This window comes from Sphingorhabdus sp. EL138, from assembly GCF_900258045.1.
Classification (GTDB): Bacteria; Pseudomonadota; Alphaproteobacteria; order Sphingomonadales; family Sphingomonadaceae; genus Parasphingorhabdus.
The window spans coordinates 747035-974104 of sequence record NZ_OGVD01000004.1; the positions used below are offsets into that span (position 1 = coordinate 747035).

Genomic DNA, 227070 nt, shown 5'->3' on the forward strand with positions numbered 1-227070 from the left:
GGTGAGCGGTTGGATCACAAACCCAGCAAGCTGTCAGGGGGTGAACAGCAACGCGTCGCGGTGGCAAGAGCTTTGGCCAATGCCCCAAAACTGGTTTTGGCCGATGAGCCTACCGGCAATCTTGATGAAACAACGGCGGACATCGTGCTGGCCGAACTTATGGCTTTGGTTCGCGAAGAGGGTAGTGCTGCGTTGATCGCAACGCATAACGAGCGCCTGGCAGCAAAAATGGACCGTGTCGTTCGGCTTCATGACGGGATATTAAGCTAGCTTTTTCAGAGCGTAGCAAGATAGGCTTTGACATTTGACAAGCGACTACCAATCTGACGCCTAGTATCGGGGAACAAAATTGCAAAGAACGGGGTGCATCGATGCAAATTACAGAATTTGAAGTCAAACAAGCTGACGGTTCGATGTCGGACCTTTCCCAATATAGGGGTAAAGTGCTGCTGATCGTAAATACCGCTTCAAAATGCGGGTTTACGCCGCAATATGAAGGCTTGGAAGTGTTGCACAAAGAATATGCAGATAAAGGATTGGAAATATTAGCCTTTCCATGCAATCAATTTGGCAATCAGGAACCTGGTGATGCAGAAGAAATCAAGAATTTCTGTACGCTGAACTATGATGTGAGCTTTCCTTTGATGGGAAAGATTGATGTCAACGGCAAGGATGCCGATCCCTTGTGGAATTATCTGAAGTCTGAGAAATCTGGTCTGCTGGGTTCACGAATTAAATGGAATTTCACCAAATTCCTCGTTGATCGCGACGGGAATGTCGTGGCTCGCCACGGACCAGCGGTGAAGCCGGAGCAGCTTAAAAGCGAGATTGAAGCGCTCCTTTAGGAAAAATCCAAACTAGTTGTGGAAAACCAGTCGATAGGTCGCGTTGATTCGATCTGGTCGTGGTCAAAACTCTTCTGCCACGCTAGAGCTTAGTACATGTCCAAGACTCCGTTCGTTCATCTGCGTGCTTTTTCGGCCTATACCATTCTGGACGGCGCGATGGAGCCAAAGGCGATGGGTGCAGTGGCCAAGGACCGTGGATTTCCGGCAATTGCGCTCACGGACCGCATAGGTCTTTTCGCTTCGATGGCTTTTGATGACGGCTGTCGAGCCAATGGCATTCAACCAATAACCGGCTGTTTTTTGAGGGTAGCGCGGCCCGGTAGCGGTGCGGGCGATAAACCGGCATTGGACTGGATCGCGCTATATGCGCAGAATGAAGATGGTTATCAAAACCTCTGCAGACTGGTGTCGGCTTCTCATCTGGAGCGCCCGGCAGAGCTCGATGCCCATATTCCGCTTGAGATGCTGGAACAGCATAATGCCGGCCTTTTGGCACTAACCGGTGGCGGGGAAGGGGCCGTCGCCCGGCTGATTGCGGAAGAGCAGCAGTCGGAGGCAGAGGCCTATTTGTCGCGGCTTCAGCAATATTTCCCTGACCGGCTGTATATCGAACTATCCCGCCGCGATGATCCAGTTGAAATGGCAGCTGAGTCCTGTTTGATTACACTGGCAATGGACAGGAATATCCCGCTCGTCGCAACCAATCCAAGCTGTTTTGCCGAACCCGGTTTTCACGAAGCCCATGATGCAATGAAATGCATTGCGGGGTCCGCTTATGTCGAGAATGATGACCGCGATAAACCGTCTCCGCATCTTTGGATAAAGAGCGATATGGTGATGGAGGATTTATTCTCCGACCTTCCGGAAGCGCTTGAAAACACGCTTGTGATAGCAAAGCGCTGCGCCTATTCACCGCCACGCCGAGATCCCATTTTGCCCAGTCTGGCGGGCGATCTCGCTGGTGAGGCTGAACAGTTGCGCCGTGACGCGACAGCGGGGCTTGAGGAACGCCTTGCCCATGCTGGTGAAATGGAAGAATCAGATCGGCAGGAATATTTTGACCGGCTTGATTTTGAAATCAACGTCATCGTCAATATGGGTTTTCCGGGCTATTTTCTGATCGTTGCAGACTTCATCAAATGGGCAAAGGATCAGGATATTCCAGTAGGCCCGGGGCGTGGCTCTGGTGCTGGCTCGGTGGTCGCATGGGCGCTGACGATCACCGACCTTGATCCGATCAAACTGGGCCTGCTGTTCGAACGTTTCCTGAACCCGGAACGTGTGTCGATGCCTGACTTCGACATCGATTTCTGCGAAACCCGCCGCGGTGAAGTGATCCGATATGTGCAGGAGAAATATGGCACGGGACAGGTCGCCCAGATTATCACCTTTGGTAAACTGAAAGCGCGAGCGGTTCTGCGCGACGTTGGCCGCGTTCTGCAAATGCCTTATGGGCAGGTCGACCGGTTGACCAAACTGGTGCCCAATCATCCAACGGATCCATGGGATCTGAAAAGGGCGCTGAACGGTATTTCTGAGCTGGCGCAAGAATATAAGCAGGCCGATGTGAAGCGCCTGTTCGATCTGGCGATGAAACTGGAAGGTTTGCCGCGCCACAGTTCGACCCACGCCGCCGGTGTCGTCATTGGTGACAGGCCGCTGGACCAGTTGGTCCCGCTCTATCGCGATCCACGATCGGATTTGCCCGTCACCCAGTTTGATATGAAATTTGTCGAGCAGGCGGGTCTGGTAAAGTTCGACTTTTTGGGTTTGAAAACGCTCTCTGTCCTGAAGAAGGCGGTGGAGCTGCTCGCCGAGCGCGATATAGAAGTTGATCTGTCGACATTGGCTTGGGACGACCCCAAGGTGTTCGAGCTGCTGCAAAGAGGCGATACCGTCGGTGTGTTCCAGCTTGAATCGGAAGGTATGCGGCGGACGCTGGCGGCGGTTAAACCTACGAATTTCGGGGATATTATCGCTCTCGTTTCGCTCTACCGACCGGGCCCGATGGACAATATCCCGCTCTTCGGAGATCGCAAGAACGGACGCGCGGAGCTGGCCTATCCGCACCCGCTGCTCGAAGATATCCTGAAAGAGACTTACGGGATCATCGTCTATCAGGAACAGGTGATGCAGGCCGCGCAGGTCATTGCTGGCTATTCGCTTGGTGAAGCCGATATGCTGCGGCGTGCAATGGGCAAGAAGATCCAGTCTGAAATGGATGCGCAGCGCAGTATCTTTGTCGAAGGCGCAGCCAAAAACGATGTTGAAAGTGATCAGGCCAATGAACTGTTTGACCTGATCGACAAATTTGCCGGCTATGGCTTTAACAAAAGCCACGCGGCTGCTTATGCGTTGCTGGCCTATCAGACGGCCTGGCTCAAAGCGCATTATCCGCATGAGTTTTACGCAGCCTCCATGTGTTTCGATATGCATCAGAGTGACAAGCTCAGCATTTTTGTTGATGACATGAAGCGGCTTGGCGTGACGATATTGCCACCATCGATCAACAAAAGCCGACCGTCTTTTGCGGTTGAAGAGCAGGAGGGATCGCTGCTCGCCGTGCGTTATGCTTTGGCAGGGCTCAAAAATGTCGGCGAGAAGGCGATGCAGTCGTTGGTCGCCGAACGTGCCGAGAGCGGGCAGTTCCAGTCGATGGACGATTTTGCAAATCGTGTTGATCCGTCCGGCATGAACAAAAGACAGATTGAAAGCCTTGCCGCCGCGGGCGCCTTTGATGAAATGGAACCCAATCGCGCTGCCGTTTATGAAGGGGCGGACATGTTGCTGTCGGTTGCCAACAGTGCGGCAGAGGCACGGACGAGCGGGCAGGGCGGTCTTTTCGGCGAAGGCGGAGCGGGTGACATGCAGGCCATCCGGCTGCCAGCGAACAGCAACTGGAATCTCAGCGAAATCATGATGCGGGAGCGCGATGCTTACGGCTTCTACTTTGCCTCCCACCCGGTTACACAGTTTCAGGCGGTAACCTCCTCTCACGGGGCCATGACCTACGCAGCCTTGTGTGAAGAGGGGCCGATTGCCGAGGGGCAACGCAAGCCTGCGGTGATGGCAGCGCTGATCGAGGGCGTGCGCTGGCGGGAGAGCAAGCGCGGCAAACGGTTCGTGCTTGTGGATCTGTCGGACAGCAGCGGGCAGTTTTCCGGCAGCTGTTTTGAGGAAGAGCAATGCGAATTGCTGGCTGATATGGCCAAGGAAGGTAGCTGTGCGCTGCTCAATGTCGAACTTGATCAGCGGTCTGATGACGAAAGTCCGCGGGTGGCGATCCGGCGGGCGCAGGCCATGGACGGTCTGGAAAAGACCACCCGGACCCGGATGGAGCTGGAGGTTGCTGATCTCGACGCGCTGCAGGAGCTGAAGAATTTTCTCGCACCATTGGCAGGCGGCAAGAGCGAGTTGATCGCGACGGTTCCCAGCTTTGATGGAGAAGTCGCGCAAATCTGCCTTGGCCGGTCTTTTCAGCTGGATGCGCAAGCGGCTGAAACACTGAGCCATATTACTGGACTGGAGAATATCCGCTTGGGCCCTGCCACCGGTTCGCGGCCAGTTCGTCATCGCAATTCCAATTCAAGGCCCAATTTAAGACTTGTAAGCTGAGCCGTTTCTGTCAAAAAAACAGCCAATAACTAACGGGAGAGACCAATGGCTGGAGCTATGCAGGGCAGTGCGCTCAAAATCACCAATCTGATTGACCATGCAGCGCGTGAACATTCCACACGAGAAATTGTCAGCTATTGGGCCGACGGTTCGCTCACCCGCACCAATTGGGGTGAAATTGGTGAAGAATCGCGGAAATTTTCTCAGGCGCTGCAACGGCTTGGTATGAAAAAGGGCGACCGGATCGCGACTATCGCGATGAATCATGCCCATCATTTGATCAGCTGGTACGGCTCTGCGGGTATTGGCGGCATTCTCCACACCGTGAACCCGCGGCTTTTTGAAGAACAACTGGTCTATATCATCAATCATGCCGAAGACCGGGTCCTCCTTTTCGACAAGATGTTCACTCCGATCATCGAAATGCTGAAACCGCAGCTGAAGACGGTTGAACATTATATCCAGTTTGACGGAGAAAAGGGCGACTATCCAACTTTCCGTGAGCTGGTTGATGCCGAAGACGGAAATTTTGACTGGGTTGATGTCGATGAGAATGACCCCTGCGGCCTTTGTTATACCAGCGGCACCACCGGCAATCCCAAGGGTGTGCTCTATGAACATCGCTCCAATGTCCTGCATGCCCTGACCGAGGTGCAGCCTGATATTATGGACCTCGCGACGCGCTCCGTGATGCTGCCCGTCGTGCCGATGTTTCACGCCAATGCCTGGGGACTGCCTTTTGCCTGTGCGGCGGTTGGCGCGAAGATGGTTTTTTCGGCCAGCAACGAGGCGCCGGTTCTGTGGAAACTGATCCGCGAAGAGGGCGTTACCCATAGCGCTGGCGTACCGACCGTCTGGCTGTCGATGTTTGCCGATATGGACGCCAATGGCGGCGATTATGGCAAGCTGCAGGTGATCACGATCGGCGGTTCGGCCTGTCCACGGTCGATGATCGAGCGGCTGATGAAAAACGGCATGCGGGTGGCCCATGCCTGGGGGATGACGGAAACCTCGCCCATCGGCACCGCAGGCTCGCTTCCCGCCAACTGGGACGACCTCGGCTTTGACGAACAGGTGGATGTGATCTGCAAACAGGGGCGGCCGCCCTTTGGTGTGGAACTCCGGGTGGTGGATGACGAGGGCAATGTCCTGCCGCGCGATGGCGAGTCGAGCGGGACCTTGGAAATCCGAGGCCCCTGGATCATCCAGCGCTACTACCGCGCCGATGAAGAAGCGGTTGAGGATGATCTGTGGTTCGACACCGGTGACGTCGCCGTGCTCCATCCTGACGGGACAATGCAGATTACTGATCGTGCCAAGGACGTGATAAAGTCGGGCGGCGAGTGGATCAGTTCGATCGAACTGGAAAACGCGGCCGTAGGCTGTCCCGGCGTCGCGGAAGCCGCTGCGGTCGGCGTCTATCACCCGAAATGGGATGAGCGGCCTCTGCTGCTCGTCGTCAAAAAACCTGACGCCGATGTGACTGGTGATGAGATAATCACCTATCTGACCGACAAGGTCGCAAAATGGTGGCTGCCCGATGAAGTGAAATTCATCGACGAATTGCCGCACACAGCGACCGGTAAAATCCTGAAACGGGCGCTGCGTGACGAGTATAAGGATTACAAGCTGAAAAGTCTGGCGGAGGCTTGAGTTCAGGAGCGCTTTGTTGTGACAAAGACTTCTCTTCATCAAACCCGTCAATCGGGGACTTTTGCAGCCAGCAGTTCTGCCGAGAAGACCGGCCAATCGGTAAAACCCCAATCTTCAGGTTCCTCAATCGCCAATATTTTTCGGGTGTTTTTGCTGCCGGTGTCGATGTCCTGGGGAGTGATGGCGTGGTCTTTATCCAGCGCCTGAAACGTGCGCACGACAGGCGCGGCATAGTTTGAGGGCGATTCGCCAATCACTATGGCCAATTCGTCATGGCTTAGACGGACAAGGGTTCCAATCGGTACAACGCCAAGACTGTCTGCAAAATCACGAAGGATGAGCTGATCGAAATGTCCTGACCAGGACTGCATTTTTGCAAGAGCCTGTGATGCCGACAAAGGCGTGTTGTAGGGACGCTGTGACGTGATCGCATCGTAAACGTCGCAGATAGATGACATGCGAGTGATAATGCTCAGATCATCGGCGGGCAGTTTCCCGGGATATCCCGTCCCATCCATCTTTTCGTGATGCCTGAGGCAGACCTCCAACGCGATATCGCATACGCCTTCCGATGCGGACAATATTTCATGTCCTCTTTGCGGATGATTGCGAACGGTTTCCCATTCGTTGTCATCCAGCTTGCCGGGCTTGGATAAAATATTGTCGGGAATGGCCATCTTGCCGACATCGTGAAGCATGCCGGCCATGCCAATATCCTTAATCTGGGCTTCCGGCAGGCGCATTTTGCGAGCTAGGTTAATCATCAGCGCGGATACTGCTACCGAATGGAGATATGTGTACTCGTCCTTGGTTTTCAGCCTCGCTATATTGAGGATGATTGTCGGATCAACGCTTACCGAATTGGATATCTGTTCCACCAACGGGGCCAGTTTTTTGGACTTGACCGCATTTCCAAGACGGGCATCTTCAAAAAGGTTCATGACCGCTGTTCTTGAGCGCTTGATAGCGCCTGATGCCTTGCGTACCTCCGCTGCGCGTTCACGTGGTGAAAGGCGTGTGAAACGCTGTTCCTCCGTTGGCGGTACATATGATCTTAGAGCGGTCCCGGCTGATCGTTTCGAAACTGTCGCGGGCTTTTGAGAGCGTTCAGGCTCCGTTGCTTTTACGGAAGCTGCCTCCTGCTCCAAAGGCTTTTGTGGGCTTTTGCCTTTGGTATCATCGATTGTTACCCAAGTGATACCGTTGGAGACAAGTCTTTCAATCTGTTCGGTTTCTCTCAGCACAAATCGTGGACGCCAGAACGGGTTCTCAAGCCACGACGCATCCATCGAATGGACAAACATGCCCAACTCAAGCTCACTTGTTCTTATTTTGTGAAGCATGAACAGATACTCGGAGCCAGATTAGTTACGGCTTGAATTGACGGTGGAAAGTGAAAATATTTAAGTCCAGCTGCTTCCGATTCATTGAGGTTTTCAGGGCAAGTCAGATACTTCCCACCAAGATCAATCATATCGGTTCTTCAGCCGTTTCAGCCAAAGCAGAAGTTTTCAAAAACCCATTACTCAGAAATACATTTCCGAAAATCCGCCTCGCCGGACCTGGCTGTTCGTCGGTCATTCGCAACTGTCATTGTCGCGGTGGAAAATTTTGCTGATTTTTCAAGATTATCACCATCTTCCAGCGCATGCTGGTAGGCGAGGATATAATTCTCGAAAGGCAATTTTAACAGACAGGCTATGGCCGCCACCCCGAAGCTATGTTCGATTTCCGCTGTCATCTGTTGCCCGACAAAATAGGAATGCTCGCCGAAGGAGCCGTCAAAGGCCAGACCGTATATCTCCGGAAACCGGTTTTCAATTTCTGCCGGTTTGTGGTCGATCGCTTCGATCATATAGTCGAATAGTTGGAAATTATATTCCAGATGACGGAAGTTTCTTCGGGCCAGTGAGCGGGAAAATTCAGAGTATCTGCCATCTCCCTTGATGTCCCGCATGTCGCCGATATGCGATGCGGATCCCTCTATGGCCAAACGCTCGAACATGAAGTCATAGGCGCCTGCTTGTGTTTTAATCTCGCTCAACTCCGGTGAAGCGGTATAGGCGAAGCTGTTCTGCATGGAATGATAGGTTTCATGGGCGATCAGCCTTATGATCGCATCATATTCGCCTTCGATATCCGCGGCCAAGCAAGGGATATCGATAAAGAAGATGCCCTCCTTTTGAAATCCGCCGCAGGAAAAGCTGGCTCCGGCGAGAACGACTTTGCCCTCAAATATAAAGTCCTCGGGAACATAGGGTTTCAGGAGTTCAGTGACACGTGCGCTTAGTTGCTGGCGATTTCGTGACAGAAAATCGATGGCATCACGCATTTTGTCGCGGCGTTCGACAAGCGCAGAGAACCGGAACGGGTCCGGTGATGGAGTTTCGCAGTGTGAAATGCGCCGCAACCCGGTCATATAATTTTCAAACGAGAAGCGCTCAGCAAATTGCCTATGGTGGACCAATTGTACCTGTAACTGCTCTGATGCGGCCCATTCCGCTTCATCAATTTCCGCATTCGAACAGGCAATTTCGAGCAGGCGTTCAGCCTGTGAAATATCGATTTTGAGCTTGATGGTTTGGGCAGCCGTAGGGGAAACAAGCGTGAATAGGCAGATAACTGACAAGACCAAGCGCATAATCACATCCTAACTGTATTGGTAATATAATACAGTTAGGATGATCGGGCGCAAGCTGAAAATTCACAAACTATTCCAGCGCCTGAATTTGGGCAAGAAACCGCAGCAGATGGTCAACATCATCCGCATCATGATAAAGTCCAAAGCCGATACGCAAGACATCTCCGCGCACGTCGGTCACGATGTTCCGTTCGGCAAGTGCCGCGTACAGGGCCGCTGCACTTTCTCCCTTGAACGCCAGAAATCGGGCATGAGGCCTGCCATCAAGGGGGTTGAGCAGGTGCATGTTGGGTAGTGGATCCTGTTTCAGAAACTGCTTTTGCAATGCCACGACATGGTTTGATATTTTGCCTGTCGACAGTCCGGCATCAGACAACATCGCCCGTACGGCGTTGAACCGGTAGAGGCCCGACGGATCAAAAGTGCTGCCCAGAAACCGGCGGCCATCAGCGGCATAGCCGACCTTGCCGGGCGGCAGTGCGAGATCATCAAAGGCGGCATACCAGCCAGTCACTGGTGGCCGCGGTGCGTATCCGGGCGGGGAGTGGAGGAAGCAGGCGCCTTCTCCTGACATTGCATATTTATAGCCGCCGGACAGGTAGAATATCCGGTCTGCAACGGAGAAAAGGTCAGTGTCGAGCGCCATAAACCCGTGATAGCCGTCAATGACCACCCACGGCCCTTCCGAGCGGGCCAGCGCGGCCAATTGATCGATGCCGTTCAGCACCGTGCCGGAGTTAAACAGCACCTGGCTGGCGAAGATCAGGTCATGGCCGCCGGATTGTGCTTTTTCCGCCAGTGCATTTGCCGGGACCGCCTCGACAACGACATCTCCGCTTTCTGACCAGCGATCCATTTGCCGCCGAAAGCTGTGAAATTCACCATCGGTTGTCAGGACACGGACCGGACGGGCTGGAATGGCTGATATGATGCGGACCAGAAAATCATGCGTATTGGGCGCAAAGGCAATGGTCCCCGGATCAGGCAGGTTGAGCTCTGCGGCGACATGGCCCTGTGCTTCCGCCCAGACCGGGCCCATTATCTTGTTCCATTTGTGATCGGCCAATCTCATGGCGTCATCGCAGGCCGCTATATGACCTTCATAAGCCGCATCCGGCCAAAGATGATGGCTATGTGCAGCAAAATGCAGCCGGTGGGGATTGGCGGTCAGGGCCTTGGAAAAGAGTGTTTTCCAACTCACAAGGCGGTCCGCACTGACCAGAGTTCGGGAAAGGCACGCTTGGACAAGGTGGATTGCAGATAGGAAACCCCGGCGGTGCCGCCGGTTCCCATTTTGCCGCCGATAACGCGCTCGACCGTCAACACATGCTTGTGTCGCCAGGTGGCCATGGCATCATCCAGATCAACAAGTTTTTCGGCTAGCTGGTAAAGCTCCCAATAGCGCTGCGTATCACGATAGACGGAGAGGAAAGCGGCTTCCACCTCTGGTGAGGGAACGTGCGATGTGCTGAAATCGCGTTCGAGAATGGTGGATGGAATATCAAAACCGGCGCGGGCGAGGGCGGCAATGGCATGGTCCCAAAGGCTGGGTGCTTCCAATGCCTTTTGCATCGCGGCCTGCGCCTCTGGCCGGTCATCCTGATATTTCAGAAAGCCCCTGTCTTTCAGCCCCAGCAGATATTCAACCGTCCGGAATTGGTCGGACTGAAATCCGGAACTTTCCCCCAACACATGGCGAAACCGGCTATAATCACTTGGCGTCATGGTGGAGAGCACATCCCAGCTCAGCGTCATTACTGCCTGTATCCGGCTGACCCGCGCCAGCGCCTTATAGGCAGGCACCAATGCATCATTTGAAATTTGCGTGATTGCCAGATGCATCTCGCGGATAATCTGTTTCAGCCATAATTCCTTGGTCTGGTGGATAATGATGAAGAGCATCTCGTCATCATTATCCGACTTCGGGTGCTGGGCCGACAGCAAGGTGTCGAGAGCAAGATAGCTTGCGTAAGTAACATTTTGTTTTTTGATCATGGGGAAATGTAACCCTGGCGCAGGGCAAAGGAAAGGATTTGGTTTTCCTATCTGCCGCAGGATCAAAACAATTCCATCTGACTGCCTTTGACAATCGGCCGCCGGAACAAATCTGTCCTCAGAGCGAATTTCGTTTTCCCCAGACTATTTTTTCGAGCGGCGATAGAGGCGCGGTGGTGCAGCAATTCTGCCCAAGGGCCTTGTCCTTTCATACGGCTGTGGAAATTGGGATCGTTTTTCTTGCCGCTGCGCAGGGACTCGATGATACCCATGACCTTTTGTTTGCGGTCAGGGAAATGCGCTTCGAGCCATTGTTCGAACAAGGGCGCGACCTCATGCGGCAGGCGCACCGGAATGATGGAAATGCTCTGTGCGCCATGTTCTGCGGCAGCGGCCACTATCGCTTCAATTTCATGATCGGTGATGGCGGGAATGACCGGCGCGATGTTGACATGCACGGGAATGCCGAGGTCCCGCAGCCTGCGAACCGCCTCCAGCCGTTTGGCCGGGGAGGGCGCGCGCGGCTCTAATATGCGCGCCAGGGATCCATCCAATGTCGTGACGGAAATAGCGACGGCCGTAAGCTTCAGGCGAGCCAATTCAGCCAGTATCTCAATATCATCAATCACGCGGTTGGACTTGGTGGTGATGCCGACCGGGTGCCGTGTTTCCAGCATGACCTGCAATATCTGGCGCGTAATCTGATAGCGTTTTTCAATCGGTTGATAGGGATCGGTGTTGGTGCCGATGGCAATGGGAGCTGGGCGATAAGTGGGTTTGGCAAGGGTCTCGCGCAGCAAGGTCGCAGCATTAGGCTTGGCAAATAATTTGGTTTCAAAATCCAGCCCCGGTGACAGGTCATGATAGGCATGGGTGGGGCGGGCGTAACAATAGACGCAGCCATGTTCGCACCCGCGATAGGCATTGATCGACCGGTCAAAAGGGATATCCGGTGAAGTGTTAAAGCTCAATATCGATCGGGGTGCCTCAGCCGTCACCTCGGTGCGCAGCTTGGCAGGCGCGTCGCCCAGTGCCTTACGCTCGTCCAACCAGTCGCCATCGGCTTCGCGGCTTGGCAAATTGAATCGGCTGCTGTCGCTGTTGGTCACCGCGCCGCGCCCTTTCAACGCAGGCAAAGACGGCCTTTTTTCCTGTTCCATGTATCTTTTATAGCACGAGAACAAAAATAGAACAAATAACTATTGCTCCAGCAATCGCGGGATCAGTTCGACGAAGTTACAGGGCCGGTGGCGGCTGTCGAGCTGCGTATCCAATATGCCGTCCCAACCGTCCTTTACCGCACCATTGGAGCCGGGCAGTGCGAAAATATACGTGCCTCTCGACACCACGGCGCAGGCGCGGGACTGAACCGTGGATGTCCCGATCTTGTCATAGCTGAGCCAGCGGAACAATTCGCCAAAGCCGGGAATATCCTTATCCTTCACCGCATCGAGTGCTTCAGGTGTGATGTCGCGCCCAGTTAACCCGGTGCCACCGGTGGTAATGATTACATCGACCACCTCTTCGTCGATCCATTGGTGCAGCTGCGCGACAATTTTCGATTTCTCGTCACGGATCAGATTGCGATAAATCAGGGTGTGGCCTTTGCTCGCAATACGCTCTGCAAGGATGTCACCTGATGTGTCCTCCTTGATAGAGCGGGTGTCAGACACCGTCAAAAGGGCAATATTAATCGCTTTGAACGTGCGGCTTTCGTCGATGGGCATAGGATTCTCCGATGAATTTTCGGCCGCTTTATAACCCATATTATCCGACTTTTATAAGCCTTAAAGAATAGGGGCTTTTCGCGGCTGCCCGAACCGTCTAATCGCTTGTAATAATGTCGAACGTTCCGGACTTAACCGCTGTCATATTGGGCCTGATTCTCGCCGCATGGCTGGCTGCGTCCGCATGGGCGGTGTGGACCGGTCTGGCGATGAAGAAAAAGGCGGAATCAACCTTGCGGCAATCGGGTCGTTTGGGCCGGCTGCTGGAAACATCGCCGGCCTTGCCATTATTGGTCAGGTCTGACGGAAAACTGGAGGCATCGCAGCGACTGATGCACTGGTTGGGCTTTGATTATCTGCCATCACATATTTCGGAATTATACAGCCAGGATGCCGGGATGAGCCGGGAAGATATGGAAGCGCTCACGCAGGACGTTAACCTTGCCCAGAAATCGGGAAGCAGCTTCACGCGCGCTATCAGGGTTATCGGGTCGGACAAATCCCTGCTGATCCGGGGCGGTCTGGCGGATCAGCAAATTGCACCCAATGGCAGCGCCCTGTTATGGATATTCGATGCCACAGAGAGTCAAAGCCAGATTGATGAACTGCGTGCAGAGAATGAAGAAGCCCATGCCGCTTTTGATGCCTTGTCGGCTTTGATCGAGGCCGCGCCGATGCCGATGTGGCATCGTTCGCCCGATATGAAGCTCACACTGGTGAACAGCGCTTATGTCAGGGCTGTGGACGCCAGTGATGGCGCGCAGGTGGTCGAAGAAGGCATTGAGCTGATTGAGACAATAAACGGTGTGAGCCCAACCGATGCGGCGACTCAGGCGAGGGAGAAGGGCGAGCCGCATGAACGGGTTGTTGCAACCACTATTGGCGGGCAGCGCCGGACGACGCAGGTGGTCGACGTGCCGCTCGGCAAGTCGGGCATTGCCGGCTATGCGATCGATATTCAGGAGCTGATAGATTCGCGCAAGGAACAGCGCCGGTTTAATGAATCACAGCGCGATATGCTCGACAAGATATCGGCCGCCGTGGTGCAGTTTGATGCGGACAAGTCCCTGCAATTTTGTAACCTGCCGTTCCAGCGCATATTCTCTATGCGGCAACAATGGATTGCCGAGCGTCCGGAATTCCCAAGGGTGCTGGACCGGATGCGCGAGATGAACCGGATTCCGGAAGTTCGCGATTTTCCCGAATGGCGGGAGGAGCGGACCCAATGGTTCCAGTCCACCGGTTCGATCGAGGAGAATTGGTTACTGGCGGACGGCACCCATTTGCGTGTGATCGCCAATCCGACACCTGATGGCGGTCTGTTGATGATCATAGAAGACCGGACCGAGCAGGTACAGCTGGCCAGTGCCAGAGACACTTTGCTGCGTGTGCGCACCGCGACTTTCGACAATCTGTTTGAGTCCGTCGCAGTCTTCTCTGCTGATGGAAAACTGAATATCTGGAACCATCAATTCGCGAGTACCTGGGATCTGGATGAAGAAGATCTCGGCAAGCATCCGCGTGTCGATTCCCTGATGCAGAAAATGGCCATGCAACTGAAGCAGCCCGCCCGGATATCGGAGGTGCGCGCGATGGTGCGTACGGCCACGTCCGAGCGCGAACAGCAGAGCGGGCAGATATCCTTTGTCGACGGGCGCCGTTTTGAATTTGCTGCTATCCCGCTGCCGGACGGCAATGCGCTGTTTACGATGCTCGACATATCCGACAGTCGCCGCATTGAGTTGGCCCTGCGCGAACGTAATGAAGCGCTGGTCGAAGCGGATTCAATCAAGGCGTCTTTCCTGTCCAACATGAGTTATGAGTTCCGCACGCCGCTGACGTCGATTGGCGGGTTTGCAGAATTGCTGGATAACGAGGTTGCCGGGCCGTTGACGGAGCAGGGGCATGAATATGCGCGCGCCATTCTGCAATCGGTCAAACGTCTGGGTATGCAGATTGATAACGTGCTGGACCTTAGCCAAAGCGAAGCAGGTGCCCTTCCTATTGCCAAGGAGAAGGTGAACCTGAACAAGCTGGTCGAGGATGTCGCGGCGCAGTTCGCCGATGATGCTCAGGCCAAGACCATCGAAATGGAATTGCAGCTGGATGACACTCTGGGGTCAGCCTTGGCCGACAGGAAAAGACTGTCACAGGCAATTGGGCAAATTATCGACAACAGCATTCGCTATACCGGTGAAGGTGGGCGTCTGTTGATCAATGGCAGCGGCAACGTGAAACAGGCGGTCATCCATATTTCCGATGATGGTCCAGGCATGAGCGCAGGCCAGCAATCGAAGGCATTCGACAGTTTCGCCCGGTCGCGCAACAAGACTGGGGAGAATGTCGGGGGGCTGGGGCTTCCGCTGGCCCGGCAGCTGATGCTGGCGCACGGCGGTGAACTGACATTGACCTCTGAACCGGGTCAGGGAACGCTGGTCACCATTCACCTGCCGCGGCAATAAGCAGTGGGGCAATAGACAGGGCATGCCGTTGATACTGGATAATGAAGCCGCGACGTTGGCATTGGGAAAAAAGCTTGCGGAGGCCTTGCGGCCCGGTGACAAGATCGCTTTGACCGGCACGCTGGGGGCAGGGAAGACCACGCTGGCACGCGGCATATTGCGGGGGCTTGGCTTCGGCGATGATGTGCCGAGCCCGACCTTTGCCATTGTGCAGCAATATGATCTGCCGGAGGTCAGGATTCCGGTGGCGCATGTGGACTTCTATCGTATCGAGGAGCCTGATGAAGTTCAGGAACTTGGCCTGGATGATATCCTGATGGATGGTGCCATGATCGCGGAATGGCCGGACCGTATGCCGGCTTCTTTCTGGAGCGATGCGCTGCAGCTTACCCTTGAAATCGAAAATGATGACACTCGCCAGTTGACTTGGACGGCTGGTCCCGCTTGGAAAGACAGATGGCCAATAACATGACACCGCCTGCAACGGCGCAGGATTTTCTGAACAATCATGGCTGGGGCGGCGCAGAGATTTTGCCCGTGGCGGGCGATGCGTCTTTTCGCCGGTATTTTCGAGTTGTTGCCGGTGACCGCAAGGCGATTTTGATGGACGCACCACCCCCGCATGAAGACCCGCGCCCGTTCATCCATATCGCACGCCACCTGAAAGCACAGGATTTCGCCGCGCCGGAAATTTTCGGCGAAGATCTCGACCACGGACTGGTTCTGCTGGAGGATTTTGGCGACCACCGGATGCGGGAGCATCTTGATCACCATCCTGAGGACGAAGAAGTAATCTATCGGCAAACAGTGGACCTGATAAAGGCGCTGCACGAGAAGCCGGCGGCCGACATAGCGCCTTACGACTGGGATCAATATCTGAGGGAAGTAAACTTGCTTCCGGATTGGTATTGCCCGGCGCAGGCACTGGATGTGGACGCGGCGGGTTTTGTCGATGCCTGGCATGGAGTTTTGCAGCCGGTAATCGCATCCCAAAAATCGCCTGTAACAGTCCTTCGCGACTATCATGCCGAAAACATCATGTTGCTGGATGACAATCGTCTGGGCCTGCTCGATTTTCAGGATGCACTGGCCGGGCACGCTGCTTATGATCTGGTGTCGATGTTGCAGGACGCGCGCCGCGATGTTTCGGACGATTTGGAGAAGGCGATGATCGACTATTATCTGGACGGGCAATCATCAGATAAAGCCGAACAATTTCGTAGCCACTATGCGATTTTGGGAGCGCAGCGGAACACCAAGATCATCGGCATATTTACCCGGCTTTTTGTTCGTGATGGCAAGCCGCGTTATCTCGATTTTCTGCCTCGCATGTGGCGGTTGCTTGAAAAAGATCTGGCGCATCCGGATCTTGCACCGGTCGCGGACTGGTTTGACCGAAATATTCCGGCGGATATCCGCAACAAACCGATTGCGGCATCGCAGGCATGAGCAAGGTTGAAACGGCAATGGTCATGGCGGCTGGCCTTGGCAAACGCATGCGCCCGCTGACCGCAACACGGCCCAAGCCGCTCGTCAAAGTGGCGGGCAAGGCGATGATCGACCATTGCCTCGACAAATTGTGGGAAGCGGGAGTGATGAAGGTTGTCGTCAACGCCCACTATCTGCCCGACGCGCTGGAAGCGCATCTCAAATCCGTCAATTATCCCTTTGACATCCGGATTTCCGACGAACGCGCGCAGTTGATGGAAACCGGTGGAGGACTGGTGCAGGCCGAGCCTCTGATTGATGAGGACCGGTTCTTTGCGATCAACAGCGACAATCTTTGGACCGATGGCCCTACTAACAGCCTGCAGCGGCTGGAAGAGCGGTGGAATGACGCGGAAATGGACGCGCTGCTGCTCCTGGTGCCGCAAACGTCTGCGCACAATTATAAGGGCGCCGGGGATTTCAAGCTTGATGACCATGGCCGGGTGTCCCGCCGTCTGCCGGATCGTCAGGCGCCTTTTATTTACACTGGCATCCAGCTTCTATCAAAACGTCTGCTCCGCGATGCACCCGAGGGGCCGTTTTCGACCAATGTTTTGTGGGATCGTGCGATCGAAGAAGGGCGACTATTTGGACTGGTACATGAAGGCAGCTGGTTTGAAGTCGGATCGCCTGACGCAATCGCGCCAACGGAACAGGCGATGAGCCGTGCATAGTCCCGCATGAGCAAGCGGCTTCAGCCCGCCATTTACAATATCGCCGCGCATGGCGGCTTTGCCGATGCCCTTGCACAGGGTTTGATTGACCGGTTTGCCAAAGACCCATTAGGTTTGGCACGGGGTCTCATAATCCTACCCAATAATCGGGCGCGCCGTGCCGTCCATGATGCTTTCGTTAGGCTCAGCGAAGACGGGCTGTTGTTACCGCAAATGGCGGTGATTGGTGATCTCGAGCTGGACGAATCCATCGGAGTTGCACTGGATCGGGGCGAGCTGGCTCTCGACATAGCACCAGCAGTGGATCCGCTGGATCGCCTGCTGGTGCTGGCCCAGCTGATTGAAAGGGAAAGTGCGGCGAAGGGCAGGGCTTTATTGTCCAAGGAAGCACTGCGGCTGGCGCGCGAATTTGCCCGGACGCTGGATCAACTGACGGTCGAGGAAATCGCACTCAAGGATCTTTTTGATATTGATGTGGAACCAGAACTGTCCGGTCATTGGCAGGATGCGCTCGCGTTTTTTCGCGTGATTACCGAGAAATGGCAGGCAAAGCTGACGGATATGGGCGCCGTGGATGAAGCTGCGCGGCGCAATGCCCTGTTCGATCAAACTGTGAAGGCATGGAAAACGGCCCCACCCAATCATTTTGTGGTCGCTGCTGGTATCACCACCTCCGCTCCGGCCATTGCGCGTTTCCTGAGGGCCATTGCTTTCCTGCCTGAAGGAATGGTGGTGCTGCCGGACCTCGATATGGTCATGGCCGATGAAGAATGGGGCATGCTTGGCCCGTTTCAACCCGATGCCGAGACTGGCAAGGTGGAACGTGCGCAGGAAACCCATCCGCAATATCACATGAAACTGCTGCTCGAACGCATGTCGATTGCGCGCGGCGAGATCATGCGCTGGCCAAGGACAGGGACCAGCGGAGCGGCGGCAAAGCGCAGCCGGGCACTCAGCAATGCCTTTGCTATCCCGAAGCTGACATCGCGCTGGCAGTCGCTGGATAGTGATGAACGCAGTCTGGCCGGTGTGCAGACAGCGGAAGCGCGCAACAGTGCCGAAGAGGCGCAGATTATTGCGCTGTTGGCGCGTGAGGCGTTGGAGACACCGGAACGCCGCGTTGCGATAATTACACCGGATCGCGCATTGGCAGGCCGGATTTCGGCGCATCTCGAGCGCTGGATGATTGCGGCAGACGATACAGCGGGACAGCCGTTGTCCAAAAAACCGGAAGGCATATTCTTCCTGGCCTTGCTGTCCGCCGCAACAGACGGATTTCCTCCGGCTGAGTTTCTCGCATTGCTGAAACATCCGTTGGTGCGGGCAGGGGAAGGACGTTTGGACTGGCTTGCCCAGGTTCGTAAACTGGACCTGTTAATGCGCGGTCCCCGGCCAGCGCCGGGATTGGCTGGAATTGACAGCCTGTTCCAAAGTGAAGATCGCCGCACCAAAAGCCTGCGAGACAATTTGCGTCCGTGGTGGACAGATGTGCGGGCAATATTTGCACCAGCGGCCACAGCCTTGAGTGGAGCCATGAACTGGACCGAGATGCTGGCAGAAGTCCGTCAATTGGCGGACTTGCTGACCAACGGCCAGGTCTGGGCCGGACCGGCAGGCCGCCAACTGGCTGACTTTCTTTCCGATATGGAAGATCGCGCAGCCTTGGGACCGATGAAGATCCAGGCACCCGAGATTGCCGGATATTTTGAGACCTTTTTGGCCGATATGCCCGTGCGTCCCCCTTATGGCGGACATCCTCGCATCGCGCTCTACGGCCTGCTCGAAGCGCGGTTGCAACAGGCGGATCTGGTTATCTGCTGTGGTCTCAACGAAGGCAGTTGGCCTCAGGCGATAACGCCCGATCCATGGTTGGCACCGATGGTGCGGAAATCCCTGGGACTGCCTGCGCAAGAACGGCAAATTGGTCTGTCCGCGCATGACCTGGTTGGCGCGATGGGCGCGCGCAATGTTATTCTCACGCGGGCCCAGCGTGACGGGTCTGGCCCGGCCATTGCCTCGCGCTTCCTGCTCCGCCTGAAAGCGATGTGCGGCCCCAATCTGAAAGAGCATCCCGTCGCTCGGCAATGGGCGACGCGCATCGATCAGCCGGAGGAGTACATCCGGATCGAACAGCCAGCACCCGAGCCAACTGCGGATCAGCGGTTGGTGAAGTTATCGGTCACAGATGTAGACCGGTTGATTGCTGACCCCTTCGCTTTTTACGCAGCCAAAATCATGCGCCTGGGCACGCTCGATATGATCGATGCGGAGCCAAGTCCGGCATGGCGCGGATCGATTATCCATGACATTCTCGACAAATGGGCGAAAGAGGATGGCTATGATCCTGACGCTCTGAAACGACGCGCTGAAGGCTTCTTGAATGAGCGCTCTTCGCATCCCCTGATGCGCACTTTATGGGCGCCGCGTTTGATGGAAGGTCTGTTATGGATTGCCGATACTGTGGCGCAGCAGCGCGCAGGCGGGCGCGGGCCGCTGAAGTCTGAACAGAAGGGTGTTGCACGCATAGCTGGTGTCGATCTTTTTGGAATAGCCGACCGTATCGATCGCATGGCCGACAGCAGACTTGCCATTGTCGACTATAAAACCGGCGGCCCACCGTCCAACAGAGCCGTGAAAGAAGGGTTCGCATTACAACTCGGCCTGCTGGGGGCTATCGCCGAAAAAGGCGACTTTGGCGGTCTTTCCGGCAAAACAGGCGGCTTTGAATATTGGTCACTGGCAAAGCAGGGCGGCAAAAACAGCTTTGGTTATATTGCGACGCCGACCAACCCGCGCAGTCCCGACAAGATAGAAGCTGATCAGATGGTCGATCATGCTGTGACGGAATATACCAAGGCGGTGAACAGCTATATCCATGGCGATGAGCCTATGGTGGCAAAGCTCCATCCGGAATATGCGCCTTACGCGGACTATGATCAGTTGATGCGGTTTGAAGAGTGGTACGGCCGCGCCGACGTGTTGGAGCAGGGAGGCGAGCATGAGTGACACGCCAACGCTTTTTCCGCTGGCCGACAAACAGAATGAGGCGGTGCAGCCGGATGACAATATCTGGCTGAGTGCATCTGCTGGTACTGGCAAAACACAGGTGCTGACCGCACGGGTTTTCCGGCTTTTGCTCCGCGAAAATGTGAATCCGGAACATATATTATGCCTGACCTTCACCAAGGCAGGGGCGGCTGAAATGGCGGACCGGATCCACCGGCAACTGGCCAGTTGGGTGCGGCTTGATGATACGAAACTGGCCGCCGATCTTTCCGCCATCGGCGCGCCGGTTGACCCCGCGACACGGGAATATGCACGTACCTTGTTCGCCCGTGTGCTGGACGCGCGCGGTGGCGGTCTCAGGATCATGACCATCCACAGCTTCTGCCAGACGTTGCTCGCGAGCTTTCCGGAAGAGGCCGAGATTCCGGCACTGTTCAAACCGATTGAAGAACGCGACCAGAAGATATTGGCGCGCCAGGCGCTGGGCGATTTGCTGCTGGACGAAGAGGCGGCGGGCAATACCGCAATCATTCAGGCGATACAGGCGCTCAGCGTGCGGATGGGTGAAGAGGAAGCCGAAAAATATCTGATGACCTGCGCGTCCAAGGCCGATGCTATGGAAAGCCTGCCGAGCGGCGTGCTTCCTTTCGTTCGCGGATTGCTGGGGCTGCCGGTTGATGGCGATGCGCAAAGCTGGCTTGAGCAGCGGTGCAGCGATGAGGCCTTTGATATCACGGCGTTGCAGAACATGGCGGATGCACTGGCCAGTTGGGGCACCAAGACGGCGACCGGGTATATCGAAAAAATTCGTACATGGATCGCCGCCAGTCCTGTCGATCGGGCAGAAACATTGCCCGAGCTCCATAAAATCTGGGCAAAGGCCGATGGCGAGTGGCGCTCGGTGCCAAAGGGGTTGGATAAGGCCGCACCGCATTATCATGAACTTAGCGTCGATATGTACGATCATTGCCGCCAGTTGATCGAGACGAAGGTGCTGTTTGATTATGCCGATCTGTTTGTAGGGGCGCTGAATGCTGGTCGCGGTTTTTATTATCGCTATCGGGATGCAAAGAAACTGCAGGGCGTGGTTGATTTTGATGATATGATCCGGATGACCGCCAAGTTGCTCAACCAGGGCAATATGGCCGAGTGGATTCGCTACAAGCTCGACCAACGCACCGACCACATACTGGTCGACGAAGCACAGGACACCAATCTCGCCCAGTGGGATATTGTCCGGGCGCTGGCAGGAGAGTTTTTCGCCGGTCTGGGCGCGAATGCTGATAAAATTCGGACATTGTTTACCGTCGGCGACTTCAAGCAGGCGATTTTTGGCTTTCAGGGAACCAGCCCGCATAATTATGTCAAAGCGCGTGACGATTTCTTTGCACGGGCAGGGGCGTCGGAACGGCCCTTCAGTGACTTGTCACTGGACCGCAGTTTTCGATCCACGCCGCCAGTGCTGGAGGTAGTCGACAAGGTACTGGAACATGTCGGGGAAAAGGAACTTGGTCTGGATAAGGCCATACCATCCCATCAGAGCCACTATGCGGGCGAGCCGGGAAGCGTAACGACATGGAGGCCCGTTGCCCATGGCGCGGTTAGCAATACGGATGATGACGAAACGTGGCTAAGTGATGAAAAACGGGTTTTTGCCCAAAGGCTTGCGATTCAGCTTAAGGAATGGCTCTCGCCGGAAACAGCGCTTTGGCTGAACCGCGAGAATCGACCGCTTGAACCCAAAGATATCATGATCCTGGTCAGCAAGCGCGATGACCTCAGCGCCCTAATCGTGGCGCGGCTCTTTGCTGAAAATGTTCCCGTCGCGGGTATCGACCGGATCCGCCTCAACCAACCGCTGGTGGTGCAGGATCTGCTGGCCGCGATCCGTTTTGTCTTGCAACCGGAAGATGACCTAAATCTGGCATCACTGCTGGTGTCTCCGCTTCTGGGCTGGTCGCAGGACGATCTGCTGGAACGCGGTTACCGGGGAGAGGAACATAAGGACAAAAGCCTGTGGGAATATCTGCGGACTCAAGACCGACTGAAACAGCATGTCGAGCCTTTACGCGTGCTGTTGAATATGGCGGATTTCAATACGCCTTATCAGTTTCTGGAAACCATCGTTTCCGGCCCGATGCAGGGACGCAAGAAACTGACAGCACGCCTTAGTCACGCGGCGCTCGACCCACTCGAGGAGTTGCTCAATACCGCGCTGGCCTTTGAGCAGGGCCATATTCCGACCTTGCAGGGCTTTCTCGACTGGTTTGATCGCGGGGATGTTGAAATCAAGCGGGATCAGCTGGAAGGCGGGAATGAAGTCCGCCTGATGACCGTCCATGGGGCCAAGGGTCTGCAAGCACCTCTCGTCATTCTTGCCAACGCGACATTTGACCCGGCGAACAAGAAAAGCGGCGGCTTTGATATCCCGGACCCGACGCGACCGGATGATGACCTCGAATATCCTGTCGTACAGGTTCGCAAAGCCGAACGTATCGGATTGCTGGACGCCTATGCCACTGTGGCAGATGCCCGGGAACGGGAAGAGCATTGGCGTTTGCTCTATGTCGCCATGACCCGCGCGGAGGAACATCTCGTCGTCACCGGGATATTGGGACCAAAAGCCAAAGGTGTCGTGCCGGAGTCCAGTTGGTATCACGCTGTGGAGCATGGCTTGACTGCGTTGGGAACGGAGCAAACGGATTCCGTGCGCTGGATTGCCGAGCGAACATATACGGGGCCTGATGCACCGGACAAAGCCGGACGAAGGACCAAGGCCGCCGAGCCGTTACCAGATGAAGAGCAGGCCGCCTTGCCAGAATGGTTATTTGCACCAGCCCCAAAAGAGGCCCGGCCGCCGCGGCCTTTGACGCCGTCGGATATGGGCCCGGACGATGCTGCGAACCCGCCACCGGCAAAGGCGATGCGCGATGCGGCCGAACGCGGCAAACTGCTCCATAGCCTGTTCGAGCGACTGCCCGATATTGCGCCTGAAAACCGAGCGGATGTCGCCGGCCGCTGGCTCGCCAAGCAAAAACAGGTCAGTGATCCGGCAGAGCGTCGGGCGCTTATTGAGACGGTGTTGTCAGTCTTGGGCAATCCCGCATGGTCAGAGCTGTTCTCTCCCGGCAGCTTTGCCGAGGCCCCGATCGCGGCCGTGGTTGACGAGCATGTGATTTCGGGCACCGTTGACCGTCTTTTGATCACTGATGATTTGATCACCGTCATTGATTTCAAAACGGGGCGCGCAGTGCCCAAAGAACCTGCCAATGCGCCTTTGTCTTATCTGCGCCAAATGGCTACATATCTCACTGCACTTGAAAAGATTTTCCCCGGACGCCCCACTAAAGCCGCCCTGCTGTACACGCATGGTCCCACCCTGCTGGAGCTTTCCGACGATCTGATCGCACGGCATAAGCCCAGCAACAAGCCAAGCTTTGAGCGCCCATGAAAATCCTTTTCGGGCAGAGACTTGAGCAATGGGCTGTGCGGGCCTAGATTATATTCAAACAAGCAAAGGAGATTCCCTATGGCTACCAAAGCAATTACTGACGAGAGTTTTGAACAAGATGTCCTGAAAGCCGACGGCCCCGTGCTTGTTGACTTCTGGGCAGAATGGTGCGGCCCCTGTAAGATGATCGGCCCAGCGCTGGAAGAAATCAGCGACGAATTGGGCGAGCAAGTGACCATCGCCAAGCTCAACATCGATGACAGCCCGGATGCACCCGGAAAATACGGCGTGCGCGGCATTCCGACAATGATACTGTTCAACAATGGTGAACCGGTTGAAACCAAAGTCGGTGCGGCGCCAAAGAGTCAGCTGAAATCATGGCTGGAAGAAAGCCTACCCGCTTAATACTGGTCAGCTCAATCGGTAAAAACATCCCCCAGAAGCTCGGCGGCCTCATCCCATAGTTTGGGCGATGAGGCCCCGAGCAAACCGGTTTTGCGATCTGCAGGCCGATAGGCGTCGCCGTTCCAGCGTGCCGCTTTCCCGCCCGCTTCATTCAGGAACAATATCCCCGCCGCATGATCCCAGGGCAGGCTGCGTTCAAAGGTTGAAATGTGGTTCGTACCCAGCGCCAGTCGGGGATATTGTTCCGCCGCACAGCGCGGAATATCGACAATCTCATAATGTCCGTCAGCCGCGAGAAGAAGCTTGTCACGTTGCTGTGACGTCATGAAGCCAGTGGCAAGAGCGGCTATGGGTTTTCCGTCTGGATCGACTGATACGCTAAGCTTTTCACCATTGATAAAGGCACCTTGCCCCTTCGCAGCATAGCAAAGCCGGTCTTGCAGAGGATCATAGAGCCAGCCAGCGACAGTCTCATTTTCCTGCGACAGCGCGACAATCATTCCAAAAGGCGGTTTACCTGCTGCAAAATTTCCGGTTCCATCAATCGGGTCGATAATCCAGGTCTGCTTGTCAGCCAGATGATCCATGACCGATGGGTCGGCGGCGCTGGCTTCCTCACCCACAATAGCTGCATCGGGCAGGAGAGTACCCAATTTTTCGCTGAGCATCTCTTCGCTCAGCCTGTCAGCCACGGTTACCAGATCGCCGGGTGCCTTTTCCTCAATATCGGCGGTTTTGAGGTTCTGATAATGTGGGAGTACGACCTCTTTCGCTACATCCTTTAGGATATCCTGCACCGGCAGATGAAGGCTGGAATGGCTCATGCGGGCGACAATATCTGCCCCAACCGCGGGAAATGAACATGGAGTGCGCCAACTTGTTCATCCTCTCGTTTGATGATTATCTCTCTATCATTGAGACCCACCAACTCTCCGACAACGGCTGCAGGATCAGGCGTCTCGGTTCTCACGGAAACCTTATCACCAGCGGAAAAGCCGGATGCTGGATACACTGAACCGCTGCTGACCGGTTCTGATGCCTTGGCATAGTCGATCGCTTGCTGTCCCGTCCATTCCTCGAAATTACCATAGCCAATGCCGTCAATGCGATCATACCAGGCCGCGACATTGCTGCCGAAGTCGGATGGTTTTTTTCCTGCAAAGCTCGCAAAGCGGATGTTCATATAGAGCATCAAATCTGCGTGCCCGGCTTTGTCGCCGCTGATATAGTTTCTCCCATCTGCGAGGGTTTCGGCCACCAATGCCGCTCCTGCCTCAAACTGCCCTGTCAGATGCGGCACCATCGGCAGGAATTTCCGGCGATCCATGCCGAACCGTTTAGCGCGATCTTCCCAAAATTCATCGCTGACAATCTCAGGGTTGGTGCCCAGAGCGACCCCGACTGCAGGCATGAACCACTGGCCGCCCGACCATAAAGCAATTATCCGACCGGCGAAGCCAAGTGGCTCGGGATAGAGGCTTGGTTCAGGCTTAACTGCCTCAAGCGCGTCAACGATGACGGCCGTGTCGCAATAAATCTCCGACCCGAATTGCAGCACAGGTATGCGCTCATATCCGCCCGTCAGAGCGCTGAGATCCGGTTTTGGGCAAATGTCAGGTTGTTGGACAGACTTCCAGTCGATGCCCTTCAGACCGAGCGCGAGCCGCATCGCCTGCCCGAAAGGCGAGTTTTCGTAGTGATGCAATATGATTTCGGTCATTCTAGCTCCTGTAGTCGGCATTTATTGAGATATATCCGTGGGTCAGGTCACAGGTCCATACTGTGGCCTTCCCGTCACCGATCCCGATATCGACGCTGATGTCAATTACGTCGCCTTTCAGGTGCTCGGCGACCGGAGCCTCGTCATAATCGGGTACAACCAGACCGTCGCGGGCAACCGTGATACTGCCAAACCCAATGGATAGCCTGTCACGATCTGCTGGTTCGCCGGCTTTACCAACCGCCATAACCACCCGGCCCCAATTGGCGTCTTCTCCGGCAATAGCGGTTTTGACGAGCGGGGAATTGGCGACCGACAAAGCGATACGTTTTGCGCTTTCGTCGCTTTGCGCACCCGTAACGGCAATTTCGATAAACTTGCTGGCGCCTTCGCCATCGCGGACCACGAGATGGGCCAGTTGCATACATAGATCGCTCAGGGCTGCCTGAAACGCATCAGCACCGGCGTCGTCAAACGATGTCAGGGCAGGGGTGTCACTTTGACCTGTGGCAAAGGCCAAAACAGTGTCGCTGGTCGATGTATCGCTGTCGACCGTGACGCAGTTGAAGCTTTTCGCCGTTGCTGCGTTTAGCATTTCCTGCAGAAAACCGGCGTCCACTGCGGCATCAGTGAAAATATAGCCGAGCATTGTCGCCATATCCGGCGCGATCATGCCGGAGCCTTTGACAATACCATTCAAATATACCGTTTTCCCACCGACAATTGCGCTTGTGGTTGCCATTTTGGGAAAGGTGTCGGTGGTCATGATCGTCGACGCAGCATCTTCCCAGCCGCAAGGTGCGGATGTGAAAGCCGCCTTCAGGCCGGCCTCTGCGCGATCTTTTGGTAATGGTTCACCAATGACGCCGGTAGAAGACACATATATCTCTTCCTCCGTGCAGTCCAAGTAATCACTGGTGAGCGACAATATCCGTTGCACTGCCTCCATGCCGCGCGCGCCTGTAAAGGCATTGGCGTTACCAGCATTAACGACCAGTGCTCTTGCCTTGCCACCGGGCAAGGCTTTCCGACACCATTCCACCTCTGTTGACGGACATTTGCTCTGGGTCAGTACGCCTGCGACAGATGTACCCTCGGCCAGTTCGACATAGGTCAGGTCACAGCGATCCCATTCCTTGTATCGCGCTTGAGCGATGCGACAGGTGACGCCCGAAATTTCTGGAAGTTCTGGAGTATGTGCTGGGGCAAGGGGTGATTTGGTTTCTGACACTTAACTTGCCTTTATCTATTGGTTTGCTAAAGCGAAGTTCTTCTCACAGGGCTTATTGATGAACGTCTATATTGCAAGTTTTATGTTGCTGCTTTTCAATGCAGTTGGCGTTAATGCGCCGGCTGCTGCTATGGCAACAGAAACAGCCGGCAATGAGGTTGCTTCTGAGACGGAATTGGCGGCACCAGCTGATCATGATAACGCCACGCAAGGCTTCATCTACAGCGATACGGCCCTTGCGCTGCGCTCACGAGGCGGAGGCGATACTAAAGCTGACTGGCCAGTATTGCCGGTCCAGTCGACCAATGGCGACAAGCTGGAGCATGAAGAAGGCGCGCCTTAGTCGCCTGCTCGGACGATCACCTACGTTGATTTGTCCCCAATCGTCCCTAAATGCAGTCAAGAATGAGCGTTAAACCCGCTCAATATCTAAAGAAATATCGGAAATCATCATGATCGGCGGCTTTGCCAAATCCCTATTCGGGTCTTCTAACGACCGTTACGTTAAATCCATCATGAAAGTGGTTGATAAAATCAACGCTTTCGAACCGGAAATCGAACCGCTTAGCGATGATGAGCTAAAGGCGAAAACACCGTATTTCCGCGAACGGGTCGCCAATGGAGAAACGCTGGATGATATTCTGCCAGAGGCATTCGCGGTCGTGCGTGAAGCTGCGAAACGGACCTTGGGCCAGCGCCACTATGATGTGCAGATGGTCGGCGGTATTGTGCTGCATCGCGGTGAAATCTCCGAGATGCGGACGGGTGAAGGTAAAACGCTCGTTGCCACGCTCGCTTGCTATCTCAATGCAATTGAAGGCAAAGGCGTCCACGTCGTTACGGTAAATGACTATCTCGCCCGGCGTGATGGTGAGTGGATGAGTCAGGTCTATAACTTCCTGGGCATGAGCGTCGGAACGATCATTCCTAACATCGGTGAAGAACAACGGCGTGAGGCTTATGCCGCCGATATTACCTATGGTACGAATAACGAGTTTGGTTTCGACTATCTGCGCGACAATATGAAACATGACCGCGGGCAGATGGTCCAGCGGCCTTTCAACTTTGCGATTGTCGATGAGGTGGATTCGATCCTGATCGATGAAGCCCGGACGCCGCTAATTATTTCAGGCCCGACGGACGATAAGTCAGATCTTTATATTTCGGTGAACGAGATTGTTCAGCATATTGATGAAGAAGATTATGAAAAGGACGAAAAAAGTCGCCAGATATCGTTAACCGAAGATGGAACGGAGAAAGCGGAACGCCTGCTCGAAGAGGCGGGATTGCTAGAAGGTAATAATCTCTACGATTATGAAAATACGCAGGTTGTCCATCACCTCAATCAGGCCTTGATGGCCAATGTCATGCGTAAGCGGGACACCGATTACATCGTCAAGGATGGCAAGGTTGTCATTATCGACGAATTTACCGGTCGTATGATGGATGGTCGGCGTTGGTCCAATGGACTGCATCAGGCGGTTGAAGCCAAGGAAGGTGTTCAGATTGAACCTGAAAACCAGACAATGGCATCGATCACGTTCCAGAACTATTTCCGTATGTATCCAAAGCTGTCAGGCATGACCGGTACTGCAGAAACGGAGGCGGCCGAGTTCTTCGAGATTTACAAGATGAACGTCGTAACCATTCCGACGAACAAGCCAATTCTGCGACTTGATGAAAATGACGAATTTTACAAGAATACGCTCGATAAATTCGCGGCCATTGCCAAGAAAATCAAGGAACATAGCGATAAGGGCCAACCCGTTCTGGTGGGCACGGTATCGATCGAGAAATCAGAGCTTTTGTCAGACTTCCTGAAAAAGGAAGACGTGACGCACAATGTTCTCAATGCCCGCTTTCATGAACAGGAAGCGCACATTGTTGCACAAGCGGGTGCTCCGGGCGCGGTGACGATCGCGACCAACATGGCTGGCCGCGGCACGGATATTCAATTGGGTGGCAATATTGATTTTCGTATCGAGCAGGAACTCGCCGATATGGAGGAAGGTCCAGAGCGGGACAAGGCCGTTGCCAAGATTGAAGAAGAAGTCCGGGCGTTGCGTGAAGAAGTGCGCGCAGCGGGCGGTTTATTTGTTCTGGGCACGGAACGGCATGAAAGTCGCCGCATTGATAATCAGCTGCGTGGTCGTTCGGGTCGTCAGGGTGATCCAGGACTCAGCCGTTTCTATCTGTGCCTGGAAGACGACCTGCTTCGGATTTTTGGTACCGAGACGATGTTCGCCAAGATGATGAACAAAAACCTCGAAGATGGCGAGGCCATTGGCGGTAAATGGCTCTCCAAAGCCATTGAAACGGCCCAGAAAAAGGTTGAAGCACGTAACTACGAAGCGCGGAAACAGGTTGTCGAATATGATGACGTGATGAATGACCAGCGCAAGGTGATTTACGAGCAGCGCTCTGAAATCATGGATGCAGAGACGGTCGGCGATGTGGTCGAGGATATGCGGCTTGAGACCGCCAATGCCGTCGTTGCCGACAGCTGTCCTCCCGGAAGCTATCCTGAGCAGTGGGATATCGACATGCTCAAGAAGCGCGTCGAAGAGGTATTTGGCCTTACGCCGGATATCGATGCCTGGATGCAGGAAGATGCGGTTGAGCCGGAGATCCTTGAAACACGGATCGCCGAATTGGCCGATGCCGATTTTAACGCAAAAGTGGAACAGATTGATCCGGAAATCTGGGTGCAGATTGAAAAATCAATTCTGCTGGAATCGCTTGATCATAACTGGAAAGAACATCTCGCGACGCTTGACGCGCTGCGGCAGGTTGTCTTCCTGCGCGCCTATGCCCAGAAGAAACCACTGGATGAGTATAAGAAAGAAGCCTTTGGTCTTTTCGAACGCATGCTGGAAGTTATCCGTGAAAGCGTGACGAAAACCATCGCCGTCAGCCAGTTCCATCGCCAGGAAGAAATTGAAGTGCCGGAATTGCCGGAACTGCCCGATTTCCTGACCACGCATATTGATCCGCTGACCGGCGAAGATGACAGCAACGATATTGACGGCGGCACATTGGGTACGGTCTCGACTGCGCTGCCGCCACGGCAGTCCGGTGGCGCGGCTCCCGCCGATATCAATTTTGACGGGGTGAGCCGAAATGCGCCATGTCCGTGCGGCTCGGGCCGAAAATACAAGCATTGTCACGGCAAATATTGATATTGTAAGCAGCATGCCGAGCGAGACCTGATATGGCGGTTGGCATTGCCGGTCTTGCTTTACTCTTCCTGCTGACAGCAGCACTCTATGCGTCGGTGGGCTTCGGCGGTGGTTCGACCTATATCGCGCTGCTGGCTCTGGCCGATATAGACTATCGACTGCTGCCGATTGTTGCGCTGATCTGCAATATCATCGTCGTCATGGGCGGAACGTTACGTTTTCAGGCGCGCGGATTGATTGAATGGCGGAGGATTTGGCCGATCCTGCTGTTATCGGTGCCTGCGGCCTGGCTAGGAGGGCGTCTGGCCATAGATCAGGACAGTTTTCTCGTCCTGCTGGGTCTGTCTTTGACTGTTGCCGCTCTGTTGCTCCTCACAGAACCCTTTTTCAAAAGCAGAATGGTTGGTTCACAGACCCCAAAGGAGCACGGCGGCTGGTTCGCTCCAATTGTTGGTTGCGGCATAGGTTTCCTGTCCGGCATGGTAGGTATCGGTGGCGGAATATTTCTCGCCCCGATCCTTTTGCTGATGAACTGGTCCGATAGCCGCAGAATAGCGGCGACCGCCAGTGTCTTCATCCTCGTTAACTCAGCAAGCGGGTTATTTGGGCAACTGATGAAATCGGCGTCGGGGCAGGTAGGGCAGGGGACCGACATGGTCTTGTCCTACTGGCCATTGTTCCTTGGCGTGCTGGTGGGCGGGCAGATTGGCAGTTTTCTGGCTAGCAAGGCACTACCGGAACACTGGATCCGCCGACTGACGGCATTGTTGATCCTCTATGTGGCTGGCCGTATGTTCTGGCAGCAATTTGGATGAGTGACCTGGGGATGAAAATTAATATCTGCTATGGACGCAAAGGCGGACGCTAGGTTTGGGCGACTAACGATTAAAAGGCAGCCATCGCCAGATCGGGACTCAGGATAGCCAGAACGAGACCAATACCAATCGATCCAAAGAAAAACGTATGAAACTTGTTTCGTTCAAATGCGCCGGTGGCCAGTAAAGCTGAGGTAGCTCCAAGGTTGGAGACTATTCCCATAAAGACCACGCCAATTGGAAATTCGCCTTGTGTGATATGATAAATTCCACCTGAGTACCCAACCAGCAAGGCCAGTACCGCGATACCATAAATTCTATACAGGGTTGTGGATTTGGATTTCATGTTCATGATTGCATCAATTTTTTCGCCGGAAAAAACGACGAATGGAGTTACAACCGTCAAGAGAGATACGGCGATTTTGATGATCAATAATATCGTGAGAGGGGTCATCCGAATATCCTTTCAGAAGATTTGAAAATGCGGTGAGCTGGAATTTTCTGTGCTCACTCGGCGAAAGGGGCGTTTCGGATCAGGTCGCTGACCGGAACCTGTTTGTAAGTTTGTCCGATCCGAGAATTTGGTTTCGCAAGAGCTTGGCGTTCGAGCATTGAAATCAAGAGCGATTTTGTACCGTGCCTGGGATGTGACTTTAGGATATTGCCAATGACGTCCGGGTCGAGTCTATCCAACCCCGCGCCCACAACATCGGCCAACGCACCGCGCGCTACCAAGGCAAATTCATAGTTATCGTGCCTGGCTGTGGCAGGATTGGTATGGAGGTTTATAGCTCGAGCTACTTTCTGGCCGAGTTCAGCAAAACCTTGCTGTGTTAGAAATGCCTGCGCTGCTTCACCGCCGTTGGTTTCAAAATCACCCGCTTTATCAAATGGATCTTCCAAACCAATATCATGCAAAAGCATGGAAACATAAACCAGTTCTGTATCGAACGATTTACCCTCGGCCTCTGCAAAGGCCGCAGCAAACAGATAGGACCTCTTGACGTGAGAGACCATTATGTCACCGCTGTAATCCTCTACAAATCTCTCGGTTGCCCGGATTGCTGGCGTCTCGGGAAACTGGCTCGTAGAGTTTTCGGCCTCAATGTCATCATGCCGATCTTCTATCTCATCAGCATGAATTGCAGGTGTCATTGTAAGGGCTAAGGCCAATCCGAACGCGGTAATTATTCTGTTCTGATTCATCATACTTCCATCCTTTGTTGAGCGATTAGATATTTAGTTGTTCTTCCAAATGCTTAAGGGCCGAGAGATAATTTGCATTGTCGACATATCCGACATGGCGAGATGAGTTGATCTTGCCGGTCGTGTGCGCTTTCAAATCCGCTTCATTGACCATTTCGGTGAACGCAGAATCGCGGCAGGATTTTGCTGCTTTTTGTGCAATGAGCCGGGCAATGATCTTGGCCAGACGATCGAACAGCCCGAAGACGCCGCCATTTGTTTCGATCATGCCATTGAAATAGATATTTTGCGCCGACGGGTGGAAAGCTGACATTTTAAGGCTTGGCCGCGTACCCTCCTGATAGTTCAGTAGATTGTCCGGCAAAAAGCTCATCGTCGCCCGATAACCGGTGGCGCAGATAATCTCGTCTACTTCATCCAGTTCCCCGGACTTGAAACATACCGATTCACCTTCCAGACACGCAACATCTCCTCTTGGCTGAATGCGACCATGCCCTAGGTGCTGCAATATGTCGTTGTTCATAATAGGGTGGCTGGCCAGCGGTTCATGATCCGGTGCTGGCAAACCGAAACGCTTTGGATTTCCGACCATCATCGCTAGAAAAGCGGTAAAATCAGGTGGTGAAAGCCAATCAGGCATTTTCATGTTTCGAGCAAAGAAGACATCCGTTGGATGGCCCATGACAAATTTTGGCAAGAACCAATATCCGCGGCGCAGGCTCAGATAAGCTTTGTCTGCCGTTCGAGCAGCGTCGCAGGCGATGTCCACGCCCGAATTTCCGCAGCCAAGTATCAGTATCTTTTTGTCGCGAAATTCCTCCGGATCCCGGTAGGTTTGGCTGTGCCGGATCATACCTGAGAATGAACCCTCGAATTCCGGCGTCACAGCATCCCACAAAGTTCCACTGCACACAATGATCGCATCGCAGTCTTCCGAAAACCCCTGACCATCGATCCGCCATCCACCATTTTCCAGGGGGCGACATCGCTCTATTTCCGATTCAAACCGGATCAGCGGGTAGAGGTCCTCCAGGTCGGCAAAAGACCGCAAATAATCATGCACCTGTGCATGGCTGGGATATTCCGGAATATCGGTCGAAAACGGATGTCCCGCAAAATGAGACATATCATGGCCCTTCGACGAAATGAAATGGGCCGACCGGTACATGGGCGTACCGGGCGCTTCGATGTCCCAAATTCCACCAACATCTCGATTTCTTTCAAAGACAATAGTTTCAAAGCCTGCATCTTTCATTGCCCGTGCGGTAGCCAGACCAGCTGGACCCGCTCCAATTACACCAATCTTTAGTTCCATTACGTTTGCCAATCACAATTAACTTATAACATGAATAATGTTCATATTTGATAAATGAACATTATTCATGTTACTGTCAAGCTATGCCCACGGAAAAAGAAAAATTTGACAACAATACTACTTGGCGCGAGCCGGTTCAGGCGCGTGGAAAGAAGCGCGTAGCGGCCATTCTGGACGCCGCCAGAGAACTCGTTGTAGAATTGGGTTCGACTGATTTGAAAATGACTGAATTGGCTCGAAGAGCCGAAATACCGGTCGGCTCTCTATATCAGTTTTTTCCGACTCGCGCTTCGTTACTCTCGCGATTGTTCGAGATTGAAATGGGACCGATTGATGATGCTTTGAGAAAAGGCCTCAAACACGCCAACTCGGTCGATGAAATCGTTCGAGGTGTCGAATCCCTAATGAAACTCACACTTAAACTTGTTCGCCAACGCCCTTGCCTGTTTGTGATTTGGTCCAGCCCGGAAACCAACCCCGTTATCCGGCAAGCTGATTTTGACAATACCAAACGCAATAGCGCGGCTTTGTCCAAGCGCATATCTGAGCTTGCGAGCGAGAGTATCAATCCAAAAAAGGTACATGCAACGTCGATGCTCATTTGTCATCTTTGGGGGGCAGTTGTTCGGCTATGCATTACCGCCGATGAGGAAGACTATTCCGATGCCATATTACCAGAATATGTAGAGATGATCCAAAGACATTTGCGAAACCTCTGACGATGCGTGTGCCCGCTTTCGGGATAAGGCAGACATCCCTCTATTTTCCTACAACCCGTCTCATGGATTATGCTCGACTTGGTTTTTTGACATTGGCAAATATGAGGTGGTGATGCGGTTTGGTGGGCACTTTCGAAAGGTCACACTCGCTTAAGTCAATTCTATTATTAATTAATTGATACTAAAAGATTTTTTGTAACGAATATCGAGAGCAAAACTGGCTTTCCATGTGAACAACAGGCGCATGCTCGTGGTTCGCTTTCGGAATCATGTGGGCGCAAAAATCAGCACACGATCAATCCGACGCGACCGTACCCGTATATATATTTGATCTTGTTTTGAGAGAAAAATGGCTCCCCGGGACGGATTCGAACCATCGGCCAATCGATTAACAGTCGATTGCTCTACCACTGAGCTACCGGGGAATAGAAGCGATTTGCATCACAACGAGCGCGGCTATAGCAACGTCATTCGCACCCGGCAAGCCATCAAACGACAAATTGTTCCATTGCTATCCGATCATCCAATGCATGTTCTGGATCAAACAGCATGGTCAATGTCTGGTTGCGGTCAATGGAGATGGTTACCTGGGCAACATCACGAACCTCTTGCTGGTCGCCAACCGCACTAACTGGCCGTTTTTCAGCGTTCAGTACCTTGATGCTGATAGGCATTTTATCTGGTAAAATCGCCCCTTTCCAGCGTCGTGGACGAAACGGGCTGATCGGCGTGAGGGCCAGCAGATTTGAACCAAGCGGCAATATTGGTCCGTTGGCTGACAGATTATAGGCGGTCGATCCCGCCGGTGTTGCGATCAATATGCCGTCGCAAACCAGTTCTTCCAGCATGATTCGGTTATTGACCTGAATTTCGAGTTTTGCGGTTTGCCGCGTCTCTCTTAGCAGGGACACCTCATTAATCGCCGGGAGCACAAAGCTGGCGCCGGAAATTGTTTCGACTTCCATCTTGAGCGGGCGGACCTTGAACGGCCGTGCGCCTTCAATGCGGCGGACCAGGTCATCTTCGTGCCAGTTGTTCATCAGGAAACCGACCGTGCCGAGATTCATTCCATAAACCGGCATGATTTTCCGCCGGTTGAGCATTTGATGCAATGTCTGCAGCATGAAGCCATCACCGCCAAGAACGACAGCTTGATCCGCTTCTTCAATCGGAACCCAGTCCATCAAAGGCTGCAGTTTGTTTCCCGCCTCTTGTGCCTGCGGGGTAGGGGACACGACAAGTGCCCATTTTGATTCGCTCATCCGCCCGTGACGTTCATGTGACGCTCCAATATCTCTGCGGACCCGTCTAGTTGCGCATTAAAATCATGTCGTAACGGTTTGAGCTTCAAAGCTTTCTGAAGCAACCGGTCAACAGCCTCAATGCCTTCATTGCGCACGGCGGCGCGTAAATCAACATGCGCGTTGTGACCAAGGCACATAAATATTTTGCCATCTGTGGTCAGACGCAGACGATTGCAGTTATCGCAGAAATTATTGCTGAGCGGCGTAATCATGCCAAGCCGCAATCCCAGAGGTTCGACCGCCATGTAACGTGCAGGGCCAGCGCTCTTGTGCGCTATCGGACTGACAGAATATTGATCCGACAGAGGGGCGATAAATTCCTCTGCTGAAATATGCTCCAGTTTCCGGTCCGCGCCGACGTCACCCAAGGGCATTGTCTCGATAACCGTCAGGTCATGACCATTTTTCGCGCAATATTCCGCCATCGGCATCAGCGCGTCCTGATTAAAGTCCCTGAGGGCAACCATGTTGATCTTTACGCTTATACCCGCTTGCCGGGCGGCTGAAATGCCGGAAAGCACCTGATGGACATCGGCACCGCGCGTAATCTCCGCAAATTTGTCGGGATCAAGCGTGTCCATGCTGACATTTATCCGGCGCACATTATGTTCTGCCAAATGGTCCGCATATTCTTCCAGCAACGACCCATTAGTCGTTAGCGTAAGTTCCTCCAGTTTACCTGATTTGACTTTACGTCCAAGCCTTTGGATCACATCGCTCATATCACGTCTGACCAGTGGTTCTCCCCCGGTCAGGCGAATTTTCTTAACCCCATGGCCGATAAACCGTTCGGCTATCAGCGTGATTTCTTCCAGAGTCAGCAGCTCGCTCTTTGGCATGAACGTCATCTTTTCGGACATGCAATATTGGCAGCGGAAATTGCATCGGTCTGTTACCGAGATACGCAGATAGTCTATTTTGCGGCCAAATCCGTCGAGCATTATGTTTTTTCCATTGCAGCTTTGGCTTAAATCCTAGCGTTTTGTTTAGAAGCAGGCAACGGGCTATAAAGGTTTGCTCGCTATAGAAAAGAATAGGGGGACTGGGTATCGGTTTGCGCCCCCACTACGGAATAAAAGGGTATTGCAAGTCATTCAGGAATCTTCACCTATCTCCGGTCAAAGGGACGCCAAGCATTTATTCTTGCTGTCCTTTCATGATCGTGACCCTATGGCAGCAAGAATTTCTGCGATGGGTTGGCGCGTCAGTTCGGCTCGGCGACGGGATGAACTGGCGGGACGTTTTTTGTCTTCGAACGCCTTGATTGCCGTTATCGACCTGCGCGAAGCTGTTGATGATGGCTTGAAAGCGATTTCGGATATTGCTGCACTAGTGGATGATAGCGGTATCGCAATCCTCGCTTTTGCCGATCAAGCCATGCATAATCATATCGCGGCTAGGTGTCATGACGCCGGGGCCACCCATTTTCTCGATATTTCCAACCCGCACGCGGACATCGGGCCGGCCATAAATTTTGCCTATCGCTATGTAGAAAATATTCGTGGCGGCTCGGAGGCTACACAGAATTTCAATAGCTTACTCGCGCAGATTGAGGAGAAATGGGCTTTCTCCATAACGGGACTGCAGCAAAACTGGGTCAGCGATCAACTGCGGGAAAATGTGAAAAATGTAGATTTTGATACTTATCCCGCGACCGGCATTTACCGCATTCTCTCGCCGGATGAACGGCTTAGAGTTCGCGGAGCCTTTGGGCGGCTGCGCACCGGAGCTCCACAGGCCGCAGTGTCTCATTTGTTGAATGGTAACAAGGTTATCCATCATTTGCATGTTTCCGGTGATTATATTCACGGCCGTCTGGAACGTGTCGCCGCAGAAGAGGCCAGCCACAGCTGGACCGATCGCGATCTTTTGTCGGGCCTGCGCAACGGATCAGCAGCGCGAAGCTGGATGCGAGATCGTTTGGAGCGGGGTGAAAATCTTGGCCTGATGATCATCGGTCTCAAAAATTTCGGAACGATCAATGCGGCCTATGGGCGACCTATTGGCGATGAAATCATGCGCCGCACCGGTCAGCGGTTGATTGCCGAGACTATTGACGAGCCATCCGACAAATGCATGGTTGCCAGAATGGACGGCCAAAATTTTGTCGTCGCGAAGACACTGGATGGCGATCTAGGTGATATGGCAGGAAAATTGACTAGCTATGCAGAGCAGCTTTTAGCCCGCAATTTCGGGCCTATTTCTATTGAAGGCCGTAAAATCGGACTCGTCGCGCGCGCGGGCGTCGCGGTTGGACGAGATTCATCAGATGAAACGCTGCTGGTTAGACGAGCGACCCTGGCCCTGGCAGAGACAATGGTGTCTGATGCTGTGCCCGTTAAAATCAGTGGGTCATCCGAAAAAAATATTTTGCTGGAGCAAAAGCTGGAAGGTGACCTGGCCCACGCGCTGGAGCGTGATGAGATAACGATTGCCTTGCAACCACAGATTAAAGTGGATGACGGACAGCTGATCGGTGCCGAGGCACTTGCCCGGTGGAATCATCCTGAACTGGGTTTTTTGGGTGCCGCTACGCTGTTTTCTGTGGCCGAACGGGCCGGTTTGATGAAACTCCTGTCATCGCACATTCATGCCGCCGCTTTCGCCACAGCGGCCAGATGGCCGGATAGCCTTTCGTTTCTGCGGCTGTCGGTCAATGTCACGGCAGGGGATCTAGCTGCCCCAGATTTTGCCCAAAATATTATGGACAATATTGCTGCGTCCGGTTTTTCCGCGGAGCGGGCTACACTTGAAATCACAGAGTCTGAATTAATAGGCAATCTGTCCACCGCGGCACAGCGTCTTGCGGTGCTGAGAGAGCAGGGGGTCCGGATCGCCATCGACGATTTCGGGACCGGGTATAGCAGTTTGGCCTATTTGCAGAATCTGCCGCTGGACTATCTGAAGATTGATAGTGGTCTAACAAGTGATATTAGTGGATCCACGAAAGACCAGGTCGTCGTGAAATCGATCATTAACATGGCGCGCAGCCTTGATCTGGCGGTCATTGCCGAAGGTATAGAAACCGAGGCACAGCTGGAAAGCCTGGCCCGGGAAGGTTGCGAATATTTCCAAGGATTCCTGCGGTCTGGCCCTATATCGCAAGAGGAATTCGAGATATTTGCGCTAAGAAGTAACTAGCCTGTTTTTTGCTGCGCCAGTTTTGACAATCCCGTCGTCAGCTGTGTGAGGCCATGGAGCCGCGACTTGGGATCGCGCCATCGCCGTTCGATAAACAGCTTGTTATCCGGCCTGATCCGGGCGGTACCTTTCAGGCGCTCGGCATAGGCCAGCAGCCCCGGAACATTAGGAAACTTGTCGTTATGAAAGCTCACCAATGCGCCGCGCGGGCCCATTTCAATCTTGGCAATATGGGCTTTGACGCAGTTCAGTTTGATTTCCATCAGCTTGAGCAGATTGTCGGTTTCGACCGGCAATTCTCCGAAACGATCGATCATTTCTGCTGCAAAGGCCTGAATTTCCTGATGACTATCCAGTCCGTTCATACGCCGATACAGACCCATGCGGAGCGATAGATCGGGGACGTAGTTTTCGGGGATCAGGATGGGTGCGTCGACAGTTATCTGTGGCGAGAAGCTCTCGGCTTCTGCATCTAGCCCGGCGCCCTTTGCCTTCGCTTCCAAAATGGCGTCTTCCAGCATCGATTGATAGAGCTCGAAACCTACTTCCCGGATATGGCCGGATTGCTCGTCGCCAAGCAGATTTCCGGCTCCGCGAATGTCGAGATCATGACTGGCCAACTCAAAGCCCGCACCCAGACTGTCGAGATCACCGAGAATTTTCAGACGTTTTTCAGCCTTTTCGGTGATGATCCTGTCCTTTGGTGTGACCATATAGGCATAGGCCCGCGTCTTTGACCGGCCAACCCGCCCGCGAAGCTGGTAAAGTTGCGCAAGGCCGAAGCGATCGGCACGATGGATGATCAGGGTATTGGCGCTTGGAATGTCGAGGCCACTTTCGACAATGGTTGTGGCCAGCAGAACATCATATTTCTTGTCGTAAAAAGCCGACATGCGTTCTTCGACCTGCGCTGGCGGCATCTGGCCATGGGCGACAACATAGGTGATGTCAGGCACATATTCTTTCAGAAATTCCTGAATTTCCGGCAAGTCAGCAATACGCGGCACTACAATGAAGCTCTGTCCGCCGCGATAATGTTCGCGCATCAATGCTTCGCGTAGAGGAATTGGGTCCCAAGGCATGACATATGTGCGCACCGCCAATCGATCTACAGGCGGTGTCTGAATAACCGATAGTTCACGCAAACCGGTCATCGCCATTTGCAAGGTTCGGGGAATCGGCGTTGCGGTGAGGGTCAAGACATGGACGTCCGATTTCATCGCCTTCAATCGCTCTTTGTGGGTGACACCGAATCTTTGTTCTTCATCTACGATGATCAGCCCAAGGCGCTGAAACTCCACGGATTTGGCCAGCAAAGCATGGGTGCCGATGACGATATCGATATTACCATTGGCCATACTTTCTTTGGTTTTCTTGGCCTCTGCAGTCGGTACAAGTCTGGACAATCGTCCAATATTGAGGGGGAAGGGGCGAAAGCGCTCTTCAAAATTCGTAAAATGCTGACGGGCAAGCAAGGTCGTAGGGGCAATAATGGCCACCTGCATGCCGGCCATAGCTGCGGCAAAAGCCGCACGCATGGCGACTTCGGTCTTGCCAAAGCCGACATCGCCGCAAACCAAACGGTCCATCGCCTTGCCCGACCCCATATCGCCAAGGACCTCTTCGATAGCCTGCTGTTGGTCATCCGTTTCCTGATAGGGGAAGCGGTCAACAAAACCGGCCATGTCACCGGCCTCAATCCGCGCCGGTGTCGCTGGTTGCAACGCCCGGGCGGCGGCGGTCTTGAGCAATTCATGCGCAATCGCCCTGATGCGTTCTTTAAGTTTGGATTTTCGTCGCTGCCAGCCTTCTCCACCCAGACGGTCCAGCACCACCGTTTCTCCGCCTTCGCCATAGCGGCTGAGAACGTCGATATTTTCCACCGGAACAAATAACTTGTCCCCACCGGCATATTTTAGCGAGACGCAGTCATGGGGGCTTTCACCCACCGGGATAGATACAATCCCCTCGTACAGGCCAATGCCGTGCTCCAGATGAACGACCAGATCGCCCTGACTGAGCGCTGACAGTTCCGCGAGGAACGCGTCACCGCTTTTCCGCCGTTTTGACTTACGCACCAACCGATCGCCGAAAATATCCTGTTCGGTGAGCAAAGCCAGACTGTCTGTGCGAAAACCAGCCGCCAGTGGCAATATCGTCAAGGCAACCGCCGCTTCGGCAGTACTGCAGGATTTCCAGTCATCACAGAGCATTGCCGTCTTGACGTCATGATCCTTCAGCAGGTCAAAAAGCCGAGCGCGAGAGCCTTTGCTGTAGCTTGCGACAACAGCAGTTGTACCAGCTTTTGTAAGTGTATTCAGATGTACAGCCAAAGCCTTGTAAATATTCTCGTTACGCGCACGTTCGGGTGAGAAGTCGCGAGGCGAAGACACGGAGAGGGATAGAACGGTCGATGATTCCGGTTCATCAAACTCGCTCATGATGTGAATGGGCCCGTCGGTCTGTTGTTCTTGCCATTCTGAGGGCTCCAGATACAGCATTTCCGGCTCTAGTGGGCGGTAGCTCGATAAATTTGCCTTATCGGCTTCTTGCCGGTTTTTGTAATAATCCTGAATAGAAGAAAATTGCGCGTCTGCAGCTGCAGTAACTGCTGCATCGCGAAAAACCAGCGCGTCCTCCGCAAGATAATCAAAGAAGCTCGCCAGATTTTCTTCGATCAATGGCAGCCAATGCTCCATCCCAGACAGCCGCCGGCCTTCCGAAAGGGATTGATAGAGCGGATCACTGGTAGCAACCGCACCAAACAGCTCCCGATAACGGGTTCGGAAACGGGTGATGCTCTCTTTGTCCAGTAAGATCTCTGAAACAGGCAGCAGATCGAAGCCGTCGATATTCCCGATAGTGCGCTGATCGGCGGGATCAAACTGGCGCAGCGTGTCAATCTCGTCGCCAAAGAGATCGATACGCAGCGGCTTGTCGGCGCCCGGAGGAAACAGATCAATCAGCCCTCCGCGCGCAGCAAATTCGCCGCTATCCGCAACTGTATCGACCCGAACAAAGCCATTGGCATAGAGAAAGGAAACAAGTTTTTCCTGCTCAATCACGGTACCGGGTGCCAGTCGGGTGACCAGTTCTTTTACCCGCTCCGGGGCCAGTACCCTTTGTGTGACGGCATTTGCAGTCGTGATCACAAGCTGGCCGCCTGAGGAAGGGGACGCTAGCCGGGAAAGGGCTGCCAAACGTTCCGAAGTCGTGTGCAAAGCAGGCGATGCACGGTCGTAGGGCAGGCAATCCCAGGCCGGGAATTCAATGATGTCTAGACCCGGTTGAAAATAACGCGCCGCTTCCGCCATGGCGCTCATCGCTGCATCATCGGTCGCAACAAAAACGGTTCGCTGGCCGGACCGGACGGCGATATCCGCCAGACAATAGGGCCGATATCCCGCCGTTACGCCGGCAAGAGTCATTCCGTCTTTTGCGGATAATAATTTATCTAAATAAGACACTTATGGAATCTATATCAATCTTAACTTGAAGGTTTCACTTGGTGAAGTCGAAGTAATCTAGCTGTTGCATCGCGGTCATCTGATCATTCTGAAACTGCTCTGGCGGCGTCTGCTTTCCGATTGCCCAGGCCATGATATCTACATCCTCTTCCTCAAGCAGCTTTTCAAACCAGTCGATTTCTGCATCGGACCAGCTCTGTCCCCATTTGTCGAAAAAGCCGCCGATCATATTGTCGGCTTCCCGCGTGCCCCGGTGCCAGCTGCGAAAATGGAGCCGTTTGAGCCTGACTTCGCGTTCCATATCTGCTCCTGAATCTTTGCTTAGTGACTGCATCAATGCACAGGGACTGTGTCTGGTATATTGATCCCGCTTGCGTATAAGGCGGATAGACATGCGGCCCGAGATACTCAATCCATTATTTGGCGAAACACAGTCACTCAAAGGTGTTGGCAAAGCGCTTGCCAAACCACTGGAGAAACTGCGCCTGACGCGTGTGAAGGACCTGCTCTATCATAAACCGAGCTATTGGATGCGGCGCAAACGGGTGCAGGAGCTGGACGATGCGGATGTCGGCCTGACGATTATCGCGGAAGTGACGCCGGCAGACTATCGGAGCGGCGGACCGCGAAGCCCGTTTCGTGTGCAGGCGACTGACGCGCACGGTAATTATATCAGCCTGACCTTTTTTGGACGGAACACCGGTTGGCCAAAGAAATTGCTGCCGCTCGGGGAAAGCAAGATCATCTCGGGCAAGCTGGAGCGCTATGGCGACGAGCTGCAGATGCTGCATCCTGATGTGCTGGAATTGGCGGAAGAAAAGGACATTGCGCTGATTGAGCCGATTTATCCGCTGTCTGATGGTCTGGGTAATAAGCGGATGGGGCAGCTGGTCACGCAAGCCGTGGATATGGCTCCGCAGCTGGCTGAATGGATTGAGCCGAGCCTGCTCGAGTCCAAGAAATGGGAAGGTTGGCGGGAAAGCATTGTATCTCTGCACAGCCGGGAAGATGTCAAAAATATCGACCGACTCGCCTATGATGAGATTTTTGCCAATCAACTGGCTTTCATGCTTGTCCGCGCAAGCAATCGCCGCAAGAAAGGCATTCCGATCCAAGGCGACGGGCGCCTGCGGGATCAGATCAAGCTGCCTTTCGAGCTGACCGGCGCGCAAAAGCGGTGCATATCGGAAATTGAGGGTGATCTAGCGCAATCGTCGCCAATGCTTCGGCTTTTACAGGGTGATGTGGGGTCAGGGAAAACACTGGTTGCGTTGATGGCATTGCTGGGCGCGGTTGAGGCCGGCTATCAGGGCGCCTTTCTGGCGCCGACGGAAATCCTGGCGCGGCAGCATTTTGAAGGACTGCAAAAGCTTCTCACCGGGCTCCCTGTTAATCTTGCGATCCTGACGGGGCGTGACAAGGGAAAGGTTCGAGAGTCTACCCTGATGGGGCTTGCCGATGGTTCGATCGACATCCTTGTGGGTACACATGCAATCTTTCAGGAGAAGGTTCAGTATAAAAAGCTCGCGGTGGCGATAATTGATGAACAGCATAAATTCGGCGTTTCGCAGCGTTTGATGCTCACCCAAAAAGCGGAAAATACACCGCATCTTCTGGCCATGACAGCCACACCGATACCGCGGACGCTAACGCTCAGCCAATATGGCGGGATGGATGTGTCGCGGATTGATGAGCTGCCGCCAGGGCGTCAGGCCATCGAAACGCGGGTCATTTCAGATGGTCGCTTGCCGGAAGTGGTAGACGGGCTCGGTCGCCATATTGCGGGCGGTGGTCAGGCCTATTGGGTCTGTCCTTTGGTGGAAGAGAGCGAGAAAAGCGATCTGGCTGCTGCAGAAGAGCGCGCGGCCGCCCTGAAACTGCGATTTGGCGATCAGGTCGGACTTGTTCACGGGCGCATGAAAGGGCCTGAGAAAGATGCCGTTATGGAAAAATTCCAGCGCGGCGAAACCCGGCTCCTGGTTGCGACTACCGTCATTGAAGTTGGCGTGGATGTGCCTAATGCCAGCCTGATGATCATCGAAGCTGCCGATCGCTTCGGTTTGGCGCAATTGCATCAGTTACGCGGCCGTGTGGGAAGGGGGGATGTCAAATCCAACTGCCTGCTGCTGCGCGGTGATACGCTCAGCGAAACGGCCCGGGCTCGATTGACTTTGCTGCGCGAGACCAATGACGGTTTCAAGATCGCCGAAGAAGATCTAAGGCTGCGCGGCGCCGGCGAATTACTGGGTACGCGGCAATCCGGCGATGCGGGCTTTCGGATAGCCACGCCGGATCAGATATCGCAACTGATTTCGGCGGCGACAGATGATGCGCGGCTGTTGCTGGACAGGGACGGCGGACTGAGCAGCGAGCGCGGTCAGGCCGCTCGTATCGCGCTATATCTGTTTGAAAGAGATTGGGGGGTCAGCCTGATCCGTAGCGGCTAGGCTTGGCCCGGGTCAGAATGTCCGATCTGATCAAGCAGGGCGACGAAATCTGGCTCGCGAATAACGCGCTCAAACTCAAAACCGGAACGGCCGCTATGGGACCATACCAGAAACGCCTCAATGCGCCCCGCAATAGGAAGACGAACGACAACACGGTCACCCTTGTTGAGTTCAACCTCGTGAATAAACTGACAGCCATGAGCGGAAATGTTGCTCAGTTTAACAGAAAACTCACCATCTTTGCGCGTTTCGCAAATCGTTTCGAAATCAACCGGAAAACGCGTTGCGCGGCGTAATTCGGGCATTTTTTTGTTCGATACGCTTGGCATTAAGGACGCTCCGTCGATTGATGAAACCCTTAATTAACCTAATTTCCCCAATAAAAGGTAAACCAGCGTAACAAAAATCCGTACTTTTATAATGCGCGTCGCAAAAGCCCGTGCTTCTTCTTACCGGCGGAAATTTTGATATCACCGTCTGAGATAGCGATCATCGCGCCCGCATCCTTGATGGGTTCATCATCAATGCGCGCACCGCCGCCTGCGACCATCCGCTTAGCCTCGCCCTTGGACGCACAAAAACCAATGCTCACTAATGCGTTGAGGATAGAAATTTCACTGTCGGCCACTTCAAAAACCGGTAGATCGCCGCCAGCATTGCCTTGCTCGAACGTCTGTTGGGCCGTGCTCGCCGCATCTCTCGCCGCATCTTGGCCATGGGCCATCGCCGTTGCTGCATCGGCAAGGATTTTCTTGGCCTCGTTTATCTCGGAACCTTGCAAGGCTTCGAGCCGGGCGATTTCATCAAGATCAATGTCGGTGAAAAGTTTCAAAAACCGGCCAACATCCGCATCCTGTGTATTGCGCCAAAATTGCCAGTAGTCGTAGGGAGCAAGCTGGTCAGCATTCAGCCACACGGCTCCGCTGGCTGTTTTGCCCATCTTTCCGCCATCGGCGGTGGTAATCAACGGTGTTGTCAGACCAAATAATTGTTTGCCGTCAATACGCCGCGTGAGCTCAATGCCGTTTACAATATTGCCCCATTGGTCAGACCCGCCCAGCTGCAGCCGGCACTTGTTACGCCGGGACAGTTCCAGAAAATCATATGCCTGAAGAATCATGTAGTTAAATTCCAGGAAGGTGAGGGGTTGCTCCCTGTCGAGACGGAGCTTTACCGAGTCGAATGTCAACATCCGGTTGATCGTGAAATGCGGTCCGATATCGCGCAGAAAATCAACATATTGCAGGGCATCAAGCCAATCAGCATTGTTGATCATCACTGCATCGGTCGGACCATCGCCAAATGTCAGGAAGTTGTCGAAAATCCGCCTGATGCTCGCGATATTCTCATCAATATCTTCCGCACTGAGCATCTTCCGGCTCTCGTCTTTGCCAGAAGGATCACCCACTTTGGTTGTGCCGCCGCCCATGACCACAATTGGTTTGTGGCCAGCCTGTTGCATACGGCGCAGCATCATGATCTGGACCAGACTACCGACGTGCAGAGAGGGTGCCGTCGCATCAAATCCGATATATCCAGGTATAATCGTCTTGGATGCAGCAGCATCCAGCCCGTCTGCATCGGTTAATTGGTGGATATAGCCGCGATCATTCAGTAAGCGGAGGAGGTCAGATTGATAATTGGTCATGGAGTGGTTCGTTACATGCAGCAGAGGAAACTCGCAATATGCGTTTAGACCTGCAATGCCATCCTTTGACGCCTGTCTCTGTGGTGGACGAAATTTCACTGACCTATGAATGGAAGGATCACGAAAGCCTGTGGCTGAGATACCATGCCGAAGGCCTGCTTCATGATCTTGACCTGCCGGAATGGACAGAAGCACGGCGCACTGACGGACTGTGGCAAACCACCTGTTTCGAGCTATTCCTGCAAGAATCATTGGCCAACAGATATTGCGAGTTTAACTTTTCGCCTTCCAGTCGTTGGGCCGCCTATCAGTTTTCAAATTATCGCGATGGCATGAGGCATCTGCAATTGCCAACGCCACCAGATATCTCTCTGGATATAAGCGATTCTCATGTTGCTGTTGAAATCACGCTGGGGTTGCCGGATATCTGGGGGGAGGTTCCTCTCAACGCATCTTTTTCGGCCGTGATTGCGGAGAATAGCGGCCCCAAATCCTATTGGGCTTTGTCGCATCCTCCGGGAAAACCGGATTTCCATCACAAAGATTGCTTTTCACATCAACTGAAGGCAGCAGGTAATTTATGAAATTTGGAATTGATCGACTTCTCGCCGAGCCGGAATTGCGAGCGCCGCTTGCCGGTAAACGGGTGGCTCTATTGGCTCATCCCGCCTCTGTCACCGAAGACCTAACTCACTCGCTCGATGCCTTGGCGCGGTGTGACGATATCAATCTGACCGCCGCTTTTGGCCCGCAACATGGTCTGCGTGGTGACAAGCAGGACAACATGATTGAATCGCCGGACTATGTGGATCCAGTTCACGAAATTCCAGTGTTCAGCCTGTATGGAGATTCCCGCCGACCAACGGGCCAAGCGATGAGTACGTTTGATGTTCTGATCATCGATCTGCAAGACTTGGGTTGCCGGATTTATACCTTCATTACGACTCTGCTCTACATGCTGGAAGCAGCCGCGGAGCAGAACAAAACCGTGTGGGTACTTGATCGCCCCAATCCCGCCGGTCGCCCCATAGAAGGCATGATGCTGGAAGAAGGTTGGGAGAGCTTTGTCGGTGCTGCGCCAATGCCGATGCGTCATGGCCTTACTCTGGGAGAAATGGGCGCCTGGTTTGTCAGCCATTTCAATCTTGATGTCGACTATCGCGTGATTGAAATGCAGGGATGGCAGCCAGAGGGCTCAGGCTTCGGTTGGCCGACCGATCGCGTTTGGATCAATCCCAGTCCCAATGCACCGAACCTGTCAATGGCGCGGGCCTATGCCGGCACCGTCATGCTGGAGGGAACGACATTATCGGAAGGGCGTGGAACAACGCGTCCATTGGAGCTTTTTGGCGCACCGGACATCGATGCCAAAGCGGTTATTGCCGAAATGCAGCGCAAGGCGCCGCAATGGCTGGAAGGCTGCGCGTTAAGAGAATGCTGGTTTGAACCAACTTTCCATAAACATGTCGGATTGCTTTGTAATGGCGTCCAGATTCATGCGGAGGGCCCATTTTACGATCACGCTGCTTTCCGTCCATGGCGATTGCAGGCGCTGGCGCTGAAAGCCATCAGCAAGCTCTACTTCGGCTACGAACTATGGCGGGACTTTGCTTATGAATATGAGGAAGGGAAGCTAGCCTTTGATGTAATCAATGGCGGCCCTGCGCTGCGCGAATGGATTGATAATCCATCGGCAATCGCCAACGATCTGGAAGCCATAGCTGCTCCTGAGGAGCGGATGTGGGGACAGATGTTAAAGGATCATCTGATTTACTGATATCCTAACGCCCTAAGGCCGGAAGCCTCTTTGCTATCGGCGGGGTTTCCGGAGCGGTCCAGCGCGGCTCGCCAGCCAGTTGGTCATCCAGCACCACAAGCACTGGGCAATTATCCACCCGCCGGTCAACCGCAGCAATTATTGCTGCGGGCGCTTCTCTGTCGAGCGTACGCATCTTTGGCTTGTCTGTTTTGTCGACGTCAATATTTTCGACAATATCCAAACATTTGGCGGGGTTGGGAGCTGCATTTGCCGGGCTAGTTGCGGCTAATAGCGGCAGTGTCAGGGGCAGGAATATTTTATGCATGGGGGACCTCCTCTGGGAAATCTTACCATATGTAAGAGATATTCGAAAGTGAGTTGGCCGGTTTAGGCAATGTTGCAATGCAACATTTCTGTTGCGTCGTCCTCTATTTTTGATATCTTGCAGCCATGCTACCAAACAAAGAATTTTTGGAAGGCGTTGCACTGAAAAAATGTGTGACTGCCACTTATAACAAAATGCAGGTTACCCTTGCGCCGCATATTCTCTATACTCGTCATGATGAGATGCATGTTGATGCCGTCACGATCGAGAGGGAAGGGCAACCGCCTCGCGAGTTGAAATTAGGCACGTTCAAACTTTCAGGCCTGAAAGAGGTAGTGGTCGAAGATCGGCAGTTTGAACCATCGGACCTTTTTGATGCAGCGGCTGAAAAATACCAGGGAACAACCTTGCTGGCGGTTGAAGCGTAGCGCTTTATGACCCGTGTTTGCGGGTCAATTCCTTCATAGCGTCGCTCAAACCTTCCAGCGTCAGCGGGTACATACGGTCATTCATCAATTCCTTGACGATTTTGACACTCTGAGAATAACCCCATTGCTTTTCCGGTACCGGATTTAACCAAGCGGTCGCGGGATATGTATTGGTCATCCGATTAAGCCAGGTCACGCCGGCTTCCTCGTTAAAATGCTCGACGGAACCGCCGGGATGCGTGATTTCATAAGGGCTCATTGACGCGTCACCGACAAAAATCAGCTTATAGTCATGGCCATATTTATGGAGGATATCCCATGTATTTGTCCGTTCTGAGAAACGCCGGCGATTGTCCTTCCACACACCTTCATAAACGCAGTTATGAAAATAGAAAAATTCGAGATTCTTGAATTCGGTAGTCGCAGCAGAAAAAAGTTCTTCGCACAGCTTGATAAAAGGATCCATCGATCCGCCTACATCAAGAAACAAAAGCAGCTTCACTGCATTGTGCCGCTCAGGGCGCATATGGATGTCGAGCCAGCCCTTTTTGGCGGTTCCATTGATGGTGCTGTTGATATCCAGCTCATCGGCAGATCCTTCACGGGCAAATCTCCGCAACCGCCGCAGGGCGACCTTGATGTTCCGTGTGCCAAGTTGCTTGGTGTTGTCGAGATTCTGAAACTCGCGCTTGTCCCAAACCTTGATGGCTTTCTTTTGACCGCCTTCACCACCGATCCGGACACCTTCGGGGTTAAAGCCGCTGTTACCGTAAGGAGAAGTACCACCGGTGCCGATCCATTTGCTGCCGCCTTCATGACGCTTTTCCTGCTCGGCAAGACGCTCTTTCAGCGTCTCCATAATCTCGTCCCAGCTGCCAAGTTTCTTGACTTCGGCCATTTCTTCTTCGGACAGATATTTTTCGGCAACAGCTTTCAGCCAGTCGAGCGGAATATCTTCTTCCTGCATCCCATAACTGGTTTCAATACCCTTGAAAACCTTCGAGAATACTTGGTCGAAGCGATCCAGAAGTCCTTCATCTTTAACAAAAGTTGCTCGAGACAGATAATAAAATTCTTCCGGACGGCTTTGGATGACTTCCTTGTCCAGCGCCTCCAGAAGCACCAGATGTTCTTTGAGCGATGCGGTGATTCCCGCAGCCCTTAGCTCGTCCATGAAATTGAAGAACATCTGGTCCGCTCCGTTTAACGCGCTTCGCGTTTCGCCATGAATGCCAAGCGTTCGAACAGCATGACGTCCTGCTCATTCTTGAGCAAGGCCCCGTGCAGTGGCGGAATGGCTTTGCTTGGGTCCTGCGATTGCAACACTTCAAGAGGCATGTCTTCGGAAAGCAAAAGCTTCAGCCAGTCGAGTAATTCCGAAGTGCTCGGTTTCTTTTTCAGGCCTGGAACTTCCCGAACATCGTAAAAGATATCCATCGCCTTTTTGACCAAAACCCCTTGAATATCAGGGAAGTGGACGTTGATAATTTCCTGCATCGTCTCGCGATCCGGGAATTTGATATAGTGGAAGAAGCAGCGGCGCAGGAAGGCGTCGGGCAATTCTTTTTCATTGTTGGACGTGATCACCACAATCGGCCGTTCCGCGGCCTTGATAGTTTCTTTCGTTTCATAGACATGGAATTCCATGCGATCGAGTTCCTGCAACAAATCGTTGGGAAATTCGATGTCCGCCTTGTCAATCTCGTCGATCAGCAGGACCGGCAATTCCTTACTGGTAAAGGCTTCCCAGAGTTTACCTCGGCGGATGTAGTTGGAGATATCATGGACACGCTCGTCGCCTAACTGACCATCGCGAAGCCGTGCAACCGCATCATATTCGTAAAGACCCTGATGAGCCTTCGTGGTGGACTTTACATTCCATTCGATCAGCGGCGCGCCAGTAGCCTTGGCAATTTCATGCGCAAGAACGGTTTTACCGGTGCCGGGTTCGCCCTTGACTAAAAGAGGACGTCGAAGCGTCACGGCAGCGTTGACCGCAACCTTCAAATCATCGGTTGCTACATAATCTTTGGTACCGTCAAAACGCATATTCCATATTCCCTTGCCGTAAACGTCAATGGAATAGCGATAGGGAAAAGGCCGTTTTGAGGCAAGTTAATCATTTAGTTAATCAAACAAATGCGTGATGTTGCCGGTCAGCTTGCGTTACGCGCATTCTTGCGGGCTTCAAGGAGCTGCCAAAGGCCGCGATGTTGGGTCAATATCTGATCTACGCCAAAATTGATTGCGCGCTCAACCGCACTGGATTGCGACAGTTCAGTATTTAGAACATGCGTTACTTCCGCCGAAGGTAGAATCGCTTTTCTGGGTTCTATACCCAGTTTTATGGCGACCTTTTCAAGCAATGGCCGGATAGCTTGCCAATCCAGAACAAGGGCAAATGACGCACCCAAGGCACAGCCGTTACGGTCAGACTGCGAAAGCATCTCGAGCGCTTTGCGCTGGGCGAGCACCGTTGCATTGCTCTGGTCTTCAGTGCGCACGCCCGATATCGGTCCGGCGGCGACAGTCAAAGTTGTCAGAAAAGCGCGTTCGGCGGAAAAACCGTCCATCGCTTCCACAAGCCATTCGCGGGCCACAACATCAGCGGTCTTGGTCGCGGCATGATCGACCACGCCGGGGTGGCGGCCGTGCAAAACGCAAAGAAAATGAGCGATATCGGCAATATCCGCGCCGCTTAACGTCGTGAAATCGCTCTCGATCGTTTCAATATAGCTGGCAGATTGCGTGCCATGTTCGGCGACATGGTCCACCAAAGATGGTCGCGCGGATGGTATTAAACTGGTTTCTGGCATTGCGCTCACATCACGTTAGAGTTCCCGGTGACCTGCCGGACATTTGATGCCCGGCAAATCGCGTTACAACTCGTGATTAGCGCAAAAACCTAAATACCCGGTTTACGCCGCGTTAGCTAAGTGCAAACCATAGTATCGAAATGGTCGAAAACCCCGGAAAACCGAGTTTTATTGATCCAGGAAGCTGCGCATTTTCCGGCTACGGCTTGGATGTTTCAGTTTCCGCAACGCCTTAGCCTCAATTTGGCGAATACGTTCCCGCGTCACGCTAAACTGCTGACCGACTTCTTCCAGAGTGTGGTCGGTATTCATGCCGATGCCGAAACGCATCCGCAAAACCCGCTCTTCACGCGGTGTTAGGCTTGCCAACACCCGTGTCACAGTCTCTTTGAGATTCGCCTGAATGGCGGCATCCACAGGAATGATCGCATTTTTATCTTCGATGAAATCGCCCAGATGCGAATCTTCTTCATCACCAATTGGCGTTTCCAGGCTGATCGGTTCTTTCGCGATCTTCATGACCTTGCGCACTTTTTCAAGCGGCATGGACAGACGCTCTGCCATTTCTTCAGGAGTCGGCTCACGGCCCTGCTCGTGGAGGAACTGGCGTGAGGTGCGGACCAGCTTGTTGATCGTTTCAATCATATGGACCGGAATACGAATCGTCCGCGCCTGATCGGCAATTGATCGGGTAATCGCCTGACGAATCCACCAGGTTGCATAGGTCGAGAATTTATATCCGCGGCGATACTCAAACTTATCAACCGCTTTCATGAGGCCGATATTGCCTTCCTGGATAAGATCGAGAAACTGCAGGCCGCGGTTGGTATATTTTTTAGCGATGGAAATAACGAGCCGCAAATTGGCTTCGACCATTTCTTTCTTGGCGATTCGCGCCTCGCGCTCACCCTTTTGGACCATGTTGACGATACGGCGGAATTCGCCGAGCGATGTTCCGGTTGCGGCCGATATATCGGAGATTTCCGCGCGAATCCGTTCAACAGATACTGCTTCCTTTTCTGCAAAGGCCGCCCATTTCTTGTCGGTTTTGGCCATGCTGGCCAGCCAGCCGTCGTCCAGTTCGTGGCCGACATAACCTTCCAAAAAGGCGCGGCGCGGTACTTTGTGCCGCTCTGCAAGCCTCAACATCTGGCCGCCAAGCGCCGTCAACCGGCGGTTGAACGAGTAAAGCTGGTCGACCAGAAATTCGATCTTGTTGGCATGAAACTGAACGCTTTCGACCAACGCGGTGAGTTCTTCACGCAGGTTGTGATATTTTTTCTCTGACGCCGCAGGAAAATCGTCACCAACCGCAAAGGCTTCCATGCGGGTGTTCTGCAATTTCGAGAATTTCTTGAATACGGAAGTGATGGTTGCGAATTTTTCGAGAGCCTCTGGTTTTAGGGCTTCTTCCATCTGCGCTAGAGAAAGCGTGTTATCTTCTTCCTCTTCTTCGACAACGCGTTTGGTCCGACGTTCCGTTAATTCGTCTTCATCGTCGCCTTCACCTTCGGCTGCTTCCGGTTCGTCTTCAACCTCATCATCATCCTTGAAAGATGGACCAGCCGTTTTTTCGCTGATTTCGCCGTCATCATCATCTTCGTCTTCAAGATTTTCCGGCACAGGATCTTTTGACAGCATCGCATCAAGGTCGAGTATTTCGCGCAGCTGCATCTCGCCATCATTAAGGGCGGTGGACCATTCAATAATCGCGTTAAAGGTTGTCGGGCTTTCGCAAAGGCCCCAGATCATTGTGTCCCGGCCGGCCTCGATACGCTTGGCAATGGCAATTTCACCTTCGCGGCTGAGTAGTTCGACAGCGCCCATTTCGCGCAGATACATGCGCACAGGATCATCCGTGCGGTCGCCAGCTGCTTTTTTCGGCGCGGCAGCGGTGGTTGTTTTCTTATCCTTGTCGGAACCGTCGATGGACTCGACTTCATCGCCGCCCATTTCCTCGGCAGCTTCGTCATCATTTTCGACAATCTTCACGCCCATATCGGAAATTGACGACATCACATCTTCGATTTGCTCGCTGGACATCTGGTCCTGCGGCATGGCTTCGTTCAATTCATCATAGGTCAGGTAGCCCCGTTTTTTTGCCTTCGTGAGAAGTTTTTTGATACCGGACTCATTCATGTCAATGAGCGGCGCATCTTCTGTTACCGCTGGTTTTTTTGCTTTGCTTGCCAAGTCTCGGGGCCCTTATTTTTAAAAACTAATCTTCAAAGTTCACACAATTCACACGATGTCATCGACCTGGGTGAGTTCAACTAATCTGTCATGAAATTCCTGTTTTGCCTGCCGCAATCTTTGTTGCTCCGCATAGCTTTCTTCATCGAGATTATCCTGCACCCGCCGTGTTGCCTCTGCCAAAGCCGCTTCCAGTCCCGGTCGCGCAGTGATTACCTTAATCGCTTCTGCCAAATCATTCTGCGCCCGTTCGATATCGTCCGACGGGGCATTATCTGGCAGTTTGCGGTTGAAAGTGAAATTCAGCGCATCGGCCCGTAACAGCCCTTTTGCGACATTATAACAATCTGTCTGTTCCAATATGGTAAGAAGGCCCTGCATATCAAGCATTTCTTTGCTCATTGCCGCATGTATCAACTCCGATAGCAATGCCTGCATCTGCGAATCGGCCAACCGCAGCACGGTTAGTTCTTCAAAATGCTTGGAAATCTGGGAAGGATGGCGGATCAGACCGCCCAAAATCGCTTTTGCAATACGCAGGTCATGGCCATCGATCAAAACGGACTTGGTATCGTCCATTGGCTTGAACGAAACATATTGAGATTTGAAACCGCCTTTCGAACGTGCAAACTGTTTCTGACCCGGGGCGTTGTCACGCCTTCTGAAAAAGGCCTCTTCATATCGCTGTTGAAAATCCTGGCGGTAATGCTGCGCGATATCCTGATCGGCTATATCACGGACATGATCGGATAGTCGTTTTTTCAGGCCTGCCTTGGTTTCCGGCGTGTTTAGCGGTTCGGCCTCAAATTCCACCTGCCATATCTTATCGCCGAGCATTTGTGGTTGGTCGATTAAAGCTGCAAATGCTTGTGGCCCTTCTGATCGCAGCAGATCATCAGGGTCTTGCCCTGCCGGCAGCGCGATGAAATTCAGGCTGTGGGACGGCCGCAATATTGGCAAGGCCCGCAAGGCAGCCCGCATGGCGGCTTTTTGACCCGCATTATCCCCGTCAAAGCAGAGGGTCGGGGCCTCCACCATCTTCCATATCCGTTCAATCTGATGTTCTGTCAGCGCGGTGCCCAACGGTGCGACGACGTCCTCGAAACCGGCCTGGGCCAGTGCAATGGCATCCATATAGCCTTCCACGACCAATATCCGTCCGGTTTGACGGGATGCCGGTGACGCCTTGTCGAGATTGTAGAGTGTGCGGCCTTTGTCGAACAAAGGCGTATCAGGGGAGTTAAGATATTTGGGCTCACCATCGCCCAATATCCGGCCGCCAAAGGCGATCACACGGCCCCTTGGATCGCGGATCGGGATCATCAGTCGGCCGCGGAAGCGATCATAGGGATCACGATCGTCGACCTTTATGAGCAAACCGGCCTCAACCAGCTGATCAACCCCGTGAACCGAAAGGGCTTCCTTGAGCCGACCACGCGAATCTGGCGCAAAACCAAAGCCAAATTCGCGGATGGTGTTCTCGGAGATACCGCGATTTTTCAGATATTCACGAGCGGCGGCGCCTTCAATCCCGTTAAACTGCGTGACAAACCAGTCCTGTGCTGCCGCCATGACGTCATGTAGCGTCGCCCGGGCTTCCTGGCGCTGTGCGGCCCGCGGATCGGGGGCAGGGACTTCCATCTGTGCCTCGGCCGCCAAATCCTTCACCGCATCCATGAAGCTGAGGCCGCGCTGGTCCGTCATCCATCGGATGGCATCTCCATGCGCGCCGCAACCAAAGCAATGGTAGAAGCCTTTTTCGTCGTTGATCGTGAAGCTTGGTGTTTTCTCGTTATGAAACGGGCAACAGGCCTTAAACTCGCGTCCTGCCTTCTGGACCTTCACCGTCCGGCCGATCAGCGTGGACAAGGTCGTCCGGCTGCGCAGTTCATCAAGCCATTGGGGAGAGAGGGTCATGAGGCGTCGGCCACCGGATAAATTTGCGTGAGATTGGGTTCAAATGCCGGGAACATAACGGTCAACATCCATTCAGGCGTTACGCCAAGGTGATTTTCCAACCTTTCCAAAACTTCTGAATATCCCTCGGCATCCTCCGCTATCTCGATGATGCCATCTTTGGTGGTAAAAGCCAAACATACACAGTCGACGGTCACCAGATCCCGTTTGAAAGCATGGACTTTTTCGATATCGTCCCATCGCAAGTGCGCCGTTTTCTTCCGAAAACGATGAGTCAGGCCATTGTCATCACATTCCACAATTTCAACATTGCGCAGCCGCCATTTGAGATAGCGCTGCCACAAGCTTTCCTTCATCAGGAAAGTGCGGCCTTCACCAGACCGCTGGCCTTGCTCATGTCGATTTCACTGCCGTGGCGGGATTTCAGCTCCGCCATTACGCGGCCCATGTCTTTCATGGACTCCGCTCCAAGCTCTGTCTTGATACCGTCAATCAACGCCGCCGTATCGGCTTCGCTCAGCTGCGCAGGCAAGAATTCCTCGATCACGGCAAGTTCCATCTTCTCGCCCTTGGCCAATTCATCGCGGCCACCTGATTCGAACATCTCTATCGATTCGCGGCGTTGCTTCGCCATTTTCTGGAGCACGTCGGTCACCATGACATCGTCATCGAGCTTGCTGTCTTTGGTGCGCAGCTCGATATCCTTGTCCTTGATCTTCGCCAGCATGGCGCGTGTGGCGGCCGTGCGATCCTTGTCGCCGGCTTTCATAGCCGCAATTTGTGCCGCTTTCACGGCGTCGCGAATCCCAGTGCGAATCATAGCGTTCCCCGTAATTTTGGAATAAGCTACCAACATAGCCGCAACTTATTTTTTTTCATAGATTGTGACGGTAAAAAACTACACCTAGGCACGGCGAAATTTGCTTGAAGCGCAGGAGCATGCGGCTCCCGCCATAGATAAGGACAATGCCCATGACCGACACCAGCATCCCCGCCGCTCCCAAGGGCGCCACTGGGATATTGGTATTGGCCGATGGCACTATTATTTGGGGACGCGGCTTTGGCGCGACCGGTTCTGCAGTTGGTGAAGTCTGTTTCAACACATCGATGACCGGGTATCAGGAAGTGATGACCGACCCCAGCTATGCCGGACAGATGGTCACCTTCACCTTTCCCCATATCGGCAATGTCGGCACCAATGATGAGGATGTCGAGGCGGATGCGCCCCATGCTCTGGGCTGCATTGTTCGCGAAGATGTGACCGAGCCGAGCAGTTTCCGCAACAACAAGCCGTTTGACCAGTGGATGACAGACAATGGCCGGATCGGCCTGGCCGGTGTGGATACACGGGCATTGACGCGCCGGATCAGGGAAGCCGGCGCGCCCAATGCGGTGATCGCGCATGATCCGGACGGTCAGTTTGATATAGATGACCTGCTCGCCAAGGCCCGCGACTGGGCCGGACTGGAAGGCATGGATCTGGCGGTTGAGGTGACCGGGCATCAGACGAAGATCTGGGATAGCGGTATCTGGCGTCTTGGCCATGGCTATGCGCCGATGGAGGATATGGAGACAAGACCGCATGTTGTGGCGATGGACTTTGGTGCCAAGCGGAATATCTTCAGAAACCTTGTGAGAGTTGGCGCAAAAGTGACTGTTGTTCCTGCGCAAACTTCATTGGATGATATCATGGCGCTGGAGCCTGTGGGCGTATTTCTCTCCAACGGCCCCGGTGATCCGGCGGCGACGGGGGACTATGCGGTTCCGGTGATAAAGGCGCTGCTGGAGAAGGATATACCGCTATTCGGCATCTGCCTGGGCCATCAGATGCTGGCGCTGGCAGCGGGCGCAAAAACGGTCAAAATGCATCAGGGCCATCGCGGCGCCAATCACCCGGTGCAGCGGGTTGGCGGCGACTGGGATGACAGCGAAGGACTGGTTGAAATAACCAGCATGAACCACGGCTTTGCGGTCGACAGCGAAACGCTCCCCGACACGGTCATGGAAACCCACAAAAGCCTGTTCGACGGCAGCAATTGCGGCATCAGCATCACCGGCAAACGCGCCTTTGGTGTGCAGTACCACCCGGAAGCCAGCCCCGGTCCGCAGGACAGTTTCTATCTGTTCGAGAAGTTTGTCGGGGGATTGGAGTAATGAGTGCTATATTTCTGATGAGAATCCAGCGTGATTTGGAAAATTAGGGTGAAATCAATTCAACACCAATTTTTTCTGGTGTCATTTTGTCTGGCGCTCATGTTTTCTGTTTCTGAAGCGGATGCTCGAACGGAAGTCGATAAACATGAAATTGGCCCTTTCGATGTTACAATTGAAAGGTGGAGCCATGATACTCCAATAACGCACGCCCCAAACAGCGGAAAAAACGTCTCATTAAAGTGGTTATCGTCAGACAAAAAAGTTGAAATATCGCTTTTGGACAACGGTTATACGGTGTCGCTGAATTTTGACTACAAGCAAAACGAAACAGATTCTACATGTAGAAGATCAGCGGATTTTTCTGACAGTATCGGAGGGAAACCCTCAAATCCTGCTTTTTGGAATTGGACCATGACAAGTTTTAGCAGTTTCTTTGAGACCCACTGCCCAGCTTTGACGGACAAGCAGCGGCTTAGTTACGTCCGAGAAATCTCTACGGATACACAAGCTTATCCTGCTGCTGCTGATTTTTGGAAAGACCAATTGTTGGTTGAATTCAATGGGCGCACGAAACGTTGTAAAAAATTCCGTGACCCTAGTGGTATGATTCAAATCGAGCCACTACCTTGCGAAAAATGGTCAAAAGGCTGGAAATAAGAACAAGATGCCCAAAAGAACTGACATAAAATCCATCCTTATCGTTGGCGCTGGACCGATCATTATCGGGCAGGCTTGCGAGTTTGACTATTCGGGCACACAGGCGTGCAAGGCTCTGAAAGAAGAGGGCTACCGGATCATCCTGGTCAACTCCAATCCGGCGACGATCATGACCGATCCGGAGATGGCGGACGCGACCTATGTCGAGCCGATTACGCCGGAAATTGTCGAGAAGATCATCGAGAAGGAACGCCCCGATGCGATTCTGCCGACCATGGGCGGACAGACGGCGCTAAACACGGCGCTGTCGCTCAATAAAATGGGCGTGCTCGAAAAATATGGCGTCGAGATGATCGGTGCCGATGCCAAGGCGATCGACAAGGCCGAGGATCGTGAGCAGTTCAAGACGGCGATGGACAAGATCGGGCTGGAAAGCCCGCGTTCGGCGGTGGCGCATAGTGAAGAGCAGGCTCTGGAAATCCTGGAAGATATTGGTCTGCCGGCGATCATGCGGCCGAGCTTCACCATGGGCGGAACCGGTGGCGGCGTCGCCTATAACCGCGAAGAATTTATCCATTATGTGCGGACATCGCTGGAGGCGTCTCCAACCACCGAAGTGCTGATCGACGAGTCCCTGATAGGCTGGAAAGAATATGAGATGGAGGTTGTTCGCGACAAGGCGGATAACTGCATCATCATCTGTTCCATCGAAAATGTGGACCCAATGGGCGTGCATACCGGGGACTCGATCACGGTGGCACCGGCCCTGACGCTGACCGACAAAGAATATCAGATCATGCGCAATGCCTCATTGGCCGTCTTGCGAGAAATCGGAGTCGAAACAGGCGGTTCCAACGTACAGTTCGCAGTTAATCCGAAGGATGGGCGTCTTGTTGTGATCGAGATGAACCCGCGGGTATCGCGCAGTTCAGCCCTCGCGTCCAAGGCCACCGGCTTCCCGATTGCGAAAGTCGCGGCGAAGCTGGCGGTAGGCTATACGCTCGATGAAATTGATAACGATATTACCGGCGCGACCCCGGCATCATTTGAGCCGACCATCGATTATGTCGTCACCAAAATCCCGCGCTTCGCCTTTGAAAAGTTCAAGGGAGCGGAGCCATTGCTCGCCACGGCGATGAAATCCGTCGGCGAAGTCATGGCCATCGGTCGCAATATCCATGAATCGCTGCAAAAGGCACTGCGCGGTCTGGAAACCGGACTGGACGGCTTTAACAAAGTGCAGGAATTGATCGGCGCCTCGCGTGACGAGATTGCGGCGGAATTGGCTCGGCCAACGCCAGACCGGCTGCTGGTCGCGGCGCAAGCGATGCGTGAGGGCTTTAGCAATACCGAAATCCACGAGATCGCCCATTATGATCCGTGGTTCCTCGCAAGAATCCGCGAGATTATCGATGCCGAGCAGGATATTCTCGATAACGGCCTGCCCAATGGTGCGGAAGCGCTCCGCAAGCTGAAATCCATGGGCTTTTCCGACGAGCGGCTTGCCAAGCTGGCGGTCGATGCCGTGCATGTCGCGGGCGGGGCAGGGCGCGCAGTTGCTGGCGGACACGGGCTGGTTCATGACGCCGTCGCCGCCATGGCTGGTGCAACGACCGAGAAGGAAGTCCGCGAGCTGCGCCACAAGCTGGGCGTGCGGCCCGTGTTCAAGCGGATCGACACTTGTGCGGCGGAGTTTGAGGCCAAGACGCCCTATATGTACTCTACCTATGAAGCGCCGATTTTCGGTGAGCCGGAGAATGAGGCGCAGCCTTCTGACCGCCGGAAGGTAGTGATTTTGGGCGGTGGACCAAACCGGATCGGGCAGGGGATCGAGTTTGACTATTGCTGCTGCCACGCCTGTTTCGCACTGGCGGACGCGGGTTTCGAAACCATCATGGTCAACTGCAATCCGGAAACGGTTTCGACGGACTATGATACGTCGGACCGGCTTTATTTCGAGCCGCTGACCGCCGAGGATGTTCTTGAAATTCTTTCGGTTGAGCAAAGCAAGGGCGAACTGGTCGGCGTCATCGTGCAGTTTGGTGGGCAGACGCCGCTGAAACTGGCTTCTGCGCTGGAAGACGCCGGCATTCCGATATTGGGGACAACGCCCGATGCGATTGATCTGGCCGAGGACCGCGAGCGCTTTGCAAAACTGGTCAATGATCTGAAGCTGAAACAGCCGGACAACGGCATGGCACGGACGGAAGAGGAAGCGGTGAAAATCGCCGAACGCATCGGTTATCCGGTACTCATCCGCCCGAGTTTCGTGCTTGGCGGCCGTGCCATGGAGATTGTCGACGGGCCAGCGCAGCTCGAAGATTACATTAACACTGCCGTGCAGGTTTCCGGCGATCAGCCTGTTCTTGTTGACCAATATCTGCGCGATGCAGTGGAAGTCGATGTCGATGCCATCTGTGACGGCGATCAGGTCGTTGTTTGCGGTGTGCTTCAGCATATCGAGGAAGCAGGCGTCCATAGCGGCGACAGTGCCTGCACCATTCCCCCCTATAATCTCAGCGATGAAATTATTGCGGAGATGGAGCGCCAGGCAGAGGCATTGGCCCTTGGTCTGAAAGTACGCGGACTGATGAACATCCAGTTTGCGGTGAAAGATGGCGAAGTCTATCTGATCGAGGTCAATCCGCGTGCAAGCCGGACGGTGCCTTTTGTCGCCAAAGCCATTGGCGTACCGATTGCCAAAATCGCCTCACGCGTAATGGCCGGTGAGAAGCTGAAAGACTTGCCAGTGATTGACAGGCATATCGATTATATTGCTGTGAAAGAAGCGGTCTTCCCGTTCAATCGTTTCCCCGGCATTGATCCCGTATTGTCACCGGAAATGAAGTCTACCGGTGAAGTCATGGGCATTGATAACAGTTTTGCCATTGCCTTTGGCAAGGCGCAATTGGGTGCGAACAATCATCTGCCGGATGGCGGAACGCTGTTTGTCTCCGTAAAAGAAACGGACAAGAAAGTGATCGAACCAGCGGCACGATTGGCCGAGAAACTGGGTTTCAGGATCATCGCTACCAGCGGGACGGCGGATTATCTGGCCGACAAAGGCATAGCGGTTGAGAAGGTCAACAAGGTTGCCGAAGGGCGGCCGCATATTGTTGATCGGATTATCGACGGCGACGTTGATCTGATTTTCAACACGACCGAGGGTTGGCAGTCGTTGAAAGACTCCAAATCGATCAGGGCAGGGGCGCTGAACGGCAAGATTCCCTATTATACGACCGCGACGGCAAGTGTTGCGGCGATGGAGGCAATATCGGCCATGCGTGACGAGACTCTTGAAGTTCGGGCGCTTCAGTCTTATTATAAGTCTTCGCAGACTTAATTCCCGACAATCTGTCACACTGCGGGCGAGCCTTCACAGGGAGGGGCGCCGGGAAACTATTTTTGACGCTGCGGCCCAGAAAACCGCGGCGAATAGAAGGAAGAAAGGCCAAAAATGGCTGTAGAAAAAGTACCGATGCTGGCCGAGGGCCATGCCAAATTGGAAGCCGAGCTGAAGGCGCTCAAAGAAGAGCGGCCACGCATTGTTGATGCGATTGAAGAAGCACGTGCCCATGGTGATCTGTCGGAAAATGCCGAATATCACGCCGCAAAAGAGCGTCAGGGCCAGGTTGAGGCGACCATTGCCGATATCGAAGACAAGTTGAGCCGTGCGCAGGTTATCGATCCAACGACCCTGTCGGGCGATAAAGCGGTATTTGGCGCGACTTTGACCTTGCTGGACGAAGATGACAAGCCGGTGAAATATCAGCTTGTTGGCCAGGCGGAAGCCGATGCCAAAGTCGGCAAGATCAGTTATAACAGTCCGATCGGACGCGCTTTCATTGGCCGCAGTATCGGTGACGAAATTGAAGTTACGGTACCAGCCGGCGACAAATATTATCTGCTCGAGAAAATTGAGTTTATCTGATTTGATATGAACCTGCCAAACGGAAAGCTGACCAACGGGTTGATCATCGCCAATGTCGTGGTCTTCCTGTTCCTCTGGATTTCCGGTTTGGAACAGGATGCAATCCTGCGCGGCGGCTTTTTCCCCATACGATTGGGCGAGGGGCTGCCTGAGTTTGACGGCATAAGCGGGATGGTGCCGGCCTGGCTGACGCCCGTGTCGTCGTCGTTCCTGCATGGCGGACTTATGCATATCGCATTCAATATGCTGATGTTGTTGTTTTGCGGGCGGTTTGTTGAGCAAGCGCTGGGACCACAGCTTATGGCACTTCTCTATGTCGTGGGCGCATATGCAGCGGCGCTGGCGGAGTTTGCGGTGAACGGGGATTCTGTCATTCCGGTCGTCGGCGCAAGCGGAGCGATATCAGCGGTCATCGGCGCCTATGCGCTGTTATTTGCGCGCAACGACGTGAAACCTGTTGGGCCATTTCCCGGCCATGTCGTGCGAATTGCCTGGCTTACACTCGCGTGGATCGGTATTCAGCTGATGATTGGCGTCGCAACACGCGGCAATCTGAACGGCATTGCGATCTTTGCGCATATTGGCGGTTTTGTTGCCGGGTTGATGCTCACCCGGCCCCTGTTGCAATGGCGTTTTAAAAACGCCTGATCATCGCAATCAGTCTTCGGCGGGAAGTTCCGGTTCCAGCAACTTGTGCAGGTGCACGATCACATATTTCATTTCCGCATCGTCCACGGTGCGCTGGGCGTTGGAACGCCATACGTCTTCTGCTTCTTCATAGCTGGGATAGACGCCGACAAGGTCAACCTGATCGAGATTTTCATAGTCCAGTCCGCGCGGATCCTTGACCCGTCCGCCCATTACCAGATGCATTTTGCTGCGATCGCTCATATTTGCCCCAACTTCTATTTGCCAGATTTTTCCGATTTGACCGCATCACCTGCGGCTTCGGCGGCGCTCTTAGCAGCTTCAGTGGCTTTGCCAAGCAGATCTTTAATCTGGTCCTGAACGCTGTCTTTGTCGAGGCCGAGATTTTCAATCTGTTCCTGACCGGCTTCCTTGGCCGCACCATAGGCTTTTTTGGCGGTTTCATTGATCTTTTTGCCGGCCCCGCCGACATATTTAGTTTCCGCCTTGCTCTTGGGAAGCAGAGAGCCAACCAGTGCGCCCAGCGCCAGGCCGCCGGCGACGACTGCCAATGGGCTTTTGGTAATTGTTTCTTCTGACTTGTCAGCGGCGGTTTTGGCCATCTTCCTGGTTGCGGCTACACCTTCGGCTGCCCTGGCTTTGCCGTCTCCGAGCAGTGCGGCTGCGCGCTCCTTGCTTTCGGACATTTTTTCGAGAGCGATGCCAGTGCCTTCGCCGGCTTTTTCCTTCGCTATTTCGAGCCGTTCCCGGGACGCGGCGCGCGCCTTTTCAATATTATCGGATAGTCTGCTCATGGCTTATTCCTCAGCGTCATTGGTTTTCGCGCCATCATTATCGGCACGGCGATTGGTAATATAGTTGGTGATTGGTTTGCGCAGCGCCAACAATGTTGCTGCGGCCGCCACGGAGGCCACTTTCCCGGGATTGTCTTTCACGCCCTGGAGAGCGCTTTCGCCGGTTTTCTGAACCCGGTCCAGCGCTTTGTCTTTCGCTTCCTGAATTAGGTTGGCAGGCCGCAGACGTTCTTTAGTTTCCGAAAGATCCTCGCTCAGATTCTCTCGTGCTTCCTTTTTCTCAATCGCCAGGTTGCGCAGCTTGAATATATCATCATTTTTTTTGGTCATTTTCATTCTTCATTTTCATCAATAGGTAGTTTGCGTGCCCGTTTTATTGCCATGTTCATCAAGATTGTTGTCACAAGCAAAGCGCTTCCGGTCAACAGGCCTGTTGCGGCGACAGGTCCCCAATAGTGTGACAATATCAGCAATATGCCCAATATCAGCGTAACCAAGCCGGTTATTCCCACTATGGCGGCTACGCTGAACAGAATCAAAACGGTTCTGGTCGCCTCCATGTTGACGGATAGCTTTACCCGGTAATATTCGAGCTCTGCTTCCGCCAGTTTGCGGACATCATCTACCAACCCGTCAATCTGCGATTTAATCGATTGATCATCGGCGGCAGGCATGTCTATCGGTTCCGCCACCTTGTCAGGCGGTGACGGCGGATCTTCGATGGCCTCAGTCTTACTATCCAACGCCTTGTCGTCCAATATTTATCACCCGTCCCGATCAAACCGATTTTTGACGATAACCGCTTTAGCTGCGATCATCCATCCCTGACTTAATCAGCCGGGCAACAAGCAAGCCGACAACGGCTGCTGCACCTATCGCGACGGCGGGTTTTTTGCGAACGAACTCGCGCGCGTCCTCGACCATCTCGTCGACGTCTTTTGCATTGACCTTCTCTGCAAAGGAGGACACAGAATCGGCTGCAGATCGGGCATAGTCGCCATATTTTTCGCCGACATTCTCGTCGATCGTCTTGGCGCTATTCTCGATCATTTCGCTCAATGTGCCGATGGCTTCTCCAGCTTTGGCCTTCCCGTCATTGGCGGTCGAGCGTGCTTTGTTGATGGCACGGTCTTTCAAATCGGTTGCCGCACTGGTTTCTGAAGAGGCTGCGCGTGTTGCTCCCGCCTTCAGAGGAGCCGACGGTTTTGCTTTTGTCGTTTTTTTGACATCAACACCTTTTGCAGGTGTCGATTTTTTAGCGGTTGCCCGTTTACTTGCAGGCTTTTTTGTTGCTGGCTTCTTCGCAGCCGGTTTTTTCGCAGGTGTCTTGCGCGCTGATGGTTTCTTTTCCTGATCGACGGCCATATTTAAAATTCCTTCCTCAAAACCCTTGCCAACAATATGCAGCCGATAAACTATCGACTGGTTTTCCCTTAAAATTAAATGGTGTCTAATCCTTATGATTCAAGGGTAAATTGCCGAAGTGACACTGTTATACAAACAGCTGATTATTGCCACGAGCCTATCATAAGGATAAGGGCTTTGCGATACGCAACCTTCCGCAGGAGTCTTCTCAAAAAATGACCGCTATATTAGATCTTCACGCTCGCCAGATTCTGGACAGTCGAGGCAACCCGACAGTTGAGGTCGATATACTTTTGGAAGATGGTAGTTTCGGGCGTGCAGCAGTGCCATCGGGGGCATCCACCGGAGCCTACGAAGCTGTCGAACTGCGCGACGGAGACAAAAGCAAATATCTTGGCAAGGGCGTGCTCAAGGCAATTGAGGCTGTCAACGGAGAACTGAGCGAAGCGTTGCTTGGCATCGATGCAGAAGATCAGGAAGAGCTTGATGCCATCATGATCAAGCTTGATGGAACGGAAAATAAAAGCCGCTTGGGTGCCAACGCGTTATTGGGTGTCAGCCTTGCCGCTGCCAAGGCCGCTGCTGACGCAAGAGGATTGCCACTTTATCGTTATGTCGGCGGTGTATCGGCCCGCGTCTTGCCGGTACCAATGATGAATATCATCAATGGCGGCGAGCATGCTGACAACCCGATAGACTTTCAGGAATTCATGATCATGCCTGTAGGGGCTGGCAGCCTAGCGGAAGCGGTGCGTTGGGGATCAGAGATTTTCCACACACTGAAAGCAGGTCTGTCGGAAAAAGGGCTGGCCACGGCCGTTGGCGATGAAGGCGGCTTTGCACCCAATTTGGGATCAACCCGCGATGCGCTGGATTTTGTCATGGCGTCTATCGAGAAGGCGGGTTTCAAGGCAGGAGATGAAGTGGTGCTCGCGCTGGATTGCGCGGCAACCGAGTTTTTCAAAGATGGCAAATATCATATTTCAGGCGAGGACAAGATATTGTCGCCTGCGGAAATGTCGAACTATCTGGCAGAGCTGTGCAAAGACTATCCCATCAAGTCGGTCGAAGACGGCATGGCAGAAGATGATTTTGAAGGCTGGAAACTTTTGACCGATGCAGTGGGCGATACAGTACAATTGGTAGGCGATGATCTGTTTGTGACGAACCCGGCGCGCCTGTCACAGGGTATTAAAGATGGTCTTGCCAATAGCCTGTTGGTGAAGGTCAACCAGATTGGCACCTTGTCGGAAACTCTGGAAGCCGTGCGGACGGCGCATAATGCCTCTTACACGGCCGTAATGTCGCACCGCTCAGGTGAAACAGAAGATGCGACCATTGCCGATCTCGCGGTTGCAACCAATTGTGGGCAGATCAAAACTGGCAGCCTCGCACGTTCTGACCGGCTTGCGAAATATAACCAGTTGATCCGGATTGAGGAAGAACTGGATACGGTTGCTCATTATGCAGGTCGCTCCATTTTTTCCTGAACTGGACGCGGTTTAGAGACGCTTTGCCGGTTTGAAGGAATCTGCCTGCAATAAAAGTGTAAAAGCGCTTGCCAGCGAATCAATATTCTGATTCAAGAGAAATATGGCTCATAAAGAGAAAATCGGTGGTTTGATCAAAGCGGCGCTTGGGCCGGGCTTTGCGCTGCTGACTCTTCTCGCCATTGCTGGCTACGCCGTGCTTGGTCCTACGGGGGTTCTGGCATGGGGCGAATATCGCGCTGCGCTTGATGAGCGCGGAACACAGCTTGCTGCTCTGGAATCGGAGCGGGACGCATTGAAGAACCGTGTGAAACTGCTCGACCCAAATGGTGCCGATCCTGATCTGGTGGGCGAATTGCTTCGCAAAGAGGGTAATTTTGTGCATCCGGACGAGATTATCGTTCCGCTAAAATAAACTCTGAGCTTTGTCGGATTTTTTGTAGCGTTTTCCAGCGTATAGGGCTTGGGAATTTTGTCTTATCTGTTTAAGGTGCCGCAAACCCAAGATACAGGAAGATGCAAGAGTGGCAAAATCTCCCCAGAAAGCCTCATCAAAAGCAAAAGCTCCGGCAAAACGCCCAGCCAAACGCCCAATTAAACGGACGTCGAAAGTGACGCCGAAAAAGGCCCCGGCACGAAACAGCAGTCGTTTACCGGTTCTCAAAACACCGATCTACAAAGCCAGCAAGACTGAGCTTATGGATTTCTACGAGCAGATGCTGCTCATCCGTCGGTTTGAAGAAAAGGCCGGGCAGCTTTACGGCCTTGGTCTGATTGGCGGGTTTTGCCATCTTTATATTGGCCAGGAGGCTGTTGTGACAGGCCTGCAATCCGCTATTGAACCGGGTAAAGATAGCGTCATCACCGGCTATCGCGATCATGGTCACATGCTGGCATGCGGTATCGACCCGAATATTGTCATGGCCGAACTAACGGGCCGGGCATCGGGCATATCGAAAGGCAAAGGCGGCTCTATGCACATGTTCTCTGTCGAGCATGGCTTTTATGGCGGACACGGCATTGTAGGCGCGCAGGTTTCTCTTGGTACCGGTCTGGCCTTTGGTCATAAATATAAAGAAGACGGCGGTGTCTGTCTTGCCTATTTCGGGGATGGTGCGTCCAACCAAGGGCAGGTTTACGAAAGTTTCAACATGGCGGAGCTTTGGAAACTGCCTGTCATATTCGTTATCGAAAACAACCAATATGCGATGGGCACCAGTGTCAATCGCTCCTCCTCCGAAGACCAGTTATATCGTCGTGGTGAGAGCTTTCGTATCCCGGGCGTTCAAGTGGATGGCATGGATGTTCTTGCGGTGCGCGGTGCTGTTGAAGAAGCGCTTAAATATGTGCGTGCCGGCAAAGGCCCGGTATTGATGGAACTCAAAACCTATCGCTATCGCGGCCATTCCATGTCAGATCCGGCAAAATATCGCAGCCGGGACGAAGTGCAGGACGTACGTGAAAAATCGGACCCGATCGAAAGACTGAAAGCCATGCTGATGAAGCAAGGTGTGAAAGAAGAAGACTTGAAGGCGCTGGACAAAAAGGTGCGTAAGACTGTGCTGGAGGCGGCAGATTTTGCCGAAGAATCGCCGGAACCCGAATTGTCCGAGCTCTATACTGACGTCCTGGTGGGACAATATTGATGGCGATTGAACTGAAAATGCCCGCCCTTTCGCCAACAATGGAAGAAGGCACACTGGCCAAATGGCTGGTTAAGGAAGGTGACGAGGTCAGCTCTGGCGACATTCTGGCAGAGATTGAAACCGACAAGGCGACGATGGAATTTGAAGCAGTCGATGAAGGCGTGATTTCGAAGATTATTGTGGCAGAGGGTACAGATGGTGTCGCGGTTGGTGCAGTGATCGCCGAGATGACCGGAGAGGATGAGGAGGAAGCTGCATCGTCTGTGCCGTCTCCCGCCCCCGAAGCATCACCAAAACCTGAGCCAGAGCCATCACCGGAAATAGCTCAGCCAGTTCCAGCGGCGCCGGTATCTCGTGCCGATGATCCGGCCGTTCCGGAAGGCACAACCATGACCAGCATTACTGTTCGCGAAGCGCTTCGTGATGCCATGGCAGAGGAAATGCGCACGGATGACAGTGTCTTTGTGATGGGTGAGGAGGTCGCTGAATATCAGGGCGCCTACAAGGTCACTCAAGGCCTGCTGGATGAATTTGGTAGCAAGCGTGTGATCGATACGCCGATTACTGAGCACGGTTTTGCAGGCATTGGCGCTGGTGCAGCTATGGGCGGGCTGAAACCGATTGTTGAATTTATGACGTTCAACTTTGCGATGCAGGCTATCGATCAGATTATCAACTCGGCAGCAAAAACCAATTATATGTCTGGTGGACAGATGCGCTGTCCTATTGTTTTCCGCGGCCCTAATGGTGCTGCGTCTCGTGTTGGCGCGCAGCATAGCCAGAACTATGGGCCCTGGTATGCCGGTGTTCCGGGTCTGATCGTGATGGCGCCATATGATGCGGCCGATGCCAAAGGGCTGTTAAAGGCGGCGATCCGCTGCCCCGATCCGGTGGTTTTTCTTGAAAACGAGCTGCTTTATGGACGGTCCTTCGAGATTCCGGATTTGGATGACTATGTTTTGCCAATCGGTAAGGCGCGGATCATGAGGGAAGGCGCCGATGTTACGATTGTCAGCTATTCGATAGGCGTTGGTCTGGCGCTTGAAGCTGCCGATACGCTGGCAGGTGAGGGCATTGATGCAGAGGTCATCGACCTGCGTACATTGCGTCCGCTGGATACGGAAACAGTTTTGCAGAGTCTGGCAAAAACCAACCGTCTGGTGGTTGCCGAGGAAGGCTGGCCGACCTGTTCCATCGCCAGCGAGATTATCGCTGTCTGTATGGAAGAGGGTTTTGACGATCTCGATGCACCAGTTGCGCGCGTGACCAATGAAGACGTACCGCTACCCTATGCCGCGAATCTGGAGAAAGCGGCGTTGATCGATAGCGACCGGATTATCGCGGCCGCGAAGAAGGTATGTTACCGTTAGAAATCTAGGTCAGGTTATGACGTCATAGCGACTACACAGCCATTTCTGTCCGTTCGGAATACTGCTGGCATTTCGCATCGCGTGGTCATTGCGTTCACGCGCCACAAAAGCACTTTCATAACGGATGACAATATTTCCAAAAAAGCGATCTGATATCAGAGGCTTGTAGTCGTATATGACCTCGACAAAGTTGACAGCTGACGCAGGCGTAGCCGAGATTTTCTTGCCGGTCGGTCCTATACCCGAAGCCAGTGACGCATCGGTTTCTCCATCGCCTTCAGCGCCGAAACTGGATGAATAGCTTGTATTGCCGCCATAGCAGCGTTGCCAACGGATCCATTGTCCTTCATCCGCACCAGCCAAACCATTATGCTCCAGATTTGACAGGATAATTCTGGCATTGGGCGAAAAGTCGATGCTGCTGCCAGTCAGATGGGCACCAGTGAAAATTTCCCGAATGTCAGCCTCATCAATACTGTTGCGGACACGTGACGCGTTATCCGCGACAAGCATAGCGACCTGACTGACTTGCAAATGTCCAACAGCGAGATTGGCGGTTTCCATTCCGGTCAGGCCGATCGTGAGCATGAACGGCGCAACAAAAGCAAATTCGATCAGCGCCAGGCCGCTCTTGTCCTGATGGAGTTTACCGAGAAACCGCGTTGCCCGGTTGTCAGGCACGATTTTCTTTGGCGTAAATTTTTTCAAAATATTGTTCATATCACGGCTCACACAATTCTGGGTCGGCAACCTGGGAACCATAAGGCTGGTTCCGGACGGCCGTAGCGTTGTAGCTGGTCATTCTTTTGCTGCCGCCAAACATGCCGGCCAGCGGAAATATTCGCGGAGAATTGATAGTGATTTCATAGTTCACAATATCGTCGGGCCCACCGGTTCCGGTTCTGCCGGTGTTCACATCAAATACGCCGTTACCATTACCATCAAGATAGCAATCTCCGCTGTCGAGGTTACCGTCACCATTGACGTCTGTGGTCAGCTTTTCCGGTTTTCCGATATTGGTAAACTCAAAATAGCTGCGAACTTTGACATCGACTGTCGCATTTTTCAGTAGAAGCGGGCCCAATCCCTTTACAACGTCGGCCTTGACGTCGGCTTCGGTTTTGCCACCGACCGAGGCTTGCCGCGCGACCTTGTGCATCACGGATTTTGACAAAGTGTCGATATAGCCTTGATAGCCAATCTCCATGATACCGAGCAGCAACACGATCAGGGGGCCAGCGATCAGGCCGAATTCCATAAGTGTTGCGCCCTCTTGGTCGCGGTTCAGGCGAGAAAGTCTCGATTGTATATTCATCAGTTTGACAACCTCAATCCGCCGATTTTCTGTGCAATGTTCGAGAAAGCAGCCTGAAGGGTTGCTCTGTCGGTTGCCGCAGCGGCGTTACCGGGACTGCTGGCACAGGCCAACATGTTCGCCGACACGGTGGAAGAACCAAATTGAACGACCCAGACGGTCCAACCCTTTGCGCGGACTGCAGCGCACATTAACTGGAACCTGTGGGCTTGCCGCGCCGCCAACTCTGTATCGCCAGCATTTGCAGCCGCGATACTGCTATCCAGTTTTTGATAGCCATAGGCACCATAATTGGTCTGCCGGATTACCATGTTGCCGTCGGTCATGAACACAACATGCCGGCCAATGCTGAAACCATTTGGTGCGGTAGAATTCTCAGCCTTGAACAATCCGTCCTCTGACAGCAAGCGAGCGCCCCAGATCATGCCGATGGTATGGTTGGTGAAACCACCATCCTGCAATCCGGAGATATAGCTTTCCAGATCATTTGACGAACCATCATCATAGGTCGCGTAAGATTGCAGTTTCCGGGCGGGTGCCGGGCAGGCTGCTGAATCTCCGCTCAAAGAAATTTTTGACCCTGACGTCGCTGTATTTGTATCTGCACGATCATATTTTAAATCTCGCCAGAATGGAGCCCATCTGGAATCTGCATCCGTTGGCAACAGATCAATTTGCAGATCAAGCGCATCCGTCGGGATGGCAGTTGTGGCCGTGGTTATGGACGCATTGGATTTGCGCTCAACGATGCAGCCGTCCCAGCGTTCCAGGTCTTCACCGTCGGTCGTCGGATTTTGTGCTGCGGGATTGGCGGGTTTGATAGAACGCACATAATCATAGACACCATGCGTCTCAGCATCATAAGACCAGTCTGTAATGCGGACTGCCCCCGGCTGCCATTTGTCAACCTGGATCACGGGAATGACTTCTGTGGTTCTGGTCCGGGTGCGTTCACACTGACGCCAAAAGGCGCTGCCAACCGCTCCGGCTGGCGGCGCATCGGTACTACCATCCCATGATCTGTATTCAAAAACGTCGGAAACGACTGTTTTTAGGTCACCGGTCCTCGACTCTGATATGATCAGGGGATTGCCTGATGGATCGGGGACGAAATAGGTCTCGACATTCAGGTTTTCCGCATATCGATCCGTGCATTCTGGTCCGTCAAGCTGGGCGAGTGATTCAACAAACTCATTCTCTGTAATGCTGTATCTGGGATCCGTTTTATCCTCGACTTCGAAAGTCGCTTTACGGGTTTGATAAGTCGCCCGATCACCTGCAGTGCCCCCGGTAAGCCAGGTTGGATCAGCATCATACAGGATTTCACCGACGTTGACGGTACTGGAATAGGGTACAAAGCCGTAACGGATTTGTTCGTTTGAAACACCGCCGCCGGGACCTAATATTCCGTAAAAATCCTCAACTGCGACTTTCAACGCGTCCAGCCTGGTGCCGCCATCCGACACGTTGTTACCCATAGAACCGGTGACGTCGAGTACCATCATTACGTCAACATTACCGACATCAAGGCGGCTACTGCAGTCTGTTTCGATGACCATGTTCTCATAGCCAAAAACGCGCATGAGCGTGGTTCGGATCGTGGTTCGCGCCTCGCCATTAACAACCCGGGGATCGGCACCGTCGGTAAAGGCTATTTTATTTTTTGAAACTTCGGTTCCATCACTGTCCGTGATGGTTGCGTCAAAAGCGGTTGATCCAAAAGATCCCTCAGGAAAGTTAAAATCAAAAAACTTGTTGGCCTCAGCTATATCGGCCGCCGTCAAAGTATCCTGGGTCATGTTACGCCGCCCGGCAAGAACGCCGGCGTCACATGCCTGTTGGAGCCGCGCTTGCGCCATATAGGCGCGGCCGATGTCGACACCGCCGCCGACCAGACCTGCAATAGGGAAAAGAGCCGCAGCCGCCATTGCCAATGTATTACCGGCGGCGTCTTTGCGCAGCCTTTGTAGAAATGACACTCGCGATTTCATCTCGTTTTTGTCAACCATGCCCCTGGCCTCTGATCTATGCGCCATTAATTCACGCCGGTGGATTTGAATTCAGCGTGTCTGATAGAGAGAAAAGGGTTAGCGGCTGACCAAGGGCTATGGTTAAAGCAATCTTTACCTTGATTTTCGTTGGAAAACTGTGGACGGCACCGGCATGAATGACGCGGTTTTACAACTTGATCCTTTGCGGCGACTGGTTTTGGCCTATGCAAAGAAGCCTGATCGCGAACGCTATGCCCTTGTTTTTGCATTGGACGCTAGATTTGCCGACGTTATCCGGTCAACGTCGGAAACATTGATTGGACAAATGCGGTTAACCTGGTGGCGGGATATTTTAACCAAGGCTGTAACTGAACGCCCAACCGGCGAGCCATTGGTGGCACTGATTAATCAGGCAGAGCAAAAGGGAGCTGATCTGTCGCTACTGCTGCATCTTTTGGAAGGGTGGGAATATTTGCTCGAAGATTTTCCATGGGACGATCGACAGTTCGATCAATATGCGGAGAAACGGGGCGGAGGACTTTTCTCTTTTGCGAGCGGCGGTTCCAGTCCCCTTAGCATGAAACAAAGGAAAGCCGCACAAGCTTGGGCCCTTTGGGACTTTGCCCGCTATTGTTCCGATGAAAAAATGCGAGAGCAGGCGTTCAATAAATGTATCCAACTATATAGTAGCGATGATCCGGTGAGTTTTGACAGAAGCGGTCGACCGCTCTCAATTTTCTGTAAATTGACGCAAAGTGATGTAAAAAAAGGATCGTTAACAGCCGATCTTTATCGTCCAGCGGTCGCTAGTAAGATCATCTGGCATGGCGTGACCGGCTGTTAACACCAGGCAAAACATCATGAAGGGGCAGGCGGCACATGAAAAGATATGTTGCTGGCGCCGGAAGTATGATGCTGTTGATGACCGCAGGAATGTTCCTCTGGATTGGTGCGAGCGGTCAGGAAGTGGTAATTCCGGAAGCGCCGCCGCCTCCAGAGCTGACGGAACCTGAGGGCTTGCCAGAAGCCGACGAAATGGCGCCAGCACTTGGTCCACCTCCGCCAACGCCGCCTAGAGCCTATAAAGCATCCCGTGAAGAGCGACGGTTCAACCGCTATGATCGTAATCGTGACGAGGTTATAACCCGGCTTGAACTGATGAGCAGCCGCACGAAGGCTTTCAAAGCGTTGGATGAGGACGGAAACAACCTGCTGACCTTTGAAGAATGGGCGGTTGCTACAAGTGATCGTTTTGCAGGTGCAGACGCAAACGGAAACGGGCAGCTGACGCGATCCGAGTTCAGAAGTACCAGGCCCAAGCGAACGGCATCTCGATGCAAATGCTAGGCGGCCTCCGGCTCATTTTGAAATGATTGCTGCCAGTCTACAAAATCTTTTCGGGCGCGGGCGGTGTAGGCTTCTTTCCGTTCCTTCTTTTTTACGCGCTGCTCGAAAGGCGGAAATAGTCCAAAATTGACGTTCATTGGCTGATAGTCCCGGGCATCGGCGCCGCCGGTGATGTGGGAGAGCAAAGCACCGAAAGCAGTCGTCTGCGGTGGATAGCCAAATGCTTCGCCTTTGACCTCTGCCGCGACCATGCGGCCGACCATAAGGCCAACTGCAGCGCTTTCGACATAGCCTTCGCAACCGGTAATCTGACCGGCAAAGCGAATATGTGGCGCTTTCTTTAGACGCATTTCTCTATCGAGCAATTTTGGCGCGTTGATAAACGTGTTCCGGTGCAACCCGCCCATGCGGGCAAACTCGGCATTTTCAAGGCCGGGAATGGTGCGCAGCAATTCGGCTTGCGCGCCATATTTTAGCTTCGTCTGGAAACCAACCATGTTCCAGAGTGTGCCGAGCGCATTATCCTGCCGCAGCTGTACCACCGCATAAGCGCTCTCGCCGGTATGTTCATTGGTGAGACCAACCGGTTTCATCGGGCCAAAACGCAGGGTTTCAGGACCACGTGACGCCATGATTTCAATCGGCATACAGCCTTCGAAATAGGGCGTATTCTTCTCCCATTCCTTGAAATCTGTCTTTTCGCCGTCGAGCAGCCCCTGAATGAAGGCTTCATATTGTTCCTTACTCATCGGGCAATTGATATAATCCTTGCCATCACCTTCGGGGCCGACCTTGTCCCATCGCGACTGCATCCACGCGATATCCATATTGATGCTGTCTTTATAGACAATCGGTGCAATGGCATCGAAAAAGGCGAGGGATTCCTCTCCGGTCGCTGCACCAATGCTTTCTGCCAGCGTCATGGCAGTGAGCGGGCCGGTTGCGACGACGGTCAGACCGCTTTCGGGCAGCTGGTCAATCCGTTCGCGGACAATCTCGATATTCGGATGTTCGCTCAGTGCTTTGGTGACGCCGTCGGAAAAATGATCACGATCCACGGCCAGTGCAGAACCTGCGGGCAAGCGGTGCTTGTCGCCTTCACCCATGATGATGGATCCAAGATCCCGCATTTCAGCGTGAAGCAAGCCCACAGCGTTTTTCTCCGCATCATCCGAGCGGAAGCTGTTGGAACAGACCAGTTCTGCAAGTCCGTCTGTCTGATGCGCAGGCGTCATGTCGCCGCTTCCGCGCATTTCTGAAAGGCGTACTTTTATGCCAGCCTCTGCCAATTGCCATGCTGCTTCTGATCCGGCGAGTCCGCCGCCAACTATGTGAACATCTGTCATGGCGTCTCTGTGTTGCCGATAGTTACAAAAGTCAATCTGGCAGAGAGGGAGCGACCATGATAGGCCGTCGGTATGAAACGCGCGATTATCGAGTCCCGGCCCTATCTGCTGCTTAGCCTGCTGTTCGGTATCAGCTATTTCTTTGTGAAAGATGGCAATATTCCGGGCATGTATCTGATGTTCTGGAAGGGGGCAGGTGTCGGGTTTCTGGCCGTTTACGCCTTGCGGCGGGCGCATAATTTTGAAGGCAAGTTGATCGCGGCGGTCATGGCTTTTGGCGCTTTGGGCGATATGTTGATCGAATTTGACCTGATGGCCGGGGCAGGGGCATTCATTGTCGGACATTGCATAGCGATTGGGCTCTATTGGCGACATCGGCGGCCCGAGACCTCGTTCAGCCAGAAAGCCTTTGCGCTATTGTTGGTTCCCATCACGATGTTCATCGCCTGGTCGCTGCCCTTTGATCGTTCAGAAGCTCTGGGACTTGCGGTTTACAGCCTGTTTTTGGCGGTCATGGCGGCGATGGCGTGGACCAGCAGCTTTCCCCGCTATCGGGTTGGGATTGGCGCTTTGCTATTCATCATCTCTGATCTGTTTATTTTTGCGCAAATGGGTTTTCTTCAGAATTCTGCCATTCCGGGTTGGACTATTTGGCCGCTCTACTATGTCGGGCAATTTCTGATCGTTACCGGCGTGGTCCGGACATTGCGCAAAGAAATGGCAATACCGAACCCCTGAAAATCAGGCGCTGGCGGCAATTGTTGTCCGGTGCAGAAGCCGATTATGGCCTTCATAGCCGCCCGTTGCGCAGTGCAATACCGAGCGGTTGTCCCACATGACCAGCATGTTAGGCTCCCATTTGTGGCGATAGACAAATTCCTCGCGGCTCTGCCAAGCATATAGTTCCGTGAGCAAGGGCAGGGCTTCTTGTTGCGTCATGCCGTCAAACCCAATTATGTAGCCCATGCAGCTGAACAGACCGAGCTGCCCGGTTTCGGGATGTTCACGGATCAACGGGTGAACCTGTGTTTCTCGTGCTGATTCGTCAGGGCGAATATCCATGCTGCGCCCTTCGTCTTTTTCACCATAGGCGCCGTCAGGTGCGTAGGCCATCCGGGCGCTGTGGATGGCCGTCTTGCCTTCCAGCTTTGCCCGCATCTCCGAGGGCATGGCATTAAGCGCCGCATGCTGGTCAGCAAACAGGGTATCGCCGCCAACAGGTGGAATTTCGACCGCAAGCAGGCAAGTGCCGGCGGGCGGTTTTTCCTGAAAACTCCAGTCGCTGTGCCAGTTTTCGGCAAAAAGTGGTGATGTCTCATCGGCATTGCGCCTTATGGCCGCAATATGCTCCCGGCCTTTAATCGGATCGAAAAACGGGTCATGTCCAAATCCGCCAAAATAGAGAGTGAATCGTTCCAGATCATCGTCGGACATTTTTTGTTCCGGGAACGATAACACGTGATATTTCAACCAGGCAGTGCGGATTTCTGCCACCTGTTCGTCACTTAACGGGGCGGAAAGGTTCAGTCCGGTGACAACAGCTCCGCAAGCTTGACCTGATGGCGTGACCACAATCGACATATAATCCTCTCCCCAAATTCCCCGATAGCCAAAGAGCCTACCACGGCAATCCGCATAAATCGATATGACCGTCCATTTTCGCGGGGCCGTTTATGGGTAAGACCATCGTGTTCCTGAAAGCAAATGGCCCGGTTATACCGTGTTGTTCAACCACCATATCGCCTTTGAATAATTTCCATCCCAGTTTGTCATAAAAGGCAACATTATGATCTTCGCAGAACAGGAGGCCGAGTGCGCAACTGGCTTCGGTTTCTAAAAGTTCCATGAGATGAAGCATCACCTGTTTTCCATAACCCTGGCCCTGAAACTCGGGTTCGGTCATGACGCCGCCAATTCCGGCAACTCTTGTTTTCTGGCCATCACAAAGGACTTCGCGCTCGTGGATGCCGGCGACAGCTCTGACCTCGTCCTCCACATAAAGTAGCACCCGTCTTTGCGCGTGTGCCCATTCGATGCCGTGCATCGGCGTGTGGATCAGCTTTTCGGGCGGATAAATACATTGCCGCATATCCGATATTTCAGGCCAGCTCAGCGCACCGTCTTTAACCAGAAAGCTCGGTGCGCTGGCGGTCATGTTTCGGGATCATCCCCGGTTTCGGTTTCTGCGCCGGTTTCTGTCGAGCCATCAGTTTCACCCAATTCCTCGGCAACCAGCTCCTCGGCTTCATTCTCTGGCTCATCTTCTTCATCGATCTTGGCCGCGCCAACAACTGTTTCACCCGGTGAGACGTCAAACAGCTTCACGCCAGAGCTGTTTCGGCCGATCACGCGCATGTCCGCGACTTTCATGCGGATCAGCTTGGCCTGATCGGTGACCAGCATGATCTGCTCTTCATTCTTGGCCTCAAAGCTCGCGACAACGGTACCGTTACGCTTGATATTGTCGATGTTCAGGATGCCCTGACCACCGCGACCGGACTGGCGATATTCAAAGGCGCTCGAGCGTTTGCCATAGCCGTTGGCGCATACGGTAAGGATGAAATCCTCGGTTTCCGAAAATTCTGCGAGACGTTCAGGCGGCAGTTCTGAAGTGTTTTCATTCTCTTTCCACGGCGCGGCTTTCAGATAAGCATCGCGTTCCTCCGTCGTGGCTTCAAACCCACGCAATACCGATAGGGAGATAACCTCATCATCACCTTTCAGCGCGATCCCCCGGACGCCGGTGGATGTGCGGCTCTGGAAAGAGCGAACGGCATCGCCGGCAAAGCGGATTGCCTTGCCATTCTTGGTTGCCAGCAGCACGTCGTCATCGTCGGTTAGTAATTCCACTCCGATCAGGTGATCATCGCTATCCTCGTCAAATTTCATCGCAAATTTGCCGTTGGATGGAACGTTTGTGAAACTGTCCATGCTGTTACGTCTTACGCCGCCCTTGGCAGTCGCAAACATGACATGCAGTTTGCCCCATTCGGCTTCATCTTCCGGCAGTGGCAAGACGGTCGAAATTGTTTCACCATCCGCCAATGGTAACAGGTTGACCATCGGCCGCCCCTTGGTCTGAGGTCCGCCTTCTGGCAGTTTCCAAACCTTCAGGCGGTAAACCTTGCCATGGGTGGAGAAGAACAGCACCGGCGTATGGGTGGACGTAACGAATAATTCAGTAATCGCGTCCTCATCCTTGGTAGCCATCCCGGCACGGCCTTTACCGCCGCGTCGCTGTGCACGGAACGTATCGAGGGGCGTCCGTTTGATATAACCGCCGTGGGTCACCGTAACGACCATTTCGGCGCGTTCCATCAGGTCTTCATCTTCCAGACCATCCCAGGCAGCGGTAATTCCGCTGATACGCGGCGTTGCAAATTCATCGCGCACCGTCTCCAGCTCTTCGCGCATCACGGCATAAAGCTTTACACGATCAGCCAATATTGAGAGATATTCTTCAATAGCGGCTGCAAGCTCTTTTAACTCATCGCCAATTTCTTCACGGCCGAGAGCCGTCAGTTTCTGCAGGCGCAGATCCAGTATGGCTTTTACCTGAACGGCGGAAAGCTTGTAAATATCGCCTTCTACCTCAGTTTCTATGGCTTCAACCAGCTTGATATAGCCGGCGATTTCAGCAATCGGCCATTCGCGGGCAAGCAAGGATTCGCGGGCCTCTGCCGGTGTCGATGAACCACGAATAATCCGGACCACTTCGTCCATATTCGTGACGGCGACGACCAGGCCGAGCAAGACATGAGCCCGCTCACGCGCCTTGTTCAATTCAAATTTTGTTCGCCGGGTAATGACTTCTTCGCGGAATTTAACAAATGCTTCGATAATATCGCGCAAGTTGAGTACTTCTGGACGCCCGCCGCGAATGGCCAGCATATTGGCCGGAAAGCTGGATTGAGCAGGGGTGAAACGCCAGATCTGGTTCAATACCACGTCAGCAGTCGCGTCGCGCTTGAGGTCGATGACCACCCGCACACCGGCACGGCTTGACTCGTCACGAATGTCGGACACGCCTTCAATGCGCTTGTCTTTGGCTGCTTCGGCAATTTTTTCAACCAGTGCCGACTTGCCGACCTGAAAGGGAATGGATGTCAGAACAATTGATCGCTTGTCGCCGCGACCTTCCTCAATCTCGTGCCGGGCACGCATCATGATCGAGCCGCGCCCTTCCTTATAAGCCGATTTTGCGCCGGATTGCCCCAATATCAGGGGCGCTGTCGGAAAGTCGGGACCGGGAATGATATCGATGAGTTCATCGACTGTAATCCCCGAATTATCCATATAGGCAAGGCAACCGTTTATGACTTCGCCAAGATTATGCGGCGGTATGTTGGTTGCCATACCGACAGCGATACCGCCTGCCCCGTTAACGAGCAGGTTGGGGAAGCGTGCGGGCAAAACCGATGGTTCCTGCCGACTGCCGTCATAATTGTCGATGAAATCGACCGTATCCTTGTCGAGATCGTTGAGAAGGCTGTTTGAAACCTTGTTGAGCCGCGCTTCGGTATAGCGCATGGACGCAGGCATATCCGGGTCCATGGAGCCAAAATTGCCCTGACCGTCGATTAGCGGCACCCGCATTGACCAGTCCTGCGTCATTCGGGCCAGAGCCATGTAAATGGCACTGTCGCCATGGGGGTGATAGTTCCCCATCACGTCACCGACGATTTTGGCGCATTTGCGATAGGGGCGTCCGGCGACGAAGCCCCCTTCCTGAGAAGAGAATAAAATCCGCCGGTGGACGGGTTTCAGACCATCGCGAACATCGGGCAATGCGCGGCTGACGATGACCGACATGGCATAGTCCATGTAGCTCGATTTCATTTCATCGACGATATCAATTGGTTCAATATCAGATGGTTCTGGTGCTGTGGTTTGTTCGTTCACAAACGGCCCTTTTTCATAGGATTTTTTCTGTCGATTCTTCTAGGGGAAGCGGCTTCTAAAAGCCAGCTTTTCGGGTCGAATTTACACGAAAAACTAACCGTTCGATTCAGGGTTTGATTTCTTCCCCGTCCCACGCGAAAATCTTGCCACTATCGACTGGTTTCAGGCCGTCGAGAACGTCCAGAAGCTGCACAGCGGCGCGTTCGGGGTCAAACAGTTTGCCGGGCGGAACATTGCTCTGATATGGCTTGCTGAGGCCGGTATCAACAGTACCGGGGTGCAAAGCGACGATGATGCTGCGCTTGTTTTTGCGCGCCCATTCGATCGAAAGGTTACGGATGGTCATATTCAATGCCGCCTTTGCAGCCCGATATCCATACCATCCGCCTAGCCGGTTATCAGAAATACTCCCAACACGGGCGGATATGGCTGCAAATTTCGTGACCTCGCCCTTTGGCATTAACGGCAAAAAATGTTTGGCAATCAGGGCCGGGCCAATGGCATTGATCTGGTAATTTTCCAGCGCCCATTCGGTATTCAGCTCCCGCATGCTTTTTTCGGGCCCGTTTTCCTTATTATGAAGCAGCCCAGTTGCGACAAATATCAGGTGCGGTTTGATATCCTGTTCCTGCAGCCAGTCAGCCGCCGATTGGATCGAATCCTCGGATGTCACATCAAGCTTTACCGGGCTATCCGTTCCACGCGAAAACCGAACTATCCGATCAAATTCATCTTCCTGTTCCAGCGCATCGGCCATGGCGCGCCCGATGCCACCCGAGGTTCCTACTACAACCGCAGTTTTGCTGTTCATGAGCGCACGAAGCGCAGACTGTCCTTGGTGCTGTTTTTGGCATCAAATTGGTATCCATCGCTGTCGAAGCCCTTAAGCGCTTCAGTATCCTGCAGATGGTGCTCACAGATATACCGCGCCATCATGCCTCTGGCACGCTTGCCTTCAAAACTGATAAACTTCGGTCCATCCGGTCCGTCTTTGCGGAAATCGACTTCGACAATCCGGGCGTTCAGTTTGCTCGTATGCGGTTTGACTGCCGCCCAATATTCATTGCTGGCCAGATTTACAATTACGCGCTCTTCTGATCCTTCCAAATCTCCGGCAAGCTCTTTCGCGATTTTGTCTTTCCAGAAGTCGGTCAACTTTTTGTATCGCGGTGCCCATTTCGTTCCCATTTCAAGGCGATGAGCCCTGATCGAGTCAAGGGGACGGAGCAAGCCATACAGACCCGAAAGGATTCGCAGATGGCTTTGAGCAAAGTGCAATCCTTCTTTGCTTAGGCTCTGGGCCTCAAAGCCGGTATAAACATCGCCGCTATAGGCATAGATCGCTGCACGTTCGGGTTGATCGAAGAAACGGCTATAGCGCCCATAATTCAGATCGATCAGGTTGTCCGAAACGGGCATGATCGACTTCAGTTTCTTTTTCGACAGGTTTGAGATCGCTCCGGCCAATCGTGCTGTCTCATCCGGAAAACGTACTTCAGTTGGTTGATAAGGAGGGAGTTCGCTTTCAAAATCGAGCGACTTGGCAGGTGAGATAATGGCAATCACGTTTAACTAACCTCATAGTTGGGGAATTTACACCCTTATACATTTTGTCGGTGCACAGAGGCGGTTACAAGTATCTCCGTTCAACAACTATTCAGCGGATTCACTCTATAAAAGCATGTGAAACTTGGTAATAAAGCCAAGACAGTTTATGGTGCAACCATATTCGAAAATCCGATACGGGTTCGGTGACACAAAGTTTTTATTCGGAGGAATTTTATGCGTTTTCTATCTCATTTTTCTATGGCCGTTGCTCTGGCTGCTGCTGGAACATTAGCCATTTCAACTGTACCTCAAGAGGCGCATGCCCAGAAAAAGAAAAAGGACAAGGCCGCCAAAATTGAAATCAGCAAAGAAGTCCGCCCAAAAGTTGCCGCTATTCAAGAGGCGATGGCGAGCGAAAACCCTGCTTCGGCAAAGCCACTGGTGGAAGCGCTTTTGGCTGAGCCTTTAACAGGTGATGACCAGTTTGCGGCAGGACAGCTTGCCATTCAATTGGGCACGACCCTGAAAGAACCTCCTCTTCAGGAAAAAGGAATCAATGCCTCGCTCGCCAGTGGCAGAACATCTGCTGAACAGCAGCCATCCTTCTTGTTTTTCTCTGGTAATTTTGCCTACTCTGCCGGACGCTATCCCGAGGCACAGCAAAAGCTCGAGCAAGCCTTTGATGCAGGTTATCGTCAGAACAATATTGGGGCGTTGATAGCAGAAGCCTATTTTAAACAGAACAAGACACAGGAAGGTCTTGCAGCGCTCGATCGTGCGTTAGAGGCGGAAAAGGCTGGTGGCGCAAAGGCCCCAGAAGACTGGTATCGTCGCGGTGCAGGCATGGCGATGAAAAACAACGTCAACGGAGCTGCGGGCAAGTGGACCTACAAACTGGTTGAAGCTTATCCAACAGGAGAAAATTGGCGCGCCGCGCTGTCTGTTTATCGGGATTCTGCGAACCCGAAACTGTCGAATCAGGAAAATCTTGAATTGATGCGGCTGATGCGAAAGGCCGACGCGATGGCGAGCGAACGGGATTATTTTGAATATGCCGACGCCGCTGATCCGCGCCGACTACCCGGTGAAGTGGTGTCGCTCTTGGAAGAGGGGCTCGCAAAAGGCGATGTGTCATCTTCCAGTTCTTACGTGAAAGAGACACTTGCTTCCGCGCGTAGCTCGGTCGCTGCCGACAAAGCCAGCCTGGGTGCGTCCGAGCGTGATGCTGCCAAATCGGCTAATGGCAAGATCGCCTTGGCAACGGCCGATGCCCTGCTGGGATACGGAGACTATGCTAAAGCGGCGTCGCTTTATGAATCTGCCATGAGCAAGGGCGGCGTAGATACCGCACGGGCACAAGTGGGACTTGGTATTTCTCATGTTGGGCAAAAAAATTGGGATGGCGCCAAGCAGGCATTTTCAGGCGTCACCGGCACCCGCAAAGATATTGCCAATTTCTGGTCATTGTGGATTGATCAGCAAGCGGCGGGTACAGCCAGTGCGGCGCCTGCTCCAGTGGAGCCGAGTGCTAGCTAAGCAATATAATTCTTATCAAGAAAAGGGCGCTTCTGACGCCCTTTTTTTACGGCTGCTTTTACTCTCCGATCGGGACGCCCGGCAGGTTTTTCGCGGATCTGATGGTCAGAGACGTTTTGACGCTGGCCACATTGGGTGCGGAGGTCAATTTGCTGGTCAGGAAGTCCTGAAATTCCTGAAGGTCCTTTGCCACAACTTTGAGCATGAAATCGATCTCGCCGTTCAGCATGTAACATTCGCGGACTTCGGGAAGCTGTTCGATATGCTCTTCAAACGCCTTCAAATCTGATTCTGCCTGGCTTTTCAGGCTGACCATGGCAAAGACAGTGATCGTAAAGCCCATTTTTGCCGGATCAATCGCTGCATGATATGCTGTGATGATCCCACTGTCTTCCAACGCGCGCATTCGCCGCAGACAGGGGGGAGCAGTTAGTCCGACGCTGTTGGCCAATTCGACATTGGTAACACGCCCTTCATTCTGCAGCCGTTCCAGAATCTGTAAGTCAATTTCGTCCAAATTTATGTCGGGCATATCTCTGCAATTTCCGTTCGCGAATCAATATCTTCTTATAATATAATTAGCGCACCAAGCAACAGCTGCCCACTTGTCCCACATTGTGACGCGACATATTCGGGGGTTACGGTATCTGGATGTTGGGGTTATCAACTTGTTAACAAGCCCATCTAAACCCTTCACTCCGGAATTGCCATTGCGTTACGATGATCGTCTGAAAACAGTGCTCAAAGGCTCTCTGCCAGAAGGCAGTGCCGCTGCGCTGCAATGGCGTCAGGTCGCTGACCTGATGGCGCAAAAACCCGGACGCCTGGTCAATGATGATGTGCAGTCTGGTCTCACGCGGCTGCGTGATTTGCATGAGCGCGTTGATGAAACTGACCGAATTGCGGCGGTACAGGCATTAAACGGCCGTTTAAGGTCAGCACCATTACTGGTTTATCTTTGTGCCGATAATGATGCTGTATGTGATGCAGCGATAATTGCGGCAGATCTTCAGGATGAAGAATGGGTTGATGTAATCCCTCAATTGTCAGCCCGGGGAAGCAACATTTTGCGGACCCGCTCTGATCTGGGACCGCTTACAAGAGATGTATTGAATCGGGACGCGTGGGGAGGAACGGACAATCCGGGTCCCCTGATATCGGCGAATGACGACACGCTAGAAGACGTGGATGCAGTGGATGCCGCACCTGATGATGTTCGGAACAGCGGAGAACCTGATAAAAAGACGGATGATGCATCCCAAATCAGCACATTGGTTGCAAGAATAGAAGACTATCAGCGTAATCGTGAAGCAAAAGTAGCCCAATCCTCCATGACCGATGCAGAGCATCGCAGCTATTTTGTTGACGTTATAGACGGGATTAACTTTGAAACCGACGATAGCGGTACGATCATTTGGGCAGAGGGGCCACCCAAAGGCGCTATCGTGGGAGTAACAATTGCAGAACCTACCTTCGATGATGGACCTGGTCCTGATGCATATGGCGCAGCGGCCTTTCGCCAGAGAATGCCGCTGGAAAATGCACGGATGCGTTTATGCGGTGCACCGATTGTAGCAGGGGACTGGCGGATGTCAGCCATTCCGTATTTTGGTGACGAAACCGGTCGCTTCAAAGGGTATCGCGGTGTCATGAGGCGCCCGAATGCCGCCGAAGATGCCCGTCAGAACAGTCTTGATGTAGAGCGGCGCGAGCAATTGCAGCAGCTTATTCATGAACTACGTACGCCACTTAATGCGATTATTGGCTTTAGCGAAATCATCGAGCAGCAGCTGTTCGGGCCCGCATCCTTTGAGTATCGCACGTTGTCACGCAGTATCATGGATGAAGCGCAGAGACTGCTGACCGGCTTTGAAGATCTGGACATCGCGGCGAAAATCGATGCGGGTCAGATGGAAAGCCAGTCCGGTCTAACCGAACCTGATTGGCTTATGGAACGTCTCGCCCAGCGTCTGCAAAGTTTGACCGAGAGTAAATCGGTCGATCTGCACATGACCAAGGCCGAACCGGTCCGCCCCTTTGCTCTGGAAAGTGAATCCGTGGAACGGATCTTTGCCCGATTGCTATCCGCAGCAATTATCGCCTGTGAGAATGGCGAGGAATTACGAGCGGATTTGCGGACTCGGATAGGTTCACAGCCGGTCAACTATTTTAGCCTCTCTCGTCCTTCCCGTATTCAGGGTGTATCGGAAGAACAATTACTCGATCCTTCCCACGGCATAGAGGGTGATGGCAGCGATACCCCGCTTTTGGGATTGGGATTTTCGCTCCGCCTGGTGCGTAATCTGGCAAAGTCGGCCAACGGTACGCTCACCATATCGGATGAGAGGATAGCCTTGACCCTGCCAGCCGCCACGACTAGCGAAATTGGTGTTAAGGAAACGGAATTCGAATAGTCGAATAAGGCAGTGCGATCTAAAAAAGGGGCCGTGATGTTTTCAAATGCACAACAGGGCTCTGGCAGCCTTGAAAAGAACAAACATTTGCATCTTCCGGCAGATTTTGGCCGCCGTTTTCTGATCAGTGTTGATACTGAAGAGGAATTTGACTGGGACGGCCCATTTAAACGAACTGGTCACACGACTCTATCCGTTGGAAAGCTCCAACGCTTTCAATCCTTCGTTGAGAAATATGATATAAAACCCATATATTTCGTCGATTATTCAATCATAGAGAATGACGAGGCTGCGGCGTTTCTGAAATCTGTATCGGCGTCAAATAATGCATCCGTTGGTGTCCACCTGCACCCGTGGATCAATCCACCTTTTGAAGAGGAAACCAGTCCATACAATAGCTATGCCGGCAATCTTCCGAAAGAGTTGGAGGAGGCGAAAATTGTCGCCCTGAGTGACGGGATAGAGGACCGGACAGGAAAGCGACCAATAATCTATCGGGCAGGACGCTATGGTGTGGGACCCAATAGCATCGAAATTCTCGCAAAACATGGTTTCCTGATTGATAGCAGCGTGCGATCGCGGTTTGATTATCGGGATCAGTCGGGGCCGGATTTTTCGCATATCGGCCCTGATCCCTTCTGGCTTGATCATGAAAAAGGTTTGCTGGAACTGCCATTGACCACGGTTTTTTCAGGACTTCTGAGAAAGCAGGGCGATTTTTTGTCAGCTTTGTTTAACCGTTCAAAAATGGCTGGCGCGCTGTTCTCCAAGTCCAAGGTACTGGAGCGCATTCCGCTAACGCCAGAAGGCGTTTCAGCACGGGAAGCCAAAGAAGCTATTGATATTGCCTTTGATGATAATTTGAAATTGCTGGTATTCTCCTTTCATTCACCGTCGCTTTCGGCAGGGCACACGCCTTATGTGAAAACAGATGAGGATCTGGACCGGTTTTACGACTGGTGGCGTGAGGTGATTGACCATTTGCTGGAACGCGGTGCATCACCAATAAGTCTCGATCAGTTGATGGCCGCCGCCGGTTTGAAGGACAAATAGTTTCTGCCTGGTGAGCCGACAAATCCGGCTCCCGCAATTATTTCGTTTAGCTGCTTGCCAAATCGCCCGCGCTTCCGCTATCGGAGCGATCCTTGAAGAACCGAATTTATGGAAATGAGGTTGTTCTGGGGCCTGTAGCTCAGTTGGTTAGAGCTGGCCGCTCATAACGGCTAGGTCGGGGGTTCGAGTCCCTCCGGGCCCACCAACCTCTTGTGAAACAGGGCGACAGGTCGTCCTTTTTACGCTAGGTTTGAAATAGACGTAAAAACTCTTTGCTTTTCCCTGAATCATCGCTAGGGGAAGCGCGCGTCGGGGAGTGGCGCAGGCTGGTAGCGCACCTGGTTTGGGACCAGGGGGTCGCAGGTTCGAATCCTGTCTCCCCGACCATTTTTTCGGATCAAAAACCGATCCGGGGATTGGCGACCGAAAAAATCCCGAGCGTAAGCGAAGGGTGATCTGACTCTACAGTAACGGCCATTTAAAACAGTTATCGCTCCCGATGCACAATCCGGAACGTGTTGGTGTCGTTGTTTGTAAGCTAACACAGCACTTGGCTGGTCGAGAATAAAATCAAACCAGAGCAGTTGCCCGTTTGCGATCGAGCCGTTCCATCATGCTTTTGATGACTGCAGGGTGAAATGTATAATCGATTTGGCAGCCATATTCTTCGTCCTTCTTCCACAGAAGGTTGGCGGTCAATATGTTCATGCTCGGTATTTTGAGGGTCAATGCGATATCGGGATTGAGCTGTGCAGCGCATTCGATCTTTATGATGGTGTCCGATATGGTTTTGACCACGCAGGGCATATTGCCCGAATTGCTCTGTCTGACCTGTGCATCAATGTGCAGTGAATCGCCGTAAATCATATCCTGTTCTCCAATCATCGCAAATTTCGGGGCATGCGATTGGTACCGGCACTTTGACCGATATTCAGGAGATACGGAATGCGAGCTAAAGTCGGCTATCGGGATATAGTTAATATGGTCGACCGGATTTTAACCATTAACGGTCCGATAGAGAGATGCTTTGTTACTGTTCTTGATCGTCGGAAACGCCCGGTGTTGTTGGAACGGGACGTGCAAATCCGTCCGCTGTCAATTCTTCCTCAATTTCCGCTTCCAGGACTCTGACGGCTTCATCTGCCGCTTCTTCCAGCGATTTGGCGTCGCCTTCGATCTGCCTTTCAATTTCCGTAACGGCCTCTTCGCTCTGATCCTCAAGCGGCGCTTCTGAACAAGCCGTTAGGATGGAAATTGCAACCAGGAGCGGCAGTCTGCGCATCACTATTCTTTGGGTGGCATGGTGAAATCGACATCGCTATTGGCGATGATTGACAGCACGGTGCTCCAGGCCGCGACATTTTGACGCAGTTGTTCCGGGTCAATCTTGTCCAGCGTATCATCAGGCGTGTGATGCAGATCGAAATAGCGTGTACCATTTTGCTGAAGATCAATCACAGCAAGATTGTTGCTGGCGATTATGTCACGTATGTCCGCACCGCCAGTGGCCGGAGGGCCAAGTGCACCGATACCCAGTGGCAGGAGCGCTTGTGCGATTTTCTTTTCCAACTCTTCTGCGGCGTCCGGGAGATTGAACTCTACGCGCCATATATTGTCAGCACCGAAATCTGACTCCATTGCGATAGCATGTTTACTGCCAGTATGCGCCTTGGCATAGGCTTTTCCGCCCCACAGGCCGACTTCTTCCGCTCCGGCCCACAAGATTCGGATCGTGCGCAGCGGTTTGCCGTGATCCATAATGTGCTTGGCGGCAGCGGTCACGATACCGCAGCCGGCGGCATCGTCAAAAGCGCCGGTCGAAAGATCCCAGCTGTCGAGGTGACATGCTACCAGAATCATGCCCTTGGAAGGATCGCGGCCTGGCACTTCCGCGATGACATTGCCGGATTCCTGTTGTCCGATATTTTGCGGTGTCATCAGGAGTTTCATGGTAACAGGCTTGCCGAGTTTGATCATCCGCTCCAGATTATCGGCATCCGGCAGCGATAGCGCGCCTGCAGGTATAGACTTCACACCTTCCCGAAAATTCATATTACCCGTGTGCGGATTGCGATGATAATCGGTGCCGATGGATTTTATCACATAGGCCAAGGCGCCTTTTTGCGAGGCAATACTGGGACCGATCCAGCGCACTGGCCCATAGGTGCCATAGCTGGAACCATCCTGTGTGCGATGCATATCATGCGTCACAAAAGCAATTTTACCGGCAAGGCTTCCATCTGGTGCGGCCTGCATCGCGGCGAGGGAGTCAAAATAAGCCACTTCGGCTTCAATGCCATTCTCGCCCGTGCTCGCGCTATTGCCCAGTGCGGTGACGTGAAATTTTTGAGGGTAGGGGGCCGTCACTTCGGCTGCTTCCGTACCGCGCACCCAAGTAGGCATCATGAAGGGTTCATTGCGTACATTCTGAAAGCCCAGTGCTTTCAGCTTTTTTACCGACCAGTCGCGTGCCCGGGCTTCTGCCTCGGTTCCGGCCTGACGCGGGCCCACTTCAGTGGTGAGGCCTTCAGTTATTTCATAGGCGAGGCTATCCTTCAGCGCCTTGCCCTGAATGTCCGCCGGATCATGCGAATCCGCCAAAGCTGCAGTGGAAAAGAGGAGCGCCGTTGCCGCGGTTCCAAGAGGGGTGAACAATGAGGTGGTTTTTATCATGACCCACTGCCTAACTTGCCTTTTGCCGTTTGCCAATGCTCTCTTGCGAGTTGGCGTTCATTTCGCTAGGCGGTGCGCAAATCTAACCTCATTGAAATCGAAGGATACCGCCAGATGGCCGTCCAATATAGCTATGTCATGAAGGGTCTGACCAAGACCTTCCCCGGTGCCGCAAAGCCAGTACTGGATAATATTCACTTGCAGTTTTTGCCTGGTACTAAAATCGCCATCATTGGTAAGAACGGCGCCGGTAAATCGACATTGATGAAAATCATGGCCGGTCAGGATACCGAGTTTCAGGGTGAAGCCTGGGCAGGTGAGGGGATTCGCGTCGGTTATCTGGCTCAGGAACCCGAGCTGGACGACAGCAAGACCGTGAAGGAAAATGTCATGGACGGTGTACGTCCGGTGGCTGATCTGGTGGATCGCTTCAACGAAATTTCGACCATCATGGGCGACCCGCCGGAAGACGCCGATTTTGATGCGTTGATGGAAGAAATGGGCACGCTGCAGGAAAAAATTGATGCTGTAGATGGCTGGACGCTCGACAACCAGTTGGAAATAGCGATGGAAGCGTTGCGCTGCCCGCCCGGTGACAGCCCAGTGACCGACCTGTCGGGCGGTGAGAAGCGCCGTGTGGCTCTGTGCCGACTGCTACTCGACAAACCCGACATATTGATGCTCGACGAGCCAACGAACCATCTTGATGCCGAGAGTGTCGCATGGCTTGAAAAGCATCTTATCGATTATGCCGGCAATGTCATTCTCGTCACCCATGACCGCTATTTTCTGGATAATGTCGTGGGTTGGGTCCTCGAAATTGATCGCGGTAAAGGCATCCCGTTTGAAGGGAATTATTCCAACTGGCTCGACGCGAAAGCCAAGCGTATGGCGCAGGAAGAGCGTGAAGATAAAAGTCGCCAAAAAGCTATTGAACATGAACTGCAATGGATGCGTCAATCTCCGAAAGCACGTCAGACAAAGTCCAAGGCGCGTATTAAGGCCTTTGATGATCTGGTCGAAGCGCAGGAAAGTCGCACAGTTGGCAAGGCGCAGATACTCATACAGACGCCAGAGCGTTTGGGCAGCAAAGTGATTGAAGCGAAAAATCTGAGCAAAGCCTTTGGCGACAAGCTGTTGTTTGAAGATTTGAGCTTTACACTGCCACCTGGTGGTATTGTCGGTATTATCGGTCCTAACGGTGCGGGTAAAACCACGCTTTTCAAAATGATTACGGGACAGGAAGAACCCGATGGCGGTTCCATTGAACTGGGAGATACGGTCAAGCTTGGCTATGTTGACCAAAGCCGCGATCATCTCGATGCGAGCAAGAATATCTGGGAAGAAGTATCTGACGGATTGGATTATTTCCAGTTTGGCAAGAATGAAGTGCAGACACGCGCCTATGTCGGTGCGTTTAATTTCAAAGGCACTGATCAGCAAAAGAAAGTCGGTCAGCTTTCCGGCGGTGAACGCAATCGCGTACATCTTGCCAAGATGCTCAAGGAAGGCGGCAACGTGCTATTGCTCGATGAGCCGACCAACGATCTTGATGTCGAAACGCTACGTGCACTTGAAGACGCGCTGGAAAGCTATGCCGGCTGCGCCGTGGTCATCTCGCATGATCGCTTCTTCCTCGACCGTCTAGCGACCCATATCCTTGCGTTTGAAGGCGACAGTCATGTCGAATGGTTTGAAGGCAATTTTGAAAGCTATGAAGAGGACAAGCGCCGCCGTCTGGGTGATGCAGCGGATCGGCCGACACGGGTGGCTTATAAGAAACTGACGCGGTGAGGGTTGGCAGCATTGGTTAGTTTCGTTCGCTAAATCGTTGTCGGACGAGGGAAGGTTTCGCAATTTCTCGAAACGATGGGCTGAAGCAATGAATATTGAAGTTAACACTGATCCACCGAAACGGGATTCGGATATTTTAAGCAAGGGAATAACCGACTTTAATAAATCGGAAATTCCTGACCTGGAACCCAATGAAGCCGAGGTGAAGTTTTTCGTTTTTGCAAAGGACGAGGCCGATACCGTCGTTGGCGGTATCAGGGCGACATGCTTTTGGAATACGCTGCATATTGAACTTCTGTGGTTATCAGAAGAAAGTCGCGGCACGGGAATTGGCAAGCAACTGATCGATTCAGCTGAAAGTTTTGCAGTGAAACAAGATTGTGAGAAAGCTTTCGTCGAAACAACCAGTTGGCAAGCAAGGCCATTTTATGAAAGAAATGGCTATGAGCATATTGCTACGTTACCTGATCGCCCCAAAGGGCACGCCTCATATTATCTGACCAAGAACTTAGTCTTGGCACTTTGATATCCCTGCAGTTTTTGGAGTAAAAATCTCAGCGGTTACCGCAATCGCTTCACAAATAACTGCCCATTATCATCCCGTTTGGTCTGAAAGTTCGGGACCTCTTCGAACATATCGGACAGACGTGAAAATCCGTAGTTGCGGACATCAAAGCTGGAACGGTTTCCGGCTATCTTGCCGACTTCGCTCAAACTGGCATAGCCTTCTGCATCGCGTTTGCTGGCCTGATAGGCATCGATCAGCAGCTTGAGCAGGTCATCATCGGCGGTGACATGCTCATCGGCCTTGTCCGCCTTGATCAGGGCATCGACATCAATGAACCGGCTGCAGGCCTGCTTGAACGCCTCGGGCGTCTTGCTGCTGCCGAAGCCATAGACATCAATGCCTTCCTGGCGGATGCGCATGGCTAGCGGCATGAAGTCGCTGTCGCTGCTCATGATACCGAATCCGCCAATTTTACCGCGGAACAAAAGGTCCATCGCGTCGATCGTCATTTTCATGTCGGTCGCGTTCTTGCCCTTGGTCATGTCAAATTGCTGTTGCGGTTCGATGCCATATTTATGCAGGATATCAACCCAGCCCTTGAGCGACTGTTTGCGCCAATTGCCATAGGCGCGGCGGATATTGACGGTGCCGAGTTCGGCCAGTGCGGTCAGCACCGGATCAATACCGGCATGGCTGGCATTGTCGGCGTCGATGAGCAGGGCGATATTGTCATTATGTGATTTTGTCATGGCCAGCTTGATGAACTCGGCAGGACACGCCTTCAAGGAAAAACGCCTTTGAAGCCATTAAGGAACAAGCCAATGACCGTTCCAGCTATTATTTCCAGAATCCCAGTCGAACATCGCGCGCCGGTGACCGGTATGGGCCAGATAGAGCCACTCGATGCGCTCAATTTCTACCAGCAAAATCGCGAAATTTTCACGGGCAGGGGCCACTTCAAAGCCTTCGGGTTTTCGGCCTTCAATATCTGGATCAAGGCCTGACGTTGGCAAATTTACCGCGCTGCCCGGCGCAGGAGCCGCAAGATAGCAGCGCTTGCCATAGAGTGTCGCGTCATTCCAGGCCGCATCGCAGGCAGGGCTGTCCTGTTCGATATGTCCCCGGCCGGAGAGGCGCAATTGTACCTTTGCTTCGGGGTGATAGCCGAGGATGGAAACCATGCCTTTGTTACCAATATCAGCGACCTTGGAGGCGCGATGGTCGGTATTGAATCGCAGCATGCGATCTTCACGAACCGCTTCCCGCAACACCATGATCCGCTGGCTTGGTTGACCGTCGTCCCTGACTGTCGCAACAGCAGGAGTATGCAAAGGTGATTTGCGGTTTTGCGATCCATCGATCAGCAGGCGCCAGGCTTCTTCCAGAGAGAGCGCTATATCGTCCAGAAAAGGCTGGTTCATTTGGCCAGTTACTCTACCGCTTCAAACAGACCGCTAGCCTCATCGAGATTGAAGAGTGTTGCCTCTCCGATAGCATACCATGCGCCGTGCAGCTTTAATTCTCCGCGCTGTTCGCGTTCAGCGATGAATGGAAAGCTGCGCAGATTCTGAAGGCTGATCTTAATGGCTTCTAGTTCCAGTTCCCTTTGTGGATCAGGTGGGTCAGCGGTTATGACTTCGTCACGGGCATCAGTGATAATTGACATCCACTCATCAACAAACGTGTGACCATGTTCGCCCAACTCGCCGCCCTTCAGCGCTGCACTAATGCCCCCGCATTGGCCATGGCCAAGCACCACGATATGCTTCACGTTCAGTCCGGTAACGCCAAATTCTATCGCCGCAGATGCTCCGTGCATTCCGCCGCTGTCGTCATAGGGCGGAACCAGATTGGCGACATTGCGTAGCGCGAACATCTGTCCTGGTCCGGTATCGAAGATGGTTGCCGGATCGACCCGGCTGTCACAGCAGGAAATGACCATGATCGGTGGGGCCTGCCCCTCTTTGGAAAGGGCGTCATAGCGGGCGCGCTGCTTTGGATAAGCGTCTTCCCGAAAGCGTTTGTATCCTTCCAGTAAAGCACGAAATTCTGGCATTAGAAACGATCCCCCCGGACGACCTCCACATTGGCGATGGTCAATAATAAACTGTGACTATCCAGTAGCGGCGCCAGCGCATCCGTCAACTGTGCAGCTTTTTCTTGGTTCGCTATCATAAGTATGAGAGATTTTGCAGCCGCCCCGCTAACCTCGTCCTGTTGCCAGCGACCATCCCGACCGCCGCCAGATGCGATTTTGATCACGCTCCAGCCCGAAATATCAACCTGCTTCACATAGTTGATGATTTTGGGGATAAGCGGGTTATCCACCAATATCTCGATCCGTTTCCGTTGCACTGTAGCGACCATGTCTTACCCCAGAAATTTTGCGATTGCGGCAAATAGAGAAATACCGAACAGGATGTTGAATGGGAAGGTTATACCAAGTGACATGGCCAGATAAATGCCCGGATCGGCTTGAGGGAGGGCAAGGCGCATGGCCGCGGGTACCGCGATATAGGATGCACTGGCGCACAATACGCCCAATATGGCCGCTGATCCGGGATCAAGTCCGACCAAGGTTCCGACTACCGTTCCAATTGTTCCGTTAATGATCGGCAGCAATATTCCTAGTGTTGCAAGAGGTATCGTAATCTTGCGTGTTTCCAGCAGTCTTCGGGCAGCTATCAATCCCATGTCCAGCAGGAAAAGGCAGAGAACCCCTTTAAAGCCGACAGCAAATAATGGCTCGATCGGTGCAAATCCTTCTGCACCAGCGACAAAGCCAATTAAAAAAGCGCCGAGCAGCAAGATAACTGATCCGTTGGTCAAAACTTCATGCATCAGGTTAGAGCTGGTATCATTGGCTGGGTTGTCAGTATCTTGTAGCCTTTTCGAATAGGCCCGGGCCAACAGCAGGCCGGTAATGATCGCCGGGATTTCCATCAGGGCCATGACACCGACCATGAAGCCATACGGCCGCAAACCGGTGACGGTGAGCAGCTCAACTGCGGTCACAAAAGTCACCACGCTAACCGACCCATAATGGGCAGCGACGGCGCCAGCATCAATCGCCCCGAGTTTCGCGAAAGACCGGAGCAGAATAAAAGCAAGGACAGGAAGCGTGAAACCAAGCAGAACGCCGGAAACAGCGGCAGCAGCAAGATCAATCGAGAAGCCGGTAGAAGCAACTTCGACGCCCCCTTTCAGGCCAATGGCTGCCATGAGATAAATGGACATGGCTTTGGCAAAGGCTTCGGGGATGGAAAGATCGGATCGGATAAAAGCTGCAAAAAAACCGAGAATGAAGAACAGGATAACCGGGGAGGTCAGCGTTTCGATAATCATTGCAGCTCACTATCAAATTGAGTTGTTAACCGATTAGCAGTCTGATCGCTGTTGGCAAGCGCGTCCGTCATCGCTATTTGATAGAAATGAACGAAATTACGAAAATCCCGCCGCCATCAGGAAAACCCGTTCGCCAGCGCAAGCCGGACTGGATACGCGTCAAAGCACCAATGGGTAAAGGCTTTGAAGAAACCCGCAAATTGATGCGGGAGCATAAGCTGAACACCGTTTGTGAAGAGGCCGCTTGCCCGAATATCGGCGAATGCTGGACCAAGAAACATGCGACGGTGATGATCCTGGGCGATGTTTGTACGCGGGCCTGTGCTTTTTGCAATGTGAAGACTGGCATGCCGATGCCGGTTGATCCGTTGGAACCACAGCATACCGCTGATGCAGCAGCGAAACTGGGGCTAGAGCATATTGTGATCACGTCGGTGGATCGTGATGATCTGCCCGATGGTGGTGCCAGTCAATTTGTCAAAGTCATAGAGGCGCTGCGCCGGACAACGCCGGATACCACGATAGAGATTTTGACACCGGATTTCCGCAACAAGGCGGATGCTGCTGTTGAAGCCATCGTCGCTGCGCGGCCGGACGTCTACAACCACAATCTGGAAACGGTACCCCGGCTTTATCCCAATATCCGTCCCGGCGCGCGCTATTATGCCTCGCTGCGCCTGCTTGAGCAGGTCAAGCGTCTGGATCCTTCTATCTTCACCAAATCCGGGATCATGCTGGGTCTGAGTGAACAAAGGCTGGAAGTGCATCAGGTCATGGATGATATGCGGTCCGCAGACATCGATTTTCTGACCATGGGACAATATCTGCAGCCAACGCCCAAGCATGTAAAGGTGGATGAGTTCATTAAGCCGCAGGCTTTTGAAGCCTATGCGTCCATTGCCCGGGCCAAGGGCTTCCTGCTCGTCGCTTCCAGCCCGTTGACCCGCTCCAGCTACCATGCTGGTGATGATTTTGCCAAAATGCGTCAGGCGCGTGAGGAAAAGCTAGCCCGTGCCGGCGCATAGGGAGACCCGCGAACTTCCTCACAGCGCCGCGCAGATGTACGCGCTGGTGGCGGATGTCGGGCGTTATGAAGAATTTCTGCCCTGGGTCGTGGGCACGCGGGTTCGTTCAGACAGCGATACCGAAATGGTTGCTGATGTGATTGTCGGTTTCAAAGGATTGCGCGAGCAATTTACATCCCGCGTGGTCAAAAGCGCTACTGACCGGACCATTGAAGTGGACTATCTCGATGGGCCGTTGAAACAGCTTCACAATGAATGGGTTTTTCGCGAAAGGGACGGCGGCGGCAGTTATGTCGACTTTTATGTCGCCTTCACTTTCAAAAACAGGATGTTTGAAAAGCTCGCCGGACAGATGTTTGCCAAAGCCTTGCACAAAATGACCAGCGCATTTGTTGAACGTGCTGAAGAGGTCTACGGTAGTAACTATTCAGATGTGTCCGGCAACAACAGTTCCAGCGCAACCAGCACGGCTTGAAGGCGGATATCTGCACGGCTTTTGTCGGCACCGAAATCGTGGCGGTCGGCGACGACATCATCAATGCTTTTTCCCTTTTCCGCCTTGGCAAAGACAACGGTTCCAACCGGTTTTTTCTCTGTTCCACCGCCCGGACCGGCTACTCCGGTGATCGCTACAGCGACATCACAACCGGATTTTTCCAGTGCACCTCTAGCCATGCCCCAGGCCACGGCAATGGATACCGCACCAAATGTCTCTAGCAAATCATCGCTGACATCCAGTAAACTCTGCTTTGCTTCATTTGAATATGTATTGAAACCACAGTCGAAAACGTCACTGCTTCCGGCGATTTCGGTGAGGGCCGCCGCAACAAGCCCGCCCGTACAGCTTTCCGCAACGGCGATACGCCGGCCAGCTTTGCGATTGGCATCAACAACCTGGTTCGCCAAAGTGACGAGTTCTTCTGGCAATAGATTTTGCATGGCGTTCCGCTAGCCTATTCCGAAGGTGCTTTGCAAATGTTGAAGGGGTCTTTTCTACCTTCCTTGTCATCATTGCTGCCCAGCTGCGCCAACATCACGGTCAAACTGGCCAGATTTGCAACTGGCATGGGTTCCAGCAAGCCATAAACTTTGTCGATTGTGGCACAGTCTTTGGATTTGACTTCCTGTGCCAGCATTGTGGGAATCATTGCATCTACAAACGGACGCATGGCATCCATTTCGATATTTTCCGGTAAATCCTGACCCGCTATCAACCCAATGGCTGCGCTTGCTTCGGGCCAAGCTTCTTGCGAAGCTGTTTCATATCTTTGCATCTGTTCAGAATCGACCTGAAGCAATGCAGCAGAAGCGGGCAGGGTGTTTGCACATTTGGTTCTGACCGCACCCAAGGCACCAGGCAATATGTAAGTTATGAGAGACTCCGCCGTTTCCGCTGGCATACATTGTTTTGTCTCTGCGGCCTGCGCCGAGGTTGCACTTAACAGCGCGATTGCAGCCGATGCGGCTGAAATTTTTCTGAACATAACTCCTACTCCATCGTTATTGTAGCTATCGCCTGTGCCGCAATGCCTTCTCTGCGACCGGTAAAGCCCAGGCGTTCTGTCGTCGTCGCCTTGACGCTGACCTGATCGACAGAAACATCAAGCATTTTGGCAATATTTTTACGCATGGCTTCCCGGTGGGGTTTGATTTTTGGTGCTTCACAAATCACAGTCATATCAACATTATTGATCCGGCCACCTTTCTGTTTGATGACCGATGCTGCAAATTCGACAAATTTGTCAGAAGAGGCCCCGCGCCATTGCGGATCAGAGGGCGGAAAGTGATCGCCAACGTCACCCATTCCAGCTGCACCTAGCAGCGCATCCGTTAAAGCATGGAGAAGAACGTCTGCATCGCTATGTCCGGCCAGGCCTTTATCATGATCGATTTTGAGACCACCAAGCCAAAGCTCTTCGCCGGAAGCCAATTGATGAACGTCAAAACCCATTCCCGTACGAATTTGTGCCATATTTTCTTCCGATGATGCAGCAAAGTCAGATGCAGTGGTATATTTTTTCAGTGCTTCGTCGCCTTCGACAACAGCTATCTTATGGCCGGCAGCCCTAAAAACCTGAGCATCGTCGGTCGCTCCTTTTCCAGCGGGCCATATTGTGTGAGCTTTCACCAATTTATCAAAATCAAACGCTTGCGGGGTTTGCACCCGCCAGAGCTGGCTGCGATCAAGAGTATCTCCGGCATATTCACCGTCCAGATTTATCGTTGTGTCAATCGTGGGAAGCACTGGAATCGCAGCAGCTTCAACTGTTAACGACCTGAGTAGCCGGTCTATTATGGTATCGGATAGATACGGTCTGGCGGCGTCGTGTATCAGCACATTTTTTGCGCCACCCGATGCAGCGATGGCCGACAAGCCGTTGCGGACGCTGTCTTGACGTGTTGCACCGCCAATAACGACTTCATAGCCGGACAGGCCGACCATTGCTTCATCCAGTTGTTGTTCCTGGCCGGAGCCGATTACGATCCATATTTTGCTGATATCCGGATGATCGAGAAAGCTGGCTACGCTGTAGCGGATCATTGGCTGTCCATTGATCTGCGCATATTGCTTGGGCTGTCCCAATCCTGATCGAGCGCCTTGGCCGGCTGCAACAATCAGGGCATGGTTTTGTTGGCTGGAGACGCTAGAATCACTCATTATCATTGACCTAGCCCAGTCCTTTCTTGCCTGCCAGCCGCTTTGACGATAAAGGCTGCTTAAATTTTAGGCATATGACATGACATTGAAACCCATCTCGATTGATAAAATCACGATTGACAGTCCGGTATTGCTGGCGCCGATGACCGGCGTGACTGATCTGCCGTTCCGCAAGCTGGTGCGGCGTTTCGGGTCTGGTTTGAACGTGACCGAAATGATTGCCAGCCAGGCGATGATCCGCGAAACGCGTCAATCTTTGCAGAAATGTGCGTGGGACCCGACTGAGGAACCAGTATCGATGCAGCTAGCAGGCTGCTCGCCCGACGCGATGGCTGAAGCGGCCAAGCTTAATGAAGATCGTGGCGCTCAGATTATCGACATTAATATGGGCTGCCCAGTCAAAAAGGTCGTGAACGGGGATGCCGGTTCTGCATTGATGAGGGACCTGCCGCTTGCAGCTGCACTGATTAAGGCCACGGTGAAAGCTGTGAATGTACCGGTCACGGTAAAAATGCGGATGGGTTGGGACCATAACAGCCTGAATGCGCCGGAACTGGCTCATATTGCCGAGGACCTGGGTGCGAAGATGATTACAGTTCATGGCCGGACGCGGTGTCAGATGTACAAAGGCAGCGCGGACTGGACTTTTGTCAGGCAGGTTAAAGAGGCTGTGTCGGTCCCTGTAATCGTCAACGGTGATATCTGTACCATTGACGATTGCGAACAAGCTCTCGCACAAAGCGGGGCTGACGGCCTGATGATCGGCCGCGGTGCCTATGGTAAGCCATGGCTGCTGGGGCAAGTGATGCACTGGTTTGAGCATGGCACAACGCTGCCTGATCCCAATCTGCAAGCCCAATATGCGGTCCTTGAGGAACATTACCGCGCCATGCTGGACCTTTATGGCGAAGATATTGGCGTCAAAGTCGCGCGCAAGCATATCGGTTGGTACACCAAGGGCCTGCCCGGATCCGCTGAATTCCGGAACCAGGCCAACAAGGAAATGGACGCGTCAAAAGTGCTTGCGATGCTGCAGGATTTTTATGCGCCCTGGCTCGACAAAGCGGCGGCCTGATGACTGGATTGCCGTCGGCGGAACAGATTTTTGTCGCACTGCCGGACGCCCTGCTGATTATTGATGAAAATCATGAAATTGCCAAAGTAAACCCGGTCGCGGAGCATTTTTTCGGGCAAAGCGCGAAGCATCTCATCGGCGATCATATCTCCAACCAGCTTCAATTTGAAGATGACCGTTTGGTCAACGCCCTGACGGACAAGGATGCTAATGTTGCGGCCCGTCGTGTTGCTGTTACCCTGAAGGGGAGGCAGGCGGGACTGGTGAATTTTGATATTCATAGCATACCTGCTGACCAGCGTTGGCGAATCGTTTCCATTGCGCCGCTGCCGACCGATGGACCGGTGATTGAACAGCAACAAGGTGAGCAGGATCAATTCTCGGTGCGAGCGCCAGATATATTGGGGCATGAGATCAAAAATCCGCTGGCTGCCATAAAGGGGGCGGCGCAACTTCTCGATCGTTCGATTGACCAGGATCAAAGAACATTGACGCACATGATAAAAGGCGAGGTTGAACGGATCGCCAAACTGCTGGACCGGATGCAAAGTCTCTCGACGAACCAGCCTGCCAAACTGGAGCCGGTGAACGTTCATTCACTGATTGATCGCGCTCGTCAGTCGATTGAGACCGCACGGAATGGCGATCTGAAAATTGGCGACCAGTTTGATCCCTCATTGCCGGAGGTGTTGGTGGATCCGGACGCATTGATGCAGATCCTAACCAATCTTCTGGCCAATGCAGTGGACGCTACCAAAGATCTGGAACAGCCGGATATCCGGGTTATCACACGCTATAGTTTTGGCGCATCGCTCTCGGTTCATGGCTCCAATCAGATGGTGCGCCTTCCTGTGGAAATCATTGTCCGGGATAACGGGCCTGGCGTTCCCCCGGAACTCGAACGTGATATTTTCTCACCATTTGTATCAACAAAAAAGGAAGGGCAGGGACTTGGCTTGGCTCTTGTTCGCAAATTGATCAACGATATGAACGGACGTGTTAGATATGAGCGTTCGGGTAGTGCAAAGCATACACAATTCGTTCTGTTTTTGCCGATAGCCACCGAAGGATAACTGATGGTCAAGCAAACCGTATTACTCGTTGAAGATGACCCTTCCGTCAGTCACATTATTTCAACCGCACTAAAGGCGGAAGGTATGGCAGTGGACAGCTGCAAGACTGTGTCCGACCGTGATGCACTGTTGGCCAGTGGCAAATATGATCTGCTTATAACCGACGTCGGTTTGGGTGAAGAAGACGGTATCGCTACTCTGGACGCAGTCAGCGCCCGTGATCCCGACTTGCCGGTCATTGTTATATCTGCACAGAATACGCTAAATACGGCTGTCAGGGCCTCGGAAACTGGTGCTTTTGAGTATTTCCCTAAACCCTTCGATCTCGATGAACTGGTCGAAGTTGTACAGCAGGCAATGAAGCCACCCAGCGAGGGACGTCTTGTCGACACCATGGAGGAGGACAACCTTCCCCTAGTCGGGCGCAGCCAGGCGATGCAGGAAGTATACCGGATGATTGCGCGCTTGTTACGCAATGACTTGTCCGTTTTGATACTTGGAGAATCCGGCACCGGCAAAGAACTGGTTGCAGAAGCGATCCACAATCTGGGTCATCGCAAGGCAGGGCCTTTCATAGCCGTCAATATGGCGGCGATCCCCACTGATCTGATTGAAGCCGAACTGTTCGGTCATGAAAAAGGCGCTTTTACCGGCGCGGTTAGCAGCGCAGCCGGCAAGTTCGAGCAGGCACAGGGCGGTACGTTATTTCTCGATGAAATTGGCGATATGCCGATGCACGCGCAGACACGATTATTGCGCGCCCTGCAATCCGGTGAAATTAACCGCGTCGGCGGTAAGGGGCTGATTAAACTGGATGTTCGCATTGTCGCGGCGACCAATCAGGATTTTGTAAATCTGATTGAGGAGGGTAAATTCCGTGAAGACCTTTACTACCGGATCAATGTTGTCCCAATTGAGCTGCCACCTCTAAGAGACCGTGCCAGCGATATTCCGGCATTGGCGAAACATTTCCTTAATCTGGCAGCATCCGAAGGACTGCCAAAGAAGGTGCTGACAGACGACGGTTTGGAACTACTCTCCCGTCAGGGTTGGCGCGGTAATGTCCGGGAGCTGAAAAACCTCATCTATCGACTTGTTGTAACAGCGCGCGAGGAAGAATTATCGGAAACGGCGATACGGCAGATTCTTCAGTCACAGCAGGGGGAGGAGCATAACCAGTCCCTTGAACATAGTTTTGCAGATCAGGTGAAATCGATTGTCGGTGATCTGTTGCTTGATAAAGAAGATGGCAATTCTCTTTACACCAAGGCCTTGGAAAAATTCGAGCGACCAATGCTTGAGGAAATATTGCGCAAGGCCAACGGCAATCAGATAAAAGCTGCCAATATACTGGGTATAAATCGCAACACGTTGCGGAAAAAATTGACGGAATATGAGATTGATCCAGCGCAATCGCGGTAGAATGATCGGATCACACGTCAAATCGTGACATATTTGTTTCATTAGTGCTGTTTTTACAACGAAACTGTTGTATTAGAGGCACAATGAACGCTCCGCAGGCCCCTATTGAAAAGCGAACACCTGTTTGGTTGCGCCGTTTATCGCTTCTCTCTGAAGATGATAAAGCGATGAAGCGTGTAGAATGGGCTGCCATTTTTCTGTTTCTGGTTACCGCAGGCGGTAGCTACTTTCTATTGAGTTCCCAATCAGGTCGGACTGATTTCATCTCACCTCCGCTCACGGCGGCATTGCTGGTGGCCAATCTTATCCCGGCAATTACGTTGCTGGTCCTACTCGGCCGTCGCATTGCAAAAGGCAGGGCAGCAAAATCTGCCACAGGTACCAGTGGTCGTCTGCATGTCCGTCTGGTCGCATTGTTCTCGCTGGTAGCCAGTGTGCCAATGTTGCTGGTGGTGATCTTTGCGTCACTGCTTTTCCAATATGGTGTGGAGTTCTGGTTTTCTGATCGCGCCCGTGGGATGTTGGAAAATGCCAATAGTCTGGCGCGTGGATATTATGATCAAAATCGCCGGGATGTCGGTACGGAGACGATCACAATGGCCAGCGATTTACGCAGTTTTTTGGCGGAAAAGGGAATTGATCATCCTGAATTTGCCGAAAATTACTGGTTTCAGGTTGTGACCCGGAAACTAAATGAATCTGCCATTATTCAATTTGGAGAGGATGGTGTCGCACGCACCGCCGCCGCGGTTAACCCAGATAATAGCGATGAAAACATCAAGATAACCGAACAAGTCATCAATCAACTGATGGCCGGTGAGAATTATGTGGTTACCGCGAAAGTTAACAAGATCGAGGCCGTGACCCTTCTCGATCTGGACTCTCAGATCTTTTTATATGCTGCCCGTGACTCAGATATGCTGGCCCTTAGTCAGTGGGAAAAGGCACAATCTGTTCTGGCAGATTATGATAATTTGTTTACCCGATCCCGCAGTCTTCAATTGCAATTCAATATCGCCCTCTTTGTTGTATCCCTTTTCATTGTTGGTCTTGCACTTTGGATCGCGCTGGCAGTGGCGGATCGAATGGTGAGGCCGGTTGGCGAGCTGGTCCATGCCGCCAAGCGGATTACGGAAGGAGACTTGGCGTCCCGGGTACCTGCACCTTTTGAAAAGGATGAAATTGGTACGCTGGGCAGGGCCTTTAATCGCATGACAGAGCGGTTGGAAACCCAGACCACGGCATTACTGACCGCCAATGAACAGTTGGGAAGCAGGCGGGCTTTTATCGAAACAGTTCTGGAATCGGTTACGGCAGGGATCATCAGCTTGGACCAGACTGGAAAGGTCCAGCTCATAAATTCTCGCGCGCAGGCACTGCTGGCCAAGGAAAGTCAGGATTTGCTGGATAAACAAATATCGGACGTCGCGCCCGAATTCGCTGACCTAATTGGCGAAGGGATTGAGAATACCATTATCCAGTTTTCGTCCGGCAATGAAATCCGCACCCTGGAGGTGAAAATAGTTGGCGGGCAGTCAGGCCATGTCATTACTTTTGAAGATATTACGCAACGATTGCTGGACCAGCGCCGGGCTGCGTGGTCCGATGTGGCTCGCAGGATTGCGCATGAAATCAAAAACCCTCTTACACCGATCCAATTGGCGGCAGAGCGGCTACAGCGGCGCTTTGGCAAGAACGTTACTGAAGGCGGATCAATATTTTCGCAATTGACCGGAACAATTGTTCGCCAGGTTGGTGATTTGCGTAAGATTGTTGATGAATTTTCCTCTTTCGCACGAATGCCGAAGCCGGTTTTTCGTGAGGAAAATCTGATTGATATCGTTAAACAAGCAGTGTTTTTGCAAGAAGTCGCCCATTCCGCGATCAAATTCCGTTTTGAATCGGATGACCAGAACCTGCCCTTGGTTTGTGATCGCAGACAACTGGGGCAAGCTCTAACTAACATCGTCAAAAATGCCGTAGAGGCGATTGAACAAAAAGCGGATGCTGCGGATGACTTCTCGTTTGAAGATGGTGAGATATGCGTAAGCGTTCATCGAAAAGACGATGATGTAGAAGTTCAACTGGACGACAATGGTATCGGATTGCCGGCAGAGCGCGAACGCATCGTCGAACCTTATATGACGACAAGGGAAAAGGGCACCGGGCTGGGCCTGGCGATTGTTAAAAAGATAATCGAGGAACATTTCGGCACCATCGCCTTTACCGATTCATGCGCCGCGGAACAGGGAAGCGGTACACGTGTGACCATAGCTTTCAATCCGGCAAAGCTGACGCGCCTGAGTGAGAGCTTTACCGCACGAAGTACAGAGACGGAAATGCCGGATAGCGTTGGGAAAAAGCGCACCAGCCCTGATGGCGAACGTCTACCACAAACTGATAAACTACCCCCAATTTAGAAGGTCGAAATAATGGCATTAGATATCCTGATTGTTGATGATGAACCCGATATCCGGGAACTGATTTCCGGTGTTCTGGAAGATGATGGCTATGAGACAAGAGTGGCAGCCGACAGCGATTCAGCCCTTGCCGCTGTTAAAGAACGGAAACCGTCTCTTGTCTTGCTGGACGTTTGGTTGAGAGGGTCCCGTCTGGACGGACTGGAGCTTTTGACTGAAATAAAAAATATCGATCCAAAGCTGCCGGTAATCGTGATTTCCGGTCATGGTAATATCGATACGGCTGTCGCAGCAATATCGCAGGGTGCGGTAGACTTTATCGAAAAACCCTTTGAAGCCGAACATCTCATGCATCTGGTGGCCAGGGCTACTGAAACGGAAAGTCTGCGCCGCGAGAATGAGGCATTGAAAGCCCGGGTCGGCTTTGCTGACGAGTTAACGGGTAACAGCGCATCGGTTAACTCCGTGCGTGCGACTTTAAAGCGTGTTGCCGGCACTGGCAGCCGTTTGCTTATTTCCGGTCCAGCAGGTGTAGGAAAGGAAGTCGCCGCGCGGCTCATGCACAACTGGAGCACACGGGCCAATGCACCATTTGTTACGATAAGCGCAGCCCGTTTGTCGCCGGAAAGTGTTGAGGAAGAGCTTTTCGGAACCGAGAAAAACGGAACTGTGGAAAAAATCGGTCTGCTGGAAGAGGCCCATGGCGGTACGTTGTTCATTGATGAAGTGGCGGACATGCCGCTTGATACGCAAGGCAAGATATTGCGTGTACTGACGGAACAGAGCTTTGTGCGGTTGGGTGGAAATCAACGTGTTAAAGTTGACGTAAGAGTGGTTTCCGCAACATCTCGCAATCTGGACGAAGAAATTCAGGAAAAGCGTTTTCGTGAGGACCTTTTCTACCGGCTAAATGTTGTACCGGTTGAGTTGCCGCCGCTAAACCAACGCCGCGAAGATATCCCGACATTGGTCGAACATTATTCTGCGCGTTTTGCGGCAGACCAGAGGCTGAACCCGCCAGAAATATCGGCAGAAGCGATGGCGGCGCTTCAAGCATGCGATTGGCCTGGCAATGTTCGCCAGTTGCGGAATGTGATTGAACGGACCATCATCCTCGCACCGAAGGATAATTTTTCGAAAATCGAGATAGAGATGTTGCCGCCCGAGATATTGGGCAATGACGATGATCTGGATCAGGGCGTGGCCTCTTTGATGGGCTCCCCGTTGCGCGAGGCACGGGAAAGTTTTGAAAGGGAATATCTTAAAGTGCAGATTCGAAGATTTTCTGGCAATATTTCAAAAACGGCCAATTTTATTGGAATGGAACGTTCTGCATTGCACAGAAAGCTCAAAATTCTGGGCCTTGCGGCGAAAAAGAAGCAGGCTGCCGAGTAAACAATGAACTGTTTGCAGTTGTAGCTTCGCTGTTGAATCCATATATGTCGAAAGCGCGGCTCCCCCAATAGCTATAGTCGCAGCCAAAAACCCTCTCTGCGGCCATCGCGCCGCCAAAAACCGGATGTCAAAAATGACCGATAAATCAAATAATTTGCAAGACCTCTTCTTAAACTCTCTCCGCAAATCGAAAATGCCAGTGACCATGTTTCTGGTCAAAGGCGTAAAGTTGCAGGGTATTGTGACCTGGTTCGACAATTTCTCTGTATTGCTGCGGCGTGATGGCCAGTCACAACTGGTTTACAAGCATGCAATTTCAACCATCATGCCATCGCAAAGCCTTGATATGCAGCCATTTTCTGATCTCATGGAACGGGCGAAAGGCCGCAATGGCGTATTGCAGGAAGTGTTCCTGACCGCCGTGCGTGACAGCAACGATCCCGTCACCATGTTTCTGGTAAACGGTGTGATGCTGCAAGGCGAAGTGGCGGCTTATGATCTGTTCTGTATTTTGCTGGAGCGTGAAGGCTTGGCGCAGCTTGTCTACAAACATGCAATTTCAACCATTCAGCCGAACGGTGCCATCAATCTCGCAGACTATAATAATGCAGATGAAGGCTCCCATTGATCCCATTTGAAAAAAAGGAACTGGACGGCGGTGAAGACAAAGCCGTCATTGTTCACCCCGACCTGGGATCGCTTGGTCAAAATGCACTGGAATATAGACTGGAAGAGGCAATTGGTCTCGCTCTGGCAATCGGATTGGAAACAACTTCTGCGCAATATTTCAGTGTTCGTGCGCCAAAGCCCGGAACGTTGTTCGGTTCCGGTCAAGTCGATCAGATCAAGACGATATTGGCGCAGGACGATGCCAATATTCTGATTGTTGATGGTACGTTGAGCGCTATCCAGCAGCGCAATCTGGAAGAAGAGCTGAAGGTCAAGGTTATCGACCGAACTGGCCTGATTCTTGAGATTTTTGGCGCGAGGGCCGCGACAGCCGAGGGACGACTGCAGGTGGAACTGGCCCATCTCGACTATCAGGCGGGGCGTTTGGTTCGCAGCTGGACTCACCTTGAACGGCAACGCGGTGGTTTTGGCTTCCTCGGCGGCCCGGGTGAGACACAGATTGAATCGGATCGCCGGATGATCCGCGACCGTATGGCGAAACTACGCAAGGAATTGTCGCATCTTCGCAAAACCCGGACGCTCCACCGTTCGCGCCGCCAAAAGGCGCCGTGGCCGGTTATCGCGCTCGTTGGTTATACAAACGCCGGCAAATCAACACTTTTTAATCGCCTGACGGGTGCCGAAGTGTTCGCAGAAGATCTGTTGTTCGCGACACTTGATCCCACCATGCGGCAATTTCCGCTGCCTGGATATGACAAGGCGATCATCTCGGACACCGTTGGCTTCGTATCTGACTTGCCGACGCAGCTGGTCGCCGCCTTTCGCGCGACGTTGGAAGAAGTGACAGCGGCAGACGTGATAATCCATGTCAGGGACATCTCTCATGCTTCCAGTGATGGACAGGCCCGCGATGTCGAACAAATTCTGTTGGAACTGGGTGTCGATCTGGAAGAGGGGGAGGGGGCTCCCATCATTGAAGCCTGGAACAAGATTGATCTGATCGATTCCGATGATCCGGATAGCATAAAGTTACCGGAGCATATTCCCGACAATGTCTGTCCAATATCTGCTGCAACCGGGCAGGGCGTTGATGCGCTTGTCGAGATGGTAACTTCCAATTTGTCGCGTAACCACAACATCGAAACGGTCACATTGCCCGTATCCGACGGCAAACGTCTGGCGTGGTTGCACGAAAATGGCCGTGTTCTGGAATCCGAGCAGGAAAATGAAGACCTGATTTTGGCTGTCCAAATGTCAAACCGCAACTGGGGACGGTTTCACGCGCTTTAGGGAGCGGATTTTGCTTTCTGCCATTCTTCTTCAAGCTCTTCGATCGACATCTCTCTCATATTGCGGGGAGCTGTGCTTTCTACCTTGTTGAATCGCTTGGAGAATTTGCGGGTAGCATCGGCCAAAGCCTGCTCTGCATCTACGCCATAGTGACGCGATAGATTCACGGCTGAAAAGAGCAGATCTCCCATTTCCTCATGGATATCCTCCGGGCTGTTGGCCTGCTCCACCTCTTGAAGTTCTTCCAGCATTTTTGCTTTGACCGGCGCTTTGTCCGGCCAGTCAAAGCCGACCCGGGCGGCCCGCTTCTGGATCTTTTGAGCCCGCAGCAGGGCAGGGAGGGCCATCGCAACTCCGTCCAGTGCACTGGATTTACCAGTCTCCGCCCGTTCTTCGGCCTTTATCTGTTCCCAGCCGGGGCTGTTGTCCGCTTCACCAAAAATATGCGGATGGCGCCGGATCATCTTTTCGCAAATAACATCGACCACATCACCGAAAGAGAAATGGCCCTCATCCGATGCAATCTGGCTGTGAAATACGACCTGCAACAAAAGATCGCCCAGTTCATCTTTTAGGCCATCCATATCTTCGCGCTGAATGGCATCTGCAACTTCATAAGCTTCTTCGATTGTGTAAGGCGCTATGGTTTCAAATGTCTGGACAGTGTCCCATTCGCATCCTGTTTTTGGATCACGTAGCCGCCGCATGACATCAAGAAGGGGTTCAATCACTGATTATCTATCCTCGCACGAACATTGAACTGATCTAGCAGGCTGACTGCAGTTGGGGCAGGGCAGCGCAACACCCCTCTTATCGGCTATATTTAGTGCTGCCAATGCTGGATCTGAAACGAGTGATATCCAGAAAAGACGAGCGTTACCAAAGCTGCTCATTGCATGATTTGTCACTTTGTGTTCAACAACTTGGCGAGGTTTCAGATTAACAAAACAAACGGAGTTTCAATGACAGCCCCAGTAAACGGATTTTGCGATCCTCGCTTTGAAGCCGTCAAGGCGGCTTTCGAGACCAACTTTTGTGAACATGGCGATATTGGCGCTTCTGTTGCGATCACGTTTGACGGTGCCTTCGTCGTCGATCTGTGGGGCGGGCATCTGGATGAAGAGCGGACAAAGCCTTGGCAGGAAGACACGCTTGTCAATGTGTGGTCCAGCACAAAAACCATGGCGGCCATGTCACTGCTGCTTCTTGCTGATCAAGGGGAGGTTGATCTCCATGCGCCTGCTGCAAAATATTGGCCGGAATTTTCACAAGGCGGCAAGGAGACAGTCGAAGTCCGACATTTTCTGAGCCATATGGCGGGCCTGTCCGGCATGACTGAACCTGTTGAAGGCGACAGGCTTTATGATTGGGAGTGGATGACCAGCGCGCTCGCACGTCAGGAACCATGGTGGGAACCGGGAACCCAGTCCGGTTACCATGCGCTGACCCAGGGGCATCTTATTGGCGAAATTGTAAGAAGAGTGACTGGCCAGTCGATTGGCAATTTTTTTCGGCAGGAAATTGCAGAACCAACCAATGCAGATTTTCATATCGGTGCAGGCGAAGAACTGGATGAACGGATTGGCAATCTGGTCCCGCCTGAAAACACGGTTTCTCCTGATCCTGAGACTATTGCCGGACGGACATTTGCAAATCCGGCAGTCGATGCCACTGAACCCAGAAAAAGGGAATGGCGCGCGGCCGAAATACCCGCAGCCAATGGTCAGGGAAATGCAAGGAGCATAGTTCGCGCGCAAACAGCGATGGCAAATGGCGGTAAAGCATTTGGCAAAACTATAATGTCGGAAGCAGGGACCAGGCGTGTTTTCGAAAAGCAGTCTGAGGGAACCGATCTTGTGTTGGGCGTGCCGCTGGTCTTTGGCATGGGCTATGGGCTGAACAGCGCCCTTTTACCCATCAGCCCAAACCCCAACACCTGTTTCTGGGGCGGTTACGGCGGGTCATCGGTCATAATAGATCAGGATGCCCGGCTATGTTTTTCTTATGTCATGAACAAGATGGAAAGCGGCCTTCTGGGTGATCCGCGTGGATTTGGACTGGCAGCCGCCATGTATGCATCGCTTCAGACTTAGTGGTCTGGTACCTAGTTATCGAATCCCACAAAGGTGGCGGCTTCATCAATCGACTTTCGGGTTGAAACCACGCCGTTTGCCGGAAAAGTCTCGTCTGGCCAGCCTAGCGCGATACTCTTCATTATAACCTGATCATCAGCGATCCCTGCATGCTCACGCACGACTGGCGATTGCATGATGCCCTGACTGTTGATGACTGTACCAAGACCGCGCGACCACGCTGCATTCACCAGTGCAGTCGCTACAGCGCCACAGTCGAAAGGTGTGTCGTCGCTGCCATTGAGAACGCGGTCATAAGTGATAATCACGCACACAGGCGCATCGAATTGACGGAACCCGCGCATAACCCAGTCCTGCCGCGCATCCTTGTCATCGCGTTCGATTTTCATGGCGGAAAATAACTGCTTGGCGACGCCGATTTGCCTTTCGCGATGAGGTCCCGCAAAGGCCTCACCCGTTCGAAACTCGCGTGATTGTGGTACGCCGGCGAGCATCCGTTCGGTATTACCGTTGCGAATCCGTTCCAGCGGCTCGCCGGTAATCACATAGAAATTCCAGGGTTGTGTATTCATGGAAGACGGTGCGCGCATCGCCAAGCCGATGATTTCTTCGATAAGTTCCTGTGAAACCGGATCGGGCTTATACCCCCGGATGCTTCGGCGTCCGAGGACAACTTCGTCAAATTCCATTGCTGGCTCCGTAAGAAATATCGCTGTTCGCTAGCGTAGAACGGCGAAAATGGGAAGCCCGATTACGGTTGCTTCTCAGCAATATTTTCACAATTGTAATTACTGGTATCACCCTGGTTTTGTCGGTTTCACAACCGAGCGCCATCGTTCATATATTTTGAATGACCAAACCCATAACAGAGCTGGAAAACCGCCAATTGATCATCCATGCGCTTGACGGGATATTGCGGGAGCTGGATGATGCGGGTCTCCACCTTGCCGCAGTAAAAATAGTCGAAGCGCGAGAAATTTTGATGAAAATCGAAGGGGCTCGGGACATATCCAGTTCTTAAATGGAATCGATGAATGAAATACCGAGTCTCATTTAATTCCTCTGATCGCAACTATCAGGGTTGAAAGACGATTCAATCTACGGTTAACATACCAGCAACAGGATATGAAAAACAGTAATCACCAAAAGCAGCAAGAGCTGAACTCGATCGTAAGATTACCGGAAATATTTGATCGGGACATCGGCGAAAAACTATCTGGCCAAGCGCACGAGAGTTATGTTTCCAAGCTGGCCGCCTGCCGTCAGTTTGTCGAACGCCATTTCCAGAAGAATTATGGTATTCCGGCTTATCCTGTTTGCGATATGCTTTTGGCCTTGCAGGTTTCTGATATGGGAACCGTCTCGATTGATTCCATGGCAACCGAGTTGGCGATGCCGCTAAAGGTTCTGCAACGATATCTGGCCATTGCTGAAAAGCATGGGTTGATCACTGTGAATGCGAATGCCGAATTCCCAGAGGTTTCTCTGGCCGCAAAAGGGGTGGATGATTTGCTCTTGATAACTAATGCAATCTCCGAAGTTGCATTCAAGCTCAGGCCATTGGATTCAACTAACCGCTAGAAGAGGGCGTGGCTAAAGAAAAAGTCCCGTTCCTAGATTTTCAATAATTGGTTGATAATATATATTATGTTAAATTATTGAATGGGCGTTGCATTATACGGTTCCAGGATCATCTCACGCCCCTCTACCCGCCAGCTTTTCATTTCTGACAGGAAATTCATTCCCAGAACGTTGGAATCGCCGAATGCTTCGGCCACAACCACTGGCAGGTCTAATGCCGTCATTGGCCCGACCTTCAACGACTGAATGGATCCGCGCTGTGCCTCGACAGTTCCGTTGGCGGTGTTCAGATATGTTGGAAAACCACCTTCATTGATATCTATATTGGCCGCCCGAGCTGTCTTGAGTGTCATGGCGGTCGTCGTGGCGCCGCTGTCGATCAAAAACCGGACTGGCATGCCGTTTACCTCAGCATCGGCCCAGTAATGGCCATCTACCGATCGCCGTATTTTTAGCGTCCCGCCGACCACTTGCTGTTCGTTCGCGCCGGTCAGTTCTCCGGTCACCTTGTTCCACACACCGACGATTTCATTCTGATAAGAAAATGCGACGATAAATATCGCGAATATCGCGACCCAACTCAACGCGGTGCGGACAATCTCGCCCAAGCCGATACGCCGGGAAAATAGCGCGCTGGCAACCAGCACTAAGGCGCCAATCGCAAATACAAGATTGATATTCTGATCTTCGGTCACGTCTAAATCTCTATCACATATCCATCATAGGCGGGCCGGATATCTTTCGGTAATATGGCGCAGAGATGGTTATAATCCATCGATTTATCCATATGCGTCAGCAGGCTTAACCGCGGATTTACGGACTTTATCAGGTCGCGCGTCATGTCGAGATGTGCGTGGGTTGGGTGCGGTTTTTCACGGAGCGCATCCACTATGAATATATCACTCTTTTTGAATATTCCCCGCATATCTTCAGTGGCTTCGCCAAAGTCAGTGGCATAGCATATCGCCTTTCCGCCATATTCAAAACGCAGTCCGGCAGACGTAATACCGCCATGGGGTTGGTCTACGCATTTGACAGTAACATCACCAATTTTCATATTTTCTTCGAGTGGTCGAGCGTCGCAGATCGACGGATAATATTTATGGCCATCAAAAGCGTAAGCGAAACGCTGTTTCAGGCTTTCCAGCGCAAAAGGCCGTGCATAGGCCGGTATTGGCTCCCGTTTTCTGTGAAAGACCTGCCGCAAGTCATCAATACCATGGCAATGATCTGCATGATCATGGGTCCAGATGACATTGTCGATATAATCAATGTCGCAGGCCAGAAACTGCGCGCGGAGATCTGGCGATGTGTCGACCAATATCCGGGTGGTCGGGCTTTCGACAATGATCGATACCCTGCTCCGCCGGTTTTTCGGTTCATCCGGATCGCAATCACCCCAATCATTTCCGATTCTGGGCACTCCAGAGGATGTACCGCAACCGAGAATCGTGAGTTTCATTACGGTTGTCCCGACCAAAGTCAGGGACGCGCCTTGTTAAACAGTTTGTAGAAATTTCGAGATGTTGTTTCGCAAAGTTCAGAATATTTCTCACCACGCAACTCGGCCAGAAACCTTGCTGTATTGGCAACAAAAGCAGGCTCACCAGTCTTTCCACGATGCGGTACCGGGGCGAGGAACGGTGCGTCGGTTTCTACCAGCAGTCGATCCGTAGGCAATTTTGCCGCCGTTGCCTGCAAATCCTTCGCGTTTTTGAACGTCACGATACCCGAGATGGATATATAAAGGCCCAAATCCAGTGCTTTATGGGCAAAATCTTCACTCGCGGTGAAACAGTGGATCACGCCGGTATAAGCGCCCTGCTCCATTTCTTCGGCCATGATCGCTGCGGTATCGTCCTCGGCATCGCGCGTATGGACAATAATCGGCAAGCCGGTTTCGCGCGCGGCATGAATATGGGTGCGAAAGCTCTGTCGCTGGCGATCACGGTCGCTATGGTCGTAATAATAATCAAGGCCGGTTTCGCCGATGGCGATAACGCGTTCATGTTCGGCTTCCTTGACCAGTTTCGCCAGATCAATATCAGGATGGGCATCGGCTTCGTGAGGATGAATGCCAATGCTCGACCAGACGTCGCTTTCGCGCTCTGCGGTTGCCACGATATCGCGCCATTCGCTTTCCCGTGTCGAGATGTTGAGCATGGCTGTGACGCCGCTCTCCCGAGCGCGATCGAGTACAGCGCCCTGCTCTTCGATCAGGCCCTTATAATTGAGATGACAGTGGCTATCGACGAGCATGATTACCCTTCTCCATCGGCTGCGGGCATTTCCAGACGCGGGAAAATGCCGCTGGGTTGCGGTAGCGTCAGGCCAGGGTTGATGGCGTTTGTCAGATGCTCAAATGCCCGCTCATCGTCACTTTGGGCCAGAAGATCGAGCATTTTGTCGCAACTTTCCGGAATGACCCAGCGTAGCATGATTGCTAGCTGGCGAATGGATTCTGCGGTATAATACAGCACCGTGTCAGCCCGCGCGGGATCAGTCTTGCGCAAGGCCCAGGGCGCCTGGTCAGCAAAATACTGATTGGTCGCACTCAGCCGCTCCCGCAGCAGATCGATGGCCGCGTGGATAGGAAATTCGCCGTTCTCCATCAGCGCAGTCATATCGGTGAAACAAGCTTTCAAATCGCTGATAAGCTGCTCTTCTGCTTCAATCTTCGCTCCCGCTTCAGGCACCTTGCCATCACAATTTTTTGCTATCATAGACAGGCTGCGTTGGGCGAGGTTGCCAAAATTATTCGCAAGATCGGCATTGGTCTTGGTCACGATCATTTCCGCAGAATAGCTGCCATCCTTGCCGAAAATCACCTCGGACAGCAGAAAATAGCGCAGTTGATCGACACCGAATGCATCGGCCAAAGCAATAGGGTCGACCACATTGCCAACCGATTTTGACATTTTCTGCCCGCGATTGAGCAGGAAGCCATGGCCGAATACCTGCCTGGGAAGCGGCAAATTTGCGCTCATCAGAAAGGCGGGCCAGTAAATGGTGTGGAAGCGCACGATATCCTTGCCGATAATATGCGCAATATCTCCGCCTTCGGTCCAGTATTTTGGATAAAGGTCTGTTTTTTCAGGATACCCCAGGCCGGTGAGATAATTGGTCAGGGCGTCGACCCAGACATACATCACATGATTTTCACTGCCTGGAACTTTCACACCCCAGTCAAAACTGGTGCGTGAAATGGACAGATCATTGAGGCCGCCTTCGATAAATTTGATCATCTCATTGCGGCGGCTGTCCGGTTTCAGAAATCCCGGATTTTCCCTGAAGAATTTTAAGAGCGGTTCCTGATATCTGGACAGACGGAAAAACCAGCTTTCCTCAACCGTCCATTCCACCGGCGTGCCTTGCGGGGACAGCTTTTCCTTTGTGCCGCCCTCACCTTCGGCTTCGATCAGCTCGTCTTCGTCATAATAAGCTTCATCACGAACCGAGTACCAGCCTTCATATTTATCGAGATACAGGTCGCCATTGGCCTCCATGGCCTGCCAGATGGCCTGACTGGCTTTGTGATGATCCGCTTCCGTGGTACGAATGAAACGATCATAACAAACATTAAGTTTGTCGCACATCACTATGAATTGATTCGCCATTTCATCGGCAAGCTCCTGGGGAGCGATAGCTTTGGCAGCAGCTGCCTGCGCCATTTTCAGGCCATGCTCGTCCGTGCCGGTCTGAAAGCGGACGTCGCGGCCCGACAGACGCTGAAAGCGCGCAATGGCATCGGTTGCGATGGCTTCATACGCATGGCCAATATGCGGCGGGCCGTTGGGATAGCTGATCGCCGTCGTGATATAAAATGGATCGGACATGAATTGCTTTCTTGTATCCCTTCCCAAAAATCCGGCTCGAATCCTGACAGGGCCTAACGTCTATCGTTTCTCTTTATGCGCGCTCATCGCGTTGGGCAAGCGATCCCATCAAGCTGCCGAGGCGAAATATAACCGCCTGGTTATCCAGCGCCTTGGGAGAGGCAATCGCGGCGAGATTGCTGGCTTCGCGCCAGAGCTCGATCGCATTGCCGCTGGGCTTGTTACCGGTTGATTTTATGTGCTGGGCCATCAGGCTGGGCGCACGGGCCAGAAAGGCCTGATATCGCGGTGTTGCGGCTTTGAGGGATAGTTTGCGTGCCAGATCATTCTTGATCTGATTGCTTTTGTCTCCGGTGCGCATGATGTCACGGGCGAGACTTTCAAGTTCCGCCAATCCGGCATCCACATATTGCAAAGAGCGTCCCGGCGATCCTTCCCCTGCTGCGACCAGTGCGTTTAATTCCGCCTCGTCCAGCTCGGGTGCTGTGCTGGATAGCACCTGTCGCATCTGATCATCATCCAATGGATCAAAGCGCAATATCTGGCAGCGCGACCGGATGGTCGGCAACAGCCGTTCCGGAGCATGGCTTACCAGCAGAAACACCGTGTGCTTGGGCGGTTCTTCGAGATTTTTGAGCAGCGCGTTGGCACCACCCCTTTCGAGATCATCAATCGCGTCGATTACGACTACCCGATAGGTCGATATCGAAGCCTGTGTCGCGAATAATGACTGCAGGTCTCGGATTTGCGCGATCGAGATATTGCGCTTGAGTTCATGCTCTTCCAGCGAATCTACGCCCTCTTCCCGGGCTTTTTTTTCTTCCTTGTCGGTTTTGCCGCCTCGCTGGACAAGCCGGAAGTCCGGATGGCTTCGGGCGGCAAGCAGTTTCGCGCCCTGGCTCTCATCATCCAGATCAAATCCGCCACCATCCGATGGCCGCTGAATATCAGAATCCAGCAAAAACTGCGCGGCCTGTTTGGCAAACCCTGCTTTGCCCAAACCTTTAGGCCCGGCCAATATCCATGCGTGATGCAAGGTTCCCTTGTCGAAAGACTGCCGGAAAATACGCTGTGCTTTGTCATGCCCGATAAATGACGTCATGCCGTCAACCTATCAGGTCGGTCAGGTTTTGCAGCAAATTTGCTGTTACATCCTCTGGTGATTGAGATGCATCGACCAATTTTACCCGATCTGGTTCTTCGTCGGCATATTGCCGGAATTTGGCCATGACCGATCGATGATAGTCGCTATCACGGCCACCTATGCGATCACTGTCCCCTCGATCCCGGGCCTCGGCACGGCGTGCGGCTACTTCTTCCGGTAAATCGAGGATGAAAGTGCGGTCAGGCATCAGGTTCTCGCTGCCGACACCATGCAAAGCCATGATATCTTCGTCGCTCAACAGTCCGCTGACGCTCTGGTAGGCGCGGCTGCTGTCGACAAACCGGTCGCTGATCACCCATTCACCGCGTTCCAGTGCGGGTCTGATCAGCGACCCACAATGCTCGGACCTTGCCGCAGCAAATAAAAGCGCCTCGGTCCGCATATTCCATTTTTCATCATGGCCGCTTAGCAGAAGCTCGCGAATGACCTCTGCACCCGGTGTACCACCTGGTTCGCGAGTCAGATGGACTTTAAGTCCCCGGCCTTCAAGAGCGGTCGCCAATGCCTTGGCCTGTGTGGACTTGCCCGTCCCCTCCCCGCCTTCCAGACTGATAAAACGTCCGGTCACGCCAGACCCAGCAGGGATTTAAGTCCTGCCCAGACTCGGTCAAAGAAACCGGCTTCCTCAACCGCTTCACCTGCAACCAATGGCATAGACTGGGTGCCAGCATCATCGGTTGATACGAGCAGGGTCGCAATCTGCTGCCCTGCCGCGATTGGTGCCTTGATCGGACCATTATAGCGCACTTTCATCGAGAGCTGTCCGTCAGAACCCTTTGGTAGCGTGGCAAACAGGTCTTTGGGCGCAACCAGATCCACAGAAGAGCTATCGCCCAGCTGGACTTCCGCCGTTTGAACCTTTGTGCCCTTTTTGAACAGGTTTTTGGTTTCCCAGGCGTTGAAGCCCCAGTTCATGAACTTCACCGATTCATTGCTGCGGCCGCCATAGCTGTCCAGGCCAGCCAGCACGGAGACGATGCGACGCCCTTTTTGCTCCGCAGAGCCGGTAAATCCAAAGCCCGCTTCCTCCGTATGTCCGGTTTTCAGACCATCTGCCCCGTCAATTTTGCCGAGCAGGGGATTACGATTGGGTTGCGTGATCGGCTCGCCGCTATTGGTTTTGCCCCAGGTAAACTCGGTGAGTCCGAAGAAATCCTTGTAGAGTTTTGGAAAATCAGCAGAAAGCCGGGTTCCCAAAACGCCAAGATCGCGCGCGGTTACCAGGGTTTTTCCTTCATCGGGCCATCCGGTGCTGTTACCAAAGCGGCTGTTTTTCATGCCAATGCGCTTGGCGGTTTTGGTCATCAAATCCGCGAAATTTTCTTCCGTACCGCCAATCGCCTCTGCCAGAACAACACTGGCATCATTGCCGGATAGCGTAACGATACCGTGCAACAGGTCCTTGACTGTTGGTTCGTCATTTGCGCCCAGAAACATCGTGGAACCCTGCCCAGTCCATTTTTGCCAGGTTGCCCGCTGGATTTTCACTTTCTGGTCGAGGGCCAGCTTGCCCTTTTCAATCTGGTCAAAGGCGACATAGACGGTCATCATCTTTGCCATCGATGCGGGCGGTATTTGCTTGTCCGCGTTTTTTTCAAACAGGATCGCGCCGGATGACAGGTCAGTCATATAGGCAATCGGTGCGTCGGTTTCATAAACTGGTGCCGCAAGGACAGCAGAGGAAATGGCGAGTAGCGGCAGTGACGCCCAAAAAGTCCTGTTCATTAAATTCCCGGTTCCAGATCAGATGTTAGCAATTGGACCTGCACACCGGATTTTATTTTCCGGGACGCAGGATTCTTGCTTCGTTATAGCCGCGCTTTCGCGCCTGTGCCAGCCCGGCTTTGGCATCATTTTCGGTGGCGTAGGGGCCATAGCGCACACGCCAGATCCGCCCGCTGCCATCGGATATAACCTTTGCACCGATTTTGCGAGCCATCGCATTTGCGCGGCTTTTGTTTCCGAAAGCTGCGACCTGAACAGTGTAACCGCCAGCTGCTATCGGGGTTTTGCTTTTCGCCGCCTGTTTCACCGTGCGTTTCTTTGCGGTCTTCGGCGGGTTAGTTTGCTGTCCCGCGCCTTCGATAATGAATTTTCCATCCCGGGAACCAGCTTGCACCGGTGCGGAACTTGATGTTGGGACATAAGAAGCACCGATGCCGCTATTATTGACTGCCCTGCCTGGTGCCGGAGCACTGGCGCGCTGGACTACTGCATCCGGTGTTGGCAATTTAGCGAGATTTTTGCGTAAAATGGTCAACAGGGAATCTGGCGTCGCTATCCGTTCGGTGGCGGCTCCGCCGTTGCGCAGGACGACACGTTCCTGCTCATTCGGATTGACTTTGCGCACCCGTACACCTGCAACGCCTTGTTGATCGATACCCAGCTGTTTGGCGGCACCATGGGAGAGATCAATCAGTCGATCATTCGCAAACGGTCCGCGATCATTCACCCTGACCAATATTGTCCGTCCGGTATCCAGAGCGGTGACTTCGACATAACTCGGCAGTGGCAGCGTTTTATGGGCTGCACTGATGCCGTTCGGGTTAAACCGCTCCCCATTGGCGGTCGGATTGCCGGCGAGTTCGTCACCATACCAGCTGGCGTAGCCGACATTGTCATAGCTAGAGACATCTTCCGGCGTATAGGTTTTTCCGCGCACCTGATAGGGTTTGCCGATCTTGACCGGATAATCGGTTATCCCGCTCGACGCGGAACTGGAAGACGGGGTCGGAACGCGGACATCGGCATTGTCATTCACACCATCAATCGTGCCGCAACTGCCGAGCAAAGCGGCAAGCGCGCTCGCACTCAATATTCTAACTGCGAATTTCATCTGCCAATAGCCCCACTGATAACGCGTAAAAATTTGAACAGTTATAGTCCAATATCACACGATAATTGCCGGTTAGTAAATATGCGGTCTTTCCCTGCCCGTCCGGCTCCAGCAGTGTTGCCATGGTGTCGTTGCTCAAACGCCGTCCCGTTACAGGCGCGACACCCAACGCGCGCCATTCGGCCATGCTTTTCCACTGGCTGTGGCGCTCATGGACCCTGGGGCAGCGCACGGCTTTGGTTTTGTTTTTTATTGCATCCCGGTTGAGTGATGCAGGAACCCGAACGGCTATGCCCCACGGCTCTCCGCGCCGCCATCCGGCGTTCACGAAATAGTTGGCGATTGACGCAACCGCATCGGCTTCGCTGTTCCAGATGTCCGCATAACCGTCTCCGCTGCCGTCCTTGGCAAGCCGGAGATAAACCGAGGGCAGGAATTGCGGTTTGCCCATGGCCCCTGCCCAGCTGCCCTTCATGGCGGACTGCGGAACACCATTATCGATCATTTTCAGGACTGCCAGAAACTCTGCTTCAAACAAGGCGCGCCGCCGACCTTCATAGGCGAGTGTTGCAAGTGCCCGGGGGATATCGAAATTCCCAGTGATGCGGCCGTAATTGGTCTCATGACCGTAAATTGCCATGATCATTGGTCCCGGCACGCCATATTCACGTTCGACATCGGCCAGTTTGGAAATGAGCTGCCTGTATTTTGCTTTCCCGCCGTTAATCCGCGCGGCATCAACATGCCGGCGTTTATACGGTGCGAAGGGCGGAATAGCGCTATTGGGCCGGCCGCCAGGTTGCGACTGGTCAAGCTGAATGACGCGGGGATTATAGGTCAGGCTGGGCAAGACCCTGTCCAGGGTGCGCTGACTGACTCCCTGTTGCAAAGCCTTGCGACCGACTTGCTGCATATAGCTATCAAAGCCGCTCGTGGACTGCGCAACCGCGGCATTGTCGCTGTGGGAATAGGGTAAACTGAAAAATGCAAGCGCGCTGAGGGCAATCGCAGAGGTGAAACGCATGGAAAACTTCCCTTCTTCAACATGTTGTCGCACAAACTGACTCTCAGGGGAATCCCTAAATATCGCACGCGAACAACGACCCGCCGGATAATCTTTATATCCCGGCTTTTTTCGCCGGGACACGCAATTGCCATAATAATCTTTGCGCTTTTAAAAAGAGGGCGCTAGGAGGCTTTCGGCTAGAGCGGACAGGTGGCAGAGTGGTTGAATGCACCGGTCTTGAAAACCGGCGTGCGTGCAAGCGTACCGTGGGTTCGAATCCCACCCTGTCCGCCAGCCATTTCACCTTATATTTGTGCGTCTTTAGTGGTTCGCCAGACCGCCTCTGGGGCCTTCCTCGCTTCTTTCAGGGACATAGGAATCATCCTCAGGCTCGTCGCTCGGCTCTGCCGGGCCGGCGTCGGGATCATAGCCTTCCGGGATAAATTCATCGGAAGATGATTCGACATCTTTACTCGATGACACGCACGCGCTCAACAGCAGGAGCGCGGCGCCTGAAACGATTAACTTATACATGATTTTTTCCTTCTTGCGGGGCCCGCCTGCTTTTAGGAAAGTTATGCATAAGATAACGAACGCCGGATGCGAACGCTATGCGGCACTATGAGCAATAGCTGAGATTTGCGCCATTATTTACCAGCGCCCAACCTGTTGCCCGGACATATTGAGGCAATTCGGGCTGGAGAGAAGGAAGCTTTATTCTTCTTTTACTGGCATGGTACCGGAACTCATGTAGCCCGCATAACCGTCAGTGAAAGCAAACAGAACGCCGTCCGCTTCTTCGGTAGCATAAGTTGTGGCTTCCTGTTCCGTACTGCCAAATTCCAGTTCATCCTTTTTCATCGCTGCTATCATGGCGCTGCGTTCATCTGTGCAAGCGTCCTTAACGGCTTTTTTAAACGGGCCGCGCGCGGTCTTCTGGGTAAGATGGGTAACGGTGAAATCGGTTAGACAGTTCGAGTAATTGACCCTGCTTGTTTCCGCATCGGCCATACCGGCAGTAGCGGCACTTAAGAGGGCGACAGTTGATAACATGAACATAAAATCCTCCTAAAAGCTATGCTTCGTATATATCACAACATGTCTGTGTAATGCTACGAAAAGCGTATCTGGAGCAATGACGGTGCATTTTCCTCACTCACAAAAACTGGCCTTTTTTGTCAAATATTAGAGAATCTTGAGTCGATAGCCTGATAGTCTGTCATAAAATGGCCGGCACGCATCCGCTACTTTTCGCTGAGCATCGGACAGCACGGGTTCGCTGTCCTTTGTCGGTGCGAATGTTGTGGTATCTATGACCCGGTTATACCAGTGGGACGCCCATATCCCATCCGTATCCCGTATCCCTGTGTTCCAGCGCAGCATCGCCGCGTCCCAAGGAATATCAAGAGCCCCGCAAAGCGCCTTCAAATGGCTTTCGGGATTGTGCAATATATCCGCGCTGTCCATCACGATCGGCGCAGAGCCGGTGATTTGAGCCGCCTGATCAAGATATTCAACCTGTCGCTGATATCCCAGATCATCGGGCGTGACTTCGACGCGCTTGGCTGCATAGCTGGCGACGACCTGCTCCGGTTCACGGATCAGGAAGGCGTGTCGATGCTCCGGAAAGTCGGCAATAGAAATCTTATCAACCATGTGATGCGGCATATGTTTCTGATACCAAAGCGCCTTGTCGCCCGGAACCGACCCGCGCATTGCCGATGTAACGGTATCCCAATCGCAATCCATCGATGCGATAATCTCGTCAGCCATGGGTTGCCGAAAACCGGTCTTTTTGAGGAAAGCGCCGTAAAAGGGCTCATCGGTAACCGCACAATCACTGCGGCTGCCAAAGCTGCGCATCATAGCGGTCGAGATGTTGCGCGGGCCCGACCACATGGCGATGCGAATGGGCTCTGACGTCATGACGTCGTGTCGCGTTCAATCAAGGCTTTATAAAGTTCCTGCAGCCGTTCTACCATCGGTCCCCTGCCCTTGCTCAATATGCGGCCATCCACCTCTGTTGCCGGCACAACACCGGCAAAAGTACCGGTTACAAAGGCTTCATCGGCACCATAAACATCGGTCAGGGAGAAATTCTTCTCATAGACCGGAATGTCATTCTCCCGGCAGAGCTGAATGACATTGCTCCGCGTGATCCCGCCCAGGCAATAGTCACCGCTGGATGTCCACACTTCGCCTTTGCGGACAATGAAGAAATGCGTGCTGTTGCAAGTCGCCACAAAGCCCTGCGGATCCAGCATCAATGCCTCGTCTGCCCCGGCCTGTGTCGCCTGAATGCAGGCGGTTATGCAGTTCAGCTTGCTGTGCGAGTTCAATTTCGGGTCCTGCACCGCCGGATCGCCGCGCCGGACATGGACGGTAAACAACCGGATGCCGTTCGCCACCATGCTTGGCAGGGCTTCCTTATATTCCGGAATGATCACAATCGTCGCCGGTGAAATGACCACTCGCGGGTCCTGATAGGGCGTCGAGCGGATACCGCGTGTCACCATCAGGCGGATATGGCAAGCGGTCATGCCATTAGCCTCTATCGTCTCATAAAGCCGCGCGACCAGCTCTTCCCGGCTGATGCCAATATCCATGGCGATGGCTTTGGCGCCTTCGAACAAGCGATCCATATGCGCGCCGAGAAACGCTATACGGCCCTTGTGGACCCGCAAGCCTTCCCAGACCCCATCCCCCAGCATGAAACCGCTGTCAAACACCGACACCATGGCCTCGGCCCGCGGTGTGATAGTGCCGTTGACGTTGATCAGGATCGTTTCGTTGCGAGCATCCTCGACATAGTCATGCGTTCCTTTTGCCATCGATAGTTTCCCTCTTTTCTCCTCTCCCCTTGAGGGAGAGGACACCAAAGCCTTAGCGCCGAGGGCGCTTAGGCGACGTTGGTGAGGGGTCTTGGGAAAGCGCAACCAAAATAGCTTCCAAAACGCCCTCTAAATTCTCGCCTATTTCATTATTCCAAAATCTAAGAACAGAATAGCCTTGCTTCTTCAACCATTGATCGCGCGCCAGATCATGATCATTATCATCATGTTGCGATCCATCTGCTTCCACAATCAGTTTCTTTTTTGTTGCATATGAAGTCGACAATATAAGGACCTATCGGTTGTTGTTTCCGAAATTTATATCCGCCTAATTGCCGGTCTCTTAGCCGGTTCCAAAGCAGGCGTTCCTGAGGCGTCATGTCGCGACGGAGCTGTTTGGCGCGTTTTAGAGTTTGCGGTTTATAACCGGTCATTGGTGCTTTGCCTCGACCCCTCACCAAGATTTTCTAACGAACAAGTTCGTAAGTAAATCTGTCCTCTCCCTCAAGGGGAGAGGAAAAGTGGCCGAAACTGCAAAGAACAACCCTCCTCTCCCCTTGAGGGAGAGGATACCAAAGCCTTAGCAATTTATTGCTTAGGCGACGTTGGTGAGGGGTAACGTCCAATCACATGTGCAAAACGCGCTCATACGCGTCGAGCACGCTTTCATGCATGATTTCGCTCAGAGTCGGGTGCGGGAAGACGGTGTTCATCAATTCGGCTTCGGTCGTCTCCAGCGTCTTGCCCACGGTATAGCCTTGGATCAACTCGGTAACCTCGGCCCCGATCATATGCGCGCCCAGCAATTCGCCGGTTTTCGCATCGAACACGGTTTTGATGAAACCTTCGGTCTCGCCCAGTGCGATGGCCTTACCATTGCCGATAAACGGGAAATTACCGACTTTGACGTCATGACCCGCCGCTTTGGCCTTCGCCTCGGTCAGGCCGACGCTGGCAATCTGGGGATGGCAATAGGTACAGCCGGGGATATTGTTTACATCCATGGCATGCGGGTGACCGCCTGCTATCGCTTCCACCGCGATAACGCCTTCATGACTGGCCTTGTGCGCCAGCCACGGTCCGCCGGTGACGTCACCGATCGCGTAAATACCTTCGACATTGGTCCGGCACATCGCGTCCGTCTTGATATGGAAGCGCTCGTCCGGTTCGATGCCTAGTTCGTCCAGACCGACGGTTTCGACATTGGGCTGGATACCCACCGCTACAATGACATGGCTGAAGTCATGGCTGGCTTTCTTACCCTTGCTGTCTTCAATCTCCGCCTTGACGCCCTTGGCTGACGTTTCGATGCTCTTGACGCCGGCGCCGGTCATGATGGTCATGCCTTGCTTCTTCAGCGACTTTTCAAGGAATTTGGAGATTTCCTCATCTTCCACTGGCACGATGCGGTCCATCATCTCGACCACGGTCACCTCGGCGCCCATGTCATTATAGAAGCTCGCAAATTCGATCCCGATCGCGCCAGAGCCGATAACCAGCAGTTTCTTGGGCATTTCCGGCGGCGTCATGGCGTGGCGATAGGTCCAGATGCGTTTGCCGTCTGCCTTGGCAAAGGGTAAATCGCGGGCGCGGGCACCAGTGGCGATGATGATATTCTTCGCGGTGAGTTCTTCGTCGCCCTTCTCTGTCTTGACGGCGACCTTGCCCTTTTCGACTATCTTGCCGTCGCCCATGACCACATCGATCTTGTTCTTCTTCATCAGGCCGGTGACGCCTTTGTTAAGCTGGTTCGCCACCCCGCGAGAGCGTTTGACCACCGCGTCGAGATCGGCACTGATCTTCTCCGCCGCCAGACCATAATCCGCAGCATGTTTCATATTGTGAAACACTTCCGCTGAGCGGAGGAGTGCCTTGGTCGGAATACAGCCCCAGTTGAGGCAGATACCGCCCAGATTTTCGCGTTCCACAATCGCGGTTTTCAGGCCGAGTTGCGAGGCACGGATAGCCGCAACATAGCCGCCGGGGCCGGAACCGAGGATGATGAGGTCATAAGATTTAGTCATAATTTTCTTTCAATTCAGTTCGTTCAACCAATAGCCACCACAAAATTCCAGCGGTAACTCCCCCAGTTCCTCCTAGTAAAATACCGATTGAAAACACATTAGTTATGCTAGCGCCGAATAACTTCAAAACCAGCAAACATGCGAATGTGCCAACAATTGCACCTAATCCCCCCAAAACAAATGGACCGTTGGTCCAGCCCACCTTCCTAAAAAACAACAGCGAGGGAATGCCGATCAAAAAACTACACACCAAAACAAACGGGAAATACAGCGCGGAAAGGAAAAAAATATAACTCAGAACATTTATCACAGACGTCGTATCAGCATTGCCTTCATACATAATTCCGAGAATTGCTGTCTGAAGGGAAACTAGTAAAGCCACAGAAAAATAACGAATGATGTTTCCTGCTGGACTCAAGCCAGCATCCCCAACGGGTTCTCCACCAGCTCTTTAAACACCTGCATCAACTGCGCGCCGTCGGCGCCGTCAATGGCCCGGTGGTCGAAGCTGCCGGTGGCGCTCATGACGGTGGCGATTTGCAGGCTGTCGTCAATGACATGGGGGCGCTTCTGTCCTGCCCCGATGGCCATGATCATCGCCTGTGGCGGGTTGATGACCGCATCGAAATTCTTGATGCCGAACATGCCCATATTGGAGATGCTGGCGGTGCCGCCCTGATATTCATGCATCTTGAGCTTGCCGTCCTTGGCGCGGCCAGCCAGATCTTTCATCTCGGTGGAGATGGTGCTGAGCGACTTGGTGTCGGCGCTCGTGATAATCGGCGTGATCAAGCCGCCGGGAATACTCACGGCCACCGAGATATCGGTGCGGGCAAATGTCTTGAGCTGATCGCCGTCAATTGAGACATTGCATTTCGGAACTTGCATCAGCGAGACCGCCAGCGCCTTGATCAGCAGATCATTGACCGACAGTTTGACGCCGCGTGGTTCCAGCGTCGCATTGAGTTCGCTACGCAGTTTGAGCAGCTTGTCGAGCTGGATATCCACGGTCAGATAGATATGCGGAATGGTCTGCTTCGCCTCGGTCAGGCGGCGGGCAATGGTCTTACGCATGCCGGACAGTTTCTCCGACGTGTGCGGAATATCGAAATCGCTGGCCGCAGATGCAGGCGTTGCGGCAGGGGCTGGTGCGGGCACGGCGGCTTGGCTTTTAACTGGCGCTGTGCCGCCTTCGGCCGCATCAATATCCGCCTTGATAATCCGTCCGCCGGGACCGGAGCCGCTGAGCGCGCCGAGATCAACGCCTTTCTGCTCGGCCAGACGCCGGGCCAGCGGGCTGACCTTGATCCGCTCTCCTTCAGACGCCGGGGCGTCACCTTTCGGGGCCGGGTCCGTAACCTTTGGAGTAACGTCCCGTGACGGTTTCGCAGGCTTTTCCTCACCTTTCGGAGCGGGTGCTTCCTTCTTGGGCTTCTCCGCGGAACCTTCACCACCTTTCGAAGCCTCAGCAACATCTTCGCCCTCTTCAGCAATGATAGCAATCACTTCGCCGACTTTGACATTATCGGTCCCTTCGGCAACGACAATCTTAGCAATCGTGCCTTCGTCAACCGCCTCAAACTCCATCGTCGCCTTATCGGTTTCGATCTCGGCCAATAGATCGCCTGAAGCGACCTCATCGCCCTCTTTGACTAGCCATTTGGCCAGCGTCCCCTCTTCCATCGTCGGTGACAAAGCGGGCATTTGAAGGTTGATCGGCATGGAGAGGAAACCCTTATTCTATATCAACGTTGCACGCGTTTATGCGCAAATCACAGGAAAGCGCAAGCTGTGTAAATCTTGCATATCACAGGCTTTTATCGCAAGCATGGTTTTAATAGTAGAAATGCGCTGTCAGTTGGGGAGTTTTCATGCGTACTTACCTAGTGGTTATTGACGAAACCGAGGAGGCAAGCATAGCGCTTCGTTTCGCTTCACGCCGGGCGATGAAAACCAATGGTGCTTTGCACATATTGGCGTTGGTGGAGAGCGAAGGATTCGTTGCCTGGGGCGGCGTACAGGCTACGTTAGAGGAAGAAGCCAAGAACCGGGCCGAAGCTTTAGTTTCAAGCGCTGCGGGTACTTTGTTTGACGAAACCGGAATCAGGCCCTCTATCACCGTCAAGGAAGGTAAAGGCGCCAAGGATGTCCGTAAATTGATGGGCGAGATTGACGGATTGGCGGCCCTCGTTCTGGGTGCCGCTGGTAATGGCTCGCCTGGTCCGTTGGTGACTCACTTTGCGGCAACGGAAGCGGGTACCCTCCCCTGCCCGGTAATGGTTGTACCCGGGTCACTGAGCAAGGAAGAGATTGACCGCCTAAGTTAGGAATTCAGCCCAGTTCGCCGCGCGCCGGATAATCATTGGCCAGCGCGTAGTCTATACCCATCATCAATTGATCTAGTGGCGGCCGTGTAAATGGCATGCTTTGGACGCTGGCAAAATAGAGTGTCTGGTCTGGACGGACCAGAAACAGAGCCGGTTCAGAGAAAATCGAAGGTTCCGGGCTGTCTGGTCGTCCGGCAGAGATATACAGACCCAGTTCACGAGCTATGTCTTCGCTCAGACCATAGCCAAGCATCAGCTCATCAATGCCCCAATCATGGGCCGACTTTTGGGCGCGTTCCTGATCATCCATGCTGATGGCGACAGCAGTAACGCCGCGTTCGGCGAAATCACCGAGCTTGCTTTGCAGGTCGCGCAATTGCCCTTTGCAGATCGGGCAATGCAGACCACGATAGAATAACAACAGAGTAAAGTTATCACCGGCACGTTGGCTGAGTTGAAACTGCCCGCCATCTGTCATCGGTACAGTGAAATCTGGAACGGCTTGAGTCGGTATCAGGGTCGTCATCAGGATATCCTTTTATGATTGTGCCTGCTTATTCGTTCCCTGCGCTCATCCGGTTACATTATCGGCTGCGATGACGAATATTTGCCGGACGACCGCGTTTTCCCTTACGATGCGGCTTTCCTTTGGGGCCACTGCGTCCGCGCCGGGGCTCATGGCGACCCGGCATGTGATCGGCTCCTTCCGCAAGTTCAAAGAGCAGACTACCTGTGGCAGCATTAGCTTCTACCAACCGCAGGTCGAGTTTTTGCCCGATATTATAGGTTACGCCTGTTTCAACACCCTCGAATTGTTGTTTTTGCTCGTCATAGTCGAACCGTTCCACACCCAGTGTCCGGACAGGAACCAAGCCGTCCCCGCCCAATTCCTCTACAGTGGCAAAAAAACCGAAATTCTGGACACCGGTGATCCGGCATTTCAGTATCTGACCAACATGATCGGATAAATGGGCCGAGATATAACGATCCACCGTCTCACGTTCGGCCATCATCGCGCGCCGTTCCAGTTGGCTGATCTTTTCGGATATCAGGTCCAGCTTGTCAGCCATGTCCTTGCTCAACCCACTTTGTGCAGGGATCAGATCATTCTTGGGTTTCGGCTGTTCCAATTTGCAACCACTCACCAAAGCGCGGTGCACAATCAGGTCGGCATAGCGCCGAATCGGGCTGGTGAAGTGCGCATAGCTGCCCAGTGAAAGGCCGAAATGCCCCATGTTGGTGGACCCATAATAAGCCTGCGTCTGACTGCGCAATATCTGTTCCATGACCAACGGTAAAATCTCCGCCTCGCCAACCTGCTCAATCAGGCGATTGAAAACCGATGGCTTGATCACCTGTCCCATTGCAAAACTGACATCAAAGCTCTTGAGATAGTCTTTGAGCGCAATGAGCTTCTCGCGCGAGGGTACTTCGTGAACCCGGTAAATGAGCGGTGATTTATTGGATTCGAGCATTTTAGCCGCAGCGACGTTGGCCGCGATCATGTAGTCCTCTACCAGGCGGTGCGCATCGAGCCGTTCCCGCGTCGCAATCTCGGCAATCCGGCCTTGATCATCCAGGACTACCCGCTTTTCTGGCAGGTCAAGATTGAGGGGTTCTCTGCCATCTCTGGCTTTGGCAAGTAATTTCCAGCACGCCCAAAGCGGCTCAAGAGCGCTCGCCTTCATGGGATGATCCTGTTTCCCGTCCATTGCGGCCTGCGCGTCTTCATAAGCAATATTGCCGGTCAGCCGAACAATCGCCCGCGTGAAACGCGAGGAAGTAACCTTGCCCTTGGCATCAATTTTGAGATGACATGCCAATGCCGCCCGATCGACATCCTGCTTGAGCGAACAGACATCCGTAGACAGCGCCTCGGGCAACATTGGAACAACCCGGTCAGGGAAATAGACACTATTGCCGCGCTTGTATGCTTCACGATCCAGCTTGCTGCCGCTGCGAACATAGAAGGATACATCGGCGATCGCGACAATCGCCTTGAAACCGCCCGCATTATTGGCATCATCATCGGGCGCCGCCCAGATAGCATCGTCATGGTCACGCGCATCGGCAGGATCGATCGCAACTATGGGCAGATCGGTGAGATCTTCCCTGTCCTCTTTGCTGAGTTCCAGCTTGGTGGCATGCGCGGCTTCATCCAAAACATCTGTCGGAAATTCTAGCGGAATTTCATATTTATGGATGGCGATCAGGCTGAATGACTTGGGTGCAAAAGGATCACCTAGGACTTCTTTAATGCGTGCCTTTACTTGACTACCGCGACCGACGGGCTCTGCAAGAACCAGTTTCCCTACTTCCGCTCCACCCAAATCGGATATAGCTGTGCTGCGTCTAATTTTTCGATCTACAGGCTTCAGCCAGAACCGGTCGCGCTCGTCCTTTTCGACAACGCCCATCAGCATATCACTGCTTTGGGCAATTTTCTTCATGATGAAGGCGATATGGCCCTGACCACGTTCTTCCGTGCGCGCGAGAATACGGTCACCGACAGCCAAGGCCGCGCGGCGACCACGCTCCTTGATACGCAGCCGGGGTGCGGGGGCTTCGGCTTCCCAGCGTTCGGGCATGCCAATCGCCTCATTGCCGTCGATTTCGACGATTTTCAGCACCGTGACCTTGGGAATACCGCCCATTTTGTGAAAGGCCCGGCCAGGTGTGCTGTCGATCAGGCCTTCGTCGGCCATGTCTTTCAGCAAAGCCTTGAGAGCAATTTTGTCCGACCCACGCAAGCGAAAGGCCTTGGCGATTTCCCGTTTACCGGCGGGTTGGTCTGACTTTTCGATAAAGTCCAATATCTGTTTGCGCGACGGAACCTGTCTTGGCTTGTGAGATTTGGACGATTTCGCCATTAATAGGCTTTGCCGATAAGAATCCGTTCGACCGCTGGCTTACCCGTGAAAATACAGTTGCCGTCCACCGCTGCTGCCTCGTTCGGTACATTGCGGAAGGTCAGTTTCAGCTTTTTCAGTCTCTCTTCAATCTGATCAAGTTCTTCGCCGGTTGCACGGCACCATTGGACTTCCAGCCAACCAGGATATTTTTTATTCTCTTTGTAGAATTTCTGAACATCCGTAAAATCGGTCAAACCGCGCGTAATATTGGAATCCAGTCGTTGCTTGGCTTCACCATGCAATTTCGTTTGGATTTCTTTCAACAACGTCGGCGCCTGTTCCGCAAAGGTGTCTTTCGCAAGAATCTGGGCATCGAGCTTGCCATTATCTTTATAAAGCGCGTCGCGGCGAAGAGCCGACACATTGCCTTCCGCAACATCTCGCGGCCCAATCTCCAATATAAGCGGCGCGCCTTTTTTGACCCAGGACCAACGCTTGTTCGACGCCTTGGCGCCGCTCTTGTCGAGTTTAACCCGGACATTCTCGTCAAAAGCCCGCAGTCCGGACAGTTGTTTCGTAAGCGCGGTACAGAAATCGAGAACCTCTTCATCCTCTGGCTTGTCGCGCAGCATGGGAATGACCACCACTTGATATGGCGCAATAAGCGGAGGTACGCGTAGGCCATCATCGTCACCATGCGTCATGATCACGCCGCCGATGAGCCGCGTAGAAGTGCCCCAACTCGTCGTATAGGCGAACTGAAACTGTCCTTCCTTGTCCTGATAGCGGATGTTTTGAGCCTTGGAGAAGGTCTGGCCAAGAAAATGCGAGGTGCCGGCTTGCAATGCCTTACCGTCCTGCATCATTGCCTCGATAGAATAGGTGGCGTCCGCGCCAGGAAAACGCTCATTCTCGGGTTTCTCACCAGCAACAACAGGCATCGCCAGCACATCTTCAGAGAAGCTGCGGTACATTTCCAATATGTCGAGCGTTTCTTCCATCGCTTCGTCGCGTGTTGTATGGGCGGTATGACCTTCTTGCCAAAGGAACTCGCTGGTTCGCAGGAACATTCGTGTCCGCATTTCCCAACGCACAACATTGGCCCACTGGTTGATCATAACTGGCAGGTCGCGCCAGCTTTGTACCCAGCGCGAAAAGGCGGTGCCGATGACGGTTTCGGACGTTGGCCGGACTACCAAAGGTTCTTCAAGCTTTGCCTCTGGATCAACTACAAGGCCGTCAGCATTGTCTTTCATCAACCGGTGATGCGTAACAACTGCCATTTCCTTGGCAAAGCCATCGACATGTTCCGCTTCCTTGGCGAAATAACTGAGCGGAATGAACAATGGGAAATAGCAGTTTTCATGACCGGTGGCCTTGATCCGCTGGTCCATGAGAAACTGTACCCGCTCCCAGATACCATAGCCCCACGGCCGCATGACCATGCATCCGCGCACGCCGGACTCTTCAGCCAAATCGGCCTCGGCAATAAGCTGTTGATACCAAGCTGAAAAGTCAGCTTCTCTGGTTACGGATAGAGCGTTTTTCTTCACGTATTCTGTTCCTGTCGGAAAAGTTTTAAAATCGGAGACCTGGAGGTCGAATCAATCGTCGAGATTATCTATCTTCGATTGAATATCTGCCAGCTGTTGTTTGAGATCCATAATCTCTTTGTCTTTTGCAGACATTTCTTCTTCCGGCTCTGGCTCTAACACCGGTTCTTCATCGTTAGATGCTGTTTTGTCCCCTAGTCCCAGCGGATTCAACGCTTTTTCGACGACGCTGCCCAGCGGACTGGATTTCAAGGCATTTTCAATGGCTTCCTGAAACTGCTTCTGGTTTTTGACTGCCATCTGTCCCAAGGGATTTTTATTGAGAGCCCCTTCGACAGCTTCCTGAAACTGTTTCTGGTTTTTGCGAAAATTGTCCATTGATGCTTCGAGATATGACGGCATCAGTGACTGCATGCTGTTGCCATACATGGAGATAAGCTGGCGCAGGAAATTGACCGGCAGCATATTCTGACCGCTGCTTTCCTCATCAACGATAATCTGGGTGAGCACATTATGTGTAATGTCATCACCAGTTTTCGCGTCGACGACCACGAAGTCAACATCATCACGCGTCATTTCCGCCAGAAAATCCAGCGTAATATAATTGGACGTCTGTGTGTTGTAGAGTCGCCGGTTGGCATATTTTTTTATTATGATCGGGCCGTCCGGATCACCCTTTTTTGTCTTCGCCATGTTATCTCCTGTGAACCATATCGCCATTTTTTTCGGATTAAGTCGATAGAGCTTGAAAAATCTTTGCTATTCCGACCGCTTTAGACAAAATTGTGCATCGCCGCAACCAAAGCTGCTCCCTGAGTTTTGTATATTGCAATCGGCGCGGAATTTAGCCGATTAGTTCATGTGCGTTTGCGATATGGCAGATGCTCAAATCAGGCCCAGTAACGGCTGTAACGATTGCCCAGACCAGTTATCAGTTCATATTGCGACAGGCCGGACTGGAGCGATGCTCTTGGCAGATCATAATCTGCTGAGATCCAATCAGATTCTTTAAGGTCAGGAGCGTCGGATATATCAACCGCGACCAAATCCATCGATATACGCCCGAGAACGGGCAGCTTGGTTTGATCCTTGGAAAATATACCTGTGTTGGAAAAGCCGCGCAAATATCCGTCGGCATATCCCATCGCCAATATGGCAATTGGATGGTCTCTTTCAGCTGTGTATTTGGCGTTATAGCCTACCTGATCACCGTGTTGCAGGTTACGGGTCTGTAGAATTTGCACTTCCGGGAAAGCCACTTGCTGAATTGTCTCAACGAGCGCCGGTCTTTGCTTTCCTCCGTAAAGAGACAACCCAGGTCTGGTGCAATCGAAATGATAGTCTTGTCCCAAAGCGATACCTGCACTGTTGCTGAGGCTCCGTCGCTTCCCGGGCACAAGTTGCAGCGCGTTGGCAAACTGCTCCAGTTGAGCTTCGTTTTGGGGGACATCCTCGTCTGCAGAAGCTAGGTGGCTCATAACAATGTCGATATTCATTTCACTCCAGTCGCACTGATGCAATTCCGAAACATTGATGCCTAGGCGGTTCATCCCGCTATTGATCATCAGGTCGCATGGGCGTCCCGTTTCACGCCATCGGACTGCTTGTTCCACGCTGTTCAATACCGGTTTGGCGGATGATGTGATGGCAAATGGCATGTCTTCCGGACGTACGCCGTTTAAAACGGAGATGTTGGTGTGTGCCTCGGCACAAGATTCTATCTCCTTGGCTTCCCGCCAATTGGCGACATAGAAATCCCGGCAACCTGCGGATTGCAAACGCTGAAAAACCTCAACGGCACCAAGACCGTAAGCGTTGGCCTTTATCGCTGCTCCAGCGCTGGCAGCACCGCTCATATTATCCAGCGCGTGCCAATTGGATAGCAAGGCGCCGGCATCCAAACGCAGCCTTGTGGGTGATGGAATATCAATGACTTTATCGCTCATGATGCGGCGATAGTCAGTTTAATCTGCTTCGTCGAGTGCTGCTTCCGGGTCCTTGGGAATGCCCCACCAGGCTACGATAACGCCAAAGGCAACGACGACCCAGGTATACCAGAGGCCTGAATAGACATCACCCGATCGAGCGACGATATAGCCCGCAATCAGGGGCAGAAAACCGCCGAGATATCCCGCCCCGATATGGTAAGGTATCGACATGGAGCTATAGCGGATTTTTGGTGGGAACATCTCAGCCAGGAGCGCCGCTACTGATCCGTAAGTGAGTGCGCTGAGCGCGCCCAAAACGAGCAATATTGCGACAATGCCCAATATGCGCACAGCTCCAAGCTGCTGCTCTTCGAAATCAAAGCCTGAAGCACTGAGTGCGCTGCGAATTCCGTCCCGCCGCGCCGCCCCGTCACTGAACCAAGCCGTGTCGACTGCGATTTCCTCGCTGCCAGCGAAGAGTTTCAAATCCGATGCATCGGTGACCGTATAGGCAACACCAGAAGCCGTCAAAGTCTCCAGAATCTTGCCGCAGTCGCTTTGTTCACGGCTGAACAGCTCGGCAAAGGGGTCCGTGCTGCAAGCCGTGCCTTCTACACGAACCGGAGTAGCCTCCGATGCCGCCGACAATCCGGGATTGGCAAGTTGTCCCAAGCCCCAGAAGGATGGGAAAAGAAGAAATAGAGACAGGATTGCGCCAACGATAATCGGCTTCTTCCGTCCTACTTTATCTGACCATTTTCCGACGACAAGATAGAAAGACATCGCAATCAAACCGGCGAAAAACAGAATCAGGTCAACAGTCAAATCATCGACATTCATTGGGCCACGAAGAAATGACATGCCGGAGAAAAAGGCTGTGTACCAAATCGTGGTCAATATCCCGGTAATCCCGAACAGGGCGACGAAAATCCGCTTCTTGTTGCCGGGATAGGAAAAGCTTTCGGTGAACGGGTTTTTGGAGGTTTTTCCTTCAGCCTTCATCGCCTGGAAAACCGGACTTTCATTCAACTTCAAGCGCATCCACAGCGAAATGCCGAGTAATATTATCGAGAGCAAGAAGGGAATACGCCAGCCCCAATCGTTGAAATCATCGGTTGGAATCAGGAAACGGCAAGCTAGCACCACGCCAATGGACAATACAAAGCCGCCGGCAACGCTGGCCTGAATATAGCTGGTATAATAACCGCGTTTCTCTGTTGGTGCATGTTCCGCGACATAGATGGCCGCACCGCCATATTCGCCGCCCAGCGCCAGTCCCTGCAAAACACGCAGGAAGATAACAATCGCTGGCGCTGCCAGTCCGATGGTTTCGGCACTGGGGATCAAGCCAACACCAGCGGTCGCTATCCCCATCAGGGTGACGGTAACCAGAAACGTATATTTGCGCCCCAGTCGATCGCCCAGAAAGCCAAACAGGACAGCGCCTACAGGTCTGAAACCAAAGCCGATCGCAAAAGTTGCCCAAACCAACAGGATTTCAAGTGTTTCATTACCGCTTGGGAAAAAGGTGGGGCCAATGATGTAGAACAAGGTTCCGTAGATAAAGAAATCATACCATTCGAATATCGTTCCGGCGGATGACGCGCCGATGACAAGCTTGATTTCCTTGTCGGTTGGTTCGCGCTGCATTGCAACGGCTGCCTCACTGGCCATATTCGCCCTCCCCAAGGTGCTTTGATTATTCCAGTTCGAGTATCACTGCATCGACGGCAAGGCTATCCCCTTGTTCCGCCTCGACCGATTTCACGACGGCATTTTTCTCTGCACGCAAGATATTTTCCATCTTCATTGCCTCGACCACGGCCAATGGTTGGCCTTCCTCGACCTTGTCGCCTTCTTTGACGTGCAGCGCCACAAGCAGTCCCGGCATCGGGCAAAGGAGATATTTGGAAAGATCCGGCGGAACCTTTTCTATCATATACACGGCATGTTGCGCGATATGGGCAGGCAAGACCTGCACCTTGTGGGTTGCGCCATGTGTGTTGAGCGCAAAGCCATTGGCGGTCTTGGCAATTTTCACCGACAGGGGTTCTTCGCCAATATTGGCGAGAATCAGGCTATCACCAGGCGTGTAAGCTACAGACAGGTCGATATCCTGATCATCGACCAGAATAGCTTCTTCGGATACGGAGACCTGCTGAATGCTGTCACCAATTTTGACTTCCCATTCAGATGGCGGTTGCAGCCGCTGACCCAATTGATTGTCAATCCGGCGTGCGCGATCCGCGTGGGCAGTCGCAGCAAAAGCAGCAATGGCAGCGAGATTACGCAGCAAATCATCCGTCGCGGGTGCCCCCTGAAAACCATCAGGATATTCTTCGGCAATAAAATTGGTCGTGATATTGCCCTCGCGAAACCGCTCATGCTGCATCAGCGCTGAAAGAAAATCGATATTGTGTCCCGGTCCGGTAATCTCGAACCGGTTCAGCGCATCAATCTGACGATCAATGGCTTCAATGCGGGTTTCGCCATAGGTGATCAGTTTGGCAATCATCGGATCATAGAAGATCGAGACTTCGCCGCCCTCCGCAACACCGTCATCTATCCTGATGCCTTCTTCGGCTTCTGGCGGGTTATATTTAACCAGACGTCCGGTGGACGGCAGGAAGTTGCGATAGGGATCTTCGGCATAGACGCGGTTTTCGACCGCCCAACCGGTGAGGGTCACATCATCCTGCGTCAGCGGTAGCTTCTCGCCATAGGCCACGCGGATCATCTGTTCGACCAGATCGAGACCGGTAATATATTCGGTAACGGGATGCTCGACCTGCAACCGGGTGTTCATTTCAAGGAAATAGAAACTCTTGTCCGCGCCGACGATCAGTTCGACTGTACCCGCGCTGTGATAATCCACCGCTTTGGACAGAGCGACCGCCTGTTCACCCATTTTCTTGCGCATTTCAGGGTCAACAAAAGGAGATGGCGCCTCTTCGACGACTTTCTGGTGCCGCCGCTGAATCGAACATTCGCGTTCGCCGAGATAGATGACATTGCCATGCTTATCGCCGAGCACCTGAATTTCAATATGGCGAGGTTGTTCGATAAATTTTTCGATAAACACCCGGTCATCGCCGAAACTGGCAAGCCCTTCCCGCTTGGTCGCCTCAAAGCCTTCGCGGACGTCTTTCTCGTTCCAAGCGAGACGCATGCCTTTTCCGCCGCCGCCAGCGCTGGCTTTCATCATCACCGGATAGCCGATTTCGCCAGAAATTTTGACGGCGTGATCGGTGTCATCAATCTCACCGATATGGCCGGGAACAACGCTGACTCCAGCTTTCTCGGCCAGTTTTTTGGATTCAATTTTGTCACCCATGGCGGCAATCGCATTGGGTGGTGGCCCGATAAAGGCGATATCGTTTTCAGCAAGCTGTTCCGGAAAGCTGGTGCGTTCGGAGAGAAAGCCATAGCCGGGATGTACCGCTTCTGCTCCAGTTTCCTTACAGGCCGCAATAATCTTGTCCGCAATCAAATAAGACTCTGCTGCAGGAGAAGGCCCGATATGCACAGCCTCATCTGCCATCTGCACATGTGGTGCGCGCGCATCTGCGTCGGAATAAACAGCAACCGTTTTGATACCCATTTTCTCAGCCGTGCGAATGACCCGGCAAGCAATTTCACCACGATTGGCGATTAGTATTTTTTTGAACATAATTTATTTTTCTCGCGAATAATCACAAAAATGGAAAGCAAATAGGGCAGGATGATACAAGCCAAAAACAACAATGATGGTCCGCTGCACTCTCCGTTTGCAATTTTCATCTCAAGTGCATTTTTGCAGCCACCCAACTGAGAATTTGAAAACATCAAGAAAGCTGTAACCAAGCCAAACCATAAAATTCCGATGGCGACCGCCACAAACACTTTTAGAAAGACACGGTTTGAGATCACTCAGCCGCCTCCAACGCGCTATCCCTCAGTTCCGCTGCCATCGGAACCAGTCCCAGTTTTTCAAACATCGCTTCGTCGGCATCATCGCCTGCATTGCCAGTTGTCAGCAATTTATCACCGGTAAATATGCTGTTCGCTCCTGCCATAAAGCAGAGCGCCTGTGTGCTTTCCGACATCGATTCCCGGCCAGCGGATAGTCGCACCATCGAGGCTGGCATCGTAATCCGCGCTACCGCAATCGTGCGGACAAACTCGATATCGTCGATTTTCGCTAGCGGCGTATCGGCAAGCATATCGCCAAGCACGGTGCCCTTGACAGGAACCAGCGCATTCACAGGAACACTCTCTGGATGTTTAGGTAATGTTGCGAGCGCATGAATAAATCCGACCCGGTCTTCGCGTGTCTCGCCCATGCCGACAATCCCGCCAGAGCACACATTGATGCCGCTGGTCCGCACATTTTCGAGCGTTTCGAGACGATCGTCAAAAGTCCGCGTTGTGATCACCTTTTCATAATGCTCGGGTGACGTGTCGATATTGTGGTTGTAATAATCCAGCCCTGCCTCAGCCAGCATGTCCGATTGTTTCTGGGTCAACATGCCAAGGGTCATGCACGTTTCCATGCCCATTTGCCGGACGCCTTTGACCATTTCGATAATCGCCGGCATGTCGCGGTCTTTGGGATTTCGCCATGCTGCACCCATGCAAAAACGGGATGAGCCGCGGTCTTTGGCTTGCGCCGCCGTTTGCAGTACCGAGCGGACATCAAGAAGTTTTTCCGCTTTCAGACCACTTTCGGCATGAGCAGATTGATTGCAATAACCGCAGTCTTCCGGACATCCGCCGGTTTTGATTGATAGCAATGTAGAAAGTTGCACCTGCCCCGGTGTGTGATGCTGACGGTGCATGGTGGCTGCTTGAAACAACAATTCATCAAAGGGGAGGTTGAACAGGTCCGCAATTTCTTCGCGTGACCAGTCTTGTCTGACAGCGGTCTCGCTTGCGTCACTCACTTCGGTTTCGGTCATTCAGCGGCTTCCTCGGTTTCAGGTGGCATGTTGTGGCCCAGCAGGCGCAATATGTCAGCGGCACATTCCACAATATTGCTGCCTGGTCCATAGATTCCGACAACACCCGATTTACGGAGAAATTCATAGTCTTGCGGCGGGATAACGCCGCCGGCAAAAACCTTGATATCACTGCGCCCCGAATCGCGCAGCATCTGCACCAATTCGGGAATCAACGTCTTGTGGCCAGCGGCCAGACTGGACGCGCCCACGGCATCAACATTTTCCGAAAGAGCCAGATCGCGGGTTTCTCCCGGTGTCTGGAATAGCGGGCCGGATATCACATCGAATCCCATATCGGTAAAAGCGCTGGATACGACATTGGCGCCGCGGTCATGCCCGTCCTGCCCCATTTTCGCGACCAGGATTTTTGGTTTGCGGCCAAGGCGCTGGGACACGGTATCAACACCATCCACCACCAGAGCATATTGAGGATCGCCCTCATAGGCAGCTCCGTAAATGCCTTTCACCGGTGTCGGCTTGGTTGCGTAACGGCCAAAGGCGGCTTCCATTGCATCGGATATTTCGCCCAGAGAAGCACGTTTGCGTGCGGCATCGACCGCAAGCGCCAGCATATTGCCATCGGCCTTGGCGCCGTCAGTGATAGCTTGCAATGCCGTCTGACAGGCATCCTCATCCCGCTCTTTGCGCATCTTGTCGAGGCGAGCGATCTGCCCCTGCCGCACTTTCGCATTGTCAATATCGAGTGTTTCGAGCTGGTCCTCGTCTTCCAGAACATATTTGTTCACGCCGACAATGACATCGTCGCCCTTATCGACCCGCGCCTGACGACCGGCAGCAGCTTCCTCGATCATGCCCTTGGGCCAGCCATCGGCCACGGCTTTGGCCATGCCGCCCTCAGCTTCCACCCGCTCGATAATCTCCCAGGCCTTTTCGACCAGTTCGTCGGTCAGGGCTTCGACATAATAGCTGCCACCGAGCGGATCGACGACTTTGGTAATGCCGGCTTCTTCTTGCAAAACAATCTGTGTGTTGCGGGCAATCCGGGCGGAAAAGTCGGTCGGCAGCGCAATCGCTTCATCCAGCGCATTGGTGTGGAGTGATTGGGTGCCGCCCAATGTAGCGGCCATCGCCTCGATGGTCGTCCGAATCACGTTGTTGTATGGATCCTGCTCGGTCAGCGAAACGCCTGATGTCTGACAATGGGTCCGCAACATCTTGGACCGTTCCGATTGTGCGCCCAGATCGGTCATTACGCGGTGCCACAAAGTTCGTGCGGCACGCAACTTGGCGACTTCCATGAAGAAGTTCATCCCGATGCCGAAAAAGAAACTCAGGCGGCCTGCAAATGCATCAATATCCAGACCTGTTGCCATGGCCTGTTTGGCATATTCACGGCCATCGGCAATGGTGAAAGCCAATTCCTGTACCGCCGTCGCACCGGCTTCATGCATATGATAGCCGCTGATCGAAATGCTGTTGAATTTCGGCATATGCTCGGACGTATAGGCTATAATATCCGAAATAATCCGCATGGAAGGCGCAGGCGGATAGATATAGGTGTTGCGGACCATAAACTCTTTAAGAATGTCATTCTGGATCGTGCCCGCAAGCTTGTCCTGGGAAACGCCCTGCTCTTCTGCAGCAATGATATAGAAGGCCAGACACGGAATAACCGCCCCGTTCATGGTCATCGAAACCGACATGGTATCGAGCGGAATTCCGTCGAACAGAATTTTCATATCCTCGATACTGTCAATCGCGACGCCAGCTTTACCGACGTCGCCGACAACTCGAGGGTGGTCGCTGTCATAGCCGCGATGGGTCGCGAGGTCGAAAGCTACCGAGAGACCTTTCTGACCAGCAGCGAGATTACGACGATAGAAGGCATTGGACTCTTCGGCGGTAGAGAAGCCAGCATATTGACGAATGGTCCATGGCCGTCCGGCATACATGCTGGCCTTCACACCGCGCGTAAAGGGTCCGAAGCCAGGAAGACCCGGATCACCGGTATCATCCGCTGTGTAAAGTGGTTTGACGCCGATACCTTCTGGTGTCTCCCAAGTCAGGTCGCGCCCTTTGACCTCTTTGTCCGCGAGCGCTTTCCAGTCTTCTATCGTCGGTTTGTCAGTCATTATTCGCCCTTAAATTCGGCTTTCCGTTTCTGCAGGAAGGCAATCGCACCTTCACGTGCATCGTTGCTGTCACCGGCCAGTCGCTGCCCCTCCGCTTCTTTCAACAGGGCTGAAGCATAGTCGCTTTCCAGCGCCGCGGCCAGATTTTGACGCATGACACCCAGCGCAACAGTTGGTCCGCCGGCCAGTCGCTTCGCCAGCGCATTGGCCTCATCCATCAAAGCTGCATCGTCGACACATTTATAGACCAATCCCCAATCTGCGGCTTTTTCACCGGGAATTTTTTCGCCGAGCATCATCATCTCTGTGGCACGGGCCTTGCCTACCAGCCGGGTGAGCATCCAGCTTGCGCCGCCATCGGGTACCAAGCCGATATTGACAAAAGCCTGCAAGAAATAAGCGGATTTACCGGCAATGGCAAAGTCACTGGCCAGCGCAATGGAACAACCCACGCCTGCGGCAGGGCCGTTGACCGCAGTGATGGTTGGAATATCCAGCTTGGCGAGTTTCAACATCAGCGGGTTATAGTGCTGATTTAGCGCCGCATAGGAGCCCTGCCCACCCGACAAAGCGCTGGCGCCGCCTTTGGCCTGCAGATCGGCACCGGCACAAAAGGCGCGCCCTTCACCGGTAATGATGACAGCGCGTGCATCCTCCAGCTTGTCCAGTGCCAGTAACAAATCATCCGCCATGTCCAGAGAACAAGCGTTCAAGCGGCTTGGCTGGTTCAGCGTGATGGTTGCCACCTGATCGGCAATGTTCAGTTTGATATTCTCGAATTCCATATTTTGTCCCTTTGAGTGGCGTCAAGCCGGTTCGATGCCGGATCAACTTTATAGTATTCTCTGTGGTGGATTAATGATCCTTAGGAGTTTCCATTATCTCGGTTAGCATCCCGCCCATATCCTTGGGATGCACAAAAAAGATAAGTGTTCCATGCGCGCCGATGCGCGGTTCGCCCAAAACGCGCTTGCCCATGGCTTCGAATTCGGCCTTGGCGGTACGGATATCTGGCACTTCAAAGCAGATGTGATGTTGTCCGCCCAATGGATTCTTGGAAAGGAAGCCGTGGATCGGACTGTCCTCACCAAGCGGTTCGATGAGTTCAATCTGCGTGCCGTTGGTGGGACCGTCAGCTGGTGTGTCAACAAAGCAGACCTTTACGCCCTGCGCCGGCAAATCAAACGGATCGTGGATTTTCGTCGCCCCCATGACATCTTGCCAATGCGCTATGCTGTCCGGAATGGACGGTGTGACGACGCCGATATGATTGAGGCGGCCTAGTTTCAATGTGCTTCTCCGTGCGGAATGATTTTGTGGACCAATGGCGCGATCACTGCGCCGATGGCTACGCCGAACAATCCGGATAGTATCGCAAAACTGATCCCGCTGGCAAATAGCTGGGCGTTTTCTGGAAATAGCCCAACCAGAGGATGGGAAATAATACCGATCAGATGCTCCGGGCCATGCCAGCCAACGGCGGCGATATTGTGTACCAGCAAGCCTCCGCCAACCCACGCCATGGCCAATGTGCCAATGATCGAGATAGTCGCGAGTAATTTCGGCATGAACGCCACCAGACTGCGGCCGAAGGAAGCCACGAAACCGTCATTTTCAGTCGCAAGGTGCAAACCCACATCGTCCATCTTAACAATCAAGGCGACCACGCCATAAACACCCACTGTTATCACAATACCGATCAACGCAAGGATGATGCCCTGCTGCCACCAAACCTCTTCGGTCACTTCGGACAGGGCGATAGCCATAATCTCACCGGACAGGATGAAATCAGTACGGATAGCGCCGGATACCATTTCATCTTCGCGTCCCGGGCCTTCGACAATGGCAGGTTTGTCATGCTTAGTCGTCTCATCGACATGGAGCCACTCAAGCACCTTCTCCGCAGCCTCGTAGCAAAGGAAGAGACCTCCAAGGATCAGGATGATCGGGATAAGAAAAGGCGCAAACTGGCCAAGGAGAACCGCTGCCGGAAGCAGGAACAGAAGCTTGTTCTTGATTGATCCCTTGGCGATCTTCCAGATCATCGGAAGTTCGCGCGCCGGGCTAAAACCTGTCACATATTGCGGGGTGACCGCAGCGTCATCGATCACAACACCGGCAGATTTAGCACCTGCACGCGCCGCCGCTGCGCTTATGTCATCAACTGAGGCTGCGGCCACCTTGGCAATGGCTGCGACGTCGTCGAGAAGGGCTACTAGTCCTGTTGGCATTTATTTAGATATCCCATCGCGTTGATTTGGTGGGGTGGGTGCAACATCCAGTTTTTCATCAACCATTTTTATGAATTTTCTGGCGTCATTGGGAAATCTGAAAAACACGTTCACACTAAAACCGTCATTTAGAGATTTTCGGGGATCAGTTTTCTTGGCTATTCCCTGCTTCCATGCAGACCATTCAAGAATAACGGCACTCAACATTTCCGAAGTGAATTCTGATATTGCATGGTCAATTGCTTCTTCAGGCGAGGAATAAAAATCATCCCAACTTTGATGCACGTAACCACCTAGAAACTGATACAAGCTTGGCCAGTGTTTCTCGGCTTGCATTCTAAAGTCTCGACGCTTTTCAATCACAACGGAATGTTATCATGCTTCTTCCAAGGGTTTTCCAACTCCTTGTTTCGCAGCTTCCGCAATCCCAACGCCACGCGTCTCCGCGTCGAATGCGGCATGATAACTTCATCAACAAAACCCTTTTGAGCCGCAATAAACGGGTTGGCGAAGCGGTCTTCATATTCCTTGGTCTTCTCGGCAATCTCCTCTTCGGTCTTGCCGCGAAAGATAATTTCTACTGCCCCTTTCGCGCCCATGACAGCGATTTCGGCGGTCGGCCACGCGTAGTTGAGATCACCGCGCAAATGCTTGGATGCCATGACGTCATAAGCACCGCCATAGGCTTTACGCGTGATGATGGTGATCTTCGGCACAGTCGCTTCGGCATAGGCAAAGAGCAGTTTTGCGCCGTGTTTGATAATGCCATTATGCTCCTGTGATGTGCCGGGCAGAAAGCCGGGGACGTCCACCAAGGTAATGATCGGAATATTGAACGCATCGCAATAGCGGACGAAGCGCCCGGCCTTCTTGGACGCATTAATATCAAGACAGCCGGCGAGGACCATGGGTTGGTTAGCTACTACGCCTACCGTTTGTCCTTCAATGCGGCCAAAGCCACAAATGATATTGGCGGCATGTGCTGGTTGAATTTCGAAAAAATCGCCTTCATCGACCATTTTCTGAATGACCTCATGCATATCATAAGGCTGGTTGGCGTTGGCCGGGATCAGAGTATCTAGACTGTCCTCCAGCCGATCCCATGGATCAGCCGTGGGGCGCTCTGGCACCTCTTCCCGATTGCTCAGCGGCATATAGTCAATGAAATCACGTGCTGCGAGCAGCGCTTCGATATCATTCTCATAAGCGACATCAGCAACGCTTGTCTTGGTCGTATGGGTCACTGCCCCACCTAGCTCTTCCTGCGTGACGATTTCGTTGGTTACGGTTTTTACAACGTCCGGACCCGTGACGAACATATAGCTGCTGTCCTTCACCATGAAGATGAAGTCCGTCATCGCAGGCGAATAAACGGCACCGCCTGCACAAGGTCCCATTATAAGGCTGAGCTGCGGGATCACACCGCTCGCCAATACATTCCGCTGGAAGACATCGGCATAGCCGCCCAATGATGCCACTCCTTCCTGAATACGCGCACCGCCGCTGTCGTTGATACCAATGACCGGAGCGCCAACCTTCATGGCATTTTCCAGCACCTTGCAGATTTTCTCAGCATGACGTTCTGACAGCGAACCGCCGAAGACTGTGAAGTCCTGACTGAAGACGAACACGAGGCGGCCGTTGATTGTACCGGAACCAGTGACCACGCCATCACCCGGTATCTTCGTTTCTTCCATACCGAAATCGACGCAATTATGCTCGACATAGGTGTCGATCTCTTCAAACGAGCCCTCATCAAGCAACACTTCGATCCGTTCGCGTGCTGTCAACTTGCCTTTGGCGTGCTGAGAATCAATCCGTTTTTGACCGCCGCCCAGATGGGCCTCCGCGCGCTTGGCTTCGAGCTGCTCGATAATCGTCTGCATGAATCCCCCAAGATGATTTGGAACTGTGATTTGGCTACGGAAACGTCCCTAGCCAATGCACGGAGGATTATGCAATCGTCAATAAAAATTAATCGATCAATTAAGTTTCTTTCGAAACGGCCTGTGCCGTAACGTCAACCTATTTCAACAAGACCAATTCTTCCGACATACTGGGGTGCAAAGCGACAGTGTCATCAAACGCCTGTTTGGTTAAACCTGCTTTGACCGCGACAGCAGCTGCCTGAAGAATCTCCGGAGCATCGGGACCAATCATATGCAGGCCGAGAATTTTCTCGCTCGTCGCCTCAACGATCATTTTGTAGAGACTGCGTTCCGGCCGATCAGCAAAGGCATTGCGCATTGCCCGGAAGTCAGACGAATAGACTTTGATGTTGCCGTATTGTGTCCGCGCTTCACCTTCAGTCAGGCCAACGGAAGCAATTGGCGGCTGAGAGAATACCGCCGACGGGATGCAATCATAATCAACAGTCCGCGGTGTATTGTTGAACACCGTATCGGCAAAAGCTTGCCCTTCGCGAATGGCAACGGGGGTCAGCTGAACACGGTCCGTTACATCGCCGACGGCATAGATGCTATCGACATTGGTCCGGCTATACTCATCGACCTTGATGGCGCCTTTCTCGTTGGTTTCGACATCAGCATTTTCGAGGCCAAGCCCATCAATTTTCGGACGCCGCCCGGTTGCAGCAAGAACAACGTCGGCCCGCATGGCAGGCTTGCCGTCCATGTAGACATCTAGCGCGCCGTCTTCCCGCTTCTCAATCTTGTCGAACGTGCAGTTGAATTTGTAATTTATGCCCTTGGTCATCGCAATCTGCAGCAAACGGTCGCGCAAGCTCTCGTCATAACCGCGCAAGATCACATCCGAGCGGTTTACAACGAAGACTTCGCTGCCGAGACCGTTGAATATGCCGGCAAATTCATTGGCAATATATCCGCCACCAGAGATGATGACTGTTTCAGGCAGCTTCTCCAGATGGAACATTTCATTGGAAGTCAGCATATGCTCACTGCCCGGAAAGTCCGCCACATCAGGCCATGCGCCCACAGCAACCAATATATATTTGGCGGTCACGGTCTTGCCGCTGGCCAGTTTTACTTCATGCGGGCCAACAATCTCCGCGCGCTCCAATATGATCTCGACATCGTGATTGTTCAATGTCTGCGTATAGGCGTTGTTGAGCCGATCGACATCGGCAAGAATATGATCGCGCAGCTTTGTCCAATCAAACTTGGCATTTTCCCAAGTCCAGCCAAAATTTTTGCCATCTTCGAGATCTTCGGAAAAATGAGAGCCGTACACCAGCATCTTTTTCGGCACACAGCCGCGAATGACACAAGTACCGCCTACGCGATATTCTTCCGCAACTGCAACTTTGGCACCGTATGAAGCCGACACCCGCGCCGCTCTGGTTCCACCCGAACCCGCGCCGATGACGAACAGGTCATAATCATATTCCGACATTATTTGTTCCTTAATAACTCAGACAGAAAATGCCCGGTTTTTTAGTATTTCGGTCGAAGCGTCCATTTGGTTACTGTCCCCTGCCAAAAGCGCATTGGCCATTTCTTTGCCCAATTCAACACCAAATTGATCAAACGGATTGATGCCCAAGAGTACCGCATTTGCAAAAGTGCGATGCTCATAAAAGGCAATGAGTGCCCCTAGTGTCCGCCCGTCGAGATCGTCTAGTAATAGAGTCGTTGATGGCCTGTCACCCGGATAATTTCGATTACTATCATCGGAAGTTTTGCCGGCCATCAGCGCAGCGCTCTGTGCGAAACAATTGAGTAACAATCCCTGATGATGTTCGGCCGCCAATGAATGGCCCGGCTCAATCACAGCCAAAAATTCAACCGGCACCAGATGGGTACCTTGGTGCAGCAGCTGGAACACGGCGTGCTGGGCGTCCGTCCCTATTCCGCCCCATACAATCGGACTGCTATGACGATCCAGCGGTTTGCCATCTGCCATAACCGACTTGCCATTGCTCTCCATTTCCAGCTGCTGCAGATAGTCCGGCAGCAGTCTCAGTCTTTCGTCATAGGCAAATACCGCGCGCGTCTCGCAATTTCTGACCTGGCTGTAATATTGGTCGCAAAATGCTGCTAACACCGGAATATTCCGTTCAAATGGCGTCTGCCTGAAATGTTCGTCCATTTCCGCTGCACCCGTGAGCAAGTCGTTGAAAACCTCTATACCGAGCGTCAGTGCCGCGCTAAATCCAATGGAGGACCAGAGTGAATAACGCCCGCCAACTGTCTCCGAGAACGGCAATATACGGCTTTCATCAATGCCCCACTCAACGGCCTTGTCGGGCATTGCCGTCAACGCAATGATTTTACCGAATGGATCAGAGACACCCTGCTCCTTCATCCAGTCCGTAACCGATCTCGCATTCAGAAATGTTTCTGCTGTGGTGAAACTCTTCGATGCTATAACAAGCAGCGTCTTGTGAGCATCAAAGCGCTCCAATACAGGCTCTAGCGCGCAGCCATCAATATTCGAGATGACCGCCGTTTGATATTTTTCATCTCCGATTTTCAATGCTTCGAGCAGCAATTTCGGTCCCAATGCCGAACCACCTATTCCAAGATGGATGATATATTCAATTTCTCCAAGCGCACCTGCCTCGATTGCCTGAACCAAAGCTTGCATGCGGTTTTTCAACAATTGGGCATTTTCAACACTGGTTTCTAAACCTATTCCGCGCTCCGCTGTATGTTCCGCTGCGCGACCTTCACTGGGATTTATGGCGACGCCACTGGTCAGGGCTTCAATTTCGTCGGATAGGTTCCTGTCAGCGGCAAGCTTTTGAAAGCTTTCAAGCAAGGCACTGTCCATATGTGTTTTCGAAAAATCAAAATAGATACCGGATTGTTCGAAGCCGAATTGCTTGGTTCGTTGCGGATCCGCTTCGAACAGGTTTTTCAAGGTTGATGCAGGTTGGGTTTCAATCGCGTTCCAATGATCCAAAGCATATTCTTTCTTGTTATTTACAACGACCTAGTAGCCCCGCCTTTTCGATCTTAGCTCTATCCTGCGACCCTTTGATGAACAAGGCCAAATCACCAGCCATCATCGCTAAATACTGTCTCTTGACCGCACGCGCCATTATCAGCAAAGGGGCGCGATGAAAGATAAATCCGCTCCGCGCTCTGAAACCGCTGATTTCATGGTCTTCCTCGTAAAGTTGGCTTTGTTCGTCATAATTTTGCGCAGCTTTATCGTCTCGCCTTTCAATATCCCTTCGGAATCCATGCAGCCGCGTCTGATGGTCGGGGATTACCTGCTCGTGGCGAAATGGCCCTATGGCTACTCAAAATATAGCATGCCGTTTAGTGTTCCCGTCATTCCAGGCAGGATATTGGCCAATACACCTGAACCTGGTGATGTAGTCGTCTTCAAGGCACCGCCCAGCGGCACTGATGATTATATCAAACGGGTTATAGCCTTGTCCGGTGATATTGTTCAGGTGACCAACGGTGTAGTTTCGATCAATGGTGCTGAGGTCCAGCGCAAGAAGATTGACGATTACACACATGCAGTGTCTGCCAACAGCCCCTGTTATGCCACATATTTTGAAACAACCAATGCTGATGGCGAACGAATTTGTCGTTATCCTCAGTTTGAAGAAACACTACCCAACGGCAGAAAATACAAGGTACTCGACGTCAATGAAGCATCCGAAGGCGACAATACAGAGACCTTTGTTGTACCAGACGGACATATGTTCCTGATGGGTGACAATCGTGATCGCAGCGCCGATAGTCGTTTTCCTGCAGTAGAAGGACAAGCTATTGGTATGGTCCCACAGGAAAATCTGGTAGGACGTGCGCTGGTTTCTGTCTTCTCGACCGACGGGTCTGCTGAGTGGATCAAACCATGGACCTGGTTTAGCGCAGCGCGGTGGGGGCGTATTGGAGAGGGCTTTGAATAAACCGGAATTTCTGGATTGGCTGACCAAAGTAACCGGAAAAGAACCCGGTGACGAGACGCTTTATATCCGTGCGGTCACCCATGGCAGCTTTGGCGATGACGACTATCAGCGTCTTGAATTTCTGGGTGACCGTGTCTTGGGCCTGACCATAGCCGCCCAGCTTTACAAACAGTTCCCCAATGAACCGGAAGGTAAACTGTCTCAACGGCTCAATGGCCTGGTCTCGGGCAAAGTCTGTGGAGAGATTGCGCTAGACACAGGAGTTTCCACTCATTTGCTGCTGGGTAAACAGGCACGAGATGATGGTGCCCGGCAGAGCGCCAAGGTATTGGGTGACGTCATGGAGTCTTTGATTGGTGCTGTTTATCTTGATCATGGGATGGAAACAGCGAAAGACTTCATCCTCAAACATTGGGGCGGACGGATATCCGGCATGGAGAAGGACGTCCGGCATCCCAAATCCGCCCTGCAGGAATGGGCCGCGGCACATAATCGCAAGATGCCCGTTTATCAGCTGGTTGAGAAAGCTGGTCCGCATCATGATCTGCGTTTCACGGTGAAAGTCAGTATCAATAAGGTTGGTGAAGTGGAAGCAACGGCTTCCTCGATTCAGACCGCGGAGACGACCGCCGCAAAACTGTTTCTGGAAAAATATACATGACTCAAAAATGTGGTGTAGTGGCGTTGATCGGCGCACCCAATGCGGGTAAATCGACGTTGATCAACGCTCTTGTTGGTCAGAAGGTGGCGATCACCAGTTCTAAACCGCAAACTACGCGGACTCGGTTGCTTGGTATCGCGATCGAGGATGAGGCGCAGCTGCTCCTCGTCGATACACCTGGTATTTTTGAACCGCGCCGCCGACTTGACCGCGCGATGGTCTCTGCGGCCTGGGACGGTGCCGAAGATGCCGATATTGTCATTATGCTGGTGGACTCGCGTGCTGGTCTTGGCCCCAGAGTCACGTCGATTGTGGAACGCATCAAGCACCGTCCGGAAAAATTGATACTGGTAATGAACAAGGTCGACATTGCAGCGAAGGACAAATTGCTCGCCCATGTGACCAAGTTAAATGATCTGTGCGGGTTTAATGAAACCTTTTTTGTCAGCGCCAAAACCGGCGATGGGCTTGATGAACTGAAATCCTACCTAGTTGATGCGATGCCGGAAGGTCCGTGGCATTTTCCGGAAGATCAGGTGTCGGACGTCAGTGAAAGGCTTTTGGCAGCCGAGATCACCAGGGAACAGGTTTTCCGCCAACTTCATGCGGAGTTGCCCTATGCGACGGCCATTGCGATGGAGCAATATAAGGAACGTCCAGATGGCTCGTTGGAAATTCACCAGCAAATCCTGGTAGAAAAACCAACCCAACGCGCGATCATCCTGGGCAAAGGTGGCCACCAGATCAAGGATATCGGCGCGAAGGCGCGTGCAGAGCTGTCCGAAATATTGGGCAAGACTGTCCATCTCTATCTTCACGTCAAAGTCAGTGCAAATTGGGATGAAGACAAGAGCCTTTATCAGGATATGGGATTGGATTGGGTCAAATAGGCGCAGACGTTGAACAATCGCCGTGCGGTCTAGTAGCGTTCGATATATCTGATCTGGGTAAAGCTGTTGTCATTATGCGCCTCAACCACACAATTGCGTCCCCCAGCTTTGGCCTCGTATAAAGCTGAGTCAGCCCGGCGTAAGGCCATAGCAAAACTCTCGTCCTCAAGGATCAAGGCTATACCAAAACTGGCAGTTATCCGATCTTCCGGCGCAATCTCCGGGTGAACGATCATCCCGATCGATAACCTCAGATGTTGCGCCACAATCAGGCGATCTCCCGACGTTACTTTGTCGAGGATTACGATAAATTCTTCGCCGCCGATGCGCCCTACCTTGCCCAGATTGCCAGTGACTCTCTGTAGAACTGATGCTGCTCGTGTCAGTACATTGTCACCGGTTTCATGGCCAAAATTGTCGTTTACCTTCTTGAATTCGTCGAGATCGACAATCATTACCGCGCGGTCTGACATATCGTTTTTGCTGAGTTCTTTGCTGATAAACTGGTCCAGTCCACGCCGATTCATAAGGCCGGTAAGTGGGTCGATCGTGGTTGCCAATTGATATTTGAGGATGATGTTATGGCCGACCACTATCAGCATAACGACACCGCATGCCAATCCGCAAATGGCACTGGAGGCGTGCAATGCCATGGCATAGGCGGACCCTTGGTAGTTGGCGGCTGTGTGTGTTGCATCGAGGACGCCGTAGATCACATATGGCCGAAGGAAATAGATGAAACACAGTGCTGCGATCAGAAAGAACATGATATTGTCCAGCACGCCGCTGCGCTTCTTCCAGAATAGCGGTAACGCACAGGATAATATCAACCCCGCGGTCAAGGATGAGAAAATTGACCGCAAGATAATATCTGGGTCAACGAAGCTGAACCAGAGCAATGGCATCATTCCAACGCCTGCGATCCCGCCAATAGCGATCAACGGATACCGCGCTCTATAGTGAGCAAATATCGACAAGATCAGACCGATGCTGAAACACCAGAATATCAGCTTGGCAACCATATCCGAAATAACAGGATCCAAAAATGATCGACTGATATCTACCAGAAATGCCCCAAGGCCGCAGAGATAGGCGGAGGCAAGCCATCCGGCCATATGCTGTTTGCGATCATATAGATAGATGACCGCAAACACCGTGGCAAACAATGCCAGAATCACAACCATCAAGCTGCGGAAGATAAGGTTCGCTTCAATCATCCGATCATTAGACGGAAAAACAGGGTTCTGTTTAAGGGACGGCAGATACCAATCCTAAAGGTGGAGCACGTCCTTAAAGGCGTTTCGCAATCCATCGTACAATTAGGCGAAATCGCCCCTTAAGATAGTAAACGGACGACCGTTATAAATACAGTGTTTCAGGACTTCGATCATAGCAACAATGGCGACGGCCCTCGCACAACAATTGAGCCACTCTTTTTATCCACTTCAGAATAAGGTAAAATTAAATGGTCGGTAATGTTCAAACGGCTGAGTTTGGAGCCTTTAATGGCAGCAACGGGGAAATCGACCAGGAACGTCGGAAAAAGGAACGTCAGCTCACTGTTTTTCGCCTGGCAAAAATCGTATCCGGCACGGCTGAAGGTTGGGGCTTCATAAAAAATATCTCGGGCAGCGGCGTCATGATCGAGATACATCCCAGCTTTGAAATGGGAGACACCGCAACAGTTGCTTTGACTGATGACGTGGCACTTACCGGGAGCATACGCTGGCGCAAAGACGCATTGGTGGGCATGCAATTCCAAAATGAAATCAACGTGAATGAACTGCTCGCAAGCTTGCGGGTCCACAATAAGTACCAACTCTCTCGGTTACCGCGGGTGCACATGCGGCAAGCCATAGTTTTCAGGATCGGTTCAACTTTGGTCAAAGCCGAAATCTGCGATATTTCACCCGCCGGAATCCGGATTGATGCTGATTATCTGTGTGAAGTTGGCAATCAACTGACATTGGTTGTTCCACAATTGGGTGACATAACCGGTACCGTCAGGTGGCAAAAAGGATCGGAAATCGGGATTAAATTCCATAAACGGGTTTCCGTTCCCCAGATTACCGATTGGTTGGCGAACTTTTATACCACGGAAACAAAACCTGAATCAGGGCGTGGGGTTGAACTGGGTTAAGCGACTTTGGGCTTTCTCAAGGATGTTTGCTTTATCTTGAAAGCGGAAATTGAACGCTAAGTTTAGACTGTCGACATTCCGCTCATCGCGATTGTTTAACTGCAATAACGTAGACATGCGTTTCAGGATATTGATCAAGTTCCATGTGCATCAGCGACAAGCCGTTGTCCAAGAGGATCCTGATGTTTTCAGTTATCCCGATCGTGCTGTAATAAAAGGTGTCGTTACACCATTCACTTTCGCCACCGCCTGACCCATCGCCAAAAGTATATATCAACACCCCATCCTCGTTCAAAAGCTGGCATAGCTTTGTAAGAACTGGCTTTTGCATGTCGAGAGGTAGATGAAAAATACTGTCCCAAGCAATGATGAAGTCGAACTTTTTTGATGTTTCCCACGAACTGATGTCTTGATGAATAAAATCTTCTTCAGGATGATTTTGCGAAGCCAGTCGTATCATTTCTTTGGATACGTCCAGACCGGTAACCTTGTATCCATTTGATTGCAAAATACGGATAAACCGCCCGCCAGCTCCGCATCCTACATCGAGAGCTGAACCGCCATCTGGCGCAAAACCAATCGCCCTTTTGAACTGTTCCACTCCGTAGCGGGAACTATTGTGACGATCATTCCACCACTGTGCAATTTTGTCATACTTCTCGCCAAGAACCGAGGGTTCCATAATCTTGCATCCTCAACCATGTTGTGCATGCAGAGAACGCCGCTATTCCGTTTTTGCCTTCGCTGCCGCCTTCTTAGCCGCTGGTTTCTTCTTCGCTGCGGGTTTTTTCTTCGCCGCAGCCTTCTTCTTAGGTGCCGCCTTCTTCCTGCGCTTTTTAGCTGGGCCTTTCGCCGCGCGATCATCAATCAACTGCGCCGCTTCTTCCAGTGTCAGCTGATCCTTGTCCACCGTCTTGGGCAGCGACGCGTTGGTTGTGCCATCGGTGACATAGGGACCGTAGCGGCCATCCATCAGCTTGATTTCTTCTTCGGTGCGCGGATGTTTGCCCATGATCTTTAACGGCTCAGCGCCTCTACGGCCGCCTTTACCGTTTTTCGCTGCATCTGCGAGCTTCGCAACCGCCGCGTTCATTCCGATTTCAAACACCTCCATAGTATTTTCAAGCCGTGCGGACTTGCCGTCGTGGCTTAAATAGGGACCATAGCGGCCTATCTGCGCGTTGACTTCCTTGCCCGTCTCCGGGTGCATGCCGACTTCGCGTGGCAGGGAAAGCAGTTTTAATGCCCATTCCAGGCCAAAATCTTCCGCCGGCACATCTTTGGGGATGGAAGACCTTTTTGCTTCCTTACCCTCGCCGCGCTGAACATAGGGGCCAAAGCGGCCGACCATTTTGGTGATTTTTTCATCCGTATCGGGATCGATGCCCAAGTCCTGCGGGCCTTCATCCTCGTCAGCATTGGCTCCGCCGCCTTGGGCAAAACGGCGCGTATATTTGCAATCAGGATAGTTGGAACAGGCGACAAACGCCCCAAAGCGGCCACCGCGTAGGGCCAGCTTGCCCTCGTTACAGCGAGGACATAGGCGAGGATCGCTGCCGTCTTCTTTTTCCGGGAACAGATAAGGCTCCAGAAATTTGTCGAGTTCCGCCGTAACTTCGGACGGCAGTTTCTCCATGACTTCGGCTGTCTTGGGTTTGAAATCATACCAGAAGGCTTCGAGAATCTTCTGCCATTCTGCTCGGCCACCGCTGACTTCGTCCAGCTCATCCTCAAGTTCTGCCGTGTATTCATAAGCGACATAGCGTTGGAAAAATCTTTCTAGAAAACCTGTTAAGAGACGTCCGCTTTCCTCTGCAAAGAAACGATTTCCTTCGGTTCGGATATAGGCGCGATCTTTGAGCGTTTTGATGATCGAGGCATAGGTAGAAGGACGGCCAATGCCGAGTTCTTCCATCTTCTTGACCAGGCTTGCTTCGCTGTAACGCGGAGGAGGCTGGGTGAAATGCTGATTGGCTTCGACAGATTTTTTCGCCGGGCTGTCACCTTTGGACATAGCTGGCAACAAGCCGCCATTTTCATCTTTGCTGTCGTCGCGGCCTTCTTCGTAAAGTGCCATAAAGCCGGGAAATTTCACAACCTGCCCGGTTGCGCGCAGACCGGTCTGACCGGTACCGTCGAGCATATCGATCGTTGTGCGTTCCAGGCGCGCGGCGGCCATCTGGCTGGCCATAGCGCGTTTCAGGATCAGGCTGTAAAGCTTCGCATGATCACCGCTGCCCACACTGTCGCGGGTAAAGCTGGTTGGACGGATGGCTTCATGGGCCTCCTGAGCATTCTTGGCTTTGGACTTGTAGACACGAGGCTTGTCCGGGACATAGCTGGCGTCATAACGATCGGAAATCGCCTTACGCGCGGCAGAGATGGCGCTGTCATCCATCTGTACGCCATCCGTACGCATATAGGTAATCGCGCCATCTTCATAAAGCTGCTGAGCAATCCGCATGGTGTGGCTTGCCGAATAGCCGAGTTTACGCGCCGCTTCCTGTTGTAAGGTTGAGGTTGTAAACGGCGGCGGCGGATTGCGGGTAAGTGGCTTGGTTTCAACTGTTTCAATCGTGAACAGGCCGTTTTCAACCGCTGTTTTGGCAACAGTTGCTTCGGCCTCGTTGGACAGATCCATCTTGCCAAGCTTTTTACCCTGATGGATGGTCAGACGGGCTTCAAATGCCTGACCGCCCTGCTCCATCTGTGATGTGACCGACCAATACTCTTGTGGATTAAAGACTTCGATTTCGCGCTCACGCTCGACGATCAGGCGCAAAGCTACGGATTGGACCCGGCCAGCGGATTTGGCGCCGGGTAGTTTGCGCCACAGTACGGGTGACAGCGTGAAACCGACAAGATAATCCAATGCACGGCGGGCGCGATAAGCGTCAATCAGGTCATCATCCAACGTTCGTGGATGGGCCATGGCATCCGTAACCGCCGATTTTGTAATTGCGTTAAAAGTGACCCGATCGACTTTTTCAGGCAGCGCCTTTTTCTTCTTCAAAACCTCAAGCACGTGCCAGCTAATCGCTTCCCCTTCCCGATCAGGGTCGGTCGCGAGAACGAGGCGGGTCGCCTTTTTGGATTCGTCGGTAATCGCTTTCAGCTGCTTGGTCTTGTCCGAATAAGGCTGCCAGACCATGGAAAAACCATCGTCCGGGTCAACCGAGCCGTCTTTGGGCGGCAAGTCGCGGATATGGCCGTAAGAAGCCAGTACCTTGAAATCCGAACCCAGATATTTTTCGATTGTTTTCGCTTTGGCGGGTGACTCAACGATTACTAATTGCATATTTTCCGATTTTCATTTGTCTCACGTATACGCGCGAGGCTGTTGCACAGGTTGGACGTTCGTCAAGCCCTTGATCGACGAAAATGCCATTTAGCCGAATTTTGAAGGATTTCAACTAGGCAAACTTACGCGGGCACCAGCATGGCGGGTCAATCGACCTGCCAGCTCAAGCTCCAGCAAAATCATCTGTACCGACGAAGCGGATAGGCCGGATTGCCGGACCAGCTCATCCACTGATACCGGCGTCATGCTCAGCAAATCGGCTAGAGCCTGCCGTGCTGCGTCATCAATGTCTTCAGGCGGTGTTTCCCTTAACTTCGTTCCATCACCTGTATTGTCAAACAGGTCATAGGGCATGTTTGCGCCCGCTGCCTGGTCATCAAAATGGCTGATGAGCTCCAGAACATCTTCCGCCGACTGAATCAGGATGGCACCCTCCCGGATCAGGCCGTTGCAACCCCGAGAGCGTGGATCAAGCGGTGATCCGGGAACTGCCATGACATGGCGTCCCGCCTCGGATGCCAGACGCGCTGTAATCAAGGAACCGGACTTGGGCGCGGCTTCAACAACCACTGTGCCTCTTGTCAATCCGGCGATGATACGGTTGCGATAGGGAAAATGCCTTGCCTTGGGCTCGGTGCCGGGCGGTTGTTCTGCAATCAGCAGGCCATCTCGCGCGATCTGTTGTTGCAGCCCTTCGTTCTCGGGCGGATAATGAACATCTATTCCGCCAGCGATGACCGCAACAGCCGATTTGGCAAGCGACCCCTGGTGTGCCGCGGTGTCTATTCCCCTCGCCAGACCGGAAACCACCGTTATGCCTTCCGACATAAGTGCGTTCGCAAGATCTCTGGCAAAGCGGCATGCGGCGGCAGAGGCATTGCGGGCGCCGACGATTGCAACGGCGGGATGGCTGAGCAGGGAGAGATTACCACGGTAAATCAGCGCGGGTGGCGCGTTGCTCAGTTCCGCAAGCAGAAAGGGATAGTCGGGGTCGCCCAGAAAAATATAGCGCGCTCCGAGTTTTTGGACCCTGTCCATCTCCCGTTTGACAGCGCCCCGTTCGGCAAGGCGCGGTGCCCTGCCCCCGCCTCGTGCTGCCAGTTCGGGAATCATGTCCAGCGCCTTCGCGGCGGAGCCATAGCGGTGGATCAACTGAACATAGCTGACCGGGCCGATATTGGCGGATCGAATCAGCCGCAGCCGATCAAAATCGTCATTCATCTTACATACCGTGTAACGGTTAGGGGAAGTCAGGAGGCTCCGACTTTGGGTTCTTCGCCTGCCAATAGTCGCTCGACATTAGCGCGATGCTTCCAGATTACAAGTAATGCGAAACCTATAAACATCGGGGTCCATGAATAATGGGCGGTTATTACAGCGGCTATAGGGACTGAGACGGACGCCAGCATGCCACTGACCGAAGAATAGCGCAGAATTACTAGGGCTGCGATCCATGTAACGGCAAAGACTATACCCAATATAGGGTCTAATGCGGCAACAATGCCCAGCAAGGTAGCCACGCCTTTGCCACCTTTGAATTTCAGCCAGACAGGGTAGAGGTGCCCCAAAAATGCACCCATTCCGGCCAATACGCCCAATCCGTCCGAAAAACTCGCTGCAACAAGCACTGCCGCGGCCCCTTTGCCAACATCCAGCAACAGCGTCAGCGCCGCAATCGCCTTGTTACCAGTCCGTAAAACATTGGTCGCACCAATATTCCCTGACCCAATCGTCCGAAGATCTCCGCTGCCCGTTAACTGTGTTAACAGCAGGCCAAAGGGTATCGATCCCAGCATATAACCGAAGAAAACAGCCAAAATTGGTTCAATCCACATGGATTGCATCGTACCAAATCCCCTTTGATTTCCGAGGGCTATCTGTAAGAAGGTCTTTGAGCAAGGGTTTTGCGTTGTAAAAACAGGTAAGATCAACCAGTTGTAAGATCAGTCGATGCGGTTGAAGAACGCGCTTACCTTAGTTAAGGGCCGAATAATGACAGGCAATCAAGCAAACATGGCCGGCCCGCTTCTATTCTTCGATACGGGTGTAGGAGGACTGTCAGTCCTTCGCGAGACAAAGAAATTGTTGCCCACAGCACCGATCATTTATGCCGCTGACTATGCAGGCATGCCATATGGCATGAAATCCGAAGACGAGCTTTCTACCAGAATACCTCTTTTGCTTGGCCGGCTTGTTGAACGCTACAAACCGCAAATGGTCACGATCGCATGCAACACTGCGTCCACCATCGCGCTTGATGTGGTTCGATCTGTCCTCGACATTCCGGTCGTGGGAACGGTCCCTGCGATAAAGCCGGCCAGCCAAATGACGAAAACCGGAGTTATTGGCCTACTCGGCACGCGCGCTACGATTCGTCAGCCCTATGTCGATCGTTTGGCCTCAGAATTTGCAGCTGACAAAAAATTGATACGATTTGGCGCCTCTGATCTGGTGCATGCTGCCGAAGCAAAACTGCGTGGTGAGATACCCGATAGCACCCTTATTGAGGCCGCGGTTGCGGGCTTGACCGAACAACAGGATGGCGAAAAGATAGATACGGTCATTTTAGCCTGTACTCACTTTCCATTGGTGCAAACGGAATTGCAAAAATCTTTTGTAAGAGACATTCAATTTATCGATGGTTCACAAGGAATTGCGAGACGAATTGCATATCTTAGCCGCGGCGTCAGTTGGCCAGAAACCTCTGAAAACGGTGTGTTTGTGACGACTGGTGATTTGGAGAAATTGCCGCCTTATCAAAATAGCTTGGATGAATTTGGGCTCACAAAACTGGAAGCCTTATAGCCAAATAGCTTATTGCGAATGGTTCGCGCTGGAAATTCGTTGAAAAGGCCGTTATTGGGCTTTTTTGAGGGATCGCTTGATAGAAAAATGACACGGGAAATGGTGTAAAGTGAACTACGATAAGGTTTTTTCTCAAGCGATTGACCGCCTTCATAGTGAAGGTCGCTATCGTGTTTTTATTGATATATTGCGAAACAAAGGGACCTTTCCCAACGCGCGCTGCTTCGCGCATCATAATGGCCCAAAGCCGGTTACTGTCTGGTGTTCCAATGACTATCTGGCGATGGGTCAGCACCCGGATGTCATCTCTGCAATGGAAGAAGCTTTGCATGATGTGGGCGCCGGTTCAGGCGGCACTCGCAATATCGGTGGCAATACGCACTATCATGTTCAGCTGGAAAGTGAATTGGCTGATTTGCACGGAAAATCTGGTGCATTGCTCTTTACATCCGGTTATGTTTCAAACGAAGCCACTCTGTCGACGCTGACCAAAATTCTGCCCGGTTGTATTATTTTCTCCGACGAATTGAACCATGCATCGATGATTGCGGGTATCAAGAATAGCGGTTGTGAGAAACGCGTGTTCCGTCACAATGATCTGGAGCACCTTGAAGAGCTGTTGGCTGTGGAAGATCCAGACGCTCCCAAACTGATCGCCTTTGAAAGCATCTATTCCATGGATGGCGATGTAGCACCGTTACATGCTATCTGTGATCTGGCTGACAAGTATAATGCACTAACCTATTGCGATGAAGTCCATGCTGTAGGCATGTACGGAAACCATGGCGGCGGCATTTCAGAGCGGGACGCAGCGGCAGACCGTATCACAATTATCGAAGGTACGCTGGCCAAGGCAGTAGGTGTGATGGGTGGCTACATCACCGCCGATCAAAAGATTATCGATGTAATCCGTTCCTACGCACCGGGCTTTATTTTCACCACCAGCCTGTCACCGGTTCTTGTTGCAGGCGCCTTGGCAAGTGTGCGGCATCTAAAAAAATCAAATGCAGAGCGTGATGGCCAGCAGGCGGCTGCGCAATTGCTGAAAACCATGTTCTCTGACGCGGGTCTACCTGTGATGGACTCTACCACTCACATAGTCCCGCTGTTGGTGGGTGATCCAGTCAAAGCCAAGAAGATCAGCGACATCTTGTTGGCTGAATATGGTGTTTACGTTCAACCCATCAATTATCCAACGGTTCCAAGAGGTTTGGAGCGCTTGCGCTTTACGCCTGGCCCGGTCCACACTGAAGAAATGATGGCCGAACTTACCAAGGCTCTGGTTGAGATCTGGGGCAGAATGGAATTGCAACTCGCAGCCTGATTGCGTTGCACTGGAACTTTTTGAAGTTCTGGCGCTATAGATGGGTATGGCTAAGTCATCCCATTGGATAGAACCTCACCCCCACGGCATCTACATCAAACCCGCAGACGCGTGGATTGATCCTTCCCGCGCGGTTTCACGTGCGTTGGTCACGCACGGCCATGCTGATCATGCGCGAGGTGGTCATGAAAAGGTTTGGGCTACTCCAGAGACTCTGGCAATCATGAACCTCCGTTATGGGACTAACGTCGGTGAACCAGTGTCATATGGCGGAGGAATAGAGCTCGGCGGCGTCAAAATAAGTTACCATTCTGCAGGGCATGTTCTGGGGTCCGCGCAAATATTGATGGAGTATCAAGGTGAGCGGGTTGTTGCGACTGGAGACTATAAACGTCGAGCGGATCCGACCTGCGCTCCTTTTGAGGTAATACCCTGTGATATTTTCATTACCGAGGCCACCTTTGGACTCCCTGTTTTTAAGCATCCAAGCACAGATGTAGAAATCCAGAAATTACTGTCTGCAAAGGAAGCTCATCCTGAGCGTTGCATACTCGTTGGCGCATATGCGCTGGGAAAGGCGCAACGGGTCATTGGGGAGTTAAGAGCCGCGGGATATAATGACACAATCTATTTGCATGGTGCCCTGGAAAAAATGTGTACGCTTTATGGGGAGCTTGGCGTGGATCTGGGAGACATTCAACCGGTCATGGAGACCGAAAAAGAAGTCATGCGCGGACAGATCATACTGGCTCCGCCTTCTGCTCTTAACGACCGCTGGAGCCGCCGGTTACCGGATCCGGTAACTGCTATGGCGTCCGGTTGGATGCGCGTCCGGCAACGGGCCCGCCAACGCAATGTAGAGCTACCCATCATCATGTCAGATCATGCCGATTGGGATGAACTGACCCAGACTATCAAAGATGTATCTCCTACGGAAACTTGGGTGACACATGGCCGTGAAGATGCACTGGTCCATTGGTGTGCCCTGAACCAGATCAAGGCAAAAGCATTGGAGCTCGTGGGCCGCGAAGAGGAAGATGACTGACACATGCAGGATTTCTCAAACCTCCTTGATCGGCTCATCTATACCCGGTCTCGCAACGACAAGCTGGGTTTGATTAGCGCTTATCTGAAAAAGGCACCTGATCCTGATCGTGGCTGGGTTTTGGCAGGATTAACCGGCGAGCTGGACTTCCCGACTGTCAAAGCTTCTGCTGTCCGCAATATGGCAATGGAACGGGTCGATGAAACGCTATTTCGATTAAGTCGTGATTTTGTGGGAGACACTGCAGAAACAGTGGCGCTTATCTGGCCTGAGCAGACTGATAAATCGGTAGTCGGGATACCGACTGTAAGTGAAATTGTGGACGAATTGGCTTCCGTCAGTCGGTCTGATGCGCCGATATTGCTCGCTAATTTCATGGATAGGATGGGTTCTAATGAGCGTTATGCGTTGCTGAAACTGGCAACCGGCGGCATGCGTGTAGGCGTTTCGGCGAGATTGGCCAAAACTGCTTTTGCCAAGACTTATGACATGCCCGTCGAAGATATTGAAGAGGTCTGGCATGCGCTGCAGCCTCCCTATTCGGAACTATTTGCATGGGGAGAGGGCAAGGCTGATCGTCCGGACTTGACTGGTGTCCCGTTTTTTCGACCATTCATGCTAGCCCATCCGCTGGAGGACAGAACAATAGACCTGACGGACTATGCTGCCGAGTGGAAATGGGATGGCATTCGTATTCAGATTGTCGGCACCGGTCAGGAAACGAGACTGTTTAGCAGAGGAGGAGATGACATCACCCGGTCCTTTCCGGATGTTGCCGAAGCCTTTGCAGCAGTCGGCGTGCTGGATGGCGAGCTTCTGGTTCGAGGTGAATATCAGGGTGGCCAGGCGGCAAGTTTCAATGCTTTGCAACAACGACTCGGTCGCAAAAAAGTATCTGCAAAGATGCGGGCAGAATATCCGGCCTTTGTGAGGCTGTATGACATCCTGTTTGATGGTGAAACCGACTTGCGTGAGCAGAGCTGGATTGACCGACGAAGAGCGCTCGAAATATTCGTGCCAAAAATAAATACTGAGCGCTTTGACATATCAACCATATTGGAAGCGCGTGATTTTGAGCATCTGGGCGAAATCAGAGATGGTGCGAGAGATGCCGCGATTGAAGGCATCATGCTCAAACGAAAAGACAGTCCTTATATATCTGGCCGGAAAACCGGGCTTTGGTACAAATGGAAGCGCGATCCGCTGGTTGTAGACTGCGTGATGATGTACGCCCAGCGAGGTTCCGGGAAAAGATCATCTTTCTACTCGGACTATACGTTCGGATGCTGGACAGAGGATGGAGAGCTTTATCCTGTCGGAAAAGCTTATTCGGGTTTTACGGACGAGGAGCTGAAAATGCTCGACCGATTTGTCAGGCAAAATACGCTGGATCGTTTTGGTCCTGTCCGCGAAGTCGAAAAAACAATGGTTTTGGAAGTCGCGTTTGATTCCGTTCATGAAAGCAAACGCCATAAGTCGGGTTTGGCTATGCGGTTTCCAAGAATATCCCGCATCAGGACCGACAAGCCCGCTGAAGAAGCCGATCGGGTTGAAACCTTGCGAAAGATGATTTCATGAAAAAGCCTGCAGTGCATCTTCCGATGCCTGGCGATCATTTAAGATACAGAGGCAAACGCCAAAAAGTTTCGCCGAGGTCAGATTATATATGTCCTGAAACGCCAGACGGTCTCCACCAGGTGCTCAGACTATGACAGTTTACTAAAGTTTCAAGCATCTATTATTGTAGCAAACCGTTCCGGATCGACATTGCCACCGGAAATTGTAATCACTGTTCTGTCCGTTGCAGTTGCTTTGCCAGACAAAATCGCTGCCAAAGCCACTGCCCCTCCAGGCTCGACCACCAGACGTAATCTTTCAAACGCAACCCGCATTGCGTGATGCACCTCCGCTTTGGTCACAGCCACAGCATTAGCCTTCCGCGCTTTCAAAACATCAAAAGTCAGCGGTGAAACCAAAAGCGTCTGCAAAGCATCACATTCTGTGGGCGGCGGGTTATCCTGCACCGGGACAATGCTACCGCCCTCCAGCGATCGTTTCATATCGTCCCAGCCTTCGGGTTCAACAACCGTTATGTCCGCTTCTGGATTGACCAGTGATATCCCGGTCGCCAGTCCGCCACCGCCACAACATGCTACCAGATGGTCTGGCGGTGTTCCGGCCTGAGCAATCATCTGTTCCCGAATTTCGACACCGGTGCTGCCCTGCCCTTCAATAATCCACGGATCATCAAAGCTGGGAACAATAACCGCCCCACTCTCGCCGGCCAGCTCTGCCGCCAGTTGCTCGCGGGAATCGGCGAGACGGTCATAGGTGATCACCTCCGCACCAAGCTTCTTTGTATTCTCTAGCTTCGCCAGTGGTGCATCGGCAGGCATGATGATCGTTGCCCTGACTCTGAGGCGTTGCGCTGCCCAGGCCACACCCTGCGCATGATTACCGCTCGAAAAGGCCACCACGCCGCACTTGCGTTGATCTGCACTGAGATCGGTCAGACGGTGCCAGCCACCGCGTATTTTGAAGGCACCGATAGGTTGCAGGCATTCCGCCTTGCACCAGATTGTTTTGCCATCGACGGTCAGCGGCAATAGCGGCGTTTTGGGAAGAATATCTGCAACCTTGCCTGCGGCCCGCTCAACCCCCGCTGCACTGGGTTTGCGGGACGGGTCTAAAAGTAATTGCTCTGTCATGGCGTCCTTCTATATGCGGTTACTGGATTCCTCTAGCAAAATGAGTGTGCGATATGAGCAAGGTTCTGGTGATTGGTGCAGGCGGTGTCAGTTCAGTGGCAGTGCACAAGATGGCGCAGCTAATAGCCGCAGAAACAGGCCCGTTTTCCGAGATCATGCTGGCCAGTCGTACGGTTTCCAAATGTGAAGCCATTGCCGAGTCCGTGAAAGAGCGGACGGGCGTATCTATTGAAACCGCGCAAATTGATGCCGATGACGTCTCGGCCATGACCGCGCTTATCGAACAGGTGCAGCCCGCTCTCGTCGTCAATCTGGCGTTGCCCTATCAAGATTTACCGATCATGGATGCCTGTCTGGCCACAAAAACCGATTATCTCGACACCGCCAATTATGAACCGCGCGATGAAGCCAAGTTCGAATATAAATGGCAATGGGATTATCATGATCGTTTCAAGGGCGCCGGTATCATGGCGCTGCTCGGGTCCGGCTTTGATCCCGGTGTGACTTCTATCTTCACCTCTTGGCTGAAGAAGCATCATTTTGATCGCATCGACACGGTCGACATTTTGGATTGCAACGGCGGCGACCATGGCCAACATTTTGCGACCAATTTCAATCCGGAAATCAATATCCGCGAAGTGACCGCGCCGGCACGCCACTGGGAGAATGGAAAATGGGTCGAGACCCCTGCACTGTCCCACAAACAGGAATTTGATTTCGAGGCGGTCGGCCCGAAAAACATGTATCTCATGTATCATGAGGAAATTGAATCCCTCAAAACTCATATTCCGGAAATCAAGCGCATCCGGTTCTGGATGACCTTTGGCGATGCTTATCTCACCCATCTGGAAGTGCTACAAAATGTTGGCATGACGCGGATTGATCCGGTTATGTACGAAGGGCGGGAGATCATACCGCTGCAATTTCTGAAAGCAGTATTGCCCGAACCGGCGAGTCTTGGCGAGACGACCAAAGGAAACACCAATATCGGCGTGATCGCGACCGGCGAAAAAGATGGTGTACAGAAAACGCTCTATGTGAAAAATATCTGCAGCCATGAAGCTGCATTTGAAGAAACCGGCAATCAGGGCGTGAGCTACACCACCGGCGTACCGGCGATGATCGGTTCGGCGCTGATGCTGTCCGGCCAATGGAGCGGTGACGGTGTGTTCAATATGGAAGAATTTGACCCTGATCCGTTTATGGAAATGCTGAACGAGCATGGCTTGCCCTGGACGCTGGAAGAGCTGGACGCTCCTCTGGCATTTTAGATGGAAACCAAAGCAGGCGATCCCGGCGCATTTGCGCATTTTGATCTGGCGCGGGTCCCCTCGCCTGCTTTTGTCGTGGATGCAACGGCTGTTCGCGGGAATCTTGAGATATTGGCGGATGTAAAAGCGCGATCCGGTGCGAAAGTGCTGCTTGCGCTAAAGGCCTTTTCGATGTGGTGTCTGGCACCGCTAATCGATGAATATCTCGACGGTTTCTGTGCTTCAGGAGTGTGGGAAGCGAAGCTCGCCAAAGAGCAGTTTAATGGCTCCATCAGCACCTATTCACCGGCCTATAAAGCAGAAGACCTTGCCGAGATTTTGACGCTTTCCGATCATATCACTTTCAACAATCTAGCGCAGATTGACAGGTGGAAAAACGAGAGTGGTCAGGGGTTGGATAACTGCGATATTGGCCTTCGCCTGAACCCCGAAATTGCTTTGGGCGAAACGCCAAAATATGATCCCAGTCAACGGCATAGCCGATTGGGCTTTCCTGTGTCCCAGTTGCTGCCAGAGCATTTCAACGCGATTTCCGGCGTGCATTTCCACAATCTTTGTGAACAGAATTTTGATGCCTTGGAAAAGACATGGAGTAAAATTGAACCACTGATCGCCCCTCATTTTGACAAGCTCGAATGGATCAATCTGGGCGGTGGGCATCATATCACGCGGGACGATTATGATCGCGAGGCGTTGGTCCAATTCCTGTCTGACCTCAAGGCAAAATCCGGTTGCGACATCTATCTTGAACCCGGCGAGGCGGTCGCACTTGATGCCGGCATATTGGTTGGCGAGATATTAGATATTTTCGATAACGGCATGCCAATTGGTATCACCGATATATCCGCCACGTGCCATATGCCCGATGTCATAGAAGCGCCTTATCGACCCGCGATGCTTGGTGAAACCAGCGACGGAGATATAATCAGACTTGGCGGTCCAAGCTGTCTGGCCGGTGATATTATCGGCGACTATCAGCTTCCGGAACCCGCGCATGTTGGCCAGCGGATCGCCTTTCTCGATCAGGCCCACTATTCAATGGTCAAAACCAACACATTTAATGGCGTACCCTTGCCCTCGATCTGGTTGTGGAATAGTGACACTGACGATTTGCGCTGTGTGAAGGCGTTTGACTGGACGGAATTTCGCGACCGTCTCAGCTAAAGCCACCGCAAAATTGCTGTATCGCAATAGCATTCCGCATTTGTGCCATATTTATCCGCCATAGAGACTTTACAGATTGTAAAAGCGGGCATATAGCCGCCGTCGCTGCCCCATGGCTACTTGTGATTCCGCAAGGCAGCTCAATCGATCTTAAAATCTAGGGGGTCCCTTGAGTTGCACAATTTCCATGATGCGCAGGAGCTGACGAAGGCTCTTTGCCCCGATATTCCAGTTTTGCTGAACCGCCCGCACGCTGCGCGGCGCGCGGCGCGTTACTTTGTCGAGCAGTTTCCCGGCAAGTCGCTTTATGCAGTGAAGGCGAACCCGTCTCCTGCACTTTTGAAGCTGTTGTTCAATGAAGGCGTGACTCACTATGATGTCGCGTCAATTGAAGAAGTACGGGTGGTCCACAACACACTGCCAGAGGCCGTGCTGTGCTTCATGCATCCGATCAAGTCCGAAGCGGTCATCCGTGAAGCTTATGTCAATCATGGCGTGCGCGTATTTTCGCTCGATTCCATCGAAGAGCTGGAGAAGATTGAGCGGGCGACCGATGGTGCGGACGATTTGACGCTTTGCGTTCGTATCAAAGTGGCGTCTGAATTTGCGCAGATCAGCCTGGCATCGAAATTCGGTGTGGAAGTCGATGCGTCTGTCGAGCTGCTACAGCGTAGTCGTCAAGTTGCTGATGAACTGGGCATCTGTTTCCATGTTGGCAGTCAGGCGATGACGCCCCTGGCTTATGTCCACGCACTGGAACGCGTGCGAACCGCAATTGTTGCGGCTTCAGTCACCGTGGATATTGTGAATGTCGGTGGCGGGTTTCCGTCCATATATCCCGATATGGCGCCGCCTTCACTCAACCATTATTTCAGCGCGATTGACCGGACGTTTGAAGATCTGCCGATCAGCTATTCCGCCGAACTCTGGTGTGAGCCTGGCCGCGCGCTGGCGGCCGAATATAACTCGCTGATCGTGAAGGTTGAACAGCGCCGCGGGAACGAGCTTTACATTAATGACGGCGCTTACGGCACCTTGTTTGACGCGGCCCATATTGGCTGGCGCTTTCCGGTACAATTGCTTGACAATAGTTCCGATGATACGGCGATGACCGAGTATAGCTTTTATGGCCCAACCTGCGACGATATGGACCATATGGCGGGTCCTTTTGTCCTACCCGCTGATGTGAAAGCTGGCGACTATATCGAAATCGGTATGTTGGGCGCCTATGGGTCGGCGATGCGAACCAAGTTTAATGGCTATGGATCGATCGACGATTATGACGTGGCGGATGAACCGATGGCGAGCGTTTATGTGGGCGATAATCTCGACCGGACGGACCACGAAAATGTGGTCTCCTTCCCCGGCGCATGACGTCCGATTAAGTTGCATTTGACAATTTACAATATGTAACGCAGGTTCCGCCTCATATTTGGCCGAATAGGGGAGGAAGCTATCATGAGCACTGCAATTTTGGCGCCAGCGGCGCTGCTGGTCATCTGGTCACTTGTTATGCTGTTTTGGATGGCCGGAACGCGGCTCCCGGCAGCCAAGAAAATGGGGATCGACATCACCGCAAAGCCTGGCGGGCGCGGGCCGGATGTCGATCCCCAATTGCCGGACAAAGTTGCGTGGAAATCCCATAACTATACACATCTGATGGAACAGCCGACGCTGTTTTACGCCACAGTCATCATCTTGGCAGTCGCCGAGGCTGGGACGGGAATAAACCTGTGGCTAGCCTGGGCCTACGTATTGCTGCGTATTACTCACAGCATCTGGCAGGCAACGGTCAATCTGGTGAACGTGCGCTTTCTGCTATTCGTGGCATCGACAATTTGTCTGCTGATCATGGCGATGAATGCCTTTTTCACGACTTTTGTGTGATCTTTTTTTGGGGGAAATAACAATGGAAAATAGTTCTATCTTACAGCCGGTCGTGGCACTCATATTGTGGACCATGATCATGTGGCTGTGGATGTACGTCACGCGCATTCCAGCGATGAACAAGGCGAAGGTAGACCCGGACAAACTCAGCCGCGAATCCACCGCTGGTGGTCTGGATGCTCTGCTGCCACCGGAAGTGCAGTGGAAGGCGCATAATTATAACCACCTGCTCACCGAACCGACATTGTTCTACGCCGTATGCATCGTGTTGGCGATTGTCGGACAGGGAGATGGTCTGAACCTGACCATCGCATGGGCTTATGTTGGTCTCCGAGTCGTCCACAGCCTGATCCAGGCGACGGTCAACAAGATCATGTACCGCTTTTTGGTATTTGCTTTGTCCAGCCTGTGTATTATCGCTCTGGCTATCCATGCAGCGCTTGCGGTGTTCCACTAACCAGAAACGGCCCTCCCCATGTCCAATCTCTTGAATGTCGCCATAGTCCAAGCGGCACCGGTTCCCTTGTGCATTGACAAGGGCATCGAACAGGCCGTCGATTTGGCACGGAAGGCCGGCGACCAGGACGCGCGGATGATAGGCTTTGGTGAGACGTTTCTCGGCGGTTATCCAATCTGGCTTGATGAGGCACCCGGCGCCGCGCTTTGGGATCATCCGGGCAGCAAGGCCCTGCACCGCATCTTGATGGATCAGGCGGTCGTCGAAAATGACCCGCGATTAGCTCCGCTGCAGGAGCTAGCCGATACGAAAAATCTCTGCATATCCATTGGTGTGCATGAACGACTGCGCTCTAGCCTTTACAACAACCAGATGCTGTTCCGCCCGGACATGCCGGTTTTAAACCATCGCAAGCTGGTCCCTACCCATGGCGAGCGCTTGATCTGGAACCGCGGCGATGGCTCAACCATCAATGTACATCAAGCCGATTGGGGCCGCACGGGGAGCCTGATTTGCTGGGAGCACTGGATGCCGCTCGCTCGCACTGCAATGCATAACTTGCGGGAAGACGTCCATGTCGCCGCTTGGCCGACGGTTAGAGAGACCTATCAGATTGCCTCGCGCCATTATGCCTTTGAGGGCGGGTGTCATGTGCTGGCCGCGGGCACATTGTTGCATCGCGATGATTTGCTGGAAGGCCTGAAACTGGTCGGTGGCAATGACGAAGCGCTAGCGCTTTTTAAAGAAATTCCAGACACACAGTTACAATTTGGTCAAAGCATAATTGTCGCGCCTGATGCCACTATTCTAGCAGAAGCAGGTGAAAAGGACATGATCCTCGCGACTGAAATCGATCTCGATGCTGGCAAGGAAGCAAAGGCTGCACTCGACGTAGACGGCCATTATTCCAGAGCGGACGTGTTTGACCTGACGGTTGATACGCGGTCAAAGGCTGGCGTGAACTGGTCCGGGGACTAGATTATCCCGTCTATGCCTTGGTAAAGCTAGAAACCAGCTCCACGTGGGTCGACCATAGAAATTGACCCACAGGCCACAACGCGTCCAACTTATACCCGGCATCACAAAGTTGCTTTGCGTCACGCGCAAAGCTTGCGGGGTTGCAACTTATGTAGCAAATCTTCGGCACATCCGATTGCGCGATCTGCGCAATCTGATCCCGCGCACCGGCACGAGGTGGATCCAATATTACTGCTCCAAACCGGTTCAGTTCTTCTGGACTGAGAGCTCGCCGGAACAGATCACGATGTTCCGTAAATATCTGACGACCGGACAGGTTTGCGGCCATTTTCAGCGCCCCGATTGCATCCCGGGACCCTTCCGCGGCATAGACCTTATGACTGTCACCGAGTGCAAATGTGAATGTACCAAGACCCGCAAACAGATCCGCGACCAATTTGGTATCTCCCACTGTTTCCAGCATCGCTGCGACCAGTGCCGCTTTACCGTCGCCGGTGGGCTGCAGGAAACTGTTATGCGGCAAGGCCACCGCTATGCCGTTAAATGTTACCGTAACCGGCTCGGGCTCCCACTGCGTTTCGGGACCATAACCATTGTCCACGGACAGCCGAGCTAGATTATTTGCCTGCGCAAAGGCAGCCAACGCCTCGCGTTGTTCGAGACTTTCCGGCTCATAATTTTTTACACACAGGTCAACACCTTGATCGGCCAGACTGATCTCGACATTCATGTCATGCTTGCGCCGGGCCACCGATTTCAAAAAACTGCGCAACGGGTCAATCACGGCAAAAAGCTCGGGCCGCATGATTTCGCATTGCTTGAGATCAACAATTCTATGACTACCCGCCCCGCTGAACCCCAGTTTGAAGCTTTTACCCATCATCGCGGCGCGCAGGCTGGCCCGGATACGGCTGTTGGGTTTTGAAATCTGTGGAGGATGCAATGTTCCCGCACTAAGCCCCTGCCCCTCCAGCGCATAAGCGACACGGTCAATTACAAATTGCGCATAGCTTTCATCATCCAGATGTTGCAGGCTGCACCCGCCACATTCCTTAAAATGCTGGCAAGGGGGGTCGACGTGATGCGGGCCTTTTATAAGACCGCCTTCCTCACTCAACCGATCAAGCGGCGCTGAAAAGGCGACATGGCGGCCATCAGCGGTCACGCCGTCGCCTTTGGCTGCAACACGCTGGATAAGATTAGGATCGGTTTCAGTGCTCATATGCACTCTTGTAGCGCTTTCGGGATATGATCAATCAGTATCTCCGGCGAAAAACTGGGCCCGGCGAGTTTCGCAGCACGGCCATGCAGCCACTGCCCCTGTTTTGCGGCCAGGAAAGCGTCTTTCTCATTCGCAAAGCGGGCTGCGATCATACCTGCAAGAACGTCGCCCGTTCCTGCTGTAGAAAGCCAGCTTGACGATGAGGGTGTCAGAGACACAGCGCCTTCAGCATTGGCAATCACGCTGTCGTTGCCCTTATGAACGACAACAGCACCGCTATCGGCAGCCAGTATCTTCGTGAGATCGATTTTCGATCCGTCATCGGTTTCGCACATTGTCGCAAATTCACCGGAATGGGGTGTTACAATAACAGGTGATGATCGACCTTTCAGACGGCTGAGACCAGCACTGCCCAACAACATCAACGCATCGGCATCGAGCAGAACCGGTTTGTCGATATCCAGGACCAAATCCAAAAGCCGTTCTGCATGACCATCACGGCCCAGCCCGGGTCCGACGACAATGATCGCGATTCTGTCATCCGATAATTGCTCTCGAAGCTGGACCCCATTCTCATGAGATTCGACAACGATGCTATGATTGGTTGAAGAGAACCCGGTTCCAGCGAACATCTTCACATAGCCAGCCCCTGATCGCTGTGCTGCCAAGGTCGTTAGTTTCGCTGCCCCCGGCATACGGCCAGCCACAACGGCAACCAGGCCCCTTGTATATTTATGATCCTCTGTCTCGGGTGGCTTAATTGTCGGTCGGGCAAGCAACCGCGCGGCCGAAGCCGCTTCCACGCCAATGTTCACCCCCGCCAGATATCCCATAAGTCCGCGGGCTGGCGCAAGATAATGCGCGGGCTTGAAGGCTCCGAGCGCAATCGTCAGGTCATACCGAGAAACCGCATTCAGTTTCGCTCCGGTATCGGTTTCAATGCCGCTGGGCAGATCAACCGCCACCCGTCGCTGCGCCCCCTCGAACAGGCGCTGGTGATGATCCAATAGAGTCCCTGATACCGGTCGGGTGAGTCCGGTTCCAAACAGGCAGTCGACAAACTGTTTCGCTGGCTTTGCATCATCCAGAGCATAGGTTTTTCCCTGCCAGAGAGATTTCGCATTTTCCGCGGCATCTGTTCCAGGTTCGCTGCTTGCCGCGATGTAAACGTCCACACTTCTTTCCAGTAACGCCTGGGCAATGACATATCCGTCGCCGCCATTATTGCCGGGACCACAGAGCACCAGCGTGGGGCAATTGGGTGCCGCCCGCCAGATATAGTCAGCGGCACCGGTTCCGGCCCTGTGCATAAGCTCGATTACGGATGTTCCGCTATCAATAAGCTGCTGTTCGGCAGCCTGCATCTCGGCAGCTGTCAGGATATGCCCATGATTGAGCAAGGCCACCGCTAATTCCCGGCTTGTGCTGCCGGTCCATCCGCTTGATTGGCGGCATCTGCCGTGTCTGATGTCTTCATGCGCGCTGACATGAGATATTTATCGGAACCGACACTTACCAGGATCTTGTCATCTTCGACAATCTCGATCCTAGCTTTCTCCGATCCGTCAGCAGCTTCCAACCCGCGACCGTCGGTTAGGACATTGAACCGGCGAAAACCGCCGTCGGGATGCCGCACTATAAGGGTTACGCCATTTTCGCCGGACAGGCGTTCCGTTTGGCAGCCGCTTGAAAAATCGCTATCGCCATTGATCGCACATTCGATCCTGCCGTCATCGGCGGCCTGAGCCGCTGCACTATCTTCTGCTTCGGCCAGTCTTCCATTGTCCGGCTTTCCGCATGCTGTCACAAGCAAGATAACTGCAAAACTGTTATATATCCGCATAGACATGTTTTTCCGCTTTCGCTCCGGGATGAGTGACAGCGCCCTTATAGGCCGGGCCGACATTCTGGGCATAGCGCCATAATGCACCTGACCCATAATCATTCACATGAGGAGTATAACGTGAACGGCGTTCTTCCAGGGTTTTCTCATCAACTTCAAGATCGATTATACCTGCCTCAGCGTCGATATTTATCATATCGCCGTCTTCGACCAACCCGATTGGGCCGCCATCGGCTGCTTCCGGCCCGACATGACCGATGCAAAAGCCCCGGGTTGCGCCCGAAAAACGGCCATCGGTGATAAGTGCGACCTTTTCACCCATGCCCTGACCATAGAGCGCCGCTGTGGTTGCCAGCATTTCGCGCATGCCCGGACCGCCTTTCGGGCCTTCGTTGCGGATGATGATGACGGAGCCTTCCTTGATCTCGCGCTTTTCGACGGCATCAAAGGCATCTTCTTCACATTCGAATATTTGTGCTGGACCGCGAAACTGTAAACGCGCCATACCTGCGACCTTCACAATTGCGCCTTCCGGTGCGAGCGATCCCTTCAAGCCGACCACGCCGCCGGTTTCGGTGATCGCATTCTTCACATCATATATGACCTTCTGGTCGTTATTCCATGTAATCTCATCGATATTTTCGCCCAATGTCTTGCCGGTTACCGTAATGCAATCGCCATTAAGCAGATCATTGTCCATCATGGTTTTCATCAGCATATAGACACCACCAGCATTATGCATGTCTCTCGCGACATATTTGCCGCCCGGCTTCAGATCAGCCAGATAAGGCGTCGATTTGAAGGCTTCCGCAACATCAAACAGATCGAAATCTATACCCGCCTCACTCGCCATGGCTGGCAGATGGAGGGCCGCATTGGTTGATCCGCCGGTGGCCGCTACGATACGGGCCGCATTCACAAAGGCCTCTCTGGTGCAGATATCGCGTGGACGCAGGTTGCGTTCGATCAAATCCATAACCTGACGTCCTGCCGCCACCGCCATATCGTCGCGGCTTTCATAAGGCGCTGGTGCCATATTGCTGTTAGGTAATGACAATCCGATCGCCTCAGCCACGCAGGCCATGGTGTTGGCGGTAAACTGACCGCCACATGCGCCATGTCCGGGGCACGCGACTTTTTCGAGTTCAATCAGTTCCTGCAGCGGGCAGTTTCCGGCACTGTGCTGGCCAACGGCTTCAAACACATCGACAACAGTAACATCTTCGTCATGGAAACGGCCTGGCAAGATGGAACCGCCGTAGACAAAGATCGAAGGCACATTGAGGCGGAGCATCGCCATCATCATGCCCGGTAGGCTTTTATCGCAGCCCGCATAGGTTACCAATGCGTCGTAGCAATGGCCGCGGACGCTGACCTCTACCGAGTCAGCAATCACTTCACGCGATATGAGCGAGGATTTCATCCCCTGATGACCCATAGCGATACCGTCAGTCACGGTGATGGTATTGAACCGGCGCGGGGTGCCGCCGGCCTCGATGACGCCTTGACGTGCCATATCCGCTTGGGCATCCAGCAATGTGTTGCAAGGCGCGCTGTCATTGCCAGCAGACGCAATGCCGACAAATGGTTTGGCGATGTCTTCCTCGGTCATGCCCATGGCATAATAATAGCTGCGCTGTGGCGCGCGTTCCGGGCCGACACTGACATGGCGGCTTGGTAGTCTGGATTTATCGAACGTCCGGGTCATTTATTCGTCCTGCAAAAGAGGTGGCTGTAATTGCCGATCCTCCTTCCAAAACTGCGGCTCTCACGCAAGCCCTGTTCGTACTTTATCGCAGATTCGTAACAATATTTCTGAAAAACGGCGCTGACCGGTTTCATGTGAAATCAAATCCTGTCGAATCTCGATTTCTGTATAGGCTTTGCCGATATCCTCTGCCTGCCGTTTCATCGTGGCGTGGAGGTCTTTGCCTGAATAGGGTTGCTGGTCACCAACAACCAGTCCTTCCTGTTCCAGATGTTGGATAGCGAGACGCGATGCTGCTTCCTGTTCGTTGTAAAGGACACCGATGTCCCATGGGCGCATTTCCATCAATCCGGATCGTAGCTTGGGCGTAAAACTGTGCAGAAACAATGTGAGCGCCGGATCCAGATCACGGATCAGCTCTGCCACCCGATCATGATAGGGGTGAAAGAACCGGTTGAGACGTGTGCTTCTTTCCCCATCACCAATTGCGTTACCGGTTATCTCGACCCCGTCGCTGCGAGCCGGAATGACGCCTGTTTCGTCCGGAAATCGATTGAGGTCGACGACCAGTCGGGATACCGTTCCCAATATCGACAGGTAACCGGGTGTTTCGGCCATGTAGCGGGCGATGTTGGCAACGCCGATATCATAAGCGATATGATCGTTCAGAAACTCCGGCGAAATCCCAAGATCAATGTCATCCGGAACATGATTGGCGGCATGATCAACCACGATCAGCACACCGCGTTCTTGCGGGACTCCAAAAATTTCGAACGGTTCGATCATTTCAACCCTCCGATCATCGTCCAGCTATCCGGTAATTCTGCATTGATCATTTTTTCCGCATCCCTTGCCTGTCGTTCTGTTTCATAGAGAGCAAAGCAGGTTGCGCCTGACCCCGACATCCTTGAAACCACTGCACCAGTTTCATTCAAGTTCGATAAAATATTGCTAATAGCTGGGGCCAATCGCTCTGCTGGGCCTTGTAAATCGTTGCGTCCAGACAGAACGATATCAAGAAGACCACCAGCTGGCAGGGTGCCGTGATCGATGCCATCCCAATCGCGAAAAATGGATGCCGTAGATACTGGAATAAGTGGGTTTACCAGAAGCACAAAATGTCCTGCTAGAGCGCCATTTTCTAAGGGCATCAGATCCTGCCCAATTCCCTTTCCCAAACATGTCTGATTGACAACGCAAGCAGGCACATCGGCGCCCAGCGGGGCAGAAAGTTTCGCAAGTTCAGATAGTGACAACCCTGCGCGCCAATAGCGGTTGAGCAAGCGAAGTGTCGCTGCGGCATCAGCGGAACCACCGCCAATTCCCGAGGCAATAGGTAAACGCTTGTCGAGAAAAATACTCGCTCCGACCGCCTCACCGGTGTGAGCGGCCAACAAACGGGCGGCATCCAGCACCAGATTGTCCTTATCGCTCAAACCCTTGGCAAAGGGACCCTTGATCGACAGTGTTATTTCATCACGAGGCTTTACGAACAGCAAATCTCCGTGATCGAGGAAAGCAAACACTGTCTCAATGTCATGATAACCATTGGCGAGACGTTTGCGAACATGCAGCGCAAGATTGATCTTAGCGCACGCGATCTCGCTATCGCCTTTATTCTGATCTGTCTGAAACATTAAGGAGAAACAAGATCGGCACGAAGGCCCACATCGATTTTTTCCTTCAGGCGCTGCATATCTTCAGCATCAGCGAATAATTTGGCTGATTTCCAAGCATAGCGCGCTTCATATTTTCGGCCGACCGCCCAATAGGCATCACCTAGATGTTCGTTTATCGTCGGATCTTGCGGTTCCCCTGCCCGGGCCAGCTCCAGATACCCGACCGCTTTCTCATGTTCACCGGTGACATAATAAGCCCAGCCCAGGGAATCAGTGATTGCAGGCGAAGATGAACGAAGTTTATGTGCTCTGCGAATGGCAGCGATCGCGGAAGTGGTATTTTCGCGGCGTTCCAGCTGCGCATAACCCAGATAGTTCAATATGCTCGCTGAATCAGGTTGCAGCATGTCGGCTTTTTTCAGTGAGTTCAAACCTGCTGGCCAAAGTCCAGCCTGTTCCTGTGCGGCGCCAAGTGACAGCCAGTATGATGCCAGCAACGCATCTGGAGCGCCTCTCTTTTCCGCCAACGCTATAGCTTGTTCAAAGGCCGTGGCGGCCTCATTGTGATTGCCGCTTGCCTGAAGCAGTTGCCCCAGCAAAGCCCTCAATTCAGGCGTCTCAGGCATGGCGTCAGTGATTTTGCCCAAACGTTTTTGCGCGCTTGTGTAATCTTCATCATCAACATAGCGCGCCACCTCCATGCTGATGGCCAATAAGGCGTAGGCACTGTCACTGGCTATTTCTTTAAGTGCAGTCCGGGCGGCTTGATTATTTTCGGTATTGCCATAAGCCTCAGCCAAAATAAGCTGTCCATAGTCATTATCCGGTGAAATCCGGGCGGCTGCCTGTGCGCTAACCAAACCCAGAAAATAGGCCCGCTGGGATCCCAAGTCAGATGCTAGCCGCTGCAGAAGAAAGCTTGTTCCGACCTGCGTATCCAACTTTTGGGAAAACACCTTTACTTTGCCAAGCTCTATGTCCTGGAACATTTTCCTTTCCGGGCCCGTGCGCTTTTTACTCAATATTCCCAAAGCAGTCTGCTCGTCGCCCTTGGCCAGGAAATGACGGGCAATGACAATACGCACCGGCGCCATGCGCGCTTCATTGCGATCAACAATTGCATCGATCAGTTGCATGACATCGTCTTCGTAGCCGCGAGCCAAAGCGTGCAAAATCAACTGTTCCTGATGATAATAGGTACCGGTCGTGTCTTTCTTGGCCGCCGCAAGGTCCGCAAGTGGGCTTTTCCGGTCAGCAGTGGAAAGCCAAGCGTTCAAGAATGGTGTTAAAAACCCAAAATTCTGTAAGGCTTCAAGCTGCAAAGAGGCGATTTCGGCTGCCTTATAATCGCGACGTGAAAAGGCATCAGCAAATAAAAGTAAAGGCATTTCCGCATCAATGCCACTGCGTGTGTCGAGAGTGCGGACCGCTTTGATTGCCAGATCAAAATCGCCGGATTCAATCGCTTTTACGTAAGCTTTGCTCGCCAACAACAGGTTGTCCGGCTGTTCCTTCAGCGTTTCTGCATAGATAGCCGTAGCGGCTTCCGGTTTGTCCGATGATTCTGCCAATCGTGCTTCGACATATCGGTTAAGCGCATCAGCTCCATTGCTGCGCTTGGCGAGAGCCGGGCTACTCAATAGTGCGGCAATGATAAATACGCCAAAACCTGTTTTACATATTGGGGTAATTGGGACCTCCGCCACCTTCGGGTACAACCCAGTTGATATTCTGGTTCGGGTCTTTGATATCACAGGTTTTGCAGTGGACGCAATTCTGCGCGTTGATCTGGAATTTCGGATTACCGGCATCGTCTTCGACAAACTCATAAACCCCCGCCGGGCAGTAACGCTGTGATGGCCCGGCAAATACGGGTAGATTCACATCCACCGGCATAGACGCGTCCTTCAATTGCAAGTGAACCGGCTGATCTTCTTCATGGTTGGTATTGGATAAAAATACCGAAGACAAACGATCAAAGCTTATCACGCCATCGGGTTTTGGATATTCGATAGGTTCACAATGTTCTGCCCGTTTCAGGCGCGTATGATCCGGATGATGCCTCATCGTGAAAGGCATTTTGATTTTGAAATTCTCCGCCCACATGTTGATGCCAGCGATGATCGATCCCAGAAAATCGCCATATTTTTCGGCGGCAGGCAGAACGTTGCGAACAATACGCAGTTCTTCACGCACCCAGCTATTTTCATAAGCTGTGCCATAGGCCGCCAATTCATCGCTCTGGCGATCCGCTACAATCGCTTCAAAAGCCGCTTCTGCAGCCATCATTCCGGTTTTCATTGCAGTATGCGTGCCCTTGATCCGCGGAACATTCACAAAACCGGCAGAACAGCCGATCAGCGCACCACCGGGGAAGAACAATTTCGGTACGGATTGGAAGCCGCCGTCATTAATTGCGCGGGCACCATAGGAAATGCGTTTGCCACCTTCCAAAATCTTGCGGATTTCGGGATGCTGCTTCCAGCGCTGCATTTCTTCAAACGGAGATAGATAGGGGTTTTCATAGTTGAGCCACGTGACGAAGCCTAAAGCCACCTGATTATCGGCTTGATGGTAAAGAAAACCGCCGCCGTTAGAACCCTCTCCCAATGGCCAGCCCTGACTGTGAATGACACGGCCCGGGACATGCTTGTCGGGATCAATATCCCACAATTCCTTGATACCAAGGCCGTAAATCTGTGGTTGGCTATCCTTATCCAGCGCGAACTTCTCTTTCAGAATTTTTGTGAGATGTCCGCGAACACCCTCTGCAAAGAAAGTATATTTTGCATGGAGTTCCAGACCTGGCTGATAGTCAGGCTTGTGACTGCCATCGCGTGCTACGCCCATGTCGCCTGTTGCGACACCTTTAACGGAACCATCTTCGTTGTAGAGAATTTCAGCGGCAGCAAATCCCGGAAAAATCTCGACACCCATGTTTTCGGCACGCTCACCAAGCCAACGACACAAATTGCCGAGCGACCCTGTGTAGGTTCCCTTATTATGCATGAAAGGCGGTGTCATAATGTGCGGAATGGAGAATTTCTTGTTCTTGGTCAGAACCCAATGCTGGTTGTCAGTCACAGGAACCGCTGCCATCGGGCAATCTTCTTCACGCCAATTGGGAAACAGTTCATCAAGTGCTTTTGGATCGATAACTGCGCCGGACAGGATATGCGCACCGATTTCGGAACCTTTTTCCAAAATACATACCGAGAGATCCTTGCCCGCTTCATCGGCCATTTGTTTGAAGCGGATAGCCGCGCTTAGTCCTGCTGGTCCCCCACCAACAATGACCACGTCATAAGGCATAGATTCTCGTTCACTCATTGTATTTTTCCTGTATTCAACTCGATAAAATTTTCTTACATTCGCCCTACCGCAAACGGCAACCCTTTGGACAGAAACATGCTTGCCCGCCAATTGACCAATTCGTCAACTCATGACTCTATGCATAGATGAATTTTTCTGCGTCTGCACCTGATGAAAACACGTCTGCTGAGCAGATAGAAAGCCTTCGCGACTGGTGGAGCCTGGCGGGTGTTGATCTGCATTATAACGATAAACCATCTGCACTATTGGGCGATACAGCTCCTGCCATCAAGCTAGCGGAGCCAAAACCAGTTGCTCCGACTGCCCCTACGGAAAGCAAGCCTGATTTAGCAAAAGCAAAGCCGCCAACTGAACGCGTCAGCGACAATTATCCGTCGGAGCACGACGAGTTTGTCGCATGGTTATCACGACCTGAAAACCTGATCGAAGCACAATGGTCGCAAAATCATGTTTTGCCGAGCGGCGTCATCGAGCCGGAAATCATGGTTATCGTTGGAATGCCGGAACAGGGAAATTTGGAAGAAAATTCACATTTTTCTCAGAAAAGCGCAGCCCTGTTGGCGAATATGCTGAGAGCTATAGAATGCGATTCGGACAAAATATATTCCGCTTCAATCTCTTTGGTGCGTTCATATGACGGTCGTATTGACCCACAATATCACGAGCCGCTTAAAAAACGGATGCTTCATCATATCGAGCTGGTGAAACCAAAGCGGATTATCGCATTTGGTGAATCGTCGTCGCACTTGTTTTTTAGCGAAAACTTGCTCACAGCGCGCAAAAATAAACAGTTTGTTAACCATGGTTCAGCCAAAACCGAGGCAATTGCCACGTTTCATCCGCGAATTTTGATCGAAAGACCGGAGTTCAAAGCAGAAGCGTGGAAAGATTTGCAATTGCTGACTAGGATTTCGAGTAGATGAAAAACCAGTTTTCCTTAAAATTGAAACTTGCCGCGACCGCTGCCCTTATCACCCTGCCCATGCCCTCGGCGCTGGCGAAAGATGGCGGCGCGGTGTTATTCAAAAGCTCGTCGATCGCGAAAGATATTCCATCACAGTTAAAGCGCAAACAATCCGAACATTATCGCGCGATTTTCAAAGCGATGGGCGGCAATGAATGGGACACGGCGAAGAATTTGATTGCCGATGCGCCTAATGGTCCCCTGAAATCCATTACTCAGGCAGAATATTTTCTCGCAGCAAACTCTCCCCGCGCTGAATTGGGGCCGCTTCTGGTTCTGGTCAATGAAGCCCCGCATATTCCGCAGGCTGCCCAGCTGGGTCGTCTGGCAAAGAAGCGCGGGGCTCAATTGCTTCCAAATCTGCCGCAGCGGCGTAATCTTTCTTACGTTCCGGGCTTACCCATTCGCAAAAAACCCAAAGCGATAGAATCAGACAATGCCGCCAATGCCATTCGCGGCCGCATTTTAGGTTTCATCAAGAATGATAGCCCCCAATCGGCGGAGGCGCTGCTTTTCGAGACCGAGAATGTCCTTTCTTCTGATGCGCGTACAGAACTGGAACAGCGAGTGGCGTGGTCATATTATATCGAAAATGATGACAGATCCGCTCAACGTATGGCGCAAAAGGCCCAGAAAGGCAGCGGCCCCTGGGTTGCTCATGCCGACTGGGTCACCGGTCTGTCTTCCTGGCGTTTGAACGACTGTCAAACGGCTGCTGCTGCCTTTGATAATGTGGGCCGCCGCGCTGCCAACCCTGATTTGCAAGCCGCCGGACTCTATTGGGGCGCACGGTCCGACATTGCCTGTGGTCAGCCGCAAAAGGCGCAAGGTAAGCTGCAAACAGCCGCCAAGCGTAGTGACAGTTTTTACGGACTTCTTGCTGCACAGACATTGGGCATGGATATAGCAACCAAGAAATCCGATGCGGGATTTGCAAAAGGCGACTGGAAGACGCTGAAACAGCATGACAATGTCAAAGCTGCAATTGCCTTGGTCGAAATTGGCGAGGATGGCCTCGCTGACGAAGTTTTGCGGCATCAGGCGCGGATCGGCAATTCCAGTGATCACGCCGCGTTGTTAAAGCTGGCACGCGAACTCAGCCTGCCGCGTACGCAACTATGGCTCGCCCATCACGCGCCGCGCGGATTCAAACCGGATGCGCAAGCGCGTTTTCCCGCCCCCAAATGGAAACCGGATGGCGGATGGCGCGTGGACCCAGCCCTTGTCTATGCCCACACATTGCAGGAATCTGCCTTTCGTAGCAAAGCCGTCAGCCCGGCCAATGCCATTGGCCTGATGCAGGTGCGTCCCGGAACAGCCGGCGATATCGCCCGGGCAAACGGACGGAATTTTCAGAAATCGCAACTGTTCGAGCCATCAACCAATCTGGAATATGGTCAGTCTTATCTCGAATATCTCGGTAGTTCGTCGATCACCGGCGGCAAGCTGCCCAAGGTGGCCGCAGCTTACAATGCCGGTCCGGGATCGGTCCAGCGCTGGAACAACGAAGTTCAGGATAAAGACGACCCGCTTCTCTACATGGAGAGCATTCCCTTTGTCGAAACCCGCGGATATGTCTCGATTATATTGCGCAATTACTGGATGTATGAACAGCAAGCCGGAATCAAATCAGCCAGCTTGAGCACGCTTGCTCAGAATAAATGGCCTGTCTTCCCGAGAAAGCCGACCAAAAACAAAACGCGTTTTACGGCCAACTAGGACAAAAAAACTGGATGAGCCATTGCAAGCCCATCCGGTTTCTCCATCAATAGCGCGAACTCAATAGCGATAGTGATCGGGCTTGAACGGGCCCTCTGGCGTCACGCCAATATATTCGGCCTGTTCCTGCGACAATTTGGTCAGCTGCACACCCAATTTCGCAAGGTGCAGCTCGGCGACTTTCTCGTCGAGATGCTTCGGCAGGACATAAACGTCATTCTTATACTGCTCTGGCCGCAACCACAGTTCGATCTGCGCCATCACCTGATTGGTGAAACTGGCTGACATCACAAAGCTCGGGTGACCGGTCGCGCAGCCGAGATTGACCAGACGTCCCTGCGCCAGGATGATCAGCTTCTTGCCATCCGGAAATTCGACTTCATCGACCTGTGGTTTGATCTCGTTCCACTTCATGTTCTGCAGACCGGCAATCTGGATCTCGCTGTCGAAATGGCCGATATTGCAGACAATCGCGCGGTCTTTCATCTCGCGCATGTGGTCGACGGTGATCACGTCTTTGTTGCCTGTGGCGGTCACGAAGATATCAGCGCGTTTAGTCGCTTCTTCCATGGTGACAACTTCATAGCCTTCCATCGAAGCCTGCAAAGCACAGATGGGATCGACTTCAGTCACAATGACACGCGCGCCGCCATTCCGGAGGGAGTCAGCAGAACCTTTACCAACATCACCAAAGCCAGCCACACAGGCCACTTTACCGGCTAGCATAACATCTGTCGCACGGCGAACGGCGTCGACCAGCGATTCTTTACAACCGTAAAGATTATCGAATTTCGACTTGGTCACGCTGTCGTTCACATTGATCGCCGGGAAAGGCAATTTTCCCTGCTTGGCGAGGTCATAGAGACGGTGAACACCAGTGGTGGTTTCTTCCGAAACGCCCTTAATGGTCTCAACCGTCTTGGTCAGATAGCCCGGACGTTCGGCCACAAAGCGCTTCAGCGTCGCAACAAAGACTTCCTCTTCTTCATTTTCAGGTGTGAACAGCTCTTCACCTGCTTCCACACGTGCACCCCAAAGCGCGAACATGGTTGCATCGCCGCCGTCATCCAGGATCAGATTGCAGGTTTCTTCCGGACCCCAATCGAAGATACGCTCGACATAAGCCCAATATTCTTCCAGCGTTTCGCCCTTGATGGCGAATACTGGCGTTCCACCAGCGGCAATCGCAGCGGCGGCATGATCCTGTGTTGAATAGATGTTGCAGGAAGCCCAGCGGACCGTTGCGCCCAGTGCCAGAAGTGTTTCGATCAACACCGCTGTTTGGATTGTCATGTGCAACGAACCGGTAATCCGTGCGCCTTTCAAAGGCTGTTCAGCACCAAATTCTTCGCGCAAAGCCATCAGGCCGGGCATTTCAGTTTCGGCAATCTCGATTTCCTTACGACCGAAGTCGGCAAGGGAAATATCCTTGATCACATAATCCTGTGTTTGTGTATCCGCTGCGGTAGCCACATTCATTCTCCTTGAAAGACGAATTGCCGCACCGGAAATCCCGTGCGGCAGTTTCATCATTCCTTAGCTTCTTGCGGCTTTGGAAGCAAATATAAAGATGTCTTTATATTTATAATTTAGTTACTAATTTTCGCTTGATGCGATAACAATCCCACAGCGACCACCTGGCAAATTCGGTGACAATCCGTGAAATTGCGAAATATTGACCAGCGATGATAGCTTGCCGTCACTATCTGCCGCAGAATTTGCCAGATCTTTCATGGTTTTGCATTCTGACAAATCACCGGAACCGGCACCGTATTTGTTGGCCAAGGAAACTGCATAGCGATCATAATGCTTCATCGCCTGTTTCTTGTTCCGGCCCTTCGCAAAATGTCCCCGAAGTATCCCGTTGCCAAGTTTTAACACCGGCTTTTTGTCGCGAACGAAGCGGTTATAATGAGGCAGAACATCATGTTCCGACTTCACGCAACGTAGCGCGGCAACCATGAGGCGGGATTGCAGGTCACGAACATGAGCGGCATCTGCTGCTGCCGGTGTCCAGCAGGCTGCTTGAGCGGATCCCGCCAATGTGACGCTTGTGATTATCCCGACCAAAATGGATTTGTTAAACTTAGACATTCCCCTAATCCCCTATTCCCATTGAGGACTACACAGTTGTTCTTTCTGACTTAGGGAATTTCTAAAGGCGTTGGTTAAGCGATGTTCATCATCCAAGTAGCGATAATTATGGGATAATCGTAATCTTCACCTGATTTCATGCGCTGCCAAACTGACCCGACAACATGCCTGGATCAATCCCTTGTGCCTTCCAGGCCATTTCCCATTTATCTTTGGCCTCGGTTTCATAGAGCCATTCTGGCTCGCCTTGTGTCACCGACCATCCGTTTTGGGTTAGTTCTTGCTCCAACTGCCCTGCTCCCCAACCGGAATAACCCAGCGCCGCGATCCATTTTTTCGGACCACGGTCTTTGGCGATAGCACCCAATATATCCAGCGAACTGCTCAATCCCCAGCGATCGCCAACCTGCAAAGTATCCGACAGATTGAAATCGAGACTGTGGAGAATGAAGCCCCGATGCACCTCAACCGGTCCGCCGACGAAAACATCGCGATCTTCCAAAGCTTCTGCTTCGATGTCAAATTGCTCCAAAATGCCGTTGAAGCTGATGTCCGTTGATATCTCACCAATATTGATGCCGAGTGCGCCATGCTCATCGTGCGAGCAAATTGCGATGATGGATCGGGCAAACCGCGGATCAGCCATGCCCGGTGTTGCAAGCAAAAACTGGCCAGAAAAATAGAGCGGATCATCCATGTCATTAGCATAAGTCACTTATCACGCCGTGCCCATGGTAAATTCGATAAACGGAGCATTATCATTACATTGCTTGCAATTTCACGATGCTGTCACCACAACATAATAACAAACATCGATATCCCCAAAATTTGTAAGGAGCGACAAACATGATCAATAAAGGCGACAAAATACCCGAGGTAAACCTTGTAAAAGCGACAGAAAATGGCCCCGAGCAAGTTAGCTCCTCAGACTATTTTGCGGGCAAGAAAGTGGCCCTTTTCTCAGTCCCCGGTGCCTATACTCCTACCTGTTCGGCCAAGCATCTGCCTGGCTATGTCGAGAAGGCCGAAGAGCTCAAAGCCAAAGGCGTTGATGAAATCGCCTGCACCGCCGTCAATGATGCTTTCGTTCTCGGCGCCTGGAACAAGGATGCTGGCTCTGAAGATGTCACCATGCTCGCCGATGGCAATGGCGATTTTGCCAAGGCCGTAGGTCTTGAGATGGATGGTTCCGGCTTTGGTTTGGGCACCCGTGGTCAACGCTTCTCCATGATCGTCAATGACGGTGTGGTTGAAGAATTGAATGTCGAAGCACCCGGTGATTTCAAGGTTAGCGCTGCCGACTATATGCTTGACCAGCTTTAAACGACATAATGGCGGACGGCTTGCTCAGCTTGCAAAGTCGTTCGCCATCTTTTCCCTCAACCTGCTATGTGGGACAGGCTTGTGGAGTACGGCAATGTTCTCCCGCATATGATCCACCCGACTTGTTGCTGGAATGGTAACGGTGACTGCGGGATGAGAGACGATATATTGCAGCAGATATTGCGCCCAGTTCTTGCTACCGATTTTATTCGCCAGATCGGGCAATACCCTGCCCCGTACTGAATCGAGCAACCGACCTTCCTGGAACGGGCGATTCACGATCACTCCGATATTCCGGTCCGAAGCTAATGGTAGCAATCTGTCCTCAGCTCTGCGATCGGCTATATTGTAAGAAAACTGAACAAAATCGATAGGTTCGTTTTTCATAATCTGCTCGAGAAGATCATAGTTGATGCCATCATAGCTGGTCACGCCAACATAGCGCAAATTGCCAGCTTCCTTCATAGCAAACAGCGTTTTCAGCTGCACCCGCCAATCGACTAGATTATGCACCTGCAGAAGATCGAATTTCGGCAAGTTCCATCTGGAGCGGCTTTCCTCTATCTGGCGTTGCCCTTCGGTTAAACCACTAGTCCAGACCTTGTCAGCAGAAAACAGACCGTCGGCATTGTCCAGCTTTTGCACTGCGTTACCAATGACAGTCTGGGAACTGCCGTACATCGGAGACGAATCGACAACCCGGCCGCCGCAATCGAAGAACAACCGAAGGATGTCAGCTCGCGTTTCCAGAGCCGATTGATCATCTCCAATATCAAACGTCCGCCAGCTGCCCATTCCGATCACCGGAATATTTTCTCCGGATGACGGAATGGGGCGCAACAGGGTTTTCCGAGTGCGCAGCGGCGTGTTGGATGTCAAAAGTAGGGTAGAGGCCGCCAGGCCAGCCACAAACCTTCTTCTATCCAATTGTGCCATTAGCTCACCATCCGCAGGATTTGCCTTTATTCTCTTCCTTCAACCAATCCATCAGCGGCTCAAAATAGCTGATCATTGCTGACCCATCCATTTCGCGGGTGCCGGTAAAGGCTTCCAGTGCATCGGGCCAAGGTTTGGATGCGCCCAGCTCCAGCATCGCGTTCAGCTTGGCACCAACCTCTTTGTTGCCGTAGAAAGAGCAACGGTGGAGCGGGCCTTCCCAACCGGCTGCATCACAGGCCGCTTTGTAGAATTGAAACTGCAAGATACGCGCAAGGAAATAGCGCGAATAAGGCGTGTTGCCCGGAATGTGATATTTTGCGCCAGGGTCGAACGCGTCCGCTGGGCGATCTACCGGCGGCGTAATACCCTGATATTGGCGTTTCAGATCATGCCATGCCTGCGTATATTCCGCTGGCTGGATATCGCCGGAGAAAACCTGCCAACGCCATTTATCGACCAGCAAGCCAAAGGGTAGAAACGCTACCTTGTCCATCGCCTGCCGTAACAGCAATCCGACATCCTTGTCCTCGCTTGGAACTTTATCGGCATCAAGCAAACCAACCTGCACCAGATATTCCGGCGTGATCGACAGTGCAATCATGTCGCCAATGGCTTCGTGGAAACCATCATTGGCGCCGTCGAGATGCAAATAGCTCTGCTTGTTATAGGCGCGCTGATAATAGTTATGACCGAGCTCGTGGTGGATAGTGACAAAATCATCACCATTGACCTTGATGCACATCTTGATGCGGATATCGTCGACATTGTCGATATCCCAGGCGCTGGCATGACAAACGACCTCGCGGTCTGCCGGCTTGGTAAACTGTGATCGTGTGTAAAAGGTGTCCGGCAGCGGATCAAAACCAAGGGAGGAGAAAAATTGTTCTCCGGCCTTCACCATTTTCATCGCATCATAGCCTTTGGAGGTCAGCAATTCGGTCGTATCGAAGCCAATGTCACCAGCACCTTCAGGCGCGACTATTTGGTAGATATTACCCCATTCCTGCGCCCACATATTGCCGAGCAGGTCTGCGCGGATCGGGCCGGTTTTGGCCTGCACCGCATCACCATATTTTTCGTTCAACTTGTCGCGGGTATAACAATGCAGCTCATCATAAAGTGGCTTCACCTGGTTCCACAGCTTGTCTGTTAGCTTGGCAAAATCATCCGCCGGCATGTCGTAGCCAGAGCGCCACATCGCACCGACATCGGCAAAGCCCAATTCCTTTGCGCCTTCATTGGCAATTTCAACCATGCGGGCATAATCATCCTTCATCGGCGCACCGACATTGCTGTGCCAGCTTGCCCACATTTCGGAGAGCTCGTCCGGGTTACGATTTGTGCCCATGGCCGCTTCGATGTCAGAACCGTTAATCTCTTCGCCTTTTAGCGTTCCTTTGCCTTTGCCATAGGCAGAGTTCAATTTGGTGGCGATGGTGTTCAATTCCGTTGCGGCGCCCTCCGTGGTTGGCGCGGGAAGCACAATACCGCCACGCAGCTTGTCGAGCTTGCGTGTGGTTACCGCATCAAGTCCCGCGACGTTGTTGAATTTGGCTGCATCAATCGCGGCCTGCACCGACATGGTAGTCCCTTCGGCACCGACCTTCGCTGCCAAGGCATCCGTATCCTCGGTGATATAGGTTGCATTGATCCAATAAATCCGCCCCGCATTGACCGAAAAATCGAACATCTTCTTTTCGGTTTTTTCGACAAATTTCTTAGCATCTTCTGCCGTAGGCTTGGCTTTATCAGCCATTTCACCACCTTCATGATGTTTTGCGTGAACCGGCGCGCTGAACGCTATGGTGGCAAGAGCGATGATCGAAGCGGCTGTTTTCATGGCTTATCCTCTGTGTTTGAATTTTGGTATGAACTGAAACTTTCTCGCGGGATCGTCAAGCGCGTCTTTCGCGTCGGCGCCAGATCAGGGCAATGATCATGCCGATTGTGCCGATGATCCAGGTTGCGATCTTTATCGGTCGAGCTAAAGCGGCGATGCCCGCCAGCGTATCGCTACCCTTTTCCTGCAATAATTGCGTGATCTGACTCAGCGTCTCAACATAGTCAAACAGCCCGAACAGAAAATAGATCAGCACCATGAACAGGCCAAGCTTCTTGAGTGATGGAGATTTGGCCTCCTGCCAGATCAGGCGTCCGCCCAATATCCCGCCAATGGAATAAAGACCGATAAACACAAGATCGCCGATCATGGACCATTTGGCATAACTCATCTTCCCTGCCTCCGCCCAGCTTAGTTGAATGGCATCAACCCGCTCGGCCGTCGCCGCGCTTTGATGATCCAAAATTCCGGCAGGAGCGACATCTGTGATGAGCGGCCCACCGGTTGCCACCAGAACGAGGAACAACGCGAAACCGCCCAACCAGAAAATCCAGAAATTACGCCAACTTATATATCCCGGCATCTGTCATTCTCTCCCTTATTGATTTGCGCTCAAAAAAAGCACCATCTCTTGCGCCATTTCGGGTTCTGTCACACTGCTCATATGCGTGCCTGGTACCGCAACATGATACCCGTGTGGCAGCAGGTTTGCCAGCGCCTCGGGGTCGCCATTGTCTCGATCTTCCGATCCACAAAGCACCAGCGTTGGTGTCGTGATAGTCTCTATGGCGTCCGGTTGCATATCCGAGAATGTCTTTAGCAAATGCGCAGCAGCCACGGTATCGACTTTCTGGCTTTTCATAAACTGAATCGCCATCCAATGCGGATCACCACGTTTCGCCGTATCGCGCAGCTCAATCGCCTTGAGGAAGAAGCCTTGCCGCCGATCCCAACCTGCCAGGCCTTCCAGCCCCATACCCGCAAGGATCGCTTTTCCAGGTGCAATTTTTGTGGTGAGCAGTTTAGCGGTTGTCCGGGCGCCGAGTGAAAAACCGCCGAGATCATAATCGGGCAGATCGAAATGCTCAATCAGCGCCAGCGCGTCCTTGATCAGTACGTCCTGTGGATAGGCATCGCGTTCATGTGGCGCCTCGCTTTGCCCATGGGCACGCAGGTCGGGCATGATCACTCGAAAGCCAGCTTCCGCCAGATGACCAGCATGGCCAAATTTGATCCAATTGGTCTCCGCATTGGAAAAAAGTCCGTGGAGCAGAATGACAGCGCGGCCCTGCCCCGTTTCATGGATTTTCAGTTTCACCCCGTCAAAGGAAGAGAAGTCCCAGCTTTTTATATCTACCATCATTGCCCCAAATTATTGCGCCAGGCGATCACATCGTCTGGCTGTGTCTGATGCTGATCCGTTTCCGGATCCAGCATGATACCAGCCTGTTTTTTGGAAACCCATAAATGACCGACTGGTGCAATATTCTCTGAGTGATCGAAGGTGCCTACTTTCAGCGTTATCGCTGACGGCGGATTGGTTCCACTATGCCACAGCCGCGTTCCGCAATCCCCGCAAAAATAATTGTATTTCCGTTTCCCACTATGTGCCGTGGTTTCAAACACCTTCGCCGTACCGGTCACGGTCAAAACTTCATAAGCCATGGGAATGGACATTGAAAAAGCACTGGCGCTCTGTTTCTTGCACTCCCCGCAATGGCAGGCATAGGCTGGCGGTATTGGCCCTTTGAAGACGTAGCGCACAGCGCCACATTGGCAGCCTCCCGCATGCGTATCACTCATTCGGGACCAACATATTGCAGCCATTCTTCGCTCGACTGCGGCTGCGTTTCGAGGGTTGGCACATCTTCGGGAATAGTGATCCAAGGTTGTTTGCTCGAAACCCAAAAATGCGCGGCGGGGCTTATGGTATTGCTGTTATCGAGGGTTCCGACACGGATACTGGCCAGACCGGCCCTTTGATCATTCGCAGCATAGATACGGCTCGTACATTTTGCACAGCCTGTAATGGTACTGATCGCGCCACTGGGCTGCACAAATGTTCCCTCATTTAACTCGCCTTCAATGGTCAGATCCTTGGCCATGATACCCATGTGCAGACTGAACGCACTCCCGGTTCGTCGCTGACAATCCGTGCAATGGCAAGCATAGGGCCGCATCCTGAAACCGGGCTTGAGTTCATAACGGACAGCTCCGCACAGGCAACCACCGGTTAATGTCCCTTCCATCGCCCTACTCTCCTCTTTCTTGCCCGCCAAGTTACATCTTTGAACCGAGTAAAAGCCCACAGTCAATTTGCCATTGGTTCAAGCTGTGCGCCTTCTGTGACGTCGAAAAGCGGTAATGTCAGCGCTCAGCCAATCCCTTTTGTTTCATCCGCCAGACCGCCAGTTCGATCCGATCCTGTCCGAAAAAGGGTTCTCCGTCGAACATCAAGGTAGGCACGCCCCAGTGACCGGCGGCTTCCAGAGCTTTCTGATTGTCCGCGATTTCCGCATCCAGTTCTTCCGCGTTAGCCTCGGCTTCAGCTATTAATTCCGCGTGATTCAGTCCTGCCCGAGTGGCCGCTTGCTCCAGATGATCACCCTCATTCCAGCCCTGCACGCCGCCCCAGATCAGCCGCGATACTTCATCGGCAAACTCCAGACCCTTACCGCGCCGGGAAGCCGCCTGCCCCATCCGTGTGAGTAGAAAGATGTGAGGCTGATCATCTGATATTTTGCGCGTGGCAATATCCTGCACAATTGGATCAGGATTGGGCGGCGCCATCGGAATATCCATATATTGCGCAACCCGAAAAATATCCTTGAACACGTAACCAAGCCAATTGGGATGGTTTTTCTCAAAGAAATCCGGCTCCCGGATTGCCAGCGGATAAACAAAACGCTGGTTGATCGAGAGATCATATTCCTGCGTTAGCGCAACATAACGGCGCGTCGCGAGATAGCTATAGGGTGAGCGGAAGGACCAATATACGTCTGCTTGTAAAGTCATCGAAGTTCAATGCACTGAGATGCATTGTAAAGGCAAGTTTCAATACATGTTTGGCGCACGCAAGCATATATAGGCTATGCCAAAAATTTACCTGACGCATATCGCATTTGTTAACCGGCAGCCTCGCGAACGGCATTTGCGAACCAAACTGTCAAACCTTCGCCATGCTTGTCGATGTTTTTGCTAAACCGAGTATCGGTAACCCACATATCGGCAAGTGCGACATGTGCTTCGCGGGTCAGCTGATAGAACCAACGGTCAATATGTTGTCTGTGACGTTCCACCAAAGTCAGTGCAGCGACGCTATCTGACGTTTCACCACTATCCATTGCTTTGGCGGCATCGGTCCAGATCATCACCAGCTCTTCTTTGAGTTCTTGCCACTCGGATTCTCCATATTGCTTGGTTCTGCGCTTACTCTCTGACCAAGCTTCGGTTTTTTCCCATCGGCTTTTCGCTTCAGCTTCAAACTCATCCGGGTTAAAGCCGTCGAACAATGATTCATGATCCATTTCCTGGTCCTCTTTTTTTGTGAGTTATATTGTTCCAATGCGCTATCGATAGAGGCGATAATCCGATGTGTTTCGGACAATTTTTCCACCATTTGGCGGCGCTGGTTTTTCAGATTCGCAACTTGATCAAAGTCTGGATCGTCGAGCGAGCGCCTAATATCTTCAAGCGACCTTCCGAGCGACCGCTCTATCAATATCTGTTGCAAGCGCAGCAAATGCTGCTCGGCATATAGCCGATAATCCTTGGCTGACCGGTCAGCGATCAACAAACCTATCTCATCATAATATTGCAAAGTTCGAATGGACACCCCGGCGGAACGACCAACTTCAGCGACGGTCAAGAGTTTCTTCTTCATGCTCATCGAATACGGTATCACGCAACCGTAGGGTCAAGAGGTTATTTGCAATTTAACTGCGACTCCATCGCAAAACGAAAAGGTTGTGATTCCCCTAGTGCCCGGTCCCGGGAAATAACGAACGTTCCGGATGGACCGCTACCCCTTGTGCAAATGCTTGCGCCCCAACAGCTCCGCAATCTGTACTGCATTGAGTGCAGCACCCTTGCGCAGGTTATCGGACACACACCAGATGATCAGGCCATTGTCCACGGTCGGATCTTCGCGCACGCGGCTGATATAGGTGGCGCTGTCGCCAACGCATTCGACCGGTGTGGTATAGCCTTCGTCCTCGCGCTTATCGACCAGCATGATGCCAGGTGCCTCGCGGAGAATTTCCTGTGCCTGTTTGGCGGAAATCTCATTCTCGAACTCGATATTGATCGCCTCACTATGACCTACAAAGACCGGCACGCGTACGCAAGTTGCTGTGAGTTTGATCTTGGGATCGAGGATTTTCTTGGTCTCGACGACCATTTTCCACTCTTCCTTGGTCGAACCATCATCCAGGAAAACGTCGATATGTGGGATCACATTAAATGCAATCTGCTTGGTAAAGATCTGGTTTTCTTTCGGATCCCCAACAAAAATAGCGCGAGACTGTTCGAACAGCTCGTCCATGCCGCCTTTGCCGGCACCCGATACGGACTGATAGGTTGAAACCACTACGCGCTTGATTTTCGCGGCATCATGAAGCGGCTTGAGCGCCACCACCATCTGTGCGGTCGAGCAATTGGGGTTGGCGATGATATTGCGCGCCTTGTAGCCTTCAATCGCATCCGGATTCACTTCAGGCACGATCAATGGCACATCCGGATCCATGCGGTAGAGCGAGCTATTGTCGATAACCACGCAGCCCGCAGCAGCAGCCTTGGGAGCATATTCCTTGGTCGGACCGGAGCCGGCGGCGAAAAGTGCTATATCCCATCCGGAAAAGTCGAAATGCTCAATATTCTGCACTTTGAGCATCTTGCCGGTATCGCCAATCTCAATCTCTGTTCCCTGTGACCGCGAAGACGCCACGGCGGCGAGTTCATCAATCGGAAATTCACGCTCGGCGAGGATGGTCAGCATTTCGCGTCCGACATTTCCGGTCGCGCCAACAACTGCAACTTTGTAACCCATGAAACTTTTCCTGTGCTGAATATGAAAACAGCCGGTTTTCCTTTTTGGGAGAACCGGCTGCCTGAATTTGTTATGAAGCTTTCTTTACTTTGCTTCAGCGCCTTTGGCTGGCTGGTTCACGCGGCGTTCCGCAATACGGGCCCGTTTACCTGTACGGCCTCGCAGATAGTAAAGTTTCGCACGACGAACGACACCGCGGCGGACCACCGTGATCGATTCGATATTGGGCGAGTAAAGCGGGAACACACGCTCAACACCTTCGCCGAAAGAAATCTTTCTTACGGTGAAGCTGGAGCCCATGCCGCGGCTGGTCCGTGCGATGCACACACCTTCAAAATTCTGGGTACGAACGCGCTCGCCTTCAACGACGCGCACACCAATGCGCAGCGTGTCGCCAGCGCGAAATTCCGGTATTTCTTTAGAGGCTGCAAATGCTTCTACAGCTTCTTTCTCAAGTGTCTGGATCAGGTTCATGACCGATCTTCCTTTTTCTGTCCTCGCGCACTAGAGGGCGACTGATCCGGAGCATCCCTGTGATGCTCCCATAAATCGGGCCGCCTTAGCCGTGTATCTTCCTCTGCTTTTTGTTTCCGCCAAGCAGCGATTTTCGCATGATCCCCCGATCGCAAGACTTCAGGGATGATACGCCCTTCCCATTTCTGAGGCCGGGTAAACTGCGGATATTCCAAAAGTCCGGTTTCGAAACTTTCGTCATCTCCGCTAGAAGACGCGCCCATTACCCCGGGAAGCAGCCGAATGCAAGCGTCTAAAAGCACTAAAGCACCCATTTCTCCGCCGGAGAGGATATAATCGCCAATCGAGACCTCTTCAATCGGCCGCGCATCGAAAATCCGCTCGTCAAATCCCTCGAAGCGACCGCAGAGTATGGTGACGCCGGGACCGGAAGCAATTTCCCGTACACGCTCCTGTTTCAGCGGCTTTCCCCGCGGTGTCATCGCCAGGATCGGGGCGTCAGGTTGCCGTTCCATCGCATGATCGACCGCCGACGCCATGACGTCGGCCCGTAACACCATGCCCGCGCCGCCGCCTGCTGGTGTGTCATCGACAGACTTATGTTTGTCAGTGGCGAAGTCGCGCATCTGGATGGGGTTACAGGACCACTTCCCCTCTTCCAGCGCCCTGCCCGCGAGCGACGTGCCGAGCGGTCCCGGGAACATTTCCGGGTAGAGGGTGAGGATTTGAGCAGTGAAGGTCATTTTTTCTGGCTCGTCTTTCGGATCTCCATGATCGCGAACGTCATGATCGAAATCATCAAAGCCATGGCAGCATATATGATTATTGCTTTTAGCGGATCATCGCCAAAATTGCGATCTTCGGAGTAGGCAAGCCACGATATTCCAGGCGTTAGTATCAGCTGTCCCGCCACGATAGTGCTCGCCATGCGGACGAACTGATCCGATTTCTGTTTGAATTTCCAGCCCGCAAAAGCTGGCAGAGCAACGATAATTACGATTAACGCGATAAAGAAAATCGGCCCGGTCATGGTTCGACAAATTCCGCTTTCACAATCGCTGGATCGTTCCGCATATCGATGGCACCGATCGGAATCATGAATTTCTTGCCGCTGGCCCGTTCAATCTCGATGACATCGCCCGCGCCAAATTCGTAGATGGCGAAGATTTTGCCCAGTTCCTCGCCATTGTCGGAGACACAGCGCAGACCGATGATATCTATATGGTAGAATTCGTCGTCATCCAGCGCCGGTAGAGATGACCGGGGGATGGCCAGCTCAGTGCCGCGCGCGGCCTCGGCTGCATTACGATCGGTAATTTCGGCAAACCGGGCTATGGCACCCATTTTATGGGGTTTGACGGATTTCAGCGTCAGTTTTCCGCCATTATAGCATTTATGCTGCTTGAGGCTGTCGAGTGCCTCGCAGAATAGTTTGAGCCGGACCTCGCCCGTCACCCCGTGCGCACCAATGATGACGGCGAGAGGGACGGACGTGTCCGGATCAACGTTGGCCAAGGATTAACCCTCGGACTTTTCTTCGGTCGCTTCTTCTGCAGCAGGAGCCTCTTCAGCAGGTGCTTCTTCGGCTTTTGCTTCCTGGGCAGGCGCTTCAGCAGCCGCTTCTTCAGCGGCTGGTGTTTCTTCTGCAGGTGTTTCCGCTGGCGCTTCCTCAGCAGGAGCGGCAGCCGCTTCCTTGGCAGCTTCTTCTGCAGCAGCGGCTTTTTCGGCTTTCTCTTCAGCGCGCTCGGTGGCTTTTTCGCCCGGCTTGGCTTTGTTCGGGTTGTTCCGCGCTTCGCGCTTCATCAAACCGGCGGCATCGAGGAAACGTGCTACACGGTCAGAAGGCTGTGCACCAACGCTCAACCAATGTTTCGCGCGATCCAGATCCAGAACAACGCGCTTTTCGTCATCTTTGGCGAGCAGCGGGTTGTAACTACCGATACGCTCGATAAATTTACCGTCCCGTGGAGCGCGGATATCCGCGATTACGATTTTGTAGTAAGGACGCTTCTTGGAACCACCACGGGCCATTCTCATTGCTACTGACATAAATAAACCTTTCTAAAACAATATAATAAATTAAATTTCTAAAACTATTTCTTCTTATTCAACAAATTCGCAAGATCAGGTGGTAATCCGCCTGGAGACATGTCTGGTAGCCCCGGCATTCCGCCCATGCCGCCATTTTGACCGCCCATGCCCGCGCCTGCAGCACCGCCACCACCGCCAAACATCGACATTAAACCCTTCATCCCGCCCATTTTCTTGATCTTCTTCATCGCCTTGGACATTTCCTGATGCATTTTCAGGAGCTTGTTCACGTCCTGCACCGTGGTACCGGACCCCTTGGCTACACGCACTTTGCGCTTGGCGTTGAGCAAGCCGGGGCGCACACGTTCTTCCTTGGTCATCGAACCGATAATAGCGTCCATGCGGACCAGAACCTTGTCGTCCATCGCGCCGCCCGCCATCGCCGCCTTGGCCTTCTTCATGCCCGGCATCATTGAGGCCAAAGCGCCCAAACCGCCCATTTTAGTCATTTGGCGTAGCTGCGAGCGCAAGTCATTCAGGTCAAACTGACCCTTGGCCATTTTCTCGGCCAGTGCTTCAGATTCTTCCTTGTCGACCGTTGCAGCGGCTTTTTCCACCAGACTGACAACATCACCCATTCCCAAAATACGGCCAGCGACCCGTTCCGGATGAAATTCTTCCAGCGCGTCGATTTTCTCGCCAATGCCGACAAATTTAATCGGCTTGCCTGTAACCGCCCGCATAGAAAGCGCTGCACCACCGCGGGCATCGCCATCCATCCGGGTGAGGATCACGCCGCTGAGATCGACTTGCTCGGAGAAGTTGGACGCAACGTTCACTGCATCCTGACCGGTCAAGGCATCGACAACCAGCAAGGTTTCCTGGGGCTTGGAGACATCGGCAACCGCCTTCATCTCGTCCATCAGCTGCTGATCGACATGCAGCCGGCCAGCAGTGTCGAGCATCAGAACGTCGAAACCCTGCAATTTTGCAGCTTGAAGCGCGCGTTTGGCTATCTCGACCGGCTGTTGGCCTTCGACAATTGGCAGCGTGGCAGCATTAATCTGCTCACCCAATACCGCCAGTTGTTCTTGTGCCGCCGGACGATTGACGTCGAGCGAGGCCATCATAACCTTTTTATTCTCTTTGTCTTTCAGGCGCTTGGCGATCTTGGCTGTCGTGGTTGTCTTACCAGAGCCCTGCAGACCGACCATCATGATTATCGCGGGTGGTGCGACTGCGAGTTCCAGGCCACTGACCTTGGCACCCAGCATATCCGCCAGACCGTCGTTGACGATCTTGACGACCTGTTGGCCAGGCGTGATGGACTTGAGCACCGACTGACCAACGGCCTGTTCGGTAACCTTTTCAACGAAATCCTTTACAACCGGAAGCGCAACATCGGCCTCCAGCAACGCAATCCGCACTTCGCGCATCGCGCCGCGAACATCTTCTTCTTTTAGCGCCCCACGGCCACGCAGTTTGTCAAAGACGCCGCCGAGCCGGTCGCTTAACTTGTCAAACATGGCGTCTTCCTTTCTCTCAAACCGGCTGAAATCAGCCTAAAAACAAACCCAAAACCGGGCAACGCAAAAAACGCCGGTGGGCGAAACCTCGCTGACCGACGTGTGAGTTTTTTGAACTCGAAACTGAAACCACAACAGATAATCTGTCGTTATTTGAGATGCCCCTAGTCGATCCTTAAGAGACTCGCAACCCTAGAAATCCCTTAATTTAGCGAAAATTAACCAGAAATTGAGAATTATTAAGGCAATAGGCAGCTTGAGAAATTAGGGGATAGCCGTCGTGGAGCAAAACATGACCGATTCAAATAATATCAAGGCCAGCAATAAATATGCAGTGTCGGCACGCAGAGATGTGGTGACCAGCCTGATCGTTATATTTGCCATCTTGATGTTCGTTGGGACCGGCGGAACGGTAATAACCGAGGCAATCGCTTCTCTGTCTGGTTACGGCGGCGGCAGCGATAAAATGCTGGTTTCAGCTTTTCTCCTCAACATCGCCCTCATATTATTTGGCTGGCGTCGTTACCGCGACCTCGCGGCAGAAGTAACAGAGCGGGCTGCTGCAGAAGAACGGGCGCATTCTCTGGCGGTAACGGATCCGCTTACCGGGTTTTTGAACCGCCGAACTCTGACCGAAAAGACTTCGGAAATGATTGCTACGGCGCGGCGTAAAAACAAAAGCACCGCATTTTTGATGCTAGATCTCGACAATTTCAAAACTGTCAACGACGTCCATGGCCACAGTGCCGGCGATATCGTGCTGAAAGAAGTAGCCGCGCGAATTTCAAAAGTTATTCCACCCAATAACCTCTTGGCACGGCTTGGTGGCGACGAGTTTGCCTGTGCTTTTATTTTTGACCCGGATCAGCCTGAAATGGTGGATCGTATTGCTGATGATCTGATTGACAGTATTGCCATGCCGATTGTCGAGAACGGCAACCATCTGGTGGTCACCACCTCGATTGGCATGGCGCGTTTCGACTTTGAATCTGAAGGCGTCGATGTTCTAATGCGCCGCGCTGACATCGCGATGTATAGCGCCAAGAAACAGGGTAGAAACCGCTTTTGCTGGTTTGATGTTTCAATGGAACAGGAACTGCAGACCCGCAATACCCTTGAATCCGGCATGCGCAGCGGTATTCCGGCAGGCGAATTTGTTCCTTATTTCGAACAACAGATTGATCTCGCGACTGGCAAGCTAACCGGTTTTGAAATGCTAGCGCGCTGGGAATCGCCGACACAGGGTCTTGTTTCGCCGGAAGTCTTCATTCCGATTGCCGAAGAAACCGGCATGGTTGGTGATCTTTCGCTCAGCATCATGCGACAGACATTTGAAAGTGCGAAACACTGGGACCCCAGCCTGACGGTTTCAGTCAATATTTCACCAGTTCAACTGCTTGATCCATGGCTGGCGCAAAAAATCGTCAAGCTACTGGTGGAAACGGGCTTTCCGCCAAACCGGCTTGAAATTGAAATTACCGAGAGCTCATTGTTTGAAAATCTCAGCCTGGCTCAGTCTATTGTCGGTAGTCTCAAAAACCAGGGAATTCAGATTGCCCTGGATGACTTTGGAACAGGATATAGTTCGCTGGCTCACTTACGCGCCCTGCCCTTTGACCGGATCAAGATCGACCGCAGCTTCGTAACGTCGATTTTGGAAAACCCGGAAAGTGCGGCGATTGTGAAAGCGATTACCGGCCTTGGCGAAAGCCTTGGCATGCCAATTACCGCCGAAGGCATTGAAGACAAGGCTATCGAAAACGAGCTGCGCAACCTTGGCTGTGCCAAGGGCCAGGGTTGGCATTATGGTCGCCCGCTTTCGCTGGAACAGGCACGCAAAGTGCTTGGAAAACGCAATCTGTTGCCCGCGCAGCCATTGGACAAAGCAGAGGTTGATGAAGTTGCTGAACTACCGGTTGAACAACCGCAACTCAAAGCGGGCTAAACACGCAGCAGGACCAACAGTCGCCTAATTCTATTGCTGGACTTGCCGCCCTGTCATCCCTAAATCGCCCATCATGACTATCGGGCAATTTCACAAGATGCATGGACTGGGCAATGACTTTGTCATTATCGATGCGCGCGCATCTGATTTGCCTGATGGTTTCGCCATGCCTCCGGCCAAAGCAGCCGCCATCGCCAATCGGCATAGCGGCATTGGTTGTGATCAGCTGATTGTGCTGAAACCGTCCGGCAAAGCCGATGTTCGCATGCAGATTTACAATGCCGATGGTGGTGAGGTCGAGGCGTGCGGCAATGCTACCCGCTGTGTCGTGAAATTGCTTGGCGATGGTACGTCGATTGAAACCGATGGCGGAATGATCTCTGGCCATGTTACGGATGAAGGTGCCATCGTTGATATGGGTGAGCCCCGTTTCGACTGGAATGTGATCCCCCTCACCTATGCCATGGATACGCTGCACATGCCGGTTGGCTGGGAGGATTTGCAGGATCCGGCAGCTGTCAATGTCGGCAACCCGCATGTCATTTTCTTCGTTGAAAACAGTGACGCCATTGAACTGGACCGCCTGGGTCCGATGATCGAGGTTGATCCTCTGTTTCCCGAACGCGTGAATGTAAACGTAGCACATGTAAAAGATGGCGATCTGTACCTGCGTGTCTGGGAGCGCGGCGTCGGTTTGACCCGTGCTTGCGGCACCGGAGCGTGTGCAACGGCAGTGGCCGCAATCAGACGCGGATTGGTACAAAGCCCGGCCAATGTGCATCTGCCCGGCGGCAAGCTTATCCTTTCGTGGGACGAAGGTGGGTCCATCATGATGCAAGGCCCGACCACCTATGTTTTCTCCGGCGAAGCCAACTGGGATGATTTTGCATGAGTGGTCCTGATATTATCAGCATGGGGTGCCGCCTGAATATCGCTGAGAGCGAAGCAATCCGCCAGACAATCAATGCCTCTAGGGTCAATGCCGATGAACTGGTTATCGTCAACAGCTGCGCCGTAACCAATGAAGCGGTGCGCCAGACCCGTCAGGCAATACGACGCGCCAAGAAAGATAATCCAGACAAGACTGTGGTTGTAACCGGATGCGCCGCACAGGTCGATCCGGAGATGTTCGCAGATATGCCCGAGACATCCGGTGTGGTCGGCAATTTCGATAAATATGAAGCCGATAATTTCAAATTCGGGCTAGACACCAACAAGCCGGATATCCGGGTGTCAGATATCATGCAGGTAAGGGAAACCGCACCGCATATGGTCAGCGCCTTTGCCGAGCGGTCCCGCGCCTTTGTAGAAGTGCAAAATGGCTGCGATCACCGCTGCACCTTCTGCATCATCCCCTATGGCCGCGGCAATAGCCGGTCCGTGCCGGCAGGACAGGTTGTCGAGCAGGTGAAGTCGCTGGTTGACCAAGGCTTTAACGAGGTCGTGCTGACGGGGGTCGATGTCACCAGCTATGGTCCGGATTTGCCTGGTAATCCAAGCCTTGGCCTGCTGGTCGAGCGCGTTCTGAGCCATGTTCCGGAACTTAAACGGCTGCGCCTGTCCTCCGTCGACGGCGTGGAAATTGACGAACGCCTGTTTGACATATTGACGGGTGAAAGCCGGATGATGCCGCATGTGCATCTGTCGCTGCAATCGGGTGACAATATGATCCTCAAACGGATGAAACGCCGCCACAGCCGCGAGCAAGCCATAGAACTTGTCGCGCGGTTGAAGGAGAAGCGCCCCGGGATTGCCATAGGTGCTGACATTATCGCCGGATTTCCGACCGAAACCGATGCCATGTTTGCGGACAGCCTCGATATGGTTGATCAATGCGAGATAATTCACGGCCACATATTCCCCTATTCCCCGAGACAGGGCACGCCTGCGGCCAATATGCCCCAGGTTAATGGGGTCACTATCAAGGAACGCGCCCGGCTTTTGCGTGAGAAGGTGAGTGCAAAGGCACAGACTTGGCGCGACAATCTGGTCGGTAGCCGGCAAGATGTGCTGTGCGAGCTAAACGGCAAGGCTGGATATGCGGAAAATTTTGCCCATATCAGTTTTGAAAAAACCATGCCAGAAGGCCAGATCATCCCTGTTGAGGTCATTGCATCCGATGGCCGGAAACTGATCGGAAGAAAAATAGTATGAGTGAAAAACCGGGGTGGAGAGATCGCCTTTTTGGCGGGTTCAGCAAGACATCTGGCCGATTGACCGAAAACCTGACCGGTCTTGTGACCAAGGCAAAACTGGATGAAGCGACTCTTGACGAGATCGAAGATGCGTTGATCATTTCCGATCTCGGCCCCGCGACGGCGGCAGCCATTCGTGAAAAGCTCTCAAACGAGCGGTTTGAAAAAGGCCTTAGCGAACATGCCGTCCGCGAAATAATCCAATCGGAAATTGCCGGTATATTGGAACCGGTAGCTGTACCTCTGGAAATCGATGCGTTTCCGAGGCCGCAAGTCATATTGGTCATTGGTGTCAACGGCTCTGGCAAAACCACAACAATCGCAAAGCTCGCGCACCTGTTTCTGGAACAGGATTATGGTGTGATGCTCGCCGCTGGCGATACCTTTCGCGCGGCTGCGATAGGACAATTGAAAGTTTGGGCCGAACGGCTTGGCGTGCCGATCATCAGCGGCAAGGAGGGCGGCGACAGCGCCAGCATTGTCTATGAAGGCGTTAAACAGGCCACGGCCACCGGCATTGACGTATTAATCGTTGATACAGCAGGCCGCCTGCAAAACCGCAGCGAATTGATGGATGAACTGGACAAGATCCGGCGTGTTCTGGGGCGGCTCAATCCAGAAGCCCCGCATGATGTTGTTCTTGTTCTGGATGCGACGACGGGACAAAATGCCCTGTCACAGATTGAAGTATTCAAGGAAGTGGCAAAGGTTACCGGCCTCATCATGACCAAACTTGATGGTACAGCGCGCGGTGGTGTTCTTGTTGCAGCCGCCAAGCAATTTGAAATGCCGATCCATGCCATTGGTGTCGGGGAGACAATAGAAGATTTACGACCCTTTGACGCCAATGATCTGGCGGCGGCCATAGCAGGAATTGAAGAATGAGTGATGATGTCGTCAATGTAGAACCGAAGCAAGAAAACAAGGGTCTGGGCTTTGCCCTCGATTTCGGGCCTCTACTGGTCTTTTTCTTGACCTATAAGTTCGCTGTTCCCGGTGATAATCCGGTCCTGTCAGCAATATATGGTACCGCAGCTTTCATGGTGGCTATCGTGATTGCGGTTATCGTTTCCAAATGGAAACTGGGCAAGATATCCCCCATGCTCTGGCTGTCAGCGGTTTTGGTGATCGGCTTTGGTGCACTCACGATCTATTTCAATGATCCACGCTTCATCCAGATCAAGCCGACAATTATCTATCTAGGCTTTGCGGTGATACTGGGTGTCGGATTGCTGCGCGGGAAAGCCATGCTAAAATATCTGCTGCAGGCCGCCTATGAAGGGCTTTCCGATGAAGGCTGGCTCAAACTATCGCGGAACTGGGCGATATTCTTTGTCGCGATGGCCGTACTGAACGAAGCCATGCGTCTTTCCCTCACCTTCGACATGTGGCTGACGCTGAAAGTGTGGGGCATCACTATATTGTCCTTTATCTTCGCCATCGCCAACGTACCGATGCTGATGCGGCACGGACTGGATCTTGGGCAGGATGACGAAGAGACAGAAGAAGCTGCCTCCAAATAAAAACCGCGCCCCTTTTTTGGAAGGGCGCGGCCTCGAAATTCCGTTGTAAAAGCACTTAGCCCTGATCAGCGCGACTTACGCCTTCACCGTCAAGGTTCTGGGCCACGAAGTCCCAGTCAATGGCATTGTCGAGCAATGCAGAGACATAGTCGGGACGCGCATTCTGGTAGTCCAGATAATAGGCATGCTCCCAAACATCGATGGTCAGCAACGGTTTCATGTCATGAGCAACCGGGCTGTCCGCATCATGCAGCGAAGTGATTTCCAGCTTGTCGCCGGTCAGCACCAGCCAGGCCCAACCGCTCGCAAAATGTCCAACGGCTTCCGCTTTGAACTTGTCCTTGAACTCCTGAACGGAACCGAAGTCTGCTTCAATGCGACTCTTCAATTCTGCCGGCACTTCCTTTTTCTCGGGGCTCAGGCACAGCCAGTAAAAGCTGTGGTTCCAGACCTGTGCAGCATTATTGAACAGGCCGCCATCGGCAGCTTTGATGATCTCGGACAGTTTTTTACCCGCGTGATCCGTACCTGCAATCGCATCATTGGTTTTGGTTACATAGGCATTGTGATGCTTGCCGTGGTGAAAATTGAAAGTGGCCTCAGAGATCAGTTCTCCAAAAGCGGTTTTCGAATAAGGAAGCGGGGGAAGTTCAAAGGACATTGAGAATTTTCTCCATTGTTAGAATGACTTTCAGAAAGCGCATATGGTGACAAATGGTTTGCGGGGCAACTGTCCATAAGAGCGTATCTGACAGGATCAGCCTTTTTCCGTGACAAAAATGGCTTGAAGGCATAATATTACTGCATTGTTACAGACAACACTGGGGGAGATTATAATGGCGAAGTTTTTCGGGAATTTGAATTTGGTGATGCTGGTGGGCTTGTTGCTTGCCATACTTGTTATCGTCGGCATCGGTTCGCTGGGTGACCAGGTAAATGGCATCTTTCGCTGGCTGCATACCTTTTTCGGTGTGCTCTGGATCGGCTTGCTCTACTATTTCAACTTCGTCCAGGTCCCGCAAATGCCGAGTATTCCTGATGAAGCCAAACCGGCAGTGTCCAAGCATATAGCACCGAGCGCTCTCTTCTACTTCCGTTGGGCCGCTTTGTTCACGGTGATTACCGGATTGGTTGTTGCTCATCTGACCGGATATCTGACGCAGGCGCTGCTTCTGCAGGAAGGTTATTTGCTGATCGGGATTGGCATGTGGATGGCGCTGGTCATGGCTTTTAATGTCTGGTTCCTGATCTGGCCAAACCAGAAAAAGGTATTGGGCATGGTTGAAGCAGATGCAGATGCCAAGGCTTCTGCAGCCAAAGTGGCGCTGATGGCTTCACGTACGAATACGCTGCTGTCTTTGCCGATGCTCTATTGCATGGTGAACGCTAATCTCGGCGGCTAACGTGATTTAAAACGATTTTGAAAAGAGGGCTTTACGGCCCTCTTTTTTGTCTTGGTCATAAGTGACCAGAGTTAGCCGAGCCGTTTTGCGATCTTATGGGCCGGACCGAAACCGATAAAGGCCGCACCGATAAATGGCATGGCAACAACCCACAGCCGGACGCCTGTCACACCCAGCGGACTTGCAATACTGATTGCCGCAGTCGAGGCCAGACCGGCGCAAACGAACAGCAATCCGACAATCAGCCGCCAATGCGGCAGATCATCTCTATCGCCCTGCCCACCGGCTCCAGCCTGTTCATATTTCGCAAAAATCATGATCAGTGGGAGCAAAGCCGTGATATAGAGCGCAAACCAGATTGGTCGCGCCAACCACCAGGCACCACTTCCGGGCACCACTTCCAGGCCAATTCCGCCCAGCAACCAAGCCGCGACCATGACGAAGACAAAGGCCGTCAAATGCCAGAGATAGGTCGTCATGATCATGCCGTTGACCAAAACCACGCCCGTCCAGATTTTAAGGCTGTCTAGCATCCGCCGTGCCGCAGGTTCTAATGCGAGCGCAATACCGGTTTGCGCAATGCCAAGCGCTAACAGGGCGATAGTCGGAGGCATGCTATTGCTCACTGGTTCGCCGGGCACGCCGATCATCGCGACCGGGTATGGGCCAAAGCCGACCAGCAATCCTAGTGCCGTCAAACCGCCAACACCCCATGCCAAAGCCTTTGCGGGATTGGCAAAATAGCCTTCACTCCATGCATAACCAAGTTGATGTACGGCTAGCCAGATGAAAGCAAAGTTCACAAAATTCACATGTGCTATTTGGAGCATGAAGGTCGCGGCATCGATCAAAATCGCGCCAGCTACCAGCCCCCAGAAAGAGGTCATGCCAAAGCGTTTCCAAGCCGCATGTGTTAGTGGGACCACTGCGCTGACCATCAGATAGACGGCCAGAAACCATACTGGAATCAGGGCCAGTTGGGCCGCAAGCTCAACAATCTTGCGATCCACGCCCATTGCCGTGCCAAACAAGGCAAAACCTGTCCAGATCAGAAAAAGCGGAAGGACCGGGTTGATCAGTCGTCGCAAACGCCCGGTAAACCAGCCTGCATAGCTACCCTCTTTGCGCTGGTTGGCAGACCAGGACAGCGCGTGCGAAAAACCTCCGACAAGGAAGAAGATCGGCATCACCTGAAAACCCCAAGTCAGCCATTGCGTCCAAGGCAATATGCCCAGCAGATGGCCGCCTTGAACGGCACCATCTTCGATATATGGGGCCGCGACCAACCAGTGGCCGACTACAACGGCAAGGATTGAAAAGGCACGCAGGAAATCGACGTAGCGATTGCGTTCCGGAGGTGCTTTGCGGGCCATTTCTTCGGCCCGGGACCATAAAGTCCGTTTCGCCGCCGTCTCACCGCCTTCGCTCATATAATGCCCTCACATCCCAATGTAACAGATATTTACGTAATCATTGCCGGTCCCGGTTCAAGGCCCGATTCAAGGCAAGCATGGTGTGAGGCTAAGACCGTAATACTAACAAATAGCTATCCCAATAGGTCGTGGCGTTTCAGGGAATGGCGCAATTGATCATAAGTGAGATTGAGCGCTTTGGCAGTTTGCCGCTGGTTATAACGTGATTTGGCCAAGGCGGTTTCCAATATACGTTTTTCGAAGGCTTCCACGGCTTCCTTCATATCATCGACCGCTGCATAACTCGGTTCCGCGGCAGGAGCAGCAGGCGCAGGTGCCTCCTCGACTTTGTCAGGCGCGTGATCAGCCGCAGCTGGCTGCGATTGCCGAGAAGGCATTTCTTTCGGCTTCCATGGTGATTCAAACGGATCAAAGACGATATGATCGACAGCGCGTGTGTAATCGCCCCATTGATAAACAGCACGCTCGATCACATTACGCAACTCACGAACGTTACCGGGCCATTGGTGACGTGCCAGTGCTTCGGATGCCAATTGACCGAAGCCCGGCCATTGTTCCCATTCCAGTTCAGCCGCCATGCGTCGCCCGAAATAGTCCGCCAAAACCGGAACATCCCCCTCACGATAGCGTAGCGGCGGCAGCGTCACGACTTCAAATGACAGGCGATCAAGCAAATCCGCCCGGAATTTCCCTTCGTCCGCCATCTTCGGCAGGTCGGCATTGGTAGCCGCCACGATCCGCACATCCACCTTTTGTGGTCTCGATGATCCTATTCTGGTAATCTCGCCATATTCAACCGCCCGGAGCAATCGCTCCTGCGCCGCGGAAGACAATGTTCCCAATTCATCCAGAAACAAAGTGCCGCCATCAGCTTCTTCAAAGCGCCCTACTCTATTCTTGGTCGCACCCGTAAAGGCACCGGCTTCGTGGCCGAACAATTCAGCCTCGATCAACGTTTCGGGCATGGCAGCGCAGTTTAATGTAACCAAAGGACCATCCCAACGCATGCTTAGTCGATGGAGACGTTCAGCGATGAGCTCTTTACCTGTACCGCGCTCTCCGATAACAAGTACGGGACGGTCCAGAGTGGCCGCCCGACTGGCTTTTTCGACTGCATCAAGGAAAGCTCCGGACTCCCCGACAAACTGATTTTCGCGCTCCATGGCCAATATATAGTGCAAATTCCTATTAAATAGCAATTAATACCATATTCATTTTTCCAAAAACTTATATTATCTAAATATATCAGTCAGTTAAAAAACTGGCACGCCTCCTGCAATGTTAGCTTCGAACCCGCAAGGGACTGGAAATCGACCAAACGGAGGACAACATGTCAGCAGCTACGAAAACAGGCAAATCAATGAATTTGAGCAGAACCGACGTTTCTGCCATCATTTCCGTGTTGCTGTTTAGCCTGACGATTTTGATCAGCGCCGTGGGCCCTGCCGAAGCACAAGGCCCGACCATCTCTGAAGATGGTACAATTTCCCCAACTGTCAGCTATAAGGCGTGACAGGCGAAATGGCCGGGACTCCTTCATTCCCCCTTGCCGAAGTACGGTCCCGGCCACCTTTCCAGATTGAAGACGTAGAATTTTATGAAGACCAGCCTGAACGTTCGAACCATTCCAGGCACAATGCTAGCAACTACCGGAGTTTAACCATGGGTATTTTTTCAAGAACGCGCGATATCATCGCCGCCAATGTCACGGACATGCTCGACAAGGCAGAGGATCCGTCAAAACTGATCCGCATGATCATCCTGGAAATGGAGGAAACCCTTGTCGAAGTTCGCGCTTCTGCCGCACGGACCATTGCCGACCAAAAAGAAATGCGCCGGCATATTGATAAGCTGAACCAGCTGACTGAAGACTGGAACGAAAAAGCGCAACTGGCCCTTTCCAAGGACCGCGAAGATCTCGCCAAGGCGGCGTTGATCGAAAAACGTAAGGCCGCGGACATGGCGGAACAGCTTACTGTTGAAATTCAAGTGCTGGATGATGCCCTGCGCGCTTCAGAAGGTGATATCGCCAAGCTGCAAAAGAAATTGCAGGAAGCACGCTCTCGCCAGAGCAGCCTGGTTAACCGGCTCGAAAGCGCCGAGAACCGCTATAAAATCCGTGAAATGTATAATGGCGACAAGGTCCATGATGCATTTTCAAAATTTGAATATCTGGAACGTCAGGTGGACCAGGCCGAAGGCCGTGCCGATGCGCTAACGATGGGCGGTGAGCCGGCGACACTGGAAAATCAGATTGCTGCGCTGGAAAGCAGCGACAAAGTTGATGATGAATTGGAAGCCATGAAGGCGGCCATGAAGAAGTCAGACCAGAAAGGTGACAAATAATGGACTCGAACGATCTTATCCCGTTTTTTGCGATTGTCACTCTGTTTGTCGCGTTCCCGTGGATCATTTTCCATTATGTTACAAAATGGAAAACGGCCGCAACCATCACCAATGAAGACGAGCAACTGCTCGACGATTTGCACATCATGGCACGCCGATTGGACGAACGCATGGAGACAATAGAACGGATCATGGCAGCAGACAATCCGGACTGGCGGCAGTCAGCATTACCGGGGGCAGGCAATGAACCCAAACCGACACTCGAAAATTTCGATAATCTCTTGAAAAAAGAAAGGCGCTAATCATGGCTTCGATCCGCACAAAATTTTATCTTGATAAACAGCGCGCCAAATGGAGCGGAGTATGCGCCGGAATTTCCGACTATACCGGAATAAACGTTATGTGGGTCAGGTTAGCTGCCGTGATGGCCACCGTGACTTTCGCCTTTCCATGGACCTTGGTTGCTTATTGGATCGCGGCAAAATCGGCTGATCCCAAACCGATGGAACTTTATGGCGACAGAGAGGAGCGGGAATTTTGGCAAGGAGTCCGTCAATCCCCCCGCCGCACGGCCAGAGACGTCAAATCACGCTTTCGTGAGATTGACCGCCGTCTTGCCGATATGGAATTATACTACACCAGTAATAACCGCGCACTTTCGAATGAGATTGAAAAGCTGCGCTAAGCCACACAGAATTTAGGGAGACTGACTATGAATTGGGGTGGACCGGGATTTGTTATCGCCATTATCGCCGTTTGTTATGCTGGCTATATAATCAATAATTGGATCCGGGCTAAACATGGCTATCCGCTTGAAGATGAGTGGGGCGGGACAACCGCTAAGGATGACCCAAAGGCCGATCGCAAAATTGAGCTGCTCTCTGCGGAAAATGAAGAGTTGGTTGGTAAGATCGATCGCTTGCAGGAGCGTCTTGCAGTTCTGGAGCGGATCGCGACTGATCCAGCCAAACGAACAGCAGATGAAATCGAAGCGTTGCGGGAGAAGGGATAATGGAGAGTATTTTAGCTAACCCCTCTATTTTGTGGCCCATCGGATTTGCTTGTGCAGTCGTAACGCTGGGATGGGTAGCAACAACCTGGATGCGGATCAAAAACGGCTATCCGCTTGAGAATCAGTGGGGCAAAGCGGTTTATCCGAAAACGGATAACGAGGCGGTGGAACGCGTCAAACTGCTAACACAAGAAAATGCAGAACTGCGCGCCGAGATCGGATCGATGAAAGACCGGCTTACCAATGTTGAGCGGATTGTGACCGACGATAGCCATCGTCTGACAAACGAAATCGAAGCCCTGCGCGCACCGAAAAACTAAGGAGATCAATATGATTGAATATCTAGCCCTGTTGATCCCGTTTGCCGGCATCGGCGTTGGAGTTTTCGCAATTTGGACCAGTCATCAGCAGAAGATATTGAAGATGCAGTCCGAGATATCCGCCGAAAAAGCTGCTCAATATGCAGTCAGTAACAAACAACTGGAACAGCGGGTGCGCGTGTTGGAACGAATTGTTACGGACAAAGGCTTTGATGTTGCCGGACAAATTGAAAGTCTGCGCGATGAGCCAGAATTGAAGGAGCTGAACTGATGTTCGATGAACTATGGGTGTTGATACCCCTTGCACCATTTTTGCTCGGCGGCCTGGCCATATGGACCCGTCATCAAAGCAAGATGCTGGAAAAGCAAAAAGAGCTGATGCTCCTTGGCGAGCGGCTGCCGGAAAGTGAAGATGGCCGGCGCATGCAGGAAGATATGAAATATCTGAAAGAGCGCGTGGCAACGTTGGAAAAAATTGTAACTGACGAGCGCGGCGCAAGGGAATTGGAAAGTGAAATAGCGAAGCTGAGAGACAGCTAAGCAAGAAGCAATTGGAGGGAAGAGAATAAATGAACCCGTTTGAAATGGTTGTTGCCATCATCATCGTCATCACGGTCGGAAAAGTAGTCAGCACGCGTATTCAGGCCAAACATGGCATTGCATCAGATGAAGAAGGCAACCCCGTAACCATGGTTGATCCCGATGCCGGACGGCTTCGTGAAGAGGTTAAATATCTCAAGGAACGCGTAGCGGTACTTGAGAAAATAGCCACCGATGATCGCGGCGCACGGGAATTGGAAAATGAAATAGAGAAATTGCGGGACCAATAGGTCGGTTCCTCAAAGAAGCAGGAAAAGAAGAAGGATAGCATCATGCCAGAACCCAGTTTTTACCTGATGATTGCTGCGTTTACCCTGATCGGACTAACGGCGGTCTCCCTTATCGCTCTGCGTGGGTGGAGGGACTGGATTGACCTCAAGTCCAAGGAATTGGAACAAAGGCGCGAGGAAAATCCCCCCAGTGCTACATCGCGAATTGAGGTTGCGGACCTGAAGGAACGCATCCGCAAACTGGAAGCGATCGCTGCCGGAGTGGAGCTTTAACAGCCAACCTTAAAAAGGGATGACGCGAATCCCCTGCCCTGCTAGCGGGCGGGGATGAGCAAATTTGACAATCTTGTAGAAGAATATGAATTTCTGGAAGCTGATGACCGATACCGGCTTCTGATTGATTTGGGCAAGGAACTAGAACCGATGCCCGATGCCCTCAAAACCGATGCAACACTGGTTCGCGGTTGCTCTGCCTCGGTTTGGGTTTATCCGACAAAACAGGATGATGGCCGGCTGCATTTTCTTGCAGATAGCAATGCCGCCATTACCAAAGGTATCATCGCTCTAGTGCTCGAAACCGTTCAGGACCAACCGATTGATGCCGTTTTGAAAACCGACATTGCGGAAATGCTCGCACCATTTGATTTGAAAAACCAGCTCAGTTCCAATCGTACGCAAGGCATACCGAACATGATTGCCTTGATCGAAGAAACGGCAATGCGGTATCAAAAGACCTAAACCGGCTTCCAGACCCGCCGTTCTTCGGCAATTTTCAGTACATCAAAGGCCGCCTGCGCCGCCTGAAATTTCTTGGCGGCTTCTTCATCACCGGGATTTACATCCGGATGATATTCCTTGGCCATCGCGCGCCAGGCCTTTTTAACCGCCTCAAAATCAACATCGGGCGTCAGATCGAATATTTCCAGCGCCGTCATCTCATCCCGCGACCGACTGCCATCGCCGGATCCCATCCAGCTACAATGTTTCGCTTCCTGATAGGCGTTGGCGTCACGTTGTTCGTCGGCTTCCCGTTTTGCGCGCTCTTCCTTGTCTAGCCCTTCGAAATAATCCCAGCCGCGATTATATTCCGCCGCATGTTTCTCGCAGAAATACCAGCGATCCGGGCTATTGGGTGATTTGGGTGCCGGGCAGTTACCTGCCTCGTTGCAGCCATGCCGGTCGCAAATCTTCACCTGCTCGGTTTCGCGCGAGCTTTCATAGCTGCCCCAGCGGGGAAAGCCCCAGTTATCGGATCGTCTTGCTTTTGGCATATCACTCTCTAACAAAGGCCCCGCGCCTGTTCCAGCCATAATTAAATACCAGAGGGTCTGTAAGCCGGGTTCTGTCCATCCTCTTGCAAGGAATAGCCAGTCATTCATCTCGGCGATGCATTGCTGCACCGCTCTAGCAACCAACCCGGGCTGCAGGCCGAAATAGCCATATGCCGCCCCTATTTGGTTTTGCTCCAGGTGGGGTTTACCGTGCCGGGGCTGTTACCAGACCCGCGGTGCGCTCTTACCGCACCCTTTCAACATCACGGGACCGAAGCCTTCGCGACCTGCTTTCTGTTGCACTGTCCCTGAACAGGCGATCACTCCCCTGCCCGCCGGACGTTATCCGGCACCTTTAAATCGTGGAGCCCGGACTTTCCTCGCGAATATTTGTCATATTCCCGCGACTGGCCGACCCTCTGGTGCGCTCTATTTAGTGATTCCACGCTCTCTGTCGAGCATTAAAGACAATAGTAGCGCCCGGCATTCACCATCGATAACGCCGTCGATGTTTTTAGGGCGAAAACGCCTCTGGAAAGCTACGACTGCATCTTTCTCAGCGGTAATATCATAGCCAAAGCGTTCCAGAGCCAACATGAAACCGCCATCTGTCCATGGCGGTTCGCCAAGATTTAGACGCGGTTTTTTGAGCGCGATGCCGTGTCTGGCAAGCCTATCCCAATCGAACAGTTCGCCTGGATCCTGCTTTCGTGACGGCGCCAGATCGCTGTGACCGATGACATTGGTCGGCACAATAGCGTGGCGTTTGACAATATCATGGGCGAGCCGTGTGACGGCATCCATCTGCTCTTCGGGAAACGGCACATAGCCCCATTCATGGCCCGGATTTACGATTTCAATGCCGATACTGGCGCTGTTCACATCTTCGATGCCGCGCCAATAGCCGCGTCCGGCGTGCCAGGCGCGGTTTTCTTCCTTGACCATGTTCACGATCTGGCCATCCTCGGTCACGACATAGTGAGCGGATACTTTGGCGTCGGGATTCGCGAGCCAATTTATGGCCGACGCGGCGTCCTTCATGCCGGTATAGTGCATCACCAATATGCTGACTGGCAGCTTGCGCTCGTCAAAATTGGGAGAAGGCGTCCAGATCATGTCCATCGTAAAAGCCTCCTTCAGTCCCTTTTATCAGGCGACAATCGCGCCCAGCAAGAGTTCTGTACCGGAATCGGGCGATACCCGCAGGTCACCGCCATTCTCGCATGACAGTTCACGGGACATCCAAGCTGCAGCTGTACGGGCAGTCAATTCCGATTGCGGCAACGTGCCTTCCAATGCCGCACGAATACCGTCATCCAATGCGATTTTCGGTCCTTCAGCGCGGACCACAACTTCGATACCATTATCGCCCTGCTCCGCACCAACATCCAGTTGCCCTCCGCGCACCAGCGCTTCCCGGGCTATAAGGGCCAGGTTCAAAAGAATCTTGATCGCTTTTTTCGGCAGCGTTCCGCTCTGAACAGCCCAACCCAGCGTAATTTTACCTTGATCGCCGACCAGGCTTTCGACCAGCTGTTTTGCTTCGGCAGGATCGACGTCGTCGCCGAAACCGCCCGCGGCGCCAAAGGCCAATCGGAAATATTTCAGTTTGTCCGCCGATGCCCGGGCGCTGTCCGCAAGCAAATCCAGACAACGGTCCCGCATCTCAGGGTCCGTTTCGTCTTCCAGCAACTCCAGACCATTGTTGATTGCACCAACCGGGCTCAACAGATCATGACATAATTTTGAACAAAGCAATGCAGCGAGATCGACACCGGATTGAGACATGGGAATGGGCCCTTAACTTGTGAAAACTCAATTTTCGGCTGTTTGGCCTTTTGTGCTTTGGCAATCAAGGGTGATTGGATCAAAGCGACCATATATTTCGCCCTTTTGGGTTGCCTGCCATGCGGCTGCTTCCTCACCGTTGATAATAAGCCATATCCGTTCATCTGCCGCCGCCATAGCAGCATCTGTTTCTGACGGTTCCACATCACCGGACGGGTGTGAATGAAAATAGCCGATTATTTTGGGCCCTTCGTTCCGCATCGCTCGTTCCGCAGCAATTAGATCAGCGGGGTCGATTTCAAAATGCCGGAGGCGATTTTCCGCGATATTTAGCGTCGCCTTAAAGTGCGAAACTGTCCCATTATCGCCAAAGAGCAACCCGCAAGCCTCCTCAGGAGCCATTTCAAGGGCAAGTTGCTGCAAATCGCCCAATATCGCGCTTGATATGACCAGTCTCATAGCCCACATCTAGGCGATGACAGCGGGGCAATCCATAAAATCCGGTATCGTGCCAGAAACCGACAAGAAACAGCGTCTCGACGCGGCCTTGGCTGGCTTTCTGGATGATTTGTCGCGGGAACGGATCAAAAATCTGATCACAAACGGCAATTTGCTGATTGATGGAGCCACCTGCACTGATCCCGCATCCAAGAAATGTGCGGGCAAAACATTCGCACTGACGGTTCCCGAACCGATTGAAGGCCCTGCACAACCGCAGGATATCCCTCTGGACGTTGTTTTTGAGGATGATCATCTGATCGTCGTGAACAAACCTGCTGGACTGGTTGTTCATCCTGCTGCCGGGCACCCCGACGGAACATTGGTCAATGCCCTGCTACATCATTGCAAAGGGCAATTGTCCGGTATTGGTGGTGTTACGCGGCCTGGCATTGTCCACAGGATAGATAAGGATACTTCCGGATTGATGGTGGCGGCCAAAACAGACAAAGCGCATCAGGGTCTGACCGCGTTGTTCGCAGCCCATGATATCGAGCGCCGTTATCTTGCGATATGCAACGGTCGACCGAATCCGCATTCGGCAACGATTGAAGGCAATATCGGTCGCAGCAATACAGATCGCAAGAAAATGGCCGTGGTCGGCGATGATAAGGGAAAGACGGCAGTTACACATTATACGACCAAAGAGCCGCTAAATGGTGCCACTTTGGTGGAATGTACGTTGGAAACCGGACGCACCCATCAGGTAAGGGTCCATATGTCCCATATCGGGTATAGTCTTATCGGCGATCCGCTATATGGTACTCGTCGAAAATCATTGCTTTCCGGCAGAAAAGATATTCGATTTTGCCGCCAGGCACTACATGCTGCTATTCTTGGATTTGTTCACCCCATAACGGGGAAAAAATTGTTATTTAACTGTAACTTTCCACCCGATATGCAGGAACTATTCAGTAAGTTGCGTGTATAGATATTAGATACTATATGGAATGAGACCAATGGGTGCTTGATGAGGCCCGGCGGCAAACCAGAGAAGGAACAAAAATGGCTAATAATAGCAATGTTCCGGCAAAAATCCCTGCCTTAGGGGGGGACGCGAGCCTGAACCGTTATCTTTCGGAAGTACGTAAATTTCCGTTATTAACACCCGAACAAGAATATATGCTGGCAAAACGCTATTCTGAACATAAAGATCAGGAAGCGGCTGCCCAGTTGGTAACGTCCCACCTGCGACTCGTGGCAAAAATCGCCATGGGCTTTCGCGGCTACGGCCTGCCCGTCTCGGACCTGATTTCCGAGGGTAATGTCGGCCTGATGCAGGGCGTGAAGAAATTTGAACCCGATAGAGGTTTCCGCCTGGCAACCTATGCCATGTGGTGGATCCGCGCGTCGATACAGGAATATGTATTGCGGAGCTGGAGCCTCGTGAAAATGGGCACGACCGCCGCGCAGAAGAAGCTTTTCTTCAACCTGCGCCGGATGAAAAATAACCTTGAAGCGTTTGAAGATGGCGACTTGTCACCTGAAGATGTGAACAAGATTTCCACCGATCTCGGCGTGGCTGAACATGAAGTAGTCAATATGAACCGCCGCATGTCCATGGGCGGCGATGCGTCGCTGAACGTGCCATTGTCGGAAGATGGCGATGGCGGCCAGTGGCAGGACACGTTGGAAGATGACGGGCCGCTGCATGACCAGCAGATTGCTGACGCGCAGGAAGCCGATTTCCGCCATGATATGCTGACCGAGGCGATGGAATCGCTGAACGAACGCGAACAGCATATTCTTGCTGAGCGCCGTTTGTCGGAAGACCCCAAGACGCTGGAAGACCTGAGCAAGGTCTATGAAGTCAGCCGCGAACGGATCAGACAGATTGAAGTACGCGCGTTTGAGAAGCTACAAAAAGCGATGCTGCGTATTGCTGGAGAAAAACAACTGCTTACAGCAGGTTGATTCTTCAACTTCCGAGAATTTCTAAAGTCTTTAGCGCCCTGAAACAGCATTTGTTTTCGGGGCGCTTTTTCATTATTTGGTGACCATGGCTGTAAAATCTCGCCGAAAATCAAAAACCCTGCCCTCGCGCCTCATTAAGCTGTTTTTCAAGCTGATAGTCTATTTCCTTTTGATAACGTTTGCCTGGGTGGGACTCATAGCATTCTTGCCACCCCCGATCACGGCTACGATGATCATGGACAACAACCGCATCACCAAGGATTGGGAACCGCTGGAATCGATATCCTCCAATCTGACACGGGCTGTAATCGCTGCTGAAGACAGCAAATTCTGCAGCCATGACGGCTTTGATCGCGAAGCCATACGCTCGGCCATGAAGCGCAACGCCCAGGGCGGTCGCATCCGCGGCGGTTCCACGATATCACAACAAACCGCCAAGAATGTCTTCCTCTGGCAGGGCGGCGGCTATTTCCGCAAGGGCCTGGAAGCCTATTTCAAGTTTCTGATCGAGAAAATCTGGGGGAAAAAGCGGATTATGGAGGTCTATCTTAACGTTGCCGAGACGGGAATCGGGACGTATGGGGCGCAAGCCGGTGCCCAGCGTTACTATAAGAAAGACGCTTCTGAACTGACGAAAATTGAGGCCGCACGCATAGCCGCCGCCCTGCCCTTGCCAAAAAAGCGCGCTGTAAACGGTGCCAGCGGCTTTACCCGGCGCTACGGCAATACGATCGCCGCAAGGATTAATGTGGTGAAACGTCAGGGTTTGGATAAGTGCGTTTATAAATAGCCATTTTTGATCAGAACTCACACCCGCTGTAGGCTGTTTGATAGAGATCAATGTCCAATTTTCCAGTTTGCGCAATTGTTAATCTGAATTGGCAAAAGCCAGTGCGCATAAATTATGGGATGAGGACATGAGTGGAAAACAGAATGCCAAAGGCAATCATATAGACGTACTAATCGTGGGTGCAGGGATTTCAGGCATTGGGGCGGCTTGGCACATGCAGGATCAGTGTCCCGATAAATCCTATCTCATACTGGAAAAAATGGACAGTTTTGGTGGCACATGGCTGACTCACAAATATCCCGGTATCCGGTCCGACAGTGACCTCTATACATTCGGCTATCGCTTCAAACCCTGGACGTCCGCACCAATTGCCTCTGGTGAAGAGATTCTGAAATATATGGGTGAAGTGATCGAGGAAAACCGGATTGACCGCCATATTCGTTATGGTCAAACGATTACGCATGCCAGCTGGTCGAGCGAGGACAGTTTGTGGACGGTCGACACCGTCAATGATCATGGTGAAAAACAGAACTACACGGCCAATTTTCTTTGGATGTGCCAAGGCTATTATAGCCATGACAAAGGATATACTCCTGAGTGGGACGGTATGTCTGACTATCGCGGCCAGATCATCCATCCGCAAACATGGCCCGAAGATACCAACCTCAAAGACAAGCGCGTTCTGGTGATCGGATCCGGTGCGACCGCAGCAACACTGGTTCCCGCAATTGCCGGCGAATGTGAACATGTCGCTTTGCTGCAGCGTTCACCAACATATTTCTGGCCGGCGCAGAATGCCAATGAATTGGCTGATACCTTGCGTGAGATTGAACTGGACGAAGAGCTGATTCATTCCATTGTCCGCAAAAAGGCGCTGTTTGATCAACAAGATCTGATCCGCCGATGTAAGGAAGAACCAGAGGTGATGAAAGAAGAGCTTCTGGCGCTGGCGCGTGAATATCTGGGCCCCGATTTCGACATCGAAAAGCATTTTACGCCTAAATATCGCCCATGGCAGCAGCGTGTTGCTTTTATTCCTGACGGTGACCTGTTTCAAGGCATTGCGGCAGGTTCTGCGAGTGTGGTCACCGACGAGATAGATCGATTCACGGAAAAAGGTATCCTGCTCAAATCCGGTGACGAATTGGAGGCGGATATCGTTATTACGGCAACTGGGTTCAATCTGTCCGTGCTTGGCGATATTCCGTTCGCGATTGATGGCGATCCGGTCAATTGGGCCGACACGATCACGTATCGCGGGATGATGTTTACTGATATTCCCAATCTGTTGTGGGTATTTGGCTATTTCCGGGCGAGTTGGACATTAAGAGTTGACCTGCTTGGTGATTTCGTTTGCCGCTTGCTGAAGCATATGGATGTAAAGGGTGCGAAAAGTGTGAAAGTGTCACTGCGCCCCGAAGACAAGGATATGGAAATTGAGCAATGGATTGATACCGAAGATTTCAATCCCGGTTATCTCCAGCGCGGAATGGCAAAAATGCCGCGTAAAGGCGCAAAGCCAATATGGCAACATACCCAGGATTACTGGCGCGAAAGAGAGGAACTTCCGGCTATTGACCTTGATGGACCGGAATTTGTCTATGGCTCGGCTGAAGCAAAAATAGAAACGAGCAAGGTTGAGGTTGCCTGACAGCCGTCACTCATGAACAGAATATTCATAGTTTATGAGGAACTTCCTTAGATTTAGGAACCGTAAGTCTGATGCCATACTGAGATCCAGCCCACTAGGGTCATGGAAGTCCATCAGCATGCTCATCGGGTGCCCGTTCCAATTTTGGCATGTCCCTCAATCTCAACAAGATAGTCCGGAGACATCAGGACCGTTACACCTACCAATGTCATAGCTGGAATATAATCATCTCCGAAAACATCGTCAAAGGCTGTCATAAATTCTTCCGCCTCGGCATGAAATTTCACCATGTCGGCAACGTAAATTGTCAATTTTGCTATATCACCTACACCACCGCCAGCGGTTTCCACTACGGAAACAAGGTTAGCAAGTGCGACGGCCGCCTGTGTTGCAATGCCTTGAACAGTCTCACCGGTTGATGTGTCGACACCTATCTGACCGGAAATGAACAAATCATCACCAGATAGAATACCGTTCGCATGGGTCTGAGGCTGGTTAGCTGCATTTGGCTCAATACGTTTCATTTCATGCTCTCCAAGCTGTCCCGATTACTGTTGAACTCTTGGAGGCGATTGGCCGCACCAAGCATAAGCTCGGTACGATTCTCAATATCCTCAGAGTTAAAATACCCCGTCACAGCTGCTAGAATTTCTGGCGATGCCTCTTCGGGTGTACCTGATGAGAATGGAGGACTAGGGGAGTATTCCATTGCCAATTGTACTTGTTGAGCCAGTTTTTCATCACCGGAAATATGGGCCATAAGCGCGAGACCAAAATCAATGCCAGCAGTGACACCGCCGCCTGATGCGCGATTCCGATCAATCACCCAACGGCCCTCTGCGACTTCTACCCCAAAAGCGGGGAGCATATCTTTCGCCATCCAATGCGAAGTTGCACGATACCCGGTTAACAAACCTGCCGCAGCGAGCACAATGGATCCGGTGCAGACGCTCGTTACCCAATTTGCGTTGGTGCCACGCTGCTCAAGAAATGTGAGCACGTCTTCATTGTCCATTAGTGCAAAAGTTCCTGTCGTCCCGCCAGGCACAAATAAGATATCGGGATGGGCCCAAGCTTCATCGAAGCTATGCGTAGCATTCACGCTTAGCCCGCAGTCTGTCGGTATCGAGCCAACAGATTGTGCCACCAATTGAAACTTGGCACCCGGCCATTGGCTCCATGTTTGGAGTGGGCCAATAAGGTCAAGTAAGGTCATGCCGGGATAAATAAACATCTGGATTTTCATCAAATTCACTCCTTGAAATCTTCTGAACAGATGGATAGACCGGATAATAGATGTCTGTTATGACATTGATATGTCTATTTCTGCCAAAACCAAACGTATCCTTTTTATTGGATTTGAAGGTCTACAGATGTTGGACCTCGTCGGACCTGCTGACGTATTCTCAATCGCGAGCATTCGCGTACCGGGCAGTTACGAGATTCACTATGTTGGAACTTCCCCAAGTGTAAGAGCCTCTAACGGTCTCAATTTTCAGCTTAATGCACTGCCAAAGGTACAAAGTACCGATATCATCATCATACCTGGAGGTGTCGCCAGATCCATTCTTGCGGCAATTGCTGACGAGGTACTTCTGAAATGGCTGACCGAGGCCTCATCACTTGCATGCCGGGTTGCTTCAGTCTGTAGCGGTTCGTTTATGCTCGCTCATCTCGGCCTCTTGGACAATAAACGAGCCGTGACACATTGGTCCGCGATAGGTCATTTGACCAAACAGGCTCCCAAGGCGCATATCGACAAAGATGCGATTTTCGTTGAGGATGGAAAAATCTGGACGTCCGCTGGTGTAACAACCGGTATTGACCTTGCTTTGGCTATGGTCAGACGAGATATTGACGAAACAACCGCACTCCAAGTTGCAAGGGATATCGTCGTCCACGTCATACGTCCGGGCAACCAATCGCAATATTCGACTCCGTTAACGCTCCAAAAGCAAACCGGACCGAATCTAGATAGGCTGATTCCTTGGTTAGAAGGTCGGATTACCGAAACAACAAGCGTCGCCGATATGGCAAACGAAATGGGTTTGAGTGAGCGTCAATTTCATCGTCAATGCTTGTCCCAGTTTGGCCGAACACCGGCAAAATTGGCACTTGAATTGAAGTTGGACCATGCCCGCAATTTTTTACAGGATGAAAAAATTCCTATTTCAATTATCGGTGAAATCTGTGGATTTTCTGATGGAGCAGCTTTCTCAAAAGCCTTTAAGAAGCAATTCGCCATTTCTCCTGCCATGTTTCGCAATCATTGGAAAATCCAAGACTCAAGAAAATAGCTGATAATAATCAGTGGGAAAGCGTCGGTTTTTTCGACTTTGATACCCTAAGAGTTAAGCCGCATCTTCTTTTTTGGCTTTACTGCTCTTCGCAATCACCTTCACCGGCTCTTTCGTGCCGGCGACCACATCCTTATCGATGACAATCTCGTCAACGCCTTCCAGATCAGGAAGATCGAACATGGTGTCGAGCAGGATATTCTCAACGATAGAACGCAAACCGCGTGCGCCGGTTTTCCGCTCAATCGCCTTGTTGCCGATGGCAACAAGGGCATCTTCGGTAAAAGTCAGTCCAACATCTTCCAGTTCAAACAATTTCGCATATTGTTTGACCAGCGCGTTTTTCGGTTCCTGGAGAATCTGAACCAGCGCGTCGATGTCGAGGTCTTCCAGCGTTGCTATAACCGGCAAACGACCAACAAATTCCGGAATCAGACCGAATTTGAGAAGATCTTCTGGTTCACCTTCGGCCAATAATTTACCGACCTTGCGTTCTTCGGGCGCAGCGACATGGGCGCCAAAGCCGATGGATTTGGCTTCCAGCCTGTCACCGATGATTTTTTCCAGACCAGCAAAAGCGCCGCCACAGATAAACAGGATATTTGTGGTATCGACCTGCAGGAATTCCTGCTGTGGGTGCTTGCGACCGCCTTGTGGAGGAACACTGGCAGTCGTTCCTTCCATAAGCTTCAGCAAGGCCTGCTGAACGCCCTCTCCCGACACATCGCGGGTAATGGACGGATTTTCCGCTTTGCGGCTGATTTTGTCGATTTCATCGATATAAACGATGCCGCGCTGCGCCTTCTCAACGTTGTAATCGGAAGATTGCAGCAACTTGAGGATGATATTCTCCACATCTTCGCCTACATAGCCTGCTTCGGTCAATGTCGTGGCATCGGCCATGGTGAAAGGCACGTCGAAGGTTTTTGCTAAAGTTTGCGCCAATAGCGTTTTACCGCAGCCCGTTGGTCCAACGAGCAGGATATTTGATTTGGCGAGCTCGATATCGCCGGATTTCGCGGCGTGATTGAGACGTTTGTAATGGTTATGAACCGCCACAGACAAAACACGTTTTGCCCGATCCTGACCAATAACATAATCGTTCAGTACATCACAGATTTCCTGAGGCGATGGTACTTCACCATCTTTTTTGCCGGTAATTGCGCCCTTGGTTTCTTCACGAATAATGTCGTTGCACAGCTCAACACATTCGTCGCAGATGAATACGGTTGGTCCGGCAATCAACTTGCGAACTTCATGCTGGGATTTTCCGCAGAAAGAGCAATAAAGAGTGCTCTTCGAATCAGATCCCGTCAATTTCGTCATAAAAAGTCCTTAAAACTGGGCTAGAAACTGCAATCTAACTTCCAAAATACAAAATGCTACCGGTTTTTTCGGCACCATCTTTTGCTATGCATAAGCCTATCAAAAGCGGCTTAATTTTCATTTAGGTGCGCGATAACGCCTTATTTAGCATCTTCATCGGCAGGTTTTGGCCGTTTGTCGTAAACTTCATCGACAATGCCAAAGGCTTTGGCTTCATCAGCCTCCAGGAACGTATCCCGGTCCATCGCCTTTTCGATCTCTTTGATCGGTTTACCGGTATATTTGGCGTAAAGCTCGTTCATCCGGCTGCGAATGCGCAAGATTTCCTTGGCTTGAATTTCGATATCTGATGCCATGCCCTGAGCACCACCAGAAGGCTGATGCACCATGATCCGGGCATTGGTCGTCGCCATACGCATACCAGGCTCACCGGAAGCCAGCAGAAAACTGCCCATGGAAGCCGCTTGGCCGACGCAAACTGTACCAACGCGAGGACGGATATATTGCATGGTATCATGGATCGCCATGCCAGCAGTTACAACACCGCCCGGCGAGTTGATATAAAGATAGATGTCCTTTTTCGGATTCTCGGACTCCAGAAACAATAACTGGGCGGTGATGATCGAGGCCATACCGTCCTCTACCTGTCCGGTTACGAAGACAATCCGCTCCCTGAGCAAACGTGAGAAAATGTCAAAGCTGCGCTCTCCGCGGTTGGATTGCTCAATAACGACGGGAACAAGAGCGTCGACGATCGGATCATGCATGGTAATTTAGTGCCTTCTGTGAAAATCAGGATATGAAAATGGAGGTTCCGTGAACCGGAGTCCCCATCCGTTCAGCCCTACATCGGTGTATCTTAAGCAATGTTCAAGTCGGTTAAGGATTTTTTCCAAGCCATTATCGTCATTGGATGACATTGCGCATCAAATAACCGCCGGCTATGCTTGTCGGATAATCAAGACACCCCCCGTTTTTGCAGGAGATAATTATGCCATCATATTCGCCTTCCATTCCCGAATTTCATGCCGATGAGGACAATGGAGCGTCAAATCCTATGGCCTTCATGATGCAACGGATGCTGGAAACGCGGACGGTGATGATTTTCGGCGGAGTCGATCAAAAGCTGGCAGAACGGGTTTCCGCGCAGATGCTCTATCTTGACCATGTCAGCGACGAACCCATCAGGCTACTCATCAATTCACCGGGTGGTCATGTGGAATCGGGTGACACGATCCATGATCTTATCGAATATATCAGTGCGCCCGTTGCGGTGATCGGTACAGGTTGGGTGGCCAGCATCGCCACGCATATTTTCCTGGGCGTTCCGGCAAAACAGCGATTCTGCTTACCCAACACCCGGTTTCTAATCCATCAACCCTCTGGCGGAGCTGGCGGGAAAGCCTCTGATATTGCCATTCAGGCCGAAGAAATCGTCAAAATGCGGGAACGTATCGCTCAAAAAATAGCCGAGGCAACCGGACAATCGATTGACCGCGTACGCAAAGACATCGATCGCGACTATTGGATGTCGATAGATGAAGCCAAAGAATATGGCATCTTGGGTACCGTTATTAACAAGGCAAGCGAAGTTAGCTTTTAGCGCCGCCTGCTAACATCACTAGCCGGAGCATGGATACATGTCCGGCTAGTGTATAAATTGAAGATTATTTTTTCGCTGCAGGCTTTTTTGCTGCCGGCTTCTTGGCAGCTGGTTTTTTCGCGGCTGCTTTCTTGGCTGGCGCCTTAGCTGCAGCCTTTTTCGCCGGAGCTGCTTTTTTTGCAGCTGGTTTCTTCGCTGCCGGCTTCTTGTCCGCTGGTTTTTTGGCTGCCGGCTTTTTAGCAGCAGTCTTCTTGGCGGCAGCTTTCTTCGCCGGTGCCTTTTTCTTGGCTGGCTTGGCTTCCGCTTCGTCTTCCGCCTCGATGGCTTCTTCCAACTGCTCGCGAGTTACCGTTTTATCAGTGATCTCTGCTTTTTCGAACAGGAAGTCGACGACCTTGTCTTCATACATCGGCGCGCGCAGCTGAGCCGCAGCCATCTGGTCCTGCTGAATATATTCAACGAACCGCTGACGGTCTTCTTCGCGATATTGCTGGGCCGCCTGCTGGATCAGCATGGACATTTCCTGTTGGCTAACTTCCACGCCATTAGCTTGTCCGATTTCGGAAAGCAGCAAGCCAAGGCGAACACGGCGGACCGCGATCTCGCGATACTCGTCCTTCTCGTCTTCCATTTCCTTCTTGGCCGCTTCAGGATCTTCTTCCTGAGCTGCTTCCTGCTCCAGCTGCTGCCAAATCTGGTTGAATTCAGCTTCAACCATGGTTGGAGGTACTTCAAAGTCGTGTGACGCAGCCAATTGATCGAGCAACTTGCGCTTCATGTGTGTGCGAGTCAGGCCGTTCAGTTCCTGTTCGATCTGACCTTTCAGCAATTCGCGCAACTGGTCGAGACCTTCCAGACCCATGGATTTCGCCATTTCGTCATCGGCCTTGGGTGCTTTCGCAGTCTGAACTTCGCCAATCACCACGTCGAACGTCGCATCTTTGCCCTTCAGGGTTTCGACATTATAATCTTCCGGGAAGGTCACTTTGACCAACACTTCGTCATTGGCTTTCTTGCCAATCAACTGGTCTTCGAAACCGGGGATCAAGCGGCCAGAGCCAAGCTCAATCGCCATGCCCTCACCTTTGCCGCCGTCAAATGGCACGCCGTCCACTTTACCTTCAAAATCGATCAGACACTGGTCACCGATTTTGGCTTTGTAGCTCTTGGCTGCTGTTTCAAACTGCTTCTGGCTTTCGGCAAATTTGTCGAGCGATTCCTGAACTGTTTTCTCGTCTGTTTCGACCTGCAGACGCTCCAGTTTAATGCCATCAACGGAAGGTGTCGGAACCTCGGGCAGAATTTCCAGCTCGACTTTCACTTCAGCATCTTTGCCGGCTTCATAACCATCAGCCAGGGTAACGCTAGGCTGCATTGCAGGGCGCAGCTTGTTGTCAGCGATTGTTTTTTCAACGCTTTCCTGGACGGTGCTGCTCAGCGCATCCTGCATCAAGGCATCATTGTGCATTTTGCGAACCAGATTCGCTGGAACCTTGCCTTTGCGGAAACCCGGCATATTGACCTGAGGAGCCAGTTTCTTGACCTCATTATCCACGCGCGTTTCAATGTCCTTCGCGGAGATTTTGATGTCATAGGCCCGTTTCAGACCTTCGTTCAGCGTTTCAACAATCTGCATGATTACCCTTTAATGCCTTCATTATTTCTATTTCGACCTGTTTTTCGGTGTTTTGGTGCGGGCGAAGGGACTCGAACCCCCACACCCGAAGATACCAGAACCTAAATCTGGCGCGTCTACCAATTCCGCCACGCCCGCACGAGTTACACCGTCAAATCACTATCGAATTTTGATTGACGCGTGCGCCTAGCGGAAAGGTGCCCAAAGGGCAAGGGCCGGTATTGCGATCTCGAAAAATGATATGAGATTCGGTTACTTTTCGACATCAAAACCCATATTTTCATCTAACTGAGTATAGATATCATAGATTGGTCCTAAAAGGCTCAAATATATTGCATTTAAACCCGTTTGATTTAATCTATTGGATAGGATTCGGGGGGATTAATGTACAAATCGTGTTGGTTGCGTCATGCTCAAATGGCGCGATATTTTGTTCGTCCGGTTCAAGCGACCGGACTGGCCCTACTATTATGTGCCAATCAGAGTGCGGATGGTGGCAAAGTTGCAGGCGAAACCGATACGTTACCGTTTCTTTCACAAAATGCGGCACTTGTCGAAGCAGAGACTAACGTCACTCCGGAACCAATCGTCCTTCCTTTTAATACTCCCGTAACAGTGATGCTGGACGAAGAATTATCTAGCAAAATTGCGAAATCCGGAGATGAGTTTTCTGTCACCGTGTTGGATGACGTAAGAATCGGCGAAACCGTTATCATTCCTTCCGGCACCCAGGGATTGGGCGAAGTCCGTTTTGCGAATGATAGAGGTGGATTCGGTCGCGCCGGCCTTTTGGATGTGTCGTTGCGATATATCGACTTAGGCGATCATAAATTACCGCTGCGAGGCCGTTTTCGCCAAGAAGGCAAAAACAACAATGGGGCAACGGTCGCCACCTGGATTGCAGTTGGTGTCTTTTCCGGGTTTATTAAAGGAAAAGAAGGCGTTTTGTTAAAAGGGCAACAGCTCAAAGGCCGAACCGCATCCGATTACACCTTTGTGCCAAATAGTTTCGCTGCATCAAACGAACCAAGCCCTAAAGCTACGCTTTTGACTTCTGGCGACCATGAAGCTTTGGGAATTCAGGAAGCATCACTAGCCTCAGATCCATTGAAAGCATCTGAAACCGAAGAGGAATCGGTGGACGCTATATCAGATGATCCATCACATAATGAAGGTTTAACTACAGAGGGAAAAAACAACGATGAATAAAAACCAGGCGACCTCAACGATCGCATCAGTGCTGATCATGTTTGGTGGAACAACGATATATGCGATGGCGCAGGAAACCGTTCAGCCAGAACCACAGGCAGAATCAGGCATAACCGCGGTCGAAGAATCTGTTGTAGAAACAACTGCAAGTGAGGTCGACGGCCCAAGCGAGG

At 52.6% G+C, this 227070-nt stretch carries 226 protein-coding genes, 5 tRNA genes, 1 other RNA gene and 1 pseudogene (2 of these 233 only partly in view); 96 read left to right on the plus strand and 137 right to left on the minus strand.

The window, feature by feature from the left end; genetic code table 11:
* The 4 genes from DK507_RS13465 to DK507_RS13480 all read left to right on the plus strand — a co-directional run.
* On the plus strand, positions 1 to 270 hold the 3' end of the coding sequence (locus DK507_RS13465) for an ABC transporter ATP-binding protein (RefSeq protein ID WP_109356862.1). It extends 414 nt beyond the left edge of the window; only the last 270 of its 684 coding nucleotides appear in the window; its start codon lies off the left edge, out of view; it ends in the stop codon at positions 268 to 270.
* 101 nt (positions 271 to 371) lie between these two features.
* Positions 372 to 845: a glutathione peroxidase gene (locus DK507_RS13470; RefSeq protein ID WP_109356863.1), complete on the plus strand. Its 474-nt coding sequence runs from the start codon at positions 372 to 374 to the stop codon at positions 843 to 845.
* 96 nt (positions 846 to 941) lie between these two features.
* Complete coding sequence (gene dnaE, locus DK507_RS13475; RefSeq protein ID WP_109356864.1) at positions 942 to 4463, plus strand: DNA polymerase III subunit alpha; 3522 nt, start codon at positions 942 to 944, stop codon at positions 4461 to 4463.
* A gap of 45 nt (positions 4464 to 4508) precedes the next feature.
* Positions 4509 to 6116: a long-chain fatty acid--CoA ligase gene (locus DK507_RS13480; protein ID WP_109356865.1), complete on the plus strand. Its 1608-nt coding sequence runs from the start codon at positions 4509 to 4511 to the stop codon at positions 6114 to 6116.
* Between the two features lie 47 nt (positions 6117 to 6163).
* Here DK507_RS13480 and DK507_RS13485 read toward each other — a convergent pair whose 3' ends face one another.
* The 6 genes from DK507_RS13485 to moaB all read right to left on the minus strand — a co-directional run bounded on the left by DK507_RS13485 (position 6164) and on the right by moaB (position 12479).
* The gene (locus DK507_RS13485) at positions 6164 to 7459 is read right to left on the minus strand and encodes an HD-GYP domain-containing protein (protein ID WP_109356866.1); all 1296 of its coding nucleotides are present in this window, start codon (positions 7457 to 7459) and stop codon (positions 6164 to 6166) included.
* A gap of 179 nt (positions 7460 to 7638) precedes the next feature.
* On the minus strand, positions 7639 to 8757 hold the full coding sequence (locus DK507_RS13490) for a DUF5700 domain-containing putative Zn-dependent protease (RefSeq protein WP_109356867.1): 1119 nt from the start codon (positions 8755 to 8757) through the stop codon (positions 7639 to 7641).
* A gap of 70 nt (positions 8758 to 8827) precedes the next feature.
* On the minus strand, positions 8828 to 9958 hold the full coding sequence (locus DK507_RS13495; RefSeq protein ID WP_109356868.1) for a class V aminotransferase: 1131 nt from the start codon (positions 9956 to 9958) through the stop codon (positions 8828 to 8830).
* Positions 9955 to 10752, minus strand: a complete 798-nt coding sequence (locus DK507_RS13500; protein ID WP_109356869.1) for a tryptophan 2,3-dioxygenase — start codon at positions 10750 to 10752, stop codon at positions 9955 to 9957. Before DK507_RS13500 ends, DK507_RS13495 begins: the two co-directional genes overlap by 4 nt.
* 62 nt (positions 10753 to 10814) lie before the next feature.
* Positions 10815 to 11912 carry a PA0069 family radical SAM protein gene (locus DK507_RS13505; RefSeq protein WP_109356870.1) on the minus strand — a complete coding sequence of 366 codons (1098 nt, stop codon included), beginning with the start codon at positions 11910 to 11912 and terminating at the stop codon, positions 10815 to 10817.
* A gap of 39 nt (positions 11913 to 11951) precedes the next feature.
* Positions 11952 to 12479 carry a molybdenum cofactor biosynthesis protein B gene (gene moaB / locus DK507_RS13510; protein ID WP_109357688.1) on the minus strand — a complete coding sequence of 176 codons (528 nt, stop codon included), beginning with the start codon at positions 12477 to 12479 and terminating at the stop codon, positions 11952 to 11954.
* Between the two features lie 113 nt (positions 12480 to 12592).
* On the opposite strand from moaB, the gene DK507_RS13515 reads away from it, so the two are divergent.
* The 7 genes from DK507_RS13515 (at position 12593) to trxA (ending at position 23965) form a co-directional block, all read left to right on the plus strand.
* A complete protein-coding gene (locus DK507_RS13515; protein ID WP_109356871.1) occupies positions 12593 to 14941 on the plus strand; it encodes a PAS domain-containing sensor histidine kinase in 2349 nt (782 codons plus the stop codon).
* Positions 14942 to 14963: 22 nt separating this feature from the next.
* Complete coding sequence (gene tsaE, locus DK507_RS13520) at positions 14964 to 15413, plus strand: tRNA (adenosine(37)-N6)-threonylcarbamoyltransferase complex ATPase subunit type 1 TsaE (RefSeq protein ID WP_109356872.1); 450 nt, start codon at positions 14964 to 14966, stop codon at positions 15411 to 15413.
* Complete coding sequence (locus tag DK507_RS13525) at positions 15410 to 16390, plus strand: aminoglycoside phosphotransferase family protein (protein WP_109357689.1); 981 nt, start codon at positions 15410 to 15412, stop codon at positions 16388 to 16390. The genes tsaE and DK507_RS13525 overlap by 4 nt, the downstream gene beginning before the upstream one ends.
* The gene (locus DK507_RS13530; RefSeq protein WP_109356873.1) at positions 16387 to 17103 is read left to right on the plus strand and encodes a nucleotidyltransferase family protein; all 717 of its coding nucleotides are present in this window, start codon (positions 16387 to 16389) and stop codon (positions 17101 to 17103) included. The genes DK507_RS13525 and DK507_RS13530 overlap by 4 nt, the downstream gene beginning before the upstream one ends.
* A 6-nt stretch (positions 17104 to 17109) precedes the next feature.
* Positions 17110 to 20109, plus strand: a complete 3000-nt coding sequence (addB, locus tag DK507_RS13535) for a double-strand break repair protein AddB (RefSeq protein WP_109356874.1) — start codon at positions 17110 to 17112, stop codon at positions 20107 to 20109.
* The gene (gene addA / locus DK507_RS13540; protein ID WP_109356875.1) at positions 20102 to 23560 is read left to right on the plus strand and encodes a double-strand break repair helicase AddA; all 3459 of its coding nucleotides are present in this window, start codon (positions 20102 to 20104) and stop codon (positions 23558 to 23560) included. The genes addB and addA overlap by 8 nt, the downstream gene beginning before the upstream one ends.
* A gap of 78 nt (positions 23561 to 23638) precedes the next feature.
* Complete coding sequence (gene trxA, locus DK507_RS13545; RefSeq protein WP_108809917.1) at positions 23639 to 23965, plus strand: thioredoxin TrxA; 327 nt, start codon at positions 23639 to 23641, stop codon at positions 23963 to 23965.
* Positions 23966 to 23976: 11 nt separating this feature from the next.
* On the opposite strand, the gene DK507_RS13550 is transcribed toward trxA, so the two are convergent.
* The 3 genes from DK507_RS13550 to argJ are packed head-to-tail and all read right to left on the minus strand — an operon-like array spanning position 23977 to position 26916.
* Positions 23977 to 24789: an inositol monophosphatase family protein gene (locus tag DK507_RS13550; RefSeq protein WP_109356876.1), complete on the minus strand. Its 813-nt coding sequence runs from the start codon at positions 24787 to 24789 to the stop codon at positions 23977 to 23979.
* Complete coding sequence (locus tag DK507_RS13555; protein WP_162559050.1) at positions 24786 to 25685, minus strand: glutathione S-transferase family protein; 900 nt, start codon at positions 25683 to 25685, stop codon at positions 24786 to 24788. Before DK507_RS13555 ends, DK507_RS13550 begins: the two co-directional genes overlap by 4 nt.
* 1 nt (position 25686) lies before the next feature.
* Positions 25687 to 26916, minus strand: a complete 1230-nt coding sequence (gene argJ / locus DK507_RS13560; protein WP_109356878.1) for a bifunctional glutamate N-acetyltransferase/amino-acid acetyltransferase ArgJ — start codon at positions 26914 to 26916, stop codon at positions 25687 to 25689.
* A 58-nt stretch (positions 26917 to 26974) separates the two neighbouring features.
* On the opposite strand from argJ, the gene DK507_RS13565 reads away from it, so the two are divergent.
* The 3 genes from DK507_RS13565 to DK507_RS13575 all read left to right on the plus strand — a co-directional run bounded on the left by DK507_RS13565 (position 26975) and on the right by DK507_RS13575 (position 30910).
* Complete coding sequence (locus tag DK507_RS13565; protein WP_109356879.1) at positions 26975 to 27259, plus strand: hypothetical protein; 285 nt, start codon at positions 26975 to 26977, stop codon at positions 27257 to 27259.
* 109 nt (positions 27260 to 27368) lie between these two features.
* A complete protein-coding gene (gene secA, locus DK507_RS13570) occupies positions 27369 to 30095 on the plus strand; it encodes a preprotein translocase subunit SecA (RefSeq protein WP_109356880.1) in 2727 nt (908 codons plus the stop codon).
* A gap of 32 nt (positions 30096 to 30127) precedes the next feature.
* On the plus strand, positions 30128 to 30910 hold the full coding sequence (locus DK507_RS13575; protein WP_109356881.1) for a sulfite exporter TauE/SafE family protein: 783 nt from the start codon (positions 30128 to 30130) through the stop codon (positions 30908 to 30910).
* A 70-nt stretch (positions 30911 to 30980) separates the two neighbouring features.
* Here DK507_RS13575 and DK507_RS13580 read toward each other — a convergent pair whose 3' ends face one another.
* From DK507_RS13580 to DK507_RS13590, 3 genes are read right to left on the minus strand one after another with little or no spacing between them, the layout of a single operon-like run.
* On the minus strand, positions 30981 to 31364 hold the full coding sequence (locus tag DK507_RS13580; RefSeq protein WP_109356882.1) for a hypothetical protein: 384 nt from the start codon (positions 31362 to 31364) through the stop codon (positions 30981 to 30983).
* A 53-nt stretch (positions 31365 to 31417) separates the two neighbouring features.
* Complete coding sequence (locus DK507_RS13585) at positions 31418 to 32119, minus strand: HD domain-containing protein (RefSeq protein WP_109356883.1); 702 nt, start codon at positions 32117 to 32119, stop codon at positions 31418 to 31420.
* A gap of 22 nt (positions 32120 to 32141) precedes the next feature.
* The gene (locus DK507_RS13590; protein WP_109356884.1) at positions 32142 to 33431 is read right to left on the minus strand and encodes an NAD(P)/FAD-dependent oxidoreductase; all 1290 of its coding nucleotides are present in this window, start codon (positions 33429 to 33431) and stop codon (positions 32142 to 32144) included.
* A gap of 47 nt (positions 33432 to 33478) precedes the next feature.
* Between DK507_RS13590 and DK507_RS13595 the strand changes: the two genes are divergently transcribed.
* A complete protein-coding gene (locus DK507_RS13595) occupies positions 33479 to 34150 on the plus strand; it encodes a TetR/AcrR family transcriptional regulator (protein WP_162559051.1) in 672 nt (223 codons plus the stop codon).
* A gap of 350 nt (positions 34151 to 34500) precedes the next feature.
* Here DK507_RS13595 and DK507_RS13600 read toward each other — a convergent pair.
* The 3 genes from DK507_RS13600 to moaA all read right to left on the minus strand — a co-directional run bounded on the left by DK507_RS13600 (position 34501) and on the right by moaA (position 36395).
* Positions 34501 to 34575: transfer RNA gene (locus DK507_RS13600), tRNA-Asn, on the minus strand.
* A gap of 63 nt (positions 34576 to 34638) precedes the next feature.
* Positions 34639 to 35412, minus strand: a complete 774-nt coding sequence (locus DK507_RS13605; protein ID WP_109356886.1) for an NAD kinase — start codon at positions 35410 to 35412, stop codon at positions 34639 to 34641.
* Positions 35409 to 36395 (minus strand): GTP 3',8-cyclase MoaA, encoded by a 987-nt coding sequence (moaA, locus tag DK507_RS13610; protein ID WP_109356887.1) that lies wholly within the window; start codon positions 36393 to 36395, stop codon positions 35409 to 35411. The genes DK507_RS13605 and moaA overlap by 4 nt, the downstream gene beginning before the upstream one ends.
* Before the next feature lie 229 nt (positions 36396 to 36624).
* Here moaA and DK507_RS13615 point away from each other — a divergent pair, with 229 nt between their 5' ends.
* Complete coding sequence (locus DK507_RS13615; RefSeq protein WP_162559052.1) at positions 36625 to 38595, plus strand: bifunctional diguanylate cyclase/phosphodiesterase; 1971 nt, start codon at positions 36625 to 36627, stop codon at positions 38593 to 38595.
* On the opposite strand, the gene mfd is transcribed toward DK507_RS13615, so the two are convergent.
* Positions 38592 to 42062 (minus strand): transcription-repair coupling factor, encoded by a 3471-nt coding sequence (mfd, locus tag DK507_RS13620; RefSeq protein WP_109356889.1) that lies wholly within the window; start codon positions 42060 to 42062, stop codon positions 38592 to 38594. The genes DK507_RS13615 and mfd overlap by 4 nt on opposite strands.
* 34 nt (positions 42063 to 42096) lie before the next feature.
* A complete protein-coding gene (locus DK507_RS13625) occupies positions 42097 to 42363 on the minus strand; it encodes a succinate dehydrogenase assembly factor 2 (RefSeq protein WP_109356890.1) in 267 nt (88 codons plus the stop codon).
* 91 nt (positions 42364 to 42454) lie between these two features.
* Between DK507_RS13625 and recG the strand changes: the two genes are divergently transcribed.
* Positions 42455 to 44509, plus strand: coding sequence for an ATP-dependent DNA helicase RecG (gene recG, locus DK507_RS13630; protein ID WP_109356891.1), 2055 nt, complete (start codon positions 42455 to 42457; stop codon positions 44507 to 44509).
* Here the strand turns inward: recG and DK507_RS13635 are convergent.
* Positions 44506 to 44838 (minus strand): PilZ domain-containing protein, encoded by a 333-nt coding sequence (locus DK507_RS13635; RefSeq protein WP_109356892.1) that lies wholly within the window; start codon positions 44836 to 44838, stop codon positions 44506 to 44508. The genes recG and DK507_RS13635 overlap by 4 nt on opposite strands.
* Positions 44839 to 44924: 86 nt before the next feature.
* Positions 44925 to 46157, minus strand: a complete 1233-nt coding sequence (tyrS, locus tag DK507_RS13640; RefSeq protein ID WP_109356893.1) for a tyrosine--tRNA ligase — start codon at positions 46155 to 46157, stop codon at positions 44925 to 44927.
* Between the two features lie 38 nt (positions 46158 to 46195).
* Between tyrS and DK507_RS13645 the strand changes: the two genes are divergently transcribed.
* Together DK507_RS13645 and DK507_RS13650 are read left to right on the plus strand one after the other, a co-directional pair.
* Positions 46196 to 46741 (plus strand): DOMON-like domain-containing protein, encoded by a 546-nt coding sequence (locus DK507_RS13645; protein WP_109356894.1) that lies wholly within the window; start codon positions 46196 to 46198, stop codon positions 46739 to 46741.
* The gene (locus DK507_RS13650; protein ID WP_109356895.1) at positions 46738 to 47934 is read left to right on the plus strand and encodes an exo-beta-N-acetylmuramidase NamZ domain-containing protein; all 1197 of its coding nucleotides are present in this window, start codon (positions 46738 to 46740) and stop codon (positions 47932 to 47934) included. Before DK507_RS13645 ends, DK507_RS13650 begins: the two co-directional genes overlap by 4 nt.
* A 4-nt stretch (positions 47935 to 47938) precedes the next feature.
* Here DK507_RS13650 and DK507_RS13655 read toward each other — a convergent pair whose 3' ends face one another.
* Positions 47939 to 48241 (minus strand): hypothetical protein, encoded by a 303-nt coding sequence (locus tag DK507_RS13655; RefSeq protein WP_109356896.1) that lies wholly within the window; start codon positions 48239 to 48241, stop codon positions 47939 to 47941.
* A 125-nt stretch (positions 48242 to 48366) separates the two neighbouring features.
* On the opposite strand from DK507_RS13655, the gene DK507_RS13660 reads away from it, so the two are divergent.
* Positions 48367 to 48669, plus strand: a complete 303-nt coding sequence (locus tag DK507_RS13660; RefSeq protein ID WP_109356897.1) for a hypothetical protein — start codon at positions 48367 to 48369, stop codon at positions 48667 to 48669.
* Between the two features lie 4 nt (positions 48670 to 48673).
* Here DK507_RS13660 and DK507_RS13665 read toward each other — a convergent pair whose 3' ends face one another.
* From DK507_RS13665 to DK507_RS13695, 7 genes are all read right to left on the minus strand, one after another.
* Entirely contained in the window at positions 48674 to 49858 is a 1185-nt protein-coding gene (locus tag DK507_RS13665; protein WP_109356898.1) for a VWA domain-containing protein, read from the minus strand.
* A gap of 14 nt (positions 49859 to 49872) precedes the next feature.
* Positions 49873 to 50718 carry a MoxR family ATPase gene (locus DK507_RS13670; protein ID WP_109356899.1) on the minus strand — a complete coding sequence of 282 codons (846 nt, stop codon included), beginning with the start codon at positions 50716 to 50718 and terminating at the stop codon, positions 49873 to 49875.
* Between the two features lie 107 nt (positions 50719 to 50825).
* Positions 50826 to 51485, minus strand: coding sequence for a hypothetical protein (locus tag DK507_RS13675; RefSeq protein ID WP_109356900.1), 660 nt, complete (start codon positions 51483 to 51485; stop codon positions 50826 to 50828).
* 168 nt (positions 51486 to 51653) lie between these two features.
* Positions 51654 to 53678 carry an RNA polymerase sigma factor RpoD gene (rpoD, locus tag DK507_RS13680; RefSeq protein WP_109356901.1) on the minus strand — a complete coding sequence of 675 codons (2025 nt, stop codon included), beginning with the start codon at positions 53676 to 53678 and terminating at the stop codon, positions 51654 to 51656.
* 48 nt (positions 53679 to 53726) lie between these two features.
* Positions 53727 to 55595 carry a DNA primase gene (dnaG, locus tag DK507_RS13685; RefSeq protein WP_109356902.1) on the minus strand — a complete coding sequence of 623 codons (1869 nt, stop codon included), beginning with the start codon at positions 55593 to 55595 and terminating at the stop codon, positions 53727 to 53729.
* Positions 55592 to 55951: a hypothetical protein gene (locus DK507_RS13690; protein WP_109356903.1), complete on the minus strand. Its 360-nt coding sequence runs from the start codon at positions 55949 to 55951 to the stop codon at positions 55592 to 55594. The genes dnaG and DK507_RS13690 overlap by 4 nt, the downstream gene beginning before the upstream one ends.
* Positions 55951 to 56415, minus strand: coding sequence for a GatB/YqeY domain-containing protein (locus DK507_RS13695; protein WP_109356904.1), 465 nt, complete (start codon positions 56413 to 56415; stop codon positions 55951 to 55953). Before DK507_RS13695 ends, DK507_RS13690 begins: the two co-directional genes overlap by 1 nt.
* Before the next feature lie 152 nt (positions 56416 to 56567).
* On the opposite strand from DK507_RS13695, the gene carA reads away from it, so the two are divergent.
* The 5 genes from carA (at position 56568) to DK507_RS13720 (ending at position 62985) form a co-directional block, all read left to right on the plus strand.
* A complete protein-coding gene (carA, locus tag DK507_RS13700; protein WP_109356905.1) occupies positions 56568 to 57749 on the plus strand; it encodes a glutamine-hydrolyzing carbamoyl-phosphate synthase small subunit in 1182 nt (393 codons plus the stop codon).
* A 48-nt stretch (positions 57750 to 57797) separates the two neighbouring features.
* A complete protein-coding gene (locus DK507_RS13705) occupies positions 57798 to 58406 on the plus strand; it encodes a hypothetical protein (protein WP_109356906.1) in 609 nt (202 codons plus the stop codon).
* A gap of 7 nt (positions 58407 to 58413) precedes the next feature.
* Positions 58414 to 61749 (plus strand): carbamoyl-phosphate synthase large subunit, encoded by a 3336-nt coding sequence (gene carB / locus DK507_RS13710; RefSeq protein WP_109356907.1) that lies wholly within the window; start codon positions 58414 to 58416, stop codon positions 61747 to 61749.
* A 114-nt stretch (positions 61750 to 61863) separates the two neighbouring features.
* The gene (gene greA, locus DK507_RS13715) at positions 61864 to 62337 is read left to right on the plus strand and encodes a transcription elongation factor GreA (RefSeq protein WP_109356908.1); all 474 of its coding nucleotides are present in this window, start codon (positions 61864 to 61866) and stop codon (positions 62335 to 62337) included.
* Positions 62338 to 62343: 6 nt separating this feature from the next.
* Positions 62344 to 62985, plus strand: coding sequence for a rhomboid family intramembrane serine protease (locus DK507_RS13720; RefSeq protein ID WP_109356909.1), 642 nt, complete (start codon positions 62344 to 62346; stop codon positions 62983 to 62985).
* 9 nt (positions 62986 to 62994) lie between these two features.
* On the opposite strand, the gene DK507_RS13725 is transcribed toward DK507_RS13720, so the two are convergent.
* From DK507_RS13725 to DK507_RS13745, 5 genes are all read right to left on the minus strand, one after another.
* Positions 62995 to 63228 carry a DUF4170 domain-containing protein gene (locus DK507_RS13725; RefSeq protein ID WP_109356910.1) on the minus strand — a complete coding sequence of 78 codons (234 nt, stop codon included), beginning with the start codon at positions 63226 to 63228 and terminating at the stop codon, positions 62995 to 62997.
* Between the two features lie 14 nt (positions 63229 to 63242).
* Complete coding sequence (locus DK507_RS13730; RefSeq protein ID WP_109356911.1) at positions 63243 to 63779, minus strand: hypothetical protein; 537 nt, start codon at positions 63777 to 63779, stop codon at positions 63243 to 63245.
* A gap of 3 nt (positions 63780 to 63782) precedes the next feature.
* Positions 63783 to 64109, minus strand: a complete 327-nt coding sequence (locus DK507_RS13735) for a DUF3618 domain-containing protein (RefSeq protein ID WP_162559054.1) — start codon at positions 64107 to 64109, stop codon at positions 63783 to 63785.
* A gap of 2 nt (positions 64110 to 64111) precedes the next feature.
* Positions 64112 to 64522, minus strand: a complete 411-nt coding sequence (locus DK507_RS13740) for a phage holin family protein (protein ID WP_162559055.1) — start codon at positions 64520 to 64522, stop codon at positions 64112 to 64114.
* Positions 64523 to 64583: 61 nt separating this feature from the next.
* Entirely contained in the window at positions 64584 to 65144 is a 561-nt protein-coding gene (locus tag DK507_RS13745) for a hypothetical protein (protein WP_254054386.1), read from the minus strand.
* 215 nt (positions 65145 to 65359) lie between these two features.
* On the opposite strand from DK507_RS13745, the gene eno reads away from it, so the two are divergent.
* The 4 genes from eno (at position 65360) to DK507_RS13765 (ending at position 69650) form a co-directional block, all read left to right on the plus strand.
* The gene (gene eno / locus DK507_RS13750; protein WP_109356914.1) at positions 65360 to 66634 is read left to right on the plus strand and encodes a phosphopyruvate hydratase; all 1275 of its coding nucleotides are present in this window, start codon (positions 65360 to 65362) and stop codon (positions 66632 to 66634) included.
* Positions 66635 to 66737: 103 nt separating this feature from the next.
* Complete coding sequence (locus tag DK507_RS13755; RefSeq protein ID WP_109356915.1) at positions 66738 to 67049, plus strand: septum formation initiator family protein; 312 nt, start codon at positions 66738 to 66740, stop codon at positions 67047 to 67049.
* Positions 67050 to 67245: 196 nt separating this feature from the next.
* Positions 67246 to 68280, plus strand: coding sequence for a pyruvate dehydrogenase (acetyl-transferring) E1 component subunit alpha (pdhA, locus tag DK507_RS13760; RefSeq protein WP_254054448.1), 1035 nt, complete (start codon positions 67246 to 67248; stop codon positions 68278 to 68280).
* The gene (locus tag DK507_RS13765) at positions 68280 to 69650 is read left to right on the plus strand and encodes a pyruvate dehydrogenase complex E1 component subunit beta (RefSeq protein WP_109356916.1); all 1371 of its coding nucleotides are present in this window, start codon (positions 68280 to 68282) and stop codon (positions 69648 to 69650) included. The genes pdhA and DK507_RS13765 overlap by 1 nt, the downstream gene beginning before the upstream one ends.
* A gap of 9 nt (positions 69651 to 69659) precedes the next feature.
* Here the strand turns inward: DK507_RS13765 and DK507_RS13770 are convergent, their stop codons facing one another.
* From DK507_RS13770 to DK507_RS13780, 3 genes are read right to left on the minus strand one after another with little or no spacing between them, the layout of a single operon-like run.
* Positions 69660 to 70370 (minus strand): TadE/TadG family type IV pilus assembly protein, encoded by a 711-nt coding sequence (locus DK507_RS13770; protein WP_254054387.1) that lies wholly within the window; start codon positions 70368 to 70370, stop codon positions 69660 to 69662.
* 1 nt (position 70371) lies between these two features.
* Entirely contained in the window at positions 70372 to 70965 is a 594-nt protein-coding gene (locus DK507_RS13775) for a TadE/TadG family type IV pilus assembly protein (protein ID WP_162559056.1), read from the minus strand.
* Positions 70965 to 72974 (minus strand): TadE/TadG family type IV pilus assembly protein, encoded by a 2010-nt coding sequence (locus tag DK507_RS13780; protein ID WP_162559057.1) that lies wholly within the window; start codon positions 72972 to 72974, stop codon positions 70965 to 70967. Before DK507_RS13780 ends, DK507_RS13775 begins: the two co-directional genes overlap by 1 nt.
* A gap of 139 nt (positions 72975 to 73113) precedes the next feature.
* On the opposite strand from DK507_RS13780, the gene DK507_RS13785 reads away from it, so the two are divergent.
* Positions 73114 to 73800, plus strand: a complete 687-nt coding sequence (locus DK507_RS13785) for a squalene/phytoene synthase family protein (RefSeq protein ID WP_109356919.1) — start codon at positions 73114 to 73116, stop codon at positions 73798 to 73800.
* A gap of 35 nt (positions 73801 to 73835) precedes the next feature.
* Complete coding sequence (locus DK507_RS13790; protein WP_109356920.1) at positions 73836 to 74303, plus strand: hypothetical protein; 468 nt, start codon at positions 73836 to 73838, stop codon at positions 74301 to 74303.
* Here the strand turns inward: DK507_RS13790 and trmFO are convergent.
* Positions 74300 to 75649 carry a methylenetetrahydrofolate--tRNA-(uracil(54)-C(5))-methyltransferase (FADH(2)-oxidizing) TrmFO gene (trmFO, locus tag DK507_RS13795; RefSeq protein WP_109356921.1) on the minus strand — a complete coding sequence of 450 codons (1350 nt, stop codon included), beginning with the start codon at positions 75647 to 75649 and terminating at the stop codon, positions 74300 to 74302. The two genes, DK507_RS13790 and trmFO, sit on opposite strands and share 4 nt — an antisense overlap.
* 72 nt (positions 75650 to 75721) lie before the next feature.
* Between trmFO and DK507_RS13800 the strand changes: the two genes are divergently transcribed.
* The gene (locus DK507_RS13800) at positions 75722 to 76387 is read left to right on the plus strand and encodes a lysoplasmalogenase (RefSeq protein ID WP_109356922.1); all 666 of its coding nucleotides are present in this window, start codon (positions 75722 to 75724) and stop codon (positions 76385 to 76387) included.
* A 3-nt stretch (positions 76388 to 76390) separates the two neighbouring features.
* Here DK507_RS13800 and DK507_RS13805 read toward each other — a convergent pair whose 3' ends face one another.
* The 5 genes from DK507_RS13805 to DK507_RS13825 form a co-directional block, all read right to left on the minus strand.
* A complete protein-coding gene (locus tag DK507_RS13805) occupies positions 76391 to 77230 on the minus strand; it encodes a TauD/TfdA family dioxygenase (protein WP_109356923.1) in 840 nt (279 codons plus the stop codon).
* 37 nt (positions 77231 to 77267) lie between these two features.
* The gene (locus tag DK507_RS13810; RefSeq protein WP_109356924.1) at positions 77268 to 77804 is read right to left on the minus strand and encodes a GNAT family N-acetyltransferase; all 537 of its coding nucleotides are present in this window, start codon (positions 77802 to 77804) and stop codon (positions 77268 to 77270) included.
* Positions 77801 to 80551, minus strand: coding sequence for a DNA gyrase subunit A (gene gyrA, locus DK507_RS13815; protein WP_109356925.1), 2751 nt, complete (start codon positions 80549 to 80551; stop codon positions 77801 to 77803). Before gyrA ends, DK507_RS13810 begins: the two co-directional genes overlap by 4 nt.
* Before the next feature lie 106 nt (positions 80552 to 80657).
* Positions 80658 to 81362 carry an SDR family NAD(P)-dependent oxidoreductase gene (locus tag DK507_RS13820; protein WP_109356926.1) on the minus strand — a complete coding sequence of 235 codons (705 nt, stop codon included), beginning with the start codon at positions 81360 to 81362 and terminating at the stop codon, positions 80658 to 80660.
* The gene (locus DK507_RS13825) at positions 81359 to 82117 is read right to left on the minus strand and encodes a YaaA family protein (protein ID WP_109356927.1); all 759 of its coding nucleotides are present in this window, start codon (positions 82115 to 82117) and stop codon (positions 81359 to 81361) included. Before DK507_RS13825 ends, DK507_RS13820 begins: the two co-directional genes overlap by 4 nt.
* A 216-nt stretch (positions 82118 to 82333) precedes the next feature.
* Between DK507_RS13825 and DK507_RS13830 the strand changes: the two genes are divergently transcribed.
* Positions 82334 to 83635 carry a tetratricopeptide repeat protein gene (locus DK507_RS13830; protein ID WP_162559059.1) on the plus strand — a complete coding sequence of 434 codons (1302 nt, stop codon included), beginning with the start codon at positions 82334 to 82336 and terminating at the stop codon, positions 83633 to 83635.
* Between the two features lie 58 nt (positions 83636 to 83693).
* Here the strand turns inward: DK507_RS13830 and DK507_RS13835 are convergent, their stop codons facing one another.
* On the minus strand, positions 83694 to 84167 hold the full coding sequence (locus DK507_RS13835) for an Lrp/AsnC family transcriptional regulator (protein ID WP_109356929.1): 474 nt from the start codon (positions 84165 to 84167) through the stop codon (positions 83694 to 83696).
* 178 nt (positions 84168 to 84345) lie between these two features.
* On the opposite strand from DK507_RS13835, the gene DK507_RS13840 reads away from it, so the two are divergent.
* The 4 genes from DK507_RS13840 (at position 84346) to DK507_RS13855 (ending at position 87489) form a co-directional block, all read left to right on the plus strand.
* Positions 84346 to 86049 carry a HAMP domain-containing sensor histidine kinase gene (locus DK507_RS13840; protein ID WP_109356930.1) on the plus strand — a complete coding sequence of 568 codons (1704 nt, stop codon included), beginning with the start codon at positions 84346 to 84348 and terminating at the stop codon, positions 86047 to 86049.
* 36 nt (positions 86050 to 86085) lie between these two features.
* Positions 86086 to 87102, plus strand: coding sequence for a polysaccharide deacetylase family protein (locus DK507_RS13845; RefSeq protein WP_254054388.1), 1017 nt, complete (start codon positions 86086 to 86088; stop codon positions 87100 to 87102).
* A 128-nt stretch (positions 87103 to 87230) separates the two neighbouring features.
* Positions 87231 to 87307, plus strand: a tRNA-Ile gene (locus DK507_RS13850).
* Between the two features lie 105 nt (positions 87308 to 87412).
* Positions 87413 to 87489: transfer RNA gene (locus DK507_RS13855), tRNA-Pro, on the plus strand.
* Positions 87490 to 87672: 183 nt separating this feature from the next.
* Here the strand turns inward: DK507_RS13855 and DK507_RS13860 are convergent.
* The 3 genes from DK507_RS13860 to DK507_RS13870 form a co-directional block, all read right to left on the minus strand.
* Entirely contained in the window at positions 87673 to 87969 is a 297-nt protein-coding gene (locus DK507_RS13860; RefSeq protein WP_109356931.1) for a hypothetical protein, read from the minus strand.
* Between the two features lie 163 nt (positions 87970 to 88132).
* Positions 88133 to 88384 carry a hypothetical protein gene (locus DK507_RS13865; protein WP_109356932.1) on the minus strand — a complete coding sequence of 84 codons (252 nt, stop codon included), beginning with the start codon at positions 88382 to 88384 and terminating at the stop codon, positions 88133 to 88135.
* A 2-nt stretch (positions 88385 to 88386) separates the two neighbouring features.
* Positions 88387 to 89775 carry a M28 family peptidase gene (locus DK507_RS13870; protein WP_109356933.1) on the minus strand — a complete coding sequence of 463 codons (1389 nt, stop codon included), beginning with the start codon at positions 89773 to 89775 and terminating at the stop codon, positions 88387 to 88389.
* A gap of 114 nt (positions 89776 to 89889) precedes the next feature.
* Here DK507_RS13870 and ettA point away from each other — a divergent pair, with 114 nt between their 5' ends.
* Positions 89890 to 91569 (plus strand): energy-dependent translational throttle protein EttA, encoded by a 1680-nt coding sequence (gene ettA / locus DK507_RS13875; RefSeq protein WP_109356934.1) that lies wholly within the window; start codon positions 89890 to 89892, stop codon positions 91567 to 91569.
* Between the two features lie 88 nt (positions 91570 to 91657).
* A complete protein-coding gene (locus tag DK507_RS13880) occupies positions 91658 to 92095 on the plus strand; it encodes a GNAT family N-acetyltransferase (protein ID WP_109356935.1) in 438 nt (145 codons plus the stop codon).
* Between the two features lie 35 nt (positions 92096 to 92130).
* Here DK507_RS13880 and DK507_RS13885 read toward each other — a convergent pair whose 3' ends face one another.
* From DK507_RS13885 to DK507_RS13905, 5 genes are read right to left on the minus strand one after another with little or no spacing between them, the layout of a single operon-like run.
* On the minus strand, positions 92131 to 92826 hold the full coding sequence (locus tag DK507_RS13885; protein ID WP_109357694.1) for an NYN domain-containing protein: 696 nt from the start codon (positions 92824 to 92826) through the stop codon (positions 92131 to 92133).
* Positions 92827 to 92883: 57 nt separating this feature from the next.
* Entirely contained in the window at positions 92884 to 93498 is a 615-nt protein-coding gene (locus DK507_RS13890) for a pyridoxamine 5'-phosphate oxidase family protein (RefSeq protein WP_109356936.1), read from the minus strand.
* Between the two features lie 8 nt (positions 93499 to 93506).
* Positions 93507 to 94133: a carbonic anhydrase gene (locus DK507_RS13895; RefSeq protein ID WP_109356937.1), complete on the minus strand. Its 627-nt coding sequence runs from the start codon at positions 94131 to 94133 to the stop codon at positions 93507 to 93509.
* On the minus strand, positions 94133 to 94444 hold the full coding sequence (locus DK507_RS13900; protein ID WP_109356938.1) for a hypothetical protein: 312 nt from the start codon (positions 94442 to 94444) through the stop codon (positions 94133 to 94135). The genes DK507_RS13895 and DK507_RS13900 overlap by 1 nt, the downstream gene beginning before the upstream one ends.
* 3 nt (positions 94445 to 94447) lie before the next feature.
* Positions 94448 to 95422: a sodium-dependent bicarbonate transport family permease gene (locus DK507_RS13905; RefSeq protein WP_109356939.1), complete on the minus strand. Its 975-nt coding sequence runs from the start codon at positions 95420 to 95422 to the stop codon at positions 94448 to 94450.
* Between the two features lie 86 nt (positions 95423 to 95508).
* Here DK507_RS13905 and lipA point away from each other — a divergent pair, with 86 nt between their 5' ends.
* Positions 95509 to 96447, plus strand: a complete 939-nt coding sequence (gene lipA / locus DK507_RS13910; RefSeq protein WP_109356940.1) for a lipoyl synthase — start codon at positions 95509 to 95511, stop codon at positions 96445 to 96447.
* Positions 96434 to 96922 carry a type II toxin-antitoxin system RatA family toxin gene (locus DK507_RS13915; RefSeq protein ID WP_109356941.1) on the plus strand — a complete coding sequence of 163 codons (489 nt, stop codon included), beginning with the start codon at positions 96434 to 96436 and terminating at the stop codon, positions 96920 to 96922. Before lipA ends, DK507_RS13915 begins: the two co-directional genes overlap by 14 nt.
* On the opposite strand, the gene DK507_RS13920 is transcribed toward DK507_RS13915, so the two are convergent.
* The 3 genes from DK507_RS13920 to DK507_RS13930 are packed head-to-tail and all read right to left on the minus strand — an operon-like array spanning position 96871 to position 99106.
* Positions 96871 to 97386, minus strand: a complete 516-nt coding sequence (locus tag DK507_RS13920; protein ID WP_109356942.1) for a CinA family protein — start codon at positions 97384 to 97386, stop codon at positions 96871 to 96873. The two genes, DK507_RS13915 and DK507_RS13920, sit on opposite strands and share 52 nt — an antisense overlap.
* A 14-nt stretch (positions 97387 to 97400) precedes the next feature.
* Complete coding sequence (locus DK507_RS13925) at positions 97401 to 97931, minus strand: hypothetical protein (protein WP_109356943.1); 531 nt, start codon at positions 97929 to 97931, stop codon at positions 97401 to 97403.
* A 5-nt stretch (positions 97932 to 97936) separates the two neighbouring features.
* The gene (locus tag DK507_RS13930) at positions 97937 to 99106 is read right to left on the minus strand and encodes a bifunctional 2-C-methyl-D-erythritol 4-phosphate cytidylyltransferase/2-C-methyl-D-erythritol 2,4-cyclodiphosphate synthase (RefSeq protein WP_109356944.1); all 1170 of its coding nucleotides are present in this window, start codon (positions 99104 to 99106) and stop codon (positions 97937 to 97939) included.
* Positions 99107 to 99185: 79 nt separating this feature from the next.
* Here DK507_RS13930 and dusB point away from each other — a divergent pair, with 79 nt between their 5' ends.
* The 7 genes from dusB (at position 99186) to hflX (ending at position 108411) form a co-directional block, all read left to right on the plus strand.
* On the plus strand, positions 99186 to 100181 hold the full coding sequence (dusB, locus tag DK507_RS13935) for a tRNA dihydrouridine synthase DusB (RefSeq protein ID WP_109356945.1): 996 nt from the start codon (positions 99186 to 99188) through the stop codon (positions 100179 to 100181).
* Positions 100181 to 101254 carry a nitrogen regulation protein NR(II) gene (locus tag DK507_RS13940; protein WP_109356946.1) on the plus strand — a complete coding sequence of 358 codons (1074 nt, stop codon included), beginning with the start codon at positions 100181 to 100183 and terminating at the stop codon, positions 101252 to 101254. Before dusB ends, DK507_RS13940 begins: the two co-directional genes overlap by 1 nt.
* Before the next feature lie 3 nt (positions 101255 to 101257).
* Complete coding sequence (gene ntrC / locus DK507_RS13945) at positions 101258 to 102676, plus strand: nitrogen regulation protein NR(I) (protein ID WP_109356947.1); 1419 nt, start codon at positions 101258 to 101260, stop codon at positions 102674 to 102676.
* A gap of 167 nt (positions 102677 to 102843) precedes the next feature.
* Positions 102844 to 105096 carry an ATP-binding protein gene (locus DK507_RS13950; protein ID WP_254054389.1) on the plus strand — a complete coding sequence of 751 codons (2253 nt, stop codon included), beginning with the start codon at positions 102844 to 102846 and terminating at the stop codon, positions 105094 to 105096.
* 12 nt (positions 105097 to 105108) lie between these two features.
* Positions 105109 to 106491, plus strand: a complete 1383-nt coding sequence (locus DK507_RS13955) for a sigma-54 dependent transcriptional regulator (RefSeq protein ID WP_109356949.1) — start codon at positions 105109 to 105111, stop codon at positions 106489 to 106491.
* 73 nt (positions 106492 to 106564) lie between these two features.
* On the plus strand, positions 106565 to 107119 hold the full coding sequence (hfq, locus tag DK507_RS13960) for an RNA chaperone Hfq (protein ID WP_301950677.1): 555 nt from the start codon (positions 106565 to 106567) through the stop codon (positions 107117 to 107119).
* A 47-nt stretch (positions 107120 to 107166) separates the two neighbouring features.
* On the plus strand, positions 107167 to 108411 hold the full coding sequence (gene hflX / locus DK507_RS13965) for a GTPase HflX (protein ID WP_254054449.1): 1245 nt from the start codon (positions 107167 to 107169) through the stop codon (positions 108409 to 108411).
* On the opposite strand, the gene mazG is transcribed toward hflX, so the two are convergent.
* Entirely contained in the window at positions 108408 to 109142 is a 735-nt protein-coding gene (mazG, locus tag DK507_RS13970) for a nucleoside triphosphate pyrophosphohydrolase (RefSeq protein WP_254054391.1), read from the minus strand. The genes hflX and mazG overlap by 4 nt on opposite strands.
* Before the next feature lie 231 nt (positions 109143 to 109373).
* Between mazG and DK507_RS13975 the strand changes: the two genes are divergently transcribed.
* Positions 109374 to 110504, plus strand: a complete 1131-nt coding sequence (locus tag DK507_RS13975; RefSeq protein WP_109356952.1) for a serine hydrolase — start codon at positions 109374 to 109376, stop codon at positions 110502 to 110504.
* 11 nt (positions 110505 to 110515) lie between these two features.
* On the opposite strand, the gene DK507_RS13980 is transcribed toward DK507_RS13975, so the two are convergent.
* Positions 110516 to 111193: a nitroreductase gene (locus tag DK507_RS13980; protein WP_109356953.1), complete on the minus strand. Its 678-nt coding sequence runs from the start codon at positions 111191 to 111193 to the stop codon at positions 110516 to 110518.
* Positions 111194 to 111354: 161 nt separating this feature from the next.
* Here DK507_RS13980 and DK507_RS17870 point away from each other — a divergent pair, with 161 nt between their 5' ends.
* Positions 111355 to 111525, plus strand: coding sequence for a hypothetical protein (locus DK507_RS17870; protein WP_162559060.1), 171 nt, complete (start codon positions 111355 to 111357; stop codon positions 111523 to 111525).
* Positions 111526 to 111629: 104 nt separating this feature from the next.
* Positions 111630 to 112085, plus strand: coding sequence for a hypothetical protein (locus DK507_RS13985; RefSeq protein WP_109356954.1), 456 nt, complete (start codon positions 111630 to 111632; stop codon positions 112083 to 112085).
* Positions 112086 to 112159: 74 nt separating this feature from the next.
* Here DK507_RS13985 and DK507_RS13990 read toward each other — a convergent pair whose 3' ends face one another.
* The 9 genes from DK507_RS13990 to DK507_RS14030 form a co-directional block, all read right to left on the minus strand.
* Positions 112160 to 112780, minus strand: a complete 621-nt coding sequence (locus tag DK507_RS13990) for a TIGR02281 family clan AA aspartic protease (RefSeq protein WP_109356955.1) — start codon at positions 112778 to 112780, stop codon at positions 112160 to 112162.
* Positions 112781 to 112782: 2 nt separating this feature from the next.
* Complete coding sequence (locus DK507_RS13995; RefSeq protein WP_109356956.1) at positions 112783 to 113547, minus strand: MBL fold metallo-hydrolase; 765 nt, start codon at positions 113545 to 113547, stop codon at positions 112783 to 112785.
* A 20-nt stretch (positions 113548 to 113567) separates the two neighbouring features.
* Positions 113568 to 114344 carry a TatD family hydrolase gene (locus DK507_RS14000; RefSeq protein WP_109356957.1) on the minus strand — a complete coding sequence of 259 codons (777 nt, stop codon included), beginning with the start codon at positions 114342 to 114344 and terminating at the stop codon, positions 113568 to 113570.
* A 2-nt stretch (positions 114345 to 114346) separates the two neighbouring features.
* Positions 114347 to 115921 (minus strand): methionine--tRNA ligase, encoded by a 1575-nt coding sequence (metG, locus tag DK507_RS14005; RefSeq protein ID WP_109356958.1) that lies wholly within the window; start codon positions 115919 to 115921, stop codon positions 114347 to 114349.
* 73 nt (positions 115922 to 115994) lie between these two features.
* Positions 115995 to 117023, minus strand: coding sequence for an AAA family ATPase (locus DK507_RS14010; RefSeq protein WP_109356959.1), 1029 nt, complete (start codon positions 117021 to 117023; stop codon positions 115995 to 115997).
* A gap of 4 nt (positions 117024 to 117027) precedes the next feature.
* Positions 117028 to 117654: a dTMP kinase gene (gene tmk, locus DK507_RS14015; RefSeq protein WP_109356960.1), complete on the minus strand. Its 627-nt coding sequence runs from the start codon at positions 117652 to 117654 to the stop codon at positions 117028 to 117030.
* Positions 117651 to 118811: a D-alanyl-D-alanine carboxypeptidase family protein gene (locus tag DK507_RS14020; RefSeq protein ID WP_109356961.1), complete on the minus strand. Its 1161-nt coding sequence runs from the start codon at positions 118809 to 118811 to the stop codon at positions 117651 to 117653. Before DK507_RS14020 ends, tmk begins: the two co-directional genes overlap by 4 nt.
* A 52-nt stretch (positions 118812 to 118863) precedes the next feature.
* Positions 118864 to 119922 (minus strand): septal ring lytic transglycosylase RlpA family protein, encoded by a 1059-nt coding sequence (locus DK507_RS14025; protein WP_109356962.1) that lies wholly within the window; start codon positions 119920 to 119922, stop codon positions 118864 to 118866.
* Positions 119906 to 120946, minus strand: coding sequence for a lytic transglycosylase domain-containing protein (locus DK507_RS14030; protein ID WP_109356963.1), 1041 nt, complete (start codon positions 120944 to 120946; stop codon positions 119906 to 119908). Before DK507_RS14030 ends, DK507_RS14025 begins: the two co-directional genes overlap by 17 nt.
* 186 nt (positions 120947 to 121132) lie before the next feature.
* Between DK507_RS14030 and DK507_RS14035 the strand changes: the two genes are divergently transcribed.
* Positions 121133 to 121222, plus strand: a tRNA-Ser gene (locus DK507_RS14035).
* 27 nt (positions 121223 to 121249) lie between these two features.
* Here DK507_RS14035 and DK507_RS14040 read toward each other — a convergent pair.
* The 9 genes from DK507_RS14040 to DK507_RS14075 form a co-directional block, all read right to left on the minus strand.
* A complete protein-coding gene (locus tag DK507_RS14040; protein ID WP_109356964.1) occupies positions 121250 to 121462 on the minus strand; it encodes a hypothetical protein in 213 nt (70 codons plus the stop codon).
* A 180-nt stretch (positions 121463 to 121642) separates the two neighbouring features.
* The gene (locus DK507_RS14045) at positions 121643 to 121987 is read right to left on the minus strand and encodes a hypothetical protein (RefSeq protein ID WP_109356965.1); all 345 of its coding nucleotides are present in this window, start codon (positions 121985 to 121987) and stop codon (positions 121643 to 121645) included.
* A gap of 126 nt (positions 121988 to 122113) precedes the next feature.
* Positions 122114 to 122854 carry an HAD family hydrolase gene (locus DK507_RS14050; RefSeq protein WP_254054392.1) on the minus strand — a complete coding sequence of 247 codons (741 nt, stop codon included), beginning with the start codon at positions 122852 to 122854 and terminating at the stop codon, positions 122114 to 122116.
* On the minus strand, positions 122851 to 123759 hold the full coding sequence (locus DK507_RS14055) for an aminotransferase class IV (protein ID WP_109356966.1): 909 nt from the start codon (positions 123757 to 123759) through the stop codon (positions 122851 to 122853). Before DK507_RS14055 ends, DK507_RS14050 begins: the two co-directional genes overlap by 4 nt.
* Before the next feature lie 52 nt (positions 123760 to 123811).
* Complete coding sequence (locus tag DK507_RS18100) at positions 123812 to 124045, minus strand: DUF559 domain-containing protein (RefSeq protein WP_254054393.1); 234 nt, start codon at positions 124043 to 124045, stop codon at positions 123812 to 123814.
* Positions 123984 to 124193: an endonuclease domain-containing protein gene (locus DK507_RS18105; RefSeq protein ID WP_367889560.1), complete on the minus strand. Its 210-nt coding sequence runs from the start codon at positions 124191 to 124193 to the stop codon at positions 123984 to 123986. The genes DK507_RS18100 and DK507_RS18105 overlap by 62 nt, the downstream gene beginning before the upstream one ends.
* Before the next feature lie 192 nt (positions 124194 to 124385).
* Entirely contained in the window at positions 124386 to 125783 is a 1398-nt protein-coding gene (gene lpdA, locus DK507_RS14065) for a dihydrolipoyl dehydrogenase (RefSeq protein WP_109356967.1), read from the minus strand.
* Positions 125776 to 126201: a hypothetical protein gene (locus DK507_RS14070; protein WP_162559061.1), complete on the minus strand. Its 426-nt coding sequence runs from the start codon at positions 126199 to 126201 to the stop codon at positions 125776 to 125778. Before DK507_RS14070 ends, lpdA begins: the two co-directional genes overlap by 8 nt.
* On the minus strand, positions 126198 to 127505 hold the full coding sequence (locus tag DK507_RS14075) for a pyruvate dehydrogenase complex dihydrolipoamide acetyltransferase (protein ID WP_109356969.1): 1308 nt from the start codon (positions 127503 to 127505) through the stop codon (positions 126198 to 126200). The genes DK507_RS14070 and DK507_RS14075 overlap by 4 nt, the downstream gene beginning before the upstream one ends.
* Before the next feature lie 149 nt (positions 127506 to 127654).
* Between DK507_RS14075 and DK507_RS14080 the strand changes: the two genes are divergently transcribed.
* Positions 127655 to 128110, plus strand: a complete 456-nt coding sequence (locus DK507_RS14080) for a universal stress protein (protein WP_109356970.1) — start codon at positions 127655 to 127657, stop codon at positions 128108 to 128110.
* 4 nt (positions 128111 to 128114) lie between these two features.
* Here DK507_RS14080 and DK507_RS14085 read toward each other — a convergent pair whose 3' ends face one another.
* The 17 genes from DK507_RS14085 to pgi all read right to left on the minus strand — a co-directional run bounded on the left by DK507_RS14085 (position 128115) and on the right by pgi (position 148630).
* Positions 128115 to 128636, minus strand: a complete 522-nt coding sequence (locus tag DK507_RS14085; RefSeq protein WP_109356971.1) for a peroxiredoxin-like family protein — start codon at positions 128634 to 128636, stop codon at positions 128115 to 128117.
* 58 nt (positions 128637 to 128694) lie between these two features.
* The gene (rnr, locus tag DK507_RS14090) at positions 128695 to 130980 is read right to left on the minus strand and encodes a ribonuclease R (RefSeq protein WP_109356972.1); all 2286 of its coding nucleotides are present in this window, start codon (positions 130978 to 130980) and stop codon (positions 128695 to 128697) included.
* Positions 130980 to 132515 carry a proline--tRNA ligase gene (proS, locus tag DK507_RS14095; RefSeq protein ID WP_109356973.1) on the minus strand — a complete coding sequence of 512 codons (1536 nt, stop codon included), beginning with the start codon at positions 132513 to 132515 and terminating at the stop codon, positions 130980 to 130982. Before proS ends, rnr begins: the two co-directional genes overlap by 1 nt.
* Positions 132516 to 132566: 51 nt before the next feature.
* A complete protein-coding gene (phaR, locus tag DK507_RS14100) occupies positions 132567 to 133208 on the minus strand; it encodes a polyhydroxyalkanoate synthesis repressor PhaR (protein ID WP_109356974.1) in 642 nt (213 codons plus the stop codon).
* 197 nt (positions 133209 to 133405) lie between these two features.
* The gene (gene alr / locus DK507_RS14105; protein WP_109356975.1) at positions 133406 to 134461 is read right to left on the minus strand and encodes an alanine racemase; all 1056 of its coding nucleotides are present in this window, start codon (positions 134459 to 134461) and stop codon (positions 133406 to 133408) included.
* 18 nt (positions 134462 to 134479) lie between these two features.
* Positions 134480 to 136117, minus strand: a complete 1638-nt coding sequence (locus DK507_RS14110) for an MFS transporter (RefSeq protein ID WP_109356976.1) — start codon at positions 136115 to 136117, stop codon at positions 134480 to 134482.
* Between the two features lie 25 nt (positions 136118 to 136142).
* Positions 136143 to 138113 carry an acetyl/propionyl/methylcrotonyl-CoA carboxylase subunit alpha gene (locus tag DK507_RS14115; protein ID WP_109356977.1) on the minus strand — a complete coding sequence of 657 codons (1971 nt, stop codon included), beginning with the start codon at positions 138111 to 138113 and terminating at the stop codon, positions 136143 to 136145.
* The gene (locus tag DK507_RS14120) at positions 138095 to 138352 is read right to left on the minus strand and encodes a hypothetical protein (protein WP_109356978.1); all 258 of its coding nucleotides are present in this window, start codon (positions 138350 to 138352) and stop codon (positions 138095 to 138097) included. The genes DK507_RS14115 and DK507_RS14120 overlap by 19 nt, the downstream gene beginning before the upstream one ends.
* Entirely contained in the window at positions 138349 to 139380 is a 1032-nt protein-coding gene (gene bioB, locus DK507_RS14125) for a biotin synthase BioB (protein ID WP_109356979.1), read from the minus strand. Before bioB ends, DK507_RS14120 begins: the two co-directional genes overlap by 4 nt.
* Positions 139377 to 141515, minus strand: a complete 2139-nt coding sequence (scpA, locus tag DK507_RS14130) for a methylmalonyl-CoA mutase (RefSeq protein ID WP_109356980.1) — start codon at positions 141513 to 141515, stop codon at positions 139377 to 139379. Before scpA ends, bioB begins: the two co-directional genes overlap by 4 nt.
* Complete coding sequence (locus DK507_RS14135; protein WP_109356981.1) at positions 141515 to 142300, minus strand: enoyl-CoA hydratase-related protein; 786 nt, start codon at positions 142298 to 142300, stop codon at positions 141515 to 141517. Before DK507_RS14135 ends, scpA begins: the two co-directional genes overlap by 1 nt.
* A gap of 70 nt (positions 142301 to 142370) precedes the next feature.
* Positions 142371 to 142805, minus strand: coding sequence for a methylmalonyl-CoA epimerase (gene mce / locus DK507_RS14140; protein WP_109356982.1), 435 nt, complete (start codon positions 142803 to 142805; stop codon positions 142371 to 142373).
* Complete coding sequence (locus DK507_RS14145; protein ID WP_109356983.1) at positions 142802 to 143746, minus strand: DUF808 domain-containing protein; 945 nt, start codon at positions 143744 to 143746, stop codon at positions 142802 to 142804. Before DK507_RS14145 ends, mce begins: the two co-directional genes overlap by 4 nt.
* Positions 143747 to 144082, minus strand: a complete 336-nt coding sequence (locus DK507_RS14150; RefSeq protein WP_162559062.1) for a contact-dependent growth inhibition system immunity protein — start codon at positions 144080 to 144082, stop codon at positions 143747 to 143749.
* A 23-nt stretch (positions 144083 to 144105) separates the two neighbouring features.
* On the minus strand, positions 144106 to 145632 hold the full coding sequence (locus DK507_RS14155) for an acyl-CoA carboxylase subunit beta (RefSeq protein ID WP_109356985.1): 1527 nt from the start codon (positions 145630 to 145632) through the stop codon (positions 144106 to 144108).
* 139 nt (positions 145633 to 145771) lie between these two features.
* Positions 145772 to 147118 carry a glutathione-disulfide reductase gene (gene gor, locus DK507_RS14160; protein ID WP_109356986.1) on the minus strand — a complete coding sequence of 449 codons (1347 nt, stop codon included), beginning with the start codon at positions 147116 to 147118 and terminating at the stop codon, positions 145772 to 145774.
* Positions 147119 to 147136: 18 nt separating this feature from the next.
* Positions 147137 to 148630 carry a glucose-6-phosphate isomerase gene (gene pgi / locus DK507_RS14165; protein WP_109356987.1) on the minus strand — a complete coding sequence of 498 codons (1494 nt, stop codon included), beginning with the start codon at positions 148628 to 148630 and terminating at the stop codon, positions 147137 to 147139.
* A 157-nt stretch (positions 148631 to 148787) separates the two neighbouring features.
* On the opposite strand from pgi, the gene lepB reads away from it, so the two are divergent.
* From lepB to era, 3 genes are read left to right on the plus strand one after another with little or no spacing between them, the layout of a single operon-like run.
* A complete protein-coding gene (lepB, locus tag DK507_RS14170) occupies positions 148788 to 149594 on the plus strand; it encodes a signal peptidase I (protein WP_109356988.1) in 807 nt (268 codons plus the stop codon).
* Positions 149587 to 150255 (plus strand): ribonuclease III, encoded by a 669-nt coding sequence (gene rnc / locus DK507_RS14175; protein ID WP_109356989.1) that lies wholly within the window; start codon positions 149587 to 149589, stop codon positions 150253 to 150255. Before lepB ends, rnc begins: the two co-directional genes overlap by 8 nt.
* Positions 150252 to 151145: a GTPase Era gene (gene era, locus DK507_RS14180; protein ID WP_109356990.1), complete on the plus strand. Its 894-nt coding sequence runs from the start codon at positions 150252 to 150254 to the stop codon at positions 151143 to 151145. The genes rnc and era overlap by 4 nt, the downstream gene beginning before the upstream one ends.
* Positions 151146 to 151174: 29 nt before the next feature.
* Here the strand turns inward: era and DK507_RS14185 are convergent, their stop codons facing one another.
* A complete protein-coding gene (locus tag DK507_RS14185) occupies positions 151175 to 152362 on the minus strand; it encodes a GGDEF domain-containing protein (protein ID WP_109356991.1) in 1188 nt (395 codons plus the stop codon).
* Between the two features lie 248 nt (positions 152363 to 152610).
* On the opposite strand from DK507_RS14185, the gene DK507_RS14190 reads away from it, so the two are divergent.
* On the plus strand, positions 152611 to 153285 hold the full coding sequence (locus tag DK507_RS14190) for a PilZ domain-containing protein (RefSeq protein WP_109356992.1): 675 nt from the start codon (positions 152611 to 152613) through the stop codon (positions 153283 to 153285).
* A gap of 82 nt (positions 153286 to 153367) precedes the next feature.
* On the opposite strand, the gene DK507_RS14195 is transcribed toward DK507_RS14190, so the two are convergent.
* The 4 genes from DK507_RS14195 to plsY all read right to left on the minus strand — a co-directional run bounded on the left by DK507_RS14195 (position 153368) and on the right by plsY (position 158430).
* Positions 153368 to 153967 carry a bifunctional 2-polyprenyl-6-hydroxyphenol methylase/3-demethylubiquinol 3-O-methyltransferase UbiG gene (locus DK507_RS14195; protein WP_109356993.1) on the minus strand — a complete coding sequence of 200 codons (600 nt, stop codon included), beginning with the start codon at positions 153965 to 153967 and terminating at the stop codon, positions 153368 to 153370.
* A 42-nt stretch (positions 153968 to 154009) separates the two neighbouring features.
* Positions 154010 to 156583 carry a type I DNA topoisomerase gene (topA, locus tag DK507_RS14200; protein WP_109356994.1) on the minus strand — a complete coding sequence of 858 codons (2574 nt, stop codon included), beginning with the start codon at positions 156581 to 156583 and terminating at the stop codon, positions 154010 to 154012.
* A 111-nt stretch (positions 156584 to 156694) separates the two neighbouring features.
* Positions 156695 to 157807: a DNA-processing protein DprA gene (gene dprA, locus DK507_RS14205; protein WP_109356995.1), complete on the minus strand. Its 1113-nt coding sequence runs from the start codon at positions 157805 to 157807 to the stop codon at positions 156695 to 156697.
* A gap of 29 nt (positions 157808 to 157836) precedes the next feature.
* Entirely contained in the window at positions 157837 to 158430 is a 594-nt protein-coding gene (gene plsY, locus DK507_RS14210) for a glycerol-3-phosphate 1-O-acyltransferase PlsY (RefSeq protein ID WP_109356996.1), read from the minus strand.
* A 148-nt stretch (positions 158431 to 158578) separates the two neighbouring features.
* Here plsY and murI point away from each other — a divergent pair, with 148 nt between their 5' ends.
* The 4 genes from murI to DK507_RS14230 all read left to right on the plus strand — a co-directional run bounded on the left by murI (position 158579) and on the right by DK507_RS14230 (position 163338).
* Entirely contained in the window at positions 158579 to 159391 is an 813-nt protein-coding gene (murI, locus tag DK507_RS14215; protein ID WP_174209047.1) for a glutamate racemase, read from the plus strand.
* 109 nt (positions 159392 to 159500) lie between these two features.
* The gene (gene hemA / locus DK507_RS14220; RefSeq protein ID WP_109356997.1) at positions 159501 to 160715 is read left to right on the plus strand and encodes a 5-aminolevulinate synthase; all 1215 of its coding nucleotides are present in this window, start codon (positions 159501 to 159503) and stop codon (positions 160713 to 160715) included.
* 46 nt (positions 160716 to 160761) lie between these two features.
* Positions 160762 to 161760, plus strand: a complete 999-nt coding sequence (locus tag DK507_RS14225; RefSeq protein WP_109357698.1) for a ligase-associated DNA damage response exonuclease — start codon at positions 160762 to 160764, stop codon at positions 161758 to 161760.
* Positions 161761 to 161763: 3 nt separating this feature from the next.
* A complete protein-coding gene (locus DK507_RS14230) occupies positions 161764 to 163338 on the plus strand; it encodes a cisplatin damage response ATP-dependent DNA ligase (RefSeq protein WP_109356998.1) in 1575 nt (524 codons plus the stop codon).
* 149 nt (positions 163339 to 163487) lie between these two features.
* Here the strand turns inward: DK507_RS14230 and DK507_RS14240 are convergent, their stop codons facing one another.
* Positions 163488 to 164468: a threonine/serine dehydratase gene (locus DK507_RS14240; RefSeq protein ID WP_109356999.1), complete on the minus strand. Its 981-nt coding sequence runs from the start codon at positions 164466 to 164468 to the stop codon at positions 163488 to 163490.
* Positions 164469 to 164521: 53 nt separating this feature from the next.
* Here DK507_RS14240 and DK507_RS14245 point away from each other — a divergent pair, with 53 nt between their 5' ends.
* From DK507_RS14245 to DK507_RS14270, 6 genes are all read left to right on the plus strand, one after another.
* Positions 164522 to 165739: a saccharopine dehydrogenase family protein gene (locus DK507_RS14245; protein WP_109357000.1), complete on the plus strand. Its 1218-nt coding sequence runs from the start codon at positions 164522 to 164524 to the stop codon at positions 165737 to 165739.
* Positions 165740 to 166903 (plus strand): carboxynorspermidine decarboxylase, encoded by a 1164-nt coding sequence (locus tag DK507_RS14250; RefSeq protein WP_109357001.1) that lies wholly within the window; start codon positions 165740 to 165742, stop codon positions 166901 to 166903. It abuts the gene before it with no gap.
* Positions 166904 to 167077: 174 nt separating this feature from the next.
* Positions 167078 to 168277: a type III PLP-dependent enzyme gene (locus DK507_RS14255; RefSeq protein WP_109357002.1), complete on the plus strand. Its 1200-nt coding sequence runs from the start codon at positions 167078 to 167080 to the stop codon at positions 168275 to 168277.
* Positions 168278 to 168361: 84 nt separating this feature from the next.
* On the plus strand, positions 168362 to 168790 hold the full coding sequence (locus DK507_RS14260; RefSeq protein WP_109357003.1) for an MAPEG family protein: 429 nt from the start codon (positions 168362 to 168364) through the stop codon (positions 168788 to 168790).
* A gap of 22 nt (positions 168791 to 168812) precedes the next feature.
* Positions 168813 to 169247, plus strand: coding sequence for an MAPEG family protein (locus DK507_RS14265; RefSeq protein WP_109357004.1), 435 nt, complete (start codon positions 168813 to 168815; stop codon positions 169245 to 169247).
* 18 nt (positions 169248 to 169265) lie between these two features.
* Complete coding sequence (locus tag DK507_RS14270; RefSeq protein ID WP_109357005.1) at positions 169266 to 170225, plus strand: carbon-nitrogen hydrolase family protein; 960 nt, start codon at positions 169266 to 169268, stop codon at positions 170223 to 170225.
* A 10-nt stretch (positions 170226 to 170235) separates the two neighbouring features.
* Here the strand turns inward: DK507_RS14270 and DK507_RS14275 are convergent, their stop codons facing one another.
* From DK507_RS14275 to DK507_RS14310, 8 genes are read right to left on the minus strand one after another with little or no spacing between them, the layout of a single operon-like run.
* On the minus strand, positions 170236 to 171447 hold the full coding sequence (locus DK507_RS14275) for a class I SAM-dependent RNA methyltransferase (protein ID WP_109357006.1): 1212 nt from the start codon (positions 171445 to 171447) through the stop codon (positions 170236 to 170238).
* Positions 171444 to 172853 (minus strand): NAD(P)H-hydrate dehydratase, encoded by a 1410-nt coding sequence (locus DK507_RS14280; RefSeq protein ID WP_254054394.1) that lies wholly within the window; start codon positions 172851 to 172853, stop codon positions 171444 to 171446. Before DK507_RS14280 ends, DK507_RS14275 begins: the two co-directional genes overlap by 4 nt.
* A gap of 2 nt (positions 172854 to 172855) precedes the next feature.
* On the minus strand, positions 172856 to 173296 hold the full coding sequence (locus DK507_RS14285; protein ID WP_216822391.1) for a hypothetical protein: 441 nt from the start codon (positions 173294 to 173296) through the stop codon (positions 172856 to 172858).
* A complete protein-coding gene (gene ilvD, locus DK507_RS14290; protein WP_109357007.1) occupies positions 173277 to 174998 on the minus strand; it encodes a dihydroxy-acid dehydratase in 1722 nt (573 codons plus the stop codon). The genes DK507_RS14285 and ilvD overlap by 20 nt, the downstream gene beginning before the upstream one ends.
* Before the next feature lie 60 nt (positions 174999 to 175058).
* Complete coding sequence (locus tag DK507_RS14295) at positions 175059 to 175784, minus strand: N-formylglutamate amidohydrolase (RefSeq protein WP_109357008.1); 726 nt, start codon at positions 175782 to 175784, stop codon at positions 175059 to 175061.
* Positions 175781 to 176635 carry a 4-(cytidine 5'-diphospho)-2-C-methyl-D-erythritol kinase gene (locus DK507_RS14300; protein ID WP_109357009.1) on the minus strand — a complete coding sequence of 285 codons (855 nt, stop codon included), beginning with the start codon at positions 176633 to 176635 and terminating at the stop codon, positions 175781 to 175783. The genes DK507_RS14295 and DK507_RS14300 overlap by 4 nt, the downstream gene beginning before the upstream one ends.
* A complete protein-coding gene (locus DK507_RS14305; protein ID WP_162559063.1) occupies positions 176635 to 178257 on the minus strand; it encodes a tetratricopeptide repeat protein in 1623 nt (540 codons plus the stop codon). The genes DK507_RS14300 and DK507_RS14305 overlap by 1 nt, the downstream gene beginning before the upstream one ends.
* A 34-nt stretch (positions 178258 to 178291) precedes the next feature.
* Positions 178292 to 179947: an electron transfer flavoprotein-ubiquinone oxidoreductase gene (locus tag DK507_RS14310; protein WP_109357011.1), complete on the minus strand. Its 1656-nt coding sequence runs from the start codon at positions 179945 to 179947 to the stop codon at positions 178292 to 178294.
* A gap of 128 nt (positions 179948 to 180075) precedes the next feature.
* Between DK507_RS14310 and DK507_RS14315 the strand changes: the two genes are divergently transcribed.
* On the plus strand, positions 180076 to 180873 hold the full coding sequence (locus DK507_RS14315; protein WP_109357012.1) for a uracil-DNA glycosylase family protein: 798 nt from the start codon (positions 180076 to 180078) through the stop codon (positions 180871 to 180873).
* Positions 180870 to 182633, plus strand: a complete 1764-nt coding sequence (locus DK507_RS14320; protein WP_109357013.1) for a lytic transglycosylase domain-containing protein — start codon at positions 180870 to 180872, stop codon at positions 182631 to 182633. The genes DK507_RS14315 and DK507_RS14320 overlap by 4 nt, the downstream gene beginning before the upstream one ends.
* Positions 182634 to 182693: 60 nt before the next feature.
* Here DK507_RS14320 and ahcY read toward each other — a convergent pair whose 3' ends face one another.
* The 3 genes from ahcY to DK507_RS14335 all read right to left on the minus strand — a co-directional run bounded on the left by ahcY (position 182694) and on the right by DK507_RS14335 (position 185442).
* A complete protein-coding gene (gene ahcY, locus DK507_RS14325) occupies positions 182694 to 184106 on the minus strand; it encodes an adenosylhomocysteinase (protein ID WP_109357700.1) in 1413 nt (470 codons plus the stop codon).
* 123 nt (positions 184107 to 184229) lie between these two features.
* Positions 184230 to 184727, minus strand: a complete 498-nt coding sequence (locus DK507_RS14330) for a hypothetical protein (protein WP_109357014.1) — start codon at positions 184725 to 184727, stop codon at positions 184230 to 184232.
* Positions 184728 to 184863: 136 nt separating this feature from the next.
* Positions 184864 to 185442 (minus strand): YqgE/AlgH family protein, encoded by a 579-nt coding sequence (locus DK507_RS14335; RefSeq protein WP_367889561.1) that lies wholly within the window; start codon positions 185440 to 185442, stop codon positions 184864 to 184866.
* A gap of 131 nt (positions 185443 to 185573) precedes the next feature.
* On the opposite strand from DK507_RS14335, the gene DK507_RS14340 reads away from it, so the two are divergent.
* Positions 185574 to 186050, plus strand: coding sequence for a peroxiredoxin (locus tag DK507_RS14340; RefSeq protein WP_109357016.1), 477 nt, complete (start codon positions 185574 to 185576; stop codon positions 186048 to 186050).
* Positions 186051 to 186074: 24 nt separating this feature from the next.
* Here DK507_RS14340 and DK507_RS14345 read toward each other — a convergent pair whose 3' ends face one another.
* The 8 genes from DK507_RS14345 to DK507_RS14380 all read right to left on the minus strand — a co-directional run bounded on the left by DK507_RS14345 (position 186075) and on the right by DK507_RS14380 (position 192356).
* Positions 186075 to 186986, minus strand: coding sequence for an aldo/keto reductase (locus DK507_RS14345; protein WP_109357017.1), 912 nt, complete (start codon positions 186984 to 186986; stop codon positions 186075 to 186077).
* 4 nt (positions 186987 to 186990) lie between these two features.
* The gene (locus tag DK507_RS14350; RefSeq protein ID WP_109357018.1) at positions 186991 to 188829 is read right to left on the minus strand and encodes a M2 family metallopeptidase; all 1839 of its coding nucleotides are present in this window, start codon (positions 188827 to 188829) and stop codon (positions 186991 to 186993) included.
* Between the two features lie 55 nt (positions 188830 to 188884).
* Positions 188885 to 189412, minus strand: a complete 528-nt coding sequence (locus DK507_RS14355; RefSeq protein WP_109357019.1) for a hypothetical protein — start codon at positions 189410 to 189412, stop codon at positions 188885 to 188887.
* Between the two features lie 15 nt (positions 189413 to 189427).
* The gene (locus DK507_RS14360; RefSeq protein ID WP_254054395.1) at positions 189428 to 190192 is read right to left on the minus strand and encodes an alpha/beta fold hydrolase; all 765 of its coding nucleotides are present in this window, start codon (positions 190190 to 190192) and stop codon (positions 189428 to 189430) included.
* Complete coding sequence (locus tag DK507_RS14365) at positions 190189 to 190632, minus strand: GFA family protein (protein ID WP_162559064.1); 444 nt, start codon at positions 190630 to 190632, stop codon at positions 190189 to 190191. Before DK507_RS14365 ends, DK507_RS14360 begins: the two co-directional genes overlap by 4 nt.
* Positions 190629 to 191078 (minus strand): GFA family protein, encoded by a 450-nt coding sequence (locus tag DK507_RS14370; RefSeq protein ID WP_109357022.1) that lies wholly within the window; start codon positions 191076 to 191078, stop codon positions 190629 to 190631. The genes DK507_RS14365 and DK507_RS14370 overlap by 4 nt, the downstream gene beginning before the upstream one ends.
* Before the next feature lie 118 nt (positions 191079 to 191196).
* Positions 191197 to 191844: a 2-hydroxychromene-2-carboxylate isomerase gene (locus DK507_RS14375; RefSeq protein WP_109357023.1), complete on the minus strand. Its 648-nt coding sequence runs from the start codon at positions 191842 to 191844 to the stop codon at positions 191197 to 191199.
* Between the two features lie 110 nt (positions 191845 to 191954).
* Positions 191955 to 192356 (minus strand): TipAS antibiotic-recognition domain-containing protein, encoded by a 402-nt coding sequence (locus tag DK507_RS14380; protein WP_109357024.1) that lies wholly within the window; start codon positions 192354 to 192356, stop codon positions 191955 to 191957.
* Positions 192357 to 192421: 65 nt separating this feature from the next.
* Here DK507_RS14380 and DK507_RS17925 point away from each other — a divergent pair, with 65 nt between their 5' ends.
* Positions 192422 to 192589, plus strand: a complete 168-nt coding sequence (locus DK507_RS17925) for a hypothetical protein (protein WP_174209036.1) — start codon at positions 192422 to 192424, stop codon at positions 192587 to 192589.
* Here the strand turns inward: DK507_RS17925 and DK507_RS18240 are convergent.
* The 8 genes and pseudogenes from DK507_RS18240 to ffh form a co-directional block, all read right to left on the minus strand.
* Positions 192557 to 192718, minus strand: a pseudogene (locus tag DK507_RS18240) (MerR family DNA-binding transcriptional regulator); the annotation flags it as partial. The gene DK507_RS17925 and the pseudogene DK507_RS18240 overlap by 33 nt on opposite strands.
* A 132-nt stretch (positions 192719 to 192850) precedes the next feature.
* Positions 192851 to 193876, minus strand: coding sequence for an aspartate-semialdehyde dehydrogenase (locus DK507_RS14390; protein WP_109357026.1), 1026 nt, complete (start codon positions 193874 to 193876; stop codon positions 192851 to 192853).
* A gap of 84 nt (positions 193877 to 193960) precedes the next feature.
* Positions 193961 to 194350, minus strand: a complete 390-nt coding sequence (gene rplS / locus DK507_RS14395; protein ID WP_108810113.1) for a 50S ribosomal protein L19 — start codon at positions 194348 to 194350, stop codon at positions 193961 to 193963.
* The gene (gene trmD, locus DK507_RS14400; RefSeq protein ID WP_109357027.1) at positions 194347 to 195093 is read right to left on the minus strand and encodes a tRNA (guanosine(37)-N1)-methyltransferase TrmD; all 747 of its coding nucleotides are present in this window, start codon (positions 195091 to 195093) and stop codon (positions 194347 to 194349) included. Before trmD ends, rplS begins: the two co-directional genes overlap by 4 nt.
* The gene (locus tag DK507_RS14405) at positions 195090 to 195380 is read right to left on the minus strand and encodes a hypothetical protein (protein ID WP_109357028.1); all 291 of its coding nucleotides are present in this window, start codon (positions 195378 to 195380) and stop codon (positions 195090 to 195092) included. Before DK507_RS14405 ends, trmD begins: the two co-directional genes overlap by 4 nt.
* On the minus strand, positions 195377 to 195865 hold the full coding sequence (gene rimM, locus DK507_RS14410; RefSeq protein ID WP_109357029.1) for a ribosome maturation factor RimM: 489 nt from the start codon (positions 195863 to 195865) through the stop codon (positions 195377 to 195379). The genes DK507_RS14405 and rimM overlap by 4 nt, the downstream gene beginning before the upstream one ends.
* A gap of 3 nt (positions 195866 to 195868) precedes the next feature.
* The gene (gene rpsP, locus DK507_RS14415; protein ID WP_109357030.1) at positions 195869 to 196399 is read right to left on the minus strand and encodes a 30S ribosomal protein S16; all 531 of its coding nucleotides are present in this window, start codon (positions 196397 to 196399) and stop codon (positions 195869 to 195871) included.
* 44 nt (positions 196400 to 196443) lie between these two features.
* On the minus strand, positions 196444 to 197907 hold the full coding sequence (gene ffh / locus DK507_RS14420; protein WP_109357031.1) for a signal recognition particle protein: 1464 nt from the start codon (positions 197905 to 197907) through the stop codon (positions 196444 to 196446).
* Positions 197908 to 198199: 292 nt separating this feature from the next.
* Between ffh and DK507_RS14425 the strand changes: the two genes are divergently transcribed.
* The 5 genes from DK507_RS14425 to ispZ all read left to right on the plus strand — a co-directional run bounded on the left by DK507_RS14425 (position 198200) and on the right by ispZ (position 203570).
* The gene (locus tag DK507_RS14425) at positions 198200 to 199852 is read left to right on the plus strand and encodes a bifunctional diguanylate cyclase/phosphodiesterase (protein ID WP_109357032.1); all 1653 of its coding nucleotides are present in this window, start codon (positions 198200 to 198202) and stop codon (positions 199850 to 199852) included.
* Positions 199853 to 199925: 73 nt separating this feature from the next.
* Positions 199926 to 200744: a diaminopimelate epimerase gene (dapF, locus tag DK507_RS14430; RefSeq protein WP_109357033.1), complete on the plus strand. Its 819-nt coding sequence runs from the start codon at positions 199926 to 199928 to the stop codon at positions 200742 to 200744.
* On the plus strand, positions 200741 to 202006 hold the full coding sequence (mtaB, locus tag DK507_RS14435; RefSeq protein ID WP_109357034.1) for a tRNA (N(6)-L-threonylcarbamoyladenosine(37)-C(2))-methylthiotransferase MtaB: 1266 nt from the start codon (positions 200741 to 200743) through the stop codon (positions 202004 to 202006). The genes dapF and mtaB overlap by 4 nt, the downstream gene beginning before the upstream one ends.
* Complete coding sequence (gene ftsY, locus DK507_RS14440) at positions 202003 to 202932, plus strand: signal recognition particle-docking protein FtsY (protein ID WP_109357035.1); 930 nt, start codon at positions 202003 to 202005, stop codon at positions 202930 to 202932. The genes mtaB and ftsY overlap by 4 nt, the downstream gene beginning before the upstream one ends.
* Positions 202929 to 203570 carry a septation protein IspZ gene (gene ispZ / locus DK507_RS14445; protein WP_109357036.1) on the plus strand — a complete coding sequence of 214 codons (642 nt, stop codon included), beginning with the start codon at positions 202929 to 202931 and terminating at the stop codon, positions 203568 to 203570. The genes ftsY and ispZ overlap by 4 nt, the downstream gene beginning before the upstream one ends.
* 55 nt (positions 203571 to 203625) lie before the next feature.
* Here ispZ and DK507_RS14450 read toward each other — a convergent pair whose 3' ends face one another.
* The gene (locus DK507_RS14450) at positions 203626 to 204231 is read right to left on the minus strand and encodes a superoxide dismutase (protein ID WP_109357037.1); all 606 of its coding nucleotides are present in this window, start codon (positions 204229 to 204231) and stop codon (positions 203626 to 203628) included.
* 175 nt (positions 204232 to 204406) lie between these two features.
* Between DK507_RS14450 and DK507_RS14455 the strand changes: the two genes are divergently transcribed.
* Positions 204407 to 204973, plus strand: coding sequence for a urate hydroxylase PuuD (locus tag DK507_RS14455; RefSeq protein WP_109357038.1), 567 nt, complete (start codon positions 204407 to 204409; stop codon positions 204971 to 204973).
* A gap of 71 nt (positions 204974 to 205044) precedes the next feature.
* Here the strand turns inward: DK507_RS14455 and DK507_RS14460 are convergent, their stop codons facing one another.
* Positions 205045 to 206403: an acyltransferase gene (locus tag DK507_RS14460; RefSeq protein ID WP_109357039.1), complete on the minus strand. Its 1359-nt coding sequence runs from the start codon at positions 206401 to 206403 to the stop codon at positions 205045 to 205047.
* Between the two features lie 116 nt (positions 206404 to 206519).
* Positions 206520 to 207569 carry a phage shock protein operon transcriptional activator gene (pspF, locus tag DK507_RS14465; RefSeq protein ID WP_109357040.1) on the minus strand — a complete coding sequence of 350 codons (1050 nt, stop codon included), beginning with the start codon at positions 207567 to 207569 and terminating at the stop codon, positions 206520 to 206522.
* Between the two features lie 197 nt (positions 207570 to 207766).
* On the opposite strand from pspF, the gene DK507_RS14470 reads away from it, so the two are divergent.
* The 11 genes from DK507_RS14470 (at position 207767) to DK507_RS14520 (ending at position 211652) form a co-directional block, all read left to right on the plus strand.
* Positions 207767 to 207919 (plus strand): hypothetical protein, encoded by a 153-nt coding sequence (locus tag DK507_RS14470; RefSeq protein ID WP_162559066.1) that lies wholly within the window; start codon positions 207767 to 207769, stop codon positions 207917 to 207919.
* Between the two features lie 149 nt (positions 207920 to 208068).
* Positions 208069 to 208752, plus strand: coding sequence for a phage shock protein PspA (pspA, locus tag DK507_RS14475; RefSeq protein WP_109357042.1), 684 nt, complete (start codon positions 208069 to 208071; stop codon positions 208750 to 208752).
* Positions 208752 to 209054 (plus strand): envelope stress response membrane protein PspB, encoded by a 303-nt coding sequence (pspB, locus tag DK507_RS14480; protein WP_109357043.1) that lies wholly within the window; start codon positions 208752 to 208754, stop codon positions 209052 to 209054. The genes pspA and pspB overlap by 1 nt, the downstream gene beginning before the upstream one ends.
* Positions 209055 to 209056: 2 nt before the next feature.
* Positions 209057 to 209437, plus strand: a complete 381-nt coding sequence (pspC, locus tag DK507_RS14485) for an envelope stress response membrane protein PspC (protein WP_109357044.1) — start codon at positions 209057 to 209059, stop codon at positions 209435 to 209437.
* A gap of 27 nt (positions 209438 to 209464) precedes the next feature.
* On the plus strand, positions 209465 to 209764 hold the full coding sequence (locus DK507_RS14490; protein WP_109357045.1) for a hypothetical protein: 300 nt from the start codon (positions 209465 to 209467) through the stop codon (positions 209762 to 209764).
* On the plus strand, positions 209764 to 210084 hold the full coding sequence (locus tag DK507_RS14495) for a hypothetical protein (RefSeq protein WP_109357046.1): 321 nt from the start codon (positions 209764 to 209766) through the stop codon (positions 210082 to 210084). Before DK507_RS14490 ends, DK507_RS14495 begins: the two co-directional genes overlap by 1 nt.
* A 10-nt stretch (positions 210085 to 210094) precedes the next feature.
* Positions 210095 to 210355, plus strand: coding sequence for a hypothetical protein (locus tag DK507_RS14500; protein ID WP_109357047.1), 261 nt, complete (start codon positions 210095 to 210097; stop codon positions 210353 to 210355).
* Positions 210355 to 210624 (plus strand): hypothetical protein, encoded by a 270-nt coding sequence (locus DK507_RS14505; protein ID WP_109357048.1) that lies wholly within the window; start codon positions 210355 to 210357, stop codon positions 210622 to 210624. Before DK507_RS14500 ends, DK507_RS14505 begins: the two co-directional genes overlap by 1 nt.
* A gap of 29 nt (positions 210625 to 210653) precedes the next feature.
* Positions 210654 to 210914, plus strand: a complete 261-nt coding sequence (locus DK507_RS14510) for a hypothetical protein (protein ID WP_108810134.1) — start codon at positions 210654 to 210656, stop codon at positions 210912 to 210914.
* A 42-nt stretch (positions 210915 to 210956) separates the two neighbouring features.
* The gene (locus DK507_RS14515) at positions 210957 to 211187 is read left to right on the plus strand and encodes a hypothetical protein (RefSeq protein WP_109357049.1); all 231 of its coding nucleotides are present in this window, start codon (positions 210957 to 210959) and stop codon (positions 211185 to 211187) included.
* 54 nt (positions 211188 to 211241) lie between these two features.
* Positions 211242 to 211652 carry a SufE family protein gene (locus DK507_RS14520; RefSeq protein ID WP_109357050.1) on the plus strand — a complete coding sequence of 137 codons (411 nt, stop codon included), beginning with the start codon at positions 211242 to 211244 and terminating at the stop codon, positions 211650 to 211652.
* Here DK507_RS14520 and DK507_RS14525 read toward each other — a convergent pair.
* The 5 genes from DK507_RS14525 to DK507_RS14545 all read right to left on the minus strand — a co-directional run bounded on the left by DK507_RS14525 (position 211649) and on the right by DK507_RS14545 (position 214432).
* Entirely contained in the window at positions 211649 to 212185 is a 537-nt protein-coding gene (locus DK507_RS14525; protein ID WP_109357051.1) for a J domain-containing protein, read from the minus strand. The two genes, DK507_RS14520 and DK507_RS14525, sit on opposite strands and share 4 nt — an antisense overlap.
* Before the next feature lie 44 nt (positions 212186 to 212229).
* An RNA gene (gene rnpB / locus DK507_RS14530) (RNase P RNA component class A) lies at positions 212230 to 212608 on the minus strand.
* A 6-nt stretch (positions 212609 to 212614) separates the two neighbouring features.
* Entirely contained in the window at positions 212615 to 213301 is a 687-nt protein-coding gene (locus DK507_RS14535) for an N-acetylmuramoyl-L-alanine amidase (protein WP_109357701.1), read from the minus strand.
* A 33-nt stretch (positions 213302 to 213334) separates the two neighbouring features.
* Positions 213335 to 213973 (minus strand): histidine phosphotransferase family protein, encoded by a 639-nt coding sequence (locus DK507_RS14540; RefSeq protein ID WP_109357052.1) that lies wholly within the window; start codon positions 213971 to 213973, stop codon positions 213335 to 213337.
* Between the two features lie 27 nt (positions 213974 to 214000).
* Positions 214001 to 214432 carry a Mov34/MPN/PAD-1 family protein gene (locus DK507_RS14545; RefSeq protein ID WP_109357053.1) on the minus strand — a complete coding sequence of 144 codons (432 nt, stop codon included), beginning with the start codon at positions 214430 to 214432 and terminating at the stop codon, positions 214001 to 214003.
* Between the two features lie 16 nt (positions 214433 to 214448).
* Here DK507_RS14545 and DK507_RS14550 point away from each other — a divergent pair, with 16 nt between their 5' ends.
* The 4 genes from DK507_RS14550 (at position 214449) to DK507_RS14565 (ending at position 218826) form a co-directional block, all read left to right on the plus strand.
* On the plus strand, positions 214449 to 215402 hold the full coding sequence (locus DK507_RS14550) for an RluA family pseudouridine synthase (RefSeq protein WP_109357054.1): 954 nt from the start codon (positions 214449 to 214451) through the stop codon (positions 215400 to 215402).
* Between the two features lie 74 nt (positions 215403 to 215476).
* A complete protein-coding gene (gene rpoH / locus DK507_RS14555) occupies positions 215477 to 216385 on the plus strand; it encodes an RNA polymerase sigma factor RpoH (RefSeq protein ID WP_109357055.1) in 909 nt (302 codons plus the stop codon).
* Positions 216386 to 216470: 85 nt separating this feature from the next.
* Entirely contained in the window at positions 216471 to 217175 is a 705-nt protein-coding gene (gene mtgA / locus DK507_RS14560) for a monofunctional biosynthetic peptidoglycan transglycosylase (protein WP_109357056.1), read from the plus strand.
* 127 nt (positions 217176 to 217302) lie between these two features.
* Positions 217303 to 218826: an NAD(P)/FAD-dependent oxidoreductase gene (locus DK507_RS14565; protein ID WP_109357057.1), complete on the plus strand. Its 1524-nt coding sequence runs from the start codon at positions 217303 to 217305 to the stop codon at positions 218824 to 218826.
* 122 nt (positions 218827 to 218948) lie between these two features.
* On the opposite strand, the gene DK507_RS14570 is transcribed toward DK507_RS14565, so the two are convergent.
* Positions 218949 to 219350 (minus strand): RidA family protein, encoded by a 402-nt coding sequence (locus tag DK507_RS14570; RefSeq protein ID WP_109357058.1) that lies wholly within the window; start codon positions 219348 to 219350, stop codon positions 218949 to 218951.
* Positions 219347 to 220072, minus strand: coding sequence for a DJ-1/PfpI family protein (locus DK507_RS14575; RefSeq protein WP_109357059.1), 726 nt, complete (start codon positions 220070 to 220072; stop codon positions 219347 to 219349). The genes DK507_RS14570 and DK507_RS14575 overlap by 4 nt, the downstream gene beginning before the upstream one ends.
* Before the next feature lie 70 nt (positions 220073 to 220142).
* On the opposite strand from DK507_RS14575, the gene DK507_RS14580 reads away from it, so the two are divergent.
* Positions 220143 to 221123 (plus strand): GlxA family transcriptional regulator, encoded by a 981-nt coding sequence (locus tag DK507_RS14580; RefSeq protein ID WP_109357060.1) that lies wholly within the window; start codon positions 220143 to 220145, stop codon positions 221121 to 221123.
* 54 nt (positions 221124 to 221177) lie between these two features.
* Here DK507_RS14580 and clpX read toward each other — a convergent pair whose 3' ends face one another.
* On the minus strand, positions 221178 to 222449 hold the full coding sequence (gene clpX / locus DK507_RS14585; RefSeq protein ID WP_109357061.1) for an ATP-dependent Clp protease ATP-binding subunit ClpX: 1272 nt from the start codon (positions 222447 to 222449) through the stop codon (positions 221178 to 221180).
* A 140-nt stretch (positions 222450 to 222589) separates the two neighbouring features.
* Positions 222590 to 223216, minus strand: a complete 627-nt coding sequence (locus DK507_RS14590) for an ATP-dependent Clp protease proteolytic subunit (RefSeq protein WP_108810148.1) — start codon at positions 223214 to 223216, stop codon at positions 222590 to 222592.
* Between the two features lie 224 nt (positions 223217 to 223440).
* On the opposite strand from DK507_RS14590, the gene DK507_RS14595 reads away from it, so the two are divergent.
* Positions 223441 to 224052 (plus strand): ATP-dependent Clp protease proteolytic subunit, encoded by a 612-nt coding sequence (locus tag DK507_RS14595; protein ID WP_109357062.1) that lies wholly within the window; start codon positions 223441 to 223443, stop codon positions 224050 to 224052.
* Between the two features lie 64 nt (positions 224053 to 224116).
* Here DK507_RS14595 and tig read toward each other — a convergent pair whose 3' ends face one another.
* Both tig and DK507_RS14605 read right to left on the minus strand, forming a co-directional pair.
* On the minus strand, positions 224117 to 225688 hold the full coding sequence (gene tig / locus DK507_RS14600; protein ID WP_109357063.1) for a trigger factor: 1572 nt from the start codon (positions 225686 to 225688) through the stop codon (positions 224117 to 224119).
* Positions 225689 to 225741: 53 nt separating this feature from the next.
* A tRNA-Leu gene (locus DK507_RS14605) sits at positions 225742 to 225826 on the minus strand.
* A gap of 246 nt (positions 225827 to 226072) precedes the next feature.
* On the opposite strand from DK507_RS14605, the gene DK507_RS14610 reads away from it, so the two are divergent.
* Entirely contained in the window at positions 226073 to 226897 is an 825-nt protein-coding gene (locus DK507_RS14610) for a hypothetical protein (RefSeq protein WP_109357064.1), read from the plus strand.
* A 64-nt stretch (positions 226898 to 226961) separates the two neighbouring features.
* A protein-coding gene (locus DK507_RS14615) for a hypothetical protein (protein ID WP_162559067.1) crosses the window boundary here: on the plus strand, positions 226962 to 227070 show its 5' end (the start). Its footprint extends 656 nt past the window's final position; the window shows 109 of its 765 coding nt (coding positions 1-109); it begins with the start codon at positions 226962 to 226964; its stop codon lies beyond the right edge, outside the window.

What these genes read in the sequence shown, in the direction of transcription:
- DK507_RS14340 (WP_109357016.1), top strand. Translation starts at nt 185,574, where the DNA reads ATGATCAATAAAGGCGACAAAATACCCGAGGTAAACCTTGTAAAAGCG.
- DK507_RS14075 (WP_109356969.1), bottom strand. Translation starts at nt 127,505, where the DNA reads ATGCCGATCAACCTTCAAATGCCCGCTTTGTCACCGACGATGGAAGAG.
- DK507_RS13920 (WP_109356942.1), bottom strand. Translation starts at nt 97,386, where the DNA reads ATGCAAAATCTATTGCCAGAAGAACTCGTCACTTTGGCGAACCAGGTT.
- DK507_RS13735 (WP_162559054.1), bottom strand. Translation starts at nt 64,109, where the DNA reads ATGACCAAAAAAAATGATGATATATTCAAGCTGCGCAACCTGGCGATT.
- DK507_RS14540 (WP_109357052.1), bottom strand. Translation starts at nt 213,973, where the DNA reads ATGTCTCAATCCGGTGTCGATCTCGCTGCATTGCTTTGTTCAAAATTA.
- DK507_RS17925 (WP_174209036.1), top strand. Translation starts at nt 192,422, where the DNA reads ATGTGTTTCGGACAATTTTTCCACCATTTGGCGGCGCTGGTTTTTCAG.
- DK507_RS14000 (WP_109356957.1), bottom strand. Translation starts at nt 114,344, where the DNA reads ATGCTCGTCGATAGCCACTGTCATCTCAATTATAAGGGCCTGATCGAA.
- DK507_RS13515 (WP_109356871.1), top strand. Translation starts at nt 12,593, where the DNA reads ATGTCGAACGTTCCGGACTTAACCGCTGTCATATTGGGCCTGATTCTC.
- ispZ (WP_109357036.1), top strand. Translation starts at nt 202,929, where the DNA reads ATGAGTGATGATGTCGTCAATGTAGAACCGAAGCAAGAAAACAAGGGT.
- DK507_RS13745 (WP_254054386.1), bottom strand. Translation starts at nt 65,144, where the DNA reads ATGGCCGTCGATCAGGAAAAGAAACCATCAGCGCGCAAGACACCTGCG.
- DK507_RS14230 (WP_109356998.1), top strand. Translation starts at nt 161,764, where the DNA reads ATGCAGGATTTCTCAAACCTCCTTGATCGGCTCATCTATACCCGGTCT.
- DK507_RS13865 (WP_109356932.1), bottom strand. Translation starts at nt 88,384, where the DNA reads ATGCGCAGACTGCCGCTCCTGGTTGCAATTTCCATCCTAACGGCTTGT.
- DK507_RS14330 (WP_109357014.1), bottom strand. Translation starts at nt 184,727, where the DNA reads ATGTCTAAGTTTAACAAATCCATTTTGGTCGGGATAATCACAAGCGTC.
- DK507_RS17870 (WP_162559060.1), top strand. Translation starts at nt 111,355, where the DNA reads ATGACCAAACCCATAACAGAGCTGGAAAACCGCCAATTGATCATCCAT.
- DK507_RS13605 (WP_109356886.1), bottom strand. Translation starts at nt 35,412, where the DNA reads ATGAGCGAATCAAAATGGGCACTTGTCGTGTCCCCTACCCCGCAGGCA.
- plsY (WP_109356996.1), bottom strand. Translation starts at nt 158,430, where the DNA reads ATGCAATCCATGTGGATTGAACCAATTTTGGCTGTTTTCTTCGGTTAT.
- DK507_RS13770 (WP_254054387.1), bottom strand. Translation starts at nt 70,370, where the DNA reads ATGAACAATATTTTGAAAAAATTTACGCCAAAGAAAATCGTGCCTGAC.
- DK507_RS13940 (WP_109356946.1), top strand. Translation starts at nt 100,181, where the DNA reads ATGACTGGATTGCCGTCGGCGGAACAGATTTTTGTCGCACTGCCGGAC.
- DK507_RS13895 (WP_109356937.1), bottom strand. Translation starts at nt 94,133, where the DNA reads ATGCCAGAATTTCGTGCTTTACTGGAAGGATACAAACGCTTTCGGGAA.
- ffh (WP_109357031.1), bottom strand. Translation starts at nt 197,907, where the DNA reads ATGTTTGACAAGTTAAGCGACCGGCTCGGCGGCGTCTTTGACAAACTG.
- DK507_RS13530 (WP_109356873.1), top strand. Translation starts at nt 16,387, where the DNA reads ATGAGCAAGGTTGAAACGGCAATGGTCATGGCGGCTGGCCTTGGCAAA.
- DK507_RS13845 (WP_254054388.1), top strand. Translation starts at nt 86,086, where the DNA reads ATGTTTTCAAATGCACAACAGGGCTCTGGCAGCCTTGAAAAGAACAAA.
- DK507_RS13485 (WP_109356866.1), bottom strand. Translation starts at nt 7,459, where the DNA reads ATGCTTCACAAAATAAGAACAAGTGAGCTTGAGTTGGGCATGTTTGTC.
- dnaG (WP_109356902.1), bottom strand. Translation starts at nt 55,595, where the DNA reads ATGACCCTCTCTCCCCAATGGCTTGATGAACTGCGCAGCCGGACGACC.
- DK507_RS14570 (WP_109357058.1), bottom strand. Translation starts at nt 219,350, where the DNA reads ATGAAACGTATTGAGCCAAATGCAGCTAACCAGCCTCAGACCCATGCG.
- DK507_RS14425 (WP_109357032.1), top strand. Translation starts at nt 198,200, where the DNA reads ATGACCGATTCAAATAATATCAAGGCCAGCAATAAATATGCAGTGTCG.
- DK507_RS14270 (WP_109357005.1), top strand. Translation starts at nt 169,266, where the DNA reads ATGTCCAATCTCTTGAATGTCGCCATAGTCCAAGCGGCACCGGTTCCC.
- DK507_RS14025 (WP_109356962.1), bottom strand. Translation starts at nt 119,922, where the DNA reads ATGAAATTCGCAGTTAGAATATTGAGTGCGAGCGCGCTTGCCGCTTTG.
- rplS (WP_108810113.1), bottom strand. Translation starts at nt 194,350, where the DNA reads ATGAACCTGATCCAGACACTTGAGAAAGAAGCTGTAGAAGCATTTGCA.
- mtaB (WP_109357034.1), top strand. Translation starts at nt 200,741, where the DNA reads ATGAGTGGTCCTGATATTATCAGCATGGGGTGCCGCCTGAATATCGCT.
- trxA (WP_108809917.1), top strand. Translation starts at nt 23,639, where the DNA reads ATGGCTACCAAAGCAATTACTGACGAGAGTTTTGAACAAGATGTCCTG.
- DK507_RS14245 (WP_109357000.1), top strand. Translation starts at nt 164,522, where the DNA reads ATGAGCAAGGTTCTGGTGATTGGTGCAGGCGGTGTCAGTTCAGTGGCA.
- DK507_RS13870 (WP_109356933.1), bottom strand. Translation starts at nt 89,775, where the DNA reads ATGATAAAAACCACCTCATTGTTCACCCCTCTTGGAACCGCGGCAACG.
- pspF (WP_109357040.1), bottom strand. Translation starts at nt 207,569, where the DNA reads ATGGAGCGCGAAAATCAGTTTGTCGGGGAGTCCGGAGCTTTCCTTGAT.
- DK507_RS14250 (WP_109357001.1), top strand. Translation starts at nt 165,740, where the DNA reads ATGGAAACCAAAGCAGGCGATCCCGGCGCATTTGCGCATTTTGATCTG.
- DK507_RS14565 (WP_109357057.1), top strand. Translation starts at nt 217,303, where the DNA reads ATGAGTGGAAAACAGAATGCCAAAGGCAATCATATAGACGTACTAATC.
- DK507_RS14505 (WP_109357048.1), top strand. Translation starts at nt 210,355, where the DNA reads ATGTTCGATGAACTATGGGTGTTGATACCCCTTGCACCATTTTTGCTC.
- DK507_RS13505 (WP_109356870.1), bottom strand. Translation starts at nt 11,912, where the DNA reads ATGGAACAGGAAAAAAGGCCGTCTTTGCCTGCGTTGAAAGGGCGCGGC.
- DK507_RS14490 (WP_109357045.1), top strand. Translation starts at nt 209,465, where the DNA reads ATGAATTGGGGTGGACCGGGATTTGTTATCGCCATTATCGCCGTTTGT.
- DK507_RS14590 (WP_108810148.1), bottom strand. Translation starts at nt 223,216, where the DNA reads ATGCATGATCCGATCGTCGACGCTCTTGTTCCCGTCGTTATTGAGCAA.
- DK507_RS14155 (WP_109356985.1), bottom strand. Translation starts at nt 145,632, where the DNA reads ATGCAGACGATTATCGAGCAGCTCGAAGCCAAGCGCGCGGAGGCCCAT.
- DK507_RS13985 (WP_109356954.1), top strand. Translation starts at nt 111,630, where the DNA reads ATGAAAAACAGTAATCACCAAAAGCAGCAAGAGCTGAACTCGATCGTA.
- lepB (WP_109356988.1), top strand. Translation starts at nt 148,788, where the DNA reads ATGAAAGATAAATCCGCTCCGCGCTCTGAAACCGCTGATTTCATGGTC.
- DK507_RS14145 (WP_109356983.1), bottom strand. Translation starts at nt 143,746, where the DNA reads ATGCCAACAGGACTAGTAGCCCTTCTCGACGACGTCGCAGCCATTGCC.
- DK507_RS14455 (WP_109357038.1), top strand. Translation starts at nt 204,407, where the DNA reads ATGGCGAAGTTTTTCGGGAATTTGAATTTGGTGATGCTGGTGGGCTTG.
- DK507_RS13930 (WP_109356944.1), bottom strand. Translation starts at nt 99,106, where the DNA reads ATGAGTGATTCTAGCGTCTCCAGCCAACAAAACCATGCCCTGATTGTT.
- DK507_RS14185 (WP_109356991.1), bottom strand. Translation starts at nt 152,362, where the DNA reads ATGATTGAAGCGAACCTTATCTTCCGCAGCTTGATGGTTGTGATTCTG.
- DK507_RS13660 (WP_109356897.1), top strand. Translation starts at nt 48,367, where the DNA reads ATGCTACCAAACAAAGAATTTTTGGAAGGCGTTGCACTGAAAAAATGT.
- DK507_RS14285 (WP_216822391.1), bottom strand. Translation starts at nt 173,296, where the DNA reads ATGTCTATGCGGATATATAACAGTTTTGCAGTTATCTTGCTTGTGACA.
- alr (WP_109356975.1), bottom strand. Translation starts at nt 134,461, where the DNA reads ATGAGCGATAAAGTCATTGATATTCCATCACCCACAAGGCTGCGTTTG.
- DK507_RS13665 (WP_109356898.1), bottom strand. Translation starts at nt 49,858, where the DNA reads ATGTTCTTCAATTTCATGGACGAGCTAAGGGCTGCGGGAATCACCGCA.
- DK507_RS13585 (WP_109356883.1), bottom strand. Translation starts at nt 32,119, where the DNA reads ATGATGAATCAGAACAGAATAATTACCGCGTTCGGATTGGCCTTAGCC.
- scpA (WP_109356980.1), bottom strand. Translation starts at nt 141,515, where the DNA reads ATGACTGACAAACCGACGATAGAAGACTGGAAAGCGCTCGCGGACAAA.
- DK507_RS14515 (WP_109357049.1), top strand. Translation starts at nt 210,957, where the DNA reads ATGCCAGAACCCAGTTTTTACCTGATGATTGCTGCGTTTACCCTGATC.
- bioB (WP_109356979.1), bottom strand. Translation starts at nt 139,380, where the DNA reads ATGACCGAAACCGAAGTGAGTGACGCAAGCGAGACCGCTGTCAGACAA.
- DK507_RS14390 (WP_109357026.1), bottom strand. Translation starts at nt 193,876, where the DNA reads ATGGGTTACAAAGTTGCAGTTGTTGGCGCGACCGGAAATGTCGGACGC.
- dapF (WP_109357033.1), top strand. Translation starts at nt 199,926, where the DNA reads ATGACTATCGGGCAATTTCACAAGATGCATGGACTGGGCAATGACTTT.
- DK507_RS13980 (WP_109356953.1), bottom strand. Translation starts at nt 111,193, where the DNA reads ATGGAATTTGACGAAGTTGTCCTCGGACGCCGAAGCATCCGGGGGTAT.
- DK507_RS13820 (WP_109356926.1), bottom strand. Translation starts at nt 81,362, where the DNA reads ATGAACAGCAAAACTGCGGTTGTAGTAGGAACCTCGGGTGGCATCGGG.
- DK507_RS13575 (WP_109356881.1), top strand. Translation starts at nt 30,128, where the DNA reads ATGGCGGTTGGCATTGCCGGTCTTGCTTTACTCTTCCTGCTGACAGCA.
- DK507_RS13645 (WP_109356894.1), top strand. Translation starts at nt 46,196, where the DNA reads ATGCGTTTAGACCTGCAATGCCATCCTTTGACGCCTGTCTCTGTGGTG.
- DK507_RS14350 (WP_109357018.1), bottom strand. Translation starts at nt 188,829, where the DNA reads ATGAAAACAGCCGCTTCGATCATCGCTCTTGCCACCATAGCGTTCAGC.
- DK507_RS14310 (WP_109357011.1), bottom strand. Translation starts at nt 179,947, where the DNA reads ATGAGTGAACGAGAATCTATGCCTTATGACGTGGTCATTGTTGGTGGG.
- DK507_RS14375 (WP_109357023.1), bottom strand. Translation starts at nt 191,844, where the DNA reads ATGACTTTACAAGCAGACGTATATTGGTCCTTCCGCTCACCCTATAGC.
- rnr (WP_109356972.1), bottom strand. Translation starts at nt 130,980, where the DNA reads ATGGCGAAATCGTCCAAATCTCACAAGCCAAGACAGGTTCCGTCGCGC.
- DK507_RS14450 (WP_109357037.1), bottom strand. Translation starts at nt 204,231, where the DNA reads ATGTCCTTTGAACTTCCCCCGCTTCCTTATTCGAAAACCGCTTTTGGA.
- DK507_RS13880 (WP_109356935.1), top strand. Translation starts at nt 91,658, where the DNA reads ATGAATATTGAAGTTAACACTGATCCACCGAAACGGGATTCGGATATT.
- DK507_RS14525 (WP_109357051.1), bottom strand. Translation starts at nt 212,185, where the DNA reads ATGCCAAAAGCAAGACGATCCGATAACTGGGGCTTTCCCCGCTGGGGC.
- trmD (WP_109357027.1), bottom strand. Translation starts at nt 195,093, where the DNA reads ATGACCTTCACTGCTCAAATCCTCACCCTCTACCCGGAAATGTTCCCG.
- DK507_RS13615 (WP_162559052.1), top strand. Translation starts at nt 36,625, where the DNA reads ATGGCAGCAAGAATTTCTGCGATGGGTTGGCGCGTCAGTTCGGCTCGG.
- DK507_RS13655 (WP_109356896.1), bottom strand. Translation starts at nt 48,241, where the DNA reads ATGCATAAAATATTCCTGCCCCTGACACTGCCGCTATTAGCCGCAACT.
- DK507_RS14055 (WP_109356966.1), bottom strand. Translation starts at nt 123,759, where the DNA reads ATGGCAAAAGGAACGCATGACTATGTCGAGGATGCTCGCAACGAAACG.
- DK507_RS13525 (WP_109357689.1), top strand. Translation starts at nt 15,410, where the DNA reads ATGACACCGCCTGCAACGGCGCAGGATTTTCTGAACAATCATGGCTGG.
- era (WP_109356990.1), top strand. Translation starts at nt 150,252, where the DNA reads ATGACTCAAAAATGTGGTGTAGTGGCGTTGATCGGCGCACCCAATGCG.
- DK507_RS13625 (WP_109356890.1), bottom strand. Translation starts at nt 42,363, where the DNA reads ATGGAACGCGAAGTCAGGCTCAAACGGCTCCATTTTCGCAGCTGGCAC.
- DK507_RS14575 (WP_109357059.1), bottom strand. Translation starts at nt 220,072, where the DNA reads ATGAAAATCCAGATGTTTATTTATCCCGGCATGACCTTACTTGACCTT.
- DK507_RS14275 (WP_109357006.1), bottom strand. Translation starts at nt 171,447, where the DNA reads ATGAGCACTGAAACCGATCCTAATCTTATCCAGCGTGTTGCAGCCAAA.
- DK507_RS13780 (WP_162559057.1), bottom strand. Translation starts at nt 72,974, where the DNA reads ATGGTTGACAAAAACGAGATGAAATCGCGAGTGTCATTTCTACAAAGG.
- DK507_RS14360 (WP_254054395.1), bottom strand. Translation starts at nt 190,192, where the DNA reads ATGATGGTAGATATAAAAAGCTGGGACTTCTCTTCCTTTGACGGGGTG.
- rpoH (WP_109357055.1), top strand. Translation starts at nt 215,477, where the DNA reads ATGGCTAATAATAGCAATGTTCCGGCAAAAATCCCTGCCTTAGGGGGG.
- carB (WP_109356907.1), top strand. Translation starts at nt 58,414, where the DNA reads ATGCCCAAAAGAACTGACATAAAATCCATCCTTATCGTTGGCGCTGGA.
- DK507_RS14535 (WP_109357701.1), bottom strand. Translation starts at nt 213,301, where the DNA reads ATGATCTGGACGCCTTCTCCCAATTTTGACGAGCGCAAGCTGCCAGTC.
- DK507_RS13790 (WP_109356920.1), top strand. Translation starts at nt 73,836, where the DNA reads ATGAAAAGATATGTTGCTGGCGCCGGAAGTATGATGCTGTTGATGACC.
- DK507_RS13900 (WP_109356938.1), bottom strand. Translation starts at nt 94,444, where the DNA reads ATGGTCGCTACAGTGCAACGGAAACGGATCGAGATATTGGTGGATAAC.
- DK507_RS14080 (WP_109356970.1), top strand. Translation starts at nt 127,655, where the DNA reads ATGCGTACTTACCTAGTGGTTATTGACGAAACCGAGGAGGCAAGCATA.
- ftsY (WP_109357035.1), top strand. Translation starts at nt 202,003, where the DNA reads ATGAGTGAAAAACCGGGGTGGAGAGATCGCCTTTTTGGCGGGTTCAGC.
- DK507_RS14240 (WP_109356999.1), bottom strand. Translation starts at nt 164,468, where the DNA reads ATGACAGAGCAATTACTTTTAGACCCGTCCCGCAAACCCAGTGCAGCG.
- DK507_RS13565 (WP_109356879.1), top strand. Translation starts at nt 26,975, where the DNA reads ATGAACGTCTATATTGCAAGTTTTATGTTGCTGCTTTTCAATGCAGTT.
- tsaE (WP_109356872.1), top strand. Translation starts at nt 14,964, where the DNA reads ATGCCGTTGATACTGGATAATGAAGCCGCGACGTTGGCATTGGGAAAA.
- metG (WP_109356958.1), bottom strand. Translation starts at nt 115,921, where the DNA reads ATGTCCGATCCATTTTATATCACGACGGCGATCAGCTATCCCAACGGC.
- DK507_RS13950 (WP_254054389.1), top strand. Translation starts at nt 102,844, where the DNA reads ATGAAGCGTGTAGAATGGGCTGCCATTTTTCTGTTTCTGGTTACCGCA.
- DK507_RS14050 (WP_254054392.1), bottom strand. Translation starts at nt 122,854, where the DNA reads ATGACGTCAGAGCCCATTCGCATCGCCATGTGGTCGGGCCCGCGCAAC.
- DK507_RS13670 (WP_109356899.1), bottom strand. Translation starts at nt 50,718, where the DNA reads ATGCGTTTTGACGGTACCAAAGATTATGTAGCAACCGATGATTTGAAG.
- DK507_RS14295 (WP_109357008.1), bottom strand. Translation starts at nt 175,784, where the DNA reads ATGATCGAACCGTTCGAAATTTTTGGAGTCCCGCAAGAACGCGGTGTG.
- phaR (WP_109356974.1), bottom strand. Translation starts at nt 133,208, where the DNA reads ATGGCGAAGACAAAAAAGGGTGATCCGGACGGCCCGATCATAATAAAA.
- DK507_RS14315 (WP_109357012.1), top strand. Translation starts at nt 180,076, where the DNA reads ATGAATTTTTCTGCGTCTGCACCTGATGAAAACACGTCTGCTGAGCAG.
- DK507_RS14500 (WP_109357047.1), top strand. Translation starts at nt 210,095, where the DNA reads ATGATTGAATATCTAGCCCTGTTGATCCCGTTTGCCGGCATCGGCGTT.
- eno (WP_109356914.1), top strand. Translation starts at nt 65,360, where the DNA reads ATGACCGCTATATTAGATCTTCACGCTCGCCAGATTCTGGACAGTCGA.
- DK507_RS13675 (WP_109356900.1), bottom strand. Translation starts at nt 51,485, where the DNA reads ATGCCAGAAACCAGTTTAATACCATCCGCGCGACCATCTTTGGTGGAC.
- DK507_RS14135 (WP_109356981.1), bottom strand. Translation starts at nt 142,300, where the DNA reads ATGGAATTCGAGAATATCAAACTGAACATTGCCGATCAGGTGGCAACC.
- DK507_RS13730 (WP_109356911.1), bottom strand. Translation starts at nt 63,779, where the DNA reads ATGAGCAGACTATCCGATAATATTGAAAAGGCGCGCGCCGCGTCCCGG.
- DK507_RS14460 (WP_109357039.1), bottom strand. Translation starts at nt 206,403, where the DNA reads ATGAGCGAAGGCGGTGAGACGGCGGCGAAACGGACTTTATGGTCCCGG.
- DK507_RS14380 (WP_109357024.1), bottom strand. Translation starts at nt 192,356, where the DNA reads ATGGATCATGAATCATTGTTCGACGGCTTTAACCCGGATGAGTTTGAA.
- DK507_RS13925 (WP_109356943.1), bottom strand. Translation starts at nt 97,931, where the DNA reads ATGTTCAGAAAAATTTCAGCCGCATCGGCTGCAATCGCGCTGTTAAGT.
- DK507_RS14195 (WP_109356993.1), bottom strand. Translation starts at nt 153,967, where the DNA reads ATGGAACCCTCGGTTCTTGGCGAGAAGTATGACAAAATTGCACAGTGG.
- DK507_RS13995 (WP_109356956.1), bottom strand. Translation starts at nt 113,547, where the DNA reads ATGAAACTCACGATTCTCGGTTGCGGTACATCCTCTGGAGTGCCCAGA.
- lpdA (WP_109356967.1), bottom strand. Translation starts at nt 125,783, where the DNA reads ATGACTAAATCTTATGACCTCATCATCCTCGGTTCCGGCCCCGGCGGC.
- DK507_RS13775 (WP_162559056.1), bottom strand. Translation starts at nt 70,965, where the DNA reads ATGAATATACAATCGAGACTTTCTCGCCTGAACCGCGACCAAGAGGGC.
- DK507_RS14045 (WP_109356965.1), bottom strand. Translation starts at nt 121,987, where the DNA reads ATGTTCATGTTATCAACTGTCGCCCTCTTAAGTGCCGCTACTGCCGGT.
- DK507_RS14405 (WP_109357028.1), bottom strand. Translation starts at nt 195,380, where the DNA reads ATGACCGGGCCGATTTTCTTTATCGCGTTAATCGTAATTATCGTTGCT.
- DK507_RS14085 (WP_109356971.1), bottom strand. Translation starts at nt 128,636, where the DNA reads ATGACGACCCTGATACCGACTCAAGCCGTTCCAGATTTCACTGTACCG.
- DK507_RS13720 (WP_109356909.1), top strand. Translation starts at nt 62,344, where the DNA reads ATGAACCTGCCAAACGGAAAGCTGACCAACGGGTTGATCATCGCCAAT.
- DK507_RS13955 (WP_109356949.1), top strand. Translation starts at nt 105,109, where the DNA reads ATGGCATTAGATATCCTGATTGTTGATGATGAACCCGATATCCGGGAA.
- moaB (WP_109357688.1), bottom strand. Translation starts at nt 12,479, where the DNA reads ATGCCCATCGACGAAAGCCGCACGTTCAAAGCGATTAATATTGCCCTT.
- addB (WP_109356874.1), top strand. Translation starts at nt 17,110, where the DNA reads ATGAGCAAGCGGCTTCAGCCCGCCATTTACAATATCGCCGCGCATGGC.
- DK507_RS14580 (WP_109357060.1), top strand. Translation starts at nt 220,143, where the DNA reads ATGTCTATTTCTGCCAAAACCAAACGTATCCTTTTTATTGGATTTGAA.
- DK507_RS13650 (WP_109356895.1), top strand. Translation starts at nt 46,738, where the DNA reads ATGAAATTTGGAATTGATCGACTTCTCGCCGAGCCGGAATTGCGAGCG.
- DK507_RS13555 (WP_162559050.1), bottom strand. Translation starts at nt 25,685, where the DNA reads ATGACCGAAATCATATTGCATCACTACGAAAACTCGCCTTTCGGGCAG.
- dprA (WP_109356995.1), bottom strand. Translation starts at nt 157,807, where the DNA reads ATGAATGACGATTTTGATCGGCTGCGGCTGATTCGATCCGCCAATATC.
- DK507_RS14190 (WP_109356992.1), top strand. Translation starts at nt 152,611, where the DNA reads ATGGTCGGTAATGTTCAAACGGCTGAGTTTGGAGCCTTTAATGGCAGC.
- DK507_RS13805 (WP_109356923.1), bottom strand. Translation starts at nt 77,230, where the DNA reads ATGTCGATTGTGGTCACGCCATCAGGTCAAGCTTGCGGAGCTGTTGTC.
- pspA (WP_109357042.1), top strand. Translation starts at nt 208,069, where the DNA reads ATGGGTATTTTTTCAAGAACGCGCGATATCATCGCCGCCAATGTCACG.
- DK507_RS14265 (WP_109357004.1), top strand. Translation starts at nt 168,813, where the DNA reads ATGGAAAATAGTTCTATCTTACAGCCGGTCGTGGCACTCATATTGTGG.
- DK507_RS14470 (WP_162559066.1), top strand. Translation starts at nt 207,767, where the DNA reads ATGAATTTGAGCAGAACCGACGTTTCTGCCATCATTTCCGTGTTGCTG.
- tig (WP_109357063.1), bottom strand. Translation starts at nt 225,688, where the DNA reads ATGCAGATTGTTGAAACGCTGAACGAAGGTCTGAAACGGGCCTATGAC.
- DK507_RS13835 (WP_109356929.1), bottom strand. Translation starts at nt 84,167, where the DNA reads ATGCCCGACATAAATTTGGACGAAATTGACTTACAGATTCTGGAACGG.
- DK507_RS13890 (WP_109356936.1), bottom strand. Translation starts at nt 93,498, where the DNA reads ATGAACCAGCCTTTTCTGGACGATATAGCGCTCTCTCTGGAAGAAGCC.
- secA (WP_109356880.1), top strand. Translation starts at nt 27,369, where the DNA reads ATGATCGGCGGCTTTGCCAAATCCCTATTCGGGTCTTCTAACGACCGT.
- DK507_RS14595 (WP_109357062.1), top strand. Translation starts at nt 223,441, where the DNA reads ATGCCATCATATTCGCCTTCCATTCCCGAATTTCATGCCGATGAGGAC.
- DK507_RS13975 (WP_109356952.1), top strand. Translation starts at nt 109,374, where the DNA reads ATGACAGCCCCAGTAAACGGATTTTGCGATCCTCGCTTTGAAGCCGTC.
- DK507_RS13765 (WP_109356916.1), top strand. Translation starts at nt 68,280, where the DNA reads ATGGCGATTGAACTGAAAATGCCCGCCCTTTCGCCAACAATGGAAGAA.
- DK507_RS13490 (WP_109356867.1), bottom strand. Translation starts at nt 8,757, where the DNA reads ATGCGCTTGGTCTTGTCAGTTATCTGCCTATTCACGCTTGTTTCCCCT.
- pspB (WP_109357043.1), top strand. Translation starts at nt 208,752, where the DNA reads ATGGACTCGAACGATCTTATCCCGTTTTTTGCGATTGTCACTCTGTTT.
- DK507_RS13480 (WP_109356865.1), top strand. Translation starts at nt 4,509, where the DNA reads ATGGCTGGAGCTATGCAGGGCAGTGCGCTCAAAATCACCAATCTGATT.
- addA (WP_109356875.1), top strand. Translation starts at nt 20,102, where the DNA reads ATGAGTGACACGCCAACGCTTTTTCCGCTGGCCGACAAACAGAATGAG.
- DK507_RS13550 (WP_109356876.1), bottom strand. Translation starts at nt 24,789, where the DNA reads ATGAGCCATTCCAGCCTTCATCTGCCGGTGCAGGATATCCTAAAGGAT.
- DK507_RS13860 (WP_109356931.1), bottom strand. Translation starts at nt 87,969, where the DNA reads ATGATTTACGGCGATTCACTGCACATTGATGCACAGGTCAGACAGAGC.
- gor (WP_109356986.1), bottom strand. Translation starts at nt 147,118, where the DNA reads ATGTCGGAATATGATTATGACCTGTTCGTCATCGGCGCGGGTTCGGGT.
- DK507_RS14365 (WP_162559064.1), bottom strand. Translation starts at nt 190,632, where the DNA reads ATGAGTGATACGCATGCGGGAGGCTGCCAATGTGGCGCTGTGCGCTAC.
- dnaE (WP_109356864.1), top strand. Translation starts at nt 942, where the DNA reads ATGTCCAAGACTCCGTTCGTTCATCTGCGTGCTTTTTCGGCCTATACC.
- ilvD (WP_109357007.1), bottom strand. Translation starts at nt 174,998, where the DNA reads ATGACCCGGACGTTCGATAAATCCAGACTACCAAGCCGCCATGTCAGT.
- DK507_RS13905 (WP_109356939.1), bottom strand. Translation starts at nt 95,422, where the DNA reads ATGATTATCGAAACGCTGACCTCCCCGGTTATCCTGTTCTTCATTCTC.
- DK507_RS13580 (WP_109356882.1), bottom strand. Translation starts at nt 31,364, where the DNA reads ATGACCCCTCTCACGATATTATTGATCATCAAAATCGCCGTATCTCTC.
- DK507_RS14610 (WP_109357064.1), top strand. Translation starts at nt 226,073, where the DNA reads ATGTACAAATCGTGTTGGTTGCGTCATGCTCAAATGGCGCGATATTTT.
- DK507_RS13695 (WP_109356904.1), bottom strand. Translation starts at nt 56,415, where the DNA reads ATGATTCGCACTGGGATTCGCGACGCCGTGAAAGCGGCACAAATTGCG.
- DK507_RS13755 (WP_109356915.1), top strand. Translation starts at nt 66,738, where the DNA reads ATGGCTCATAAAGAGAAAATCGGTGGTTTGATCAAAGCGGCGCTTGGG.
- DK507_RS13635 (WP_109356892.1), bottom strand. Translation starts at nt 44,838, where the DNA reads ATGCCAAGCGTATCGAACAAAAAAATGCCCGAATTACGCCGCGCAACG.
- DK507_RS14010 (WP_109356959.1), bottom strand. Translation starts at nt 117,023, where the DNA reads ATGACGTCATTTATCGGGCATGACAAAGCACAGCGTATTTTCCGGCAG.
- DK507_RS14110 (WP_109356976.1), bottom strand. Translation starts at nt 136,117, where the DNA reads ATGGCCAGTGAGGCAGCCGTTGCAATGCAGCGCGAACCAACCGACAAG.
- dusB (WP_109356945.1), top strand. Translation starts at nt 99,186, where the DNA reads ATGACATTGAAACCCATCTCGATTGATAAAATCACGATTGACAGTCCG.
- DK507_RS18105 (WP_367889560.1), bottom strand. Translation starts at nt 124,193, where the DNA reads ATGACCGGTTATAAACCGCAAACTCTAAAACGCGCCAAACAGCTCCGT.
- DK507_RS14260 (WP_109357003.1), top strand. Translation starts at nt 168,362, where the DNA reads ATGAGCACTGCAATTTTGGCGCCAGCGGCGCTGCTGGTCATCTGGTCA.
- DK507_RS14300 (WP_109357009.1), bottom strand. Translation starts at nt 176,635, where the DNA reads ATGTTTCAGACAGATCAGAATAAAGGCGATAGCGAGATCGCGTGCGCT.
- DK507_RS14320 (WP_109357013.1), top strand. Translation starts at nt 180,870, where the DNA reads ATGAAAAACCAGTTTTCCTTAAAATTGAAACTTGCCGCGACCGCTGCC.
- DK507_RS14040 (WP_109356964.1), bottom strand. Translation starts at nt 121,462, where the DNA reads ATGTATAAGTTAATCGTTTCAGGCGCCGCGCTCCTGCTGTTGAGCGCG.
- pspC (WP_109357044.1), top strand. Translation starts at nt 209,057, where the DNA reads ATGGCTTCGATCCGCACAAAATTTTATCTTGATAAACAGCGCGCCAAA.
- recG (WP_109356891.1), top strand. Translation starts at nt 42,455, where the DNA reads ATGCGGCCCGAGATACTCAATCCATTATTTGGCGAAACACAGTCACTC.
- DK507_RS13800 (WP_109356922.1), top strand. Translation starts at nt 75,722, where the DNA reads ATGAAACGCGCGATTATCGAGTCCCGGCCCTATCTGCTGCTTAGCCTG.
- DK507_RS14550 (WP_109357054.1), top strand. Translation starts at nt 214,449, where the DNA reads ATGACAGCGGGGCAATCCATAAAATCCGGTATCGTGCCAGAAACCGAC.
- DK507_RS14225 (WP_109357698.1), top strand. Translation starts at nt 160,762, where the DNA reads ATGGCTAAGTCATCCCATTGGATAGAACCTCACCCCCACGGCATCTAC.
- lipA (WP_109356940.1), top strand. Translation starts at nt 95,509, where the DNA reads ATGAACGAAATTACGAAAATCCCGCCGCCATCAGGAAAACCCGTTCGC.
- DK507_RS13830 (WP_162559059.1), top strand. Translation starts at nt 82,334, where the DNA reads ATGCGTTTTCTATCTCATTTTTCTATGGCCGTTGCTCTGGCTGCTGCT.
- topA (WP_109356994.1), bottom strand. Translation starts at nt 156,583, where the DNA reads ATGCAATTAGTAATCGTTGAGTCACCCGCCAAAGCGAAAACAATCGAA.
- DK507_RS14115 (WP_109356977.1), bottom strand. Translation starts at nt 138,113, where the DNA reads ATGTTCAAAAAAATACTAATCGCCAATCGTGGTGAAATTGCTTGCCGG.
- clpX (WP_109357061.1), bottom strand. Translation starts at nt 222,449, where the DNA reads ATGACGAAATTGACGGGATCTGATTCGAAGAGCACTCTTTATTGCTCT.
- DK507_RS14020 (WP_109356961.1), bottom strand. Translation starts at nt 118,811, where the DNA reads ATGAACAGGACTTTTTGGGCGTCACTGCCGCTACTCGCCATTTCCTCT.
- tyrS (WP_109356893.1), bottom strand. Translation starts at nt 46,157, where the DNA reads ATGACCAATTATCAATCTGACCTCCTCCGCTTACTGAATGATCGCGGC.
- DK507_RS14520 (WP_109357050.1), top strand. Translation starts at nt 211,242, where the DNA reads ATGAGCAAATTTGACAATCTTGTAGAAGAATATGAATTTCTGGAAGCT.
- DK507_RS14345 (WP_109357017.1), bottom strand. Translation starts at nt 186,986, where the DNA reads ATGGCACAATTGGATAGAAGAAGGTTTGTGGCTGGCCTGGCGGCCTCT.
- DK507_RS14545 (WP_109357053.1), bottom strand. Translation starts at nt 214,432, where the DNA reads ATGAGACTGGTCATATCAAGCGCGATATTGGGCGATTTGCAGCAACTT.
- DK507_RS14150 (WP_162559062.1), bottom strand. Translation starts at nt 144,082, where the DNA reads ATGCAAGCCGAGAAACACTGGCCAAGCTTGTATCAGTTTCTAGGTGGT.
- ntrC (WP_109356947.1), top strand. Translation starts at nt 101,258, where the DNA reads ATGGTCAAGCAAACCGTATTACTCGTTGAAGATGACCCTTCCGTCAGT.
- DK507_RS13885 (WP_109357694.1), bottom strand. Translation starts at nt 92,826, where the DNA reads ATGACAAAATCACATAATGACAATATCGCCCTGCTCATCGACGCCGAC.
- ettA (WP_109356934.1), top strand. Translation starts at nt 89,890, where the DNA reads ATGGCCGTCCAATATAGCTATGTCATGAAGGGTCTGACCAAGACCTTC.
- DK507_RS13590 (WP_109356884.1), bottom strand. Translation starts at nt 33,431, where the DNA reads ATGGAACTAAAGATTGGTGTAATTGGAGCGGGTCCAGCTGGTCTGGCT.
- DK507_RS13810 (WP_109356924.1), bottom strand. Translation starts at nt 77,804, where the DNA reads ATGACCGCCAGCGCACCGAGCTTTCTGGTTAAAGACGGTGCGCTGAGC.
- mtgA (WP_109357056.1), top strand. Translation starts at nt 216,471, where the DNA reads ATGGCTGTAAAATCTCGCCGAAAATCAAAAACCCTGCCCTCGCGCCTC.
- moaA (WP_109356887.1), bottom strand. Translation starts at nt 36,395, where the DNA reads ATGCTCGACGGATTTGGCCGCAAAATAGACTATCTGCGTATCTCGGTA.
- greA (WP_109356908.1), top strand. Translation starts at nt 61,864, where the DNA reads ATGGCTGTAGAAAAAGTACCGATGCTGGCCGAGGGCCATGCCAAATTG.
- DK507_RS14370 (WP_109357022.1), bottom strand. Translation starts at nt 191,078, where the DNA reads ATGGAAGGGACATTAACCGGTGGTTGCCTGTGCGGAGCTGTCCGTTAT.
- rpsP (WP_109357030.1), bottom strand. Translation starts at nt 196,399, where the DNA reads ATGTCAGTAGCAATGAGAATGGCCCGTGGTGGTTCCAAGAAGCGTCCT.
- murI (WP_174209047.1), top strand. Translation starts at nt 158,579, where the DNA reads ATGACAGGCAATCAAGCAAACATGGCCGGCCCGCTTCTATTCTTCGAT.
- DK507_RS14355 (WP_109357019.1), bottom strand. Translation starts at nt 189,412, where the DNA reads ATGCCGGGATATATAAGTTGGCGTAATTTCTGGATTTTCTGGTTGGGC.
- DK507_RS13725 (WP_109356910.1), bottom strand. Translation starts at nt 63,228, where the DNA reads ATGAGCGATCGCAGCAAAATGCATCTGGTAATGGGCGGACGGGTCAAG.
- DK507_RS14510 (WP_108810134.1), top strand. Translation starts at nt 210,654, where the DNA reads ATGAACCCGTTTGAAATGGTTGTTGCCATCATCATCGTCATCACGGTC.
- DK507_RS13690 (WP_109356903.1), bottom strand. Translation starts at nt 55,951, where the DNA reads ATGAAGGAAAGCTTGTGGCAGCGCTATCTCAAATGGCGGCTGCGCAAT.
- carA (WP_109356905.1), top strand. Translation starts at nt 56,568, where the DNA reads ATGACCGACACCAGCATCCCCGCCGCTCCCAAGGGCGCCACTGGGATA.
- DK507_RS13470 (WP_109356863.1), top strand. Translation starts at nt 372, where the DNA reads ATGCAAATTACAGAATTTGAAGTCAAACAAGCTGACGGTTCGATGTCG.
- trmFO (WP_109356921.1), bottom strand. Translation starts at nt 75,649, where the DNA reads ATGACAGATGTTCACATAGTTGGCGGCGGACTCGCCGGATCAGAAGCA.
- DK507_RS13500 (WP_109356869.1), bottom strand. Translation starts at nt 10,752, where the DNA reads ATGATCAAAAAACAAAATGTTACTTACGCAAGCTATCTTGCTCTCGAC.
- DK507_RS14495 (WP_109357046.1), top strand. Translation starts at nt 209,764, where the DNA reads ATGGAGAGTATTTTAGCTAACCCCTCTATTTTGTGGCCCATCGGATTT.
- DK507_RS14030 (WP_109356963.1), bottom strand. Translation starts at nt 120,946, where the DNA reads ATGCGTTTCACCTCTGCGATTGCCCTCAGCGCGCTTGCATTTTTCAGT.